This window comes from Actinomyces capricornis, assembly GCF_019974135.1.
Classification (GTDB): Bacteria; Actinomycetota; Actinomycetes; order Actinomycetales; family Actinomycetaceae; genus Actinomyces; species Actinomyces capricornis.
This window is the reverse complement of the sequence record NZ_AP025017.1, coordinates 2872160-3102845: the sequence shown is the minus strand read 5'-3', so window position 1 is coordinate 3102845 and position 230686 is coordinate 2872160. Positions and strand designations below refer to the sequence as shown.

At 70.5% G+C, this 230686-nt stretch carries 175 protein-coding genes, 7 tRNA genes, 1 other RNA gene, 3 pseudogenes, 2 CRISPR repeat arrays and 1 riboswitch (2 of these 189 cut by a window edge); of the genes and pseudogenes, 72 read left to right on the top strand and 114 right to left on the bottom strand.

The window, feature by feature from the left end; genetic code table 11:
- From MANAM107_RS12680 to MANAM107_RS12670, 3 genes are all read left to right on the top strand, one after another.
- On the top strand, window positions 1–1434 hold the final stretch of the coding sequence (locus MANAM107_RS12680) for a DEAD/DEAH box helicase (RefSeq protein ID WP_223909370.1). It extends 1515 nt beyond the left edge of the window; only the last 1434 of its 2949 coding nucleotides appear in the window; the start codon falls outside the window, past its left edge; the stop codon is at window positions 1432–1434.
- 82 nt (window positions 1435–1516) lie between these two features.
- Window positions 1517–3127, top strand: coding sequence for an apolipoprotein N-acyltransferase (lnt, locus tag MANAM107_RS12675; protein WP_373314055.1), 1611 nt, complete (start codon window positions 1517–1519; stop codon window positions 3125–3127).
- 48 nt (window positions 3128–3175) lie between these two features.
- On the top strand, window positions 3176–3976 hold the full coding sequence (locus tag MANAM107_RS12670; RefSeq protein WP_223909367.1) for a polyprenol monophosphomannose synthase: 801 nt from the start codon (window positions 3176–3178) through the stop codon (window positions 3974–3976).
- A gap of 332 nt (window positions 3977–4308) precedes the next feature.
- Here the strand turns inward: MANAM107_RS12670 and MANAM107_RS12665 are convergent, their stop codons facing one another.
- Complete coding sequence (locus tag MANAM107_RS12665; protein WP_179901284.1) at window positions 4309–4665, bottom strand: RNA polymerase-binding protein RbpA; 357 nt, start codon at window positions 4663–4665, stop codon at window positions 4309–4311.
- 199 nt (window positions 4666–4864) lie between these two features.
- On the opposite strand from MANAM107_RS12665, the gene MANAM107_RS12660 reads away from it, so the two are divergent.
- Together MANAM107_RS12660 and MANAM107_RS12655 are read left to right on the top strand one after the other, a co-directional pair.
- Window positions 4865–5986 (top strand): 6-phosphofructokinase, encoded by a 1122-nt coding sequence (locus tag MANAM107_RS12660; RefSeq protein ID WP_223909364.1) that lies wholly within the window; start codon window positions 4865–4867, stop codon window positions 5984–5986.
- Between the two features lie 13 nt (window positions 5987–5999).
- Entirely contained in the window at window positions 6000–6452 is a 453-nt protein-coding gene (locus MANAM107_RS12655) for an ASCH domain-containing protein (RefSeq protein WP_223909362.1), read from the top strand.
- Here MANAM107_RS12655 and MANAM107_RS12650 read toward each other — a convergent pair.
- Window positions 6436–7062, bottom strand: coding sequence for an HAD family hydrolase (locus MANAM107_RS12650; protein ID WP_223909359.1), 627 nt, complete (start codon window positions 7060–7062; stop codon window positions 6436–6438). The two genes, MANAM107_RS12655 and MANAM107_RS12650, sit on opposite strands and share 17 nt — an antisense overlap.
- Before the next feature lie 76 nt (window positions 7063–7138).
- Window positions 7139–7648: a GNAT family N-acetyltransferase gene (locus tag MANAM107_RS12645; RefSeq protein ID WP_223909357.1), complete on the bottom strand. Its 510-nt coding sequence runs from the start codon at window positions 7646–7648 to the stop codon at window positions 7139–7141.
- 140 nt (window positions 7649–7788) lie between these two features.
- On the opposite strand from MANAM107_RS12645, the gene MANAM107_RS12640 reads away from it, so the two are divergent.
- Entirely contained in the window at window positions 7789–8028 is a 240-nt protein-coding gene (locus tag MANAM107_RS12640) for a FitA-like ribbon-helix-helix domain-containing protein (RefSeq protein WP_179901279.1), read from the top strand.
- The gene (locus tag MANAM107_RS12635; protein WP_223909354.1) at window positions 8025–8510 is read left to right on the top strand and encodes a type II toxin-antitoxin system VapC family toxin; all 486 of its coding nucleotides are present in this window, start codon (window positions 8025–8027) and stop codon (window positions 8508–8510) included. The genes MANAM107_RS12640 and MANAM107_RS12635 overlap by 4 nt, the downstream gene beginning before the upstream one ends.
- A 44-nt stretch (window positions 8511–8554) precedes the next feature.
- Here the strand turns inward: MANAM107_RS12635 and MANAM107_RS12630 are convergent, their stop codons facing one another.
- Entirely contained in the window at window positions 8555–10972 is a 2418-nt protein-coding gene (locus MANAM107_RS12630) for an ATP-binding cassette domain-containing protein (RefSeq protein ID WP_223913192.1), read from the bottom strand.
- A 325-nt stretch (window positions 10973–11297) separates the two neighbouring features.
- Between MANAM107_RS12630 and MANAM107_RS12625 the strand changes: the two genes are divergently transcribed.
- From MANAM107_RS12625 to MANAM107_RS12600, 7 genes and pseudogenes are all read left to right on the top strand, one after another.
- A complete protein-coding gene (locus MANAM107_RS12625) occupies window positions 11298–11669 on the top strand; it encodes a type II toxin-antitoxin system death-on-curing family toxin (protein WP_223909352.1) in 372 nt (123 codons plus the stop codon).
- A gap of 63 nt (window positions 11670–11732) precedes the next feature.
- Window positions 11733–11789 (top strand): annotated as a pseudogene (locus MANAM107_RS13315) (hypothetical protein); the annotation flags it as partial.
- A 21-nt stretch (window positions 11790–11810) separates the two neighbouring features.
- On the top strand, window positions 11811–12617 hold the full coding sequence (locus tag MANAM107_RS12620) for an SHOCT domain-containing protein (RefSeq protein WP_263421904.1): 807 nt from the start codon (window positions 11811–11813) through the stop codon (window positions 12615–12617).
- 513 nt (window positions 12618–13130) lie between these two features.
- Entirely contained in the window at window positions 13131–14243 is a 1113-nt protein-coding gene (locus tag MANAM107_RS12615) for an ABC transporter permease family protein (protein WP_223909343.1), read from the top strand.
- A complete protein-coding gene (locus MANAM107_RS12610) occupies window positions 14240–14932 on the top strand; it encodes an ABC transporter ATP-binding protein (RefSeq protein ID WP_223909340.1) in 693 nt (230 codons plus the stop codon). The genes MANAM107_RS12615 and MANAM107_RS12610 overlap by 4 nt, the downstream gene beginning before the upstream one ends.
- Before the next feature lie 111 nt (window positions 14933–15043).
- On the top strand, window positions 15044–15667 hold the full coding sequence (locus MANAM107_RS12605) for an SGNH/GDSL hydrolase family protein (protein WP_223909337.1): 624 nt from the start codon (window positions 15044–15046) through the stop codon (window positions 15665–15667).
- Window positions 15668–15757: 90 nt separating this feature from the next.
- Window positions 15758–16762, top strand: coding sequence for a LacI family DNA-binding transcriptional regulator (locus MANAM107_RS12600; protein WP_223909334.1), 1005 nt, complete (start codon window positions 15758–15760; stop codon window positions 16760–16762).
- 103 nt (window positions 16763–16865) lie between these two features.
- Here MANAM107_RS12600 and MANAM107_RS12595 read toward each other — a convergent pair whose 3' ends face one another.
- From MANAM107_RS12595 to MANAM107_RS12580, 4 genes are all read right to left on the bottom strand, one after another.
- Window positions 16866–18899, bottom strand: a complete 2034-nt coding sequence (locus MANAM107_RS12595) for a sucrose-specific PTS transporter subunit IIBC (protein WP_223913190.1) — start codon at window positions 18897–18899, stop codon at window positions 16866–16868.
- A 223-nt stretch (window positions 18900–19122) separates the two neighbouring features.
- Window positions 19123–20685, bottom strand: coding sequence for a glycoside hydrolase family 32 protein (locus MANAM107_RS12590; protein WP_223909331.1), 1563 nt, complete (start codon window positions 20683–20685; stop codon window positions 19123–19125).
- 56 nt (window positions 20686–20741) lie between these two features.
- Window positions 20742–20978: a hypothetical protein gene (locus tag MANAM107_RS12585; RefSeq protein ID WP_223909328.1), complete on the bottom strand. Its 237-nt coding sequence runs from the start codon at window positions 20976–20978 to the stop codon at window positions 20742–20744.
- Window positions 20975–22198: an inorganic phosphate transporter gene (locus MANAM107_RS12580; RefSeq protein ID WP_223909324.1), complete on the bottom strand. Its 1224-nt coding sequence runs from the start codon at window positions 22196–22198 to the stop codon at window positions 20975–20977. Before MANAM107_RS12580 ends, MANAM107_RS12585 begins: the two co-directional genes overlap by 4 nt.
- A gap of 333 nt (window positions 22199–22531) precedes the next feature.
- On the opposite strand from MANAM107_RS12580, the gene MANAM107_RS12575 reads away from it, so the two are divergent.
- Window positions 22532–24097: an Hsp70 family protein gene (locus MANAM107_RS12575; protein WP_223909317.1), complete on the top strand. Its 1566-nt coding sequence runs from the start codon at window positions 22532–22534 to the stop codon at window positions 24095–24097.
- 123 nt (window positions 24098–24220) lie between these two features.
- Here MANAM107_RS12575 and MANAM107_RS12570 read toward each other — a convergent pair whose 3' ends face one another.
- The 5 genes from MANAM107_RS12570 to gnd all read right to left on the bottom strand — a co-directional run bounded on the left by MANAM107_RS12570 (window position 24221) and on the right by gnd (window position 30837).
- Window positions 24221–24739: a MerR family transcriptional regulator gene (locus MANAM107_RS12570; protein ID WP_179899975.1), complete on the bottom strand. Its 519-nt coding sequence runs from the start codon at window positions 24737–24739 to the stop codon at window positions 24221–24223.
- Between the two features lie 458 nt (window positions 24740–25197).
- Window positions 25198–25959, bottom strand: a complete 762-nt coding sequence (gene ftsR / locus MANAM107_RS12565) for a transcriptional regulator FtsR (RefSeq protein ID WP_373314054.1) — start codon at window positions 25957–25959, stop codon at window positions 25198–25200.
- Complete coding sequence (locus MANAM107_RS12560; RefSeq protein WP_223909314.1) at window positions 25956–26408, bottom strand: FHA domain-containing protein; 453 nt, start codon at window positions 26406–26408, stop codon at window positions 25956–25958. Before MANAM107_RS12560 ends, ftsR begins: the two co-directional genes overlap by 4 nt.
- A 228-nt stretch (window positions 26409–26636) precedes the next feature.
- Entirely contained in the window at window positions 26637–29279 is a 2643-nt protein-coding gene (gene pepN / locus MANAM107_RS12555; RefSeq protein WP_223909311.1) for an aminopeptidase N, read from the bottom strand.
- An 82-nt stretch (window positions 29280–29361) separates the two neighbouring features.
- The gene (gene gnd / locus MANAM107_RS12550; RefSeq protein ID WP_223909304.1) at window positions 29362–30837 is read right to left on the bottom strand and encodes an NADP-dependent phosphogluconate dehydrogenase; all 1476 of its coding nucleotides are present in this window, start codon (window positions 30835–30837) and stop codon (window positions 29362–29364) included.
- 409 nt (window positions 30838–31246) lie between these two features.
- On the opposite strand from gnd, the gene zwf reads away from it, so the two are divergent.
- From zwf to MANAM107_RS12525, 5 genes are all read left to right on the top strand, one after another.
- Window positions 31247–32710 carry a glucose-6-phosphate dehydrogenase gene (zwf, locus tag MANAM107_RS12545; RefSeq protein WP_373314107.1) on the top strand — a complete coding sequence of 488 codons (1464 nt, stop codon included), beginning with the start codon at window positions 31247–31249 and terminating at the stop codon, window positions 32708–32710.
- Window positions 32707–33678: a glucose-6-phosphate dehydrogenase assembly protein OpcA gene (locus MANAM107_RS12540; protein WP_223909299.1), complete on the top strand. Its 972-nt coding sequence runs from the start codon at window positions 32707–32709 to the stop codon at window positions 33676–33678. The genes zwf and MANAM107_RS12540 overlap by 4 nt, the downstream gene beginning before the upstream one ends.
- The gene (pgl, locus tag MANAM107_RS12535) at window positions 33665–34486 is read left to right on the top strand and encodes a 6-phosphogluconolactonase (RefSeq protein WP_223909295.1); all 822 of its coding nucleotides are present in this window, start codon (window positions 33665–33667) and stop codon (window positions 34484–34486) included. Before MANAM107_RS12540 ends, pgl begins: the two co-directional genes overlap by 14 nt.
- 91 nt (window positions 34487–34577) lie before the next feature.
- On the top strand, window positions 34578–35582 hold the full coding sequence (locus MANAM107_RS12530) for an HNH endonuclease family protein (protein ID WP_373314106.1): 1005 nt from the start codon (window positions 34578–34580) through the stop codon (window positions 35580–35582).
- 17 nt (window positions 35583–35599) lie between these two features.
- Complete coding sequence (locus tag MANAM107_RS12525) at window positions 35600–36070, top strand: RNA-binding S4 domain-containing protein (protein WP_223909282.1); 471 nt, start codon at window positions 35600–35602, stop codon at window positions 36068–36070.
- 39 nt (window positions 36071–36109) lie between these two features.
- On the opposite strand, the gene MANAM107_RS12520 is transcribed toward MANAM107_RS12525, so the two are convergent.
- The 7 genes from MANAM107_RS12520 to MANAM107_RS12490 all read right to left on the bottom strand — a co-directional run bounded on the left by MANAM107_RS12520 (window position 36110) and on the right by MANAM107_RS12490 (window position 44924).
- On the bottom strand, window positions 36110–36973 hold the full coding sequence (locus MANAM107_RS12520; RefSeq protein WP_223909281.1) for a Cof-type HAD-IIB family hydrolase: 864 nt from the start codon (window positions 36971–36973) through the stop codon (window positions 36110–36112).
- Between the two features lie 197 nt (window positions 36974–37170).
- Entirely contained in the window at window positions 37171–38163 is a 993-nt protein-coding gene (locus MANAM107_RS12515) for a CAP domain-containing protein (protein ID WP_223909279.1), read from the bottom strand.
- 347 nt (window positions 38164–38510) lie between these two features.
- On the bottom strand, window positions 38511–41963 hold the full coding sequence (locus tag MANAM107_RS12510) for an ATP-binding protein (protein WP_223913185.1): 3453 nt from the start codon (window positions 41961–41963) through the stop codon (window positions 38511–38513).
- Window positions 41964–41965: 2 nt separating this feature from the next.
- Window positions 41966–42784 (bottom strand): DUF4194 domain-containing protein, encoded by an 819-nt coding sequence (locus MANAM107_RS12505; RefSeq protein ID WP_223909273.1) that lies wholly within the window; start codon window positions 42782–42784, stop codon window positions 41966–41968.
- A complete protein-coding gene (locus tag MANAM107_RS12500) occupies window positions 42781–44274 on the bottom strand; it encodes a DUF3375 domain-containing protein (RefSeq protein WP_223909271.1) in 1494 nt (497 codons plus the stop codon). The genes MANAM107_RS12505 and MANAM107_RS12500 overlap by 4 nt, the downstream gene beginning before the upstream one ends.
- A 117-nt stretch (window positions 44275–44391) precedes the next feature.
- On the bottom strand, window positions 44392–44664 hold the full coding sequence (locus MANAM107_RS12495; protein ID WP_179900510.1) for a type II toxin-antitoxin system RelE family toxin: 273 nt from the start codon (window positions 44662–44664) through the stop codon (window positions 44392–44394).
- Window positions 44661–44924: a type II toxin-antitoxin system Phd/YefM family antitoxin gene (locus tag MANAM107_RS12490; RefSeq protein WP_179900509.1), complete on the bottom strand. Its 264-nt coding sequence runs from the start codon at window positions 44922–44924 to the stop codon at window positions 44661–44663. Before MANAM107_RS12490 ends, MANAM107_RS12495 begins: the two co-directional genes overlap by 4 nt.
- 170 nt (window positions 44925–45094) lie before the next feature.
- Here MANAM107_RS12490 and MANAM107_RS12485 point away from each other — a divergent pair, with 170 nt between their 5' ends.
- Together MANAM107_RS12485 and MANAM107_RS12480 are read left to right on the top strand one after the other, a co-directional pair.
- Window positions 45095–50257: a DEAD/DEAH box helicase gene (locus tag MANAM107_RS12485; protein WP_223909268.1), complete on the top strand. Its 5163-nt coding sequence runs from the start codon at window positions 45095–45097 to the stop codon at window positions 50255–50257.
- A 190-nt stretch (window positions 50258–50447) separates the two neighbouring features.
- Complete coding sequence (locus MANAM107_RS12480) at window positions 50448–51284, top strand: class I SAM-dependent methyltransferase (protein WP_223909257.1); 837 nt, start codon at window positions 50448–50450, stop codon at window positions 51282–51284.
- 24 nt (window positions 51285–51308) lie between these two features.
- Here the strand turns inward: MANAM107_RS12480 and MANAM107_RS12475 are convergent, their stop codons facing one another.
- On the bottom strand, window positions 51309–51785 hold the full coding sequence (locus MANAM107_RS12475; RefSeq protein WP_223909254.1) for a cupin domain-containing protein: 477 nt from the start codon (window positions 51783–51785) through the stop codon (window positions 51309–51311).
- 447 nt (window positions 51786–52232) lie between these two features.
- On the opposite strand from MANAM107_RS12475, the gene MANAM107_RS12470 reads away from it, so the two are divergent.
- The gene (locus MANAM107_RS12470; protein WP_223909251.1) at window positions 52233–52700 is read left to right on the top strand and encodes a hypothetical protein; all 468 of its coding nucleotides are present in this window, start codon (window positions 52233–52235) and stop codon (window positions 52698–52700) included.
- 237 nt (window positions 52701–52937) lie between these two features.
- Window positions 52938–53567 carry a hypothetical protein gene (locus MANAM107_RS12465; RefSeq protein ID WP_223909246.1) on the top strand — a complete coding sequence of 210 codons (630 nt, stop codon included), beginning with the start codon at window positions 52938–52940 and terminating at the stop codon, window positions 53565–53567.
- 245 nt (window positions 53568–53812) lie between these two features.
- Here MANAM107_RS12465 and MANAM107_RS12460 read toward each other — a convergent pair whose 3' ends face one another.
- The 7 genes from MANAM107_RS12460 to MANAM107_RS12430 form a co-directional block, all read right to left on the bottom strand.
- Complete coding sequence (locus MANAM107_RS12460) at window positions 53813–54637, bottom strand: HIRAN domain-containing protein (protein ID WP_223909242.1); 825 nt, start codon at window positions 54635–54637, stop codon at window positions 53813–53815.
- Window positions 54634–55281 (bottom strand): hypothetical protein, encoded by a 648-nt coding sequence (locus tag MANAM107_RS12455; protein ID WP_223909237.1) that lies wholly within the window; start codon window positions 55279–55281, stop codon window positions 54634–54636. The genes MANAM107_RS12460 and MANAM107_RS12455 overlap by 4 nt, the downstream gene beginning before the upstream one ends.
- 490 nt (window positions 55282–55771) lie before the next feature.
- Window positions 55772–55845, bottom strand: a tRNA-Pro gene (locus MANAM107_RS12450).
- A gap of 166 nt (window positions 55846–56011) precedes the next feature.
- A complete protein-coding gene (locus MANAM107_RS12445; RefSeq protein WP_179900855.1) occupies window positions 56012–56308 on the bottom strand; it encodes a rhodanese-like domain-containing protein in 297 nt (98 codons plus the stop codon).
- Window positions 56309–56326: 18 nt separating this feature from the next.
- The gene (locus MANAM107_RS12440) at window positions 56327–56872 is read right to left on the bottom strand and encodes a GNAT family N-acetyltransferase (protein WP_223909234.1); all 546 of its coding nucleotides are present in this window, start codon (window positions 56870–56872) and stop codon (window positions 56327–56329) included.
- 11 nt (window positions 56873–56883) lie between these two features.
- Window positions 56884–58539, bottom strand: a complete 1656-nt coding sequence (gene pgi / locus MANAM107_RS12435) for a glucose-6-phosphate isomerase (RefSeq protein WP_223909229.1) — start codon at window positions 58537–58539, stop codon at window positions 56884–56886.
- Window positions 58523–58780, bottom strand: a complete 258-nt coding sequence (locus MANAM107_RS12430) for a hypothetical protein (RefSeq protein ID WP_223909226.1) — start codon at window positions 58778–58780, stop codon at window positions 58523–58525. Before MANAM107_RS12430 ends, pgi begins: the two co-directional genes overlap by 17 nt.
- A 147-nt stretch (window positions 58781–58927) precedes the next feature.
- On the opposite strand from MANAM107_RS12430, the gene MANAM107_RS12425 reads away from it, so the two are divergent.
- Window positions 58928–60310 (top strand): pentapeptide repeat-containing protein, encoded by a 1383-nt coding sequence (locus tag MANAM107_RS12425; protein WP_223909223.1) that lies wholly within the window; start codon window positions 58928–58930, stop codon window positions 60308–60310.
- 236 nt (window positions 60311–60546) lie between these two features.
- Here MANAM107_RS12425 and MANAM107_RS12420 read toward each other — a convergent pair whose 3' ends face one another.
- Window positions 60547–61344, bottom strand: coding sequence for an AraC family transcriptional regulator (locus MANAM107_RS12420; RefSeq protein WP_223909220.1), 798 nt, complete (start codon window positions 61342–61344; stop codon window positions 60547–60549).
- A 153-nt stretch (window positions 61345–61497) separates the two neighbouring features.
- Here MANAM107_RS12420 and MANAM107_RS12415 point away from each other — a divergent pair, with 153 nt between their 5' ends.
- Complete coding sequence (locus MANAM107_RS12415; protein WP_223909217.1) at window positions 61498–62067, top strand: VOC family protein; 570 nt, start codon at window positions 61498–61500, stop codon at window positions 62065–62067.
- An 84-nt stretch (window positions 62068–62151) separates the two neighbouring features.
- Here MANAM107_RS12415 and MANAM107_RS12410 read toward each other — a convergent pair whose 3' ends face one another.
- From MANAM107_RS12410 to MANAM107_RS12305, 22 genes are all read right to left on the bottom strand, one after another.
- Window positions 62152–62547 (bottom strand): VOC family protein, encoded by a 396-nt coding sequence (locus MANAM107_RS12410; RefSeq protein ID WP_223909216.1) that lies wholly within the window; start codon window positions 62545–62547, stop codon window positions 62152–62154.
- 188 nt (window positions 62548–62735) lie between these two features.
- The gene (gene der, locus MANAM107_RS12405; protein WP_223913183.1) at window positions 62736–64895 is read right to left on the bottom strand and encodes a bifunctional cytidylate kinase/GTPase Der; all 2160 of its coding nucleotides are present in this window, start codon (window positions 64893–64895) and stop codon (window positions 62736–62738) included.
- Between the two features lie 149 nt (window positions 64896–65044).
- Complete coding sequence (locus MANAM107_RS12400; protein WP_223913180.1) at window positions 65045–66193, bottom strand: prephenate dehydrogenase; 1149 nt, start codon at window positions 66191–66193, stop codon at window positions 65045–65047.
- Window positions 66194–66255: 62 nt separating this feature from the next.
- Window positions 66256–67269 carry a pseudouridine synthase gene (locus MANAM107_RS12395; protein ID WP_223909212.1) on the bottom strand — a complete coding sequence of 338 codons (1014 nt, stop codon included), beginning with the start codon at window positions 67267–67269 and terminating at the stop codon, window positions 66256–66258.
- Complete coding sequence (gene scpB, locus MANAM107_RS12390; protein ID WP_223909208.1) at window positions 67266–67946, bottom strand: SMC-Scp complex subunit ScpB; 681 nt, start codon at window positions 67944–67946, stop codon at window positions 67266–67268. The genes MANAM107_RS12395 and scpB overlap by 4 nt, the downstream gene beginning before the upstream one ends.
- Window positions 67943–68764, bottom strand: a complete 822-nt coding sequence (locus tag MANAM107_RS12385) for a segregation and condensation protein A (protein ID WP_373314105.1) — start codon at window positions 68762–68764, stop codon at window positions 67943–67945. The genes scpB and MANAM107_RS12385 overlap by 4 nt, the downstream gene beginning before the upstream one ends.
- A gap of 73 nt (window positions 68765–68837) precedes the next feature.
- Window positions 68838–69710, bottom strand: coding sequence for a ParA family protein (locus tag MANAM107_RS12380; protein ID WP_223909203.1), 873 nt, complete (start codon window positions 69708–69710; stop codon window positions 68838–68840).
- 96 nt (window positions 69711–69806) lie between these two features.
- Window positions 69807–70751, bottom strand: coding sequence for a site-specific tyrosine recombinase XerD (locus tag MANAM107_RS12375; RefSeq protein ID WP_223913177.1), 945 nt, complete (start codon window positions 70749–70751; stop codon window positions 69807–69809).
- Between the two features lie 64 nt (window positions 70752–70815).
- Complete coding sequence (secG, locus tag MANAM107_RS12370; RefSeq protein WP_179899529.1) at window positions 70816–71058, bottom strand: preprotein translocase subunit SecG; 243 nt, start codon at window positions 71056–71058, stop codon at window positions 70816–70818.
- A 154-nt stretch (window positions 71059–71212) separates the two neighbouring features.
- Window positions 71213–71992: a triose-phosphate isomerase gene (tpiA, locus tag MANAM107_RS12365; RefSeq protein WP_223909200.1), complete on the bottom strand. Its 780-nt coding sequence runs from the start codon at window positions 71990–71992 to the stop codon at window positions 71213–71215.
- Window positions 71993–72001: 9 nt separating this feature from the next.
- Entirely contained in the window at window positions 72002–73195 is a 1194-nt protein-coding gene (locus MANAM107_RS12360; RefSeq protein WP_223909197.1) for a phosphoglycerate kinase, read from the bottom strand.
- 146 nt (window positions 73196–73341) lie between these two features.
- Window positions 73342–74349: a type I glyceraldehyde-3-phosphate dehydrogenase gene (gene gap, locus MANAM107_RS12355; protein WP_179899532.1), complete on the bottom strand. Its 1008-nt coding sequence runs from the start codon at window positions 74347–74349 to the stop codon at window positions 73342–73344.
- 293 nt (window positions 74350–74642) lie between these two features.
- Window positions 74643–75623 carry a DNA-binding protein WhiA gene (gene whiA / locus MANAM107_RS12350; protein ID WP_223909194.1) on the bottom strand — a complete coding sequence of 327 codons (981 nt, stop codon included), beginning with the start codon at window positions 75621–75623 and terminating at the stop codon, window positions 74643–74645.
- Window positions 75624–75782: 159 nt separating this feature from the next.
- Entirely contained in the window at window positions 75783–76802 is a 1020-nt protein-coding gene (locus MANAM107_RS12345; protein WP_223909192.1) for a gluconeogenesis factor YvcK family protein, read from the bottom strand.
- Between the two features lie 6 nt (window positions 76803–76808).
- Window positions 76809–77780, bottom strand: coding sequence for an RNase adapter RapZ (rapZ, locus tag MANAM107_RS12340; protein ID WP_179899535.1), 972 nt, complete (start codon window positions 77778–77780; stop codon window positions 76809–76811).
- Between the two features lie 115 nt (window positions 77781–77895).
- Entirely contained in the window at window positions 77896–79320 is a 1425-nt protein-coding gene (locus MANAM107_RS12335) for a glycoside hydrolase family 1 protein (RefSeq protein ID WP_223909188.1), read from the bottom strand.
- Window positions 79321–79417: 97 nt separating this feature from the next.
- Window positions 79418–81292: a beta-glucoside-specific PTS transporter subunit IIABC gene (locus MANAM107_RS12330; protein WP_223909183.1), complete on the bottom strand. Its 1875-nt coding sequence runs from the start codon at window positions 81290–81292 to the stop codon at window positions 79418–79420.
- 271 nt (window positions 81293–81563) lie between these two features.
- Window positions 81564–82403, bottom strand: a complete 840-nt coding sequence (locus MANAM107_RS12325; protein WP_223909182.1) for a PRD domain-containing protein — start codon at window positions 82401–82403, stop codon at window positions 81564–81566.
- Window positions 82400–84592, bottom strand: a complete 2193-nt coding sequence (uvrC, locus tag MANAM107_RS12320) for an excinuclease ABC subunit UvrC (RefSeq protein ID WP_223909180.1) — start codon at window positions 84590–84592, stop codon at window positions 82400–82402. The genes MANAM107_RS12325 and uvrC overlap by 4 nt, the downstream gene beginning before the upstream one ends.
- 160 nt (window positions 84593–84752) lie before the next feature.
- Window positions 84753–84827: transfer RNA gene (locus MANAM107_RS12315), tRNA-Val, on the bottom strand.
- Window position 84828: 1 nt separating this feature from the next.
- Window positions 84829–84899 (bottom strand) — tRNA-Cys (locus MANAM107_RS12310).
- A 37-nt stretch (window positions 84900–84936) separates the two neighbouring features.
- Window positions 84937–85009, bottom strand: a tRNA-Gly gene (locus tag MANAM107_RS12305).
- 152 nt (window positions 85010–85161) lie between these two features.
- Between MANAM107_RS12305 and MANAM107_RS12300 the strand changes: the two genes are divergently transcribed.
- A tRNA-Val gene (locus tag MANAM107_RS12300) sits at window positions 85162–85237 on the top strand.
- Between the two features lie 196 nt (window positions 85238–85433).
- Here MANAM107_RS12300 and MANAM107_RS12295 read toward each other — a convergent pair.
- Entirely contained in the window at window positions 85434–86432 is a 999-nt protein-coding gene (locus tag MANAM107_RS12295) for an aldo/keto reductase (RefSeq protein WP_223909177.1), read from the bottom strand.
- 79 nt (window positions 86433–86511) lie between these two features.
- On the opposite strand from MANAM107_RS12295, the gene MANAM107_RS12290 reads away from it, so the two are divergent.
- Window positions 86512–87408 (top strand): LysR family transcriptional regulator, encoded by an 897-nt coding sequence (locus MANAM107_RS12290; protein WP_223909174.1) that lies wholly within the window; start codon window positions 86512–86514, stop codon window positions 87406–87408.
- Window positions 87409–87862: 454 nt separating this feature from the next.
- Here the strand turns inward: MANAM107_RS12290 and MANAM107_RS12285 are convergent, their stop codons facing one another.
- Complete coding sequence (locus MANAM107_RS12285) at window positions 87863–88435, bottom strand: hypothetical protein (protein WP_223909172.1); 573 nt, start codon at window positions 88433–88435, stop codon at window positions 87863–87865.
- A 120-nt stretch (window positions 88436–88555) separates the two neighbouring features.
- On the opposite strand from MANAM107_RS12285, the gene MANAM107_RS12280 reads away from it, so the two are divergent.
- The 3 genes from MANAM107_RS12280 to sucB all read left to right on the top strand — a co-directional run bounded on the left by MANAM107_RS12280 (window position 88556) and on the right by sucB (window position 93635).
- Entirely contained in the window at window positions 88556–90271 is a 1716-nt protein-coding gene (locus tag MANAM107_RS12280) for a leucyl aminopeptidase (protein WP_223909170.1), read from the top strand.
- 217 nt (window positions 90272–90488) lie between these two features.
- On the top strand, window positions 90489–91862 hold the full coding sequence (gene lpdA, locus MANAM107_RS12275; RefSeq protein ID WP_223909168.1) for a dihydrolipoyl dehydrogenase: 1374 nt from the start codon (window positions 90489–90491) through the stop codon (window positions 91860–91862).
- A gap of 27 nt (window positions 91863–91889) precedes the next feature.
- Complete coding sequence (gene sucB, locus MANAM107_RS12270; protein ID WP_223909166.1) at window positions 91890–93635, top strand: 2-oxoglutarate dehydrogenase, E2 component, dihydrolipoamide succinyltransferase; 1746 nt, start codon at window positions 91890–91892, stop codon at window positions 93633–93635.
- A gap of 114 nt (window positions 93636–93749) precedes the next feature.
- Here the strand turns inward: sucB and MANAM107_RS12265 are convergent, their stop codons facing one another.
- Complete coding sequence (locus MANAM107_RS12265; protein WP_223909164.1) at window positions 93750–95309, bottom strand: protein kinase domain-containing protein; 1560 nt, start codon at window positions 95307–95309, stop codon at window positions 93750–93752.
- A gap of 583 nt (window positions 95310–95892) precedes the next feature.
- Between MANAM107_RS12265 and lipB the strand changes: the two genes are divergently transcribed.
- The 7 genes from lipB (at window position 95893) to MANAM107_RS12230 (ending at window position 103518) form a co-directional block, all read left to right on the top strand.
- On the top strand, window positions 95893–96723 hold the full coding sequence (gene lipB / locus MANAM107_RS12260; RefSeq protein WP_223909160.1) for a lipoyl(octanoyl) transferase LipB: 831 nt from the start codon (window positions 95893–95895) through the stop codon (window positions 96721–96723).
- Window positions 96724–97091: 368 nt separating this feature from the next.
- Complete coding sequence (locus tag MANAM107_RS12255) at window positions 97092–98075, top strand: lipoyl synthase (RefSeq protein WP_223913172.1); 984 nt, start codon at window positions 97092–97094, stop codon at window positions 98073–98075.
- Window positions 98076–98127: 52 nt separating this feature from the next.
- Window positions 98128–98853, top strand: coding sequence for a DUF4191 domain-containing protein (locus MANAM107_RS12250; RefSeq protein WP_223909158.1), 726 nt, complete (start codon window positions 98128–98130; stop codon window positions 98851–98853).
- Between the two features lie 246 nt (window positions 98854–99099).
- A complete protein-coding gene (glnA, locus tag MANAM107_RS12245) occupies window positions 99100–100524 on the top strand; it encodes a type I glutamate--ammonia ligase (protein ID WP_223909155.1) in 1425 nt (474 codons plus the stop codon).
- A 244-nt stretch (window positions 100525–100768) separates the two neighbouring features.
- Window positions 100769–101689, top strand: coding sequence for an ABC transporter substrate-binding protein (locus MANAM107_RS12240; protein ID WP_223909149.1), 921 nt, complete (start codon window positions 100769–100771; stop codon window positions 101687–101689).
- A gap of 3 nt (window positions 101690–101692) precedes the next feature.
- Entirely contained in the window at window positions 101693–102700 is a 1008-nt protein-coding gene (locus MANAM107_RS12235) for an amino acid ABC transporter permease (protein WP_223909146.1), read from the top strand.
- Window positions 102697–103518, top strand: a complete 822-nt coding sequence (locus MANAM107_RS12230; RefSeq protein ID WP_223909145.1) for an amino acid ABC transporter ATP-binding protein — start codon at window positions 102697–102699, stop codon at window positions 103516–103518. Before MANAM107_RS12235 ends, MANAM107_RS12230 begins: the two co-directional genes overlap by 4 nt.
- A 28-nt stretch (window positions 103519–103546) precedes the next feature.
- Here the strand turns inward: MANAM107_RS12230 and MANAM107_RS12225 are convergent, their stop codons facing one another.
- Genes MANAM107_RS12225 through MANAM107_RS12215 form a run of 3 tightly spaced genes read right to left on the bottom strand, consistent with a single transcriptional unit; the run spans window position 103547 to window position 109340 of the window.
- Window positions 103547–104188, bottom strand: a complete 642-nt coding sequence (locus MANAM107_RS12225; RefSeq protein WP_223909143.1) for a histidine phosphatase family protein — start codon at window positions 104186–104188, stop codon at window positions 103547–103549.
- Window positions 104189–104234: 46 nt separating this feature from the next.
- Complete coding sequence (locus MANAM107_RS12220) at window positions 104235–107963, bottom strand: bifunctional [glutamine synthetase] adenylyltransferase/[glutamine synthetase]-adenylyl-L-tyrosine phosphorylase (RefSeq protein WP_223909141.1); 3729 nt, start codon at window positions 107961–107963, stop codon at window positions 104235–104237.
- Between the two features lie 36 nt (window positions 107964–107999).
- On the bottom strand, window positions 108000–109340 hold the full coding sequence (locus MANAM107_RS12215; RefSeq protein WP_179900331.1) for a glutamine synthetase family protein: 1341 nt from the start codon (window positions 109338–109340) through the stop codon (window positions 108000–108002).
- A 194-nt stretch (window positions 109341–109534) separates the two neighbouring features.
- Between MANAM107_RS12215 and panB the strand changes: the two genes are divergently transcribed.
- From panB to MANAM107_RS12200, 3 genes are all read left to right on the top strand, one after another.
- A complete protein-coding gene (gene panB / locus MANAM107_RS12210) occupies window positions 109535–110422 on the top strand; it encodes a 3-methyl-2-oxobutanoate hydroxymethyltransferase (RefSeq protein WP_223909135.1) in 888 nt (295 codons plus the stop codon).
- Between the two features lie 58 nt (window positions 110423–110480).
- Complete coding sequence (map, locus tag MANAM107_RS12205) at window positions 110481–111383, top strand: type I methionyl aminopeptidase (protein ID WP_223909132.1); 903 nt, start codon at window positions 110481–110483, stop codon at window positions 111381–111383.
- A gap of 428 nt (window positions 111384–111811) precedes the next feature.
- On the top strand, window positions 111812–112828 hold the full coding sequence (locus tag MANAM107_RS12200) for a hypothetical protein (RefSeq protein ID WP_223909130.1): 1017 nt from the start codon (window positions 111812–111814) through the stop codon (window positions 112826–112828).
- A gap of 133 nt (window positions 112829–112961) precedes the next feature.
- Here the strand turns inward: MANAM107_RS12200 and rnpB are convergent.
- An RNA gene (gene rnpB, locus MANAM107_RS12195) (RNase P RNA component class A) lies at window positions 112962–113354 on the bottom strand.
- A 54-nt stretch (window positions 113355–113408) separates the two neighbouring features.
- Here rnpB and MANAM107_RS12190 point away from each other — a divergent pair.
- Window positions 113409–114212: a YaaA family protein gene (locus tag MANAM107_RS12190; RefSeq protein WP_308443622.1), complete on the top strand. Its 804-nt coding sequence runs from the start codon at window positions 113409–113411 to the stop codon at window positions 114210–114212.
- A 63-nt stretch (window positions 114213–114275) separates the two neighbouring features.
- On the opposite strand, the gene MANAM107_RS12185 is transcribed toward MANAM107_RS12190, so the two are convergent.
- Complete coding sequence (locus MANAM107_RS12185) at window positions 114276–115010, bottom strand: zinc ribbon domain-containing protein (protein ID WP_179901216.1); 735 nt, start codon at window positions 115008–115010, stop codon at window positions 114276–114278.
- Between the two features lie 53 nt (window positions 115011–115063).
- Complete coding sequence (locus MANAM107_RS12180) at window positions 115064–116005, bottom strand: Nif3-like dinuclear metal center hexameric protein (protein ID WP_223909123.1); 942 nt, start codon at window positions 116003–116005, stop codon at window positions 115064–115066.
- A gap of 441 nt (window positions 116006–116446) precedes the next feature.
- Between MANAM107_RS12180 and MANAM107_RS12175 the strand changes: the two genes are divergently transcribed.
- Window positions 116447–118468: a glycosyltransferase family 2 protein gene (locus tag MANAM107_RS12175; RefSeq protein WP_223909121.1), complete on the top strand. Its 2022-nt coding sequence runs from the start codon at window positions 116447–116449 to the stop codon at window positions 118466–118468.
- Window positions 118469–118631: 163 nt separating this feature from the next.
- On the opposite strand, the gene MANAM107_RS12170 is transcribed toward MANAM107_RS12175, so the two are convergent.
- Window positions 118632–119411 carry a class I SAM-dependent methyltransferase gene (locus MANAM107_RS12170; RefSeq protein ID WP_223909118.1) on the bottom strand — a complete coding sequence of 260 codons (780 nt, stop codon included), beginning with the start codon at window positions 119409–119411 and terminating at the stop codon, window positions 118632–118634.
- Window positions 119412–119674: 263 nt separating this feature from the next.
- On the opposite strand from MANAM107_RS12170, the gene MANAM107_RS12165 reads away from it, so the two are divergent.
- Window positions 119675–119766, top strand: a tRNA-Ile gene (locus MANAM107_RS12165).
- Window positions 119767–119812: 46 nt separating this feature from the next.
- On the opposite strand, the gene MANAM107_RS12160 is transcribed toward MANAM107_RS12165, so the two are convergent.
- The gene (locus tag MANAM107_RS12160; RefSeq protein ID WP_223909115.1) at window positions 119813–121066 is read right to left on the bottom strand and encodes a DUF1266 domain-containing protein; all 1254 of its coding nucleotides are present in this window, start codon (window positions 121064–121066) and stop codon (window positions 119813–119815) included.
- Between the two features lie 313 nt (window positions 121067–121379).
- On the opposite strand from MANAM107_RS12160, the gene acs reads away from it, so the two are divergent.
- Entirely contained in the window at window positions 121380–123278 is a 1899-nt protein-coding gene (acs, locus tag MANAM107_RS12155; protein WP_223909112.1) for an acetate--CoA ligase, read from the top strand.
- 135 nt (window positions 123279–123413) lie between these two features.
- A tRNA-Leu gene (locus MANAM107_RS12150) sits at window positions 123414–123498 on the top strand.
- Between the two features lie 877 nt (window positions 123499–124375).
- Here the strand turns inward: MANAM107_RS12150 and MANAM107_RS13180 are convergent.
- From MANAM107_RS13180 to MANAM107_RS12125, 5 genes and pseudogenes are all read right to left on the bottom strand, one after another.
- Window positions 124376–125374: pseudogene (locus MANAM107_RS13180) on the bottom strand (recombinase family protein); the annotation flags it as partial.
- Between the two features lie 71 nt (window positions 125375–125445).
- Entirely contained in the window at window positions 125446–125892 is a 447-nt protein-coding gene (locus MANAM107_RS12140) for a recombinase family protein (protein WP_223909110.1), read from the bottom strand.
- A 262-nt stretch (window positions 125893–126154) separates the two neighbouring features.
- Complete coding sequence (locus MANAM107_RS12135) at window positions 126155–127033, bottom strand: replication-relaxation family protein (protein WP_223909109.1); 879 nt, start codon at window positions 127031–127033, stop codon at window positions 126155–126157.
- A gap of 233 nt (window positions 127034–127266) precedes the next feature.
- A complete protein-coding gene (locus MANAM107_RS12130; protein WP_223913168.1) occupies window positions 127267–129444 on the bottom strand; it encodes a type IV secretory system conjugative DNA transfer family protein in 2178 nt (725 codons plus the stop codon).
- 533 nt (window positions 129445–129977) lie between these two features.
- Window positions 129978–130571, bottom strand: coding sequence for an MT-A70 family methyltransferase (locus MANAM107_RS12125; protein ID WP_223909106.1), 594 nt, complete (start codon window positions 130569–130571; stop codon window positions 129978–129980).
- Between the two features lie 428 nt (window positions 130572–130999).
- Between MANAM107_RS12125 and MANAM107_RS12120 the strand changes: the two are divergent.
- From MANAM107_RS12120 to MANAM107_RS12105, 4 genes and pseudogenes are all read left to right on the top strand, one after another.
- Window positions 131000–132268 (top strand): annotated as a pseudogene (locus MANAM107_RS12120) (IS256 family transposase).
- Between the two features lie 68 nt (window positions 132269–132336).
- Window positions 132337–133518, top strand: a complete 1182-nt coding sequence (locus tag MANAM107_RS12115; protein ID WP_223909103.1) for a DUF3866 family protein — start codon at window positions 132337–132339, stop codon at window positions 133516–133518.
- Window positions 133515–134843 (top strand): sensor histidine kinase, encoded by a 1329-nt coding sequence (locus tag MANAM107_RS12110; RefSeq protein ID WP_223909100.1) that lies wholly within the window; start codon window positions 133515–133517, stop codon window positions 134841–134843. Before MANAM107_RS12115 ends, MANAM107_RS12110 begins: the two co-directional genes overlap by 4 nt.
- Window position 134844: 1 nt before the next feature.
- Window positions 134845–135681 (top strand): response regulator transcription factor, encoded by an 837-nt coding sequence (locus MANAM107_RS12105; RefSeq protein ID WP_223909098.1) that lies wholly within the window; start codon window positions 134845–134847, stop codon window positions 135679–135681.
- Window positions 135682–135723: 42 nt separating this feature from the next.
- Here MANAM107_RS12105 and MANAM107_RS12100 read toward each other — a convergent pair whose 3' ends face one another.
- Window positions 135724–136458: a DUF6882 domain-containing protein gene (locus MANAM107_RS12100; RefSeq protein WP_223909083.1), complete on the bottom strand. Its 735-nt coding sequence runs from the start codon at window positions 136456–136458 to the stop codon at window positions 135724–135726.
- Window positions 136459–136702: 244 nt separating this feature from the next.
- Between MANAM107_RS12100 and MANAM107_RS12095 the strand changes: the two genes are divergently transcribed.
- The 4 genes from MANAM107_RS12095 (at window position 136703) to hisG (ending at window position 140418) form a co-directional block, all read left to right on the top strand.
- The gene (locus MANAM107_RS12095) at window positions 136703–137485 is read left to right on the top strand and encodes an ABC transporter ATP-binding protein (RefSeq protein WP_223909081.1); all 783 of its coding nucleotides are present in this window, start codon (window positions 136703–136705) and stop codon (window positions 137483–137485) included.
- On the top strand, window positions 137482–139101 hold the full coding sequence (locus MANAM107_RS12090) for an ABC-2 family transporter permease (protein WP_223909079.1): 1620 nt from the start codon (window positions 137482–137484) through the stop codon (window positions 139099–139101). The genes MANAM107_RS12095 and MANAM107_RS12090 overlap by 4 nt, the downstream gene beginning before the upstream one ends.
- Before the next feature lie 98 nt (window positions 139102–139199).
- Window positions 139200–139463, top strand: a complete 264-nt coding sequence (locus MANAM107_RS12085; protein ID WP_223909076.1) for a phosphoribosyl-ATP diphosphatase — start codon at window positions 139200–139202, stop codon at window positions 139461–139463.
- 109 nt (window positions 139464–139572) lie between these two features.
- Entirely contained in the window at window positions 139573–140418 is an 846-nt protein-coding gene (gene hisG, locus MANAM107_RS12080; RefSeq protein ID WP_223909074.1) for an ATP phosphoribosyltransferase, read from the top strand.
- A gap of 30 nt (window positions 140419–140448) precedes the next feature.
- Here hisG and MANAM107_RS12075 read toward each other — a convergent pair whose 3' ends face one another.
- From MANAM107_RS12075 to fmt, 11 genes are all read right to left on the bottom strand, one after another.
- Window positions 140449–141453: an ABC transporter substrate-binding protein gene (locus MANAM107_RS12075; RefSeq protein ID WP_223913165.1), complete on the bottom strand. Its 1005-nt coding sequence runs from the start codon at window positions 141451–141453 to the stop codon at window positions 140449–140451.
- Window positions 141454–141577: 124 nt separating this feature from the next.
- Entirely contained in the window at window positions 141578–142429 is an 852-nt protein-coding gene (locus MANAM107_RS12070) for an ABC transporter permease (protein ID WP_223909067.1), read from the bottom strand.
- Between the two features lie 172 nt (window positions 142430–142601).
- Window positions 142602–142747, bottom strand: a riboswitch (FMN riboswitch).
- A gap of 99 nt (window positions 142748–142846) precedes the next feature.
- Window positions 142847–144331, bottom strand: coding sequence for a sodium/proline symporter PutP (putP, locus tag MANAM107_RS12065; protein ID WP_223909064.1), 1485 nt, complete (start codon window positions 144329–144331; stop codon window positions 142847–142849).
- 304 nt (window positions 144332–144635) lie between these two features.
- Window positions 144636–145142 carry a holo-ACP synthase gene (locus MANAM107_RS12060; RefSeq protein WP_223909054.1) on the bottom strand — a complete coding sequence of 169 codons (507 nt, stop codon included), beginning with the start codon at window positions 145140–145142 and terminating at the stop codon, window positions 144636–144638.
- Window positions 145142–145696 carry a GNAT family N-acetyltransferase gene (locus MANAM107_RS12055; protein WP_223909051.1) on the bottom strand — a complete coding sequence of 185 codons (555 nt, stop codon included), beginning with the start codon at window positions 145694–145696 and terminating at the stop codon, window positions 145142–145144. The genes MANAM107_RS12060 and MANAM107_RS12055 overlap by 1 nt, the downstream gene beginning before the upstream one ends.
- A gap of 129 nt (window positions 145697–145825) precedes the next feature.
- Window positions 145826–155431: a type I polyketide synthase gene (locus MANAM107_RS12050; RefSeq protein WP_223909048.1), complete on the bottom strand. Its 9606-nt coding sequence runs from the start codon at window positions 155429–155431 to the stop codon at window positions 145826–145828.
- Between the two features lie 14 nt (window positions 155432–155445).
- Window positions 155446–157014, bottom strand: a complete 1569-nt coding sequence (locus tag MANAM107_RS12045; protein ID WP_223913162.1) for an acyl-CoA carboxylase subunit beta — start codon at window positions 157012–157014, stop codon at window positions 155446–155448.
- A gap of 69 nt (window positions 157015–157083) precedes the next feature.
- Entirely contained in the window at window positions 157084–158952 is a 1869-nt protein-coding gene (locus MANAM107_RS12040) for an ATP-binding protein (RefSeq protein WP_223909046.1), read from the bottom strand.
- Window positions 158953–159388: 436 nt separating this feature from the next.
- On the bottom strand, window positions 159389–160072 hold the full coding sequence (rpe, locus tag MANAM107_RS12035) for a ribulose-phosphate 3-epimerase (RefSeq protein ID WP_223909044.1): 684 nt from the start codon (window positions 160070–160072) through the stop codon (window positions 159389–159391).
- Between the two features lie 104 nt (window positions 160073–160176).
- Window positions 160177–161571, bottom strand: a complete 1395-nt coding sequence (locus tag MANAM107_RS12030) for an RsmB/NOP family class I SAM-dependent RNA methyltransferase (protein ID WP_223913159.1) — start codon at window positions 161569–161571, stop codon at window positions 160177–160179.
- A gap of 269 nt (window positions 161572–161840) precedes the next feature.
- Entirely contained in the window at window positions 161841–162788 is a 948-nt protein-coding gene (fmt, locus tag MANAM107_RS12025) for a methionyl-tRNA formyltransferase (RefSeq protein WP_223909042.1), read from the bottom strand.
- Window positions 162789–163165: 377 nt separating this feature from the next.
- Between fmt and MANAM107_RS12020 the strand changes: the two genes are divergently transcribed.
- The 9 genes from MANAM107_RS12020 to MANAM107_RS11980 all read left to right on the top strand — a co-directional run bounded on the left by MANAM107_RS12020 (window position 163166) and on the right by MANAM107_RS11980 (window position 173471).
- A complete protein-coding gene (locus MANAM107_RS12020; protein WP_223909039.1) occupies window positions 163166–164395 on the top strand; it encodes an arginine deiminase in 1230 nt (409 codons plus the stop codon).
- Window positions 164396–164469: 74 nt separating this feature from the next.
- Window positions 164470–165480, top strand: coding sequence for an ornithine carbamoyltransferase (gene argF / locus MANAM107_RS12015; protein WP_223909033.1), 1011 nt, complete (start codon window positions 164470–164472; stop codon window positions 165478–165480).
- A 5-nt stretch (window positions 165481–165485) separates the two neighbouring features.
- The gene (arcC, locus tag MANAM107_RS12010; RefSeq protein ID WP_223909026.1) at window positions 165486–166397 is read left to right on the top strand and encodes a carbamate kinase; all 912 of its coding nucleotides are present in this window, start codon (window positions 165486–165488) and stop codon (window positions 166395–166397) included.
- 211 nt (window positions 166398–166608) lie between these two features.
- Window positions 166609–167736: a serine/threonine protein kinase gene (locus tag MANAM107_RS12005; protein ID WP_223909020.1), complete on the top strand. Its 1128-nt coding sequence runs from the start codon at window positions 166609–166611 to the stop codon at window positions 167734–167736.
- Between the two features lie 181 nt (window positions 167737–167917).
- Entirely contained in the window at window positions 167918–168979 is a 1062-nt protein-coding gene (locus MANAM107_RS12000; protein WP_223909013.1) for a DMT family transporter, read from the top strand.
- Window positions 168980–169012: 33 nt separating this feature from the next.
- Entirely contained in the window at window positions 169013–169780 is a 768-nt protein-coding gene (locus MANAM107_RS11995) for a creatininase (RefSeq protein WP_223909007.1), read from the top strand.
- Between the two features lie 159 nt (window positions 169781–169939).
- The gene (locus tag MANAM107_RS11990; RefSeq protein ID WP_223909005.1) at window positions 169940–170977 is read left to right on the top strand and encodes a DMT family transporter; all 1038 of its coding nucleotides are present in this window, start codon (window positions 169940–169942) and stop codon (window positions 170975–170977) included.
- 280 nt (window positions 170978–171257) lie between these two features.
- Window positions 171258–172640 (top strand): MFS transporter, encoded by a 1383-nt coding sequence (locus MANAM107_RS11985; RefSeq protein ID WP_223909003.1) that lies wholly within the window; start codon window positions 171258–171260, stop codon window positions 172638–172640.
- 96 nt (window positions 172641–172736) lie between these two features.
- Window positions 172737–173471 (top strand): TetR/AcrR family transcriptional regulator, encoded by a 735-nt coding sequence (locus MANAM107_RS11980; protein WP_223908999.1) that lies wholly within the window; start codon window positions 172737–172739, stop codon window positions 173469–173471.
- A gap of 36 nt (window positions 173472–173507) precedes the next feature.
- Here the strand turns inward: MANAM107_RS11980 and MANAM107_RS11975 are convergent, their stop codons facing one another.
- From MANAM107_RS11975 to pyrR, 10 genes are all read right to left on the bottom strand, one after another.
- Entirely contained in the window at window positions 173508–175613 is a 2106-nt protein-coding gene (locus MANAM107_RS11975; protein ID WP_223908997.1) for a primosomal protein N' family DNA-binding protein, read from the bottom strand.
- A 20-nt stretch (window positions 175614–175633) separates the two neighbouring features.
- Window positions 175634–176839 carry a methionine adenosyltransferase gene (metK, locus tag MANAM107_RS11970; protein ID WP_308443621.1) on the bottom strand — a complete coding sequence of 402 codons (1206 nt, stop codon included), beginning with the start codon at window positions 176837–176839 and terminating at the stop codon, window positions 175634–175636.
- A 94-nt stretch (window positions 176840–176933) separates the two neighbouring features.
- Window positions 176934–178322 (bottom strand): bifunctional phosphopantothenoylcysteine decarboxylase/phosphopantothenate--cysteine ligase CoaBC, encoded by a 1389-nt coding sequence (gene coaBC / locus MANAM107_RS11965; RefSeq protein WP_223908990.1) that lies wholly within the window; start codon window positions 178320–178322, stop codon window positions 176934–176936.
- The gene (gene rpoZ / locus MANAM107_RS11960) at window positions 178306–178704 is read right to left on the bottom strand and encodes a DNA-directed RNA polymerase subunit omega (protein ID WP_223908988.1); all 399 of its coding nucleotides are present in this window, start codon (window positions 178702–178704) and stop codon (window positions 178306–178308) included. Before rpoZ ends, coaBC begins: the two co-directional genes overlap by 17 nt.
- Window positions 178705–178759: 55 nt before the next feature.
- Window positions 178760–179359, bottom strand: coding sequence for a guanylate kinase (gene gmk, locus MANAM107_RS11955; RefSeq protein WP_223908984.1), 600 nt, complete (start codon window positions 179357–179359; stop codon window positions 178760–178762).
- Between the two features lie 164 nt (window positions 179360–179523).
- Window positions 179524–179835, bottom strand: a complete 312-nt coding sequence (gene mihF, locus MANAM107_RS11950; protein ID WP_223908982.1) for an integration host factor, actinobacterial type — start codon at window positions 179833–179835, stop codon at window positions 179524–179526.
- 428 nt (window positions 179836–180263) lie between these two features.
- Window positions 180264–181127, bottom strand: coding sequence for an orotidine-5'-phosphate decarboxylase (gene pyrF, locus MANAM107_RS11945; protein WP_263421967.1), 864 nt, complete (start codon window positions 181125–181127; stop codon window positions 180264–180266).
- A 239-nt stretch (window positions 181128–181366) separates the two neighbouring features.
- Window positions 181367–182686, bottom strand: coding sequence for a dihydroorotase (locus MANAM107_RS11940; RefSeq protein WP_223908968.1), 1320 nt, complete (start codon window positions 182684–182686; stop codon window positions 181367–181369).
- Window positions 182683–183672 (bottom strand): aspartate carbamoyltransferase catalytic subunit, encoded by a 990-nt coding sequence (locus tag MANAM107_RS11935; protein ID WP_223908961.1) that lies wholly within the window; start codon window positions 183670–183672, stop codon window positions 182683–182685. Before MANAM107_RS11935 ends, MANAM107_RS11940 begins: the two co-directional genes overlap by 4 nt.
- Window positions 183669–184289 (bottom strand): bifunctional pyr operon transcriptional regulator/uracil phosphoribosyltransferase PyrR, encoded by a 621-nt coding sequence (gene pyrR, locus MANAM107_RS11930; RefSeq protein WP_223908959.1) that lies wholly within the window; start codon window positions 184287–184289, stop codon window positions 183669–183671. Before pyrR ends, MANAM107_RS11935 begins: the two co-directional genes overlap by 4 nt.
- 654 nt (window positions 184290–184943) lie before the next feature.
- Between pyrR and MANAM107_RS11925 the strand changes: the two genes are divergently transcribed.
- The 3 genes from MANAM107_RS11925 (at window position 184944) to cas6 (ending at window position 188507) form a co-directional block, all read left to right on the top strand.
- Complete coding sequence (locus tag MANAM107_RS11925; RefSeq protein ID WP_223908956.1) at window positions 184944–185834, top strand: SDR family oxidoreductase; 891 nt, start codon at window positions 184944–184946, stop codon at window positions 185832–185834.
- Between the two features lie 406 nt (window positions 185835–186240).
- Complete coding sequence (locus MANAM107_RS11920; RefSeq protein ID WP_223908954.1) at window positions 186241–187548, top strand: glycoside hydrolase family 16 protein; 1308 nt, start codon at window positions 186241–186243, stop codon at window positions 187546–187548.
- Between the two features lie 152 nt (window positions 187549–187700).
- Window positions 187701–188507: a CRISPR system precrRNA processing endoribonuclease RAMP protein Cas6 gene (gene cas6, locus MANAM107_RS11915; protein WP_223908946.1), complete on the top strand. Its 807-nt coding sequence runs from the start codon at window positions 187701–187703 to the stop codon at window positions 188505–188507.
- Window positions 188508–188663: 156 nt separating this feature from the next.
- Here the strand turns inward: cas6 and MANAM107_RS11910 are convergent, their stop codons facing one another.
- The 9 genes from MANAM107_RS11910 to cas1 form a co-directional block, all read right to left on the bottom strand.
- Window positions 188664–190310 carry a hypothetical protein gene (locus MANAM107_RS11910; RefSeq protein ID WP_223908943.1) on the bottom strand — a complete coding sequence of 549 codons (1647 nt, stop codon included), beginning with the start codon at window positions 190308–190310 and terminating at the stop codon, window positions 188664–188666.
- A complete protein-coding gene (locus tag MANAM107_RS11905; RefSeq protein ID WP_223908936.1) occupies window positions 190307–192754 on the bottom strand; it encodes a hypothetical protein in 2448 nt (815 codons plus the stop codon). The genes MANAM107_RS11910 and MANAM107_RS11905 overlap by 4 nt, the downstream gene beginning before the upstream one ends.
- Before the next feature lie 184 nt (window positions 192755–192938).
- The gene (locus MANAM107_RS11900; protein ID WP_223908934.1) at window positions 192939–195104 is read right to left on the bottom strand and encodes an RAMP superfamily CRISPR-associated protein; all 2166 of its coding nucleotides are present in this window, start codon (window positions 195102–195104) and stop codon (window positions 192939–192941) included.
- Between the two features lie 37 nt (window positions 195105–195141).
- Complete coding sequence (locus MANAM107_RS11895) at window positions 195142–195681, bottom strand: hypothetical protein (RefSeq protein ID WP_223908932.1); 540 nt, start codon at window positions 195679–195681, stop codon at window positions 195142–195144.
- Complete coding sequence (locus MANAM107_RS11890; RefSeq protein ID WP_223908929.1) at window positions 195681–197273, bottom strand: RAMP superfamily CRISPR-associated protein; 1593 nt, start codon at window positions 197271–197273, stop codon at window positions 195681–195683. The genes MANAM107_RS11895 and MANAM107_RS11890 overlap by 1 nt, the downstream gene beginning before the upstream one ends.
- Window positions 197270–199300, bottom strand: a complete 2031-nt coding sequence (locus tag MANAM107_RS11885; RefSeq protein WP_223908926.1) for a type III-B CRISPR module-associated protein Cmr3 — start codon at window positions 199298–199300, stop codon at window positions 197270–197272. Before MANAM107_RS11885 ends, MANAM107_RS11890 begins: the two co-directional genes overlap by 4 nt.
- Window positions 199297–201168 (bottom strand): hypothetical protein, encoded by a 1872-nt coding sequence (locus tag MANAM107_RS11880; protein ID WP_223908923.1) that lies wholly within the window; start codon window positions 201166–201168, stop codon window positions 199297–199299. The genes MANAM107_RS11885 and MANAM107_RS11880 overlap by 4 nt, the downstream gene beginning before the upstream one ends.
- A gap of 685 nt (window positions 201169–201853) precedes the next feature.
- A CRISPR array of direct repeats spans window positions 201854–202465; the repeat unit is 37 nt; unit sequence GTCTCAATGCACCTTATGGCGCGGGGTGCCTTCTGAC.
- Window positions 202466–202754: 289 nt separating this feature from the next.
- Entirely contained in the window at window positions 202755–203042 is a 288-nt protein-coding gene (gene cas2, locus MANAM107_RS11875; protein WP_223908919.1) for a CRISPR-associated endonuclease Cas2, read from the bottom strand.
- Window positions 203033–205078, bottom strand: a complete 2046-nt coding sequence (cas1, locus tag MANAM107_RS11870; protein WP_223908917.1) for a CRISPR-associated endonuclease Cas1 — start codon at window positions 205076–205078, stop codon at window positions 203033–203035. The genes cas2 and cas1 overlap by 10 nt, the downstream gene beginning before the upstream one ends.
- Window positions 205079–205178: 100 nt before the next feature.
- Window positions 205179–205862: direct repeats of the CRISPR family, unit length 37 nt; unit sequence GTCTCAATGCACCTTATGGCGCGGGGTGCCTTCTGAC.
- A 470-nt stretch (window positions 205863–206332) separates the two neighbouring features.
- Here cas1 and MANAM107_RS11865 point away from each other — a divergent pair.
- Window positions 206333–207025, top strand: coding sequence for an FMN-binding negative transcriptional regulator (locus MANAM107_RS11865; RefSeq protein WP_179901416.1), 693 nt, complete (start codon window positions 206333–206335; stop codon window positions 207023–207025).
- A 21-nt stretch (window positions 207026–207046) separates the two neighbouring features.
- Entirely contained in the window at window positions 207047–207709 is a 663-nt protein-coding gene (locus MANAM107_RS11860; protein ID WP_223908907.1) for an FMN-binding negative transcriptional regulator, read from the top strand.
- Window position 207710: 1 nt separating this feature from the next.
- Here the strand turns inward: MANAM107_RS11860 and MANAM107_RS11855 are convergent, their stop codons facing one another.
- The 13 genes from MANAM107_RS11855 to MANAM107_RS11795 all read right to left on the bottom strand — a co-directional run bounded on the left by MANAM107_RS11855 (window position 207711) and on the right by MANAM107_RS11795 (window position 222304).
- The gene (locus MANAM107_RS11855; protein WP_223908900.1) at window positions 207711–208430 is read right to left on the bottom strand and encodes a hypothetical protein; all 720 of its coding nucleotides are present in this window, start codon (window positions 208428–208430) and stop codon (window positions 207711–207713) included.
- Between the two features lie 113 nt (window positions 208431–208543).
- Window positions 208544–209047, bottom strand: a complete 504-nt coding sequence (gene nusB, locus MANAM107_RS11850) for a transcription antitermination factor NusB (RefSeq protein WP_179901418.1) — start codon at window positions 209045–209047, stop codon at window positions 208544–208546.
- Window positions 209047–209610: an elongation factor P gene (efp, locus tag MANAM107_RS11845; RefSeq protein ID WP_179901419.1), complete on the bottom strand. Its 564-nt coding sequence runs from the start codon at window positions 209608–209610 to the stop codon at window positions 209047–209049. The genes nusB and efp overlap by 1 nt, the downstream gene beginning before the upstream one ends.
- A 124-nt stretch (window positions 209611–209734) precedes the next feature.
- On the bottom strand, window positions 209735–210349 hold the full coding sequence (locus MANAM107_RS11840) for a shikimate kinase (RefSeq protein ID WP_223908893.1): 615 nt from the start codon (window positions 210347–210349) through the stop codon (window positions 209735–209737).
- Window positions 210349–212244, bottom strand: a complete 1896-nt coding sequence (aroB, locus tag MANAM107_RS11835) for a 3-dehydroquinate synthase (protein ID WP_223908891.1) — start codon at window positions 212242–212244, stop codon at window positions 210349–210351. Before aroB ends, MANAM107_RS11840 begins: the two co-directional genes overlap by 1 nt.
- Before the next feature lie 45 nt (window positions 212245–212289).
- The gene (gene aroC / locus MANAM107_RS11830) at window positions 212290–213516 is read right to left on the bottom strand and encodes a chorismate synthase (RefSeq protein WP_223908883.1); all 1227 of its coding nucleotides are present in this window, start codon (window positions 213514–213516) and stop codon (window positions 212290–212292) included.
- 37 nt (window positions 213517–213553) lie between these two features.
- Window positions 213554–214579: a shikimate dehydrogenase gene (locus tag MANAM107_RS11825; RefSeq protein WP_223908867.1), complete on the bottom strand. Its 1026-nt coding sequence runs from the start codon at window positions 214577–214579 to the stop codon at window positions 213554–213556.
- Between the two features lie 76 nt (window positions 214580–214655).
- Window positions 214656–215870, bottom strand: a complete 1215-nt coding sequence (gene mltG, locus MANAM107_RS11820; RefSeq protein ID WP_223908865.1) for an endolytic transglycosylase MltG — start codon at window positions 215868–215870, stop codon at window positions 214656–214658.
- Entirely contained in the window at window positions 215867–216343 is a 477-nt protein-coding gene (ruvX, locus tag MANAM107_RS11815; protein WP_373314104.1) for a Holliday junction resolvase RuvX, read from the bottom strand. The genes mltG and ruvX overlap by 4 nt, the downstream gene beginning before the upstream one ends.
- Before the next feature lie 29 nt (window positions 216344–216372).
- Window positions 216373–219081 carry an alanine--tRNA ligase gene (gene alaS, locus MANAM107_RS11810; protein ID WP_223908856.1) on the bottom strand — a complete coding sequence of 903 codons (2709 nt, stop codon included), beginning with the start codon at window positions 219079–219081 and terminating at the stop codon, window positions 216373–216375.
- Between the two features lie 162 nt (window positions 219082–219243).
- Window positions 219244–219867 carry a 30S ribosomal protein S4 gene (rpsD, locus tag MANAM107_RS11805; protein ID WP_223908849.1) on the bottom strand — a complete coding sequence of 208 codons (624 nt, stop codon included), beginning with the start codon at window positions 219865–219867 and terminating at the stop codon, window positions 219244–219246.
- A 226-nt stretch (window positions 219868–220093) separates the two neighbouring features.
- The gene (locus MANAM107_RS11800; RefSeq protein ID WP_223908845.1) at window positions 220094–220882 is read right to left on the bottom strand and encodes a sulfite exporter TauE/SafE family protein; all 789 of its coding nucleotides are present in this window, start codon (window positions 220880–220882) and stop codon (window positions 220094–220096) included.
- 9 nt (window positions 220883–220891) lie between these two features.
- Window positions 220892–222304, bottom strand: a complete 1413-nt coding sequence (locus MANAM107_RS11795; protein WP_223908842.1) for a replication-associated recombination protein A — start codon at window positions 222302–222304, stop codon at window positions 220892–220894.
- A 171-nt stretch (window positions 222305–222475) separates the two neighbouring features.
- Here MANAM107_RS11795 and MANAM107_RS11790 point away from each other — a divergent pair, with 171 nt between their 5' ends.
- Window positions 222476–224755, top strand: coding sequence for an MMPL family transporter (locus MANAM107_RS11790; RefSeq protein WP_223908835.1), 2280 nt, complete (start codon window positions 222476–222478; stop codon window positions 224753–224755).
- 39 nt (window positions 224756–224794) lie between these two features.
- Here the strand turns inward: MANAM107_RS11790 and MANAM107_RS11785 are convergent, their stop codons facing one another.
- Together MANAM107_RS11785 and MANAM107_RS11780 are read right to left on the bottom strand one after the other, a co-directional pair.
- Window positions 224795–225412 (bottom strand): L-threonylcarbamoyladenylate synthase, encoded by a 618-nt coding sequence (locus tag MANAM107_RS11785; RefSeq protein ID WP_179899912.1) that lies wholly within the window; start codon window positions 225410–225412, stop codon window positions 224795–224797.
- 83 nt (window positions 225413–225495) lie between these two features.
- On the bottom strand, window positions 225496–226248 hold the full coding sequence (locus MANAM107_RS11780; protein WP_223908833.1) for a glycerophosphodiester phosphodiesterase family protein: 753 nt from the start codon (window positions 226246–226248) through the stop codon (window positions 225496–225498).
- A gap of 290 nt (window positions 226249–226538) precedes the next feature.
- Here MANAM107_RS11780 and MANAM107_RS11775 point away from each other — a divergent pair, with 290 nt between their 5' ends.
- From MANAM107_RS11775 to MANAM107_RS11765, 3 genes are all read left to right on the top strand, one after another.
- Entirely contained in the window at window positions 226539–226784 is a 246-nt protein-coding gene (locus tag MANAM107_RS11775) for an ArsR/SmtB family transcription factor (protein WP_263421901.1), read from the top strand.
- Entirely contained in the window at window positions 226768–227091 is a 324-nt protein-coding gene (locus MANAM107_RS11770; protein WP_179899910.1) for a hypothetical protein, read from the top strand. Before MANAM107_RS11775 ends, MANAM107_RS11770 begins: the two co-directional genes overlap by 17 nt.
- 152 nt (window positions 227092–227243) lie before the next feature.
- Window positions 227244–228881: a serine/threonine-protein kinase gene (locus MANAM107_RS11765; RefSeq protein WP_223908827.1), complete on the top strand. Its 1638-nt coding sequence runs from the start codon at window positions 227244–227246 to the stop codon at window positions 228879–228881.
- 102 nt (window positions 228882–228983) lie between these two features.
- Here MANAM107_RS11765 and aspS read toward each other — a convergent pair whose 3' ends face one another.
- Window positions 228984–230686: the 3' portion of an aspartate--tRNA ligase gene (gene aspS, locus MANAM107_RS11760; protein ID WP_223908815.1), read on the bottom strand. Its footprint extends 64 nt past the window's final position; 1703 of the gene's 1767 nt are visible here — the last part of the coding sequence; its start codon lies off the right edge, out of view; it ends in the stop codon at window positions 228984–228986.

Sequence of the window (230686 nt, the reverse complement as noted above, 5' to 3'; positions counted from 1 at the left end):
TACCCGTTGGTCTCGGCCTTCCGCCCCACCTACAACATGGCGGTCAACCTCCTGTCGCGCACCTCGCGGGCACGTGCCCGCGAAGTCCTGGAGTCCTCCTTCGCCCAGTTCCAGGCCGACCGGGGCGTGGTGGAGCTGGCGGCCCAGGCGCGGCGCAAGCGCCGCGGCCTGGCCTCCCTGGAGAAGGCGATGGCCTGCGACCTGGGCGACTTCCGCGAGTACGCGGCCCTGCGCCAGGAGATCGGGGAGGTCGAGGCGGACGTGTCGCGGGCGAGGTCGGCCTCACGACGCCGGGAGGCGGGACGGGTGATGAGCGGCCTGGAGCGCGGCGACGTCGTCATCCACCGCAGGGGCCGGCGCCTGCGGCACGCGGTGGTCCTGGAGGCGGCCGCCGACCGCACCGGCACGCCCACCCTGACCGTGCTGGGGGAGGATGGGCGGGTGGTAGCCCTGACTCCGGACACCTCACCCGATGGGGTCACCCGGGTGGGGCACCTGCGCGTGGCCCCGAGCCTGGATATCCACCGGCCCCGGGAGCGCGACCGCCTCGTGGGGCGCCTGGTGGAGGCCCTGCGCTCCGGCGACCTGGACGATGGCCGCCGTGGTCGCGCCAAGGCCGAGCGCGCCCGGGCCGAGCGCGCCGCCATCGAGCACCTCGAGCAGCTGCGCGCGGCCATGCGCGCCCACCCCTGCCATGGCTGCCCGCAGCGCGAGGAGCATGCCCGGCTGGGACGCAGGTGGTCGCGGGCACTGGCCGCCTCCGAGCGGCTCCAGCGGCGCGTGGAGGCCCGCACCGGTACTATTGCGCGGCTCTTCGACGCCGTATGCCAGGTCCTCCTGGAGCTGGGCTACCTTGAGGCGGTCGACCCCCGCAGGCCCGAGGGCGAGCTGCGGGTCACCGCCGCCGGCCGCATCCTGGCCCGCATCTACGCCGAGCGGGACCTGCTCATCGCCGAGTGCCTGCGCACCGGGGTGTGGCGGGACCTGGATGCCGGCGAGCTGGCCGGGGCCCTGAGTGCCTGCGTCTACGAGCCGCGCCTGACCAGCCAGTCCCTGGGGCTGCCGGTGGCGCCCGGCTCACGCCTGGGCACCAGCCTGCGCCAGACCCTGGCGGTGGCCCGGCGCATCAATGAGCTGGAGGCACTGGCCCGCCTGGAGACCTCCCCGGGGGCTGAGCCGGCCCTGGCCGGGGCGGTGCGGGCCTGGTGCCAGGGCGCGGACCTGGCCGAGGTCCTCCAGGCCACCGAGCTGAGCGCCGGGGACTTCGTGCGCTGGTGCCGCCAGCTGCTCGACGTCGTCGGCCAGCTCGCCACCCTGACCCCCGCCCGGGGCGCCGATGCGCGGGCCGAGCGGGACACCGCGGCCCTGTCGCTGCGGGCCGCCGAGGCCTGCCAGGACCTGGACCGAGGAGTGGTGGCATGGTCGGGGCTGTGAGCGCCGGCGGTATCGGACGCGCCATCGCTTCTGGTGCCGGAGGCGATGCCTGTGAGGAGAGGAGAGCGGATCGCACGTGGGAGTGAGGATTGCTGGCGCCACCCGCCCGGCGCTACTCGCCGTGGTCTGGGGACTGGTGACCTATGCGGCCTTCCCGCCGGTGGGCCTGTGGTGGGCGGGCCTGGTGGGGGTGGGCGGCCTCGTGCTGCTGACGCGCGGGGCCACGGCGCGCGCGGGGCTCGGGCTCGGCGCGCTCTACGGGGTGGGCCTGCTGACCCCCCTGCTCCACTTCACCGCCGTGGCCATGGGCAACCCCATCGGCTGGGCGGCGCTCACCGCCTTCCAGAGCCTCTACTTCGCGCTCCTGGGCGGGGCGTGGGCGCTGGTGAGCCGCCTGCCCGCCCTCAGCGGCCTGCGCCTGACCGCGCTCGTGGCGCGCGTCGCGGCCTTCGCCGTCCTGTGGGCGGGGGTCGAGGAGCTGCGCTCCTCCTGGCCCCTGGGTGGCTTCCCCTTCGGGCGTCTGGCCTTCGCCATGGCTGATGCCCCCATGCTCCCGGTGGCCGCCTATGGCGGCAGCCTCGGGCTGAGCCTGGTGGCCGCCCTCATCGCCGCCTGCCTGGCCGAGACTGGCGCGGCCCTGCTGCCATCGCTCCTCCGCCTCGGCCCGGGTGGGGGGCGCAGGGGGCTGTGGGCAGGGGCCCGCCGCCTTCCTGGTGCGATTCTGGCCGCGGGGGCCGCAGCGGCGCTCCTCCTGGCGCCCGCCGCCCTTCCCCTGGCCACCGGCGCCCAGGAGGGGACCATCCGTGTGGGCGCCGTCCAGGGCAATGTGGCCAAGAACTTCGAGGACGCCTTCAACCGTGCCCTGGAGGTCACCGGCAACCATGCGAGTGCCACCGAGCAGCTGGCCGCGGACGTGGGCCCCGGCACCCTGGACATGGTCATCTGGCCGGAGAACGCCGCCGATCTCGACCCGCGCTCGCATGCCGCGACCGCCGCCCTGCTCGATCGCTCCGCCCGGGCGGTCGGCGCCCCGGTGCTTGTGGGCGCGGTGCCCGTCGAGGGCCGTGTCCGCTACAACGACATGCTCCTGTGGAGCCCCCAGGAGGGCCCGGGCGCCTACTACCGCAAGCACCGGCCCGTCCCCTTCGCCGAGTACATCCCCGCACGCAGCCTCGTGCGCCGCCTGACCAGCCAGGTCGACCGCATCAGCGTCGACATGGCGGCGGGCACCGGGCCCTCCACGCTCACCGTTCCCGCCGCCACCCAGGGCCGCCAGGTGCCCCTGGCCATGGGCATCTGCTTCGAGGTCGCCTACGACGACTCCCTGCGCGAGGGGGTGCTCCAGGGCGGGCGGGCGATCGTCATCCCCACCAACAACGCCTCCTTCCTGGACTCCGGCGAGGCCGCCCAGCAGCTGGCCCAGGGGCGCGTCCAGGCCGTCGTCCACGGTCGCAGCCTCATCCAGGTCTCCACCGTGGGCTATACCGCGATCATCGCCCCCGACGGCACCGTCGAGCAGGTCACCCGGCCCTACACGCAGGCCTCCCTGGTGGCCGACGTGCCTCTGCGCTCCACCCTGACCCCAGCCGACCGCCTGGGCGCCTGGCCCGGCATCGCGGCTGAGTCGTTAGCCGCGATCCTGGCCCTGGCGAGTATCGTGAACGCGGTGAGGACGGCGCGACGCCGTCCCTGACCGCCCACCGGCAACAGGCCGCGACCACTGAGGACTCGGAGAGAACACGTGCTGGCACTCGTCGTCATTCCCACCTACAACGAGATCGAGAACCTGCCCACCGCCCTGGACCAGGTGCGCCAGCACGCCCCCCAGGCGCATATCCTCGTCGTCGACGACGGCTCTCCCGACGGCACGGGGGACTACGCCGATACTCGGGCGGCTGAGGATGAGCGCATCCACGTCCTGCACCGCACGGAGAAGAACGGCCTGGGGCCGGCCTACCTGGCGGGCTTCTCCTGGGCCCTGGCCGGCGGCTACGAGCTCATCATCGAGATGGATGCCGATGGCTCCCACCGCGCCGAGGACCTGGCACTGCTCATCCAGCGCGCCGAGATGGCCGACGAGCCCGACCTGGTCATCGGCTCGCGCTGGGTCTCGGGCGGGGCCACCGAGGGCTGGGACGCCAGGCGCGTGGCCCTGTCCCGGGCCGGCAACCTCTACATCAACGCCATGCTGGGCATGCGCGTCAAGGACGCCACCGCCGGCTTCCGCGTCTACCGTGCCTCCATCCTGCGGCGCATGGACCTGGGCAGGGTCGAGGCGCTGGGCTACGGGTTCCAGGTCAACATGACCATGCTCGTCGAGGAGGCCGGGGGGCGGATCGTGGAGATGCCCATCGTGTTCAAGGAGCGTGAGGCGGGCCAGTCCAAGCTCTCCGGGGGGATCTTCACCGAGGAGCTGCGCCTGGTGACCCGCTGGGGCCTGCACAGGCGCGGCGGCCAGGCGCTGGAGCTATCCCGACAGGCGGCCGACCGCCTCCAGCGGGCCTGGGGCTCGCGCGGGGGCCGGGGCAGCCGGGGCCGCTGATCGCCCTTTCCCGGGAGGCTGCGACCGGGGCGGATGAGGTCCTGACGCCCTGCTGGTTCGGTGCGGCGCGGGCCGCGGGACTCACGTTCTGCGTCACTTGGCGGAAATGACCTCACTTGGCGGAATGGACGACACCTGCAGGTACCGTCCATTCCGCCAAGTGACGCCTTTGTCGCGAAGTGACGTCCCATCGCATCGAGCCCCACCGCAATCTGCGCCCACCGCGCTGCCTGCTGGCGACCTCCCGGGAGGTACAACGAGTGAGAGCGCGCGGCGCCCCAGCACAGTGCTGGGGCGCCGCGCGCGGTGGCCGCAGGAGGCGAGGCGGGCGCCTACATCCGCTCGCGGTAGATTTCCCCGCTGCGCAGCATCTCCAGGCGCTCGTTGAGCAGCTCCTTGAGCTCATCGACCCCGCGGCGCTCCAGGAGCATGTCCCAGTGGGTGCGGGGGGCCTTCTTGGGCTCCTCCTCCTCGGAGTCCTCCTCCTCACCGCGGCGGGCGGCGATCTGCCCGCACTCGGGGCACTCCCAGGTGGAGGGGACCTCCGCCTCGGTGGACATGGGGATGGTAGTGACGTGGGCGAGCGGGCACTCGTAGGTGATCATCATCCGCTCGGCGAACTCCACGCCCTCCTCGGACTCCATCGACTTCGCGCCGATGGTCATGCCTCGCAGTGCGCGGTCTGCCATGATGCTGCCTTCCTCGTGGCTCGTGTCTCACCGGTGGCCCTCCCTGTGAGGAGCACCCGGAGGGTCAACAGGGGCGGGCCGGGAATTGTTCCCGTGATGCCGGGGCGCCGCCGGGCAGCCCCGGCCCGCGATCATACAGGCATGGTCCTCATGCGCCCAGATTGCCCGCCTGCCCGGCAACGGCGGCATACTTGGCCCCATGGCTAAGCGCATCGGAATCCTGACGGCGGGCGGGGACGCTCCTGGGCTCAACGCGGCGATCCGCGGCTTCGGCAAGGCAGCGATCCAGCAGCACGGCTGGCAGCTCATCGGCTTCCGCGACGGCATGCGGGGCCTGGCGGAGAACCGCTTCACCGAGCTGGACGCCTCGGCGCTCTCGGGCATCCTCACCACCGGGGGCACCATGCTGGGCACCAGTCGGGACAAGGTCCACCGCATGATGGTCGACGGCGAGGTGCGCGACATGGTGCCCACCATCGTGGAGAACTACGAGAAGGACCGGCTCGACGCCCTGGTGTGCCTGGGCGGCGGGGGCACGGCCAAGAACGCCCGGCGGCTCATGGATGCGGGGCTGAGCGTCATCCACCTGCCAAAGACCATCGACAACGACATCGTCCACACCGACTCCTCCTTCGGCTTCGCCACCGCGCTGGAGATCGCCACCGATGCGGTGGACCGCCTCCACTCCACGGCGCACTCCCACCACCGCATCATCCTGGCCGAGATCATGGGCCACCGCGCCGGCTGGCTGGCCCTGGGGGCGGGGATCGCCGGTGGCGCCGACGTCATCCTGCTGCCCGAGATCCCCTACGACGTCGAGGCCATCGCCCAGAAGATCGAGCGCCGCCGCTCCCACGGATCGACCTTCTCGGTCATCGCCGTGGCCGAGGGCGCGCTCAGCGGCCCGGACCGCCAGGAGATCGACCATGCCGAGGCCCTGGTCAAGGACGCCTCCACCCCGCAGGCCAAGGCGGCCGCCAAGCGCGGCGTCAAGCGCCTGGAGGCCTCCCACCGGGCCAACACCTTCACCCTGGCCGAGCAGCTCGAGGAGCGCACGGGCCTGGAGGCGCGGGTGACGATCCTGGGCTACGTCCAGCGCGGCGGCACCCCCAATGCCGCCGACCGCCTGCTGGGCACGCGCCTGGGCGTGGCCGGGGCCGAGGCGATCGCCGAGGGCAGGCACGGGGTGATGGTGGCCGACCGCGGGCACGGCACCGAGCTGGTGCCGCTCAAGCAGGTGGCGGGCAAGGTCAAGTACGTGCCGGAGGACCACGAGTGGATCCGCGCCGCCAGGGCCGTGGGCACCGCCCTGGGGGACTGATCGGCCGCCGCCGATGAGCGCCCGGCTCCCCGTGGGGGAGTACGGCTTTCCCGGTCCGCTGCGCGACCGCCTTGTCGCGGCGATCCTCGCGGGGCGCAAGCGCACGACGACGGCGCTGCTGGCGGAGTTCGAGGCGGGCGGGGAGGCGCTGCCGGCGCCGGGCGACCGGGAGCTCGTCGTCGATTCCGAGGGCGGGCCCGTGTGCGTCACCGAGGTCACCGGTGTTCGGCTCCTCCCATTGGGGGAGGTGGGCCTGGAGCACGCCGTCGGCGAGGGGGAGGGTCATGAGTCCGTGGCGCAGTGGCGCGCCGGCCATGAGCGCTTCTGGCGCAGCGCCGAGTACGCCGCATGGTTCCGCTCCCTGGGAGCGCCGCCCCCTGCTGTGGATGAGGGCACGATCGTGGTCTGCGTACGATTCGAGGTCATCGGCCCGGCGCCGGGCCGTGAGCTCAGAACAGGGGGATGAGGTCTCGCAGGCTGGCGACCACCAGGGTGCCGTCGGCAGCGCCGTCGAGGGTGAGAATCGTGCCGGGGGAGACCAGGAGTGCTGGGGCCATGGCGGCCCGGGAGGCGGCGACGGCGTCGATGGACCGGTCCCCGACGCACAGGATCTCGGCGGGATCCAGGCCGTGGCGCCGGGCCAGCAGGAGGTTCATGGCGGGGGAGGGCTTGCGCTCAACGCCGTCGGGGGCGCAGACCATGTCGTCGGGATCCAGGCCGTGGATGGTCACGAGCATGGTGGCGCTCTCGCGGTCGCGGTGGGTGGCCACGAGGTTGAGCCCGCCGCGCTCCCACACTCGCGCCATGAGCTCGCGCGCACCGTCCATCACCGGTGCGGGCCGGGTGCGCCACTGGGCCTTGAGATCCTCGTGGGCCTGTTCCAGCGCTTCGCGTGGCACGCCCCGCAGGGTGGAGAGCTCCTCGATGGCGTGGGCGATCGAGATGCGTGTCAGGGCGCTGGTCTGGCGCAGGTGGGCGGGGGCGAGATCGCCGTAGGCCGCCCGGCACAGTGCCCGGACCACGCCGGGGTAGGTGTCGATGAGGGTGCCGCCCATATCCCAGATAATGTGCCTCATGTCACTAGTATCTCTGGCGCTCCGCCATTCGTCAGGCGTCTCGATGGGGGATCGGTGGGGCACTTTGCGTCTCGGCTCAGGCCAGCGGCCGGCTCATGAGGGTGAGGTCGAGGATCTGCCCGAGCTTCTCGCCGGCCTGCGGGATGGTCCCGACGAGGGTGAAGCCGTGGCGCTCGTGCAGGTGGATCGAGGCGGTGTTGCCCGCCTCGATGGCGGCGATCATGGTCCGGTCGCCGGCGGCGCGCGAGGCATCGATGAGTACTGCCAGGAGCCTGCCGCCCACGCCCTGGCCCTGGGCGGTGGGGGCGAGGTAGATGGAGTCCTCCACGGTGCGGGCGTAGCCCTCGTAGTCGCGCCACGGCGAGGCCACCGCGAAGCCGACGATCCCGCCCCTGCCCTGGCCGCCCGCCTCTGCGATGGCTACGAGGGCCGTGCCCCGCTCCACCATGGGGGCGAGCCAGGCGCGGGCCTGGTCGGGGGAGTGCTCCTGCCCAGTCCACAGGGCCAGGGACTCGCGCACGGCGGTGTTGCGGATGGCCCGGATGCCGGGCGCATCGGCGAGTCTCGCGGGCCGGATGGTGATCATGGCGCCAGTATCCACCTGGAGCAACCCGGAGTGGCACCTGCTGAACACCGAGAGACGGAGCCGCACTGGCGCCGACAACCACAATGATGCTAGCATTGATATCAGTATCGAGTTTCAAGAGTGGGAGCAGGTGACGATCGATGGCGGCAGTGGCAGTAAGAAATCTAGACGATCAGACCCATGCGCGCCTTAAAGAAATGGCGGCGCGCCACGGTCACTCACTCGAAGCTGAGATTCGCAGAATTCTGGATAAGGCTGCCGGCCTTCCGGATGAGAATATCGGCATGGCCTTCTACCGGTTTGCCCAAGAGCATGGTGGATTCGAACTGGATATTCCGGAGCGAGAATTCGAAGATCCCGACGAATCGTTGTTCGCATGATCATTCTCGACACCAACGTCATCTCGGAATTAGCGAAGGCGACCCCTGACTCAAATGTCTACTCCTGGCTGAAGAGTTGCGCGCCGGGAGAGGTCGGTCTCACCGCAATCTCCATGCAGGAGTTGTGGGTTGGCGTCCTATTGCTCCCGGATGGGCGCCACCGACAGGACCTCATAGAGTTCATCACATATGTGGAGGAGGTCTACTCGACCGTTCTCTGCCCCTTCACCCTCGACGCTGCGAAAATGACGGCAAGAGTCCTCGCCAGGCGCCGAGTTATCGGGCGCCCCATCTCCATCGCAGACGCGCAGATCGCTGGAACCTGCCTTTCGGGGGGTCACATCTTGGCGACTCGCAACGTCAGAGATTTTGCAGGCGTCGCAGGTCTGCAGGTCCTAGACCCTTTCGTGATCGAACCCCGCCCGATCGATGCAGCGGCGCAGACCCAGTTCCACAGCCGCAATGGCAGCGCCGACGCATAGGACTGGTGCCGATGCGAACGGCCCGGGCACCCACGGCCCAGGGGTCAGCCGGCCAGGTAGGCCGCCAGGTGCTGGCCGGTCAGGGTGGCGCGCTGAGCCACGAGCTCGGCGGGCGTGCCGGTGAAGACCACGCGGCCGCCGTCGTGACCGGCGCCCGGGCCCAGGTCGATGATCCAATCGGCGTGGGCCATGACCGCCTGGTGGTGCTCGATGACCACGACGGTGCGCCCGCCCTCCACCAGCCGGTCCAGCAGCGCCAGCATCGCCTCGACGTCGGCCAGGTGAAGCCCCACCGTGGGCTCATCCAGGACGATGACCTCACCGTCCTCACCCAGGTGGACGGCGAGCTTGAGGCGCTGGCGCTCCCCGCCCGAGAGCGTGGTGAGGTCCTGACCGAGCCTGACATAGCCCAGGCCGGCATCCACCAGGCGGTCGAGGATCCGCAGCGCCGCAGGCAGGCGGGCCTGGCCCGTGGAGAAGAGCACCCGGGCCTCCTGGACACTGAGGTCCAGCACATCGGCGATCGAGAGCCCCTCCAGGGTGAAGGCCAGCGCCTCCTCATTGAAGCGGCGCCCCGCGCAGGCCTCGCAGCGCGACTCCACCGTCTCCATGAAGCCCAACTGGGTCTCGATGACCCCGGTCCCACCGCAGACGGGGCACGCGCCCTCGGAGTTGGCCGAGAAGTGGGCGGGCTTGGCACCGGCCTCCTTGTTGGCCTTGGCGAAGGCCTTGCGGATCGGCTCCAGCAGGCCCGTGTAGGTGGCCGGGTTGGAGCGGCGCGAGCCCCTGATGGGGGACTGGTCGATGGTCACCACGCCGTCCATGGGGGAGAGGTGGCCGTGGATGAGGCTGGACTTGCCCGAGCCGGCCACGCCCGTGACCACCGTGAGCACGCCCCGCGGGATATCGACGTCGACGCTGGCCAGGTTGTGGGTCGAGGCCCCGCGGATCGCGATATGGCCGGTGGGGGAGCGCAGCTCCTCCTTCAGCGCGGTGCGGTCGGCCAGATGGCGGCCGGTGACGGTATCCGCCTGCCGCAGCTCCTCCACGGCGCCCTCGAAGCAGACCCGCCCGCCGTCGGCCCCGGCACCGGGCCCCAGTTCCACCACATGGTCGGCGATCGCGATCGTCTCGGGCTTGTGCTCGACGACGAGCACCGTGTTGCCCTTGTCCCGCAGGGCCACCAGCAGCTCGTTCATCTGGTGGATGTCGTGGGGGTGCAGGCCGATACTGGGCTCATCGAAGACGTAGGTGACGTCGGTCAGGGCCGAGCCCAGGTGACGCACGAGCTTGGTGCGCTGGGCCTCCCCGCCCGAGAGTGTGGAGGAGGCGCGGTCCAGGGATAGGTAGCCCAGGCCGATGCCCACGAAGGCCTCCAGGTGCTCGCGCAGGGAGGTGAGCAGGGGAGCGGCGCCCACCAGGCCCTCGGGCTGATCCGCCGTCGTCGATCCCGACCGCCCCAGCGCGGCGGACTCCAGCTCAACGACCCAGGCCGCCAGATCGGTGATCTGCATGGCGCAGGCATCGGCGATGGAGCGCCCATCAATGAGGCAGGTCCGGGCATGCTCGGCCAGGCGGGTCCCCTCGCACTCGGGGCAGGCGCCGAAGACGACGGCCCGCTCCACGAAGGCCCGCACATGCGGCTGGAGAGACTGGGGCTCCTTGGACAGCATGGATTTGCGGATCTTGGGCACCAGGCCCTCATAGGTGATGTTCACGCCCCCGATCCGAATCTTCGTGGGCTCCTTGTACAGGAAGTCATCGAGCTGCTTGGGGGTGAAGCCGCGGATCGGCTTGTCGGCGGGGAAGAGGCCGGACTCGGTGAAGCCGCGCACCGACCAGCCGCCGGCGGTGTAGCCGGGCACGGTGATGGCCCCCTCCAGCAGGGACAGGCTCTCGTCGTAGAGCTGGGTGAGGTCGATGTCGGAGACCTGGCCCAGGCCCTCGCACCGGGGGCACATGCCGCCCACGACCGTGAACCTCTTGCGGGAGACGATCCTGCGCCCGCCCCGCTGGGTCGTCAGCGCCCCGCCGCCGGTGACCGAGGGGACGTTGAAGGCGAAGGCCTGGGGTGAGCCGATGCGCGGCGTGCCCAGGCGCGAGTAGAGAACCCGCAGCATGGGGCCGATGTCACTGACCGTGCCCAGGGTCGAGCGCGGATTGGAGGCCATGGGCTCCTGGTCCACGATGATCGCCGGCGTCAGGCCCTCGAGGCGGTCGACGTCGGGGCGGCTGGTCGAAGGCATGAAGCCCTGGAGGAAGGCCGAGTAGGTCTCGTTGATGAGGCGGCGCGACTCGGCCGCAATGGTGGAGAACACCAGCGAGGACTTGCCCGAGCCCGACACCCCGGTGAAGACGGTCAGGCGCCGCTTGGGGATGACGACGTCCACGCCGGCCAGGTTGTTCTCCCTGGCTCCCACCACCCGGATGGAGTCGTGGTTATCGGCTGCCGGGGTACTCATAGTGGTCACCGAGCGATCATGCCTGACGCCGGGGCCGCACCGCATGTGGCGCGCCGCGGGTCTACCATCCGGATGAGATCAACTGCACGATACCATTATCGTATCATCTGCGATAGTATAAACTGCGTGGCGATGACGCTTCGACTGACCGAGGACGACGAGCGCGCCCTGGCGTTCCCCGCGGAGGCGCAGGGGAGCAGCCGTCCGGAGGCCACGGTGCGAGTTGTTCGTGAGGCGGCGGAACGCCGCGACCACGAGAGTGCGGTTAACGCGTCGTCCGCACGCATTCGCGCCCGCTATGCCGAACTCCTGGATCAACTGGAAAATGACAGATTTCCTCTCGCTCGAGGATCTACTGACCCTGGCCGACGACCTGCGCGTGGGGCCGATACGGGACGTCGGACTCCTGGCCGCAGCAGCATATCGACCGGCGAGTCAGTTGTGGGGCAGTGGGGTCTATCCGGGCCTTGAGGACAAGGCGTCAGCCCTGCTCGAAGCATTGTTTCGCAACCAATCGTTGGTCGATGGGAACAAGCGCCTCGGATGGCCAGCAGCGTTCGTCTTCCTTGACATTGACGACTGGCGGATCGATGCTCCGGATAATGAGGCCCACGATCTCATCGTCGCCGTGGCAGCGGGGGAGTGCAACATCGGGCAGACCGCTGCATCACCGCGGAAGTGGCGCAGGCTAGCATAGCCCCGTGGCCACAAGAATGCCATCAGTGAATAAATAACAACTCACAGTCAATGGAGGTTGAAGGTGTCAGCACCGGCGGGATGGTACGACGATGGGACTGGTACCCAAAGGTGGTGGGACGGTCAGAACTGGACCCAGCACATGTCCGCACAGGCGCGGACCGGCGAGACAATGCCCGCCCGAAAGGAGCAGACCATATTCAATAGGGTTGAATCCTCCGTAAAGAAGGTCGTCTCCGAAAGAAGAGCACAGAAAGAGGAGGAACGGAAAAAACAGGCGGAGCTCAAGGCTGCAGCCGGCAACCTAATTGCAAGCGGACTCTTCGGCAACTCGACCATCGAGGTCTACCGAGGAGGGTATGTCAGGATATTTGATGGAGAGCGTGCACAGCCAACACTCGGGAAGGCAGAAAAGCCAACTCCCTACGAGAAGCTCTACTACATCAGTTTCATCTCCGGCACCCCAGAGTCGTCTAGCGGGGCGTCGAGCATCGCAGGAGGCGCTGTTATTCAAATGGCCGGATCCCTGGTGACCAAAGGCCTGAAGGCCTCGGTTCCCGGCATGGCCATCGCGGGTGCATCTCACATCGCCAAGCAGATGAGCGGGAAATCAACGCTCACCATATCAACCGACACCGGGACTCGCACACTCACCAATCAAGTCGATAACGGTCTCGGCATCAAGGTCGTCAGGAGAGAGCAAGAAAGTGTAGGGCGCGCCCTCGAGAGCGCCGGAAACTCAGTTATTTCCCTCAATTCCGAAGAACGGAGACGTTTGCATCCGATAGAAGCCTCGAGCCCGATGAACGCATCCAACAACATGGTCGTCAGCACCACAACCCCATCCTTCTCCGATAGAATGCGGGAGCTCTCTCAGCTTCATGCAGAAGGAGTGCTGGATGATGCAGAATTCGCTACCGCAAAGGCAAGGCTCCTAGAGACACTTTGAGTTCCAGATCGACTCGCACGCACTCCGGGATCGACACCATGCTCAGGACCTTCTGGAGCGCCTGGAGCTCGGCCACCGGGCCAACAACCCGGCGCAGCCGTGGCGCGCACCGCCGGCTTCATCCATGAGGGTGTGGAGCGCAGCAAGTTCCTCATCGACGGCCAGAGCGCATAGCGCATCGACGTCCTGACCTACGGCCGCCTGCGCTCGGACCCGCCGCCAGCACCCCGCACATAGACGGGCCGCATCGCGGCGGGCGACACGACGGACCCTGGCGAAGACGGTCGAGCCACCGGGAGCACGGCACACCGCACCTCACCGCAATCCGATAATGTACATTATGTCATTCTCGGGGTGATCAGGGATTTCCCGCGCCTCCCCGCGCCCATCCCCTGGGCACCGCTGGGCACCGTGGACCGCCGTGTATGTCCACCAGTGGCGGTGCTCCCGGTGGCATTCCAGTGACACCCCACGACACGGACCGCCGGCGTCTACCCGAGGAGGAACCGCTCTATGTTCCTGGCACTGCGCGAGATCCGGCATGAGCCGATGCGCTTCGGGCTCATCATCGCCGTCATCGCGCTCGTGGCCTACCTGACGTTCTTCCTGGCCGCCCTGGCCTCGGGCCTCGCGCAGTCCTACCGCGCCGCCGTCGACGGCTGGGGCGCGGGCAGCATCGTCCTGACCGACGCCTCCAACGAGAGCATCTCCGCCTCAAGGCTCACCCCCGAGCAGCTCGCTGCCGCCCAGGAGCTGGCTGAGGGGGCCGGGACCGCAGCCGATCCCCTGATCTCGGTGGCGGCTGTGGCACAGGCCTCCGACCTGCGCGATGAGGCGGGCGATCCCCTGCGCGTCGATGTCTTCGCCTTCGGCATCGACCCTGCCGGCGCCCTGGCCCCCACCGTGACCTCGGGCTCGCCGATCTCCGACCCCACGCGCGAGATCCTGGTCGACGACAGCCTCACCGCAGAGGGCTTAGCCGTCGGCGACGCGGTGACCCTGCTGGGATCGGACCATGAGTGGCACATCGCCGGGTTCACTCACGACACCAGCTTCCAGGCGGCGCCCGTCATCACCATCGACGACCAGGCGCTGGGGTGCCACGGGCCCGATAGCCTCTCCCCCGCAGTCTCCGCCGTCGTCCTGGGCGCCGACCTGTCCGAGAACGGGAGCGCCGCCGACGCCGCCTCCCGGGCCGACCTGCAGATCCTCAGCACCGAGGAGCTCATCCGGACCCTGCCCGGATACTCCGCCCAGGTCCTCACCTTCAGCCTCATGATCGGCTCACTCATCCTCATCGCCTCGCTCGTGCTGGGGATCTTCCTCTACGTGCTCACTCTTCACAAGCGGCCGATCCTGGGCATCCTCAAGGCACGGGGCGTGCCCACCGGCTACCTCATCCACGCAGGCGGCGCCCAGACCACGATCCTGGCCGCCACCGGCGTCGCCGTGGGCCTCCTGGCCACCGCCGCAACCGCCCTGGTCCTGCCCGCCTCCGTCCCCTTCAGGTTCTCCCCCGTGCTGAACGCCGGCATCTGCGCCGCCTTCATCGTGGTCTCGATTATCGGCGGCCTCATCTCGGTGCGCATGGTCGCGCGCATCGACCCCGCCGAGGCGATCGCATGAGCCCCGCCACGGCACTTGCCCTGAGCGGGGTCTCCAAGGACTACGAGGTGGGCGGGGAGACGATCCATGCCCTGCGCAGCACTGATCTGGAGCTCGCCGCCGGCCGGCTCGTGGGGATCCTCGGCCCCTCGGGCTCGGGCAAGTCGACCCTGCTGACCATCATGGGCGGCCTGCGCACCCCCTCCACGGGAACGGTCACCATCGGTGGCGAGCCCTTCTCCGAGCTGCCGGAGCGGGCGCGGGCGCGCCTGCGCCGCACCCGCCTGGGCTTCGTGCTGCAGGCCTCCGGGCTCGTGCCCTTCCTGACCCTGCTGGACCAGTTCGCGCTCCACGACAGGGTAGCCAGGCGCCGGGGAGATCGGGCCCGCCGCGACCACCTCATCGATGCCCTGGACCTGGGCCACCGCACGCGCTCCTACCCGGAGGGCCTGTCCGGTGGCGAGCGCCAGCGCGCCGCCATCGCAGTGGCCCTCTACCATGACCCGGACATCATCCTCGCCGATGAGCCGACAGCCTCCCTGGACAGCGCCCGGGCCCAGGAGGTGGCCCGCCTGCTGGCCGAGCAGACCCATGAGCAGGGCAAGGCCACGGTCATGGTCACCCACGACGAGCGGCTCCTACCGGTGTGCGACACGGTCCTGGTCATGCACGACGGCGTCCTCAGCGCATCGGCCCACCCGCACCACTGAGCCGCATCACCCATCCGTACCACCCCACCCCGTAGCACCGGCACCGCCGCAGAGGCGTTTCCACCTGCGGAACACCCCTGGTACTGGACGACCGCGGGCTAGGGTGAGGCCATGTCCACTGCTCCCCAGTCCACCGCCTTCCCGGTCGCGGTCTTCCTCGGGGACTCCGTCACCACCGGGTGGCAGTCGATCTCCCACCCGCGCCAGCGCTGGGCCTCCCTGGTCTGCGAGCACAATCGCTGGCGGGAGGTCAACCTCGCGGTGGACGGGCTGGGCCACTTCGCCCGCCGGGGCGGCCGCCTGCCAGGAGGCGGCCGAGCCCCCTCCTGCCGGGACACCGCCTGGCTCGAGGCGGTCCTGCGCGCCGAGCCCGATCTGGTCACGGTGAGCCTGGGCCTCAACGACGCCGCCTTCCTGCCCTCCCAGAGCGAGCTGGTCGACCAGGCCATCGCCCACGACCTGGACTTCCTGTCCAGCAGGATCACCGGCGCACAGGTGATCATCGCCCCCTACTTCCCCACCATCAGCATAGGCCCCCGGTTCCAGGCCGTGCGGCGCATGATCCACGAGCACGCCACCGCCATGGCACTGGCCTCCACCGACGCCCTCATCAGGGCCATCGACGGCGATGCGGACAAGCTCGCCATCGATGCCATCCACCCCAACGACCGGGGGCATGCGGCCATGGCCCGCAGTATGCTCCCGGTGTATGCCGAGCTCCTCCCCCAGGCCTGACAAAGGGTGCATTCATGCAGGTCAGTTGGGTATTGAGCCCTACCGGGCCTATGCTTCGGGGGACACGATCAGCCACTCCGAGGAGTTCTCATGCCCGTACCGCATGAACCCACCCTGGTCGACGTGGCCAGAGCCGCCGGAGTCTCCGTGACCACGGTCTCCCGTGTCCTCAACGACCGCGGCTACCTGTCTCAGGAGACCCGACGTCGGGTGGCGCAGGCCATCGCCGAGCTCAACTACCGGCCCAACCAGGTCGCCCGCGCCCTCCACGGCAAGTCCACCCAGTCCATCGGCCTCATCGTCCCCACCGTCGGCCTGCCCTTCTTCGGCGAGCTGGTCGAGCATGTCGAGGATGCCCTGGCCGAGCACGGCTACCGCATCCTGGTGTGCAATTCCATGGGCAAGGCGGAGCGGGAGCGCGACTACCTCGACCTGCTGGTCTCCCACCGGGTCGATGGCATCATCTCCGGCGCCCACAATGAGAACATCTCGGAGTACTCCACGGTGCACCTGCCCCTGGTGACGGTCGACCGCGACCTGTCCCCCACCATCCCCAATGTCCGCTGCGACAACGAGAAGGGCGGACGCCTGGCCACCCAGCACCTGCTGGACCGCGGTGCGCGCCACCCGGCGCTCCTGACCTCGCGGGCCGGGACCCACAACCTGCGCGAGGCGGGCTATCGCACCGTCCTGGCCGAGGCCAGGATCGAGCCCGTCATCCTCACCGTCGACTTCCACACCCCCGAGCACCTGCGCCCCAAGCTCATCGCCGAGCGACTCAACACGATGGCCCCATCCGTGGACTCGGTCTTCGCCACCGACGACCTGTCCGCCGCCTCGGTCCTGGAGTGGGCGCTGGCCCGCGGCCTGGACGTTCCTGAGGACTTCAAGGTCATCGGCTTCGATGGGACGGCGGCGCTCCACCGCGCGCTGCCGGGGCTGAGCACGATCCGCCAGCCGATCCAGGAGCTGGCGCACGACGCCGTCGCGATCCTGCTCGAGCAGATCGACGCCGGAGCCGCCAGGCAGGCGGCAAGCAGCGCCACCAATCCCCCACCCCTGGGCATCGAGCTCATCGAGGGCCGCACCACCTGATCGCGCCCGGGCTCTGCCCGCCTCATCACAGCACCGACTCTCATCACGGTATTGGGCCGGCGCCCTCCTCGGGTGCCGGCCCAATACCGTGTACGAGCACTGCTCACACAGTGCTGTCCTGGGGCTCAGCCGGGGCCGGGCTGTCCTCAGTGCCCTCAGTGCTGCGCACGACGGCGTAGAGCGCGTCGCCGCGGTGGATGGTGCCCGCCCCCCGCTCCTCGATGCCCTCGTAGGCGGCGGCATTGGAGACCACGATGGGGGTGACGGTCTGGTATCCCGCGGCACCCACGGCCGCCCAGTCGACCTCCACCAGCGGCATCCCGCGCAGGACCTTGTCCCCCGCCTTGACCTTGGGGGTGAAGTGCCTGCCGTCGAGCTCGACGGTGTCCATGCCCACGTGGATGAGCAGCTCGACACCGCTGGCTGCGCGCAGCCCGTAGGCGTGACCTGTGGGGAAGGCCACCAGGACCTCGCCGTCGATCGGTGAGACCACCGGGCCCTCGGAGGGCACCACGGCCATGCCCGGGCCGAGCATCCCGGAGGAGAAGGTCTGGTCCTCCACCTCCGACAGGGCGATGGCCCGCCCCTGGATCGGGGAGGTGATGGTGAAGTCCTGGGCCGCCTCGGCGGGCAGCTCGACGGCCTCGGCGTGCTCGACCATGGCCTCGGCCTCCAGCGCGGCCTCGTCGGCGTCGTCGGCCTCACCGCCGGCCAGGGAGGCACGGCCCTTGGCCGAGCGGGCGTAGGCGAAGCAGGCGCTGAAGGCGATGAGGAAGGTCACCAGCTCCAGGATGAGGTAGGTGGGGATGTCCTTGGGGACGATGGAGACGAATCCGACCAGGCCGGCAGCGCCCAGGGCCTGGGAGTGGACGTCGAGCAGGGCCACGAGGGCACCGCCGATGGAGGCCGCCCCCATGCCGATGAAGAAGGGCCAGCGCAGGCGCAGGTTGACACCGAAGATGGCCGGCTCGGTGATGCCGAAGACCGCCGAGGCGCCACCGGCGCCGGCCAGCGCCTTCATCTTGGTGTCACGGGTGTTGAAGAAGATCGCCAGGGCCACCGCGCCCTGGGCCACGTTGGCCATGGAGGCGATGGGGAAGATGAAGGAGCCCGGGCCGCCATTGCGCATCTGGTCGATCAGTGGGAGCTCGACGGCGGGGAAGGACTGGTGCAGGCCCGTGACCACGATCGGGGAGTAGACCAGGCCGAACAGCGCCCCACCGACCGGGCCGAGCGTGTTGTAGGTCCAGGCCAGGCCCTCAGTGATCCAGTTGGACAGCTCGCGGGTGATCGGGCCGACGACGACGAAGGTGAGGAAGCCCGTGAGCAGGAGGGTGATGAGCGGGCTGAGCAGGAAGTCGGTGGTGCCCGAGAGCTTCTTGTGCAGCCACTTCTCAATGGCCGACATGATCCAGGCCACGCAGATGACCGGGATGACCATGGCCTGGTACCCGATCTTGTCGACGCTCAGGCCGAACAGGTGCCAGACCTCGATCGTGCCCTCCGCCATCGCCTGCTGGATGTTGTAGGCATTGGTCAGCTCGGTGGAGACCATGGCCGCGCCCATGGCGGCGCCGAGGTAGACATTGCCTCCGAAGCGCTTGGCGGCGGAGAAGCCGACGAGCACCGGCAGGAAGGCGAAGGCCGCCGAGGAGATGAGGTTGATGAGGTTGGCGTAGTCCGTCAGCCAGGTCCACCGGGCCACCAGCGCCTGGTCCCCGAAGAGCCCCTCGGCGGTCAGGACGTTGTTGATCGCCATCATCAGACCGCCGGCGATGAGGGCCGGCAGGATCGGCACGAAGATGTCGGCGATGACCTTGATGAAGCGGGAGACGGGGTTGCCGCTCTTGGCGGCGACCTGCTTGGCCTCGTCCTTGGAGACCTCCTTGACCCCACCGGTGCTGATCATCTCGGCGAAGACGTGGTCCACGTCCCCGGGGCCGACGATGATCTGGAACATGCCACCGGCAAGGAAGGTTCCCTTGAGGTCAGGGTCCTTGTCGAGGGCCTTCTGGTCGACCTTGTCCAGGTCGCCCAGGACGAGGCGCAGGCGGGTCGCGCAGTGCGCCGCCGCATTGATGTTGTCGGCACCGCCGACGTAGGTCAGGACATCTTTCGCCACGCGGGCGTGATCCATAGCCACCCGGGGATCCTTTCTCCGTGATGCGGCCGCATGTGTTGGGAGGCTTGGGAAAGCCCGAGGTCGAGATCGTCAGTGACTCCCGGCGACCGCATCTATGTCAATCGATAGTCACACTACCGCCGCCACTGCCGACCCGCAACCGCTACGGGCATCTTCTCGAACGATGACACGGACGTGCCGGTCAGGGTCGGCCGGGCGCCGGACGGCACGGCCCGCCTCAGGAGCGCACGAGCGCCGCGCCGTCGACGAGCCGGAGCCGGTCGCCGGCCCGACCGGCTGGCCCGCCGCGCTCCCCCACCAGCACCGCGGCCCCGGCCGACTCATCGACGAAGCTGCGCAGGGTGAAGGCCACATCGCCGTCCCCGACGAAGATCTCAGTGATGGAGCGGTCGTGCAGGATCTCCAGACGCGGGGCGCAGCCCGGCGGGAGGGTGACGGTGCGCTGAGCACCGTGCCGGGTGTAGCGCGAGGTCGCGCGGCACACATGCAGGTGGGAGCCGTCCAGGGTGATATCGACGTGGCACTGCGATGATCCGATGCGCACACCCCAGGATCCCTCAGCGCCCGACTCGGCCTGGAGCATCAGCTGCCAGCTGCGCTCCCCCTCCAGCTCGGCGATCGGGTGCTCCCCGGGCTCCAGGGGCGCATCCACCAGGGCCGGTCGAGCGGCATCCGCGGGCAGGACCAGGGCGGGGCGCTGGATGAGCCGCCCGCCGCGCAGGCTGAGCCGGCGTGGGACGGTCAGGGCATGGACCCAGCCCCCACTGCCGCCGTCGGGCTCGATGGAGGGCTGGTCGTCCTGGGAGGCGTTGCCCGCCCAGCCGGTGAGCAGCACCGGCCCGGGCTGGCTGGGGCGGCGGGCGAAGACCTGCGGGGCGTAGAACTCGAAGCCCCTGTCGACCTCGTAGAACTCGCCGCGGCACTCGCGCAGCTCGGTGCCCACCAGGTGCCCCAGGGTGTAGACGCAGGGGAAGATGTTCTCAAAGCCCTCGCGCTGAGGGGCGATGCCCTGCGGGCACCAGATGAGCACATCCCACGGCTCGCCGGTCTCCTCGTCCTCCAGCCGCACGAGCCCGGGGCACTCCCACATGTAGCCGAAGGCGTCGAAGGCACCCTCGGCCTGGGGGAAGGACAGCTCGCCCTCCAACTGCCATGACAGCAGGTCGGTGGAGCGGTAGAGGACGGCGGCCCCGGTCTCGTCCTGGCGCTGGACCCCCACCGCCATGAGGTAGTGCCCCGGCCGCTGCGGGTCGCGGAAGACCTGGGGGTCGCGGTAGTGGGCGGTGTACCCCGGGGCGTGGGTGGGGATGAGCGGGTTGCCGGGCCACTTCTCGAAGCTGCTCAGGTCGGCGCTGGTGACCAGGCACTGGCTGGCGGTGCGCTCCCCGGTGCGCTCGTCCTTGAGGTTGCCGGTGTAGAACAACTGGTAGGGCGCCACCGCCGGGGCGCCGTCGAGCTCATCGGCCTCCAGCACGACGGCATTGCCGGAGTAGGCCCCGGAGGCGTCGTAGGCCGAGTCCGGGATGATCGCCGGGGGGTGGTGCTCCCAGTGGGCCAGGTCCGTGGAGCTGGCATGCCCCCAGTAGACGAGCTTGCGCCCGGGGTGGAAGGGGCTGAACTGGTAGAAGACGTGGTAGGTGCTCCCATCGACCAGCAGGCCGTTGGGGTCGTTGAGGCGCCCCACGGGAGGCACGGCGTGGAAACGGGGATAGTCGGGGTCATCGGCCGCCCGTGAGGAGGCGATCGCGTCGAGGGCCAGGGCTTTGAGATCCTCAGTCACAAGCGGAGAGTAGCAGTCGCCTGCTCAGTGGACCCCGGGTTTGGGCCCCGCCGGCCTCAGTGGAAGTAGGGGATGATGAGCCACAGGCCGTACAGGACGATGAGCCCCGCCAGCAGGAGGAAGAAGCCCGCGGCGACCTCCGCGGCGTGCAGCCCCTTGACCTCGTGGGTGATGCGCTTGATGTGCACCTCGTCGAGCATGCGCGCCGCCAGGGAGGTGATGGCGATGATGAAGGCGGTGCCCATGACAGTGACCGCCGTCACTAGGCCCAGGGAGGTCCAGTCGATGCTCATGCCACGCTCTCCTTGCTGTGCTCGGCCGGTGCCGCCATCGTGGCCGCTGCATCCATGTCCTGCGCGCCCATCTCGGCGCCCGGCTCCAGCTCGTTGCGCTTGAGGACGACGACCTCATTGGAGTCATTGACATTGGAGAAGTCCACGCGGTGCTGGTTGGCCTGCCTGATGATGGCCAGTGCGCCGACGATGAGCATGACGATGACCAGGATCGTTCCGGCCACGCCGCCGCGCACGGCGATGAAGGAGGTCAGGGCGCCCACCAGGCCCGCACAGGGCAGGGTGATGAGCCAGGCGACCCCCATCTTGCCCGCGGTGCTCCATGAGACCTTCGTCCCCCGCCCGATGCCCGAGCCCAGGATCGAGCCGGTGCAGATATGCGTGGTGGACAGGGCGAAGCCCAGGTGGGAGGAGGCCAGGATCGCCACGGTGGAGGAGGTCTCGGCGGCGAAGCCCTGCGGGGAGTCGATGTGGACCAGGCCCTTGCCCATGGTGCGCATGATGCGCCAGCCCCCGGAGTAGGTGCCCAGGCCGATGGCCAGGCCGGCCGCGCCGACGACCCACCAGTGCGGGTTGGTGCCCGCCTCCTGATAGCCGCCCGCCACGAGGGCCAGGGTGATGACGCCCATGGTCTTCTGCCCGTCGGAGGTCCCGTGGGCCAGGGCCACCATGGAGGCGGAGATGCGCTGGCCGTTGCGGAAGATGGACTGGGAGTAGCGGTCGGAGGGCCGGGCGATCCGGTAGGACAGCACGGTGGCCACCGCCGCCGCCAGACCCGCCACGCAGGGGGCGATGAAGGCGGGCAGGATGATCTTGGAGACCACCGTGCCCCAGTGGACCCCCTCGACCCCGGCGGCCACCACCACCGCGCCGATGAGCCCGCCGAAGAGCGCATGGGACGAGGAGGAGGGCAGGCCGAAGAGCCAGGTGACCAGATTCCACAGGATGGCCCCCGCCAGGCCGGCGAAGATCATCGCTGGAGCGGCCTGGACGAGGGTGTCATCGAACATGCCGTGGGAGATCGTCTTGGCGACCTCGGTGGACAGGCAGGCGCCGATGACGTTGAGGATCGCGGCCACCAGGACCGCACGCCGGGGTGTGAAGGCGCCGGTCGCCACGGAGGTGGCCATGGCATTGGCCGAGTCGTGGAAACCGTTGGTGAAGTCGAAGACCAGAGCCGTCACAACGACGACGATCACGATGAAGAGAATGGTACTCATGCCGTTCCCGTTGGGAGTGTGGGTGACCGGCCCCCGAGGGAGGCAGGGCGGCCCGGGCCGTGTGATCGCGACCCGACGACATTGTTACCAGCCCGGAGCCGCCATGGCGAATGGGCTCCAAGATGTCACTGACCGGTCACCCGCCGGACACCTTTCGGTCGCCCCCAGGTCACCTGGCCCCCGTCTCGCGCCCCGGGCGAGCCCGGGAGGTGCGCAGTGCACTGCACCGGGCAGCAGCCGAGCCACGCCTGAGCCGCAGCCGAATCACACGGTGAGGATTCAGGCAGTCCGAACGCCTGACAAGGGCCGCGATCCGCGCGATAGGGTCGGCCCATGGCAGCCGATGACAGCGGAACCCTCCTCAGCAGCACGCGCGATACAGACACCGACACCGATCTGGGCATCGACCTGGGGACGACCCGCACCGTCGTGGCCAGGGCCGATCGCGGCAACTACCCGGTCCTGGGCTTCACCGATGAGCACGGTGACGACCACGACTTCCTCCCCTCCCTGACGGCCCTGCATGAGGGGGTCCTCGTCCACGGCTTCGAGGCCCGCCGGGCCGCGCGCCAGGGGGCTCCCCTGCTGCGCAGCCTCAAGCGGCTGCTGGCATCCCCCACGATCACCGCCTCCACGCCGGTGTCCCTGGGCGAGCAGACCTTCAGCGTCCTGGAGATCCTCACCGACTTCCTGCGCCACCTGCGCACCCGCTTGGAGGAGGCGCAGGTCGATGTCTCGCGCAGCCGCGTGGTGGTGGCCGTGCCTGCTCACGCCTACGGCGCCCAGCGCCTGCTGACCCTGGAGGCCTTCAAGGCCGCGGGATTCCATGTGGCCGCCATGCTCAACGAGCCCAGTGCCGCGGGCTTCGAGTACACCCACCGCAAGGCCACCACGGTCTCCTCGCGGCGCACCCGGGTCCTGGTCTACGACCTGGGCGGGGGCACCTTCGACACCTCCCTGGTCGTTGTCGTGGGCACCTCCCACGAGGTCATCGCCTCCCACGGCCTGGGCGATCTGGGCGGCGACGACGTCGACCTGCTGGCGGCCTCGATGGTGCTCCAGCGCGCGGGCATCGCCGAGGAGGATCTGGAGGCCGCCGAGCTCGACGAGCTGCTGGAGCAGTGCCGCGACGCCAAGGAGCGGCTGACCCCCCAGAGCCGCCGCCTGGTGGTGGTCCTGCGCGGGCAGGACATCATCCTGCCGGTCGCCGACCTGTACGAGGCCTGCACCCCGCTGGTGGAGCGATCCTTGACCACGATGGCACCCCTGGTGGGGCGGCTCGAGGACGGCACCCCGGACCTCACCGAGATCGCGGGGGTCTACCTGGTGGGCGGCGCCTCGGGCCTGCCACTGGTCCCCCGCCTGCTGCGCGAGCGCTTCGGGCGCCGGGTGCACCGCTCCCCCTACCCGGGCGCCTCGACCGCCATCGGCCTGGCGATCGCCGCGGACCGCACCGCCGCCTACGACCTGACCGACAGGCTCTCGCGCGGCTTCGGCGTCTTCCGCGAGGCCGACGCCGGTGAGCGCCTGGTCTTCGACGCGATCCTGAGCCCCGACTCCATCCAGGCCTCACCCGACGGCCGTGAGGGCACAGTGCTGACACGCGAGTACGAGGCCGCCCACAACGTGGCCTGGTTCCGCTATGTGGAGTGCGCGGGGGTCGACCAGTGCGGTGAGCCGCGCGGCGAGCTGGCCCCCTACCAGGACATCGTCTTCCCCCTGGAGACGCACCTGCGCGAGGTGGAGGACCTCGACCAGGTGGTGGTGGAGCGGCGCGACCGGGGCCCGCGCATCCGGGAGCACTACCGCATCGATGAGACCGGCCTGGTACGCGTGACGATCACGGACCTCACCGACGGCTACACCCGCCAGTACGTCCTGGGCCACCGCACCGCCTGACCGCCACGGTGCCGCCTCGCCCCCGCATAGGACGCGATGGCATGGGAAGGGGCCGGGCAGCATGTGATGCCGCCCGGCCCCTTCCCGTGCCATCGTGGGCCTGCCCAGCCCACCTGCGATCGCTCAGCCCACCTGCTGGCGCTTGGCGGCGCGGCGCTTGGCCAGCTCGTCCTCGACCACGGGGGCGACGGCGTGGTCCACGGGAAGCTCGGCCAGGGAGCCCTCCACCTCGTGCCAGACGCGGCCCACGGCGATGCCGAAGACGCCCTGCCCGCCGGCGACCAGGTCGATGACCTCGTCGGGCGAGGTGCACTCGTACACCGAGGCGCCATCGCTCATGAGGGTGATGGAGGCGAGGTCCTCCACTCCGCGCGCGTGCAGTGCGGCCACGGCGGTGCGGATCTGCTGCAGGGAGACGCCGGTGTCCAGGAGGCGCTTGACGATCTTGAGCACCAGGATGTCCCGGAAGGAGTAGAGGCGCTGGGATCCGGAGCCGCGGGCCCCGCGGATGGAGGGCTCCACCAGGCCGGTGCGAGCCCAGTAGTCGAGCTGGCGGTAGGTGATGCCCGCGGCGCGGCAGGCCACCGGGCCGCGGTAGCCGGAGTCGGCGTCGAGCTGCGGGAGCGGGTCACCGAACAGCATGCCCTGGACGCGCTGGGGCGCCGCAGCGGCACTGGCTTCTTTCACGCTCACTGGCCTGCTCCTGTCGGGGTCGGGAACGTCGCGGCTCCTGCGCGACTGACGCGGTGGTGGTCCGTGCTCGACGACCACGCCCCCACGATAGGACCAGATGCCCCCGCACTCAACGAATGGCACGCTGCGGTCGGGCAACGAAACGTCGATGAACCTCAAGATGAGGTTGAGGCCCCGTGCGGCATGCTGCTCTTTTCCTGCAATGACGCCGATCGACTCACGCCACCCCACCAGATCCTCATGAGGTATGTCACAACAGTTGTCACAGGAGTCTCATGCGTCCCGCGTGTCGCAGGTCGGTCGTCGGGTGCGCCGGCATGTCGGCAGGGCGTCAGCAGACCACGCACGACTGGCCTCCCCCGCTCACCGGCCGCTGGGAATCAGCGTGGCGGCCGCGGCGGGCGCCGTCAGTCCAGGGCCTCGACGGCGCGGTGCAGCAGAGCGGAGTGGAGCTCCGCCACGAGCTCGGCCAGGGCTCGGGCCGAGTCCTCGCCCGCGCTGCGCGAGCGCGAGCGCTTGGGCGCCACGGCCTGGTCGATGGCGTCGGCCTCGCGCTCGGCCGCTGCGCGCACGGCGCGCAGGTTGCGCATGGGCACTCCCCGCCGGCTGACCTCCAGGGCCAGGCGGGCGGTGCGGACACTGTGCGCGCAGTAGCGGCCGCGGGCGTCGGGGCTGATGAGCCCGATGGCGACCATCTCCTCGATCTGCGCCTCAGTGGCCCCGCAGTGGGCCGTCAGCGACTCCAGGTCCATGAGGCCGCTCTCGACAATGCGCCCGTCGCGGGCCACGACGCGGGCGACCGGTGCCGGCGCGGGGGCCTGCTCATCGGCGTCGAGCTGTGCCAGGCGCTGGCGGATGACGCTCAGCGGCAGATAGTCGTCGCGCTGGGCCGACAGGGCGTAGCGCAGGCGCTCCAGGTCGGCCTGGGAGTAGCGGCGGTAGCCGTTGCCCACCCGGTGGGGGGAGATGAGGCCCTCCCCCTCGAGGTAGCGGACCTTGGAGATCGACAGGGCGGGGAACTCCGCCTTGAGCGCGTCGACCACCTGGCCGATCTTCATCTTCGGCTCACGGGAGATGCCGCGCGGCCAGGAGCCTGAGGCGCTGGACTCGGCCGTCTGCGCAGGGGCGGGAGCCGCGGCACGCCTCATGCGTGCGGAGGCCGCACTCACTGGGCCGCAGTCTCCCGCTGGGGGGCCGGGTGGTAGGTCATCCGGTACTTGCCGATCTGCACCTCATCACCCGGGCGCAGCGCCACCTGCTCCACCCGCGTGCGGTTGACGTAGGTGCCGTTGAGGGAGCCGGAGTCCCGCACCCCATAACCGCCCTCGGGCAGTGCGGAGAAGACCGCGTGCTTGCGCGAGACGGTGACATCATCCAGGAAGATGTCCGCCCTGGGGTGGCGGCCCACGGTGGTCTCCGCGGCATCCAGGAGGAACCGGGCACCGGTGGTGGGACCGTGGTGCACCAGCAGCAGCGCGGTGCCCGCGGGAAGAGCGGATATGGCCGCTGCGTCCTGCTGATTGAGTCCGACGATCGGCGCGGAGCCCGACATGCTGGCGTCGACAGCCCCGAAAGTCTGCGTGGAGGAGGGATCCTGTTCGATCGGCCTGCTCGACATTCCTGCCCCTCGGGTCGTTGCGGCGCCTGGTGCGCCGCCTCGGGACCCACCATACCGCCCAAGGCAATAAGGTCGAGACCTGATGAGCCGCCTGTTCAGGCAGGAAATATACGCAGACGGCAGAAGTGCGCCTCCCAGCCCCCTCAGGTGGAGGATTTCCCAGCCAGAGCACCGAATTCTTTCACAGAACATACAGAATTCGCTGTTCTCGCCCTGCCGGCAGTGCTCTTAACGATGGGCGCGAGCCCTCAGGGCGCGATCCAGGTCATCGGCACAGGCCAGCACCAGGCGCCGTAGAGCGGCAGGGGCGCCCGGCCGCGCATCGAGCCAGGCCCGCACCGCCCGGGCCTCCTCCTGACTCCCGCAGGCGGGGAACAGCCCGCGCACCAGGCGGGTGGCCATCTCCTGGCTGCGCTCCGCCCACAGATCCTCCAGGCTCTCCAGGTAGGCGGGGGTCCAGGCGGCCCGCAGGTCGTGGTGGGCATCGACGTCGAAGGCCGCGATGAGGGCGTCGGCCTCCTCATTGCCCAGGCAGGCGTCCTGGAGCAGGCGGGTGACGAGATCCTCCTTGGCCTGCGCGCTCGGAGCGCTGGAGGAGGCCTGGAGGTGGCGGCTCAGGCCCCGGGCACCGGGGTCGCGGCGCAACTGGTCCTGGAGCTCCTGGGAGGTGACCGCCCCCAGGCGCGCCAGGGCGATGAGACCGCGCCAGCGCAGGTCGTCGTCGAGCACCAGTCCTGGAACGCCGCCCTCCAGCAGCTGCCTGATGCGCGATGAGGCGCGCCGGCTGGAGCCCTCACCGGCGGCGCGGCCCTGGCCGGCGGCCTCCAGCCAGGCGCGTGCCCGCACCAGCTGGGCGCCGCTGCCCGGCTCACTGGCCAGGAGCAGCCCCCAGGCCTGGTCCCCCAGGAGCGGCTCCAGGCACTCCGGGCGCCGGGCCGGGTCGGTGTAGCGCATGGCCGCCTGCAGGGCCTGGGCCAGGATCGTGGCCAGCGTGGTGTCCCCGGTCTCGTCGTCGGCCTGGGTGAGGACGGCCTGGATGAAGCGCTGGGGCTCCAGGCGGGCGTCGCGCACGAGGTTGTGCAGCATCGACCACCACAGGGAGCGCGCCATGGGGTCCTTGAGACGCGCCAGACCGCCCAGGGCGCACTCCAAGGAGCCGGAGTCGGGGCGCACGACGGCGTAGGTGAGGTCCTCGTCATTGACCAGCACCATGTCAGGGGCCGGCAGGCCAACCGCCTGGTCGACCACGGCCATGGGACCGTCGAGCTCGACCTGCAGCCGGTGGGTGCGCACCAGCTCTCCCCCGCGCTCGGCGTACAGGCCCACCACGAGGGTGTGGGGGCGCACGACCGCCTGACCCGTGGTGGGATCGCTGCCCTCCTGGGTGAGGGTGAGGGAGGCGATGCGCCCCTCCTGGACGAGGATCTCGTTGCTGAGGATCGAGGGGCCCGCGGTGTGCAGCCAGGCCCGCGCCCAGGCCTCCATGTCCCTGCCGGAGGCGGCCGACAGGGTGCGCAGGAAGTCGGCGAGGCTGGCGTTGGCGAAGGCGTGCTCGGAGAACCAGGCGTTGGCGGCCGCCAGGAAGACCTCCTGGCCCAGATGGGCCACGAGCTGTTTGAGGACGGAGGCGCCCTTGGCGTAGGTGATCCCGTCGAAGGCCTGGCGGGCGGCCTCCACGTCCTCCACCTGGGCGACGATGGGGTGGGTGGTGGCGGGCCGGGAGTCCTCCAGGTAGGCCCACGCCTTGCGCGAGGAGGCGAAGGAGGCCCAGGCCTCCTCATGGCCGGCGGCCTGCTCCTGGGCCCACGTGCCCTGGTGGTCGGCGAAGGACTCCTTGAGCCAGGTGTCCTCCCACCAGCGCGGGGTCACCAGGTCGCCGAACCACATGTGGCACATCTCGTGCAGGATGGTGTTGGCCCGCGCCCCGCGCTGTGCGCGCGTGACCGGCCCCTGGAAGAGGTAGGCCTCCTCGTTGAAGGTCACGCAGCCGGGGTTCTCCATGGCGCCCAGGTTGTACTCGGGCACCAGGACCGAGTCGTAGGAGCCCCAGGGGTAGGCCGCCTGCCCGTAGACCCGGTCGTAGAAGTCCAGCCCCCTGGCGGTGAGGTCCATCAGCTCCTGGGCGTCCAGGTGCCGGGCCAGGCTCGCGCGGCAGGACCAGGACAGCGGGACGCTCAGCCCGGGGTGCTCCGAGCTGTGCCACCGCCCCTCCACGCGGTGCCAGGGCCCGGCGGCCAGAGCGGTGAGGTAGGGGGGCAGTGGCCTGGTGGGGGTCATGAGCGTGCGCGCCGCGCCGTCGGACCGCCCGCCATCGCTGCCGGTGGCCGGCGACGCCGTCTCAGGGCGGCCGTTGGACAGCACCGTCCAGTCCCGGGGATACGTGAGGCTCAGGCGGAAGACGGCTTTGAGGTCGGGCTGGTCCATGCAGGGCCAGGCCCGCCGCGCATCGGAGGGCTCGAAGTGGGTGTAGAGGTAGGTGGCCCCATCGAGCGGGTCGTGGAAGCGGTGCAGGCCCTGCCCGGAGTTGGAGTAGCGGCCCCGGGCCCTCACGCGGACCAGGTGCTCGCCGGCCTCGAGCGCCGGCAGCGCGATGCGGACCCCGTCCCACTGGGGCTCGGCCGCCTGCCCGTCAACCTCCAGGCAGTGGACCTCCTCGCCCAGGAAGTCGACCCACAGGCCCTCCACGGCCCCGGGCGCGCGGAGGACCAGCTCGGTGCTCACCGCGAAGCCCGTGGCCTGCCGGTCCGGGGCGCTGGTGAGGTCGATCTCGACCGACATCCGCACCACCGCCACATGCTCGGAGCGCCACAGGGCCTCCTGGCGGCTGAGGCTGGTGGGCGAGTCCGGGCGAGGCGGGGGTGGGCAGGTCATCGTGCGGCGTCTCCTCAGTGGTGCGCGGGGCCAGCAGGGGTCGAGCAGGGGTCGGGGGCCTGAGTCCTGCGTCAGCGCCGCCTCAGTCCCACTTCTCCTCAGGGCGGCCCGGCTCGGCCCACAGGACGTGGTAGACGCCCTCGGGGTCGTCGACCCGGTGGTAGGTGTGGGAGCCGAAGAAGTCGCGCTGCCCCTGGATGAGGGCGGCGGGCAGGCGCTCGGCCCGCAGCTGGTCGACATAGGCCAGGGAGGAGGCGAAGGCCGGAGCGGGCACACCGGTGAGGGCCGAGGTGGCCACGACCTGGCGCCAGGCGGGCAGCGCCGAGGCCAGCGCCTCGGACAGGCCGGGGGCGGTCAGGAGGCTGGGCAGGGCGGGGTCCTGGGCGTAGGCGCGGGTGATGTCCTCCAGGAAGCGGGCCCGGATGATGCAGCCGGCGCGCCAGATGGTGGCCATGTCGCCCAGGTTGATGTCCCAGTCGTAGCGCTGGGAGGCCGTGGCGATCTCATCGAAGCCCTGGGCGTAGGCGGCGATCTTCGAGCCGTAGAGCGCCTGCTTGACCGAGTCGATGAAGGCCTCCCGCTCCTGGGCGGACAGGGGCTCGCGGGGGGTGGTCCCGGCCGGGATGGCGGCCGCGCGCACAGCGGCGCGCACCGGCGCCGAGGAGGAGGCCGCCCGGGCGAAGGTCGCCTCGGCGATCGCGGGGACGGCCACACCCAGCTCCAGCGCGGTCTGGGTGGTCCACACGCCGGTGCCCTTCTGGGAGGCGGCATCCACGATGACGTCGACGAAGGGCTCGTCAGTGGCCGGGTCGGTGCGCGAGAGGACCTCGGTGGTGATGTCGATGAGGTAGGAGTCGAGCTCGGAGTCCTTCCAGGAGCGGAAGACCTCGGCGATCTCGGGCACGCTCAGACCGCCGACGTGGCGCAGCAGGTCGTAGGCCTCGGCGATGAGCTGCATGTCGGCGTACTCGATGCCGTTGTGCACCATCTTGACGAAGTGGCCGGCGCCGTCGGGGCCCACATGGGTGCAGCAGGGCATGCCGTCGACGTGCGCGGAGATGGACTCCAGCATGGGGCCCAGGCGCCGATAGGACTCCGCGGTGCCCCCGGGCATGATCGAGGGGCCCAGGAGGGCGCCCTCCTCGCCGCCGGAGACCCCCATGCCCACGAAGTGGATGCCGCGCTGGCGCAGGGCCTCCTCGCGGCGGCGGGTGTCGGTGTACAGGGTGTTGCCAGCGTCGACGATGATGTCTCCGGGCTCCATGAGGTCGGCCAGCTGGGAGATGGCGGCCTCGGTGCCGGCCCCGGCCTGGACCATGATGATGGCCACGCGGGGAACGCGCAGGGAGGCCACGAAGTCCTTGAGCTCGGAGGCCGGCACGAAGTCGCCCTCGGAGCCGTGGCGCTCCATGAGCCGCTCCGTGCGCGCCAGTGTGCGGTTGAACACTGCGACGGAGTGACCGTGGCGGGCCAGATTGCGGGCGAGGTTGGCGCCCATCACCCCCAGCCCGTAGACGCCGAGGTCGGCTGAGGAGGCTTCGGGGGTGAATCCGCTCATGAGTGGCCTTTCGGTGCGAGGTGGCGGTTGAAGGGGGCGCTGGCGCTCCCGGCGCCCTGGCGGACCATGAGGTCCCCCAGGGGCCCACGGAGCGACCCTACCGCGCCCGGCACCCCGGACGAAGGCCCGCCGCCCGACACCCCGGACCGGGCAGGGGCATCCGCCGGCGCTCCCGGCGCCCGCCTGGACCATCGCCGTAGGATGGGGCCGGTGTCCCAGCCGGGGCGCCGCCCGATACCGGGCCCGACATCAGCCCGACACCAGGAAGGCTCGCGTGCCCCACTCAGACTCCGCCCCGTCCTCCGCCTCCGCGGATCGCGCCGCCCCCCAGGGCGACCCGCAGGACAATCCGCTGCTCGACAGCCGCGACCTGCGCCTGCCTCGCATCGCCGACCCCTGCGTGCTGGTCATGTTCGGCATCACCGGCGATCTGGCCCGACACAAGCTCCTCCCCGCCATCTACGACCTGGCCAACCGGGGGCTGCTCTCCCCCGGCTTCTCGCTGGTGGGCGTGGGGCGCCGCGACTGGAGCGACCAGGACATGCGCGACTACGTGGAGCAGGCGGTGCGCAGCGGCGCCCGCACCCCCTGGCGCCCCGCCATCTGGGAGCAGCTGGCCGCGGGGATGCGCTTCGTGGAGTTCAGCTCCTTCGAGGACGACTCGGCCTACGAGACCCTCACCCGGGTGGTCGCCGAACTGGACGCCACCCGCGGCACGGCAGGCAACCGGGCCTTCTACCTGTCCATCCCGCCGGGCTGGTTCCCCGCGGTCACCGAGCGCATCGCCCGCTCGGGCCTGGTGGACGAGGCCGACGGGTCCTGGCGCCGGGTGGTCATCGAGAAGCCCTTCGGGCACGACCGCGCCTCGGCCCGTGAGCTCGATGAGCTCGTGGGGCGCATCGTGCGCCCCGACGACGTCTTCCGGGTGGACCACTACCTGGGCAAGGAGACGGTCCAGAACATCCTGGCCCTGCGCTTCGCCAACACCATGTTCGAGCCGCTGTGGAATCAGCGCTACGTGGACCACGTCCAGATCACCATGGCCGAGGACATCGGCATCGGCACCCGCGCCGGCTACTACGACACCATCGGCTCGGCCCGCGACGTCATCCAGAACCACCTCCTGCAGCTGCTGGCCCTCACCGCCATGGAGGAGCCCACCTCCATGGCGGCCTCGGCGGTGCGCGCGGAGAAGGAGAAGGTGCTGGCCGCAGTGGTCCTGGAGCGCCACGGCGAGCTGGACCTGGACCGCACCGCCTCCCGGGGCCGCTACGACTCCGGCTTCCAGGGCGGCCTGCCCGTGCGCGGCTACCTGGAGGAGGACGGCGTGGCACCGGATTCGCGCACGGAGACCTATGCGGCGCTGCGCCTGGAGATCGCCAACCGGCGCTGGGCGGGGGTGCCCTTCTACCTGCGCGCCGGCAAGCGCCTGGCCCGGCGGGTCACGGAGGTCGCGGTGGTCTTCAAGCAGCCGCCCTTCCTGCCCTTCACCCCGGCATCCACCGCGGGCGTGGGGGCCAACACGATCGTGCTGCGCATCCAGCCCGATGAGGGCATCACCCTGCGCCTGGCCTCCAAGGTGCCGGGCACGCAGATGGAACTGCGGGACGTGTCCATGGACTTCGGCTACGGCGCGAGCTTCAACGAGGAGTCCCCCGAGGCCTACGAGCGCCTCATCCTGGACGCCCTGCTGGGAGACGCCCCGCTGTTCCCCCACCAGCGGGAGGTGGACCTGTCCTGGAGGATCCTCGACCCTGTTATCGAGCACTGGGCGGCCTCGGGCAGCCCGCAGGGCTACCGGCCCGGCTCCTGGGGGCCCGCCAGCGCCCACGAGCTGCTCGCCCGCGACGGCCGCTCCTGGAGGCGCTCATGATCACCCGGCTCTCAGCAACCACGACCGCCCGGATCGTCTCCGAGCTGCTGGAGCACAGCGGCAGTGCCGGCGCCTCCCGGGTCCTGACCCTGGTCATCCCCACCGATGACCAGGGCCTGGACGAGGCGCTGTGCGCCGCCCACGGGGCCAGCCGCGACCACCCGTGCCGCGTCATCGCCGTCGTGGCCCCCGCCGCGCAGGGCGAGGGCGGGGCCGGACAGGGCCATGCGGCCCACGGCCCCGCCGGCAGCGCCGGGCACCTGGACGCCGAGATCCGCGTGGGCCACGACGCCGGCGCCGGCGAGACCATCGTCCTGCGCCCCTGGGGGGAGGCGGCCGAGCACACCGACACCCTCGTGGTGCCCTTCCTGCTGCCCGACGTCCCGGTGGTGGTGTGGTGGCCCGAGCAGGCCCCCATGGTGCCCTCCGAGGACCCGCTGGGGCGCCTGGGCAGCACCCGCATCACCAACACCCCCGCCCAGGAGCACCCGGACCGGGCCCTGGCCGCCCTGGCCCCGGTCTCGGTGCGCGGCGACATCGACCTGGCCTGGACGCGCATCACCCTGTGGCGCGCCATGGTGGTCACCACCCTGGACTCCGCGCTGCGCGGGGGCAGGGTGGAGCGGATCACCATCACCGGCCAGCCCGAGAACTCCTCGGTCTCGCTCATGGCGGCCTGGCTCGGGCTGCGCCTGGGAGTGGAGGTCACCCGGCTCGATGAGCAGGGATTCCTGGGCATCGCCACCATCACGGCCCACACCTCCCAGGGCGATATCATCATCGCCCGCCACGACCATGAGCGGGTGACCATCACCCGGCCGGGCACCGGCGAGCCCCAGGTGGTGACCATGGCGCGGCGCGAGCCGATCACCACGCTCAACGAGGAGCTGCGGCGCCTGACCCCGGACCTGGTCTACCACGAGGTCCTCACCGCCTTCAGCCAGGAGTACGCCCATGAGCAGCACTGAGGTCCCAGCCGGCCCCGCCGCCCACGGCGGGCAGCGGGACGCGCAGGCAGAGCTCATCGCCGCGGCCGCGGCCGGGCTGCCCGCACCCCGGATCGTGGTGGCCCCCGGGCTGGAGGACGCCTCGCGGCGTGCGGCCCAGGAGACCGCCGGGATCCTGGAGCGGGCGGTCGCCCACCGGGGCGTGGCGCACCTGGCCCTCACCGGCGGCTCGGCCGGCGTCACCCTGGCCGACATGCTCGCCAAGCAGCTGGGCGCCCTGCCTGCCCCGGTGCTCGGCTCCATCCACCTGTGGTTCGGCGATGAGCGCTTCGTGCCCCGGGGCGATGAGCAGCGCAACGACCTGCTGGCGGCGCCCCTGGTCCGGGCGGGCATCCCCGAGTCCGCGGTGCACCGCCTGGCCGGGCCGGAGCAGGTGGCCGGCCTGGAGGAGGCCACCGCCGTCTTCGCCCGGGAGCTGGCCGAGCACGGCCCCCAGGACGGCTCCTTCGACGTCATCCACCTGGGGCTGGGCCCCGACGCGCATGTGTGCTCCCTGTTCCCCGCCCACCCCGCGGCGCTGTGCACCGGGGCGATGGCAGTGGCCGTCGACCACTCCCCCAAGCCGCCCCCGCAGCGATGCTCCCTGACCTTCGAGGTCATCCACCGCGCCGGGGCGGTCATGGTCGTGGCCGGGGGTGCGGGCAAGGCCCAGGCCGTCTCCGCCTCCCTGGGCGCCCCCGACGCCGTGGCGGCGCCGGCCTCCTGCGCCCGCGGGCAGGCCACCACCTGGTATCTCGATACCGCGGCGGCCGCGGGTGCGCCCTCTTAGGACCCCGGGCCGGGGCCGGACCCCGCGCCGAGTCCGGCGATCGGCCTCCGGGCCGCTGGGACGGCATGCCCTGCTCCTGCCCGCTGTGGCGCTGCTCCTGGCCGCCGCCCCGGCCCACTCCCCCGCTCACGGGGCCGCCCAGGATCCTGGTGCGGCCGACCCCGCGGCCCCGGTCCCCAGTCAGGACCAGCCGGCCTGGGATGATCGCGGCAGCCGGGTCCTGGGGCCCCAGGAGGCGCTCAGCGCCCTGGAGGCCCTGCCCGAGGACTCCCCCGCACCCCAGTCCTGGGGGCAGGGCGGCTCGCGCAAGGGCTGGTTCGGTGAGGCGTGGCTGGATGTCGACGGGGATGGCTGCGATACCCGCAATGAGATCCTGGCCAGGGACCTGAGCCAGGCCGACTACTCCCGCGCCCCCGGCATCCAGGGCTCCCAGGAGGCCCGCGGTGCGGGCGCGGGCGTCTGCCCGGATGCCACCGTGTGGTCCGGGACGCTCCAGGACCCCTACACCGGGGACACCATCGCCTTCCAGCGGGGGCAGGACACCTCGGCGGCGGTGCAGATCGACCATGTGGTGCCCCTGAACTACCTCTACGCCCACGGCGCCTGGTCCTGGCCGCAGCGCACGCGCCTGCTGGTGGCCAATGACCCCCTCAACCTGCTGGCGGTCGATGGGCAGGCCAATGAGGCCAAAGGCGCCTGCGGTCCGGCCACCTGCCCCATGGGCTCCAGCGAGACCGGCACCTGGCAGACGGCGGCGGGCCAGGGCTGGTGGCCGGCGAACCGCGAGTACCGCTGCCACTACGCCCAGCGCTTCGTCTCGGTGGCCTCCGCCTATGGCCTGGGGCTGCCCCAGCAGGACCGCGATGCCCTGCGCACCGCCCTGAGCGACTGCCTGGCCGGGGGCGATGGCTCCACCTCGGTGCTGGAGGAGGCCGCGGGCACGGCGCGCCAGGTCGGCTCCCGGGTGGCCGGCAGCACTGTGTACCTGGGCCTGGTGGCGCTGGGCGCGCTCATCCTGGGATGGGGCCTCATCGTCCGGGGTGCTCGGGGCCGAGGGCGCCGTGGTGCCCGCAGGCGCTCACGGCCTCGCCGCTGAGCGCTTAGGATGGCGCCATGACCAGGGCACAGCACTCGCGTGGCGGGCAGGCGGCCTCCGGCTCCCCTCCCGGCGCCTCCTCCGGCGGCGCTGCAGCCGCTGAGACCGCTGGGGGCCCGGCCTCGACGAGGATCGACGTGTGGCTGTGGAGCGTGCGCCAGCTCAAGTCCCGCTCGGCGGCCACGGCTGCCTGCCGGGCGGGGCATGTGCGCATCAATGGGGAGACGGTCAAGCCCGCCCACCGGGTGGCGGTGGGCGATGAGGTGCGCCTGCGGGTCGATGGCTTCGACCGCTTCCTGCGAGTGACCCGGATCCTGACCAAGCGGGTCGGTGCCCCGATCGCCCGCACCGCCTACACGGACTTCTCCCCTCCCCGGCCCTCGCCGCTGGAGGCGCCTGCGGCGATCATCCGCGATCGGGGCGCGGGCCGGCCCACGAAGAAGGAGCGCCGTCAGCTCGATGCGCTCATGGGCCGCCGGCCCTCCTGAGCGCGCCCTCCAGGCCCCGCTCATCGGGCCCCGCCGCTGCTACTGCCGCATGCGGGCGAGCAGTTCGTTGATGGTGCGCAGCACGCCGTCCTCGGTGTTGGCCGGGGCGGTGTAGGCGGCCACGGCATGGATACCGGGGTGGGCGTTGCGCATGGCGAAGCCCAGCTCGGCGTGATCGTAGAGGTCGAGGTCGTTGAGGTAGTCGCCGAAGACGGCGGTCTGGGCGGGGGTGATGCCCAGGCGCTTCTGGAGCGCGGCCAGGGCCCGGCCCTTGGAGGCGCCCGGGGACATCATGTCGGTCCAGTGCCGGCCCGAGACGACCGTCTGCACCCCGGGCACGGCGGCGGTCAGGGTCTGGGAGGTGCCCTTCTCGACGTCGTCGAAGTCGTAGACGGCGATCTTGATGACGCTGGTCAGGGGCATGTCCATGAGGTCGTCGACGACCTCCAGGGCCGCATAGTAGAGGGAGGCCTGGTCCAAGAAGGCGGCGTCGCGCCGCTCGACATAGGCGCAGTGCTTGCAGGCCACGACGGCGCCCACGTCATAGCCGTCCATGCGCAGGTCGCGCACCGTGGTCACGGCTGCGGCGGCCTGCTCGGCGGTGATGGTCTGGGAGTAGATCTCCTGGCTTCCCTGGACCACCAGGGTGCCGTTCTCGGCGATGACGGGGGCCTCGTCGATCTCGGGTCCCAGGACGGAGCGCAGGTTGGCGAGCTGGCGCCCCGAGGCGGGGGCGAAGAGGACCCCGGCGGCCCGCATGGCCGCCAGGCACGGCACCAGCCCGGCCGGGGGCAGGCCCTGGCCGTCCATGAGGGTGCCGTCCATATCGCTGACGATCAGGCGCAGGTCGATGGACTCCGGCAGGGGCGCGGCGAGCTCGGGCTCGAGGGGTGCGTGCTTCACTCTCCCATCCTCTCAGGTCCGGCAGCCTCGGGCGGAGCAGGAGCGCCCCGCCTGCCGTGGGCGGTGCTGGGCGAGCCCGGCGCCCGGGTTCTGGGCGAGCATGCGGGTGCGCCCGGGGCTGAAGGACCCCGGGCGCACCCGCATGGGGATGGCTGCGTCCTGCGCAGCATCCTGTCAGTCGTTCTGACGGTGCGGCCTCAGCTGTGGCGACGACGGCGCCACATGAGGAACAGGCCGGCGCCCACCAGCGCCTGGGCGAGGAAGGCCGCGGCGATGCTGGTACCCGTGTTGGCCAGGGTGGGGCCGCCCGGGGTGCCGCCTCCCGCGGTGACGACGGGCGCACTGGCCGTGACCACCGGGCCCGTGGGGGCGCCCGCGGTCTGGGTAGTCGTGCCAGTGGTCTGCACCGTGGTGGCAGGCGCGGTCGGGGCTGGAGTCGTCGCCTCCGTGGCCGGGGCGCTGGGGGTCGCCGGCGGCGCGCTCTGGGTGGCGGGCGGGGCCGCGGGTGCCGAGGTGGAGGGCACGGGGGCGGGTGCCGTGGTCGTCGGCGGGGCCGGCGGCTGCTGGCTCGTGGGGGGAGCCGGGGGCGTGGTCGTCTCCGGCGGGGTGGTGCCCGTGCTGCCCCCCGTGCTGTCACCATTGCTGCCGCCCGTCTGGGTCAGCGAGGAGGTGTCCGCGTAGGCCGCGAAGTTCTGGGTGGCGTACCACGAGCCCTTGGAGTCCTGGGCGAAGCCGATGCCGATGGCGTTGGCGTTGGGGTCGACCATGTTCTTGTAGTGGCCCGGGGAGTTGAGCCACAGCTCGAACATCATGGTGCCCAGGTCCGCGGTGGACGAGGGGCCGCCGGTGGTGGCGATGTTCTCCGAGGCGCCGCTCCACCCCTTGGGGTAGGACTCGGAGAAGGAGGGGTTGTGCTCCAGGAAGCCGCCGGCGGCCATCTGCTCGGTCCACCCCTGGGCGACGTTATCCAGCTCGACGAAGCGGGTGACCGGCTGCAGGCCCTTGCTCGCGCGCAGCTCGTTGACCTTGTCCAGCACGGTCTGGGCGTAGCCTGCGCCCTCAGCGGTGATGGCGGTGGGCCGGATGCCCACGGCGGCGGGCGGCTCGGCCTGGACCGCGGCGGCGGGCGAGGCCAGAGCGAGCGGGGCGGCGGCCAGGACGGCGGCTGCGATAGCACGCTTGATCATCATGGTTGTTCTCTCTTGCTCGGGGCGCGGCATCGCGGAGGTGATCCCGGAATCCGGGGATCGGCGTCGATGCGCGGTGGAACCTGCAGTGGGCCGTCGAGCCCACTGCCTCCAACCCGATGTACTCAACCACACCCATGGCGTTATCCGCGCGTGATCCGACCGTGACCTTTCTGACGCCGTTCATGCTGAAGATGAGATGACAGAACCCGGTGCCTCCTGGTAGATAGGCTCCACCTGCACGCCCTGCTCCTTGTAGTAGCGCTCCAAGAGCACCATCAGCGCGGCGCACCATCTCACGCGCGGCTGGGGAGGCAGGAAGAGGGAGGCGCCCGGTGATGAGCCCGGGCTCACCGCTCCCCCACGCCGCCCACACCCCCGGCAGGACCCACGGCCCCATCCTGCGGCAGCGCGACCTTCGGCTTGGCCCAGGAGCGGCCACGGGTGTCCTTGAGGATGTCGTACTCGGCCTCCACATGGGGCTCGATGGCGCTGTACTTGTCGTTCGGCGCACCGATGACCAGCTGGAAGCCCAGGCCCCGCCACGCGCCGATGGCCCGCCGGGTGAAACGGGCGTCGGCCTTGATGAGGGCCTCATCCAGGAAGACCACGGCATAGCGGGGCCGGGCCGCATCGGCGTCGCCGAGCTGGTAGCGCAGGGCCGCCCCCACGATGAAGGCGATGAGCTCCTGGGACTCCCCACCCGACTTCTCCCCGATGTGGTCGTAGAGGGCCGCATGCTCCTTGGTGCGGGCATGGATCTTCTCGGCACTGATGCGCACATGCGTGCGGACATCGATGAGCGTGGCGACATCGGGGGCATCGCGGCGGATCCTGTCGATGAGCCGCGACATCCGCCCATAGGCCTGCTCGCGCTCCGGGTCGCTGCTCGCCGCGTCGATGAGCGCTCGCACCGCCCGCAGCTCCTTGCGGAAGCGGCGCCGCACCTCGGACTGGTTCTCGTGCAGGGTGATCTGCAGCCGGTGGTCGTCGTCGTAGAAGGGCAGATCCTCCATGATCCGGTTGACCGGCGCGATGCGCTCCTGGATCTCCCGCCGAGCCCGGCTGAGCGCGGAGTCCAGGTTGGTCAGGTCATTGCCCGACAGGCGCAGGAGGCTGTTGCGCCACTGGGCCTCCAGCTCGTGCAGGCCGCTGGTCTCCAGGTCCTGGAGGATCCGCTCGAAGTCCTTCAGGGAGGTGTCGGGGTCGGCCCGCAGGCTCGGGTTGGGCCAGGCGTCCAAGAAGCCCTCCAGCGTGCGCCGCAGGGCCTCGCGCTGCTGGCCCACGGTGTCCATGGCGGCGCGCCGGTCCTCCTCCACCAGCCGCGAGGCCGTGGACAGGGCGGCGTCGAAGCGCTCCAGCCGTGCGGCGCTCGACGGCGCAGCCGCGGACGCGCCGCCCCCAGCAGTGCCCTCGGCCCCCGTCTCCGTCCCGGCCCCAGTACCGGGATCCTCCAAGGGGAAGCGGGCATCGAGGTAGGCCTCCTCCTCATCACAGAACCCGATCCCCTGCTCCCGGGCCTCATCCAGTGCCGTCTGAGCCTCGTCGACAGCGTCGGTGTTGGCCGCCCACTGGTTCTCGACCTGCTCCCGCCTGGCCTTGGCCCGGCCGATCTCCTCGCGCAGGCCCTCGACCCTGGCCTGCAGGGCGGCGCAGCGCTGCTGGAGCGCCGCGATCTGGGGGCTGGAGGAGGAGGCCTCGGCAATAACCTCGCTCCACCGCTGGCGCTCGCGCTCCACGGAGGCCACATCGATCTGCGCCCAGTCGGTCTCCACCACCCTGGCGTAGGCACCGTGGCGGGCCTCCATGGCGTCCAGGTCCTCCTCGGCCCGCGCCTGCTCCTGCGCAGCGCGAGCCGAGCGCTCGCGCAGGGCGGCGATGTGCTGGTCCAGCTCCTCCAGGCGGCGGTGGGAGGAGAAGCCGAGCACATTGCGCCCGCCCTGCCCACCGTGGGCGCCACGGCCGCCCTGGGACACCTGGCCGGTGAGGGTCAGGGCCCTGGGGTGGTCGCGCAGCTCGCGCGCGGAATCGACGCAGATGAAGCCGAACTGCTGCTCCAGGCGGTCCTTGAGCCAGCCGGTGAAGACGGTCTCACGGTAGTCCAGGCGTCCCGGCAGGCTGCGGGGATCGAGCTCCCCCCGGCGCTCCAGGCCCGTGTGGGCCCCCTCGTAGCGCAGCCGGACAGGCGTGCGCACCCCATTGATGGCCTCCCGGAAGCGGTCCAGGTGGGCGGCATCGATGAGCAGGGTGGTGGCGAAGCCGCCCAGCGCCAGGTTGAAGGCCTCGCGCCACGGCTCGAACTCGGCGCGCACCTCCACCAGCTCACCCACGAAGGGCAGCTCGGAGGCGCTCAGGCCCACCGCCTCGGCCAGCATCCGCCGCGAGTCGTGGAGGCGGGTGGGGATGCTGTCCTGGCGGCCCCGCGCCAGTTCCCGCTCCACCTGCGCCTCCTCCAGGTCCCGGCGCAGGGCGGTCGCCTGAGCGCGGGCCTCGGCGTAGGCGTTGCGCAGCACCGTGCGGCCCCGGGGGCTGTCCAGCTCGGCGCGCGCGAGCCGGGCCAGGGCGGCGAAGTCCTTCTCAGTGGTGGCCTGCGCCTCCAGGCAGGCGGTGGCCTCGGTGAAGCGCTCGCGGGCCCGGCGCACATCCTCCAGGCGCCGCTCCACTGCCCGCAGCTCGCGCTCGGCGGCCTCCAACCGCCCCCCTCCCGAGTGGCGCACCACCTCCAGGGCCGCCTCGTACTCCGCCTGGGCGGTGCGCGCTGCGGCCTCGCGCTCGCGCAGCACGGCGTCGGCCGCCCGCTTGCGGCTGTGCAGCTCGTCCTCCACCTCCCGCAGCAGGCCCAGCCGGCGCTCATGGCGCCACAGCGCCGCCCGGGAATCCGACTGGGAGAAGGAGCCGATGCGGTCGATGAGCCTCAGGCGCTCGCCGGCCTGCTCGATCCGCTCGCGCATCTGGCGGATGGGGGCCAGGGCCCGCACCTGCTTCTGGGCGGTGACCATGCGCTCGCGGGTGGCGTCGAGCTCGTCGAAGTGGGCCACCACGCCGTCGGCCGCCGCCAGGGTCTCAGGGGCCTCCAGCACCATGCGCTTGTAGAGCTCGTCTACGGTGCTGATCTGCTGGCCCGCCTGGATCCTGGCCAGCAGGCCCATGGCCTTGGCGCCCGAGCCTGCGGCCCCGATGCCCAGCACCGAGTACATGCGGGCCAGGAACTCGCGGTCGGTGGCCATGGTCTCCAGCCCTGCGGCTCTCAGGGCAGGTGCGGCCAGGCGCTGGGCGGCGGCCTCCTCCAGGCGGGCCAGGTCGAAGGGGCCATCGACGACGCCGCGCACCTTGACCGTCTCCTCCAGGGCGCGGGCGGAGGCGGGGATGTACCAGGCGCGCACCGCGGTGAAGCGGGAGCCGTCGTGGTCGGCCCAGGTCATGGACACGGCCGTCCACGTGTCGCGGCCGTCGCCCCGCAGGACGCGCATGCGCGTGCCCTCCTCAGTGCGCGACTCATCGATCTTGCCGCGCCCGTAGGACAGGATGTTGCGCTGGTCCCCGCTGCGGGCCCGCCCCGAGACCCCGCCGTTGGAGGCGCCGTTGAAGGGCGTGGTGTGGGGCATCATGAGCGCGATGTAGGCATCCATGAGGGTGGACTTGCCCGAGCCCGAGCCCCCGCACAGCAGGGTGGCTCCCGGGGAGAAGCGGACGCGGTGGGGACCGCCGTCGTAGCCGCCCCAGTTGATGAGCTGGAGCTCCTCGGCCAGCCACTGCTGCCCCCGGGATTGGGCGGGGATGAGGCCGAAGAGCGTGTCGAGCATGGTCACAGCGGATCTCCTGGGTGCTCGTCGTCCACCTGGCGGGAGGGCGGGACGTCGGGGGGCGCGGGGATATCAGAGGGCTGGAGGGCCTCGGGGCCATCGGCGGCCCCGAGGCGCTCGGGCTCGACGCGCCCCGGGTGCTCAGCCTCGTGCTCCCCCCGGCCCGTGTGCGCGCGCAGCCAGGCGTCGAGCTCGCGCAGGCGGTTGGCGCTGAGGATGATCTCGATGAGCGGGCTGATGAGGTAGCGGCCCTCGGACTCCTCCTCGATGAGGCCCTCGCGGCTGAGCCGGTCCAGGGCGCGGCGGATCGTGGTCTGCCTCCTGGCGGTGTCCCGGTCGCCCTGGGTGAAGTAGCTGAGCACGGTCTGCTCGACCTCTTCGACGTCGATGCGCGCGGCGCTCTCCCCGGCGGTGGACTCGCGCTGGTAGACGGTGCGCAGGTAAACCAGGACGAGGGTCTCGGCGCGCGAGTAGGGCTCGTCGCGCAGCAGGATGGGCGCATCGACGTCCTGGGAGCGGACCTGCTGCTTGTAGGCCAGGCCCCGGTCGAGATCGACGACGAGGCGGATGAACAGGTCGTGCAGACGGGACTCGATGACCTGCTGGTTGTCCAGGAGGATCCTCCACTCCTCGCGGTGGCGGTCGGCCTCCAGGAAGCGCTGCCTGAGCAGGCGCACCAGGACGCGGCGCACCGCCGGCTCCAGGACGCCGCGGTCCCCGGGGAAGCACTGCTCGGTGTCCTCCTCCATGGGGACGGGCTCGAGGAAGGGGCCCTCCTGGTCCCTCGGCGTGCTGGGGCTGCTGGGGCTGTCCTGGCTCACTGGCTGTCCTCCTCGTGGTGGGCGTCCTCGCGCGGGCCACGGGTGCTGGCGCTGACGGCGGCGAAGGCGAAGCGTCGCACGGTGCCGTCGGGGCGCAGGGCCTCGACCACGCTGACCTCCTCGCCCTCGCTCATGCCGTTGCGGTGGGCGATCTCCAGCAGGCCCAGCAGATCGACGGGGCGGCGGATGCCCTCATCGGCCTCCTGGAAGGCCCGGGCCACATCGAAGCGGTCGGCCTCCATGGCGGCGATGTAGCTCTCCAGCTCGCCGTAGTGGGGGCCTCCCCAGGCGCGGGTGTCGGTGTCCAGGAACTCGACGTCGTCGTCCTGGCGCAGCGGCTCGGGGATCTGGGGCGGGTGCAGATCGCTGAGCGACTGGCGCAGGTGGCCCAGGTCCGCCGTCGGCAGGCTGCGCAGCGGGATGGGGGTCTGAGCGCCGCGGGGCTCCTGCATCCAGGTTTGCAGGGAGGCCATGACCGAGCGCAGCAGGTCGTCGACCTCGCGGTCGCGCACGGGGTCGTGGGTGCGCACCTGGGCGGTGATGACATGGGAGGCGCGGCGCTGGGCGGTGAGGACCTCCTCCACGCCCTGCTCCACGCGCGTGGCCACGGCCCGCAGCTCTCGCTGCTGGTCGGGGGGCATGAGCCTGGCGAAGGGGCGGTCCAGCACCGAGCCCAGCTCCTCGTTGAGCCGGTCGAGGCGCTCGGGGTCGCCCAGGAGCCGCAGGGCCCCGGCGAAGGCCCGCCCCTCGGCGGTGGCCTCCATGACGTGCTGGCCGCGCAGGAGGTACTCGCGCAGGACCTCACCGGTGGGCCGGATGTCGCGGCGCAGCTCGGTGACGACGTCGCGCTGCATGGCCTTGATGGACTCGGCGACCCGGGCGAAGTCGGCGGGCAGCTCCTGGGACAGGTGCAGGACGTTCTCGGCCTCCTCCAGGAGCTGGTCGTCGTCGATGGGCTCGACGTGGCCGTGGCTGACGCGCTCGATCTCGGCATCGATCTCGGCGCGCTGGGCGACCAGGCGCGCCATATGGGCCACGGGACTGGTCTCGGCGGAGCGCACGAGCTGGTCGACGCTCTCCAGGAGGGTGCGCACGCGCGAGCGCGAAACGCGGGAGCGGCCCGCTCCGGTGCGGCCGACGATCTCCAGGGCGCCGACGGCGTGGGCGGAGAGCCGGTAGACCTCGGCGCCGTCCTCGATCTGGGGGATGAGCCAGCCCACGCGCGCCCAGTAGCGGCACAGGTCCCGCCCCGAGCCGGTGGGAAGGCCGCGCTCGTCCTCGCCGTAGCCGGCGGCGCGCAGCTGCTCGGCGATGTCGCCGACCTCGGCGTGGGCCTCGGCCACCGGGACCGCGGGGCGCTCGGCGGTGAAGAGCAGGGACAGGGCGGCCACGACGAAGGGGGCGTAGCGCCCGTGGAGCAGGTCGAGGGTCGGGCTCTTGAAGGCCGCCGCCGCGCGCTGGTAGGCGGCCTGGGCTCGGAGCGTGGTCACGAGGGTGAAGGCTAGCGGGTCCGACGCCCGGGCCGCAGCGCCCGGCCGCCACTGCCCTGTGAGGTGGATGGCAGCGCACCAATCGCGTCGATGCCTGCGATGAGCCGAACCGGGTGGTCAGCGCCGCGACTGGCGGGTATAGACCTCTCGCCTGTGCCCGGTGCGCACGACCGTCACCGTCAACTCGGCGTCAAGGATGTCGTAGATGATCCGGTAGTCACCCACGCGGATGCGCCAGGCGGTCTGCTCACCGACGAGCTTCCTCGCCCCATGGGGCCGCGGGTCGTATGCCAGAGCCTCGATGGCATCGAGGATACGTTGGCGAGCGTGCCGCGGGAGCTTCCTGACCTGCCTCACCGCGGCAGTGGTGAAGTTGACGGTGTAGATCATGCGTCCAGGTCACGACGCAGCTCTTCGAGGCTCACGCGCCGACCGTCATCGGCAGCGACGGCCTGGCGGTAGGCCTCGACGTCCTGCGCCATCTCGAGCTCTTCGAAGGCCTCAAGATCGTCGACGCCGATCACCACGGCGGCGAGCCTGCCATTGCGGGTCACGCCGATGCGCTCGCCGGCGTACATCGCCCTGCCGAGCACATCGGACAGGCGGCTGCGCAGCTCGCGGGTCGAGACCTGGGTCGTGATCGTCTCCATGCCCACACCGTACCGCATATGCAACTGTGTACACACAGGCTATGACCTACCGCACTGTACGGTCGTCAAAGTGAACGTGGTGCTCAGGGGTTCAAAAAACGGCTGGGATGCCACCACGCGGCGGGCACCACCAGTGCGCTGGCGTCGGTGGGCGCGTCCATACTGGGGGCATGAGCCACGGACCGGCCGATGAGATGAGCACGAGGGCCGCGGGCGCCCTGGAGGCCTTCGCCCCGGCCACCCGCGCCTGGTTCGAGGACGCCTTCCCCGGCGGGCCGACGCCGGTGCAGGCACGCGCATGGCAGGCCATCGGCCGCGGGGCCAACACCCTGCTCATCGCCCCCACCGGCTCGGGCAAGACCCTGGCTGCCTTCCTATCGGCCATCGACCGTCTGGGGCGCGAGCAGCCGCACAGTGCCTCATCCAGCGGTTCACCCAACGGTTCCTCCAGTGGCTCGCCCAGGGGCTCCGGGGGCCGCGCCGGCCGGCGCGGTGCGGGCAGGGGTGTGCGCGTCCTGTACATCTCGCCGCTCAAGGCCCTGGGCGCCGACGTCGAGCGCAACCTGCGCCGGCCCCTGGCGGAGATCGCCGAGGCCGCTGAGGCACTGGGCGAGCCGGCCGCGCCCATCAGTGTGGCCGTGCGCTCGGGCGACACCCCGGCCGCGCAGCGCCGGCGCCTGGCCACCAGGCCGCCGCAGATCCTCATCACCACCCCCGAGTCGCTCTACCTCATGCTCACCAGCCAGGTGCGCCAGAGCCTGCGGGCGGTCGAGACCGTCATCGTCGACGAGATCCACTCCGTGGCGGGCCAGAAGCGGGGCACGCATCTGGCCCTGTCCCTGGAGCGCCTCGACCTGCTCCTGGAGCGTCCAGCCCAGCGCATCGGCCTGTCGGCCACCGTCAGCCCGCGTCAGGAGGTGGCCCGCCTCCTAGGCGGGGCCCGCCCGGTGACCATCGTGGCCGACGATGCCCCGGCCCTGCCCGAGGTCGACGTCGTCGTCCCGGTCCCCGATATGGCGAGTCTGCCCGCCGCCCCGGATAGGCGCGAGGCGGTCGAGCGGGCCCGGCCCGCAGCCACGGGCCCGAGCCGCGCGCAGGGGGCGGCGCGCTCGGCCGACAGCAGCCGGGCGTGGCGATCGGATCGGGCCCTGCAGCGCGCCATGGCCCGCGAGGCGCCCGGCGCACCAGGCCCCTCGACACCCTCGATCTGGCCGCATATCGAGCAGGCGATCCTCGACCAAGTGCTGGCCCACCGCACCACGGTGGTCTTCGTCAACTCCCGGGGCCTGTGCGAGCGACTGACCGCCCGCCTCAACGAGGCTCACGCCAGGCGGCTGGGCCTCCCCCGGGCCCCGCAGGCAGGAGTACCGCCTCTGCCCCACCACCGGGAGTCCTGGAACGCGGGGGACGCCTCCCACACCCCGGCGCTGCCTGCCGAGGCCCCCGTCATCGCCAAGGCGCACCACGGCTCGGTGTCCAAGGAGCAGCGCCTCGCCGTGGAGGGCGAGCTGAAATCCGGTGCCCTGCGCTGCGTGGTGGCCACTGCCTCCCTGGAGCTGGGCATCGACATGGGATCGATCGACCTCGTCCTCCAGGTGGCCCCGCCGCCGTCGGTCTCCTCGGGGCTGCAGCGGGTGGGGCGCGCCAACCACCACGTGGGCGGGTGCCCCCGCGGCACCATCTACCCCGTCCAGCGCACCCAGCTCATCGACGCCGCCGTCATCAGCGAGGGCATGCGCCAGGGGCGCATCGAGCGCACCGCCCTGGTGACCAACGCCCTGGATGTCCTGGCCCAGCAGACGGTGGCCGCCGCCGCCATGGAGGACCTCGACGTCGAGGCCTGGTTCGCCGCCGTGCGCCGCGCCGCCCCCTACCGGGACCTGCCGCGGCGCGCCTACGACGCCGTCCTGGAGCTGCTGGCCGGGGGCTACGCCTCGGCCGACCTGGCCGACTTCGCTCCCCGGCTGACCTGGGACCGGCAGGCGGGGGCCCTGACCGCCCGGCCCGGCGCCCAGCGCCTGGCAGTGGGCGCCTCGGGCACCATCCCCGACCGGGGACTCTTCCCCGTCGTCCTGCCCGAGGGCGCCGAGGAGGGCGGGCGGCGCCGCGTGGGCGAGCTCGACGAGGAGATGGTCCATGAGACCTCCGTGGGCGACGTCATCACCCTGGGCACCACCGCCTGGCGGGTGCGGGAGATCACCGGCGATCGGGTCGTGGTCGACCCCGCCCCGGGCCGCAGTGCGCGCCTGCCCTTCTGGCATGGCGAGGGGCCGGGCCGGCCCGCGGCCGCCGGCGCGGCCAAGGGGGCCTTCCTGCGCCGGGCCTCCAGCGCCATGACAGCCGGCCCCGGGCCCGCGCGCCTGGGCGAGGGCGTCGGTGTCCCGGAGGACGCCCTGGCCGAGCCGGCCTTCCTGGCCCGCCTGGCCGAGGACGGCCTGGATGCCCGGGCGCGGCGCAACCTCATCTCACTGCTGCGCGAGCAGCGGGCGGCCACCGGCGCCATCCCCAGCGACACCACCCTCGTGCTGGAGCGCGGGCAGGACGAGAGCGGCTCCTGGCGCCTCATCCTCCACAGCCCCTGGGGCAGGCCAGTCCATGAGCCGTGGGCGATGGCGATCCGTGAGCGCCTGCGCATCACCATGGGGATCGAGCCCCAGCTCGTCGTGGCCGACGACGGGATCGTGGTGCAGATCCCCATGACTCAGCAGGAGGTGCCCGGGGCCGATCTGGTCGTCTTCGACGCCGATGAACTCACCCGCCTGGTGCGCTCCAGGATCGGAAGCACCGCCCTGTTCGCCGCCCGCTTCCGGGAGTGCGCCGCCCGCGCCCTGCTCATGCCGGCCGCCCAGCCGGGGAGGCGCACTCCCCTGTGGCTCCAGAGGCTCAAGTCCAGCCAACTGCTGGAGGCCTCTCGGCGCTTCGAGGGATTCCCCATCAGCGTGGAGGCGGCGCGCGAATGCCTCCAGGACGTCTACGACCTGCCCGCCCTGGCCGGGCTCATGGAGCGCATCGCGGGAGGGGCGGTGCGGGTGGTGGAGGCGGCGCCCCACTTCCCCTCGCCCTTCGCCGCCCCACTGCTCTTCGGCTACTCCGCGGCGCTGCTCTACCAGGACGACCTGCCGCATGCCGAGCGCAGTGCCCACCTGCTGTCCCTGGACCCGCAGGTGCTGGCCGAGCTCATGGGCGACGAGACGGCCGCGGAGCTGCTCGACGCAGAGGTCATGGAGGAGGTCGGCGCCCAGCTCCAGCACCTGGCCCCTGACCGCCGGGTGCGCCCTGACGCCGAGGGGGTCGCCGACCTGCTGCGCGAACTGGGGCCGCTGAGCCCCCGGGAGATCGCCGAGCGCTGCCGGGACGCCGTCGAACCCCAGGAGTCTCAGGGCACTCAGGATTCTCAGGCACCGACGGCGGATGGGCCGGTGGGCGGGCAGGCCGATGAGACGCAGGTGCACGGGGCGCTGGCCGTCCTGGAGGGGGCGCAGCGCGCCTTCGCGCTGCGGATCGGGGGGCGCGAGGTGTGGGCGCGCGCCGAGGACGGCCCGGCACTGGGCGAGGCCCTGGGCGCCGTCGTTCCCCAGTGGGCCGGGGCGCGCGACGACGGCGCCGTCATCATGGCGCAGGCCGTCCGCTCCCCACTGGACGAGCTCGTGGTCAGGTATGCGCGCACCCATGCGGTGGTCACGGCGGAGCAGGTAGCGCGGGCCTTCGGGCTGGGGCGGGCGGTGGCGGCCGAGTGCCTGGGGCGCCTGGTCGATGAGGGCGCGCTCATGCGCCTGGGGTCGGTGCTGGGCCGGGAGGCCGGCGGCGAGCGGGAGGCGGCGCCGGGGTGGGTGGCCCCGGAGGTCTTCCGCAGGATCCGCGCCAGGTCCCTGGCGCGGGCCCGGGAGGCGGTCGAGCCGGTGGGGGCGGTGGCGCTCCAGCGCCTGGTCCTGGATCGCGGCGGGCTCAGCGAGCCCCATGGCGGAATGGAGGGCCTGGCCGAGGCCCTGGCCTCCCTGGAGGGGGTGTGGCTGCCGGCGGCGCAGTGGGAGGAGGCGGTGCTGCCCGCGCGGGTGCCCGACTACCGGCCGGCGATGCTCGATGAGCTCCTGGCCGACGGCGAGGTGGTGTGGCAGGCACGCACCACCCGGGACGGGGGCGCGGGCTCCCCCGGTGACTCGGCGCCCCGTGCGCCCGGTGAGATCGCCTTCTTCCCCTCCGACTCCCCCTTGGCGCCCGTGACCGGGCCTATGACTGGGCCTATCACTGGGTCTATGACTGGGCCGGTGGCTGAGGCAGGGGCGGAGCCAGTGGCGGCCTCCGGTGCGGATGCCGGCAGCGCGTGGGAGGCGGCGCTGTCGGGGCGGGCGACGTCGGGGTCCTTCGATCCGGTGCGCCGCGCCCTGCGCCCGGCCGCCGCCAGCCCGCCGGCGGCGCGCAGGGTGCGCTCGCGGCGTGGGCGCTCCCGCTACTCGGCACTGTCCTCGCGGTCCCTGACGGCCGGCGGAGCCACGGGCGCTATCGGCAGTGCTGGCAGTGCTGGCGGTCCCGGCGCCGGGCAGGCGGTGGAGGCGCTGGTGGCCAGTGGCCGGCAGTGGCGGTCCCTGGGCGAATCGGTGGTCGGCGATGAGGAGCGCGCGGTGGCGATGATCGAGTCGCTCCTGGACCGCTACGGGGTGCTCTCCCGCGATATCGCGCTGGCGGCGGGCCTGCCTGGTGGGCTGGGTCCGCTCATGCCGGTGCTGCGCCGCATGGAGGACACCGGCGTGCTGCTCCGGGGGCGCTTCGTGGAGGGCCAGGGGTCCTTCCAACTGGCGGAGCGCGAGACGGTCGAGGCGCTGCGCGCCCTGGCCGCCGGCAGTGAGGCGGGCGGCTCAGGCGGGACCGGCACTGCGGGCCACGGCGCGGGCGGCGGGGGCGCTGTCGTGCTGGAGGTCCGGGATCCGGCCTGCCTGGTGGGGCGGGGTGTGGCCTGGCCCGAGCCAGCCCTGCCCCCTGGCCTGGCCCAGCGGGAGGCGCGGTGCGAGGCCGAGGGGGCTGCGCTGCGCCGTCGGGGCACACGCGTGGTGCTCATGGGTGGCCGCCCGGTGCTGCACGCGGCGCCGCGCATGCGGGGGCTGACCTCGTTCACCCCTGACCGGGGCGAACTCCTCGGCGCCCTGGTGGCCCTCGTGGCTGATGGGCGGCGGGCGGAGCGGCGCGGGTCCCGCCGGGGCGGGTCCCGCCGGTGCGTCGTGGAGGCCCTCAACGGGGTGCCCGCGTTCGACCGGGGAGTCAGCGCCCTTCTCGCGGAGGCGGGCCTGGTGCGCGACCCCCGGGGCATGCGCCTGACCGGAGGCCTCCACAGCCCCTGATCGGCCTGTCAGCGCTCCATCACATCTCATAGCAGAGTCGCTATAGTCCTGCGCATGGCCCGCTTCGATATCAGTGCTGCTCCCCGGCTCATCCGGGCTGCGCGCCTGGATGCGGGACTTCGACGGCGCCCGCGGCGAGAGGCCCAGCGCCGATTGATGCCGTTGGCACTGATCCTGAGAGGAGGCATCCATGGCGCTGGACTTCCACGCCGAGTCCAATGCCGGCACCTATGCGTCGCGCGGCGCTGATCCCGGGTGGGTGAGCGCCGTTGCAGGCATGATCGACCTGCGAGGGCTGCGTGTGGTGGATCTCGGCTGCGGCGGTGGCATCTACAGCACCGCGATGGCCCAGATGGGGGCGTTGGTCACCGGCGTCGACTTCTCGGCGCAGATGGTCACTGATGCGCGCGAGCGCGCACAATCTCTTGGTTTCGGCGATGTGCGATTCGTGCAGGGCGACGCGGAGCGCACAGGACTGGAGGCGGGCGCGGCCGACGTCGTCCTCATGCGGGCCCTCATCCACCACGTCCCCTCACGTCCCGCCGTGCTTGCCGAGGCGCGTCGCCTGCTCACCGAGCGTGGGACGGTGCTCATCCAGGACCGGACGATGGCAGACGTTTTTGCACCGCCGTCGGCTGAGCACTTCCGCGGCTGGTTCTTCGAGATCTTCCCCCGTCTCATCGACATCGAGGCGAGGCGGCGCCCCGATGCCGAGGAGGTGGACCTGGCGCTGCGGAAGGCGGGGTTCTCCAGCATCAGCCACTCCTCGCTTCCCGAGGTGCGCCGGACCTACGACGGCATCAATGAGCTTCGATCCGATCTGCTCTCCCGCACCGGGCGCTCCATCCTCCACGAGCTTGATGACGGGGAGCTGGCGTTCCTGGTGGACGGGATCTGCGAGCGCATCGCTCGCAGCACGCCTGCGGATCAGACAATCCGCGAGGTGGACTACTGGACCCTGTGGCGGGCGCGCGCCGACCGCCACGGGGCCGAGGATGCGGGGGCTGCCGCCCACCGTCCCAGGTGAGCCGGTGGGCGGGAGTCCCGGGCCTCAGGCGTGGCCGTCAGCGGCGCCGGTGCCCGGTTGGACCGTCCACGACGGCGGCTCGTCCCGGCCGGCCTCCTCGTCGGCCTCGGCCTGCGCGGCCGTGGCTTGGACGATGCCCTGGGCGTGGTGGACGGGGGCGTAGACCGTGTAGAGGCGCAGGGGCTCCTCGCCGGTGTTGATGATGTCGTGCCAGGTGCCGGCGGGGACCTGGATGGACCAGCCGTCGGAGACCTCCTGGGTGAAATTGAGGTCGTCCTGGCTCGGCCCCATGACGTAGCGCCCCTGGCCGGCATCGATGCGCAGGAACTGGTCGGTCTCGGGGTGGGTCTCCAGGCCGATGGACTCGCCCACCGGGATGGACATGAGGGTGACCTGTAGGTACTTCCCGGTCCAGGCCACGGTCCGGTAGGTGGTGTTCTCCGTGGTTGCGGTCTCGATATCGAAGGCGTTGGGCTTCGGTCCGTTGTCGGCGATGGCCATGGGTGCTCCTTCACCGTGCAGATATGGTCCCGGCGCCGTCTGGCATGACGGGCCTGGCAGCCTCCGTGTGGCGACGACGCACGAGCAGTCGTCCTGGGCCCGGCGTCTCATGTCGAAGGGCTGCTGCCGGGCACGCCGGGCGCAGGGAGTCTACTGGCGGATGGGAGCCCGCACCAGCAGGCCGGGCTGGGGCAGGCGCTCCGCTCCCCCAACCTGCTCTCGCCCTCCTGCCCCGGGTCGGTGGCCCCCATGGCAGGTGCCGGGCCGGTTCGCCTGGCGCCAGTGGTCGTGCCCGCATAGGCTCGTGGCATGGCCCGGATTCTCATCATTGGCATGTTGGGGACAGGGACGTCGACTCTGCTGGAGGGGCTTCTGAGCACTCCGTCGAGGTGCTGCACTGCTCAGGGACCGCAGAGCGTCGACCAGGATCTGAGGAGATGAGACACGATGATGCCCGAGGCCGAGTTGGAGCGCCGGATCCTGGAGCTTCGTGGGACGTCCCTGGATATCGGCGGCATTCACGCCTTCCTGCGGGAGACTGCCGAACTGCTGGGATCGCCGCCGGTGTACGTGACCGGTCCGGGGGTGAGGTTCTACTGGCAGGCGGATGAGCGCCTCATCGAGCTCTCGCCGCACATCTGGCATGACGACGGAAAAGCGACTATTCAGATGTGTGCATTCGATAGTGAAGGCAGCGTCGTGAACGACTGGTACCTCACCTTCAAGTATGCTGAGGACCCTGGCGAGCTGCCCTACATCTGGTATCGGACTCTCACCGATCTTCCCCCCGAGGAGAACTACTGGCAGGAGTGCTGGCAGGGTTTCATGACATCCACCTGGGAGCAGTTCGAGAGCGGTTTCCCGGATATCGTCGGCAAGTTGGCTGATGATGTCGCCCTGACCCCTGCGGAATGACGGGGTGAGGGCCCGAGCCTGACCTGGAGGTTGGGCGGGCACTCGCCGTGGGATTCGGTGACATTCACGGCCGACGCCACGGGAACCGACATTGTCGTGGATGGCTATGGCCGGCTGCGCACTCGCCTCCCCCGCGGTGCGTGGGTGCGGGGCCAGAACGACCGGGCCACGTTGACCGGGCTCATGGCGGGGCTGGCGCGCCCTGGCGCTCCGGCCCTCGTCACGGATCTGAGGAGCGTGGAGGCCACCGGCATAGAGCTGCTCGTCTCCATGCCCGCAGACCCCGTGAATGCCACTGATGGTCATTGGGATCTGACCTCCTACGGCTACGATGGCGATGGAGATGATTCGCTGGTCGGATGCTCGTGGGAGGAGTACGTGCGCGCAACGGACCCTCCTGAGCTGCCGCAGTTCTTCGGGAAGAGGAAGGACGCACCGTTGGATGTCCGCCTTGATATAGGGCAGACAGTGGATCTGGTGGAGGCGATTGCCTCCAGCGATGATGCGCAGGGCGTACTACTGCACTTCGGTGCCGTAGCGGCTCCAAGTGATTCGGAGAGCCTGCTGTTCGTCTCCCCACGGGGCTGGAGCGCTACAGTGACGCCAGCCCAGTCTCTTTTCGATCGGCGCGTGAGGGTCATGCCGTGCGCCCGCCCTGAGGGCAGGTTCTTCGATAGAGAGGAGTCATTGGCTCATGCGCTCGCCCTGGCCGCGGAGCTGGAGAGGAGGCACGGCTGCCCGGTCAAGCGCTGCACCGGGAGCCATGGATACATCTTGCCCGTGTTCAACGTCCTGAGCCAGGGCGTGGAGTTGAGAATGCTGCTGGACATCACCCTGGATATTTTGAGATACCACCTGATGGCATGATCGCGCGGGCAGCAGAGCACTGGCAGCACCAACGCCTCCTCCGCACCAGCCACAGATCCCTCCGGTGGGCAGTGGGTGGAGTCATTGGATGCTCCCAACGCGCCGGATCCGAGCTGCTGCTACCTGCTGACCTCCGACGTCGGCTACGGGCGCCCGTCTTTTGATCAGGGCCTGCGCCCCAGCGTCGTCGTCAATGAGGCCCAGGCGGACGCCTCCCTGGCATGGGCCCGGGCCGCCGAGCGGGATCAAATATCGCGCCCTTCTCCCGAAAAATCGTTTCTAATGTCAAAAAGAAACTTCAGAATCTCTCCAGGGATCGGACCAGTCGCAACATTGGCCGGCAACAGACTGTTAGAGTCATGCTTAATTTTATCACAAAAAACCCTCACCTGCTCTTCGCTTGCCGCATTTCTCCAGCAATTAGAAGATAGGATAGAGGAGCGTGACTCTTCGTCTAATTCACCCCAATACTGTTTCAGTATCCCCCTATACCACTTCAGGCTGTCAATGAATTCAGGTCTTCCTCTTAGTATTCGCTGCTTAGGTACAATCAGCCGCACACCGGACACTGGGCGCGCACCGGTAGGGTGGAAAATCCTGTACAAGACAAATCCCTTTACTGCGACACTCCATCCACATTTTTGAAGCAATCTAATATCCCACTGTAGTGGCGCCGCTACGCCCGCAGAGAGATAGCCAACTCTGACTCCTTGGAAATCTACTGCAATCGCCAGCGGATCATAAGGATTATCCGGTTCCGGATTTAAATCCAGCACAACCCATTCTCCAACATGTTTTTCTAGCTGACGGAGGTCATTGAACACAAATCCACGCACATGCGTAATAAATATATCTCGATCACGGAAAAGCATTCCTTGCTGCTCAAGCGCTCTGCGGTAATCACTTGCGTCAACAAGAGATAATCGATTGCATTGGGGGCTTGGTAAAGTCCGTTTGAAATACCCTGGTCGCGACTCATAGGACTGTTGAAGACGGAGATACTCGCGCATTCTCTGATTGGAGATCGCCCCCTCGCATCCTTGACCAATAGAGTAATTTGGATCAATCATGACCACATTGGCTCTTTTAATCGCGGTCGCCGCCAGGGAGCTAGGCAACGAAACTCCAGATTGAAAGTTCCGGGAGCAGGTCCAGTTAAAGCACGTGCATACCACACGGGGTTGGGTGAGAACCCCTCTCTCTCCGCCCTTAATACTGTCAATCCAAGTTCCCATTCAGGACGGAAAATGGTGTCACTGATCGATCCTCCGAGCCATACCGACTCAAGGTTGCGAGATTCACTACCGCCATGCTCTTCAAAGTATCTATATCCAGTCGCATCTTCAGAATGCTCTTCATCATAGATAACTTCAATATGTTCATTACCATCGAAAATATTCAGCTCTCCGACATACTTCAAAGAGAAACGAGTCGCCCACAATCTGTCGTCATAAGTGGTACCCTCAAGAGATATCCTGATCTCCTCTGGGAGAGAAACGTCTAACGCCCACCATTCATTTGTTCCTCCCCACTCATTGGGATCTCTACCTAGCGCAGACGCCATAAAAGAAACCATTTCATCCGGACTAGGCCCAGATGCTTGTTTGACATTATCATATGCAAATGGCGCTATCCTGGAACGTTCACCGTCATTGAGCTCAACAACATGTTCAACCACGTCGAACGTCAGGATTGTATGAGAAATAGTAGGCATCGCCTTGAAATCCTTTCAATCGCGACTTACTTATAGAGATAGCTGAAACGCGCAAAAGTCTTATTAGCAAACCGCATATCACTAAGAGACACCCTGGTTGCCTGGCGAGAGAATCGCAAAATCCTCACACTCGAGATCGCAGTAAGGCACTCCTATGAGTGCGTCGATAATTGATTATATAGTGCTTCGTTGCTGGGATAGGGTTAGACCCCAATCATGAGAACTGCTTACCGCCCGCCACGAAAACCTCGACACGGCTAACGCTACCTTCTCCTATCCTGCCGGCTACTTTCCTAACTCTGAAGATGGGGCCGACAACAACGAGTAACACCTAGAGGCCTAGCAGCGGTGATTGAGTGTGCCGTGAGGCCTGTTGTCTTTGAAGGCCCGTCTTGCAAAGCCCGCTGCGCGCAGAAGCAAGCTCCTGGGATAGTTGTGGTCGCCAACTCTCCAGAAACGCAGAAAACCGCTGAAAATCAGCGGCTTCCAGTCGGGCTGGCGGGATTTGAACCCACGACCCCTTGACCCCCAGTCAAGTGCGCTACCAAACTGCGCCACAGCCCGTGCCCGTCCGGCCCGCTGGGCCGCTCGGAACGAGTAGAACCCTAGCCCATGAGGGCGCCGGTCCTGAAATCCCTGGGAGGTGACCCCAGTCACCCCACTGGCGCTGTGTCCTCCTGCATGTGCTCCTGCGCGCCTTGCGGGCGCCGTCGTCGCACCGCGGATGGCATCACTGCGCCAGCCAGGCCTTCATGCCGCCCTCGACGTTGAGCAGCTCCCCCGCGTAGCCGGCGGCTTCCAGGGCCTCGACGGCCCGGGCTGAGCGCACGCCGCCGGCACAGATGACGGCCACCGGCTGGGAGGAGTCGAGCTCCCCGGCCCGCTCCAGCACCTGCCCCAGCGGGATGCTCACCGAGCCCTCGATGGCGGCCTCGGCCACCTCGTGCGGCTCGCGCACGTCGAGGACCGTCAGATCCTCCCCCGCCTCCAGGCGCTTACGCAGATCCTCAGCGCTGATCTCCCTCATGGCATCCTCCTCAAGGATTCACGCGTCATTGTGGCCAGGATAGCCGGTCGGCCCCGGGGGCGTACCGGGCATCGGTCGCCCTTCGTCCAGCTCCCGGAGGTAGCACAGCATCCGGGACCCGGTGCCGGGCACGGTGCTGGCGAAGCCGTGCCGCTCGTAGAACCGGCGCGCATCGGTGTCGATCTCATCGACGTTGATGCGCATCTCGATGGCGTCGCGCGCCCGCACCCGCTCCAGGGCCGCGGTGATGAGGGCACTGCCGACGCCTTGCCCGCGCAGCCCGGGGACGACGTAGAGCTCCTCCAACTCGGCCAGGGGCCCCTGGCCATAGGGCGTGGGCCGCAGCGTCAGGTAGGCCATCCCCACGGCCTCATCCCCGTAGTCGGCCAGCAGGACCAGGACATCCCCTCGGCCCAGGAGCTCGCCGAAGCGGGCGGCGAAGTCCTGGGCCGAGGGCGTGGGCGTGTCGAACTCGGTGTTGAAGTCGTGCAGCAGCTGCCCCACGGTCGGGGCGTCCGCCGCCGTCGCCTGGCACACACCCGCGCCCGGCACGTCCGACGTCATGCCTGCGGGCCTCAGCGGCGCAGGCCCCGGTAGCGGGTGATAAGCCCGCGGGTGGAGGCGTCCTGGGCCTCCAATGCGGCGGCGTCGCCCTGGACGGCGGGGGCGATCTCCAGGGCGAGCTTCTTGCCCAGCTCCACCCCCCACTGGTCGAAGGAGTCGATGCCCCACACGATGCCCTGGGTGAAGGTGATGTGCTCGTACAGGGCGATGAGCTGGCCGACCACCGAGGGGGTCAGGGCCGGGGCGAGGATCGAGGTGGTCGGCCTGTTGCCCGCGAAGACGCGCGCCGGGACGATCTCCTCGGGCGTGCCCTCGGCACGCACCTCCTCGGCGGTCTTGCCGAAGGCCAGGGCCGCGGTCTGGGCCAGGTAGTTGGACAGGAACAGCTCGTGGACGTCCACTCCCCCGTCCTTGGTGGGATGCGCGGGGTTGGCCACGGCGATGAAGTCGGCGGGGATGAGCTGGGTGCCCTGGTGGATGAGCTGGTAGAAGGCGTGCTGGCCGTTGGTGCCCGGCTCGCCCCAGAAGATCTCACCGGTCTCGGTGGTCACCGGGGAGCCGTCCCAGCGCACGGACTTGCCGTTGGACTCCATGGTCAGCTGCTGGAGGTAGGCGGCGAAGCGGTGCAGGTACTGGGCGTAGGGCAGGACCGCGTGGGAGGCGGCCTTGAAGAAGTTGACGTACCAGACGTTGAGCAGGCCCATGAGCATGGGCACGTTCTCGGCCGGCGCCTTGGTGGCGAAGTGCTCATCAACGGCGTGGAAGCCGCCCAGGAACTCCTTGAAGTGCTCCGGGCCGATGGCCACGGCCAGCACGGTGCCCACGGCGGAGTCCACGGAGTAGCGCCCGCCCACCCAGTTCCAGAAGCCGAAGGCGTTATCGGGGTCGATGCCGAACTCGGCGACCTTGTCCAGGGCGGTGGACACGGCCACGAAGTGCTTGGCGATGGCGCCCTCGGTGGGCAGGCCCCGCTCCTCGAGGGCCGCGAGGAACCAGTCGCGGGCCATGCGGGCGTTGGTGAGGGTCTCCAGGGTGGTGAAGGTCTTGGAGGCGATGATGAACAGGGTGGTCTCGGGGTCGAGGTCCTTGACCTTCTCGGCGCAGTCGGCCGGGTCGATGTTGGAGATGAAGCGGCACTCCAGGCCGGGCTTCACATAGGGCTTGAGGGCCTCGTAGACCATGACCGGCCCCAGGTCGGAGCCGCCGATGCCGATGTTGACCACCGTCTCGATGGGCTTGCCGGTGATGCCGGTCCACTCCCCCGAGCGCACGCGGTCGGCGAAGGCGTAGATCTTGTCCAGGACCTCATGGACGTCGGCGACAACGTCCTGACCGTCGACCACCAGCGTGTCGGTGGCGGGACGGCGCAGGGCCGTGTGCAGGACGGCCCGGTCCTCGGTGATGTTGATGTGCTCCCCGGCGTACATGGCGTCACGGCGGGCGGGCAGGTCCACGGCCTCGGCGAGCTCGGCCAGGGCGCTAAGGACGTCGTCGGTCAGGAGGTTCTTGGACAGGTCGACGTAGAGGTCGGCGAGCTCGTAGGAGAAGCGCTCGGCGCGCTGGGGGTCCTCGGCGAACCACGCGCGCAGGTCGGGCTCCATGGCCTCGTGCAGCTCGGTCAGGCGCTTCCAGGCGGGCGTGGTGGTGGGGTCAACAGGTGTCTGCATAGGCCCAGCCTAGCCGCTCGCCCTTGCCGGCCGCCTGGGACCTGAGCTCCGGGGCCCGGCCTTCGGGAGCGCGAGCCGCGAGAAGAACCGGGCCGGGCACCCGGGTGTCCGAATCCCCGACAAAGGCGCCCACCAGCACCGCACGGCCCAGCAGGATCCGCAGAAACATGCGGATCACCGCTGGCGCCTCATGCTGAAGCGCGCCCTTTGCCAGCGATCCGGACACCTCCAGGCGCGTCACAGTCAGCCGCAACTCCTCACGCAACCGATAGCAGCAGGCCGCAACACTGAGGCACTGTGATGTCCTACACGGCCCGAGGGTCGATGCACCTCAATAAAAAGTCCAATAATAGCATCGATAGATGATAGATGATTGACAGGGATACATATGCTCAAGATTGGTGGAACTTATGAACAACGCCCGAGCGACGGGAGGGGTCCAGGCGCCTGGCCGCTGTTCTTTGTTATTCTTGTCTGGGTAGTGCTGGCACTGCTCTTGTTCACCGTGCTGGGCTGGCTGTGGGGCACCGGCGGGTACTTGTCGTGGGGCCGATGGCTGACGAACTGGAAAGACGTCAGTGACGGTGCGACGACATCGTTAGACCTGGTCAAGGTGTCGTTGACAACGATCGGTGGCATCGGTGGGGTCGGCTATCTCGTCATCAAGTACCGGGAGCGGGCGAGCGCCGAGCGTGCCGAGGTTGCCGCTGAACGGGAGCAGGCCGAGCAGAAACTGCTCAGCGCGGTACAGCAGTTGGGGAGCGAGTCTCCTCAGGTGAGGATCGCGGGCGTGTACTCCCTGACTGATGTCGCAGACACCTACCGGGGCGACTATCGCCAGCGTGTCGTTGACATCCTCTGCGGTTACCTGCGGACCAAGCGCGGAGAGTGGACACCCACTGAGGACGTCAAGGATGGTGATGGTTCATTGAGCCCCACGAGGGTCTATGTGAGCGATGATGGCGCCGTTGAGTCGACAATCCTTAATGTCATGGCTCGCCACCTCCGCAAGCGTCGCGATGCCACCAAGTCCCACCCAAAGGGAGTAGTGCAGGAAGTCCGAGACGAGCAGTTGTGGTGCGACTGCTCTATCGACCTCCACGAAGTGGTCCTTACTGAACGGCCAAACTTCGGGGGTACAACATTCACCCAAGAGGTGAACTTCAGGGGCGCGACATTCACCAGGTACACTGACTTTCGGGAAGTGAAATTCACCCAGGATGTCAACTTCCTGCGCACCATCTTCGCTAAGAACGCAGACTTCCGGGACTCCATCTTCCTTCAAAACGCCAACTTCCAGGCGGCGACATTCCATTGGGACGCCAACTTTAAACGCACGGCATTTACTCGGGAAGCCGATTTTCTACGCGCAACCTTCAAGAGATGCGCCTACTTCCATGAAGCTACCTTTAAAGGATACGCCAACTTCCATGAAGTGAAGTTCATTCAGAATGCCGGCTTTAGGCTAGCGACCTTCACGAAGGGCGCCACCTTCCAGAAAGCACGTTTCGTTCGGAAGGCCGAATTTCGACAAACGACATTCGTACAGAAAGTGAAATTCCAGCACACAACCTTTAACTCTGCTTGTAGATCAGTTTACGGTAAGGGAAGTTTTCCAGAATCAGTGCCTTTAATTTCCGGCCTTCCGCATGGCGCCCGATGGGAGCATTTCGATGAGGACGGCAATATTCTGAGCTTGGTCGCGGAGGACTCTCCCGACACGGCTGCCGAGGACAACGAACCTGACGGCGGGGATCCCATAGTGCAGTAGCCGCTCGCCCTTGCCGGGCGCCTGGGACCTGGGCCTGGGCTCCCGGGGGCCTGGACTGGGAGAGGCACCGAGACAGGGGCGGGGCGCCCGGATGTCTGGATCGATGACGACGGCGCCCACCAGCCCCGCACGGCCCAGCAGGATCCGCAGAAACAAGCGGATCTCACCGAGCACTCCGCACTGCCCGTTTGCTATCGATCTGGACACCTCCAACCCAAGCACCGCCACCCATCCGCTCACGCACCCGGAGCCTGCTCCCGGCGGTAGCGGCTCGGGGAACAGCCCAGCACCACCCGGAAGTCAGCAGCCAGATGCGCCTGATCGGCGTACCCCAGATCCACCGCTACCCGCGCCACACTCAGGCCCGGATCCTCCCGCAACCGCAGCGCCGCCTCCTGCAACCGATAGCGGCGAATGACCGCCAAAGGCGGCAGCCCAACCCACCTGGCGGCCAGGCGCTGCACGCCTCGCACCGACACCCCCATGCGCTCGGCGACCTGCTCCACCCGCACCACCTCACGGGTCGAGGAAATGTGCCCCACCATCGCATTGGCCGCGAGCCCCTCCGCATCCAGCGGCAGCACCTCCTCGACCATCCAGTCCGCCAAGGCCCGCACGGCCGCCAAGCGCCCCGCCTCCCGGTGCCCATCCTCGGCCTGCCCCGCCGCGTCGCCCCCGCCCATGGCGGCGATGACAGCGCCGTGCAGCTCCGGGGCATCGACCTCCACCGACGTGTCGCGCAGCGCGCCGGGCTGCGCATGCAGGCGGCCCAGCCCTGCCGGCCGCAGGAGCGCCCCCACTGCCCAGCTCCGCCCCTCCAGCACCCGCACCGACACCCCCGTGGTCGGCCCGTACAGGCGCACCCCCTCAGGCTCGACCACGAGGTTGGCGGCAGGAAACGGCAGCACCTCCTGGCGCGAGCTCACCCCTGGCGGGAGATCCCAGGACGGCACCCAGAACCAGCGGACCGCCTCCGACAACTCGGGCGGCACCGGCTCCCGGTGGAAGTCGGGCAGCCTGTCGGGGTACAGCACCCCGCGGCCATCCGCCTCCACCCCGACCCTCCCGGGAGCCTCGCCTGCCTGCGCCCCACTGCCCAAGCCCTCGCCCACAGCACCCCTCCCCTGCTCATCCAGCTGTCGCGAATCTTCAAGACAGGCCCCGAGCGGGCCCCTAGCGTCACGGGCATGGAATCACAGACCAGGTCGAATGACACCTACCAGCACTCCACCCAGGCCCCCTCCCCGCATGGGATCTCGGGCGCCCACACCACCGGCGGCATCCCCCACGGATTCACCAGCCTCACTCCCTTCCTGGCCATCGAGGGGGCCGGGCAGGCAGTCGACTTCTACCGCGATGCCCTGGGGGCACGAGTCGTGGATACCACCGAGATCAACGGCATTGTCGTCCATGCCGAGCTGGACTTCGGCAACGGTCGGCTGCAGATCGGCGAGCCGACCCCCGACTACGGGCTCACCCCGCCTCCCGCCGGCGGAGCGGCCTGCTACTCCATCGGCCTGTACTGCCCGGATGTCGATGAGCTTCTCGCCCGGGCAATGCGGGCCGGGGCCACCGTGCGCGAGGAGGCGACCACCTTCGTCTCAGGCGACCGCTACGCCTCCATCAACGACCCCTTCGGCGTGCGCTGGACGATCATGACCCGCGTGGAGGACCTCTCCGAGGCCGAGAGCGCCCGCCGAGTCGCCACCTGGGCGGCCCAGGCCAGCAGCGCCCAGGACGCCGGCGCGCCCGCCTGAGTGGACCGACCGGACCATACCCCGGTCGCCCAGAATCTCCGGCCGCATAAGACCTCGGCCACCGGACCGGGCGGGTTGGGCCCCTCAGACCGGCGCCTGTCCCACCGGGCCCTCGTGGCAGACGACCTCAAGGTTGTGCCCGTCGGGGTCGAGGACGAAGGCGCCGTAATAGCCGGGGTGATACCAGGGCCGCTCACCGGGCCCGCCGTTGTCGCTCCCACCCGCGGCCAGGGCGGCGGCATGGAAGGCCTCGACCTGCTCCGTACTGCCCGCGGTCAGCGCGAGGTGGACAGGCTGAGGGTCCTCCCCCGGCACCAGCCAGAGGTCGGCCATCGGACCACCCCCATCAGTGGGAGCACCCAGGCCCACCACCGGCCCGTGCTCCACCAAAACCCGATAGCCCAGCGGTGCCAGCGCCCGCTCATAGAAGACCCTGGAGGACGGGACATCACTGACCATGAGCGAGATGTGATCAATCATGCCACCACCATAGCGCACGTGACGCAGATAACAATCCAGCTCGACAGCGCCTGATGCGACCCGTTTCCTTCTCACCCCACGCCAACGGCATCCAGAATGCGAGTGCGGGGTGCAGAATGCGATGACCCCGCACGCGCATTCTGCACCCCGCACTCGCATATCGCTGAGGTCGTCGGGGCCCCTGGCCCTCAGCGGCGCTTGCGCTTCTCGCGCACGCGCACCCCGATCTGGATGGGCGAGCCCACGAAGCCGAACTCCTCGCGCAGCCGGCGCTCGATGAAGCGCCGGTACCCGGCGTCCAGGAAGCCCGTGGTGAAGATGACGATGCGCGGCGGGGCCACCTGCGCCTGCGTGGCGAAGAGGATCCGCGGCTGCTTGCCCCCGCGCACCGGGTGGGGGGTGGCCGACTGGAGCTCGCCGAGGAAGCCGTTGAGCCTGCCCGTGGGCACGCGCGTGGTCCAGCCCTCCAGCGCCGCATCCAGGGCGCGCACGAGCCGGTTGGTGTGCCAGCCGGTACGCGCCGCCAGGTTGATATGCGGCGCCCAGGACACATGGGCCAGGTCGTGCTCGGTCTCCCAGGCGAGCATCTTCTGGCGCTCCTCATCCACCAGGTCCCACTTGTTGTTGACCAGCACCAGTGCCCGTCCGGCATCGACGACCTGCTGGATGACACGCACATCCTGCTCGCTGATGGGCTCGGAGGCATCCAGCAGCACCACGGCCACCTCGGCCTTCTCGATCGCGCCCTGGGTGCGCAGCACGGCGTAGTAGTCGGCCCCCCGGGTCTGGCGGATGCGGCGCCGGATCCCGGCGGTGTCCACGAAGACCCACCGGCGCCCATCGAGCTCGATGATCTCGTCCACCGGATCCCGGGTGGTGCCGGCAGTCTCGTTGACCACCACGCGCTCGGCGCCGGCGATGGAGTTGAGCAGGGAGGACTTGCCCACATTGGGGCGGCCCACCAGGGCCACGCGGTGCAGGCCGTCATCCTTCCTGGGCCCGGCCACGGCGGAGACCTCGGGCAGGATCTCCATGACGGCGTCGAGGACCTCCCCGCTGCCGCGCCCGTGCAGGGCCGAGACCGGGTAGGGCTCGCCCAGCCCCAGGTTCCACAGGGCGGCGGCGTCGCCCTCCTGGGCCGGGGAGTCGACCTTGTTGGCGGCCAGCACCACGGGCTTGCCGCTGCGCCGCAGCATGGAGACCACGCGCGCGTCGGTCTCGGTGATCCCCACCTGGGCGTCGACCACCAGCAGGACGGCGTCGGCCATCTCCACGGCCACCTCGGCCTGCGTGGCCACGGAGGCCTCCAGGCCGCGCACGTCGACCTCCCACCCGCCGGTGTCCACGATGGTGAAGTGGCGCCCCGCCCACTCCGCGGGGTAGGACACGCGGTCGCGGGTCACCCCGGGGGTGTCCTGGACGACGGCGACCCGCCGTCCCAGCACGCGGTTGACCAGGGTGGACTTGCCCACGTTGGGGCGCCCGACGACGGCCAGGACCGGCAGCCCGAACTCGGCGGCCTCGGGGGCCGTCGCGGGCCCCTCCTGCCCCAGGAGGGCCAGGTCCTCCTCCTCCAGCTCGTAGTCCTCCAGGCCGGCGCGCATGGCCTGGGCCCGCAGCTCGGCCTCATCATCCTGGGCGGCCGCGGCGTCGGCCGCCTCCTCCACCAGGTCCAGCACCCGGCTGATGGACTGCTCCAGGGTGAGGTCGGAGGTGTCCACCAGGGTCACGCCCTCAGGGGCGGTGAGGAACTGGGAGACGGTGGCGTCGTCGCGGTCGCGGCGCAGGACCTGGTCGCGCAGGTCGGCGGCCTCCACCGCCTTGCCGGCGGCGTCCAGCTCGGCGGCCCGGCGGGCCAGGCGGGCCTCCTCGGTGGCGGTGACCAGCAGGCGCGCCTCGGCCTCGGGGGCCACCACGGTGGTGATGTCACGGCCCTCGGCGACGATCCCGGCGCCCTGGGAGAAGGAGGCGGCCCCCCCGCGGCGCTCGGTGTCGATGATCTCGCGCTGGAGGCGGGCCAACTCGGCGCGCACCTCCAGGTTCGTGGCCACGGTGGACACGACGGCGGCCACATGCGGCTCGCGGATGGCGGCCGAGATGTCCTGGCCCGCGCAGGTGAAGGTGGGGCCCTCGGGGTCGAGGCCGACCTCCAGGGGCATGGCCCCCACCGCGCGGACCACGGCCGTGGCGTCGGCCAGGTCGATGCCCTCGTGCTCGCACCACCAGGCGGCGGCCCGGTACATGGCGCCGGTGTCGAGATAGGCCAGTCCCAGCTCGGCGGCCACGGCCCGTGAGACCGTGGACTTCCCCGAGCCGCTCGGCCCGTCGATCGCGACGACGATTCCCATGGTGTCCTCCAGGCGGTGCAGGTGGGTGCGGGTGAGCACGGATGGCGGTCAAGAACTGGGCCAAGCGTCCCACATCCGCGGGCCCTGCTGACGATGCGGCCCCCATGAGCACCAACACAGGCCGGCTCAGCCCCGGCCCGCTGCCCCCCTCAGGCCCGTACGACCCGCCAGCCCCGGGCGTCCAGCTCCTCCTCCAGGCGCTGCGCGGCGGCCGGCAGCACGCAGACCTGGGCGATGCCCGCGCTCTGGCCGGCGGAGTGCTCCAGGGAGAAGTCCTCGATATTGACCCCCGCCTCGCCGATGTCGGAGAAGAGCCGCCCCAGCTGGCCCGCCGAGTCGGGCACGAGCACCTGGATCTCGGCATACCGGCGCGGGGCACCACCGTGCTTGCCCGGGATCCGGGCCCGGCCCGCATTGCCCCGCACCATGACATCGGTGATCGCCCCCACCGCCCCGGGGGCGATGAGCGGCGCCTGCCCGGGCCCGCCCGGCTCCCCCGTCAGGCCCGGCTCCCCGGGGTCGACGGCGGACTCGATGCCCGCCAGCAGTCCGGCCAGGTCATCGCTGAGCCGGCGCAGCAGATCGACGACGGCGGGGGCATTGCCCACGATGATGGCCGACCACAGGCGCGCATCGGAGGCGGCGATGCGGGTGACGTCGCGCAGCCCCTGGCCCGAGAGCGCCAGGGCGCTCTCCCCCAGCGACTCCAGGCGGGCCGCCACCAGCGAGGCCACCAGCTGGGGCATGTGGGAGACCGCCGCCACCGCGGCATCATGCTCGGCCGCACCCATGCGCACCGGCGTGGCCCCCACATCCACCGCCAGATTCCGGACCACCAGCTCCGCATGGGGATCCGCCCCCTGCCCCACAATCACCCAGGGGCGTCCGGCGAACAGGTCGGAGTCGGCGGCCGCCGCCCCCGAGCGCTCCCGCCCGGCCATCGGGTGGCTGCCCACATAGCGGCCGGCCCCCGGCCCCGCGGCGGCGCGCACCTGGGCGGCCACCCGCTCCTTGACCGAGGCGACATCCGTGACCACCGCCCCCGGATGGGCGGCGAGCTCACGGACCACCACCTGGGCGGCGACATCCGGTGGCGTGGCCACCACGACGATCTGCGGCTCGGGGTCGCCCTCGGCCCGGGGCCGACCCGCGCCCATGTCACGGGCCAGGGCCAGGGAGGTCGGCGAGGTGTCGGAGAGCTGGACCTCGACGCCGGCATTGGCCAGGGCCAGGGCCAGGGAGGTGCCCAGCAGGCCGGTGCCCACCACGAGCACGGGGCCGCGCGTGGAAGCCGGCACCTCCTGTGCCGTCGAGGCCCCTGTGCCGCCAGGGCTCCCAGCGTCGCTGGTGCTGCCGGTGCTCACAGCCCCACCTCATCCTGAAGATCCATCATCTCCTGGGCGCTCAGCGCCCGCATCTGCCCGGGGGCCAGGCCGCCCAGCCGCAGCGGCCCCAGCCGAGTGCGCGAGAGGCGCATGACGGGGTGGCCCACGGCGTCGAGCATGCGCCGCACAATCCGGTTGCGCCCCGAGTGCAGGGTGATCTCCACGATGGAGCCGGCCGGCCCGGAGTCCTTGATGACGACGCGGTCCGCCTGGATGGGCCCGTCCTCCAGCTCGATGCCCCGCCGCAGCTTGCGGGGGACCCAGGCCTCGACCTGCCCCTGGACGATGGCCACATAGGTCTTGGCGATCTCGAAGCTGGGGTGCATGAGCCGGTGGGACAGATCCCCGTCATTGGACAGCAGGAGCAGGCCCTCGGTCTCCGTGTCCAGGCGCCCCACATGCACCAGGCGGGCCTGCGCGGGCAGCTCGGGGTGGTCGGCCAGATAGCGCTGGGCGTACTGGGCGACAGTGGGCCGCCCGCCCGGGTCATCCATGGTGGTGACCACCCCGGCCGGCTTGTGCAGGAGCACCGTGATGAGGCCGGGGTCGGCCACGATGCGCCGGCCATCCACCCGGATCTCCTGGACAGCGGGGTCCACGCGCAGCCCCGGCTCCCACACGGTGACCCCGGCCACGCTCACCCGGCCCGCGGTGATGAGCTGCTCGCTGGCCCGCCGGGAGGCCACGCCGGCGTGGGCCAGGACCTTCTGCAGGCGCTGGCCGCCCTCGACATGCGGGTCCTGCTCCCCGCCCCGGGCCCCGCGCCCGCGCTCCTCAAGGGCCCGGGCCTCCTCGTCCTCCCCCATGGCCTCGGCGTCGAAGGCGGCCAGGATCTCGGCGTCGGCCTGCTCGTCCAGGTCGTCGAGGTCCTCGATATCGTCCTCGTCGTAGAACTCCTCGGCCCCAAGGTCGCCCTGCGGGACGGCCTGCCGGCGATGGTCCCGGTGGCCGCGGGGGCGCTTCGGGCCCCTGGCCCTGGTGGTGCTCATCTCATGCTCCTATCAGTCATCTCCTCGGCGATATCCGCCAGCGACTCCGCCCCCGGCAGGTAGGGGGCCAGCGGCGGCAGCTCCTCCAGGGAGTCGATCCCCAGGTACTCCAGGAACTCGGCCGTCGTACGGTAGAGGATCGCACCGGAGGGCTCGGCCCCGGTCTCCTCGATGAGCCCCCGGGCGTGCAGGGTGCGCACCACCCCGTCGACATTGACCCCGCGGATCGCCGCCACCCGCCCCCGGGTCACGGGCTGGCGGTAGGCGATGACCGCCAGGGTCTCCAGAGCCGCCTGAGACAGGCGCGCAGTGGCACCGCCGACGACGAAGGCCTCCACCAGGTCGCTGTGCCGGGGGGCCGAGGCCAGGCGCCAGCCCCCGGCGGCCCGCCGCAGCACGAAGCCGCGGGGCCGTGACCCGGCGGACTCCCCCCGGTACTCGGCGGCCAGGTCCTCCAGGAGGGCGTGGGCCGCTCCCTCCTCCAGGCCGAGGGCCTGGGCGATGGCCGCCGTGGTCACGGGATCGTCTGCCACCACGAGGATCGCCTCGGCGGCGCTGCGCAGCTCAGGGGTGCCGACGGCGGGAGCAGCGCCATCAGGGCGGCTCGGGCTGTGAGGGTCACTCGTGCTGCGGGGCTCCGGCGGGGCTCCCGGCTCGCTGGGGGGTGACGGGCTCATGCGAACTCCTCCTCGACGTCGCCCACCATGATGCCGCTGAGGTCCGCGCTCGGGGCGCACCACCGCACCGTGATCTCACCCATGGCCTCGTCCTGCTCCAGGTCGGCCGCGCCCTGGCGGTGCAGGATGAGCAGGGCCAGGAAGCGGGCGACGACGACGGCGGTGCGACCGGCGTCGTCGATGAGCTCGGAGAAGGTCAGTGGCCCGCCGGCCCGCAGGCGCGAGGCGATGAGGCTGATCTGCTCGCCCACGGGCACGCTCTCGTGCAGGTGGACGGTCTGGACGCCGGGGTCGCCCGGGCGGGTGAGAGCCACCACGGCCAGGCGGGCCAGGTCCTGGGGGCTGATGGTGGCCACCAGCCTGGGCAGGAGGGCGGCCAGGTGCGGCTCCAGGCGCACGACGCGAGGGTGGGAGCGCGAGGCCCGCAGTGCCCGGTCCTGGAAGGCGGCCGCGGCCTCCTTGTAGGCGCGGTACTGCAGGAGCCTGGCGAAGAGCAGGTCGCGGGCCTCCAGCAGCTCCAGGTCCGGGTCCTCCTCATCCTCCTCATGCGGCAGGAGCCGGTGGGCCTTGAGGGCCAGGAGCGTGGAGGCCACCACCAGGAACTCACTGGCCCGCCCCAGGTCCCAGTCGGCCCGCATGTGGGCGATGAAGTCGTCGGTGACCTCGGCCAGGGCCAGCTCGGTGATGTTGAGGCGCTTGCGCGCGATGAGGGTCAGGAGCAGGTCGAAGGGGCCCTCGAACTGGGGCAGGGCCACGGAGAACCCGGCGACCCGCGCAGGTCCTGCCTCCTGGGCGGGAGCGGAGGCCTGGGGACTCAGTGCGACCGGCGCCGCCGGTGCGGCCAGCACGGCCGGTGCAGCCGTGGGGTCGGCCTCGGGTGCGGTGGGCTGCTCAGGCGACATCTCCGCGCGCGATGATCTCCCGCGCCAGGCGCCGGTAGGCCAGGGCGCCGGGGTGGGAGGGCGCGTAGCTGGTGATGGGCTCGCTGGCCACCGAGGCGTCCGGGAACTTGATCGTGCGCCGGATCTGGGTGTCGAAGAGCTGCTCGCCGAAGGCCTGCTCCAGGCGCTCGAGCACCTCGCGCGAGTGCAGGGTACGGGTGTCCACCATGGTCGCCAGGATGCCGTCGATCTGGAGGCTGGCGTTGAGGCGGTCCTTGACGCGCTCGACGGTCTCCACCAGGAGCGCCACACCGCGCAGGGCGAAGAACTCGGTCTCCAGGGGGATGATGACGCCGTGGGAGGCGGTCAGGGCGTTGATGGTCAGCAGCCCCAGGGAGGGCTGGCAGTCCACGAGGATGACGTCGTAATCATCCAGCACCGGGCGCAGGACCCGCTTGAGGGCCTGCTCGCGGGCCACCTCGTTGACCAGCTGGACCTCAGCGGCCGACAGGTCGATATTGGCCGGCACGATGTCCAGCCCGGGGGCCGTGGTCTGGTGGATGACGGTGCGGATATCGGGCCGGGCGGCCACCAGCAGGTCGTAGATGGTGGAGTCCAGCTCGTGGGCGTTGATGCCCAGGCCTGCCGAGGCCGCGCCCTGGGGGTCGAAGTCCACGATGAGGACCCTGCGGCCGTACTCGGCCAGGGCCGCGCCCAGGTTGATGGTGGTCGTGGTCTTGCCCACCCCGCCCTTCTGGTTGCACATCGATATGACCCTGGCGGGCCCGTGGGACTCCAGCGGTGCGGGGACGGGGAAGACCCTCTCCTCGTCCTCGACGGAGGAGGTCGGGTCGATCAGGCCGGGCTGGATGGAGTCGTTCACGCCAACCAGCCTAACCGAAACGTGAACGACATCGCTTATCCCCGCCCGGCAGGAGTCGTGGAGAAGGCTATCCCCGCTCTGGGAGCCCCACGGGGCTCAGCCCAGGGCGCGGGGGTGGCTGGTGGCGTAGACCTCCCGCAGGTGGTCGACGGTCACCCGGGTGTAGATCTGGGTGGTGGTCACCGAGGCGTGTCCGAGCATCTCCTGGACCACGCGCACATCCGCACCGCCGGCCAGCAGGTGGGTGGCGAAGGAGTGGCGCAGCGTGTGCGGGGAGATGCGCCGCTCGCCCGCCTCCGCCTCCCGGCCGGGGCCCCCCTCCTTCGCGCTCAGGCCGGAGCGCTGCGCCGCGGCCTGGAGCACGGCCCAGGCGCTCTGGCGGCTCAGCGGACGGCCCAGGGTGTTGAGGAAGACCTCGGGCACTCCCCTGCCCCGGCTGGCCAGGGCTGGGCGGCCGCGGACCAGGTAGGCCTCCAGGGCCTCCCAGGCGAAGGAGCCCATGGGCACGATCCGCTCCTTTCGGCCCTTGCCCAGGAGCCGGAGCACCCCGGAGTCGGGGTCCAGGTCGTCGACGACCAGCCCGACCGCCTCGGAGATCCGGGCGCCGGTGGCGTAGAGGACCTCCAGGAGCGCGCGGTCGCGAAGGCTGACCGGCGAGTCGTCGATCCCTGCGGCCTTCAGCAGCGCCCGGACCTCCTCGATGCTCAGCGCCTTGGGCAGGCGCCGGCCCGCCTGGGGCGGGTGGACGGTGGCCGAGGGGTCCTCCTGGGCCAGGCCCTCCTCAGCGAGGAACCTGTGCCAGCCACGCACCGCGGTGACGGCCCGCGAGGCCGAGGAGGGTGCCAGGGGCCGCCCCGCGTCGGCGCCGGTGCGCAGGGCCTCGAGGAATCCGGCCACCTCGGAGCGCCCCACCTGCTGGGGCCCGCTCATGCCCAGGCCCCGGAGGTAGGCGGTGTAGCGCAGCAGGTCGCGCTCATAGGCGGCCAGGGTGTTGGGGCTCAGGCCCCGCTCCACCCGCAGGTGCGCAAGATACCCGCGCAGTGCGCGCTCCAGGGCGTCACCGCGCGGGTCCCGGTGCTCAGGCACGGCCAGTATGCCGCCCGCGTCAGCCGATCTTGGCCATGAGGCCCAGGCCGACGATGGTCAGGGCCCAGGTGAGGGCCACCCCGACGGTGATCCGGTTGAGGTTGCGCTCGGCCACGCCGGAGGAGCCCGCCGAGGAGGAGATGCCGCCGCCGAACATGTCGGACAGGCCGCCGCCCTTGCCCTTGTGCAGGAGGATGGACATGATGAGGAAGAAGCTCGAGATCACGAGCAGCACCTGGAGGATGATGCGCAGCACGTCCACGCCGCGTTCCCTTCGTCGTCGTCTGGGGCCAGTGGGGGTGCACCGCCCGCCGTTGCAGTGTGAGTCTACCCGCAGCGGGCGGGGACCCGGATGCCCTCATGTGTGAGGTATCCGGGTCCCCGTTGCAATGCGGTGTCGGCCTGAGGGCCGCGCCTCAGGCGTAGAAGCCGGCCATGGCCGCGAAGGACTCGGCCTTGAGCGAGGCGCCGCCGATGAGGGCGCCGTCGACGTCGTCCTGGGCCATGAGCTCCTTGATGTTGTCGGGCTTGGCCGAGCCGCCGTACAGGATCCGGGTGGCCTGGGCGGTCTGCTCGCCGAAGTCCTCCGCGAGGGCCTTGCGGATGGCGGCGCACACCTCCTGGGCATCCTGGGCGGTGGCGGTCTCACCGGTGCCGATGGCCCAGATGGGCTCGTAGGCGATGACGATCCGGGCGACGTCCTCAGCGGCCCAGCCGGCCAGGGCGGCGCGGATCTGCCCCAGGACGAAGTCCACGTGGGTCCCGGCCTTGCGGACCTCCAGGGCCTCGCCGCAGCACAGGATCGGGGTCATGCCCGCCTCCAGCGTCTTGCGGGCCTTGGCGCCCACGAGCTCGTCGGACTCGCCGTGGTACTCGCGGCGCTCGGAGTGGCCCATGACCACGTAGGACACGCCGAGCTTGTCGAGCATGGCCGTGGAGATCTCACCGGTGTAGGCGCCGTTGTCGTGCACCGAGACGTCCTGGGCGCCGTACTTGATGCCCAGGTCGTCGGCCTCGACGATGGTCTGCACGGTGCGCAGGTCGGTGAAGGGCGGGATGACGACGACCTCGCACTTGGCGTAGTCGTGGTCGTGGTCCTTGAGCTCCATGGCCAGGCCCTGGATGAGGTGGTTGGCCTCGAGGTGGTCGAGGTTCATCTTCCAGTTGCCCGCCATGAGCGGGGTGCGGTTGCTCATTTGTGCTCGTCAGCCTTCCAGGATGGAGATTCCGGGCAGCTCCTTGCCCTCGAGCAGCTCGAGGGAGGCACCGCCACCGGTGGAGATGTGGGAGAAGGTGGACTCATCGAAGCCCAGGGTGCGCACGGCGGCCGCGGAGTCCCCGCCGCCGATGACGGTGAAGGCCTCGGACTCGCTCAGGGCCTTGGCCACGGCCTTGGTACCGCCGGCGAAGGCCTCGAACTCGAAGACGCCCATGGGGCCGTTCCACACCACGGTCTTGGCCGAGGCGATGGCGTCGGCGAAGAGGTCGCGGGTCTTGGGGCCGATGTCCAGGCCCATCTGGTCGGCGGGGATGGCGTCGGAGGCGACCACCGAGGCGGGGGCGTCGGCCTTGAACTCCGGGGCGATGACCGTGTCCACCGGCAGGAGGAGCTCGACGCCGTTGTCCTTGGCGGTGGCGATGTAGCCCTTGACGGTCTCGATCTGGTCCTTCTCCAGCAGGGAGGTGCCCACCTCGTGGCCCTGGGCGGCCAGGAAGGTGTAGGCCATGCCGCCGCCGATGATGAGGCGGTCGGCCTTGGACAGCAGGTTGGCGATGACGCCGAGCTTGTCGGAGACCTTGGAGCCGCCCAGCACCACGGTGTAGGGGCGCTCGGGGTTGTTGACCGCCCTGCCCAGGGACTCGATCTCCTTGACCACCAGCAGGCCGGCGGCCGAGGGCAGCAGCTTGGCGACGTCGTAGACCGAGGCCTGCTTGCGGTGGACCACGCCGAAACCGTCGGAGACGAAGACGTCGGCCAGAGCCGCCAGCTCGGCGGCGAAGGCCTCGCGCTCGGCGTCGTCCTTGGAGGTCTCGGCGGCGTTGAAGCGCACGTTCTCCAGCAGGACGATCTCGCCCTCGCCCAGGGCCTCGACGGCGGCCTTGGCGGAGGGGCCGACAGTGTCCTCGGCCAGGGTGACCTTGGTGCCGGTGACCTCGGCCAGGCGCTTGGCCACCGGGGCCAGGGAGTAGTCGGGGTTGACCTGTCCCTTGGGGCGGCCCAGGTGGGCGGTGATGATGACCTTGGCGCCGGCGTCCAGCAGCGTGCGCAGGGTCGGCAGGGCGGCCTGGATGCGGCCGTCATCGGTGATGTTCTTGCTCTCGTCGAGCGGGACGTTGAAGTCGGAGCGGACCAGGACTTTCTTGCCCTTGAGGTCGCCCAGGGACTCGATGGTCTTCATGAAGCCTCTTCTTCGGTGTTGTCGGTGGCCGGTGGTTCGGGGCGGTGGCGAGCCCCTGGCGATGGGACGGCGCCCGTACGAGCGCAGTGCGTCGTGCGGGCGCCGTCCCTAGAGCACCATGGGTGCGGATGGCTCTCTGAGCGGCCTCAGGCGAGCTTGGAGCCGACCAGGGCGGTCAGCCGGACCAGGGCGTTGGAGTAGCCCCACTCGTTGTCGTACCAGGACAGGACCTTGACCAGGTTGCCGATGACCTTGGTCTCGGTGGCGTCGAAGATCGAGGTGTGGGGGTTGCCCACGATGTCGGTGGAGACGATCGGGTCCTCGGTGTACTCCAGGACGCCCTTGAGCTCACCCTCGGCGGCGGCCTTGACGGCAGCCTTGACGGCGTCGACGGAGACCTCCTTCTCGGCCACGAAGGTCAGGTCGGTCAGCGAGCCGGTCGGGGTGGGCACGCGCACGGCGAGACCGTCGAACTTGCCCTTGAGGTCGGGCAGGACGAGGGCCACGGCCTGGGCGGCGCCGGTCTTGGTCGGGATCATGTTCAGGGCGGCGGCGCGGGCACGGCGCAGATCGCTGTGCGGGGCGTCGAGGACGCGCTGGTCACCCGTGTAGGAGTGGATGGTGGTCATGATGCCGCGCTCGATGCCGAAGCTCTCGTGGAGAACCTTGGCCAGGGGGGCGAGGCAGTTGGTGGTGCACGAGGCGTTGGACACGATGTTCATCGTGGCGTTGTCGTAGTCGGCCTCGTTGACACCCATGACGAAGGTGCCGTCGACGTTCTTGGCCGGGGCGGAGATGACGACCTTCTTGGCGCCACCGTCGAGGTGGGCCTTGGCCTTCTCACCGTCGGTGAAGAAACCGGTGGACTCCACGACGACGTCGACGCCGAGGTCGCCCCAGGGAAGGTCAGCGGGGTCGCGCTGGGCGAGCACCTTGATGCGCTTGCCGTCAACGGTGATGCCGTCCTCGTCATAGGTGACCTCGCCGTTGAAGCGGCCGAGGATGGAGTCGTACTTGAGCAGGTGGGCGAGGGTCTTGTTGTCGGTAAGGTCGTTGACCGCGACGACCTCGATGTCCGCACCCTGCTCCAGGGCGGCGCGGAAGAAGTTGCGGCCGATGCGGCCGAAGCCGTTGATACCAACGCGGGTGGTCACTTTGTGTCCTCCTAGTACGCCAACAGGGCGCACGGTTTCTGGGCGTATTCGCACAGTGGGATGTGCTCCGGTTCCCCGGGAGGGGACTCCCTCAGGCCCCGGCACGCCCGAGTCTAGCGACAGCGCGGGGGCGCATGTGACCACATTCCACGCCACGGGCGAACACGCCCGCCCCACGGCATCGCCGCAAACCGTGTCGCGCCGCTCCACCCCAGTAAGGGGGACCTCAGTCCCAATCCGCTGCGCTCCCCCATCCCGGCTCCCGGGACGGCCGGCCCCGGGAGGCGGGGGCCTCAGGGCTCGAGCATCTCCTGGGTCAGTACCGACTCGGTGTCGGGGATGCCCAGGTCGTGGGCGCGCTTGTCGGCCATGGCCAGCAGGCGGCGGATGCGGCCGGCCACGGCGTCCTTGGTCAACTGGGGGTCGGAGAGCTGGCCCAACTCCTCTAAGGAGGCCTGCTTGTTGGCGATGCGCAGTCGCCCGGCCTCCAGCAGGTGGGCGGGCACGTCGTCTCCCAGGATCTCGAAGGCGCGCTCGACCCGGGCCCCGGAGGCCACGGCGGCGCGCGCCGAGCGCCGCAGGTTGGCGTCGTCGAAGTTGGCCAGGCGATTGGCGGTGCCGCGCGACTCGCGGCGCGAGCGCCGCTCGGTCCAGGTGCGGTGGGTCTCGGGCGCACCCATGCGCTCCAGAAGGATGCCGATGGCCTCACCGTCGCGCACCACGACCCGGTCCGAACCGCGGACCTCGCGGGCCTTGGCCACCACCTCGAAGCGGCGCGCGGCCCCCACCAGGGCCAGCGCGGCCTCCGAGCCGGGGCAGGTGACCTCCAGGGAGGCCGAGCGCCCGGGCTCGGTCAGGGAGCCGCGGGCCAGGAAGGCGCCGCGCCATGCGGCGGAGGCCGCCTTGCGCCCGCCCTGGACCACGGCCACCGGCATGCCCCGCACGGGCCGGCCCCGCTCATCGACCAGCCCCGACAGGCGGGCCAGGTCCTTGCCGCGCTCGATGACGCGCAGCACGTAGCGCGAGCCCCGGTGCAGGGAGCCCCCCTGAACCACCATCACCTCGGAGTCCATGCCGTAGAGCTCCTTGAGATAGCGGTGCAGTCTGCGCACGGTGCCGCCGTGGTCGAGCTCTGCCTCGACCACGATGCGCCCCGAGATGATGTGCAGACCACCGGCGAAGCGCAGCATCGAGGACAGCTCGGCGCGTTTCTGGGCGGCGTTGTCCGCCGTGACGTGCGCGAGCTCGTCCTTGACCGTCACCGTCAGCGACATAGGCCGGAACCTCATTCCTCTTGCGCGTGCCCGGGCTCAGGCGCTCAGGCATCTGTGGCTGGGGATGAGTATGCCGGGACCAGGCCGGTCTTGTCTCCACCGGGCTCCCCGGCGCGGCACGCCGGCCGGCGGCTCAGCGCCCGGTGCCCGCGCCGCGCCTCAGTACTCCGGGCACTGCTGGGGCGGACGGCTGCGGGCCACATCGCCCAGCGCCCCCTCGAAGGCATCGCGGAAGGCGGCGGCCAGGCGCAGGGGGTCGTGGTGGCACAGGGCCTCGCCCGTGCGGACCTGGCGCAGCACCAGGATCGCCCCCATGGACTCGGCCACCTCGGACAGGTCGTCGATGTCCTCCACGGTGGAGGGGTCGGCCAGGACCACATCGGCGCTGATCTCGGGGGCGTAGTCGGCCAGGACCCGCAGGTGGTCGGCGCTGGTCATGCCGTCGGTCTCGCCCCGCTGGGCCGAGAGGTTGAGCACGATGACCTTGCGGGCGCTGGTGCTCGCCAGGGCGCGGCGCATGGAGGGCAGGATGAGGTGGGGCAGCACCGAGGTGTACCAGGACCCCGGCCCCAGCACCACCCAGTCGGCCTCGTCGATGGCGCGCACCGCCTCGGGGTGGGCGTCGGCGTCCTGGGGGACGACGGCGACGTTCTCCATGCGCCCGCGGGCCGAGGCCACGGCCACCTGCCCGGAGACGCGCCGGCGGCGATCGCCGTTGACGATGTCGGCCTCGATGACCAGCGGGGAGGAGGACATGGGCACGACCCGCCCGTGGATGGACAGCAGGCGGCCCACCCAGTCCAGCCCGGCGACGTCGTCGCCCAGCAGCTGCCACAGCGAGAGGATGAGCAGGTTGCCCAGGGCGTGGTTGTCGAGCTCGCCCTGGCCCTCGAAACGGTGCTGCAGGACGTCGCGCCAGGTCAGCCCCCATTCGGAGTCGTCGCACAGGGAGGCCAGGGCCATGCGCAGGTCACCGGGGGGCAGGCAGTTGAACTCGCGGCGCAGGCGACCCGAGGAGCCCCCGTCGTCGGCGACGGTCACCACCGCAGTGAGGCGGTGGGTGATGTGGCGCAGGGCGCGCAGCGTGGCGGACAGGCCGTGGCCCCCGCCCAGGGCGACGACGGAGGGGCCCTCCTCGCCCCGGCGCGGCCAGCCGGCGACGTCGATCGTTGTTCCCACCGGTGCTCACTCCCGACCCAGGTCCCGGTGCTGGACCACGACCTCGAAGCCCGCTCGTCGCAGCCTGGCGCCGATGCGCTCCGCGGAGGCCACCGAGCGGTGCTTGCCGCCGGTGCAGCCCACGGCCAGGGTCACATAGGGCTTGAGCTCATCGATATAGCTGGGCAGGGCGGGGGTCAGCAGGTCGGCGTAGCCGTCGACGAACTCGGCGGCGCCGCTCTGGGAGAAGACGTAGTCGGCCACGGGGGCGTCGCGGCCGGTGAGATGGCGCAGCTCCGAGACCCAGTAGGGGTTGGGGATGAAGCGCACGTCCAGGACGTGGTCGGCGTCCAGGGGGATGCCGTACTTGAAGCCGAAGGACATGACGTTGATGCGCAGCGCCAGGTCGGACTCGCGGGCCACCAGCTCGCGGACCCGGCGCGCCAGGTCGTGCACCGAGTAGGCGGAGGTGTCGATGACGGTGTCGGCCATGCCCTTGAGGCCGCCCAGGAGGGTGCGCTCGTGGACGATGCCGTCCAGCACCGAGCCGGTGCCCTGGAGGGGGTGGGGGCGGCGCGATGACTCGAAGCGGCGCACCAGGACCGCATCGGAGGCGTCCAGGAAGATGAGGCGCACGTCGGTGCCCGCCTGGCGCACGGTGCGCAGGTACTCCATGAAGTGGGAGAAGAACTCGCGGCTGCGCACATCGACCACGGCGGCCAGGCGGTGCACGCCCGCGCCCACGGTCGTCATCATCCCGGCCAGGGCCGGCAGGAGCTGGGGCGGCAGGTTGTCCACCACGTACCAGTCCAGGTCCTCCAGGGCGTTGGCCGCGCGCGAGCGCCCCGCACCGGACATGCCGGTGACGATGATCATCTCGGGCCGCTCGGCGGGCGGGACCGGGGGCGTGGCGTCGTCGAGGGCCGGGATCTCGATGGGCACGGTGTCCTTGAGCGGGTCTCGCTGCCGGGGCGGCTTCGGAGGATCCTGGGAGTCCATGGCCCAAGCATGGCACGAGCGGCACCGCCTGTGGGACTGACGCTCCGGCGGTCGACGTGGACGGCGGTGCCCGCCCCCGCCGAGCTGCCCGGGGGCGGGCGCCGCACGGGCCCGCTCAGGCCCGCAGGGATCCCCCGTTGGTGGCGATGACCTGCTGGTACCAGCCGAAGGACTTCTTGCGGTAGCGCTCCAGGGTGCCGCTGCCGTCGTCATTGCGGTCGACGTAGATGAGGCCGTAGCGCTTGGACAGCTGGGCGGTGGAGGCCGAGACGCAGTCGATGCAGCCCCAGGCGGTGTAGCCCATCACCTCCACGCCGTCGGCGATGGCCTCGCCCACCTGGACGAGGTGGTCGTTCATGTAGGCGATCCGGTAGTCGTCCTCCACGGTGGGCGCGCCGTCGGCCCCGGTGACGAGCTCGTCGCGCGCCCCCAGGCCGTTCTCCACGATGAACAGGGGCTTGCCCCAGCGGTCCCAGTAGTCGCCCAGGATGGTGCGCAGGCCGAGCGGGTCGATGGCCCAGCCCCACTGGGAGACCTCCAGGGTGGGGTTGGTGACGCCGCCCATGAGGTTGCCGCCTCCCGCCTGGCGCTCCTGGGTGGCGGTCTCGCAGGCGGACATGTAGTAGCTGAAGGACACGAAGTCCACCGTGTTGTCCGCCAGGGTGCGGCGGTCCTCCTCGGTGATATCCAGCTCCACTCCCTTGTCCCGCAGCATGCGCAGGAAGTAGCCCGGGTAGTGCCCGCGCACGTGCACATCCCCGAAGGCGTAGTTCTCCCGCTCGGCCTGCTTGGCCGCCCAGGCATCACGCGGGTCGGGAGTCAGGGGGTAGAAGGGGATGGCCAGGATCATGCACCCGACCCGGAGCTCGGGATTGATCTCGTGGGCGATGCGGGTGGCGGCTGCGGAGGCCACCAGTTCGTGGTGGATGGCCTGGTAGAGGTCCTGGTCGCTCAGCTCCTCCTTGGGGGTGGCGATGCCCCCGGACATGAAGGGCTCGTGGAGCACGGAGTTGATCTCGTTGAAGGTCAGCCAGTACTTCACGCGCTTGCCGTAGCGCTCGAACAGGGTGCGGGCGTAGCGCTCGAAGAAGCCGATGAGCCGCCTGTCGGTCCAGCCGTCATAGGCCTCGGCCAGGTGCAGGGGGGTCTCGTAGTGGCTGAGGGTGATGAGGGGCTCGATGCCGTGCTTCTCGAGCTCATCAAGCACCCGGTCGTAGAAGGCCAGGCCCTCCTCGTTGGGCTCGGTCTCATCGCCCCGGGGGAAGATCCTCGACCAGGCGATGGAGAGGCGGAAGACCGTGAACCCCATCTCGGCCAGCAGCGCGATGTCCTGGGCGTAGCGGTGGTAGAAGTCGATTCCGATGAGCTTGAGGTTGTCGGGGGTGGGGGCCGGGGTGCGCGGGCCGACGATGCCCTGGGGCATGACGTCCTGGACGCTCAGGCCCTTGCCGCCCTCGTCGTAGGCGCCCTCGTACTGGTTGGCTGCCAGGGCGCCGCCCCACAGGAAGCCCTCGGGGAAGGTGGTGGTCATATCTGTCATCCTCTCCTGATCGTGTGATGGTCTCGTGGATGGTGCTGATGCCGTGGTGGTTGGGTGAGTGTGACGCTCCAGGATGCTGGGCGCGGTGGGTGGGGCCCTATCGGTCGATCTCGACGACGGTGGTGCCTGCGCTCACCGGTCCGGAGACGATCGGCACGACACCGCGCAGGGAGGCGGTGTTGGTCACCACCAGGATGGTGGTGGGGTCCTTCTCGGCCCGGCGCAGCGCGTCGAGGTCGACCGTGGCCAGTGGATGGCCCCGCTCCACCCGCTGCCCGGCAGCCACGGAGGCGGTGAAGCCCTCACCCTTGAGCTCGACGGTGTCCAGGCCGATGTGGATGAGGATCTCCACCCCGTCGTCGCTCCTGATGCCGTAGGCGTGCCCGGAGTCCATGACGGTCACCACTGTGCCGCTGGCGGGGGCCACGACCGTCACCGTCCCCCCGGCCTCCGGAGTGATACCGACGCCGTTGCCCAGGGCCCCGGAGGAGAAGACCGGGTCGGCGATCCGCTCCAGGGGCACGGCCTGCCCCGTGATGGGCGATGCCAGCGAGGTGGTGGGCCGGGCGTCCACGGCCCGGGCATCGTCGACCACCGGGATCTGCTCGTCGACCGGGTCCTTGAAGCCCAGCAGGAGGGTCAGGGCGAGGCTGATGACCACCGCGACGATCATGCCGCTGAAGACCAGGAGGAGGCTGCCGTGGCTGAGCAGGGCGGGGATGCCGATGAGGGAGGGGAAGACGAAGGAGGTGGTGGCGCCCCCCGCCAGGGAGACGATGACGCCGCCGACGGCCCCGCCGACGCACCCGAAGATGAAGGGGCGCTTGAGGGGGAGGTTGACGCCGTAGATGGCGGGCTCGGTGATGCCCGCCAGGAAGCCGGACAGGGAGGCGGGCCCGGCCAGCTGTCGCATCTTGGCGCTGCGGCTGCGGATGAGGACCCCCAGGGTGGCGGCCGCCTGGGCCAGGACGGCGGGGAAGATCGGCGCGGTCATGAGCGAGTAGCCCGGGTTGTCGTACTGGGCGATCATGATGGGCACCAGCCCCCAGTGGACCCCGAACATGACGAAGACCTGCCAGAAGGCGCCCATGATGGCGCCGGCCAGCCAGGGCGCGATCTCGAAGAGCGTGTTCATGCCCGAGGCGATGCCGTTGGACAGCGCGGTGGTCACCGGGCCCACTGTGAGGAGGGTCAGGGGCACCATGATGAGAAGGACCAGAAGGGGCACGGTGAAGTTGCGGATCGCCGAGGGCAGGCTCCGGGTCAGGAGGCGCTGGAGGTGGGCCTGGACCCATACGGCCACGATGATGGGCACCAGGGAGGAGGCGTAGGAGGTCAGGATCACCGGGATCCCCAGGAAGGAGACGGGGTCCCCCTGGTCGTGCAGGGCGATGAGGTCGGGGTGGATCAGGGCGCCGGCCAGGGCCACAGCGGTGAACTCGTTGGCCTTGAAGTGGCGGGCGGAGGTGATGGCCAGCAGGACGGGGAGGAAGTAGAGGGTGGAGTCGCCGGCGACGCTGAGGATGGTGTAGGTGGGGCTGGTCGGGGCCAGCCATCCCACGGTGGTGGCCAGGGTGAGGAAGGCCTTGATGAGGCCCGCGCCGGCCAGGGTCCAGACCACCGGGTTGATGAGGGCCGAGACCACCTTGATGAACCGGTCGAACAGGCCGCCCCCGGCTCCGGAGTCCTCCTCCCGGCCCTGGTCGCCCCTGCCGTCCAGGTCGGCCAGGCGCGCCAGCTCCTCGTAGACCACGGGAACGTCATTGCCGATGACCACCTGGTACTGTCCCCCGGCCTGGACCACGGTGACCACGCCGGGCAGGGCCTTGATCTCCTCGGTGCGGGCCGCGGCGCCGTTGGCCAGGACCAGGCGCAGGCGCGTGGCGCAGTGGCTCACGGAGCGGATGTTCTCCTGGCCCCCCACCTTGTCCAGCAGTTGCGGCGCCAGTGCCGCGTAGTCGATTCTCGTCATGGGATGGGCTCCTCCTTGATGCGGTGTCCGTGGACGTGTGCGGACAACAAAAAAGACCCGAGATCGATGCGCGCGCTGACACGCGATTCGATCTCAGGTCTTGCCCCGATTGGGTCACAATCCTGTGGGCCATGGCTGACCCTGACCCAACATTAGGAACACCTGAAGGAAACAACAAGATCACCTGCTATGAACTGCATCACATCAGCCCGGCGCTCCGGGACGGGCAGGCTGGCGGGCGGCAGATGGCCGGCAGGCCGCTGGCTGGGTCTCAGGCCGCGCCCGGGCCGATGAGCCTGGCCACATGCATGGTCAGGTAGGCGGTCTCGTCCTCCGAGACCCCGATGCCCAGGCGCATCTCCAGCAGATCACTGACCCGCAGCGCGAGACGATGGGCCAGGGGGTGGGTGGTGCGCAGCGTGTCGGCGATGATGGAGGCGGTGCCGTCCTGGAGCTGGACGCCGGTGCGTGCCCGTACCAGGAAGTAGCGCAGGTGGACGGCGAAGCGGGCGGCGTTGATGGAGTGCTCGTCGAAGGACTCCCCCAGGGCCGCCTTGAGCAGCTCGATGATCTGGGCGATGAGCCGGGACTGGAGGTGCGCCTGCTGCACCGAGGGCGCGCCCACGGCCGCGGTGAACAGGTGCATGGCCAGGGCGATGGCCTCGCCCTGGGGGAGCTGGATGTCCTGGGCGGCGTTGATGGCGTCGACCATCTGCTCGGCCAGGCCCAGCTCCTCGGGATGGAGGTGGGCCACCTCCGCGCGCAGGGGGTAGTCCAGGACCCGCCCCTGCTGGATGCGGTCCATGGCCTGGTTGAGGTGATCGACGACGGCGAGGATGGTCGAGGAGGGCACGGTTGTGCCCAACTCGCGGGCGGCCTCCAGGAAGCACCGCTCGATGAGGGCGAGTCGCTCCGGGGGGATGCCGGCGATGACCTCCCCCACCGATTCGGCGCTCCGCACCGGCACGTAGCGCCTGCTGATCCGGGCGGTATCGACCTCCTGTCCGGGCTTGCGCTGGAATCCCAAACCGCGTCCGGTGAGGATCACCTCCCGGCCGACCTCATCGCGCGCCAGGACGACGTTGTTGTTGAAGACGCGGAGGATCCTCATGTGCTGAGTGTGCCAGGGCGTGCGCTCGGGCTCGTTCCCGGCACGGGGCCGTCGCTGCGCGGGTCCTCCTGCTGGCCCTGGTTGAGGTGGGCCAGGATTGTGGCCGCCAGGGCCGGGCCGATGCCCTTGACCTCGGCGATGCGCTCGGGGGAGGCGGAGCGGATCCGCTTGACCGAGCCGAACTCGCGCAGGAGCGCGGCCTGCCGGGCCGGGCCCAGCCCGGGCACGTCGTCGAGGACGGAGCGGGTCATGCCTGCCGAGCGCCGCTTGCGGTGGTGGGTGATGGCGAAGCGGTGGGACTCATCGCGCAGGTGCTGGAGCATGTAGAGGGCCGGGGAGCTGCGCGGCAGGACCAGGGGGAACTCCTCCCCGGGGACCCACACCTCCTCCAGCCGCTTGGCCAGTCCGATGATGGGCACGTCGACCCCCAGCTCCTCGAGCACGTCGGCCGCGGCCCCCACCTGCGGCAGTCCGCCGTCGACGACGACGAGGCCGGGTGCGTAGGAGAAGCGCTTGGCCCGGCCCGTGGTCGGGTCGATGGGCCCGGAGGAGACCACCTCGCCCTCGGCCTCCTGGAGCTCCAGGGCGGCGCTCTCGGCCTGCTGGCCCTGCCCCTGCTCGGCGATGAGCCGCTTGAAGCGGCGGGTGAGCACTTCGCGCATGGCGGCGGTGTCGTCACTGGCGCCCTGGCCCTCGGTACCCCGGATGACGAAGCGCCTGTAGTCGGATTTGCGCGGCGCGCCGTCCTCGAAGACGACCATGGATCCCACCTGGTTGCTGCCCTGGGTGTGGGAGATGTCGTAGCACTCGACCCGCAGGGGCGCCTCGGGCAGGTCGAGGGCCTCGGCGAGCTCGTCGAGGGCCTGGCTGCGCTGGGTCAGGTCGCCGGCGCGGCGGGTCTTGTGCAGGCGCAGGGCCTCCTCGGCGTTCTTGCGCACGGTCTCCATGAGGGCGGCCTTGTCCCCGCGCCGGGGCACCCTCAGGTCCACCCGGCCCCCGCGCAGCCCGGAGAGCCAGGCGGTGATGGTATCGGCTCCCGCGGGCATGACGGGCACGAGGATCTGTCGGGGCACCGCGGTGGTGGCGGTGTGGGCGACGTCGTCGACGCTGGTGGCGGCCGCCTCGCCCTGGCGCAGTGGGGGCGCGTCGCTGGGGCCGGTGCGCGGGGCGGGGCTGGCGGCGGCCCGGCGACCCACCCCGATGGAGGTGGTGGTGCCCGAGGTGGGGGCGGCCAGCTCGTCGGCGGGGTCGAGCAGGGAGCCGTAGACCTGCTCCAGGAGGCGCTCGATGAGCTCGGCGTCGGCGGCCTCGTCGATGAGATCGACCACCCAGCCGCGCTGGCCGCGCACGCGCCCGCCGCGCACATGGAAGACCTGGACGGCGGCCTCGAGCTCGTCGCGCACGAGGGCGAAGACGTCGGCGTCGGTGGCGTCGGGCAGGACGACGGCGTTGCCCTCGATGACCTTGCGCAGGGCCGCGGCGTCGTCGCGCAGTCGCGCCGCCTTCTCGAAGTCCAGGGCGGCTGCGGCCGCCTTCATCTCGGCCTCGACCTGCCGCAGGTAGGGCCCGGTGCGCCCGGCCATGAAGGCGCAGAAGTCCTCGGCCAGGGCCCGGTGGTCCTCGGGGCTGATGCGGCCCACGCAGGGGGCCGAGCACTTGTCGATGTAGCCCAGCAGGCAGGGGCGCCCCGAGGCGCGGGCCCGGTTGAGCACGCCGGCGGAGCAGGAGCGCACGGGGAAGACCCGCAGGAGCTGGTCGACGGTGTCGCGGATGGACCAGGCTGCTACGAAGGGGCCGAAGTAGCGGGTGCCGGGACGGCGGGCGCCGCGCACCACCTGCACCCGGGGGAATGCCTCCTGCATGGTGACGGCCAGGTAGGGGTAGGACTTGTCGTCCTTGTACATGACGTTGAAGCGCGGGTTGAACTCCTTGATCCAGGAGTACTCCAGGGCCAGGGACTCCACCTCGGTGGAGACCACGGTCCACTCCACGGCGCAGGCGGTGGTCACCATCTTCTGGGTGCGCGGGTGGAGGGCGGACAGGTCCTGGAAGTAGCTGGACAGGCGGGCCCGCAGGTTCTTGGCCTTGCCCACGTAGATGACGCGCCCCTGGTCGTCCAGGAACCGGTAGACGCCCGGGGAGGTGGCGATCTCCCCGGGGGCGGGGCGGTAGGTGGAGGGATCGGCCATGCGGGCAAGACTACGACGCAGCGATGTCACGGCCGCCCACCGGCTGACCGGCGAGGAGGTGGATGGTGGCCTGGCCAGGGCCTTCGAGGCCCTGGGGCTGCTGGGCTGAGACGGAGGGCGGGGCCAGCGCCCCTGTGTGCTCTGCGCGCCGGAGAACGGGTGGTGGGCGATACTGGGTTCGAACCAGTGACCTCTTCCGTGTCAGGGAAGCGCGCTACCGCTGCGCCAATCGCCCGAGGTGGGTACCGGATTCGAACCGGTGTCAACGGCTTTGCAGGCCGGTGCCTAACCTCTCGGCCAACCCACCATGAGAGGCAGGGGGCTGGGCGCTCCCGGCTCCTCGGAGCGGATGACGGGACTCGAACCCGCGACCCTCACCTTGGCAAGGTGATGCTCTACCAACTGAGCCACATCCGCGTGATGCCTCGCAACCCCCTGGGGAGCCGCTCGATGCTGGAGAACCATAGCACTCCGACTCCTGCCGCCCGCAAACAGTGGGCCGGTGATTCACCTCACCGGCCCACTGTTTGCTCCGCAGCCTGCGCGCTGGCTATGGTTAGCGCCGCACCGGGCGATTGGCTCAGGGGTTAGAGCGCCTCGTTCACACCGAGGAGGTCACTGGTTCGATTCCAGTATCGCCCACCACCGGGGGCCGGGACTGCTTGCAGTCCCGGCCCCCGTCACCCCCTGCCGTCTCTCCCTCTCTCGGGCTCATCCAGGCTCCTCCCACTCCCCGTGCTCCGCCAGGACTTGCAATGACGCCGGCGTCTGCACGATCGGGCGGCGCCCCCACCCTGAGGCAGCCTCACCCCCAGGAGTCCGCCCTCGTGGGGATCAGGGCTCAACTCTTGACAGGCCCGCTCTTGGGGCGCTTGGTGACGGGCACGGCGAAGGAGCGCCGGTCCCCGAGCCAGCCGCTGTCGGGAACGGCCGCCTTCAGGTCATTCAGTGCACCGTCGTCGAGCAGTATCCGCGCTGCGGCTGCATTATCCATGACCCGCTGAGGGCTGCGCGTGCCGGGAATGGGAACGACGTCGTCACCCTGCGCGAGCAGCCAGGCCAGGGCCAGCTGCCCTGCGCTCACTCCCAGGCCCCTTGCCAGCTGCTGCAAGACCCTGATCTGGCGGAGGTTGCCCTCCAGGGCCTCGCCGGTGAAGCGCGGGTCCATGGCTCGGAAGGTGCTCTGCGGGATCTCGTGACGCTCCAATGCGGCGGTAAGCAAGCCACGCCCCAAAGGACTGTAGGGCACTAACCCGATGCCCAGACGACGCGCTTCAGGGATGAGATTGTGCTCAGGCTCGCGCCACATGAGGGACCACTCGAACTGCACCGCTGCGATCGGATGGACCCGGTGGGCTTCCTCCAGCTGCTGCGCGGTGACCTCGCTGACCCCCAGGTGGCGCACCAGCCCGGCATCCACGAGGGTGGACATCGCCCCGATGGTGTCAGCCAAGGGGACATCGGGGTCGACCCGGTGCAGGTAATACAGGTCGATGATCTCGCGCCCCAGGCGCCGCAAAGAGGCCTCGCAGTAGCCTCGCACCCGATCAGGGTGAGCATCCAGAACCACGCCGCTTTCACGGCGCGCAATGCCGAACTTGGTCGCGATCTGCGCCTGGGGGAACCCGTGCAGGGCGTGGCCGAGGAGTGCCTCGTTACGCCCTTGCCCGTAGCTCATCGCCGTGTCGAACAGGGTGATCCCCGCATCGAGCGCGGCATGGATCGTCCGGGTGGAGGTCTCGTCGTCCGTCGGGCCGTAGCCCTGGGACAGGCCCATACAACCCAATCCGATCGCCGAGGTGGTCAGGCCGTTGTGCGTGCCGAGTCGTCGTTGTTCCATGCCGTCCATGGTCCGCACGAACGCGCCATGAGTCGAAGACTCATCAGTGATAGACCCAATAGTCCTGTAGTATGGCAACGTGGAGTTGCGTCACCTCATCTACTTCGAGGCGGTCGTCCGCCATTGCGGCTTCACCCGCGCCGCCGAGGCACTGCACGTGGCACAGCCCTCAGTCTCCGCTCAGATCAAGCAGCTTGAGAGGACTCTGGGGGTCCAACTGCTGATACGCACGGCGAGGAGTATCACCCTCACTCCGGCAGGCGAGCGGCTACTGCACCGGACCCGCCGGATCATGGATGAGCTGGAGGCGGCCCGCCAGGAGATGGCCGCCCATGCCGCTGCCCTGCGCGGCCACGTCCGCATCGGTGCGACCCCCATCGTCGGAGACCTTCCTCTTGCCGACCTGCTTGCCCGATTCCGACGTACCTACCCCGGTGTCAGCCTGGACCTATCCAGTGACCTGGTCGACGCACTCCTGGACCGCCTCGCCGCCGCCGAGCTCGATGTGGTCATCGGTCCTCTGCACGCCCCAGACTCGAGGTTCATCACCCATACCGTGGCCGATGAGCACATCGTCCTCATCACGAGCACTGACGACGAGCGCTCCCTGACCAACGTGCGACAGGTTGCCGAGGAGCCATTCATATGCCTACCGCAAGGCAGCGGCCTGCACGACATCTTGATGCGGTGCACGGCGCAGGAGGGGTTTGCCCCGCAGATCCTCATGGCGACGCACAGCCCGCACAGCATCCGCGACCTGGTCTCCACCGGCATGGGAGTGGCGCTGGTCGCCGAGTCCAGCACGACGGCTCCCGGGCAACCCGTCAAGGTCCACCAGCTGCGCCATGCCCCCGACCATCCGCCGATCGCGGTCTTCACTGCCAAAAGCCGCACCGACCCTGCGGTGCGGGCCCTGTGCGACCTCATCGCTGGCAGCGGTCACGCTGCGGGGACGGAGCTCGCCGTCACGCGATGAGGGTCAGTCGGCCCAAATCCCCTGGCGTGCCGGCAGTCCTGCGCTTCTTCCCTGGGAGGTTACGAACGATGTGGACAGTGCGTAGTGGATAGCGGATACGACACGCTGAGGTATCCGAATCTACAATAAAGGCCTGCACCAGTGGGCGGGGCCGGCACGTTCGACGTCACTTCGCGACAAAGGCATCACTTCACGACTTTGACGGCACCTACAGGTGTCGCGCTTTTCGCGAAGCGACGCCCTTGTCGCGAAGTGACGCTCAAGGTGAGCCACAACATCCGCGCCCTCTGTCTACGGCGGAACGGCTCGGAAGACCTCCACGGCTCTGAGCGGAGTGCGCGTCCTCCAGGCACGGGCTCACCGGCACGGCTCACACGGGGTCGCAGAGGACGCCTCCACCACCGAGTTCGGAGACCGCCACAGTTCTCACGCCGCCACCAGCCCCGTCAGGCCCTCAGCACGCTGCGCCGTCCTGCCCGGGTGACGGCGCCTCATCACCCTTATCCGCCGCCTGCCCCCCAGGAAGACTGGCGCGGGTGCGCTCCAGAGAGCCGGCCAGGGAGTCGGAGAGCTCCGTGATCCGCTCGGCGTTGATGACGATGCGCCTCGGGTCGGACAGCCACATCCACACCGCAGCCACCACCGGCAGCACCGCCGGCAAGTACCACAGCCGCACCCCGCCCTCAGCCCACACCGAGTACTCCAGGCCCGGCATCGGAGCGGACAGGGTCAGGGCGCCGATCAGCACAGCCATGGTCGCCAGCGCAGCCAGGCTCATCCAGCCGATATTGCGCATGCGCCGCCCGTTGTGGGCCACGCAGACCGCCAGCAGGATGTAGAGCATCCCGCCGATGACGTTGAAGGACTCCATCACCGGCGCCGCATGGGGCTCACGCACCAGCATCAAGACCGCGGGCACGAGGATGACCAGGCCGACGACGGCGAAGACGGCGACGAGGATGCGCCCCAGGCCGTAGGCGGGCCGACGGGTGTCATCAACCGTGCGAACCTGGGGGCGCTCATCCATGGGTGCGCATACCTTTCAAGGTTTCAGTGAGATCTTCTCCCCCGCTGGGGGAACCGGGACGACCCGGCACGCAGGGACCGCTCCCCTACTGCCGACGGCGACGACGTTACCATTCACGCCGTGAGCACTTTCGAGCTGTCCAGCGTCCTTCCCACCGCCAGCAGGAGTGATTCGGCCCAGGAGCCGCTCAAGCCCAGCCCCGAGATACTGGTCCTGGCCGCCGCCCCGAGCCAGGACGACGACACCCGCCCGATCCTGCTCATCGACGGCGCCGTGGGCACCGGCGTCGACACCGACGCCCTCGCCGGGCTCCTGCCGCGCCTCGGGTTCACCGGGGGGCAGGACGCCGTCCAGCACCTGCCCGCCTCGGTCGTCACCGACGAGGACTATGAGGGGCCCGAGATCCTGCTCGTGGTCGGCCTGGGGGCGGCCTGGGCCAACTCCGACCCCGCCCTGGCGGGCACCGTCGACGACGAGGCGGCCCTGGGAGCCGACCGCGCCGGCCTGCTGCGGCGGGCGGCGGGACGCGCCTCCCGGGCCCTGGCCGGGTGCAGCTGGGCGGTCATGGCGCTACCGACCCTCAACGACACCGAGCTCGCCAGTGTCATCCAGGGCGCCGCCCTGGGGGCCTACCGCTGGTCGGGGAGGGAAGGCACCGGGAGCAGCACGGGCTCCACCGGCTCAGCGGCCTCATCGGACTCGCAGGACACCCAGGACCCGGCTGCAGCGACCAGCACCAGCGCCCCCGGGGCGGCGACAGCCGGCGGCGCAGGCGCGCCCAAGGCGCCCGTGGAGCGCGTGACCGTCCTCTCCCCCCTGGCCAGCGGGCCGGAGGCCGAGGAGGCGCTGTCCTTCGCCCTCGCCCTGGCCGAGGCCACCACCCTGGCCCGGGACCTGGTCAACGAGCCGCCCAACCGGCTCACTCCGCAGGCCTTCGCCCAGCGCGCCGTCCAGGTCGCCGAGGAGGCCTCAGTGACCGCCGAGGTGTGGGACGAGCACGCCCTGGCCCAGGAGGGCTTCGGCGGCATCCTCGCCGTCGGGCAGGGCTCGGACCAGCCCCCGCGCCTGGTCCGCCTGGAGTGGGCCCCGCCGCAGGCCGAGGGCCATGTGGCACTCATCGGCAAGGGCATCACCTTCGACTCCGGCGGCCTGTCCCTCAAGCCGCCCGCCTCCATGCCCGAGATGAAGTCGGACATGGCCGGCGCCGCCGCCGTCCTGGGGGCCGTCCTGGCCGCCGCCCGCCTCGAGCTGCCCGTGCGGGTCACCGGCTGGCTGGCCCTGGCGGAGAACATGCCCGGCCCCGGCGCGCAGCGCCCCAGCGACATCATCACCATGCTCTCCGGGAAGACCGTCGAGGTGACCAACACCGATGCCGAGGGCCGCCTCGTCATGGCCGACGCCCTCGCCCGGGCGGTGACCGAGCAGCCCGACGCCGTCCTGGATGTGGCCACCCTCACCGGAGCCCAGATCGTGGCCCTGGGCGACCACGTGGCCGGAGTCATGGGCACCCCCACCCTGCGCGAGGAGGTCGTGGCCGCCGCGCAGCGCGCAGGCGAGGCCTTCTGGCCCATGCCCCTGCCCTCGGGCCTGCGCCCCGCCCTGAAGTCCACCGTGGCAGACCTCATCAATGCCAACACCTCCTCCCGAGCCGGGGGGATGCTCACCGCAGGCCTGTTCCTGCGCGAGTTCGTCGGGGATACGCCCTGGGCGCACCTGGATGTGGCGGGCCCCGCCTTCAACGACAAGTCCGCCTGGGGCCTGACCCCCAGCGGCGGCACCGGCATGGGCGTGGCCACCCTCCTGGAACTGCTTCGCTCACGCGCCCTGACCCACTGAGGTGCCGGGCCGACGACGTTGCCCCAGCACCTCGCCGTCGGCCCGGTCCACCGCCGGCTCGGTGACCATTCAGTGACCGTTCTCATGCCGCTTGAGGGACTCTGGTCCCGATCGTGACCGGTGTCCGTTCGGTGCATCCCGGCCTCGGGTGACACAATGACCCACGTGCAGAGGCGCCCCATAGGAGCGGCCGGACCGAAACACAAGGAGTGAATTCGTGACAGAGACCGTCTACGACATGGTCATTCTGGGCGCGGGCTCGGGCGGCTACGCCGCCGCCCTGCGCGGCGCCCAGTTGGGACTCAAGGTGGCGCTGGTGGAGGCCGACAAGGTCGGCGGCACCTGCCTGCACCGCGGGTGCGTGCCCACCAAGGCCGTGCTCCACGCCGCTGAGACGGCCGAAGCGGTGCGCGAGGCCGGGGCCCTGGGCATCCAGGCCGCCTTCGAGGGCGTGGACATGGCCGGGGTCCAGAAGTACAAGAACGGGATCGTCTCCCGGATGTACAAGGGCCTGGAGGGCCTGGTGTCCTCACGCGGCATCGAGGTCGTCCACGGCTGGGGCCGCCTGGTGGACCCTCGCACCGTCGAGGTCGACGGCCGGCGCCTGAGCGGCAAGAACGTCATCCTGGCCTCGGGCTCCTACGCCAAGACCATCGGCCAGGAGATCTCCGGTGGCGTCATGACCTCCGAGGAGGCCCTGGAGCTGGACCACGTGCCCGCCTCGGCCATCATCCTGGGCGGTGGGGTTATCGGCGTGGAGTTCGCCTCCGCCTGGGCCTCCCTGGGCAGTCAAGTCACCATCATCGAGGGCCTGCCCCACTTGGTCCCCAATGAGGACGAGGCCATCTCCAAGCAGCTCGAGCGCGCCTTCCGCAAGCGCAAGATCGCCTTCCACACCAACACGATGTTCGAGTCCGTGGAGCGCCATGAGGGCGGCGTGACCGTGCGCACCGCCGACGGTAAGACCTACGACGCCGAGGTCCTGCTCATCGCGGTGGGCCGCGGCCCGGCCACCAAGGACCTGGGCTATGAGGAGGCCGGGATCGCCATGGACCGCGGCTTCGTCCTGACCGACGAGCACTGCCGCACCAATGTTGAGGGCGTGTGGGCCGTGGGCGATATCGTCCCCGGTGTCCAGCTCGCCCACCGCGGCTTCGCCCAGGGCATCGCCGTGGCCGAGCGGATCGCCGGCCTGGACCCCCAGCCGGTCGACGACAACCTCGTCCCCAAGGTGACCTTCTGCGAGCCCGAGATCGCCTCGGTGGGCCTGTCGGAGGCCAAGGCGGTGGAGATCCACGGCAGGGACTCGGTGACTACCGCGGAGTTCAACGTCGCCGGCAACGCCAAGAGCCAGATCCTGGGCACCCAGGGATTCGTCAAGCTCGTGTCCCTCAAGGACGGCCCGATCCTGGGCTTCCACGCCATCGGCACCCGGATGGGCGAGCAGGTCGGTGAGGGACAGCTCATGGTCTCCTGGGAGGCCGATGCCCAGGACGTCGCCTCACTCATCCACGCCCACCCCACCCAGAACGAGACCCTCGGCGAGGCTGCCATGGCACTCGCCGGCAAGCCGCTGCACAACCACGGCTGAGTCCAGGTAGAGAAAAGGAGGACAGCAATGTCCGAGTCCGTGAAGATGCCCGCCCTGGGTGAGTCGGTGACCGAGGGGACTGTCTCGTCCTGGCTCAAGGCCGTGGGAGACACCGTCGAGGTCGACGAGCCCCTCCTGGAGGTGGCCACCGACAAGGTCGACACCGAGGTCCCCTCCCCCGCCGCCGGCGTGGTCCTGGAGATCCGCGTCGCCGAGGACGAGACCGTCGAGGTCGGCACCGTCCTGGCCATCATCGGCCAGCCCTCCGAGGCCACCGCCTCCCCCGAGCCGGCCCAGCCCGCCCCCCAGGCGGCACCCGAGCCCGAGACCCCCGCCGCCCCCGAGACGGCCGCCCCAGCGCCCGCAGCCCCTGCTGAAGCCGCCACGGCGCCGTCGTCGGCAGGCGCGCAGGGGGTGGAGGTGCCCATGCCCGCCCTGGGTGAGTCGGTGACCGAGGGGACTGTCTCGTCCTGGCTCAAGGCCGTGGGAGACACCGTCGAGGTCGACGAGCCCCTCCTGGAGGTGGCCACCGACAAGGTCGACACCGAGGTCCCCTCCCCCGCCGCCGGCGTGGTCCTGGAGATCCGCGTCGCCGAGGACGAGACCGTCGAGGTCGGCACCGTCCTGGCCATCATCGGCGACCCCTCCGAGGCCTCCACCTCCCCCGAGCCGGCCCAGCCCGCCCCCGAGGCAGCACCCGAGCCCCAGGCCCCCGCCGCCCCCGAGACGGCCGCCCCAGCGCCCGCAGCTCCCGTTGAAGCCGCTGCGGCACCCGCCGCACCCGCCCCGGCCCCCTCCGCTGCCGCGCAGACGGCCTATGTGACACCGATCGTGCGCAAGCTGGCCCGGGACAAGGGCGTGGACCTGTCCACCATCACGGGCACGGGCGTGGGCGGGCGCATCCGCAAGCAGGATGTCGAGGCCGCCGCCAAGGCGGCCCAGGAGGCCCGCGAGGCGGAGCAGGCGGCTCAGGCCACTGCCGCCGCACCGGCGTCGCAGGGCGCCGCGGCCCCCACGAGCGCCCCGGCCTCGGCCAAGCCCGCGGTGGACACCGTGCTGCGCGGTAAGACCGAGAAGATGAGCCGGCTGCGCCAGGTCATCTCCGAGCGTATGGTGGACTCCCTGCAGACCTCCGCCCAGTTGACCACGGTCGTGGAGGTGGACGTGACCCGCGTGGCGGCACTGCGCGCCCGGGCCAAGAACGACTTCCTGGCCCGCAACGGCACCAAGCTCACCTTCCTGCCCTTCTTCGTGGCCGCGGCCACCGAGGCGCTCAAGGCCCACCCGAAGATCAACGCCTCGATCGACGGCAAGCAGGTGACCTACCACGACGTCGAGCACGTGGGCATCGCGGTGGACACCCCGCGCGGCCTGCTGGTGCCCGTGGTCAAGAACGCCGGGGACCTCAACATCCCCGGCCTGGCCAAGCGCATCAACGACCTGGCTGCCCGCACCCGGGACAACAAGGTCAACCCCGATGAGCTCTCCGGCTCGACCTTCACGATCACCAACACCGGCTCGGGCGGCGCCCTGTTCGATACCCCGATCATCAACCAGCCCGAGGTCGCGATCCTCGGACTGGGGGCGATCACCAAGCAGCCGCGCATCATCAAGGACGCCGACGGCGGAGAGGTCATCGCCATCCGCTCGGTGTGCTACCTGGCGCTGTCCTACGACCACCGACTGGTCGACGGCGCCGACGCCGCCCGCTACCTCATGACGGTCAAGAAGCGTCTGGAGGACGGCGACTTCGCCGGCGACCTGGGACTGTGACCCGGGCACATCGGGCGCTCAGGCGCTCCTGAGGACTCGTGGCCCCGCACCTGCACAGGTGCGGGGCCACAGTCTGCCTGCCCGATGACAGCGACCCTTGACCGACCGCGTGGATCATTGGGCCTCTTCCACCTCCAGCACCCTCCAGGGGCCGGGCACCAGGACGAGCACCACCTGGCGGGAAGCCAGGGCCGGGACCGTGCGGGCACCGTCCTCGCCCCTGCGGGTGTAGGGGCCCTGGGACTGGGTGACCAGCACCGCCCGCGCACCCGGCCAGGCAGCGGCCACCTCGGCAGGCACCACCACCTCCTGGACCTGGCTGACCGAGGTCTGCAGGCCCTTGATGCTCTCCCCCGAGGCCAGCAGCGACTCCAGCACCCCCGCGTCAGCCAGGGCGGCAGGCGAGCCGGGCACGGTCGTGGCCGCCAGCCCCGCGGCGTCACCGGCCATGAGCGCCTCATCGCGAGCCGAGGCCAACGCCAGCACCACCGCCGTCATATCCCCATCATCACCCGTCACCGCACCGGCCTGGGCGGTTGTCTGGGCACCAGTGCGGGCATCGGCCTGAGTAGTTGCCTGCTGCGAGAGGCCGCCTCCCTCCTCCGCGGCGGGCGGGGGCGTCGCGGAGGCGGGTGCCGTGGCGCCCCCGCCCTGCGACTCGGCAGCGGAGGGGACGACGGCGCTCAACGGCCAGGATCGCAGGGCAGTGGCGGCCGCGGCGGGGTGGGTCAGCGCCCAGCCGGAGGTGGCCAGCACGATGACGGCGGCAGCGCCGGCCAGGCGGCGCCGACCTGCGGCCCATCCGCGCTGGGGTCTGGCCTGGCCGTAGGTCAGGGCGACGACGGGAGCGCGCCTGCGTGAGCGCTGCAGCCTGGAGCCGATCGTGCGCGTGGGGGTGCGGGCGGCGGCACGCAGGGAGCCCGCGGCCAGGCGGGCGCCGTCGGGCAGCTCGATGGGCGCTTGGGAGCCCATCTCGGGCGCCCTGGCCGCCAGGTCTCGCGCGCTGGGCCGCTCCTGGGGATCCAGGACCAGGGCGTCTGCCAGGATCCGCGTGGCCCGACGCGCACCAGTGCCCCCGGTGCCGGCGCACTCGCGCACGAGGGCCGCCAGGGCGTAGACATCCGAGGCCGCGGTGGCCGGGCCGCCCGCCAGTCGCTCGGGGGCCGCGCAGCCCTGCGTGCCCGATTCCATGAAGGAGCCCAGCAGGTCCACGAGCACCGGCTCGCCGTCGAGCCGGATGACGACGTTACCCGCGGAGATGTCCCCGTGGGCGCACCCGTGCTCATGCATATGGGCCAGGGCCGAGCCCAGGGCATCCAGGAGCCGGGCCATCTGCCCGATGGTCAGCCGGCCCCGGGCGCCCAGGACGACATCGAGGCTGGCGCCATCAATGAGGTCCATGACGACGGCCGCGCGATTGCCGGGCAGGCTGATGACCTCGCGGATGGGGACCAGACCGGGGTGGCACAGGCCGCGCAGGTCGGCCAGGCGCCGCAGCACCCCGGCGCCAGCGCTGCCCTCGGGCACGTCGATCAGCCGTACGACGACGTGCTCGCCCGCCGCGTCCAGGGCCCGGCGCGGCGCGGTCAGGCTCAGGCTGCGCCCCAGGGGCGCCCCGAGGGTCAGGCCCGCCTCGGCCAGGGCACGGTGGAGCTCAGGCGGCAGGCCCTCCACCCCCTCCGCATCATCCTGGCGGCCCCGGCGCCAGCGTGACGGGCGCGGTGGGCGTCGTCGGGAAGGACGAGGGCGGGCCGGACGTGGGCGCGCCCGACTGGGCTCCCCCGTGGTATCGGCCTCAGGCGGCCGAGCTGGGCACTGCGGCTCATCGAGGGCATCCGGCTCCTCGAGGGAATGCGACGGGTCGGGGGCCTCGGCGGGTGAGAGTGGCTGGCTCATAACGGCATGGTGCGCGTACACAGGTGCGCCTTCCAGGCCAACGCGAGCCCCTGTGGACAATCCGCCGCCCTCGCCGGTTCTCCACAGGAATCCGGCACGGCTGCGCCCGCAATGCCGGTGATCAAGGCTCCAGCCCTGGGATGAGCGCGGATCACCGCAGGCGCGGTGCCGCAGAGAGTCGCGGGACTCACGTTGGGCGTCGCTTCGCGGAAAGCGCGATACTTCGCGGAATGGACGTACCTTGTAGGTGTCGTCCATTCCGCGAAGCGACGCCTCTGCCGCCAAGTGACGTCCAATCGCATCGCGGCCTACCATCAGCCCCGGCCCACCACCTCCGAGGAAGGACGACTAGGCTGGATCGGTGCGCCGTGAGAATATCGATCTGGGCTCCAGGCTCATCCCCTACCAGGAGGGCTGGGACCTCCAGCGCCGCATCCACGCGCAGGTCGCCGCAGGAGAGGCGCCCAGCACCCTGCTCCTCCTGGAGCATGAGCCGGTCTACACGGTGGGGCGGCGCGCCCACTCCTGGGAGCGGCCCGCGGGAGACGTCGTCGAGCCGGGATCGGTCCCTGTCATCACCGTGGACCGCGGCGGCAAGACCACCTGGCACGGCCCCGGGCAGTTGACCGTCTACCCCATCGTGCGCCTGGCCGCGCCCCTGGATGTCATCGCCTACGTGCGCGCCCTGGAGGCCGCGGTGATGGAGCTGTGCGGCTCCTACGGCCTGGCGACCATGCGGGTGGAGGGCCGCTCCGGGGTCTGGGTGCCCGGGCAGCCGCCGGCCCGAGATCCTGCGGTCGGCGAGGCCGGGGCCGGCCAGGGCGCCATCAACCGGAACAGCGGGAGCCAGGGCAGTGCCAGCCAGGGCAATGCTGGCCAGACCACTGCTCACCGGGACCGCGCCGGGGGGACTGCGGCTCCCCGGCGCGAGCGCAAGGTCTGCGCCCTGGGCGTGAGGGTCTCGCGGGGCGTGACCATGCACGGCATCGGCCTGAATGTCGATCCCGACCTGGAGGCCTTCTCCCTGGAGCGCATCATCCCCTGCGGCATTGAGGACGCCGGGGTGACCTCCTTGAGCCGGGAGCTGGGGCGCACGCTGGCCACCGCCGATCCGGCCGACGCCCTGGCCCGGGCACTGAGCACCCATCTGGCCCCGCTGATGGCCCCCACTGATGGCGCAGACAGATCCTGAGCCCGACGCCATAGGCCTGAAGTCCTAGTCCGCCCGGGTTGCGGTCTACACTGGTGCCCGCGCCCTGGGGCCCCACAAGGCAGCAGGTCAGGGCGGACCGATCCGAGGAGGATGCCCCCGTGGCTACCACGCCCATCACAGCCACACCCGCCAGCGCGCCGCACCCGGCGAGCAGCACCGATGCGGGCGCACCGCCCCGCAGCGCCGACCCCACCTCGGCCGCTGAGCCGGCGGCGCCCGCATCCCACGGCTGCGGCTCCGGATGCGGGTGCGGATCCTCCCACGCATCCTCCGGCAGGACCCCCAGTCAGGCCTCCAGTCCGGCCTCCAGCACCTCGGCGAAGGTCGCCCCCGAGGGCCGGCGGCTCCTGCGCGTCGAGGCCCGCAACGCCCAGACCCCCATCGAGTCCAAGCCCGACTGGCTGCGGACCAAGGCGGTGGTCTCCGAGACCTACCAGGAGGTCCGGGGACTGGTGCGCGAGAAGAAGCTGCACACGGTGTGCGCCGAGGCCAACTGCCCCAATATCTACGAGTGCTGGAACGACCGGGAGGCCACCTTCCTCATCGGCGGGGAGCTGTGCACCCGCCGCTGCGACTTCTGCGACATCGCCACCGGCCGGCCCACCGAGTACGACGTCGATGAGCCCCGCCGCGTCGCCGCCTCGATCAAGGAGATGGACCTGCGCTACGCCACCGTCACCGGCGTCTCACGCGATGATCTGCCCGACGGCGGGGCCTGGCTCTACGCCGAGACCGCCCGCCAGATCCACCAGGTCTCCCCCGGCACCGGCGTGGAGCTGCTCATCCCCGACTTCAAGGTGGACCCCGAGGCGCTGGGCGAGGTCTTCTCCTCCCGCCCCGAGGTCCTGGGGCACAATCTGGAGACCGTGCCGCGCATCTTCAAGCGCATCCGCCCGGCCTTCTCCTACGAGGGCAGCCTGGAGGTCATCACCGCGGCCTCAGAGGCGGGCCTGGTAACCAAGTCCAACCTCATCCTGGGCATGGGCGAGACCCGCGCCGAGATCGAGGAGGCGATGGCCGCCCTGGTGGCCGCCAGGTGCGACATCCTGACCATCACCCAGTACATGCGCCCCTCCAAGCTCCACCACCCCATCGACCGGTGGGTCAAGCCCCAGGAGTTCGTCGAGCTCAGCGAGCTGGCCGAGGACATGGGCTTCGCCGCCGTCATGAGCGGCCCCATGGTCCGCTCCTCCTACCGGGCGGGCATGCTGTGGGGCCGGGCCATGACCACGCGGGGCTGGCCCGTTCCCGAGCACCTGGCCGAGCTGGCCAAGCCCAGCACCGCCCGCCAGGAGGCCTCCGCCCTCGTGGCCCACCTCGCCGCGTCCTGAGCCCGAGGGGCGCCCGCCCGCGCCCGCCCCCGAGTCGTCTATTGTGAGACCTGTGAGCACCACCCAGGACCCCAAGCCCGCCAAGAGGCGCCGCCTGGCGCAGTACGTCCAGAACGTCAAGGACTCCTACACGATCTCCCGGCGCACCTACCCGTGGGTGGGCTGGGCGATGCTCGGTGGCGCCCTGGCGGTTCTGGCGCTGGCCGTCGGGCTGTCCTACGCGACCGGGCTGGCCCTGTGGTACTGCCTCAGCCTGGGCCTTCTCGTGGCCCTGCTGGTGGTCATGACCATCTTGTCCCTCACGGTGCGCCCGGCCGCCTACAGCCAGCTCGAGGGGCACCCCGGCGCGGCCAAGGCCGTCCTGGACGAGGTGGGCCGCGGCTGGTACGTGGAGTCCGACCCGGTGGGCATCAACCCCAAGACCCAGGACGTCGTCTGGCGCCTGGTGGGACGCCCCGGCGTCGTCCTGGTGGCCGAGGGCCCCCTCCAGCGGGTCCAGAAGCTGGCCAAGGAGCAGCACCGCGCCGTCCACCGCATCCTGTCCACCGTGCCGATCCACACCATCTACGTGGGCACGGGCAAGGACCAGGTGCGCCTGAAGGACCTGCGCTCCACCCTGCGCAAGCTGCCCACCAAGCCCCTGCGCCTGACCGACGCCGAGATCTCCCAGGTCGCCAAGCGACTGAGCACGCTGGCCAACCGGAGCATCCCCCAGGCAAACAAGGGCATCGACCCCACCAAGGTCCGCATCGACCGGCGCGCCATGCGGGGCCGCTGACCCCCGCCGGTACCCGCTGTCACACAATGACGCCGTCGTCACCCGCCGCCGCGGGCCGCCGTCGGCGTCATCGTGTGTGAGGGCCGGGCCGGAGCCGGCACCGGGCTCATGCAGTGGCACAGAGCACGCGAGCCCCGCACTCAGGCGAAACACCAGGGCAACATACTGGCCACTCGCGTGTCACCGCCCGCTCCTACCCTTTTTCACGTCAGCCGCAGTCGTGCGGAGCCCCCTCCTGGAGGAACCATGTTCAAGGACGCAGCCGAGGCCCTGGATTTTATTGAGAAGGAGGATGTCACCCTCATCGACGTCCGCTTCTGCGACCTTCCTGGCATCATGCAGCACTTCACCATCCCCGTCGCCGCTTTCAAGGACGGGGCCCTGACCGAGGGGCTGATGTTCGACGGCTCGTCCATCCGGGGCTTCCAGGCGATCCACGAGTCCGACATGAAGCTCATCCCCGATGTCACCACCGCCTTCCTCGACCCCTTCCGCAGCGAGAAGACGCTGGTCATCAACTTCTCCATCGTGGACCCCTTCACTGATGAGGTCTACTCCAGGGACCCGCGCTCCATCGCGGCCAAGGCCGAGGACTACCTGCGCTCCACGGGCATCGCCGACACCTGCTACATCGGTGCCGAGGCCGAGTTCTACCTCTTCGACTCCGTGGAGTTCGAGTCCACCCCGGCCGTCTCGCGCTACGCCATCGACTCCGCTGAGGCCGCCTGGAACACCGGGCGCTCCGAGGAGGGCGGGAACAAGGGCTACAAGACCCGTTTCAAGGGCGGGTACTTCCCCGTCGCGCCCAGTGACCAGATGGCCGACCTGCGCGATGAGATGGTGCGCGTGTGCATGGAGTCGGGCCTGGAGATCGAGCGCGCCCACCACGAGGTCGGCACTGCCGGTCAGCAGGAGATCAACTACCGCTTCAACACCCTGCTGGCCGCGGGTGATGACATGATGAAGTTCAAGTACCTCATCAAGAACGTGGCCTGGCACAACGATAAGACCGCCACCTTCATGCCCAAGCCGATCTTCGGCGACAACGGCTCGGGGATGCACTGCCATCACTCGCTGTGGAAGGACGGCAAGCCCCTGTTCTTCGACGAGCGCGGCTACGGCCAGCTCTCGGACCTGGCGCGCTGGTACATCGGCGGCATCCTGGCCCACGCCCCGGCGCTGCTGGCCTTCACCAACCCCTCGGTCAACTCCTTCCACCGGCTGGTCCCCGGCTTCGAGGCCCCGGTCAACCTGGTCTACTCCGCCCGCAACCGCTCGGCCTGCATCCGCATCCCGGTCACCGGCTCCTCCCCCAAGGCCAAGCGCGTGGAGTACCGCGTCCCGGACCCCTCCTCCAACCCCTATCTGTGCTTCGCCGCCGTCCTCATGGCCGGCATCGACGGCATCCGGGGCCGCATCGAGCCGCGTGAGCCCATTGACAAGGACCTCTACGAGTTGGCCCCCGAGGAGTACCACGACATCGACAAGCTCCCCTACTCCCTGGACCAGGCCCTGGACGCCCTGGAGGCCGACCACGACTTCCTCACCGAGGGCGATGTCTTCACCCCCGACCTCATCGAGACCTGGATCGACTACAAGCGGGCCCATGAGATCGAGCCACTGCGCCTGCGCCCCCACCCCTACGAGTTCGAGCTCTACTACGACCTGTGAGCCACTGGCTGTGAACCAGTAGCGCCGTCGCGTGACTGCGGGCCCCGGACCTCCCATGAGGTGCCGGGGTCCGCGCTGCTCTCCCAGCACCCTCAGCCGCCCAGCCCACCACAGGCCGGGAGAAGAGGCGCTCCCCTGCGCCACTACCGAAGCACACGGTAGTGGGGCATTTCACAGGGGTTGCATATCTATGTCGGACCATGGATATTTGCCCGCATTGCTGTTTCCCACCGAGGAGTCCCGCATGAGGATCCACCGCATCACCGCACTGGGCGTGGCAGCAGTGGCCTGCCTGGCACTCAACGGCTGCACGCATGCCGCCGACTGGCGCGCCGGCGAGCAGAGCGCCTTCCAGGGCTACGACGTCTCCGGCATCGAGGTCCAGCCCGAGATCGCCGCCCTCCTGCCCGCAGAGGCACTGGAGGACGGCGTGCTCGACGTGGGGGCCGCCACCAACTACGCCCCAGCGGAGTTCCTCAACACCGAGGGACAGCCCATCGGCTACGACGTCGACCTCACCAAGGCCATTGCCGCCGTCCTGGGAGTGGAGTCGCGCACCCACACCGCGGAGTTCGACTCCATCATCGCAGCCATCGGCTCGAACTACGACGCCGGTATCTCCTCCTTCACCATCACCGCTGAGCGGACCGCCGAGGTCAACATGATCTCCTACGTCAACGTCGGCTCCCGCTTCAACGTCTCCGCGGGCAACCCCGAGGGCATCACGGCCTCCAGCCACCTGGACCTGTGCGGGCGCACCGTCGGCGTCCAGGTGGGCACCGCCCAGGAGGAGACCATGCAGGCCTCCGCCCAGGAGTGCGCCCCGGCGGGCAGGCCCACGATGGAGGTGCGCTCCTACGACGACCAGGACGCCGCCACCAGCGCACTGGCCGGAGGCACCATCGACGCCACCTACTCCGACTCCACGGTGGCCGGCTACGCCGTCGAGCGCAGCGATGGTGCGGTGGAGACCATCGGGGAGGTCGAGGACGCCCTGCCGCAGGGCATCGTCACCGCCAAGGAGGATCAGGAGCTGACCGCGGCGATCCAGGCGGCCGTCCAGTACCTCATGGACCAGGGCATCTGGCAGGAGATCCTCCAGGCCTGGGGCGTGGAGGACGCCGCGCTGACCACCAGCGAGCTCAACCCGGCAGTGGAGGACTGAGGCATGAGCACGGCATCGGGCATCTCCGGCGCGAGCCCCGCCCCCACGGCCCCACCCGAGGACTCCAGGAGCGCCATCGAGCTCAACAACCCCAAGCCCGTGCCCCGCCCGGGCACGTGGATCAGCGCCGCCATCGTGGCCGTCCTGGGCGCGATGCTCCTGAACTCCCTCATCACCAATGACAAGTTCCACTGGGACACGGTCTGGTTCTTCCTCCGGGAGGTCCGGGTCATCGCCGCGGTGGGCTGGACCCTGCTGCTGACCTTCATGGCCATGGGTATCGGGATCGTCCTGGCAGTGACGACGGCGATCATGCGCCAGTCCTCCAATCCCGTGCTGCGGGTGATGTCCCTGGTCTACCTGTGGTTCTTCCGCGGCACCCCGATCTACACCCAGCTGGTGTTCTGGGGCGCCCTGTCCGCCCTCTACCAGCACCTGAGCCTGGGGGTGCCCTTCGGCCCCGAGCTGCTGACCTTCAAGACCACGACGGTCTTCACGCCCTTCGTGGCCGCGGTCCTGGGGCTGGGCATCAATGAGGGCGCCTACCTCTCCGAGATCGTCCGCTCGGGCCTGAACTCGGTGGACAAGGGCCAGTCCGAGGCGGCCCGCGCCCTGGGCATGGGCAAGGGGCAGATCCTGCGGCGCATCATCATCCCCCAGGCAATGCGCGTCATCGTGCCGCCCACGGGCAATGAGACGATCTCCATGCTCAAGACCACCTCCCTGGTGCTGGCCGTGCCCTTCACCCTGGATCTGACCTTCGTGACCAACTCCTACGCCTCGTGGACCTACCAGACCATTCCGCTGCTCCTGGTGGCGGCGATCTGGTACATCATCATCACCTCCATCCTCATGGTGTGCCAGCACTACATCGAGCGCTACTACGGCCGGGGCTTCGACTCCCAGGGCCACTCGGGCCGCGGCACGAAGCGCTCGCTGTCCACCCGCCAGCAGGCGATCCTGGACGCCCACACCACCAAGGACGACCCCTTCCTGGAGTACACGCCATGAGCCCGATCAGCCGCTCCGCAGACCAGCCCGCCGCCGCGCCGTCGGGGGTTCCCAAGGTGGAGATCACCGGCCTGCACAAGTTCTTCGGTGAGGTGCACGTCCTGCGGGGGGTGGATATGACCGTGGAGCCCGGCTCGGTGACCGTGCTCGTGGGCCCCTCGGGCTCGGGCAAGTCCACCCTGCTGCGGTGCATCAACGAGCTGGAGACCATCGACGCCGGGCGCGTGCGGGTCGACGGCGAGCTCATCGGCATGCGCGAGGTGGTCAAGAACGGCCGCACCCGCCTGCACGCCCTGTCCGACAAGGCCAGCGCCGCCCAGCGCGCCAAGATCGGCATGGTCTTCCAGCGCTTCAACCTCTTCCCCCACATGACGGCCCTGGCCAATGTCATGGAGGCGCCCGTCCAGGTCAAGAGGATGTCCAAGGCGGAGGCTCGCGAGCGGGCCCTGCGGCTGCTGGACCGGGTGGGCCTGGCGGACCGGGTGGACCACTACCCCTCCCAGCTCTCCGGCGGCCAGCAGCAGCGCGTGGCCATCGCCCGGGCGCTGGCCATGGATCCCGAGCTCATGCTCTTCGATGAGCCGACCTCGGCCCTGGACCCCGAGCTGGTGGGCGAGGTGCTCCAGGTGATGAAGGACCTGGCGGCCTCGGGCATGACCATGGTCGTGGTCACCCATGAGATGGGCTTCGCCCGGGAGGTCGGCGACCAGCTCATCTTCATGGACGGCGGCGCCATCTGCGAATCCGGTCTGCCCTCCCAGGTCCTGGACAACCCCCAGGCCGAGCGCACCAGGGCCTTCCTGTCCTCCGTGCTGTAGATCGAGGGTCGGGGCCCCGATGAGGCCCTCAGGATGCGCGCCAGGCGCCCTCGTTCCAGTCCACGAGGCGCCAGCCGTCCTGGGGATCGCCCTCGATGAGCGTGATGCCGGTATTGCCCATGGGGTGGTCGGCGATCCAGGCGGGGTCGGCCCCGGCGGCCGTGGCGGCGGCCAGGGCGGTCCACAGGCGCAGCACGGTTCCGTGGGCCACCAGGAGGGCCGTGCCGCCCTCGGGGGTCTCCTGGCCGATGCGCGTGACGACCTCGTTGAAGCGCGCGAAGGTGCTCTCGCCATCCTCCAGCGAGCCGGGGATGCGGGCGGCCAGGCGCCCGACCATCCAGGAGCGGGTGGTGTCCACATAGCAGCGCATGGATCCCGCCGCCGTGCTCATCTCCAGGTCCCCGGCCAGCACCTCGCGCAGGCCCGACTCGATGCGCGCGCTCAGGCCGGTGGCGGCCTCGATGGGGGCGATGGTCTGGCGGGCCCGCAGGATCGGGGAGACCCACAGGGAGGAGATCGCCTCCAGGTGCCCGCCGCGCGCCAGGCGCTCCGGCAGCTGCTCGGCCTGAGCACGGCCCACCTCATCGAGGGGGTTTCCGGGGAAGGCCGTGTCCAGGGCCCTCATGACATTGGCGATGGTGCGGCCGTGGCGGACCAGGATGAGCTTCACGCCCCCGATTCTGCCAGGTCAGGGCCCCGCACCTGCCCGCGAGCGCTCAACTCCAGGGGTAAGGACCCTCACGATGGCGGCGGCGCGGCGCAGTCCTGCGCCGGGGGGCCTGCGGGGAGTCCGAGGACGGGTTCGTCGGCCCGAGTCCCGGTGCGTCCTGCTGCGACGGCGGGCCCGGCGCCGGGGAGCGGTTCGGGTTGGCCGGTGGCCCTGCTGCCCGGCTCGACGGCGGCGCCTGCCTGCCTCCGGTCTGCCCTCCTGCCTGCGTGGGGCCCCACAGGCGGTCCCGCTGACGTCGCGGAGTCTCGTCACCGCGGTGGTGCGGCCCACCCGATCGGGCCTGCGGCCGATCGTGTTGGGCCCGCTGCAGGCGCTTTCCAGTCCGCTGCGGGACGTCGCCGGGGCCGGCGGTGCCCTCAGATCCAGCGGGGCCGCCGGTGCGGCGACGGCCTCCGGCGGGCTCATGCGCGCCGAAGATGATGGTCTCGGCCACGGCCCGGGCGTGGCGGGCGCTGCGCCGGTAGAGGTCCTCGATCTGCCGCTCCGTGCCCGATTTCAGGCCGATGAGCCGTCCTACCAGGCGGATGTCGCGGATGGCGTCGGGAAGGACTTGGGAGCGGGGCCCGGTGGTGCGCCCGGTGCCCAGGACGATGGCCGAGCGCAGCCTGGAGGCCAGGATCCATGCGGCGGCGAGGCGGCCGGCCTCGTCGGCTCCCAGGAGTCCGCCGGCCGCGGCGGCCTGGAGTGCCTCCAGGGTCGAGGTGGTGCGCAGGTCCTGCACCCTGCCGGCGCTGGCCAGTTGGAGGACCTGGGCGCTCCACTCCACGTCGCTCAGCCCGCCCGGGCCGAGCTTGAGGTGGCGGGCGGGGGCCACGCCGAGGGGAAGCCGCTCGGTCTCCACCCTGGCCTTGATCCTGCGGATCTCGCGCAGCTCCTCGGTGCTCAGGCCCTGCGGTGCCCAGCGCAGGGGGCCGATGAGCTCTTCGAAGGCCCGCCCCAGCTGCGCGTCCCCGGCGCTGGCCCGGGCCCGCAGCAGTGCCTGGCGCTCCCAGACCTGGGCCCAGCGCCCGTAGTAGTCCGCGTAGGCGCTCAGGGATCGGCTCATCGCCCCCTGGCGGCCCTCGGGGCGCAGGTCGGCGTCGACCTCGAGCGCGTGGGGGCGGGCGGCGGCCAGCAGGCGCACCATGGTCCTGGCCACGGCGTCGGCCTCCCTGGCGGCGCCGTCCTCATCGGCTCCGGGGCGGGCCTGGTGGACGAAGAGCACGTCGGCGTCCGAGGCGTAGCCGACCTCGCGGCCGCCCAGGCGCCCCATGGCGATGACGGCGTGGTCGGCCTGGGCTCCGGGCCAGTGGCCTTGGGGGTCGGGCCCGTGGGCCAGGGTTGCGAGGCCGTCGCGCTGGGCGATGACCAGGGCGGTGGCCACGCTCAGGGCGCCGGACAGGACGGCGTCGGTGGCGTCGCTCAGGACGGTGGCGGTGCGCCGGGGGTCGATGCCGTCGAGGCAGTCGGCCAGGGCGGCCCGCACCTCCTCGCGGGCGCGCACGCGCACCACCGCCTGAACCGCCTCCTGTGCCTGGGCCTCCAGGGCGGTCTCATCGGGCCCGGTCAGGGGCCGGCGCCGCAGCACCGCGGCGATCTCCTCGGCCAGGGCGGCGGGCGGACGGGCGGCCAGCTCGGCGTCGCCGTCGAGCCAGGCGATGGACTCGGGGAACTCCACGAGCCTCTCGGCGGCCCAGTGGGATCCGGAGAGGACCTGGCACAGGCGCTGGGCGGCCACCGGGGAGTCGCGCAGCATGGCCAGGTACCAGTGGGAGCCGCCGATGGCCTCGGAGACCTTCCTGAAGGACAGCAGCCCGGCGTCCGGGTCGGCGCCCTGGCCGATCCAGCCGATGATGACCGGCAGGAGCTGGCGCTGGATGGCGGCGCGCCGGCTCACCCCCTCGGTGAGGGCCTGGATGTGGCGCAGGGCGCCGTCGGCGTCCACATAGCCCACCGCCTCCAGGCGCTCCCTGGCGGCCTGGGGGCTCAGGGCCATCTCGTCGGCGCTCAGGCGGGCGGCGGCCCCCAGCAGGGGCCGGTAGTAGATGTCCTCGTGCAGGGCCCGCACCCGGCGGCGCAGCTCGCGGAAGGTGGTCTGCAGGGAGGGCCCGTCAGCCAGGCTGCGGTGCACGCTGCGGCCCAGGCGGCGCAGGTCCTCCTCCTTGGCGGGCATGTTGTGGGTGCGGCGCAGGCGGTGGAGCTGGGCGCGGTGCTCCAGGAGGCGCAGTCCCTTGTAGCAGTCGGCCATGGCGGCGGCGTCCTGGCGGCTGACATACCCGCCGGCCGACAGGGCCTCCAGGCCGGCCAGGGTCTGGCGCACCCGCAGGGAGGGGTCGGCCCGCCCGTGGACCAGTTGGAGGAGCTGGACGGTGAACTCCACGTCGCGCAGGCCTCCCGGGCCCAGCTTGATGCGCCGGTCGGGGCCGGAGCGGGGGCCGGACTCGCGCTCCACCCGGCGGCGCATCGCCCGGGCGTCCTCCACGAAGTTCTCCCGGCTGGAGGCCTGCCACACCAGGGGGGCGATGGCCTGCTCGTAGGCGGCGCCCAGGGCGGCGTCGCCCGCGCAGGCGCGCGCCTTGAGCAGGGCCTGGAACTCCCAGGAGGCGGCCCAGCGCTGGTAGTAGGCCAGGTGGGAGTCCAGGGTGCGCACCAGGGCGCCGTCCTTGCCCTCGGGGCGCAGGGCGGTGTCCAGTGGCCACAGGGCGGGCTCGGGGCCGGTGGCCGAGGTGGCGCGGGCCAGCTCGGTGGCGATCTGGGTGCCGGTCTCCACCAGCTGGGCCTCGCTCACCTCGCGCCCCTGGGCGGGCCCGACGACGTAGACCACGTCGACGTCGGAGATGTAGTTCAGCTCCTGGGCGCCTGTCTTGCCCATGGCGATGATGGCGAGTGCCACATCCTGGGCGGCGGGGCCGACGGCGGCGCGGGCGATGAGCAGGGCGGCGTCCAGGGCGGCGTCGACCAGGCGGCTCATGCGCTCCCCGACCACCGGCACGTGATCCAGGGGGGCCTGCCCCACCAGGTCGTCGGCGGCGATGGCCAGGAGCCTGTCCTTGTAGGCGCAGCGCAGGGCGGCGGTGGCCCGGGCCACCGGGTCATCGCCGCCGCTGGCGACCGGGCCCCTGGCGCCGGCTCCCGCCCGGCTGGCCGTCCGGTCGTGCGTGCCGGGGGCGCCGGCCTCCAGGGCGCGCACGACGGCGTCGCGCAAGTAGTCCTCGACACCGGGGGCGCCCTGGGCCTCCCAGGCGCGCTCGGGGCCCAGGGCGCTGATCCGCTCGGGGTGGGCCACCAGGAAGTCCCCCAGGGACTGGGAGTAGCCCACCACGCGCAGCAGCCGGCGCCGGTGCTCGGCGAGTGCCGGCGGGTCCTGGTGACCGGCGGTGAGGATCCGGTGCAGGGGCGCCGTGGTCGGCGCGGCCGGGGGCCCGGGGTCGCAGGCCTGGGCCAGGCGCACCAGGGTCAGCAGGGCCAGGTCGGGGTCGGCGCAGTGGGCCAGCTCGGCCACCAGGGCGAGCGCGGCGCCGCTGAGGTCCGCGCCCCGGTCGGCCCCTGCGGCCTGGGGCGGGGTATGGGATGGGGCCTGGGAGGGTCCGTCGGACAGGCAGGCGGCCAGGGCGGGGTCCTCCAGGAGCGCGACCGCCCGGTCGACGTCGGCGAATCCCGCCCTGATGAGGCGCCGCCGCGGTGAGGTCCGGCGCGAGGCCAGGGGACCGTCCTGCGCGCGCGCTGCCCCGCTCACTGCCTCATCCCGTCTCCGGGGCCCACTGCGGCCCGCTCAGGCGCGGGGGAAGAACTGCTCGATCTCAAACGGGGTGACCTGGGCGTCGTAGGCCCGGTACTCCCGGCGCTTGTTGCGCAGGAAGTACTCGAAGCTGTCCTCCCCGAAGGTGTCGGCCACCAGGTCGGAGTCCTGCGTGGCGGCCACCGCGCTCTTCAGGGAGGTCGGCAGGGCCTGGATCCCCAGGGCCTTGCGCTCGACATCGGACAGCGCCCACACGTCGTCCTCAGCCTCGGGGGGCAGCTCGTAGCCCTCCTCGATGCCCTTGAGGCCGGCGGCGATGATGACGGCGTAGGCCAGGTAGGGGTTGGCCGAGGAGTCGATGCCGCGATACTCCACCCGCACCGACTGGGCCTTGCCCGGCTTGTGCATGGGCACGCGCACCAGGGCCGAGCGGTTGTTGTGCCCCCAGCACACGTAGCTGGGCGCCTCATCGCCGCGCTTGCCGCTCCACAGTCGCTTGTAGGAGTTGACGTGCTGGTTGGTCACCGCGGTGATCTCCGAGGCGTGGTGGAGCAGGCCGGCGATGAAGGAGCGCCCCGTGGCGGAGAGCTGGTACTGGCCCGAGGGGTCGAAGAAGGCGTTGCGGTCGCCCTCGAACAGGGAGAAGTGGGTGTGCATGCCCGAGCCGAACTCGTCGGCGAAGGGCTTGGGCATGAAGGTGGCAACGCAGCCCTCCTGGAGGGCGACCTCCTCGACCACCGCCCGGAAGGTCATGATGTTGTCGGCCATGGACAGGGCGTCGGCGAAGCGCAGGTCGATCTCGTTTTGGCCCGGACCGCCCTCGTGGTGGGAGAACTCCACCGAGATGCCCATCTGCTCGAGCATGAGAATGGCTCGGCGTCGGAACTCGTGGGCGGTCCCGCCCGGGACGTGGTCGAAGTACCCGGCGTAGTCGGTGGGGCGGATACGGCCCTGCTCATCGCGCTTGACCAGGTAGAACTCGATCTCGGGGTGGATGTAGCAGGTGAAGCCGGCCTCGGCCACCCGGGCGATCTGGCGCTCGAGCACCGAGCGCGGATCGGTGCGGGCGGGCTCGCCGTCGGGGGTGAGCACGTCGCAGAACATGCGCGCCACGCCGTTGGCACCCTCCCGCCAGGGCAGCATCTGGAAGGTGGAGGGGTCGGGGGCCAGGAGCATGTCGGACTCGAAGACCCGGGTCAGGCCCTCGATGGCCGAGCCGTCGAAGCCGATGCCCTCCTCGAAGGCCCCCTCGACCTCGGCCGGGGCGATGGCCACCGACTTCAGCTGCCCGGATACGTCGGTGAACCACAGACGCACGAAGCTGATATCGCGCTCCTCGATCGCGCGGAGCACGTACTCCTGCTGCTTGTCCACAGTGCCTCCTGAGCGGGTTGGGCGCACGGCTGCGGTAGGGCCGACGGCGCGGGCCCCCGTGCACCCACCACCCTAGCCGTCCTTCCTCGCGAGGTGGTGACCAGCCAGGGCGGCGAGTGAGGGCCCTCGGCGGGGCGTGGGAGGCCGGGCCGAGCCCGTCCTCGGATGGGCCGGTGCTCGAGTAGCCTCGGGGCATGGCTACACCCGCTCCCTCCGACGCGCCGCACCACGCCCCCTCCCCCACGCCGGCCACTGCGCCCGCCGCGCCGCCGGCCGGGGCGGGCGGGGGCAGGCCCGTGCGCGTCCACCACCTCCGCGCCGCCAAGGCCGAGGGCACCAGGCTGGTCATGCTCACCGCCTACGACGCCGTGACCGCCCGGATCCTGGATGCCTCCGGTGTCGACATGCTCCTGGTGGGCGACTCCATCGGCAATGTCATGCACGGGCACGACTCGACCCTGCCGGTGGAGCTCGACGAGATGGTGGTGGCCACCCGCTCGGTGGCCCGGGCCACCGAGCGCGCCCTGGTGGTGGCCGACCTGCCCTTCGGCTCCTACGAGGCCGGCCCCCAGCAGGCCCTGGCCAGTGCGGTGCGACTGATGAAGGCCGGTGCCAGCGCCGTCAAGCTCGAGGGCGGGCGGGCGCGCTGCGAGACGATCCGCCTCTTGACCCAGGCCGGTATCCCGGTGATGGGCCACCTGGGCTTCACCCCCCAGTCGGTCCACGCCCTGGGCGGCTTCCGCGTCCAGGGCCGGGGGCCTGCCGGCGAGGAGCTGCTGGCCGACGCCCTGGCCATCGAGGAGGCCGGCGTCATGAGCATGGTCCTGGAGATGGTTCCCGAGCCGTTGGCCGCCCGCGTCACCCAGGCCCTGGGCGTGCCCACCATCGGCATCGGAGCCGGGGCCCGCACGGACGGCCAGGTCCTGGTGTGGACGGACATGGCGGGGATGACCGACTGGTCACCGCGCTTCGCCAGGCGCTTCGCCGAGCTGGGCCAGGAATTGGGCCGGACCGCCTCGCAGTACGCCGCCGAGGTGCGCTCCGGCTCCTTCCCCTCCCAGGAGCACTGGTTCGACTCCTGATCGCAGGCCAGAGCACCGCCGTGCGCCCCCACCCCTGCTGTCCTCCTATGCTGAGTCCATGAACTCCGCCGTCCCCATGACCCCGGACCAGCTCGCCGACCGCGCCCCGCGGGGCACCCTCGTACCGGGCAGGATCAGTGCCGAGCGCCAGGTTCCCAGCGTCATCGCCCGCCCCGAGTACCTCTTCCACGACGGGCCCGAACGGGTCACCGCCCCGGAGGTCAAGAGCGCGGAGACCATCGAGCGCATCCGGGTGGCCGGGCGCCTGGCGGCCCGCGCCCTGCAGGAGGCCGCCAAGGCCATCGCCCCGGGGGTGAGCACCGACGAGCTGGACCGCATCGCCCATGAGTACCTGTGCGACCACGGCGCCTACCCCTCCTGCCTGGGGTACATGGGCTTCCCCAAGTCCATCTGCACCTCGATCAACGAGGTCATCTGCCACGGGATCCCCGACACCACGGTGCTCCAGGAGGGCGACCTGATCAACATCGACGTCACCGCCTACATCGGCGGCGTGCACGGGGACACCAATGCCACCTTCCCCGTGGGCCAGGTCGATGAGGAGAGCGCACTGCTCATCGAGCGCACCCGCACCGCCATGGAGCGCGGGATCAAGGCGGTCAGGCCCGGCAGGGAGGTCAATGTCATCGGCCGCGTCATCGAGGCCTACGCCAGGCGCTTCGACTACGGGGTGGTGCGGGACTTCACCGGGCACGGCGTGGGTGAGGCATTTCACTCCGGGCTCATCATCCCGCACTACGACGCCGCACCGGCGCACAACGAGGTCATCGAGGTGGGCATGGTCTTCACCATTGAGCCGATGCTGACCCTGGGCGCCATCGACTGGGAGCAGTGGGACGACGGCTGGACGGTGGTGACCAAGGACCGCTCCCGCACCGCCCAGTTCGAGCACACGATGGTGGTCACCGAGGACGGCGCCGAGGTGCTGACCCTGCCCTGAGCAGGCCACGAGCGGGTCCTGACCCATGCCATGCCCATCGCCTGACCAGTCCTGGACCAGGCTCTGAGCGGGCGCAGGCGGGGGCTTGCGAGAACGAGCCGCCACCCGCGCCACGCGCAGGCCCCACCGGGCGCGGGCCTGCGCGACCCGGTGCGCAGGTTCGCGCTGGGGGAACGAGCGGGCAGGCCTCCCCACCGCTTCGGCCGCCCGCCCTGCCCTGCCTGGCATGATGACCGTGTACATTCGGACCGTGAGAAGGCCACTGCTCCCGGTGGTCCAGCCCGATCTTTTCCTTCCCGGAGGTTCACATGGCACTGCGCTTCAACCCACCGCCGAACTGGCCGGCGCCGCCCGAGGGCTTCCAGCCGCCCGCCGGCTGGCAGCCCGATCCGGCCTGGGGGCCGGCGCCCGAAGGATGGCAGCTCTGGGTGGATGACTCCGCCTCCTCGGGCGGCTCGGCCTCCTCCGCGCCCGCGGCCGCCTCCGGCGCCGACCCGGCATGGGCCCCGACCCAGGCGGTGTCCACTGGAGCCACTGCCCCGGTCGCCGACCCCACTGGCCAGTCCGCCTCCGTGCCCTCGGGCGACTTCTCCCCCTCCGCGCCCGCGGGAGGCGCCAGCCCCTACGCCCCCAGCGGTGACTACGCCCAGGCCCCCACGCCCTTCCAGAACCAGGCCGCCCCCCAGGGCGTGCCCAGCGCACCGGGTGCCCCCGGCGGCTGGCAGCCCATGGACGTCGGCGGCCAGCCCGGCTACGCGGCGGCCGCATCCAAGCCGATCACCAAGCAGTGGTGGTTCTGGGCCATCATCGCCGGTGCCCTCGTCGTCATCCTGGTCCTGGCCATGGTCATCGTCAACAGCGTGGGCTCCAGTGGGGACAACAACAGCCGCGGCGGCTCCAGCTCCTCGCAGAACTCCGGCAGCGGCTCCTCCGACAAGAGCGACTCCAGCGGCTCGGGCGACTCCGAGGACTCCGCCAACAAGGACCAGCCGGGAACCGACCCCAACAACCCGGCCGACCCCGACAGCAACATCCTGACCTTCACCGCCGGCAAGTACTCCTCCAACAGCGGCGGGACCGCGGATGTGGAGATCACGGAGGTCAAGTGGGACGCTACCTCCGAGGTCGAGCAGGGCATGAGGTACGGCTACGAGGCCCCGCCGGAGGGCTCGGTCTACGTGCGTGTCAAGATCAAGCTGACCTACCACGGCTCGGGCCAGTTCGAGAAGTACAGCTTCAAGATGGACTACACCAAGGACGGCAACACCGTTGAGGCCTCGAGCCTCTACAGCCTGTCCGACGAGTTCGATCAGCAGGCCATGCCCCGCGACGGCGGCTCGGCCGAGGGCTACGTCTCCTTCGTCATCCCCAAGGAGGACGCCAACTCCGGGGTGTGGGCCATCAGCGTCTTCGACGGCGATGAGCTGTACATGGCCGCCAAGTGAGACCTGAGCACGACCTCAGCGCTCGCGACATGCCACGGCATCCGTGAGACGCCGGCTCCCCCACCAGGGGCCTTGTGAGGAGCAACGAGGGTGCCCCTGCCCAGATGGGCGGGGGCACCCTCGTGTCAGCGGGCGGACGAGCCGACCTGTACGCCGGGTTCTGTTGCCGCCCGCCGTTACCGGCCCTGGGCGGTGGCGACCATTCATCTTGGACCACCGTTGCCGATGGCCTCACGCGACCAACCCGCCGGCTCGGGCGAGCAGCCCTCAAGCGCCGGCTGTGCGGTCTTGCTCCGGACGGGGTTTACCCAGCCGCGACGGTCACCCGCCACGCTGGTGGGCTCTTACCCCACCCTTTCACCCTTACCGGCCCATGCGGACCGGCGGTCTACTCTCTGTGGCACTATCCCGCGGGTCGCCCCGGGTGGCTGTTAGCCACCGTCCTGCTCTGTGGAGCCCGGACGTTCCTCAGCCCCGGGAGCGTCCAGAAACGCCCCCCGAGTACCGCGGCCGCCCGGTCGGCTCGTCCGCAGGCACAGCATAGCCCGTGAGGCCGCATGCACTGATCTAGCATGTGCCCGTGCTCATCCTGCTCCCGCCCTCCGAGGGCAAGACCTCTCCCTCCTCAGGCCCGCCCCTGGACCTGGACGGCCTGCTGGGCGGCGCCGAGCTCAGCGCCACCAGGCTCAGGGTCATGGAGGCCCTCGCCCAGGCCAGCGCCTCCCCCGAGGCCGCGGCGCTCCTGGGCCTGGGCCCCAGGAGTGCCGCCGACGCGGCCCTCAACCTCCGCCTGACCACCGCCCCCTGCGCCCCGGCCCACGAGCTGTTCACCGGGGTGCTCTACGAGGCCGCCGCGCTGGCCGGCCACGCCCGGGGCCGATCGGGGCGCAGCGTGCTCAGCGGCAGCGTCGTCATCCTGTCCGGGCTGTGGGGCGCGGTGCGCGCCACCGACGCCCTGCCCGACCACCGCCTGTCCATGGGCCTGGCCCTGCCCGGCCTGGGACGGATGTCCGCCTTCTGGAAGCGGCCCCTGGCCCCGGTGCTCGATGAGCTGGCCGACGGCGTCGTGGTGGACTGCCGCTCCTCGGCCTACGCCGCGGCATGGCAGCCCTCCGCCCAGGCGCCGCCCACCAGCCTGTTCAAGGTCACGGTGGTCAAGGAGGCCCCCAACGGCAGGCGCACCGTGGTCTCCCACCACGCCAAGCACACGCGCGGGCTGCTGGTCGGGGCGCTCATCGCCGCCCTGGCCGAAGGCGGCCTCACGCAGGAGGCCGACGCCGAGGCGGTCGCCGCGATCGCCCAGGGCCTGGAGGGCGTCCACGCCGTGGAGCTGGAGGAGCCGGACCGGCGCGGCAGGCGCGATCTCAGGCTCGTGCTGCGCTGAGACCCCGCTGAGAGGCTGATCCTCCGCGGCCCCGGGCGGGGCGTCCGGGGCCGCTGCCTGCGCTCAGATGTCCATGCGCACGATGATGACGTCGTTCTCCTCGGCGTGCAGGACGGCCTCTGGCGGAGCGGCCATGATCCGGGCCATCTCCTGGGGGCTGATCTCCAGCGATCCGCCCTCGATGCGCCGCCCGTGGAGGGCCACCGCGCCCAGGCCGCCGGTACGGGCGCGCACGGCGTCGTAGTCCTCCAGCAGCCCGGGATCGATACTGCCGGCCAGGTCGGCGCGCTGATCCTCCACCGAGGAGATCTCCTCATCGAGGCGCGCGAAGTGGGCGTCGCGCTCGGCGGTCAGCTCCCGGCCGGCGGCACGGATCTCCTGCTCCTGCCGGGCCAGGCCCTCCACGGCGGCCTGGGCCTGGTCCAGCTCCTCCATCGCGGCGATCTGCGCCTCCTCCAGGACTCCCTGGCGCACGCCCAGGTGGTCGATCTCGTGCTGGATGGCGGTCAGGTCCCGGGCCGCGTCCTGGCCGGACAGGAGCCGCTCACGCAGCGCCTCGGAGCGGCGCACCACCTGGTTGACCTCGTCCTCGCGGCGCGTGGCGGCCTCCTTGGCCTGGACCAGGGCGGCGTCGGCCATGACCGCCTGGCGCTTGTTGGCGGTGAGCCGTTCGATGGTGGCCTCGATCCGCGCCAGCACCGGCAGGTGGGTGCGCTCGTGGCGCAGCCGGGCCAGGCGGGAGTCGAGGGCCTGCAGCTCGATCAGCAGGCGCTGCTGGGCGATGGGAGCGCTCATCACGGGTGTCCTTCGATGCCGGAGATGGGTGGTGCGGTGGGCCGGGTCCGATCCTCTCACGCCCTGTCGGCCGTGGTCAGGCGCATGGTCCACGGGTCGGTAACGGTGTGGGAGACCACGGCGGTCAGGCGAGCTCCCCTGGCGAGGGTCTCGGCCTCCAGGCGCTGGGCCAGTGGGGGCAGGCCCACCCATTCGGTGGCCCAGTGGGTGCCGCACAGCAGGTAGGGCCGCCCGCCCTCGAGGTGCTCGGAGGCGGGGTGGTGGCGCAGGTCGGCGGTGAGGAAGACATCGGCCCCCACCTGGCGGGCCCGCGCCAGCAGGGAGTCCCCGGCGCCGCCGGAGACGGCGATGGTCTGCACGTGCGCCTCCGGGTCGCCGCCCAGGAGCAGACCGGGCGCGGAGTCGGGCAGGGCCGCGGCCACGGTGGCGGCGAAGTCGCGCAGGCTGGTGGGCCGGGGCAGGGCGCCGACCCGGCCGATCCCCTGGGCGGGGTCGGTGGGGTCGGGCTCCAGCGGGACGACCTCGTCAAGGCCCACGGCTGCGGCCAGGGCGTCGGCCACTCCCCCGTGCGCGGCATCCAGGCTGGTGTGGGCGTTGAGCAGGGCGATGCCCGAGCGGATGAGGCGGTGGATGAGGCGGCCCTTGGGATCGGTGGCGGCCACGGCCTCGGTGCCGCGCAGGTAGAGGGGGTGGTGGGTGATGATCATTCCCACGCCGCGCTCGATGGCCTCATCGACGACGGCGGTCACGGGGTCGACGGCCAGCAGCACGGAGGAGACCCGGTCCTGCGGGTCGCCGCAGATGAGCCGGTTGGAGTCCCAGGAGGCGGCCAGGGCCGGCGGCGCGGCCCGCTCCACCAGGTCCACCACTTCGGCGACGCTCAGGCCTCTCTCATCCGTGGGGCCCTCGGGGACCGGCGCGGTCCTGGTATCCGGGGCGTCGTCGCCGCCGCGCTGGGCCTGGGGGGTCGGTCTGATCGGATCTTCCGGCTGCGTCATGGTCCCAGGCTAGAGGACGGGCGCGGCCGCCGCGCAGCCCTGGGGATGAGGCGCACCAGGGCGGTTCGTGCACGTCAACGGGGAGCCTGCTGGGATCGGGGAGCGAGGTGGCGCACATCGGCCGCGCTCCTCGCACAATCCCGGCGCGTGCCTGTTGCGCGGTTGCTACAAACATGGCAGCGTAAAGCCAGAGAATCACAATCCAGTATCTTTTCCTACCTTCGGTTCAATTTTTTGTGGGGTGGCACATCCATGACCTGTGACGAGCAGACGCGATGCCGGGAGGGCGCGGTCGTGCGCCCGGGCCCGTGTCGGGACCGGGAGGCACTGACCGGCTGACACCGTGCGGGGAGCCCCGGCCGCCTCACCGCAGAGGCCGTGCCGCCCGGCGCCCCCGCACCTCCCCCGCTCCGCACCTGTCCCATCCCAGAAGGGGTTCCCATGTCCTGGTCCTTCGGCATGTTCGTCGTGCTCATATGCGGCGTCATCCTCATGGCCGCCATCGGCGTCAAGCTGCTCTTCAAGCGTGACCTGCCCCTGGGCGCCCACCGAGGCCCGCAGGAGCAGGACGGCCGGGGCGCGGCGCCCTCGGTGCGGCAGCCCGGTGAGCGGGACTGGCGCGACCGCGGACCGCGGCCGTCGCAGACCATCCGCTACCGCCTGGACTCCCCCGGCCGCGCCCAGGGCTTCGCCAACCGGACGGGACTGCCGCGGGCGCTCATGGACTCCTCCCCCTACCTGCCCCTGCTGGTGCTCGTGGGCGCCTACCTGGTGGTGTGGTTCTTCTGGAGGGTCATCGTCACCCGGCACGGCAGTTTCGACCCCTGGCTCATCTGGGCCTTCAACATCGTCTTCCTCTTCGTGGCGATCCAGCTGCTGCTGGCCTTCTCCGAGCAGCGGCTCATCGGTGCCGGCCCCACGCCCCAGCGGGCCGCGGTGCTCGTGCCCCTGTACAACGAGGATCCCGCGGTGGTCCAGCGCATGCTCACCGCCCTGCTGGTCCAGAGCCTGGTGCCCTCCGAGATCCACGTCGTCGACGACGGCTCCACCCAGGGCACCTACTTCGAGCAGCGCCAGTGGTTCCTGCGCGAGGCCCGCGCCCACGGGGTCTACGCGACCTGGCAGCGCACCCCCAACCAGGGCAAGCGCCACGCCCAGGCCCAGGCCTTCCAGCAGATCCGCGACGCGGAGATCTTCGTGACGGTGGACTCCGACTCGATGCTCGACGCCGAGGCGATGCGCGAGATCACCCTGCCCTTCGCCGACCCTCGGGTGATGTCGGTGGCCGGGGTCATCCTGGCCACGAACAACCGGATGAACCTGCTGGCCCGGGTCACCGACATCATCTTCGTCACCCAGCAGCTCACCGACCGCTCCTCCATGTCCCGCCTGGGCATGGTGCTGGTCAACTCCGGGGGCCTGGCGGCCTACCGGATCTCCGTGCTGGCCGACCACATCGACCTCTACATGAGCGAGGAGTACCTGGGCCGGCACGTGGAGTTCTCCGACGACTCCCTCCTCACGCTCTTCGCGGCACTGAGGGGCCGCACGGTCCAGCAGCCCACGGCCTTCGCCTTCGCCTGGATGCCCGAGCGCTTCAGCCATCACCTGCGCCAGCAGATGCGGTGGTTCCGCGGATCCTTCATCCGGGGACTGTGGCGGCTGCGCTTCCTGCCGGTGATCTCCTGGGGCTGGTGGCGCCAGCTGCTGGGCTGGCTCCAGCTGTGGGTGGTGGGCGCCACCTTCATCTACCTGGTGATCTGGCGCCCGTTGATGACCGATCACGGGATCCCCGTGGAGGTCATCCTCATCCCGGCGATCATCGGCCTGGTGCAGAACATGCGCTATGTGGGCGTGTGGCGGTCGGACACCTCCGAGCGGCAGCGCTACAGCGCCCTGGTGCTCTCCCCGCTGGCCACCATGTGGACCACCGTGCTGCTGCGCCCGCTGCGCGTGTGGGGGATGCTCACCAGCACACGCATGGGCTGGAACACCCGCCAGCAGGTGGAGGTCTCCGAGGACGGGGGCATGGTGGACCAGGTGCTGGCCCACGCCGGGGCGCTCAGCGATCCGGGCGAGGTCGCTGCGCCACCGCCAATGGGGCGCGCGGCCGCCGCGGCCACGCCACCGCCGGTGGCAGAGGCCCCCGTGGGGGCCGGGCCCGCGGTCGCGGTGGCCAGTCCCGCCGGCGTCGTGGGTCCTCCCCCACCGCCGCCACCGCCGGCGCCTGCGCCGCCGCCTCCCCCGCCCCCGCCGTTGGCGGGCCATATGGTGCGCGTGCCACGGCACAGCCCGCTGCCGCCGCTGCCGCCCAAGGAGCCGCTGTCCGAGGCGTCGAACTCCGCCTCCTCGCCGCCCTCGGCGCCGGCCAGTGCCGCGAAGTCGCCGGCCGCGGCGCACAAGTCCTCCCAGGGCAGGCGCCCCTACCCCCCGGGTCACCTGTCCGTGGGCTCATGGTCCTGATCAGTCCCGATCAGCCAGTGGCCCTCGGGTCCGGGACAGCGCGGGTCAGCGCGGGTCGGGGACGGCGGGTGATGCACCCCCGGGCCTGCCGGCATCCAGTGGGCCGGAGGTACCGCGTCGCGGCGTGCTCAGGGATCCCTGCTCGCGGGCCGCAGTGAGGGCCTCAGCGGTTGCGGATGTAGGAGTAGAGCAGGAGGTCGGGGCGCGCGGGCCCCGGGTGGCAGCCCGCGGTCGCGGCCTGCGCCGCCAGCTCCTCAGGAGTGCGGATCCTCCAGGAGGTGGTGGCCTCGCGGGTCTGGAGGACCTCGCCGCCCCCACCGGCACCGTCATCGCTGCCCTCATCGGGGTGGGCGGCGGCGGTGATGGTCCATCGCATGGTCCAGGCGACGACGCCGTCCTGGGCGGCCTCGGCCCTGCCCTCGGTGCGGTAGGCCAGGTCGCCGATGCGGGTGGTGCCGAAGTCGGTCCAGGGCAGTGCGGCGCCGTCGAGGGGGCCCTGGAGTGCGATGATCACCGGCGCCCCGGGCATCAGGCGCTCGCCCACCAGCTCCCAGAAGCCGGCCAGGGCCTCGTCGTCGAGGTGCCCAATGACGTTGAGGGCCGTGATGGCCCCCAGGCGGCGGGGCAGGAGGTGGGCGACCTGGTCGAGGGTGCCGGCTAGGACGGTGGTGCGCTCGGCCAGCTCGTCGTTGGCGGCGATGGCGGCCATGAGGCCGGCGCGCATGGCGGCGGAGGGCTCGACGGCGTAGAGCCTGCGGCGCCCGGTGGCCAGGGCGGGCAGTGCGGTGCCGATGCCGGCACCGAGGTCGAGGGCGGGCTCATCCCCTGCCCGCGCCGCTGCGAGGATCTCGCCCAGGGCGGCATTGATGGACGGGGTGAAGGCGCGCGCCAGGGCTCCGTAGATGTCGGCGTTGCTGGTGTAGAAGTCGTGCGGCTGGCTCATCGCGCTTCCCAAGACGGTGCCATGTGGTGGGCAGCATCATCCCACAGGGCCCGTCGGTGCCGCTGTGCCGGAGCGCGCCTCGGCCCGGGTCGTGCAGCCCATGGGCGCTCCCGCCGATGCGCCGCCGTGGGCAGCGGGTGGGGATGTACAGAACTCCCCATGGCAACGGTCAGGAAGGAGTGCCGGGCTGGGGTAATCTTCACTGCGTCGTCCTCCCCGACGACGCCCTGAGCCCCGCGCGCCGGCGCGAGCGCCCAGGCACTGCCCCCATAGCTCAGCGGTTAGAGCAGCGAGCTTATACCTCGTTTCGTGCCTGATAAGCACAAGGTCCTGGGTTCGAATCCCAGTGGGGGTACTTCTTATATATGGGTTGCTGTGAGCGTGGCGGAGTCCCGCCGCCCTCACAGCGGGTGGGCGGCGCTGAAGGAGCGTACTCGTGCGCCCAGGCCGTTGAGCAATGCCTCCAGGCGCCAGGTGAGCTCGGTGCTGGCCGGCCCCAGTGCGCCCCAGTCCGGGTAGAGGGTGCCCAGCAGCGCACCTCCGGCATGGAAGGCGACGTCCTTGCCGGGGCTCACGGTGGCGGTGATCCTCACCTGCTCCCAGGGCACGGGGGTGAAGGTGCGGTGCACCCCGGCCTTGGCGACCAGGACGCAGGCCTGCTCGGTCAGGACCGCGGTGAGCCTGCCGCCGTCGCTGATGCGCAGGAAGGGCACCCCCGACCAGTGCTTGCGCTCGAGGCGGACGTCGCGCCAGAAGGTCTTCGCGGCCCTGCCATCGCCGTGGGCGGGCAGATCCCATGGGGGCAGCCGCGAGCTCCGCAGGTCCTCGAAGACCGGCCAGAGCCGGGCCATGTCCACGGGGAGCCAGAAGACCTCCTGTGCCAGGGCGCGCGAGCGCAGGAAGGTCCCCGCATCCGTTGCGGTGCTCTGGAGCACTGTGGTGGTGGCCGCATCCAGGGGGTGGCCGGCGGTGGCCACCCACCCGCCGACCCCCAGGCGGGCGGCCCGGGAGCTCTCGGCGGGAATGAGCGCCTCGATGGCGCTGATGAGGGCGCTGAGGTCCTCCGGGGGCCACAGTCCTGCGGGGAACAGGGTGAGGTGGGCGCTGAGCGCCATGATGTGGGTGGCTTCGAGGATCTTGTGCTCATCGACGATGTAGGGGCTGCCTGAGGTGGCGTACATGGCCTGGAATGCGGTTTTGCCGACGATGACGGAGGCCAGGTACTGGCCCCAGCCGGAGTAGTGCGCGAGGGCTCGCCGGGCGTGGCTCTCCAGGAGCTCGGCCAGGGCGGCGTCGTCGATGTAGCCCGCGGTGCGGGCACGGGTGAGCAGGTTGACGATCCGGCAGTCGTCGAATCCGCGCGCCCCGGCCGCGCCGGCGAGCATGGCCAGGGCGGGCACCTGCTGGGCTGCGATGAGCGGATCGGCCCAGGAGCCGGCCGCCACCGCCAGCTCCTCGCATTGGGCGATCGCCGAGGGCCCGTCGACGACGCCGAAGGCGTTCTTCAGGGCAATGACCGACGCCGGCCGGTTCAGTGCCGCCCATCCGGGGCCCTGCGTGTTGCGCAGCTCGTCGATGGCGGCCTGGTAGGGCTTGGCCAGCAGGGCGTGGTCGGCGCAGTAGGGGGAGGCGAGCAGGTTGAGATTGCTGAGCACGAGGAGGGTCCCTCCTGGGGCCGGTCATCTTCTCGGTGATCCTGGCAGACGCGGTGACGGTCCGGCAAGAGGTCGGGAGGGGTGGTGGTGAGGCGGAAGGGGAGGGCGCCGGGCGAGGTGGGCCTGCGGGCGGCTGACCGGATGACGCCGTCGTGGGGGTGGGCGCCGGCGGGAGCGCGCTCGCCCTGGGCACGGTCCCCATCCCGATCTGCCGGTTTTCTGCCATGGCCGGCGGGCCGCGCGGCGGGTACTGTTCTGCGAATCGCTCCCGGGGGCCGGCCCGGGGGCACTGAGCGCCGTCGAGGAGGACGTCGTGACGCAGGCATACGAGAGCACAGGTTTCATCGCCCCCGACCCCGAGTCCGTCAAGGGCGCCTGGGTCCAGGACTGGAGGGCGCTGGAGGAGCAGGCCCTGAAGGATCCCCAGGGCTACTGGGCCGGGCGCGCCCGGGAGCTGGAGTGGTCCAGGCCGTGGGAGGAGGTCCTGGACGACTCCGAGGCGCCCTTCTACCGCTGGTTCGTGGGGGCGCGGACGAATATCGTCACCAACGCGGTGGACCGCCACCTGGTGACGGCCCGCAAGAACAAGCTGGCGCTGGTGTGGGTCGGGGAGGACACCGACCAGGTGCGCACCTTCTCCTACTTCTCCCTGGCCAAGCAGGTCGAGCGCATGGCCAATGTGCTCAAGGCCATGGGGGTGGGCAAGGGCGATGTGGTGACCATCTACCTTCCCCGCATCCCCGAGGTGTTCTTCGCCATGCTGGCCTGCGCCAAGCTCGGCGCCATCCACTCGGTGGTCTTCGCCGGCTACTCCGCCGACGCCCTGACCGCCCGCATCGATGGCTCGGAGTCCAAGGTGGTCATCACCGCCGACGGGTCGTGGATCAATGGGAAGGTCTTCCCCCTCAAGGACATCATCGATGAGGCGGTGCGCTTCTCCCCCACGATCCAGAACGTCATCGTGGTGCGCAACACGGGCTCGGAGGTCGCCATGGACCCGATCCGGGACCACTGGTACCACGAGCTGTGCAAGCTGCCGGTGGCCAAGGGCCGCTGCGAGACCGTCCAGGTCGACGCCGAGGATCCCCTGTTCATCCTCTACACCTCGGGCTCCACGGGCAGTCCCAAGGCGATCCTGCACTCCCATGGCGGCTACATGGTGGGCACCTATGTCACCCTCCACGACTGCTTCGACATCCATGATGAGGACCGCTGGTGGTGCACCTCGGACCCGGGGTGGATCACCGGCCACAGCTACCTGGTCTACGGGCCGCTGCTGTGCGGGGCCACCGTGTTCATGTACGAGGGCAACCCGACCTTCCCCTACCCCGACCGGTGGTGGGACCTCATCGAGAACTACGGGATCACCTCCTTCTACACCGCGCCGACCGCGATCCGCACGCTCATGCGCTTCGGGGAGGCCTGGGTCAAGCGCCACGACCTGTCCAGCCTGCGGCTGCTGGGCAGTGTGGGTGAACCTCTGAATCCCGAGGCGTGGTCCTGGTTCCACCAGGTGGTGGGCGAGGGCCGCTGCCCGATCATCGATACCTGGTGGCAGACCGAGACCGGCATGTTCCAGATCACCACGGTGCCGACCATGCCTGCCAAGCCGGGGGCGGCCGGCCGGCCGGCGTTCGGCCAGGAGGCGGCGGTGGTCGATGAGCAGGGGCGGGAGGTGCCCGACGGCGTGGAGGGCAACCTGGTGCTCAAGCGGCCCTGGCCCTCCATGCTGCGCACCCTCTACCGGGACCCCGAGCGCTACCAGCGCACCTACTGGGAGAGGTACCCGGGCCTCTACCTCACGGGGGACTCGGCCAAGCGCGACGCCGATGGCTGGTTCTGGATCATTGGGCGCACCGACGACATCATCAAGGTCTCCGGGCACCGCCTGGGCACCGCGGAGGTGGAGTCCGCGCTGGTCTCCCACCCAGCGGTGGCCGAGGCGGCGGCCGTGGGCCTGCCCCACGAGGTCAAGGGGCATGCGATCCATGTGGCGGTGGTGCTCAACCAGGGGGTGGAGGCCTCCCGGCGTCTTGAGGCCGAGCTGCGCCAGCATGTGGCGGCGACACTGTCGCCTATTGCCAAGCCCGACTCCTTCGACTTCCCCGAGGCGCTGCCCAAGACGCGCTCGGGCAAGATCCTGCGCCGGGTGCTGCGGGCCCGCGCCCTGGGCCAGGACGAGGGAGACCTGTCCACACTGGACACCGACTGAGGCGGGACGCAGTGGAGGTCGGCGATGCGTTCGTGGGTCCTGCGGCAGGTCCCTGCCGCAGGACCCACGAACGGCCTGAACCGCGGGGGCGGTGGTGCTAGGTTGTTCCGGTGCCGCGGCGCAGGCCGGGGCGCGGCCCCTGTGGTGGAATCGGTAGACACCGCGACCTTAAAAGTCGCTGCCTTCGGGCGTGCGGGTTCGAGTCCCGCCGGGGGCACCACGGTGCTCGAGTACGAACCCGCAGCAAGCGAGGTTGTGGCTGGAGCCATCTCAGACGACGAGTGATGCTCACCCTTGGCGGTGGGCGTTTTTCGTTGTCCTGACAACCCTGGGATGGGGCTCTGGCTCGGGTCGGCATCCACAGTGCTGGCGTGCTGGTGCGCCGCCCGCCGTAACCCGGGGCTGGCCAGGTGGTCGAAGGGAAAGCTGAGGATGCCAGCGGCGCTGCTGTGCTGCTCGGGATCCTGGGTCAGGATGAGACCAGGGCTCGATACTGAGGTTGGGTTGTGGGCGGGTTGGTCATTGGTCGCTCCGGTCCCTCCCCAATCGGACGCCTCTTCGCTGCTGACTGGCTCACCATCACTCCCGGGGCCGTCGCCCTCGGGCAGCACCACGCGCCCATCCTCATCGACGGCCGGGTTGACCAACACCCGCTGGAAGAAGACGGTGTTGAGCTGTTTCTTGAGGTGGTCGGGGGCGGCAGTGTAGAGCCGCTGGCAATCCTCTAACAGATCCAGAGCCTGCCCCAAGTGCTGGCGGACCTGGGCGATGTCCGCCTGGTAGCCATCGAGCTGGCGCTGGATCCCAGAGATCTGCCGGGTCAGGCGGTCCTGTTCCTCCTTGAGCAGTTCCAGGGGAACAGCCCCGGCGTAGTGGGCTTGGAGGAGCTGGCGGCGCTGGTCCTCCAGCGTGGTGCGGCGGGTGGTCAGGGAGCGGATCTGCTGCTGGCGCCCGGCCTGGATGTGGTCCAGCTCGGCCAGCAGATAGTCCTCAACAGTCTGCCTGTCCTCAGCCGTCAGGCAGATCCTCCCGTACAGCTCAGCCACTCGCGTCTCGACCTGGTCGATGAGGACGGCCCGGAAGGTGCAGTCGTGCTTGCGCTGGCGGCGGGAACAGACGAAGTAGGGATAGGTCCGGCCATGGCGACTCCTGGCCTTGTGCACCAGCAACCGCGAGCCGCACAGCCCACACACCACGGTGGACTTCAGATGGTGGTTGTGCAGGCGCTGCTGCTCCCCATGACGATGCGCCGACAGGATGTCCTGGACCTGCTGCCAGGTCACCTCATCGACCAAGGGCTCATGCTGGCCGGGATACTCCACACCCTGGAAGGAAACCACCCCGCGGTAGTAGGGATGGCGCAGCAGAGTATGCAACCGGTTTTTGCTCAGGGGCTTGGCCGGCCTGGTGGGCGTGGCGGGGATGTCTAGGCCCAGGCCAGCCAGGTGCTCGGCCAGACGAGCCACCGTCCAATTGCCGGTGGCGTACTCGGTGAAGGCCAGGCGCATGAGCGGACCGCGCTCGGGATCCACCTCAACAGTACGGATCTCCCGGCCCTGGGCGTCCTGGCCGCGGACGTTGCGATACCCCAGGGGTGCTTTGCCAACGGTGCCTCCACTACGGGCTTTCTGCCCCATGCCCTTGAGCACCTCGTTCGCCAGGTTGCGCGAGTAGAACTCAGCGATGGAGCTCATGATGCCGTGCAGCAGCATGCCGCCCGGCGTCTGGTCGATGTTCTCCGAGGTGGAGACCAGGCGCACCCCAGCCTGCTCGAAGGCCCGGTTGATCTCCACATCATCAGCCCGGTTGCGGGCCAGGCGGTCCAGCTTGTGGACGATGCAGAAATCCACATCCCCCGCCTCCTGCAGGTAGGCCAGCATCCGCTGCAGCTCGGGCCGGTTGGCCGAGCGAGCCGACTCACCGCGGTCGACGAACTCCTTGACGATCAGGGCGCCCATAGAGGCAGCCTTCTTCTTATTCGCCTCACGCTGCGCCGGGATGGAGAAGCCCTCCTCCGCCCCCGCCCGCTGAGCCTGCTCACGGGTCGAGACCCGGATGTATGAGACGGCCCGCTTGGGGGTCAGGGCGGCGGACATAGCCTGAAGCGGGTCCACACCCGGCGAAGCCGCTGAGGCGGCGGGTGTGTCCGGGGCGGTGGTTGTCGGGGTCATGAGGGCCTCCTTCCGGTGCTGGTTGCTGGGGTGAATGGGCGTTGGTCGACGGGCCGGCTGCGTGGGTCCCCTACGGCACGGTGACTGGTCGTGTGGCGGTGCGGCTGGTCCTGTGGCGCCTGATCATGGATGGTGAGCAGGCTGATGTGGTCGTGGTTCAGGAGCTCGGTGATGGACAGGGCGGCCTCGGCGTCGAGGTTGGCGGTTGGCCAGTTGGTGGTGCACAGGTAGCGGACACAGGGCTCCCGGACGGCCCGCAGCGCCATGTCCAGGCCGATGGTGCGATCCTCCAGGTCGTGGAACTCGGTGATGACCGCCAGACCAGCGTGCCGGCAGTAGCGCCGCAGCGCGGTGCTCTGCCTGGTGATCTGGGCCGGATACTGGCCGTGGGCATAGATGACGACGCCCTCGATGCTTGATTCAGTTGGCGTGGTTCCGGGCATGAGATTATTCCTCCCTTCAGTGATTCTTAGCTACTGACGCAAGAGACTGGCACAACCTCTGTCTCTACTTCTATTGACGCTCAGTTGGCCCGAAGAGTCAAGTCCGAATACTCTCATCCCACCCATCCCTCTCATTAGTGGCCCTAGGTGGCGGCAGGAATAGCATGGAGAACGCACTTCCGGAGTTGACGGGTGATCGAATTAGCGGCATGGATGCGTGGATCTCTCTTTTTACTCTGATGGATGATCTCCAGGGGTGGCGTTATGGGCCTTGCTGGATGAGGCGGGTCAACTGCTCGGCGCTGGCTACGATCTTGAACAACCCTGACATCAGGTACTGGTCAGCCTGGATCTGCCGCTCCAGCCACTCAGCCCGCTTGGCGCTATTCATCACCCACACAACCTGCGGGTAATAGCCGCCGTTGGCGGCTTGCTCGGTGCCGCTGCTGAGATGGTCCTGGTAGGTATGGCATTTGGCCAGGAGGCGGGCGGGGTTCTCGGTGGCCAGATCGACCTCCAGCAGCCAGTGGTCCTGCTCGCCGTGCTTGGTGGTGGTGATGGCCTCCAGGTCGGGTTTGAGCCAGCGCTGGGCTCCGGAGGGCAGCATCCAGCTGCGCCAACAGGCTGGTTCGGTGGCCAGGAGGGTGAGGTGTCCGCCAGCGTCGTAGGCGGCCTGCTCGATGATCAGCCGGGTCTGGGTGATGGCCAGGGTGTGGGCCAGGAAGGCGTGGGAGGGCTCGCTGTGGCGCCGGCGCCTGCCCGCGACCGCCGGGGTCTGGCCAGTACCGGTCGGCTGGTGGTCGGTGCTGTGCTGCTGGGCGATCAGGCGGTGGCCGGGTTCCCGTAGGTGCCAGATGAATCCGGTGGATCCGGCCCGCACTCCCCCGATACGCCTCGCCAGGTGGTCCACCAACCCCAGGCGGTGGTGGCGGCTCAGGCGGCGGGTGGTCTGGCGCAGTGCGGAGCGCTGGGTGGCCCAACGCCCGTCCAGGTTGGCGATCTGGGCCAGTTGGCTGGTAGTGGCGTAGCGGTGGGTGGCCAGCAACTCGAAGAGGTCGTGGTCGGTGGTGTCGAGCTGCTCGGCGATGGCCTGGAGCTGGCGGCGCCCGATGCGCCTCCTGGCGTCGATGGTGGCTGGCATGGTCGGTCCTCCTTCCTTGTCTCACGGTGGTTGTCTGCGTCTGGGAGTGGTTGTCTGCCGGCGGCCGGCCCGGCATGCGTGGGATGGCAACCAGCAGGGGCTGGTAGTCGCCTCCGGTGTTGGCCGATTTGGGCCGGGATGCCGCCGAAGCTGGCGGGTGCTTGTCGTCGCGAGCGGTCGGGCGATTGGTCGCCCGGCTCGTCCCGCGCGGGATGCGGCGTCGGCACAGCAATTCATCTGTCTCTTCGTCTGCCACTGTCTGGTCTGCCGGTGGCCTTGCGTGGTCGCCGCCCGATGATCGTCTCCGCCGCGCGCACGTTCCCAGCCGGTGGCGCCGAGCCGCCCGTCGTCTGGGGTGTGGCCCCGAGGCGCTCGAGCAGCCCGGTCTCGACGTCCCGGGCGTCTTGGCCGTAGCGAGCGGTGCTGGCGGCATGCAACTCCACCGGGTCAGCGGTCGGGGGTGGTAGCGGCATGGTGGTGGCCATCGCCCAGGTCTGGAGGTGACCCTGGTAGAGGGTCCGGGCGTAGACGGCAAAGCGCGGCAGCAGTTGGAAGTCGGCCGCTTCCAGTCCTGTAGCCTGGCGGGCCATCTCGCTGGCATCACTGGCGGATAGGCTGAAGATGATCTTGTTGCGGGCATTGGTGTCGATGCCGGCCCGCAGGGCTGACGGCAGCTGGGCGCGGTACTGGTGGGCCAGGTGGAAGGCCACCCCCAGTGATCTGGCCTGGGCCAGCGCGTCGGCCAGGTCCCCAGGCAGGGCTAGGTAGTCCTGGACCTCGTCGATGTAGATGCTGACGATGTGCCGGCGCTCGGGCGGCAGGGCGGCCCGGGCCAGGATGAGGGGCCATAGCTGGCCGATCAGCAGGCTGCCCAGTAGGCGGGCCGACTCAGCCCCCAGCACGCCCTTGTTCAGTGATACCAGGACGATGCGCTGGCGGGTCAGCAGCTCGGACGGGTCGAAGCGCGGCTCCGCCTGACCCAGGGTGGCGCGCAGGTGCGGGCGGATGAGGAAGGGCTGGAGCTTGTTGAGCACCGGGGCGATCCACTGGCTGCGCTGAGCCTCCGACAATGCCTCATACTTCTCCCAGAACCGATCGGTCCCCAAGGGATCAGGGGCCGCCGCGGTGATACGCCGGCGGTGGGCAGGACTGGTCAATAGCAGCGGCAGGTCCACCAGGGTGGCGCCCGGGGTACGGGCCAGGGTCAGCAGACCGGCAGTCAGGATCTCCTCGGTGCGCGGCCCCCACGAGTCGGCGAAGAGCGTCTTGAAGGTGGCCAGGACAGCGTCGGCGATAAGCTCTGGGCGCCGTCGGCTGCCAGTGAAAGTCGTCGCCAGTGGATTAATGCCCACCGGCGTGGGGCTGGTCGGATCGATGACCACCACGTCATCGCGCCGCTCCGGTGGGATGCGGGCCAGCAGATCATGAACCAGATCCGCCTTGGGGTCGATGAGCAGCACGCCGCGCCCTGCCCGGATGTCGGCCAGCGCCAGCTGAGCCATGGCGGTGGATTTGCCAGCGCCGGTAGGGCCCAGCAGCACGGTATGGAACAGGGCGTCGTGGATGGAGATCCCCAGTCGTCCCGACTGGGCCGGCTCATTCGAGGTAGCGAAGGCGCGCGTGGTATCTCGGTGCTCAGGCAGCGGCAGACGACGCGGGTGCGCCCCGGGGGTGGCTGGCAGCTCACCGGCCCCGATAGGCCAGCCGATAAGGCAGGCCAGCTCGTGGGCGCTCAAGGTCAGTGGGTAGCGCCAAGGACGACGTGCCTGAGTAAGGCGCTCGGGCTGCTCGCCGCAGGCCCGCAGTCGTACCCCGGCCCCCTCACTCATGCGCAGCGCCCCCAGCAGACCGCTCAGGAGGGCTCGCCATCTGGCTGGGGTGGCGGCGCGGGCGCCGAGCCGGAGCATCACACCAGCCTGGTGCTGACCCTCTCGCCGGCGGATGGCAGCACTCAGTCGTGGCTCCTGGACTGGATGGGCGAATCCGAGCAGCTCCAGCCAGCCGCTGCGCGCCAACTGACCGCTACTGAGCGAGGGCCGGTAACGCGGCCCGATCAGGGCCTGGATGACCAGCTCCTCCCCCGTATCGGTAGCGGCCATCGCCGCCAGGACCGCCCGAACAACGGCCTCGATGCGCTCGATGTTCAGCGGCAGTAGTGGCCGAGACACCTTCAGTCGCAGCGCCGCATCGACGCTCTGCCTGCCCTCAGCGGGGGTGGTGACGCGGCTACCGGGTACCAACTCGGGGATCGTCGCCTCAAGGCCGGTACCAGGCCTGGTCGCCACGAAGGTGCGCGCCCGGCCACTACTAGCCCTGGTCTCCAGCACCACCCGACCCAGATGCCAGTCAGCCAGGATCCGATCCAGCATCCCGGTGGCATCAGTGGTGCTCAGTGGCTGACTCAACTGCACCTGAAACCAACTCAGCGGTGCTGCGTGAGCGGCCTGGCTACCCCAGGAGGTCATCATCCGCCTCCTTCGGCTGAGACTGGTTGATGTTGTGAAGGGCTGCACCGGCCTGCTTGGCGGTGTCGTCGCCGACCGCCGCCGGCGCGGTCTCCTGAGACTGCTGGTGCTGTAGTAGCGCCAGCAGGACTCGGGCCAGCTCCTGGTGATCCAGGAGCCGTCGACGCCCGACTACCCAGACCGCGTGGGACGAAGCTGGGCGGCCACCACGACGACGGACTGGTTGAGGGCGCGGGCTCATGTCCGCCTCCTCACCACTGGTCCCGGCCCCGCCACCAGGACACTGCTGCGGCGCTGGCAAGCACTATGACGAGCCCGCCGGCGAGCCATATCCAGGCGCTTTGCAGCACGCAGGCGATCCACTTCAGCCCAATCGCGACCAGGACGAGTCCGACGCCGACGCGCAGCAGGCTCCCGGGCAGCGAGTTCCTCGAGTCCCCAGACATCCCAGTTCCTTCCTTGTAATCCGTAGTTCCTCATCACCGGACCTCCTGGCTGTAGCGCGGCACCGGGTATTCGGGGATGCGGATGTCGGAGGCGACCTCGTTGCCCCAGATGGCCCAGTCCTGGTTGGACTGCGGGCGGCGGCGGGCGAACAGCTCCAGGAACGGCCCGGCGCTGATCCGCTCGATGATGGCGAACTGCTCGGCCGGCTTGCGCGAGTGCTCGGTGACCGGGGCGTTGAACCAGGTGGGCTGGGAGTGGTTGCCCAGCGGGGCGTGGCCCCGGGTGCAGAACAGCAGCTGCTCGGTGGCGTTGCGCAGCTGGTAGCGGCCCGACAGGCCCAGGCGGAACTTCACCCAGGTCAGCGGGCTGCGCACCGTGAAGCCCCAGGCGGCGGCCACCTCGTAGGCCTGAGGCAGCAGGGCGTTGGTGGTCCACAGCCACAGATGGGCATTCGGGGCGGCCAGTTCACCAACCGGCAGAGCCTCAATGCGCTCCAGACTCATCGTCCGGTAATGCCGCTCCCCACCCTGGGCCGGCCAGGGCGGATCCGCCAGAATGGTACGGAAGCCACCGTCCGGCAGGCCCGGCACTCGGCGCTCATCGCTAATAATCGTCTCACTCTTCATGGTCGACTCTCCTTTCTTTTTACATTTTTGGTGACATCAGTAGAGGGATGCTCTACTGCTGGCGCATTCATAGCACCCTGCCTCCATATGTCGCATAAACCAGTGCTGCCGACAACACCCTGAAGCACTCATCCTGAAGCGATACGACACCACCGGCGACCAGCAAGGTCGGGAGGATGCCAGCGGTCAGGGATGGAAGGAATCGCTGTCGCGACCCTTCATTCCGGACATTAAGGGAGATGACAGTGCTTGCTGTTGTTTCCACAACAGTCACTGGCGTGCGGGGTTTAGGGAAGTGCTGGTTCTACGGCTGGGGTGCGTCTCGTAGTGTGGTGGCAATTCCTGCGGGGCTTGGCCAGCCGGGGGTGCTGGGGTGGGCATCGTGGGACCCAGATTCTCGACCAAGATTCACCAGGAGTGTTCCCACGATGCCCACGCACAAGTCTGCCGTGTCTGCCCTGATCGGGGAAGTGCTGTCCGACCCTGACCTGGCCCATGACGATGTCTTCCGCCGGATGCTGCAAGCCGGTCTGCAAGACCTGATCGATGCCGAGGCGGCCGCGGTCATCGGCGCCGGCCGCTATGAGCGCACCGAGCAGCGCACCAACAGGCGCAACGGCAAGCGAGCCAAGACACTGGCCACCACTGCCGGAGAGGTCGAGCTGGCCATCCCCAAGCTGCGCTCCGGGTCGTTCTTCCCCAGCCTGCTCAACCCGCGCAGGAGGGTCGATAAGGCCCTGTACGCCGTGATCTGCTCGGCCTGGATCGAGGGGGTCTCCACACGCAAGGTCGATGAACTGGTCAAGGCCCTGGGGTGCGAGTCAGGCATCTCGCGCTCGAGCGTCTCGCGCATCTGCAAGGACATCGACCAGGGCGTGGGCCAGTTCCTGACCCGGCCCCTGGACCACTCCTGGTTCCCCTACCTGTTCGTGGACGCGACCTACCTCGATGTGCGCATGGGCCACCGCGTGGTCTGCCAGGCCCTGGTAGTAGCCACCGGAGTATCAGCCCTGGGCCGGCGCGAGATCCTGGGCATGGCCATCGGGGACGCCGAGACCACCGACTTTTGGACCGAGTTCCTGCGCTCCCTGCGCCAGCGGGGATTGAGGGTCGCCAGCACCGCTGATCCCCTGGGCGTGGCGCTGGTCACCAGTGACGCCCACGCGGGCCTGAAGGCCGCGATCAAGGCGATCCTGCCCGGGGCGGCCTGGCAGCGCTGCCGGGTCCACTTCGCCCGCAACGTCACCCAGCACCTGGGCTCGGCCCACTCCAAGCCTGTCAATGCGCTGATCTCCACCATCTTCGCCCAGACCAGCCCCCAGGCCGTGGCCGCCCAGTACAAGCAGGTCATCGACTCCCTGCAGTCCTGGCTGCCCGCCATCGCCCAGATGCTGATTGACGCCGAGCCCGACCTGACCGCCTTCACCGCGATGCCCCGCGAGCACTGGTAAAAGATCTGGTCCAACAACCCCATCGAGCGCCTCAACCGCGAGATCAAGCGCCGCGCCGACGTCGTCCAGGTCTTCCCCGACCGCGAGTCCGTCACCCGCCTGATCGGCGCCGTCCTCCAAGAGCAGCACGAGGAATGGCAGTACAGCGAACGCCGCTACCTATCCCAGACCTCACTCCAGCAACTCACCCACACCCTGACCCACACCACCCCCGACAACCACCCCCTGATAACCCTCACCACCTAACCCAAAAAACACCACACCAAGAGACTTGACCCCACTGCGGCCGCAGGGCGGTCGCTACGCTGGTGGGCATGATGTGGCGCGACGGCGTGATGATCGGCCTGCGACGGTCCTGGGGCCGGCAGGGGCGGGCCTGCGCGGAACTGGAGGTGGAGATCACCGACGCGCCTCAGGATGCCCGTGGGCCGGGCCCGGGCGAGCGCATCGGGGCAGTGGCCTACCAGGCGATCACCGGCGTGCCCCAGGCCGGGGAGCGCCTGCGCCTGGAGGTCTCCGCCCTCGACCGGGGCCTGGGCACCGGCGGGCACGCCATGGTGGCCGCCCGCCTGGATGTGCTGCCCCCGGACGCCCCCCGGGAGGGCCACCTGGTCAAGGCCCGCTACATGCCCGACCAGGTGATGGTCACCGGCATCGATGAGCAGGGCACCGCCCACCACCCCCTGCTCAGCGCGCCGATCGGCGCCCTGGGCCTGGAGGGCATGCCGGTGGTGGTGGCCGACCTGCACTCCTGCCTGCCCGCGATCCTGGCGGGCCTGCGCGCCCCCACCGCCCCGCAGGCGCCCCGGACCGCCTACATCATGACCGACGGCGGCGCCCTGCCGCTGCCCTACTCGCGCACTGTGGCCGGGCTGCGGCGGGCAGGCTGGCTCGCCGGCACCGTCAGCGCGGGGCAGGCCTGGGGCGGGGACATCGAGGCCGTCACCGTGCACAACGCGCTGCTCGCCGCCCGCCACGTCCTGGGCGCGCAGGTGGCCGTGGTCATCCAGGGGCCGGGGAACCTGGGCACCGACACCCCCTGGGGCTTCTCCGGGGTGGCCTGCGGCGAGGCGATCAACGCCGTCGCCGCCCTGGGGGGCCGGCCGGTGGCCTGCCTGCGGATCTCCCAGGCCGATGCGCGCGACCGCCACCGGGGCGTGTCCCACCACTCGATGACCGCCTACGGGCGGGTGGCGCTGGCGGCCGCGGATATCGCCGTCCCCCAGCTCGACGGCGCCCTGGGCGCGCAGGTCGATGAGCAGGCCCGGAACCTGTGCGCCCCGCGGCCCGGAGCCGGCCGGCACCGACTGGTGCCCGTGCCCACGACCGGCCTCATGGAGGCGCTGCGGGCGGCCCAGGAGGCCACCGGGATGCGGATGTCCACCATGGGCCGGGGCCTGGAGGAGGATGCGGCCGCCTTCCTGGCCGCCGCCGCGGCCGGACGGTGCGCCCGGGGCCTGCTGGAGGCCGCAGAGCCCGAGGCAGGGCGGCCATGACCGCCCTGCTGGAGGCCGCCGAGCCCGGAGCCTCGCCCTACGACTGGCGCCAGCACTGCCGCACGGTCCCACCGGGAGCCGCCCGAGGGGGCCTGGCCGCCGTGGACCTCGCCTGGGGCCTGTTCTTCCTGGTGGTGTCCTGCCGCAACCTCGACTTCATCCTGAACTACGGTCCCTACCCGGTCTACACCCTCAATTTCGGGCTCAGCCTGGTCCTGGCCCTCCTGCAGCTCCTGCGGCTGCGCCACCTGCGCGTGGCGCTCATCGCCACCTACGCCATGCTGGCCGCCTACGCCCTCCTCGTCCTGCTCTCCCCGGTCAACCTGGGGCTGGACCCGATCATCATCACCGCGGTGACCAGCCTCCACGCAGTCACCCGGTGGGAGGCCGACCGCCGGTGGGGCGCTGCCGCCCTCCTCCTGGCCCTGGCCGGTGCGGTGGTCAATCCCGCCACCATCACGGCCGCCAGGGTCCAGACCACGGGACCGGGCCCGGCGCTGGGCCCCCTCCTGCTCATCTCCCTGGTCTTCGTCGGCACGGTGATCCTCACCTACCTGCACGCCTCGGCGCGACGGCGGGCGGCCGAGTCCCACGCCCAGGAGCTCCGGGCCGCGGCGCTGGCCGCCACCGCCGCCGAGCGCCTGAGCATGGCCCGCGAGCTGCACGACCTAGTGGGCCACAGCCTCACCGCGGTCACCGTCCAGGCCTCCACCGGCCTGGCCCTGGGAGGCGGTGAGCAGATGCGCAGCGCCCTGGAGTCCGTGCATGGCACGGCCAGCACCTCGCTGGACTCGGTGCGCGAGCTGGTGCGGGCCCTGCGCTCCCAGGCCCAGGACGCCGCTCCCCTGGCCGACCTGCTCACCGTGCCCGAGTTCGTGGGCTCCGCCCGCAGCGCCGGGCGGCAGGTGAGCGCGCAGCTGCCCGAGGCCGAGGTGCTGGAGGCCTGGAACGAGCAGTGGTCGATGATGCAGCGCCTCACCCTCGTGCGGCTGATGGGTGAGGCGATGACCAATGCGCTCAAGCACGGAGGGAGCCCGATCCGGGTGCGCCTGGGCCAGGATGCGGGCCACTGCCACCTGGAGGTCGTCAATCCCCTGCCCGTGCAGGGGCGCCCCGGGGATCCGGGCGGGCCGGCGGGAAGCGGCCTCATCGGCCTCCAGGAGCGGCTGAGGCTGGTCGGGGGCGCCCTGGAGACCTCGAACATCGAGCTCGACGGCGCAGCGGGCTTCCGACTGGTGGCCTCCTTCCCCGTCGACCAGCCCGCCGACGCCGCGGCGGATACCACCGGGAGGTCTGGAGACGCCCGGGATGAGGGGGATGGGTGAGATGCCGGGCAGTCCCCGAACCAGGCCCATCGCCGTGGCTGTGGTCGACGACCAGCAGCTGCTCGTCTCCGCCTTCAGCTCGCTCATCACTGCCCAGGAGGACATGGAGGTGGTCCTCACGGCCGCCAACGGGCAGGAGGCGGTCGAGCGGCTCACCGCCGCCGGCCAGGAGCCCGGCCCGGCCCCCACCCTCGTGGTGCTCATGGATCTGCGGATGCCGATCATGGACGGGGTCAGCGCCATTGCCGCATTGCGCGGCCACCCGGATACCGCGGGCCTGCCCATCCTGGTGCTGACCACTTTCGACGACGAGGAGCTGGTGCTGTCCTCCCTGCGCGCGGGCGCCAACGGCTTCCTGCTCAAGGACGCCTCCCCCCAGGTCCTGCTCCAGGCGATCCGGGTGGTCGCCCAGGGCGGGTCCTGGCTGGACCCCGCGGTCACGGGCACGGTCCTGGCCCATCTGGAGGCACCGGCACCGGGCGGGCGGGCCGTTGAGGGAGGGAGGATGACGCCCGACGCCGATGACGGGACGGAGAGCGGGGCGGCCGGTGGCCCGACGGGCGCCGTCGTCCCTGCGCTCCAGGCGGGCGGTGATGAGGCCGGCAGCGGTGTCCCTGGGCTCTACGAGCCCCTGACCCGGCGTGAGGAGGCCGTCCTGGCCCTGGTGTGCCAGGGTCTGGCCAATGCCGGGATCGCGCAGAGGCTCTACCTGGCCGAGTCCACCGTCAAGACCCATGTCAAGGCGATCCTGGGCAAGACGGGGTGCACCAACAGGGTCGAGCTGATCATCCACGCCTTCGCCACCGGCCTGGTCCCCCTGCCCGGCCGTGCTGGATGAGGGATGCCGAGGAGCGGTGCCGGGGGCGGGCCGCAAGCGCGGTCAGGACATGAAGACGTTGGCGATCTCGCCCTGGTCGTTGCGGGTCACCGACAGGGTGTAGGACTGCCCCGTGGTGTTGGCGATGTGGTAGCCGGTGGTGGCCCCCGCATCCTCCCGGCTCAGGGACCAGCCCGGCATGAGGTGGACCAGCCCGTGCAGTGACCAGTCGATGTCATCGACCGCCATGACGTAGCGGGTCAGGGAGGGGAAGAGCCGGTTGAGGGTCAGGTCGGGCAGGGGCACCGAGAGGTCCTCCAGGAGGAAGACCTGCCGGGAGCCAGCGGTGCCCGTGGCCCCCGAGTAGTACAGGATCCTGGGGCCGAAGATCTCCGTGGCGGCCATCCCCACATCGTGGGACAGGGTCGTGACGAGCTCGACCTGGTTCTCCCCCGGCTCGATCGCGTAGCCGACCTCCTCGCGCTGGAAGACCTCCAGGCCGTGGCGGGCGCCGAAGATCGAGATGCGGGAGGCGGCCGAGTTCTGCCCCACGTAGGGGGCGAAGGGCGCGGCGAAGCCCCACAGCAGGGAGGCCGGGTTGAGCGCGATGGAGGCCAGCACCTGGCCGGTCGCCGTGATCCTGCCGCGTTCGGAGCTGAACACGAAGCGCCGGGCGCGCAGGTCCACACTCCAGTCGTACTCCCCCAACTGCTGCTCCAGGACCTCAGCGAGCATCTCCTGGCGAACGAGGGCGTAGATGGCCGCGCGCTGGCCGACTCGACGAAGCTGAGGGATCACGGCGCACACGCTAGCAAATAGATCACAGCGGGGTTACGAGGCTGGCGGGGCAAGCCTCCCCAGCGCCCGCGCCTGCGCGCACCGGCCCCCACCGCGCTCCACCCGCCCCGCATCCCACCGCCGCAGGCCCGGATCAGCGCCCTACTCCTCCTCCCTGGGGAGGAGTAGGGCACCGGGAGCAGGCAGGCGATCGTATCCCTGGTGGGGATACGCCGACCCCCGGCGCCGCGGGAGCATCAATGGCATGAGACATGCACTGCGTACCGCACCGCCGCGGCAGCCCTCCGACCCCCCTGCACCCCTACCGCCCGGACTCCGGCTGATCGGTATCAGCAAGTCCTTCGGCCGTCAGCAGGTCCTCCACGGCCTGAGCCTCACCGCCCACCCCGGGCGGGTCTACGGCCTGCTGGGCCTCAATGGCGCCGGCAAGTCCACCGCCTTCAACATCGCCCTGGGCCTGCTGCGCCCCGACGCCGGAGCAGTGGAGATCCAGGGCCATCCCCTGACGCGCCAGAGCCTGGGCCAGGTGGGGGCCTCCGTCAACGGCCCCGCCCTCTTCCCCCAGCTCAGCGCCCGCCGCAACCTGCTCGTCCACTGCCGCCTGACCGGTGTCTCCCCCGCGGTCATCGACCCGCTCCTGGAGTACGTGGGGCTCCAGGACGCGGGCCGCAAGCGGGCCGGCGCCTTCTCCACCGGGATGAAGGTACGACTGTCCCTGGCCATGGCGCTGCTGACAGACCCCCAGGTCCTCATCCTCGATGAGCCCCAGAACGGTCTGGACCCCCGCGGCATCATCGAGCTGCGCGACCTCGTGCGCACCCTGGCCCGCCAGGGCCGCACCCTGGTGGTCTCCAGCCACCAGCTCGGGGAGATCGCCCACATGTGCGACGACCTGGGGGTGCTGGCCTCAGGTGCGCTGGTCTACGAGGGGCCCCTGGAGTCCTTCGCCGGCACGCACGACCCCCAGGCCCTGGAGGCCGCCTTCCTGGCGGCCGTGGGCGCCGGGAGCACGGAGGTGGCCCCATGAGCGCCGCGACCCGCCCCACCGCCGGCACCCAGGTCGGCATGCCCAGCCTGCTGCGCGCCGAGGCGCTGCGCTCGCGGCGGACCTTCACCTGGGGCGTCATCGGCGCGACCCTTGTCTTCACCGTCCACACCCTCCTCCTGGCCCGCTCGACGATCAGCCAGGGGGTCGTCGCGGAGGTGGCCTGGAACGGCAACGCCCTGGGCTGGATGCACTTCTACCCGGTGGGCTTCGCCATCCCCCTGGGCCTGCTCGTCGGCGTCATGGCCCAGTGGCGCGAGGAGCGCTGGCGCCAGGGCGGGACCGCCTGGCGGGCCGTGAGCCCCCGCCGAGTCCTGGCCGCCCGCCTCGGGATCCTCAGTGCCTCGGCCCTGGCCTGCCAGCTGGCCCTGGTGGCACCGGTGGTCCTCCACGCCCTGGTGGCCGGCAGCGGGTGGGGCCCCTGGCCCAGGTACCTGGCCTTCATCGTGCTCATGTGGATCATCGTCACCGGCGCCAGCGCCTGGGGCATGATCGCCTACCGCCTCCTCGGGGTCGTCGCGGTCGGCGCGGCCCCCATCCTGGGCTTCGTGTGGTCCGCGATCGGGGCCGTGCAGGCCGAGCAGCCCTCCTGGTGGATGCTGCCCTGGACCTGGTCGGCCCGGCCCGTGCTGCCCCTACTGGGCGTGCACGGCAACAGCGTCATCCTGGAGGAGGGCTCCCCCGTCTGGCACTACCCGGTCGTGCCCGGGCTCCTGGGCTCGACGGTGCTGACGGCCGTGGGCGCTATCCTCGCCGTGCATCTGGGCGACCGGCCGCTGCTCGGCTCGGCCACTCCCGATGGCCTGCTCCGACGCCGTCCCGCTCCTCCCGCCCACCCGGGGCCCACGGGAGCCCAGGCCCGCGCCGCCGGGGGCGCCCGTGCGGCTCGCCCGGTGGCCGTGGCACCGGCCGGCGCCCGATCGGTCCTGCGGGCCCTGGGCGCGGCCCTGCCGTGGAGGCTGTGGCTGGCCCTGGGCGCCCTGCTGGCCCTCATCATCCTGGTGGTGCGCGCCGCCTACTCCCCCGGCGCCGCCCTGGGACTGCTGGAACTGGTGGGCCTGCCGATCTCCTCGGCCGTGGTGGGCATGACCCTGTGGGCGGGGGTGCAGGCCCCCTGGCGCAGCCTCATCGTGCGCCGCGAGCCCCTCCCCCTCCTGGCCTCCCTCATGGGGCTGGGCGGTGGGCTGGTCGTGCCTGTGCTGCTGTGCGCGTGGCTGGTGGCCCAGGCCGGCGAGCCCCTGACGCGCACCGGCGACGGCGTCGGTGCGTTCACCGGGGGCCTGTACGCCCTGGCGGTGATGCCCGCGGTGTCCTTCATGATGGTGGCGGTGAGCCTGGCGGTGGCCATGTGCACCCGGCCGGTGGCCTCCATCGTGCTCAACGCCATCCTCCTGCTCAGCGGCCTCATCATCGGCGGTAACGACGTTCTGGCCCAGACCACCCTGTGGGTGGCCTCCCCCTGGGCCTGGATGCGGATCGCCGACGCCTTCCCCGGCACGTGGGTGGCCGTCGTCGCTCTCAGCGCGATCATCGGCTGCGGGGCGCTGGCGGTGGCCATCGCCCGGGCGCGGCATGTGGCCGTGCGGGAGAGCGCCTGAGCCACCGGGCCGCCCCGCGCCCCGGTGCCACGAGGCCCCCGGGTCACCTGGTGGCACCGATAGGCGGCTGTGCGCAGGTCTTCGCTAGCCTTGCGCCCATGAAGACCTTCGAGGACCTGTTCGCCGAGCTGGAGCACAAGGCCGCCACCCGCCCCCAGGGGTCGGGCACGGTCGAGGAGCTCGACCGGGGTGTCCATTTCATCGGCAAGAAGCTCGTGGAGGAGGCCGCCGAGGCCTGGATGGCCTGCGAGCACGAGTCCGATGAGGCCGCCTGCGAGGAGATCAGCCAGCTGCTCTACCACGCCCAGGTGATGATGATCGCCAAGGGCTACACCCTCCAGGACGTCTACAACCACCTCTAGGACCGGGGCCGCGCGGGCCCTGCCGGCCCGGACCGCGGCACCAGCTCGATCCCTCGTACCCGCCTGCGGCGCCCCGCCACGGGCCCGCCTTCGATAGTCAGGAACCGCCGTGCTGCGTATCGCCGTGCCCAACAAGGGCTCCCTGTCCGAACCCGCCACCACCATGCTCAAGGAGGCCGGCTACCGCACACGCCGCAATGGGCGCGAGCTCGTCCTGGTCGATGAGGCCAACGAGGTCGAGCTGTTCTTCCTGCGGCCCCGCGACATCGCCGTCTACGTGGGCCAGGGCACCGTCCACGCGGGCATCACCGGACGCGACCTGCTCCTGGACTCCGGTGTGGAGGCCGTCGAGCACCTGCCCCTGGGCTTCGCCCGCTCCACCTTCCGCTTCGCCGCGCCCCGGGGCACGGTCTCCTCCGTGGAGCAGATCGAGGGCATGCGCGTGGCCACCTCCTACGACGTCCTGGTGCGGGGCTACCTGGCGTCACGGGGCATCAACGCCCAGACCGTCCACCTCGACGGGGCCGTGGAGTCCTCCGTCCACCTGGGTGTGGCCGACCTCATCGCCGACGTCGTCGAGACCGGCACCACGCTGCGGGCCGCCGGCCTGGAGACCTTCGGCGAACCCATCCTCACCAGCGAGGCAGTGCTCATCACCACCGAGCAGTACCGCCAGGAGCCGGCCCTGGCCACCCTGGTGCGCCGCCTGGAGGGGGTGCTGCGGGCCCGCTCCTACGTGCTGGTGGACTACGACATCCCCATGAACAGGCTGCATGCGGCCGCCGCCCTGACCCCGGGCATCGAGTCACCCACCGTCTCCCCCCTGCAGAACCCCGACTGGGTGGCCGTGCGGGCCATGGTCCCCCGGGCGGATATGAACCGCATCATGGACGAGCTCTACGAGGTCGGCGCTCGGGCCATCCTCGTCTCCTCGCTCCTGGCCTGTCGCCTGTAGGGCCGGGCCCGAGGGCCCCGGCCCCGGCGCTCACTCCCCCGTCAGGGAGACGGCCGCCTCCTCGGCACTGACCGGGGTGGATCCCAGCAGGCCGTGACCGGCCAGGAAGTCGACCATCGTGGCCACGCGATCGTGGGACAGCTCCCCGATGACGGTCTCGCTGCTGGGGCGGATGAGCTCGCCGGTGGCCACCGCCACCTCCCGGGCGCGGGCGGCCTGGGTGGCCTCCACCAGGTCAGGGACGTGGGCCGCAGCCGCCTTGACGGCCGCATCGGGGTCCTTGACGAAGGCGGACATGCCGTCGGTCGAGGCGATGACGGCGTCGGCCAGGTCCTCCCGGCGCTCCTGGAGCACGGCGCGGGAGGTGACCAGGGAGGCGCCGATGAGGGGCACATCCTCGGCCACGGCGATGGTGCGCACCGGGGTGCCCGACTGCCTGATCTGGACGGCGTCGTTGTTGGAGTAGCCGATGATGGCATCGACCTTCCCACCCACGAGCGCCGCCTGCTGGGTGTAGCCGATCTCCTGGATGGTCAGGTCCTCCTCGGTGAGCCCGGCACCGTCCATGGCCAGCTGGAGGCCGTACCAGTTCTCCCCCAGCCGGCCGGGCAGGCCCACGGTGCGCCCGGCCATGTCGGCGGGGGTGGTGATCGGGGAGTCCTGCGGCACGATGATGCACACGGGGTAGGCCTGGTAGAAGCCGCCGACGACGACCAGATCCGAGCCGTTGGAGGTGGCCACCACCGCCTCATCCGCCCCGGCCACCACCAGCTGCTCGGTGCCGGCCTGGAGGGCGTCGAAGAGCCCCTCCTGGGCGCCGTGGTGGCGCAGCTCGACCGAGGGCGCGTACTTGCCCTGGCTCTGGGCGAGGTAGAAGGGGGCGAACTGGATATTGGGCGTGTAGGTCAGCCCGAGGGTCAGGCCCTGCGCCGCGCCCGAGGCGGCGCGGGAGGCGGTGCCCGAGGAGCAGGCGGCGAGCAGGCCGCCAGCACCCAGGACCAGGCCCCCCGCCAGGAGCCGGCGCCGGGGGGTCATGGGACCGGCAGCGGACGACGGCGCGGATGGGGCGGGGCGGTGGGGCAGGGCGCGAGCGCTGGGGCGGGTCATGTCGGCTCTCCTTGATCGTGGATGCGGGGTGGCGGGCTCTCGGGCGGGGCGTTCAGGTGGCGCCCCGCCCGCGAAGGGCCCTGACGGTGCGGCTGCGGCGCTCCAGGGAGTACAGGAGCCAGTGGATGGTGGTGGCCAGGGCGCACAGCAGCACGATGGTGGCGAACAGGCCGGTGGTGTCCACGGCGTCGCGCTGGGAGGCCAGGGTCATGCCCAGCCCGGTGCCCCCCATGGTCATCTCGCCGACGACGGCCCCGGTGATGGACAGGGTGAAGCCGGTGCGCAGGCCCGCCAGGATGGCGGGCAGGGTCATGGGCAGCTCGATGTGCAGGACCATGGACCACCCGTGGGCGCCGTCGAGCCGGGCGGCGTCGATGATGTCGGTGTCCAGTCCGCGCAGGCCCAGCAGGACGGTGGCGGTGATGGGGAAGAAGACCATGAAGGCGCACAGCACGACCACGGGCGTGGTGCCGTAGCCGACCCACAGCACCAGCAGGGGGGCCACGGCGATGGCCGGCACGGCCTGGCTGGCGGCCACATAGGGGAGCACGGCCCGGGAGAACAGGGGCCAGTGGTGCAGCGCCCAGGCCAGCGGCAGGGCGAGGCCTGCGGCGAGCAGGCATCCCAGGAGCGCCTCACGGATGGTCACCCAGGCGTAGCCCAGCAGGCCGGCGCGGGTGAGGGACAGCCACAGCCGCTCGGCCACGGGCAGGGGGCCTGGCAGGAAGACCTCGGGCAGGATCCGACAGATGGTGACCAGGTGCCAGGAGGCGATGATGAGCATGCCCAGCAGCAGGGCGGGCCAGGGCCTGCGGCCCTCGGCGCGCTCGCGTCGGGGCCGCCTGGCCGAGCCCAGCGGGCCGGGCGCGGGGGGCTCCCCGGTCACGGTGCTGGTTGCGCTCATGAGAGCTCCTCCCGGTCCGTTCCCGGGGGCGCTCACCCCCGGGCGAGTCCGGGGCCCGCGATGCGCCTCTGGCCGGCGCATGCGCGTCACGGGCGCCCACGGGAGGCGGCACGCGGATCGGCGTGGGCCGATGGTGCATCCCGTCCCTGGAGGCACAGGCGTGCCCGGGCGCCCCGTGCCTCCTCCCTTCCGGACTCTCACCGTCGGTGCCGGAGTTCCACCGGCTCAGCCGGCCACCGGCCGCCCTGCGGGCTGCACGGCGACCGGGTCGCGGACTCTCACCGCCGGTTCGGACTTTCACCGACCCCGGAGCACGTTGCTGGGGCAAGGCTACAACCACCGTGCCGAGGGACTGCACACCCGGTGATTATGGGCGTGGTCACAGCACCCTCGGGGCGCTTGGGGCCGGTGACGGCCTCAGACCCGGGTGGCGCGCACGGCGCTGGCGAACTCCTCCTCCACCGCGGCGTCCGGCTCGCCCAGGCGGGACACGCCCCAGGCCACCGCGAGGTTGCCCAGGAATCCCGGCAGGATCTCGTAGAGGTCGAAGACGCCTCCGGGGCCGCCGTCGATATTTCCCCAGAGCCCCACCAGGACGGCGCCGGTGATCATGCCCGCCAGGGCGCCGGCCGGGGTCAGCCTCCTCCAGTACAGGCACAGCAGGATGGTGGGCCCGAAGGAGGCGCCGAAGCCGGCCCAGGCGAAGGCCACCAGCGCCAGGATGGTGTCGCTGGGCGTCCAGGCCATGAGGGCGGCGATGACGGCCACGAGGAGGACCGCGGTGCGCGAGGCGATGACCAGGTGGGAGGAGGCCAGCTCGCCCTTGCGCACGGTGCGGTAGAGGTCCTCGACGAGGGCGGAGCTGGTCACCAGCAGCTGGGAGGAGATCGTGGACATGATGGCCGCCAGGATCGCGGCGAGCATGAAGCCGGCCACCAGGGGGTGGAAGAGCAGCTGGCCCAGGGTGATGAAGGCGGTCTCGGGGTCGGCGAGCCTCTCGGGGTCGCGGGCGTAGATGGCCACGCCGACCACTGCGGTGCCGATGGCGCCCAGCACGGCGAAGAGCATCCAGCTGATCCCGATGATGCCGCCCTGGATGGCCTCGCGCGGGGAACGGATGGCCATGAAGCGCACGATGATGTGGGGCTGGCCGAAGTAGCCCAGGCCCCAGGCGATGGCGGAGATGACGCCGATGACCGAGACACTGGGGCCCACCAGGGCCCAGTAGTCGGCGTCCACGGAGCGCACGGCGGAGACCACCTCACCGACACCGCCCACGTGCATGACACCGACCACCGGCACGGCGATGAGGGCGGCGACCATCATGATTCCCTGGACCAGGTCGGTCCACGACACGGCCAGGAATCCGCCCACGAGGGTGTAGAGCACGGTGATGGCGGCCACGAGCGTCATCCCCAGGCGGTAGTCCATGCCGAAGGAGGATTCGAAGAACTTGCCTCCGGCGACCATGCCCGAGGAGACGTAGAAGGTGAAGAACACCAGGATGATGATGCCGGCGGCCCAGCGCAGGAGGTGGCGCGAGTCGTGGAGGCGGTTGTCCAGGAAGCTGGGGATGGTGATCGCATTATCGGCGACCTCGGTGTAGGTGCGCAGTCGTGGCGCTACCACGATCCAGTTGACCAGGGCGCCCACGGTCAGGCCGATGGCGATCCAGGCCTCGACCAGGCCCGAGGCGTACAGGGCCCCGGGCAGGCCCATGAGCAGCCATCCGGACATGTCCGAGGCACCGGCGGACAGCGCCGCCACGAAGGGGTTGAGATCGCGGCCGGCCAGCATGTAGTCGTCGATACTGTTGGTCCGCACATAGGCCCACAGCCCGATCATGATCATGGCCACGAAGTAGATGACCATTGCCATGGCCTCGAAGGTGGTATCACTCATGACAGCTCCTTTGCAGTTGATGAGGTGGAGACGGCAGGGTCGGGCCCTACCTGTTCACAGGCATGAGGTCCTCCTCCAGGGCAGACGGATCGGCTCCGGCGCCCGCCCCACGCGCTCCGGGGTGGCCCAGGCGGGTTGACCAGCAGGCTGTCGCCGGATCGACGGGCGCCGACGACAGCGTACGCGACATCAGCGGTTCAATCCGTTATATAACTGCACATCTTCAGGCCCGGATCGGGCACCGGAGCCGGGCCTTTCGGCATGATCCGGTCGCGCCCCGGTCCGAAGATGTGCAGCATGGGGCTCAGGGCCGCTGGAACAGCACGATGGCCGCGGCCCAGCCGCCCTCGTGGGTCACCGACACCGGCCAGCTCTCGGCCTGCGCGCTGCCGGGCCCCAGGCTGTCCTCCACGGCCTGGGCCACCTGCCCGCTGAGGTGCAGCCGGGGCCGCCCCCAGCGGTCGGTGACCATCTCGATCTGCCGCCAGTCCAGGTCCTCGGGCGCGATGAGGGGCCCTCCAGGCTCCCCCCTGGTGCGGGCCCGCAGGGCCACCGCCTGGCTCCAGGCCTTGACGAAGGCCTCCTTGGCGGCCCACCGCGCCGCCAGGTGCTCGGCCTCGGCCGAGCCCTTGTCCACACAGCGGCGGCGCGACTCGCGCCGCTCCCGGGCGGTGAAGGCCCTCTCGGCGAAGACGGTGCCCGGCACGCCGAGCTGGTCGGCCAGCATGGCCACCTCCACCAGGTCCAGCCCGGCGCCCGGAGCCCGGGCGCCCGGGTCGACGCCGGGGGGCTCGGGAAGCGCAGGCCGCATCAGGCACCGCCCCGCCCGGGCGCGCCGCCGGGAGCCCGCCTCATGACCACCTCGGGGATCACCCCGTCGTACAGGCGGTGCGAGCCGGGAACCAGCGCGAAGCCGTGGCGGGTGTAGAAGCGCTGGGCGGCGGTGTTGAAGGCCGCCACGCCCAGCTCTATCGGCCTGGTGGCATCGGCCCACTCCAGCACCGCGCGCATGAGGGCCGCACCCACGCCATGGCAGCGGGCCCGAGCGGCGACGTACATGACCTGCAGGTACTGGTCCCCCGCCGGCGGCTGCTCGGCGATGGCCAGGCCCACCACCTCCTGCCCCATCTCGGCCACGAGGTAGATGAGACCCGCGTCGGCCCGAGACCGCTCGATCTGCCCGGCCAGACGGGCGATGCCCTCAACGGTGAGGCGGGGGGCCCACCGCGCCTGGGCGTCCTGGGCGCTGATCCCCTCGGGCCGCACGTAGGTGTCCAGCCAGGAGGCGTGCCACACCCGCGTGACGGGCTCGGCGTCCTGGGGGCGCATCGGCCTGATGAGCGGCTCAGCGGCGCTCGCTGCCATCACCTGTCATCACCCGCCATCATGCTCACCTCCGTGCTCCCACCGGGCGGCCTCCCGCGGCTCTGAGCCGAGCCGCAGCGCTGCTGCGGGAGCGGTGCACTCCGCTCCCGCAGCAGCAGGGGCGCCGGCTCAGGCCTGCTCCTCGTGCTCCCCGGCGTGGTAGACGCCGTCGGCGCCGAGCCTGGCCTCGGGATCCAGGAGCATGGCGGCCTCGACCTCGTGCGGGTCGCGCAGCCTGGTCTCCTCGCCCAGGCGACGGCCCTGGACCTGCTCGAAGAGCGGGGCCCGGCCGATCATGCCGGCGCGGCGGCGACGCGTGCCCGCGGCCAGGCGGGCATTGGCCGAGGCCAGCCAGGCATCCACGGCCTCCTGGCCGCCGTCCTTGCGCAGGGCGGCCTCGAAGGCGCCGGGGTGGACCACCGCGATGAGCCCGGAGACGTGACCGAAGCCCAGCGAGGTCAGCAGGCCCGCACGCACGGGGCCGGCGCCCGGCACCCGCCCGGAGGCGCCACCACGGCCCGCCAGGCGGATGGGCGTGCGCGGCCACACCCAGAAGGCGTCCTTCTCCAGGGGGGCGTCGACGACGTCGAGGGAGGCGTTGCCCGGAGCCACACCGGTGGCCAGGATCTCGGCCAGGCCGGAGACCTGGAAGACCGCGGCACCGCCCTTGGCGTGACCGGTGATCGTCTTCTGGGAGACGGCCACCAGCGGGTTGCCCTCGGAGCGGCCCAGGGCCCGGGCCAGGCGGGTGTGCAGCTCGGACTCGTTGGGGTCGTTGGCATTGGTGGAGGTGTCGTGCTTGGAGACCACGGCGATGTCGTCGGCCTCCACTCCCAGGGCCGCCAGGGCCCTGGCCAGGCGCGAGTTGACGCCTCCGCGCCCTGCGCCCAGGGCCCCCAGGCCCGGGGCCGGGATGGAGGTGTGGGCGCCGTCGGCGTAGGAGGAGACGAAGCCCACCACGCCGGCCACCGGCAGGCCCAGCCTGGCTGCGACGCTGCCGCGGGCCAGGATGACGGTGCCGCCGCCCTCGGCCTCCACGAATCCGCCACGACGCCGGTCGTTGGCCCGGGAGAAGTGCCGGTCGGAGATGCCCTTGGCGCGCATGGCCGCGGCCTCGGCGGTGGCGTTCATGTTGCCGAAGCCCACCACCGACTCGATGGAGATATCGTCGATGGCACCGGCCACCACGACATCGGCCTTGCCCAGGGCGATCTTGTCCCAGCCCTCCTCGATGGAGACCGCGGCGGTGGCGCAGGCGCTCACCGGCTGGACCATGGAGCCGTAGCCGCCCACATAGGACTGCATGACATGCGCGGCCACCACGTTGGGCAGGGCCTCCTGGAGGATGTCGCTGGGACGCTCCTCATCGAGCAGGCGCCCCACGAACATCTTGCGCATGGACTCCATGCCGCCGAAGCCCGTCCCCTGCGTGGAGGCCACATCCGAGGGGTGGACGGCGGCCAGCAGCTCGGCGGGGGTGAAGCCCGCCGACAGGAAGGCGTCCACGGCCGTGACCAGGTTCCACGAGGCGATGGTGTCCATCCCCTGGACCATGGAGGCGGGGATGCCCCAGCGCTGGGGGTCGAAGTCGCGCGGGAACTGGCCTCCCACGGTGCGCGACAGAGCGGCGCGGCGGGGCACGCGGGCCAGGGAGCCGGCCAGGCGGGTGACCGTCCACTCCCCCGTCTCGGCGTCGGGGGCCACGAGCGTGTGCTCGGGGGCCGAGGCCTCGATGGTGCGGGCGGTGGCCTCGTCGGGCACGCTCAGCGTGATGTCGCGGTCGAGGTAGACGGTGACCTCCTCGTCGGCCACGGGGGCGATGACCCCGTCGTCGACGAACTCGCGGATGCCGCAGCGGGCCACGACCTCGTCGCGGTAGCGCTCGAAGATGTCGGACTCCTCGACGAGCTCGCCCTCGGCGTCGTACCAGCCGGCCTTGGGGCTGTCCTGCCAGGTCAGCAGGCCCATGCCCCAGGCGAGCTCCAGGACGCCGGCCGCGGTGAGCTCGACGTCCTCACCGCCGCTCATGCCCAGCTCGGCCTCGCGGCGCGTGCGGGCCGAGCCCCAGGTGGAGACCTCGCCGGTGGAGACGATGACCACCATGTCGTCCAGGTCGGCGTCCACCTCGCCCCACTGGGGGGCGGTGGGCTGGGTGGGCACCACGGGCGTGGGCAGGGCCGCCACGGTGGCCGGGGCCTCGGTCCGCTCCTGGGGCGCGGCGGCCTGGGCGGCCGCGCTCTCGCGCAGGGCCACCAGGTCCACGCCCTGGCCCAGCCCGCCGGTGAGGTCGGCATCGACGGGAGCCTGGGCGGCCTGGGATCGCACCTGGTGGGTGCACAGGGCGATGAGCTCGGAGGCGATCTCCTCGGTGGACCAGGTGCGCACGCCGGCGGCCTCGACGGCGGCCACGAGCGGGTCATTGCCGCCCATGAGGCCAGTGCCCCGCACCCAGCCGATGCGCGGGTGGGCCAGGGTGACGCGCTGGGCCCAGGCGCGCTCGGAGGACCAGCGGTTGACCACGGCGTCCAGAGCGGACTTGACCTCGCCGTAGGCCCCGTCGCCGCCGAAGGTGCCGCGGTTGGGCGAGCCGGGCAGCACCACGTGCAGGCGGTGGTCGACATGCGTGTCGGTGCCGATGGCGCTCAGGGCGGCGATGGAGCGCTCCACGCTCCACAGCAGCAGGCGGGTCTGAGCCTCCGCCTCGGCCCCGGCGTCGGCAAGGGTGCCCGAGACCCGCGGCGCGGCGAAGGGGAAGAGCAGCGTGGGTACCAGTGCCTCCTTGACCACGGTGGTCGAGCCCCCGGAGGTGACCACCTGGTCGTTGCCGATCCAGGAGGCCAGGGCGTCCACGTCCCGGTAGGAGGACAGGTTGGCCGGCACCATCCACAGCCTCGCCCCGGCGGCCGCGTGCTCGCGGTACAGGTCGGTAGCGAAGGCCAGGCGCTCGTGGGTCAGGCGCGAGCTGGTGGCCACCACGGTGGCGCCGCCGGCCAGCAGCTGCCCGACGACGGCGGCCGCGATGGACCCGGGGGCCACACCGGTGACCACGGCGACGTCGTCGGCCCAGCGCACGGTGCCCTCGCCGCTGCGGGCGGTGGCGGTGGCGCGCTCGGCGATGGCCCCCAGCAGCTCGGCGCGCTGGGAGGCGTCCTCCAGCTCGGAGGCGGCCAGCTGGTCGCGCCACCAGGCGGCCTGGTCGGCCACGGCCCGGCCCAGGCCCACGAAGCGCTCGGGGGCCAGCAGGCGGCGGCCCTCCTCCAGGTTGGTCTGCCCCGAGCCGAAGCGGGCGATGTCCTCGCGGGCGGTGGCCCAGCGGTCGTCGATGAGCACGGCGCGCTCGGGGGCGAAGGCCGGGGTGACCGAGGCCACCCAGCCGCTGCCCAGCTCGGCGTCCAGGGCCGCCAGGGCGGCCCGGGTGCGGGCGTCCTCATCCCCGGCGTCGGCCGGGACGGTGACCTTCTCGCTCAGGCCCAGGGCGTCCAGGAGGGTGCGGGCGGTGGTGGCCAGCACGCCCTCCTCGCCGGTGACGGTGGCGGCGAAGGCGTCCAGGGCGGCGGAGTCCACCACGGCCCCACCGGCCCCGCCCCCGGCCGAGGGCTTGGCCACGCTCACGCCCTGGGCCGAGGCCACGGCCTGGACGGCGGAGTCGATGAGGGCGTCAACGGCGCCCCCGGAGGTCAGCGGTGCCGAGGAGCCCAGGGAGGCCAGGTCCTCCCCGCGCATGGAGGCGCCCTCTCGGGTGCCCAGGAACATGGCGGCGGTGACGTGGGAGACCCAGCCCGGGCCCAGGGCCCAGGTTCCGGTGACGCGGTCGGCGATGCGCGAGGCGCGCACCCCCGAGGGGCCCAGGATGCGGGCCAGGCCCACCCGGATGGCCTCGGTCAGGACCGGGCCGAAGGCCTTGTATCCCGGGGCGCCCTTGGCGACTGTGGCGGACAGGGCGGTCATGTCGGCGTCGGCGGCGCCGTCGATGGAGGCCAGCTCCAGCTCGGTGCCCAGGTCCATGAGGAGCTGGTTGCGCCGCGAGGACACCCCGTTGGTCAGGGTCTCGGTGGTGTCGGTGGCGCCGATCTGCTCGGGGCGGATGCGCGAGGCGTGGGCCAGCAGCACCGTCAGGGCGTCGGTGGCGGTGAAGGCGATGTCCTCCACCGGGCCCGCAGCCGCCGCCGGGGCGGCAGGGGCGGCCGCCTCCTGCGGGGCCGGGGCGGGGGCCTCGGCGGCGGGCGCCGGGGACTCCGCGGGCGCAGGGGCCGCAGCAGGGGACTCGGCGTCCGCGGGGACCTCGAAGTCGGGCTCGGCCAGCTCCACGGCCGGGTCGGTGTCGGTGGCCAGGACGCGGGCCTCGTCGCGGCGCGCGTTGTGCACCACGACGTGGCGCCCGGCGTGGCGCGGCAGCAGCAGCGTGTTCTTGGCCAGGTTGGCCAGCGTCGGGGAGTTGGCCAGGCCCACCTCCACGACGTGCTCGATGCCCATGCCGCCCTCGGCCGGGGAGGCCAGCAGGACGTCCTGGGTCTCGATCCAGCGCACCGGGGAGGCGAACTGCCAGGCCAGGAGCTCGACCAGCAGCTGGCGGGCCAACTCGACGGGGTCCTTGGCGCGGTTGTCCCAGTCGGCCAGGATCTCCTCGACCGGCTCGGAGGGCACCACCTGGAGGATCGAGCGGGCGAAGTCCTGGGTCAGGGCGAAGGGCCGGGCCACGAGGTTGGGCACGTAGCGGCCCACGAGCCGCTCGTAGTCCAGGTCCTGGGGCACCAGCTCGAGCAGGCGGCCGCGGAACTCCGGGACGCCGGGGCGCAGCACCTCGGAGTGGAAGGGCACGTCGATGCCCGGGACGAGCATGAAGGGGTTCTTCCCGCCGCGGGCCCTGGCCTTGGCGCGGGCGTCGGCCGCCAGGGCGTCCAGGCCCTTGATGGTGCCGGCCACCGCGTACTGCACGCCGGCCAGGTTGTGGTTGACGATCTGGAGGAACTCCCCGCTGGCCTCGGCGATGGAGGCCACGTAGTCCTCGACCTCATCGGCGCCGATGCCCGCCTGGTTGGGGCGCAGGGCGCCCATGCGGTAGTTCGAGGCGCCCTCGGCGTCACGGGGCACCAGGGAGTGCATGGTCGAGCCGCGCTGGAAGACGATGGAGATGGTGGTCTCCACCGGCATGACGCGCCCGTAGGCGCTCAGCGCCGTGTACTCCCCCAGGGAGTGCCCGGCGAAGGCCGCGCCCTCGACCAGGGCCCCGGCCTCGGCCAGGCGCGCGGTGGTGGCCATGGCCACGGTGGCCAGGGCCACCTGGGTGAACTGGGTGAGGTTGAGCAGGCCCTCGGGGTGGCGGTAGGTCACGCCGCGGGCGGTCATCTCGGTGGGGTTGTCCCGCACGAGGTTGATGACGGAGAAGCCCAGCTCGGAGCGGGTGTGGGCGTCGGCGCGGTCCCAGACCTCGCGGGCCGCCTTGGAGGAGGCGCGCTCGTCCAGGCCCATGCCGGCGGCCTGGATGCCCTGACCGGGGTAGATGTAGGCGGTGGGCTCGGGGATGGTCACGGCGGTGCCGCGCGAGACGACCTCCCCGCCGATGCGGCACACGACCTCCAGGACGTAGCCGCCGCCCACCACCAGGCCCGTGCGCTCGACGGTCACCTCGACCTCGTCGCCCAGCTCCACCGGGCCGGTCATGACGTAGGTCCAGCCGGCCAGGACGTGGCGCGAGCCGTCGGCGGCGGTGGAGGCCGCCACCTGCTGGGCGGTGGCCGACAGCCACATGCCGTGGACCAGGGGGGCCTCCATCCCGGCCACGCGGGCGGCGTGGTAGGAGGTGTGGATCGGGTTGAAGTCGCCGGTGACGCGGGCGAAGGCGGTCATGTCCGCCGGGGCGGTGACGGTGGTGCGGCGCAGGATGCGGCGGGCCGCGGGGGCGGTCTCCCGGCCGGTTCCCCCGGCCAGCTCGGGTGCGGAGGGCACGGCGCTGCCCGAGGCTCGCCCGCGGATGGCGAAGCGCTCGCGCATGAGCGCCACCAGGGTGCCGTCGGCGGCGTCGGTCAGCTCCAGGCGCACGTCGACCACGCGCCCGGCACTGGACTCCTCCAGGGCGGCCACCCAGCCGGTGACGGTGATGGTGGGGCTGGTCTGCGCGGCGGCCTGGAGCTGGTGGAGGGTCAGGTGCAGGTCCACGGTGTGGTCCAGGTGGACGGCGCCCAGCAGGCCCTCGATGAGCGGCATGCCGTCCTCGACCACCGAGCCCAGGGCGGCGTAGACCACCGGCCAGCACGGGCCCAGCAGGGCGTCGGGCACCAGCGGCGCGGCCGAGAGGTCCGCGGGCAGGGCGTCGGCGGTCACCGAGGCGTGGTCGTGGCCCAGGGTGGGGGCCAGGGTGAAGGAGCCGTGGATGGTGCCGAAGGGCTGGGTGGCCGGGCGGCCCAGGGCGTCGGTGGCACCGGCCACGGCGGTGCGCACCTGGGGCAGGTGCTCGACGTGGTCGCCGGTGATGGACACCGCCCCCACGCCCGCGGTGGCCCGCAGCAGGTCGTTCATGGTGTCGCTGATGCGCTCGGGGTCCACCAGGGGGGCGGCCCCGTCCCAGGCGCGGGCCAGGCGCAGGGGCACCACGAGGCGGCGCACGGCGTGGATGGACTCCCCGCCGGGAGTGCCGTCCCAGTGCGTGTCCAGGTTGATGTCCAGGTCGTAGGCGTCCTCGGCGACGTCGGGGCGCGCCACCACCGTGTAGGCGTCCTGGGACAGCACGGTGGCGGGGTTGACGGTCAGGTGGCCGTTCCACAGCACGTGCGGGGTGACCCGGACCAGCTCGGAGGCGTCGGCCACCGGGGAGACCAGGGAGCCGTCGGCCACGGCCGGGGCCGCGCCCAGGCGCCCGGCGGCCCGGTGCTCGGGGGTGCCGCCGGCCTGGAGGGCCTCGATGGCGGCGGTCTCGAAGCGGCCGAGCAGGTCGCCCACCGGCTCGTTGACGGTGGTGATGCCGGCCACGGCCACGGGGCCGGGGATGATGCGCACCTGGTCGGCGGTGTAGCGCGGGTCCTGGGACTGCCACAGGGAGTCGGTGCCCCACCAGCGCAGGATGTCGGCGTCGAGCACCGGCACGAAGGGCACGGGCTTGGGGTGCTTGCGGCACAGGTCCACGAACCAGGCGGCGTCGGCGGGCTCGACCCGGGTGGTGGCTGCCGAGGGGTAGTGCTGCGCCAGACGGGCCAGGGCGTCATCGGAGTCGATGACGGCCTCATGGTCGGCGTAGAGGGTGGGGATCCGGCCGTGGTCGGCCCGGGCCAGGCGGGCCTCGATGCGGCGCATGAGGTCCAGGAAGCGGTCGTACCAGCCCTCATCGGCCCAGTCGGACTCCACGGCGCCGCGCCCGGTGTGGGGGGCCACGCACAGCTCGGCGTAGCGGGTGGCCCACTCCAGGTAGGTCATCTCCTCCACGTCGCCGAAGTAGGGCTTGGCGGTCTTGGCCAGCGCCTCGATCATCTCCTCGCGGCGCTCGGTCATGGCGGCGTCGTCCCCGGCCAGCTCCTGGATGAGCCGGGAGGCGCGGGCCGAGGAGTTGTCGATCTCGTAGAGGTCGGCCCGCAGGTGGGACAGGCCCGAGGTCATGCCCCCGATGGACTCGCCCGAGGGCACCCAGCCGCCCTCGACCCCGGAGTCCTCGGGGATGCCGGGGGTGTCGACGAGCAGCTGCTTGACATCGTCGTTGGTCTTGGCCTCCAGGCAGGTCATGGCGGCGGTGCCGATCATGACGCCGTCCACGGGGGCGGCGGCGGTGCCGTAGGCCAGGGCCCAGCGGCCGGTGAGGTAGTCGGCCGCCTTGGCGGGTGTGCCGATGCCGCCGCCGACCACCAGGACCGCGTTGTCCACGGCGCGGATGGCGTCGTAGGTGGCCAGGAGCATCGTGTTGAGGTCCTCCCAGGAGTGGTGGCCCCCGGCGTGCCCGTCCTCGATCTGGATGATGACCGGGGACTCGGGCACGGCGCGGGCGATGGCCAGGACCTGGCGGATCTGGTCGACGGTCCCGGGCTTGAAGGCGATGTAGGGGAAGCCCTCGGCGTGGAGGCGGGCCAGCAGGGCGGTGGCCTCCTCCAGCTCGGGGATGCCCGCGGAGATGACGATCCCGTCCACCGGGGCGCCCCCGGCGCGGGCCTTGGACAGCAGGCGCTGGGTGCCCAGGTGGAGGTTCCACAGGTAGCGGTCCATGAACATGGCGTTGAAGGCGGCGGTGCGCCCCGGCTCCAGGGCCTGCTCCAGGCCCTGGAGGTTCTCGGCCAGCACCGCGGGGGTGGTCTGGCCGCCACCGGCCAGCTCGGCCCAGTAGCCGGCATTGGCGGCCGCGGCCACGATGGCCGGGTCCACGGTGGTGGGTGTCATCCCCGCCAGCAGGACGGCGCTGCGGCCGGTCAGGCGGGTGAAGGCGGTATCCAGGGTCAGGCGCCCGTCGGGCAGGCGCGTCAGGCGGGGGGCGAAGCGGGAGCGGTCCACCGCCGCGGCCGGGGCGGTGCCGGGGCGGTCGAGGCCGTCGATGTCCTTGGCGGTGCCCGCGGGCACGACGGTGGTGCCGGTGCCGGCCACCACGGCCTCGGTCAGGCGCGCGAGCACGCCGCCGGGGCCCAGGTCGAGCACGGTGCGCACCTGGGCCTGGCCGTCCTGGCCGCTCTGGCCGACGCGGGCGTCCAGGCCCAGGGCGGAGGTGACCAGGCCGGGCCAGTCGACGGGGTCGATGAGCACGGACTGCGCCAGGCTGCGGGCCAGCTCGCCGTCCAGGCCGCAGGCCTGTGCCCAGGCGGCCACGTCCTTAACGGCCGGGGCCAGCAGGGGGGTGTGGAAGGGCACGGAGGTGGCCAGGAACTCGGTGACCGGGGCCAGGACGGCCCCGCCGCGGCGCCGCTCCTTGCGGGCCTTGGCGCTGCGGGCGGCGGCCGCCTCCAGGGCGGTGACGACCCGCTCCAGGTCCGCGGGCCGGCCCGAGAGGATGTGGGCCTGGCGGCCGTTGGTCACGCCCACCGAGATCCGCTCCGAGCCGGGGACCCTCTCCAGGACGCCGTCGAGCACGGGGCGGGTGACGCCGCGCACTGAGAGCATCGGCGTGGACTGGCCCACCGTGCCCAGGTCCAGGCGGCGGGTGGTACGGGTGGCCGCCGCACCGATGAGGCGGGCGATGGCGTGGACCTCAACGACGGCGTCATCCGCGCTGCCGGCGGCCCCGGCGCCCCTGCCGGCGTTGAGCGCCTCCAGCAGGGCCACCCCCAGCACCCCCTGGGAGTGGCCGACGGCGGTGACCGGGGCGTGGGCGGTGATGTCGAGGCCCGCCCCCGCCAGGGAGGCCAGGACCGCGTGCTGGGCCATGAGGATCCCGGGTACCGAGACATCGGCGCCGTCGGCGGCGGTGCGGTGGGCCGGGGCCAGCGGCGCGGCCTGGTCGTCCAGGAGCCGCGAGCCGCGCGGGGTGATGGTCAGCAGGTCGGTGGCCACCGGCGCCAGGCGCCGGGAGACCGCCTCGTCGACCCCCACCAGGGTGGTCGCCAGGTCGCGGTCCAGGGACACCAGCTCATCGAGGGTGGAGCGCCACGGGGTGGCCTGGCCCCCGAAGGTGGCGGCATAGGCCTGGCCCCCGCTGATGCGCTCGGCGATCGTGTCGGCGGGGCGGGTGTTCTGCGCGGTGGGGTGCACGGTGGTGGAGTCCTTCGTCGTGTGTGCGGAGAAGTGGTGGTGCGAGTCCGGGGCCGTGCCCGGGCCGGGGGTCTGGGTCATGGGGTCCTCGATCCTCACAGGGGCACGTTGTCGTGCTTCTTGGGCGACGCCGGCCGGGCGTCGTTCTTGGCGCTGAGAGCCGCCAGGGAGTCCACGATGACGGTGCGGGTGTCCTCGGGGGCGATCACCGCATCGATCTCGCCGATGGCCACGGCCTTGTCCGGGTTGATGACGGCCTCGGTGTACTGGGCGGTCAGGCGCTCCTGCTCGGCGATGGCGGCCTGCTCCCCCTGCTCGGTGCGGACCCTGGCCAGGTCGCGGCGGTGGATGATGCCCACCGCGCCGGCGGCGCCCAGCACGGCGATCTCCGCCCCGGGCCAGCAGAAGTTGAGGTCGGCGCCGATGGCCTTGGAGCCCATGACGATGTAGGCCCCGCCGTAGGCCTTGCGCAGGACCACGGTCACCAGGGGAACCGTGGCGGTGGCGTAGGCGTTGATGACCTTGGCGCCGCGCCGGATGATGCCGGCGTGCTCCTGCTCGGCCCCGGGGCGGTAGCCGGGCACATCCACGAAGGTGACCACCGGCAGCCCGAAGGCGTCGCAGAAGCGCACGAAGCGCGCCAGCTTCTCGGAGGCATCGACATCCAGGGTCCCGGCGTCCACCAGGGGCTGGTTGGCCACGATGCCCACCGGGCGGCCCTCGAAGCAGGCGAAGCCGACCACCACATTGGCGGCGAAGTCCTCCTGGACCTGGACCAGCTCGCCGTGGTCGACCACCGCCGAGACGACATCGACGACGTCGTAGGCCTGGCGGGTCGAGGCGGGCACCAGGGACCCCACCTCGCGGGCGGCCTCGGCGTCGGCCTGGGCCTGGAGCTCGTCGTAGTCGTACCTGGGCGCCTCCCGCTCGGAGGAGGAGGGCAGGTAGGCCAGCAGGGTGCGCACATGGCCCAGCGCGTCGGCCTCGTCCTCGGCCACGTAGTGCACGACGCCGGAGACCGAGCCGTGGATCTGGGCGCCGCCCAGGTCCTCGGCGGTGATGCTCTCCCCCGTGACCGCCCGCACGACGTCGGGGCCGGTGACGAACATGTGGGAGGCCTCGCGGGTGGCGATGACGAAGTCGGTCAGGGCCGGGCTGTAGACGGCGCCGCCCGCGCAGGGCCCCAGGATGACGCTGATCTGCGGCACCAGGCCCGAGGCGGCGCAGGTGCGGTTGAAGATGCGCCCGTACTGGCGCAGCGCCCCCACGCCCTCCTGGATCTTGGCGCCCCCGGAGTCGATAAGGCCGATGACGGGGATGCGCAGGCGCAGGGCGTCGTCGAGCAGGCGCACGATCTTGTCGCCCTCGACACTGCCCAGGGAGCCGCCGGAGACGGAGAAGTCCTGGGAGTAGACGGCCACCTGGCGCCCGTCGATCTGGCCGAAGCCGGTGACCACGCCCGAGGGGCGGGCCTTGCTGCCGGCGCCCGAGCCGTTGTAGCGGCCGATCTCCAGGAAGGTGGACTCATCGAGCAGGGCGTCGATGCGCTCGCGGGCGGTGCGCTTGCCCTTGGCGTGCTGGCGCTGGGCGGCCCGCTCCTCGGCCTCGCGGTCCACCCGGGCCATGCGCTCGCGGAAGGCCGTGGTGGCGGCGGAGTCGGCCATGGTCCCGGCGGCCGCCTGGTCGGCGCCGGGCGGCGGCGCGGCGGTGGCGTTGGTCGTTGTGGTCACGGCTCAGGCCTCCTGGGTGGTCTCGGGGGCGGTCATGCGCACCAGGACGTCGCCGGCGGTGACCGTGCGTCCGGCGCTGACGGGGATGTCAGTGATCCGCCCGTCGTGGGGGGCGTGGACGTAGTTCTCCATCTTCATGGACTCCAGCACCACCAGCAGGTCGCCCTGGACGACCTGGGCTCCGGGCTCGGTGCAGATACGGGTGACGATGGACTGCATGGGGGCGGCGATGACGCCGGGCTCGCCGCCGGCATCCCCGCCCGAGGACCCGGTGCCTGTGGCACCGGCGCGCGCGCTGCGACCGGGGCCCGCGCCGCTGCGACCCCGCAGGGGCTGGGTGCGCCGGGAGCGGGACACGAAGTCGTGCCCGTAGTGGGTGGGGGCCAGGATGCCGTCGGGCAGGGTCAGCTGCATGCGTCGCCCGTTGAGCTCGATGATGTAGCTGGAGCGGGTGCGCGGGGAGGGCTCGGGGAGCGCGGCCTCCTCGCCGTCCTGCTCGCCCGGGGCCTCCTGCCCCGCGGTGGCCCCGGCGGCGAGCTCGGGCAGGACCTCGTTCTCGATCCACCGGGTGGTCACCGCCAGCGCGCCGGCCTCATCGCTGCGGGTGAAGGCCTCCTGGGTCAGGACGTGGGCGTGCAGGCCGGCGCAGACGGTCACGCCCTCGACGACGGTCTCGGCCAGGGCTCGGCGCGCGCGTGCCAGGGCCTGGTCCCGGGTGGCGCCGGTGACGACGATCTTGGCCAGCATGGGGTCGAACATGGGGGTGACCACGTCGCCCTCGGTGACCCCGGACTCGATGCGGATACCGGGACCGGCGGGCCAGCGCAGGCGGGAGATGACCCCGGTGGAGGGGGCCAGGTGGCGGGTGGGGTCCTCGCAGGTGATGCGCATCTCGATGGAGTGCCCGCGCACCGGATCGATGCGGCCCAGGGGGCCGCCCTCGGCCAGGCGCAGCTGGACCTCGACCAGGTCGGTGCCGGTGACCTCCTCCGAGACGCAGTGCTCGACCTGCAGGCGAGGGTTGACCTCGAGGAACCACAGGTCGCCCTCGGGGGTCAGGAGGAACTCGCAGGTGGCCACGCCCACGTAGTCCACGGTCTCCATGAGGCGCCGCGAGGCCTCGACGAGGCGCTCGTTGAGGCCCTCGGGCAGGAAGGGGGCGGGGGCCTCCTCCAGCAGCTTCTGGTTGCGGCGCTGGAGGGTGCAGTCCCGGGTGGAGACCACGGCGAAGCCGCCGTGGGCGTCGCGGGCGCACTGGGTCTCGATGTGCCGGGCGGCGGTGACGAAGCGCTCCAGGATGAGCGTGCCGCCGCCCGCGGCGGCCGAGGCCAGGGCGGGGGTCGTGGCCACCTCCTCATCGGAGTGCAGCACGGTGATGCCGCGCCCGCCGCCGCCGTCGGTGCGCTTGAGGGCCACGGGGTAGCCGTGGCGCGCCGCGAAGTCGGTGATGGTGGAGGTCTGGGTGACCGAGTCGGTGATACCGGGAACGGGGTCGACGCCGGCGGCCTGGGCGGTGCGCCGGGCGCTCATCTTGTCCCCCAGGGCCTCCATGGCCGCGGGCGAGGGTCCCACCCAGGTGATGCCGGCGTCGATGACGGACTGGGCGAAGGCCGCGTCCTCGGCCAGGAAGCCGTAGCCGGGGTGGATGGCGTCGGCGCCGGTGGCCTGCGCCAGTGCCAGGACCGCCTGGGCGTCGGTGTAGGAGGAGCCCTCGGGCAGGGCGTGGGCCTCGTCGGCCAGCTCCGCGGCGGGACTCATGAGGTCCTCAGGGGTGTAGGGCAGGATCGAGGTCGCCCCGAGGTCGCGGACTGTGCGCACGACGCGCAGTGCGATCTCACCGCGGTTGGCGATGAGGATGCGGGAGAGGGTCACCGAGTGTCTCCTTGCCTGTGGTACCGGGATCGGGCAGCGCGCCCCGCGCAGCGGCGTGGAGGATTCCTCCGAAATCCTGTGGGCCGCACACGGGGACCGCGGTGTCGCCCTTGAGCGTACGGCGTGGCCGTCAGTCCCGACTGGAGGCCGGGAGGGCGGGCGCCGCCAGGAATGAGGCTACGGCGTCAGCGTTGCCAACAGATTTGTGGAAACCTCACAAAGACCGCGGGTGACATTGGCGTAACATGCCAGAGCCCAGCAACGCCGGTGCCTAGACCAGGCCTGGGAAAGGCGGTCATCCCCTCATGGCGGGCCTTGAGGTTTCCCACAATCACGACCGACTCGTTGCCCCACCAGCCTCAGCCGCCCCGGCGGCATCACTGACCACAGGGGCCTCAGGTGCGCGCGGTCCGTGCCGTCCGTGCCGGCTGAGGGCTCAGTGCGCATGCGCCCGGGCCAGGGCCCGCAGCTGCTCGATGGCGGCCAGGGCGTCCTGGGCCCCGTAGACCGCTGAGCCGGCGACGAAGACCTCGGCCCCGGCCTGGGCGGCGCGCTCGATGGTGCCGGCCGAGATCCCGCCGTCGACCTGGATGCGCAGCTCCAGCCCGCGCCTGCCCACCAGGCGCCGGGCGCGCTCGATCTTGGGCAGCATGGACTCGATGAAGGCCTGGCCGCCGAAGCCCGGCTCGACGGTCATGATGAGCAGCAGGTCGAACTCCCCTAGGACGTCCTCCACGGCCTCCAGGGGCGTGGAGGGGCGCAGGGCGATCCCCGCCCCCGCGCCCAGGCGGTGCAGCTCGCGGGCCAGGCGCACCGGGGCGACGAGGGCCTCGCTGTGGGCGGTGACGATCTGGCAGCCGGCCTCGGCGTAGGCCGGCCCCCAGCGGTCGGGGTCCTCGATCATGAGGTGGGCGTCCACGGGCAGCGAGGTGTGGGCCACCACCGCCTCGACCACCGGCAGGCCCCAGGAGAGGTTGGGCACGAAGTGGTTGTCCATGACATCGACGTGCACGCCGTCGGCGCCCTCGATGCGCGCCAGCTCCTCGGCCAGGTGGGCGATGTCGCAGTTGAGGATGGAGGGGTGGATGGCGGCTGCCGGGGCGGTGGCGGGGGTGGTCATGGGGGCTCCTGTCCGGTTGCGGGGCCCTGCACTCATGCGCGGGCGTCCTGCCCCCATTGTCCCGCCTCGCCCGGTGCTGTCACGTATGCGGCACCCGCCGGCGCTCAGCGATCCGCTCGGGAGGTGACCCGCAGCAGGGCGCAGAACATCGCGTCGGTGCCGTCGAGATGGGGCCACAGCTGCAGCATCTCCCGCTCGGCGCCGGCCGGGGGGCGCGGGGCGATGCGGGTGGCGGCGTCCCCGGCGTGCAGCACCTCGACTCCGAGCCCCTCGCGCTCCTGGCGGCGAAGGACATCGCGCACGACCAGCTCGGTCTCCAGGGCATGCGGGGAGCAGGTGACGTAGGCCACCAATCCCCCGCGGCGCACCGCCCTGAGCGCACTGGTCAGCAGCTCGCGCTGCAGCTGCGCCAGCTCGGTGACGTCCCCGCGGCTGCGCCGCCAGCGGGACTCGGGACGACGGCGCAGGGAGCCCAGGCCCGAGCACGGGGCATCGACCAGCACCCGGTCGTAGCGGCCCGGCTCCTGCTCGCCGTAGACGCGTCCATCGTCCTGACGGACCTCCACCACCTCGGGGGCAAGGGCGCGCACGGCCGAGCGCACCAGGTCGGCCCGGTGGGCGGTGATCTCATTGGCCACCAGATGGGCCCCGCGCTGGGCGGCCAGGGCCCCCAGGAGCGCGGCCTTGCCGCCGGGTCCCGCGCACAGGTCGAGCCAGCGCTCGTCGCGGCCCTCAAGGGGGGCCTGCGCGGCCATGAGGGCCACCAGCTGGCTGCCCTCGTCCTCCACGGCGGCGCGCGCGTCCCGGACCGCACGGATCCGGCCGGGGTCTCCCCCAGCCAGGATGACGGCGCAGGGGCTGACCGCGCCGCCGGTGGGCTCCTGCCCGGTGGCCAGGCGCGCTTCCTTGGCCAGGCGCTCGGGAGCGATGAGCCCGGGGCGGGCGCACAGCACCACCTCGGGGTCGGCATTGTCGGCCGCCAGGAGCGCGGCGAGCTCCTCAGCGGGCTGGCCATGGGCCACCAGTGCCTGGCGCAGATCCTTGACCACCCACAGCGGGTGGGACTCGACCTGCGCCAGCGCGGTGACCTCATCGGCGGCCTGTTCGCGCAGGACGGCGAGCCACTGGCCCAGGTCCTTGGCGCTGATGCGGCGCAGCACCGCATTGACCAGGCCGGCCGCCCCATGGCCCGCGGACCTGCGGGCCAGGTCCACCGTGGCGCTGACGGCGGCGTGGCCGGGCACCCGCATCCCCAGCAGCTGGTGGGCCCCCAGCCGCAGAAGATCGAGCACGACGTCGTCGAGCCCCTCCAGCGGGCGGTCCAGGCACAGGGCGATGATCGCGTCATAGCGGCCCTGGAGCCTGAGGGTCCCGTAGGTCAGGGCCGTGGCCAGGGCCGCATCCCTGCTGTCCAGGCCGGCGGCGTCCAGGGCCGGGGGCAGGGCGAGGTTGGCGAAGGCGCCGTCGCGCCCGACCCGGGTGAGCACTTCCAGGGCCACCTGGCGGGCATCGGCGCCGGTGCGGCGCGGCCCGCGCCGCCTGCGCCCGCCCTGATGGCCGTTGCTCGGCTCCTGGCCGCCCTGGGCGCGGCGGCCGGCGGACTCGGAGGAGGCCCTGCGCCGCTCCTGCCCGGCGCCCCGGCCCGCCGAGCCGCGCTCGCGCCCCTGCCCGCGGCGCTGGATGCCTGCGTGACCACGCTGCTGGCCTGAACCGTGGGGGCGCCCCGCGGGGCGGTAGGAGCCCCGCCCTCCGGTGCCTGCCGCTGCCATCACCGGGCCTCCCCCTGATCCTGGCCGAGTACCGCGCCCGCGCCCAGCCGCGCCCCCCGGGCCCAGGCCTCGGCCTCCATCCAGCTCCGGCCGGCGGGAGCCACCCGGCCCAGGCGCACGGCGCAGCCCCCGGTACCCACGAGGACCTCGTGCTTGGTGGCCCTGACCTGCCCCGGCAGCAGGTCGGTGACCTCGGGCACGAGCGCGACCGGGCCCAGGCGCAGGCGCTTGGCCTCCAGGGTGGTGTGGGCGCCGGGGGCGGGGCTGACCCCGCGGATGCGCCGGTCGATGCTCTGGGCGGGATCGGCCCAGCGGATCTCGCCATCGGCGGAGGACAGCATGGGGGCCAGGGTGGCCAGCGCCTCGTCCTGGGGCTCGGGGGCGGTGGTGCGCGCGGCGACATCCTCCAGGACCTTGAGCACCAGGGGCGCGCCGGCACGGGCCAGGCGCTCCAGCAGGTCCCCGCTGGTGTCGCGCGGCCCGATGGTCTCGGTCACGCGCCCCAGGATCGGGCCGGTGTCCAGACCCTCCTCGAGCTGGAAGACGCAGGCCCCGGTGATCTCCTCCCCGGCGATGATCGCCCGCTGGACCGGGGCGGCGCCGCGCCAGGCGGGCAGCAGGGAGAAGTGGAGGTTGAGCCAGCCGTGGGCGGGCACCCCCAGCAGGTCAGGGGGCACGATCCTGCCGTAGGCCACGACGACGGCGACATCGGCGTCCAAGGAGCCGATCCACTCCCGGGTGGCCGGATCCTTCAGAGTCGCCGGGGTGCGCAGCTCCAGTCCCGCCTCACGGGCCCGGCGGGCCACCGGGGAGGGGGTCAGGGTGCGTCCCCTGCCCTGGCGGGCATCGGCCCGGGTCAGGACGCCGACCACCTCGTGGTGGGAGTCCAGGAGGGCGTCTAGGGTGGGCAGGGCGGCTTCGGGGGTTCCGGCGAACAGGACGCGCATGCGCGCCAGTCTACGGGCGGCACCGGCGGGGCCGGGGCGCGGGCCCCGCACCGCGCGCCTTCTCGGTTCTCCACATATCGGCGTGCCGGCGCTATCGTGGAGGGCTCCCGGGGCACTGCCCCGGTGCTCACGCACCGCTGGCCGCTCGCCGGACGGGTCGCAGCCCGGACGGGCGCGCATGGGACGAAGGTCCGAGCCCGCCGGCGATCCCGCAATAAGTCACCCAAACTCACGATCACCTGGGGCTTCTCAATCGCCGGACACCCTGGTACGCTCGTACCACTTCTCCGGTACGGACGTACCAGAACGCCCGCGCTGTGCGACGTCGCATACCGGACCACCTACCTAGGACACGATGATGTGTCAGAAAGGGAGTCATGGGTTTCTCCGTGGATTCCGAAATCGGGAGGCTCAAGCAGGTCATCGTCCACCGGCCCGGCCGGGAGATGCTCCGACTCACCCCCCAGAACAAGGACGACCTGCTCTTCGATGACATCCTGTGGCTCGATCGCGCCCGGGAGGAGCACGACCGCTTCTCCTCCCTCCTGCGCGAGCGCGGCGCCGAGGTGCTCTACCTCGATGAGCTCCTGGCCCAGACCCTGGAGATCGAGGAGGCCAAGACCTACATCCTGGATCGCGTCATCAACGAGAACACCTGCGGCCCCGTGGCGGGCCGGCACCTGAGGGCCATCGCGGAGTCCATGACGGCCGCCGACCTGGCCGAGCTGCTCATCGCCGGCATCACCAAGGCCGAGCTGCTGGAGCACGGGCCCTGCACCGGCTCCCTCAACCTGGCGTCCATGGACGACGACGACCTGGTCATCACCCCCCTGCCCAACCACCTGTTCACCCGGGACACCTCCTGCTGGATCCAGGGCGGGGTCTCGATCAACTCCATGACGATGCCGGCCCGCCAGCGCGAGACCATCAACTACGAGGCGATCTACCGCTGGCACCCGATGTTCGCCCAAAGCACCTTCCCGGTGTGGTCCGAGGGCACGGCGGCGGGTCCTGCCACCGTCGAGGGCGGGGACGTCGAGGTCATCGGCAACGGCGCCCTGCTCGTGGGCGTCTCGGAGCGCACCACCGCCCAGGGCATCGAGCGCCTGGCCACGCGCCTGTTCGCCGACGGCGCCATCACCCAGGTCATCGCCGTGGAGATGCAGAAGACCCGGGCCCAGATGCACCTGGACACCGTGATGACCATGATCGACACCGGCCGGTTCGTCGCCTACAGCGGCCTGGGGATGCTGCCCACCATCACCCTGCGCCCCGGGGACGACGGCCAGGCCGTCACCGTCTCGCGCAATGACGCCGAGAGCATGTACCAGGTCATTGCGCAAGCCCTGGGCCTGGATGACATCGACGTCCTCATCACCCCGCAGGACTCCCGGGCGGCAGCGCGCGAGCAGTGGGACGACGGCTGCAATACCCTGGCGATCGCCCCCGGCGTTATCATGACCTACGAGCGCAATGTCCGCACCAACGAGTTCTTGTCCGACCACGGCATCGAGGTTCTGCCTGTGCCGGGCTCCGAGTTGGGGCGCGGCCGTGGCGGCCCCCACTGCATGAGTTGTCCCGTGCTGCGCGACCCCGTCGAGGCATGAGAGCCGCGGGCGCAGCACCGATCCCATCGACCTATCTCAATCCATTGATCCCGACACCTACCGAAGGAGTTTCTGTGTCTCATCCGCTGTCTGGTCGTAGTTTTTTGAAGGAGTTGGATTTCTCTGCGCAGGAGTGGGGTGGTCTGCTGGAGTTGGCGGCGGAGTTGAAGGCCGCGAAGAAGGAGGGGCGTGAGGTCAAGCGGTTGGAGGGTAAGAACATCGCGTTGATCTTTGAGAAGACCTCGACGCGCACGCGGTGCTCCTTCGAGGTGGCGGCCTATGATCAGGGTGCGCAGGTGACGTATCTGGATCCTTCGGGCTCGCAGATGGGTCATAAGGAGTCGGTGGCTGATACTGCTCGGGTGCTGGGCCGGTTCTATGACGGGATCGAGTTCCGTGGTAAGGAGCAGGCTCATGTCGAGCAGCTGGCCGAGCTGTCGGGGGTGCCGGTGTGGAACGGTCTGACCGATGAGTGGCATCCCACCCAGATGCTGGCCGATCAGCTCACGATGCTCGAGCATGCGGGGGGCAAGGCGATCGGGGAGATCTCCTTTGCCTATCTGGGGGATGCGCGCAATAACGTGGCCAACTCCCTGCTGATCGCCGGGGCGCTGATGGGCATGGATGTGCGCATGGTGGCCCCCAAGGAGTTGCAGACCAGTGCTGAGGTGGTGGCCCAGGCCCAGCGCCTGGCCCAGGACAGCGGGGCACGGATCCTCATTACGGATGATGTGGCCGCCGGTGTGGCGGGGGTGGACTTCTTGTACACCGATGTGTGGGTCTCCATGGGTGAGCCCAAGGAGGTCTGGGATGAGCGCATCGCGCTGCTGCGGCCCTACCAGGTCAACGCTGAGATGCTCAAGGCCACGGGCAACCCGGGTGTGAAGTTCCTGCACTGCCTGCCGGCCTTCCACGACCGGGCCACCACGGTGGGCCAGGACATCTACGACAAGACCGGCATGGAGGGGCTGGAGGTCACCGACGAGGTCTTCGAGTCCGAGCACAACGTGGCCTTCGACCAGGCCGAGAACCGCATGCACACCATCAAGGCCGTCATGGTCGCCACCCTCGGAAACTGGGACTGAGAGATATGAGGATCGTTGTAGCACTCGGCGGTAACGCCCTTCTCAAGCGCGGGGAGAAGCCCGACGCCTCCACGCAGATCGCCAATGTCGAGCTCGCCGCCGGCCAGTTGGCCCGTCTCGCCGAGGAGCACGAGCTCGTCATCACCCACGGCAACGGCCCCCAGGTGGGCGTGCTCGCCCTGGAGTCGGCCAATGACGAGCGCCTGTCCGAGCCCTACCCCTTCGACACCCTGGGTGCCGAGACGCAGGGGATGATCGGCTACTGGCTGCTGCAGGCGATGCAGAACGCGCTGCCCGGCCGCCAGGTCGCCGCCATGGTCAACCAGACCCTGGTCGATGCCGACGACCCCGCCTTCAAGGACCCCACCAAATTCGTGGGCGAGGTCTACTCCCAGCAGGAGGCCGAGCGCCTGGCCGCCGAGCGGGGCTGGAGCGTCAAGGCCGATGGCCAGTACTACCGGCGCGTCGTCGGATCCCCCCAGCCCCAGGGCGTGGTCGAGACCGACGTCATCCGCACCCTGGTCGAGCACGGGACTGTCGTGGTGTGTGCGGGCGGGGGCGGCGTGCCCGTCATCCGCACCGAGGGACGTCTCCAGGGCGTCGAGGCCGTCATCGACAAGGACCTCACCGCCTCCGTGCTGGCCCAGGCCCTGAAGGCCGATGCCCTGTTCATCCTCACCGACGTCGACGGCGTCTACAAGGACTTCGGCACCGAGAACCAGGAGCAGGTCCCCCGGGCCACGCCCGCCTCCCTGCGCGGCATGGGCCTGCCGGCCGGCTCCATGGGGCCCAAGGTCGAGGCCGTGTGCCGCTTCGTGGAGAGCACAGGGAACATGGCCGCCATCGGCCGCCTTGAGGACGCCGTGTCACTGGTGGAGGGCACGACCGGGACTATTGTCCGCCCCGAGGGGAGCTGACAGTGGGGCGGGCGCTGCCCGCCCCACACCTCCCCCGCGCTCAGACCGATAACCGTGCCCACGGGGTGCACCCCGCGTAGGGCAGCAGCATGAAGGAGGTGACCGGCACAGGCAGGTGGCCGTGCCCGATTCTCAACCAGTTTCTCCATCACCACAGACCTTCATCATCCATCGAGAACACACTCACAGAGCACAAAGGAGTGACCTAACCATGACGAAGATCGTCAACTCGTGGAACGACTTCGACCCGCTCAAGCACGTGATCGTCGGCCGTGCCGACTTCTCCGTCATTCCCCCGGAGGAGCCCGCCACCTCTGAGAAGGTGCCGATCGACTCCGAGATGCGCGGCATGTGGGGCCCGCGCCCCACCGCCACGGTCGAGGCCGCCAACGAGCAGCTGGACAACTACGCCAAGATCCTCGAGGGTCTGGGCATCAAGGTTGACCGGCCCACCCCGCTGCAGTGGAACCAGGCCATCACCACGCCTGACTTCCGCACCGAGTCCGGCTTCACCCAGATGCCCCCGCGTGACATCCTGCTGACCATCGGCTCGGAGATCATGGCCTCGGCCAACTCGTTCCGCTGCCGCTACTTCGAGTACCTGGCCTACTGGGACCTCATGGGCCAGTACTTCGAGGAGGACCCGGAGTTCAAGTGGACCCAGGCCCCCCGCCCGCGCCTGACGGACAAGTCCTACAAGCACAACTACTACGACGAGAAGATCTCGCTGGAGGAGCGCCTTGAGCGCACCGCCGCCAAGGACTTCGTGACCACCGAGGTCGAGCCCATGTGGGACGCCGCGGACGTCATGCGCGTGGGCAAGGACCTGTTCATCCAGCACGGTCTGACCACCAACCGCAAGGCCATGGAGTGGTTCAAGCGCTACTACCCCGACCTTCGCGTGCACGCCGTGAACTTCCCCGGCGACCCCTACCCGATCCACATCGACGCGACCTTCGTGCCGCTGCGGCCCGGGCTGATCATCAACAACCCGCACCGTCGTCTGCCCGAGGAGCAGCGCAAGATCTTCGAGGCCAATGACTGGCAGATCGTCGACGCGGCTCAGCCGGCTCACGACACCCCGCCCCCGCTGTGCTACTCCTCGGTGTGGCTGTCCATGAACTGCCTGGTCATCGACCACAAGACCGTGTGTGTCGAGGCCAGCGAGGTCCACCAGATGGAGCAGATGGACAAGCTGGGCATGAATGTCATCCCGGTCCCGTTCCGCGACGCCTACGCCTTCGGCGGCGGCCTGCACTGCGCGACCGCGGATGTCTACCGCGAGGGAACCTGCGAGGACTACTTCCCCAACCAGGTCGAGGACCCCACGCTGGTCTGACCCTCACCGCCGGCCGGGGGCGGCCCACTGCGGCCGCCCCCGGGCCACCGGCCCACCGTGCAACGCGCCCCGCCTCCCTGTCCATCTCATCCCTCACCCGTTCATCCATCACCTTCCACTACTGCCAAGCACACGGAAAACCACGGCACCACGATGGTGCACAACCGCAAAGGAGCGGACGTTGGACTCCTCGGGTCACCTCAAGCTCAAGGGCTTCGGGTTCATGTTCCTATCGTCGAGCCTCATGGGCGGCATCGGCGCATTCGCACGCTACATCAACGCTCCGGGCGACTTCATCGCCTTCTGCCGCAGTTTCAGCGGAATTATCGGCATGTCGCTCTTCTTCCTCGCCGTGGGGGGATTCGCCAAGCTCAGGGCGACCAGGTTCACGCCCTCGATCTTCTTCTCGGGCATGTTCCTGGGACTGCTGTCCTCCCTCTACGTCATCTCGACCCAGTACACGACGCTGGCCAATGCCTCCTTCCTCATCTACACCGGCCCGATCTACTCCACGATCCTGGCCACGATCTTCCTGCGCGAGCCCTTCAAGCCGGTGATGATCGCCTCCCTGGTGGCGGTCCTGGCCGGGACGCTCCTCATCGTCCAGATCGTCTCGGAGAAGGGCTTCGGCCTCGACCTCGATCCCAAGTACCTCTTTGGCAATATCATCGCCCTGCTCTCGGGCGTGGCCTACGGCCTCTACCTGTTTGTCTCGCGCTATCGCACGGATTGCGACTCCAATGTCAGGGCCTGGTACAACTTCCTGTTCGCCGTGTGCACCATCGGCATCATGCTGGCAATGCGCTGGTCCAAACTCGAGTACGTCGTGCGTGATGAGGTCGACGGCGTGCCCACCGCCCGGGTCGATGAGGCCGGCAGCATCGTGACCATGCCGTGGAGCATCTCCCAGATGGATGGGCGCTCCTGGATGGTCCTCATCGCCGCGGCCCTCATCACCGGCTTCGGCGCCTTCTACTTCCTGACCGTCGCCAGCCGGATCCTGCTGGCCGGGGAGCTGGCCACGATCTCCTACCAGGAGACGATCATGGCCTCCCTGCTCGGCTTCTTCCTCTTCCACGAGCACCTCACCGGTCTGCAGATGGTCGGTGGCGCACTCATCATCGGCGGCGGTATCTCCCAGGTCTACTTCTCCACCAGGTCGGAGAAGCCCTCGCGGGCCGCCCAGGAGGGAACAGCGCTGCCCGAGCCCGGCTCCCGGCCACAACCCGTCGATGCGACCTGACGGGCCGCAGCAGAGCACAGGAGAGGAGAAGCCATGACCCAGGAACGCAACATCACCCGCATCGACGCCTTCACCTACCGGGAGATCCTCGGCCGGGACCCGATCATCCTCATCCCGGTGGGCTCCATCGAGCAGCACGGCCCGCATATGCCGCTCGGAGTGGACACACTGCTGTCCACGACGATGGCGGAGCTGACCGCTGAGAGCATCGGCGCCTACGTGGGCCCCACGGTCTCCACCGGGTACAAGTCCCAGCAGCGCTCCGGCGGGGGCAACCACATCATCGGATCCTTCGGGTTCGATGCCGAGACGATGATCAGCGTGTGCCGGACGCTGGTGCGCGAGTTCCACCGCCACGGGGCGCGTCGCATCGTGTTCATCAATGGCCACTACGAGAACTACCAGTTCATCTACGAGGGGGTCGATCTCGCCCTGCGCGACGTGGAGGGGCGGGACGACCCTCCCCGCGTGATGATGGTGTCCTACTGGGACTTCGTCACCGATGAGGTCATTGCCGAGCTCTATCCCGATGGCTTCCCCGGCTGGGATGTCGAGCACGGCGGGGTCATGGAGACCTCCCTCATGCTCATGCACTTCCCCGACCTGGTGCACATGGACCGGGTCATGGACCTGCCTGCAGCCCAGCTGCCGGCCTACGACCTGCTTCCGGTGGACGCCTCGCTGACGCCGGAGTCGGGCTGCCTGTCCTCCGCCCGGGCCTCCTCGGAGACCAAGGGGCGGATCCTCACCGATTCAGTGGTCGAGGAGATGGGCCGGGCGATCCTCGACCGCCTGTCCTGAATGCCGCTGCCAGCCCATGCCACTGAGCAGCCGGCCGGCCGGCATCCGCTGGCCGCCACCATTCGCCGGTGCTGCGCCCGCCCTGGGCGCGGGCGCAGCACCGGCAATCATCCCGCCTTGTGCGCACCCCACCACCCCTGTCAATGAAAAGAGACGACGATGACCACATCTACCCGAGCCCCCTCGACGACCGAGGCCAGCCCCACCGGGGCTGTGATGAACAAGAAGCTCGGTTTCACCGCCATGCTCCTGTCGGCCACCGGCATGGGCTTCGTGGGCACCTTCGGACGGCTGTCCACACCCCTGAAGGAGGACGGCTCCCGCTACATCATCGGTGACTTCCTCGCCTTCGGCCGCATGACCTTCGGCGTCATCGGGTTCCTGGTCATCCTCCTACTCGTCAAGAAGCTGCCCAAGCTGCGCAGCACGAAGCTGTCCTTCGCGATCATCGCCGGAGGCCTGTCCATCGGGGCCTCCCTGGCCCTCTACGTGTCATCGACCCTCATGACCTCGATCGCCAACGCGGTCTTCCTCATCTACACCGGGCCGCTGGTCTCCGCCATTCTGGCCAGGATCTTCCTCAAGGAGAGGATCTCCCTGCGCAATGGCTTCTTCCTCATGCTGGTCTTCCTGGGCATGCTCATGACTATCGGGCTGATCAACTACACTCCCGAGACCGGCCTGACGATCGGCCTGGAGCTGGGCTCCGACCCGGCCTTCCCCCGCAAGGCGCTGGGCGACATCTTCGGTCTGGGCTCGGGGGTCTTCTACGGCCTGGCCCTGTTCTTCTACCGCTACCGCGGTGACGTCGACTCCGAGGTCCGCGGCTTCTGGAACTTCCTGTTTGGGGCGATCGGTGCCCTCATCGTCATGGCCTGCCGCATCACCTGGCTGGACTCCACCAACCCCGTGGAGGTGATGACCCCGAGCAACTGGGCCTGGGCGATCGGGATGTTCCTCTTCTGCGGCTTCTTCGCCATCGGCTTCCTGGTGGTGGCGGGCAAGCACCTGCCCGCGGTCGAGCTCTCGACGGTCTCCTACTGGGAGTGCGTCGTCGCCCTCCTGCTCGGCCTGCTGCTGTGGAGCGAGCCGATGACGCTCATCGGCGCGATCGGCGGTGTGCTCATCCTGGGCGGGGGCCTGCTGCCCATCATCCTCGAGCTCGCGGTCCGCAAGCCCCGGGAGGCCACGTCCTGAGACCCGCACGGCCCAAGACGCCCGCCCCCTCCGTTCTCCGCCCCGCCCTGGCCTTCCGGCGGGGCGGAGAACGGAGGGGTGGGACGCCGTCCGTAGGATGTCGGCATGAGGACCTGACGTGTCAGTCTCTTTGAGGATAGTATTGTGGAAGTCACACAATAGACACCCCTCATGTCATCAGTAAGTCGACTACCCAGCCTCGATCGACCGCCGATCGATCACCCCCACCGACCGCTGCATCCCACACCTGGCCGGCAGAGCAACTGAGAGCAGATCCATCATGACCTCCATCGCACGCAGTGACTCCGAGTCCCCGGAGCTCTCGCCCGAGTACTCGACCGCACTGAACAAGGCCGCCAAGGCCAGCTTCATCGGCAACTTCATCGAGTGGTTCGACTACGCCTCCTACGGCTACCTCGCCATCGTCATCGGGCATGTGTTCTTCCCCGCCGGCGACACCACCACCCAGCTGATGAACACCTACGCCATCTTCGCCGTGTCCTTCATCCTGCGGCCCATCGGCGCCGTGGTCTGGGGGGCCTGGGGCGATAGGAAGGGGCGGCGCTGGGCACTGTCCTGGTCCATCCTGCTCATGTCCGGCTCCACCTTCCTCATCGGTCTGCTGCCCGGCTACGCCTCGATCGGCGTGGTCGCGGCGCTGGGCCTGCTGGTGCTGCGGATGGTCCAGGGCTTCTCGGCCTCCGGGGAGTACGCCGGTGCCGGGACCTTCCTGGCGGAGTACGCCCCGGCCGCCAAGCGCGGCATGTACACCAGCCTGGTGCCCGCCTCCACCGCCGCGGGCCTGCTGGCCGGCTCCCTCATGGTCTCGGGCATGTTCATGGTCCTCGACGACGCCGCCATGCAGAGCTGGGGCTGGCGGATCCCCTTCCTGCTGGCCGGTCCCCTGGGCCTCATCGGCCGCTATATCCGGGTCCACCTGGAGGACTCCCCCGTCTACCAGGAGATGGTCGAGGAGCTGCCCCAGGACAAGAGCGCCGGGAACTCCATCGAGCCGCTGCTCGAGCTCCTGCGCTCCCACAAGCGCGAAGTGCTCATCACCTTCGGTGTCTCCTGCCTCAACGCCGTGGCCTTCTACATGCTGCTGAGCTACATGCCCACCTACGTCCATGAGGAGCTGGGCTTCAGCGCGGACACCGCCACCCTGGCGACCTCCATCATGCTGGCCGTCTACATCGCGGCGATCTTCGTCATGGGGCACCTGTCCGACCTCTTCGGCCGCCGCCGGATGCTCATCGGCGCCTGCGTGGCCTTCATCATCCTGACCATCCCGCTGTTCTACATCATGACGCATGCCGCTGGGATGCTCATCGCGGTCATCGCCTGCCAGATCGTCTTCGCGCTCATCCTCACCGCCAATGACGGCACCCTGGCCACCTTCCTGGCCGAGTCCTTCCCCACCGAGGTGCGATACTCCGGATTCGCCCTGTCCTTCAACGGCGCCAACGCCCTCCTGGGCGGAACGACCCCCTACATCGTCACCTGGCTCATCAAGGCCACAGGCTCCCCGCTGGCACCGGCGGTCTACCTCACCGCCGTCTCGATCATCGCCATGGTGGCCATTCTCATGTCGCGGGTCATCCACGGCTCGGAGCTGACCAGCAGCGCCGCAGATCCGGCGCGTGGGGCGGCAGACGCCCGGTAGTGGCCCTCGGCGTGCCGGTGGCACCGCGGGCGCGGTGCCACCGGCACGCCTGTGATCAGCGGGCCCTGCGGCTCCCACCGGCATACCATGGCTGCCATGTCCGAGAACAGATCGGGGGAGGATGCCTCCTCCGCCTCCAGCCGCGGCGGCGCGGACACCAGTATCACCTCCAGGGGATCGGACAGGCGCCAGGGCATCATCGAGGCTGCTGCGGCGATCATCCGCGAGGCGGGTCCCGGTGCCGTGAGCCATCGCAGCGTGGCCAAGCGCGCCGAGTGCTCGCTGTCGGCCACGACGTACTACTTCAGCGGTCTCGACGATCTGCTCCACCAGGCGGGACTGCTCAATATCGGGCTGTGGGCCTCGCGGGCGGAGAGGGTCGCGGATCACGTCGAGTCCCTCACCGCCCTGCCGCCTTTGCCCGAGCGCGTCGGCTTCCTGCTCCAGGCCACGCTGCCGGCCCACGGCCCCTACATGGGCCACTACCTCCAGCTCATCGCGGCGGGCACCTCGGCCCCGGTGGAGCAGGCCTACCGGGAGGGTCGCCAGCGCCTCAACGCCGCGGTCTCCCGGGTACTGCGCCACCTGGGCTCGCCCCTGGAGCCCGAGATGGTCATCGCCGTCGTCGACGGCGCAGCGGTGACCGCCCTGAGTGAGGGCCGTGATGTGCGCATCACGGCCACCGGCTACCTCACACTGCTGGTCTCCACGACCTCGGGAGCCGACGGCGCCCCGGGCCGCCATGCGCCCGTGGAGCCGCTGCTGCCCTCAGTGGTTCCACCCGCGCGCCCGGCCCGGCCCCTCAGTGGGAGGGGCGCCGCGGGGGCCTGAGGGCTCCTCCCCGTCGGGTGGCAGAGCACCGTGGCCTCACCACAGGAAGGTCGGGTCGAGCTCGATGCGCACCGCCTCATCGCGCCTCACCGAGCGCTCACGGGTGAAGAGCCGGAGCGCTCGGGCGAGCTCGTCGCCCTGCTCCCAGGGGCAGCGCACGAGGGCCCGGGACATCGACACGCTGGGCGCCTCCCGGTCGGCCTGCGGCCCCGCGGCGGGCGCGACGCTCACCGGCCCCAGGGTCTCGTAGCCCTCCTGCCGGGCGTGGGCCAGCAGGGCCTCGACGGCGCGCGGCGGCCCATCGAGGCGGGCCGTCCGCCAGGCGGGCGGCAGGTGGAGCTCCTCGCGCTCCGCCAGCTCCCGACGGGCGAAGAGGGCATGATTCCAGTTCAGGAGCGCCTGGGAGGTCCTGGGATCCGGCAGGCCCAGGAGCATGACCGTCCCACCCCGGGCGCACAGCGCCGCGGCATTGGTCCAGCAGCGCAGGGCCTCACTGGTGGCGCCCAGCTCCGGGCGCCCCGAGAGCACCCCGCCATCGAGGATGAGCACCGCGCCGTAGCCGCCCTCGGCCACGGGCTCGGCCCCGGGTGTGGCCACCACGAGCCGGGGCGAGGCGTCCACGGTGCGCAGCACCCCGTGGCCCTCCCGGGCCCCGGAGACGACGACCGGTGTGTTGGGGAAGGCCCGGCCCAGCTCCTCCCCGGTGCGCGCCGAGCCGACGCGCACCATGCGCAGGACGGTGCCCCCGCAGTGCGGGCAGGCCCAGGAGGCGGCGGGCCGGGCGCACCAGCGGCACCCGGCGCGCTTCTGGGCAGTCATGGCCAGGGGCCCCGAGCAGTGGGCGCAGCGGGCGGCGCGACGGCAGGCCTGGCAGGCGACCACGGGCGCGTAGCCACTGCGCGGCACCTGGATGAGGGCCGGCCCCGTGCTCAGGGTGCGGCGCAGGAGGCGGTGGGCCAGGGAGGGGATGCGGGCACCACCCGAGGCCCCCTCCGCGTCGAGCTCGGCGGCTGGGATGACGACGCGCGCTGCGGCGGCGCGCCGCAGCTCCCTGGGGGCCTCAAGGTCCTGGCACACTCCCCGCTCCACCAGGCCCTGGGTCTCCACGGATCGGCTGTAGCCGGCCAGGATGAGGCCGGCCCCTTCCAGGGAGGATCGCAGCTCCAGGACGGTGCGGGCGTGCAGGTAGGGGGCGTGGCGCTCGTCGAGGCGGTGGTCGCCGTCGTCCCAGATGACGGCCAGGCCCAGGCGGTGCACGGGGGCGAAGGCGGCGGCCCGGGTGCCCACGACCACGCGCGCCCGCCCCAGCAGGAGCTTGAGGAAGGCGCGGTAGCGCCGGGCGGGCCCGTGCTCGGCGGACAGGACGACGACGTCCTCCTCATCGAGCAGGCGCCGCATGGTGGCGGCTACCGCCTCGGCCCGCTCCGTGGTGGCCACGAGCACCAGGACGCCGCGCCCGGAGGCCAGGACGGCCTGGGCGGCCACGGCCACGCAGTGGATCCAGGAGGCGCTGACGCCCTCCACGGGGGGCAGGGCGCACCAGGCGGCGCGCGGCGAGCCGCCCCGGGCCAGGTCGGTGAGCAGCTCGGGGCCGCCCTTGTAGGCCTCCCAGGTGCCCTCGGGTGAGGGCCTTCGCCAGGTGGGCAGGGCCGCCGGCGGCTGGTGCCGCATGGAGTCCTCGGTGGTGGCGTGCCGTGGGGGCACGGCCAGGCGGGCGACGTCGGCCCGGGTGCCGGCGCCACGGGCGGCCACGGCCTCGATGAGCCGGCGGGTGGCGTCGGGCAGGACGGGCAGGTCGGAGACGACGCGGCGCACGGGGCTCAGGGCCCCCAGGTGGGTGGTCGTCGCGGAGCGCGACCAGATCCAGCCCCGCATCTCCTGCCCGCCGAAGCGCACGATGACGCGGGTGCCGGGCTGAGCGGCCTGGTCGAGCTCGGGGGTCAGGGCGTAGTCGAAGGTGCGGTCCAGGTGCGGGACCACCGTGTCCAGGACGACCCGGGCCACGGGCAGCTCGACCCCGGGGACTCCTACCTGCCGCTGGGCGGCCGGCGGGGCGGCGAGCAGCACGCCCTGCTCCCCCGGCCCGGTGCCTGGGGGCGGGGCTGAGGAGGAGGCGTCGTGCACCCCGGTGCTGTGGCCCATGGCGGCCTCCTCCTCTTCGGTCACAGGGCTGCGAGCAGGTCCTCAGCGCGGTCGGTGGCCTCCCAGGTGAATCCTGGCCGGCCGAAGTGGCCGTAGACACTGGTGGCCCGGTAGATCGGTCGCAGCAGGTCCAGATCCCGCACGATGGCGGCGGGCCGAAGGTCGAAGACCTGCTCCACCGCCGCCGTGATGCGGCTGACAGGCACAGTCTCGGTGCCGAAGGTCTCCACGTACAAGCCGACTGGCCGCGCTGAGCCGATGGCGTAGGCCACCTGGATCTCGCAGCGGCGCGCCAGGCCCGCGGCGACGACGTTCTTGGCCACCCAGCGCATGGCGTAGGAGGCGGAGCGGTCCACCTTGGAGGGGTCCTTGCCGGAGAAGGCACCGCCGCCGTGGCGGGCCATCCCGCCGTAGGTGTCGACGATGATCTTGCGGCCCGTCAGGCCCGCGTCCCCCACCGGGCCGCCGATGACGAACTGCCCGGAGGGGTTGACCAGGATCTGGGTGTCCCTGGCGTCGAGCTCCAGGCCCTGCTCGGCCTGGGCCTGGAGCACCGGGTTGATGACGGCCTTGGTGATGGCCTGGGTGAGCCAATCGCGGTCGCGGCCCGGGTCGTGCTGGGTGGAGATGACGACGGTGGCCAGGCTGACGGGCCGGTCGCCGTCGTAGCCGATGGTCACCTGGGTCTTGCCGTCGGGGCGTAGGCCCTCGAGGATGCCCTGCTTGCGCACCTGGGCCAGGCGCTCGGCCAGGCGGTGGGCCAGGTGGATGGGGGCCGGCATGAGAGCGGTGGTCTCATCGCAGGCGTAGCCGAACATGAGGCCCTGGTCCCCGGCGCCCTGGAGGTCGAGGGGGTCGATCGCCCCGGAGTCCTGGCGGGCCTCCAGGGCCTTGTCCACCCCCGCGGCGATGTCCGGGGACTGCTGGCCGATGGAGACCGAGACCCCGCAGGAGCGGGCATCGAAGCACACCTCGGAGGAGTTGTAGCCGATGCGGGAGATCTCCGAGCGCACGATCTCGGGGATCTCCACGTAGGCGCGTTCGGTGGTCACCTCCCCGGCCACATGCACCAGGCCGGTGGTCACCATGGTCTCCACGGCCACGCGCGCCGTGGGGTCCTGCTCGAGGATCGCATCGAGGATGGCGTCCGAGACCCGATCGCAGATCTTGTCCGGGTGCCCTTCGGTGACCGACTCGGAGGTGAACAGGCGCAGAGAGGAACTCACCGGCACATGGTAACCGCCCCGGCGCGGCACACTCATCGGCCTCGCGCACTGTGGGACGGGTGCAGTGGGACACGCTTGAGTACCGCGGGGCCCGTCACCGGTCCTGCGCCGGGCCTCCGAGCAGTGCCTGGGGGTCCGGGCCGTGGGCGGTCTCCAGGAGCCGGGCGAGCAGCCCGATGAGGGCACGGGCCACCTGCTCCTTGCTGCCCTGCGCGCGGGTGACCTCCTGGCCGTGGCGATCCAGGACGACGACGCTGTTGGGCACGTCCCCGAAGCCCACGCCCTCCCCCACGGCGTTGACGGCCAGCAGGTCGGCGCCCTTGCGGCGGGCCTTGGCGGCGCCGTGGTCCAGCACGCCGCCCTGCTCATCCCCGGTCTCGGCGGCGAAGCCCATGATGAGCTGGCCGGGCCGGGGCGGGCGGGCCACCAGGCCCGCCAGGATGTCGGGATTCTCCACCAGCTCGATGGGCGCGGGCGCAGCGCCTGCAGGACCGGGGTGGGCCTGGGCGCCGGCGCGCTTCTTGATCTTGGCCTGCGCCACATGGGCGGGCCGGTAGTCGGCGACGGCGGCCGCCATGATGACCACGTCGGCCTGGGCACTGGCGCGGCGCACCGCCGCCTCCATCTCCAGGGCGGTGGACACGGCCTGGGTCTCGACCCCGGCGGGCAGGGCGCTCAGGAGCGCGTGGTCCACATGGGCCTGCACAAGGGTGACCCGGGCACCAAGATCCACGGCAGCGGCGGCCAGGGCGCATCCCTGGCGGCCCGAGGACCTGTTGCCCAGGAAGCGCACGGGGTCGATGGGCTCGCGGGTCCCCCCGGCGGAGATGACCAGGTGGCGCCCGCGCAGGGCCCGCCCGGGCGCCGCTCCCCCGGCGCCCTCCCCGGCCTGCCGCCCAGTGCCGGCCCGGCTCGGGGTCAGGAGGGCCAGGGCCGCGGCCACGATGCGCTCGGGCTCGGGCAGCCGGCCCAGGCCGGTATCCGCACCGGTGAGCCGCCCCGCATCGGGATCCAGCACCTCCAGGCCGCGGGAGCGCAGCACCTCGACATTGTCGCGGGTGGCGGGGTTGAGCCACATCTGGGTGTGCATGGCGGGGGCGAGCAGGACGGGCGCCTGGGTGGCCAGGACGGTGGCCGTCAGGAGGTCGTCGGCCCGGCCGGCGCGCAGGCGGGCCAGCAGGTCGGCGGAGGCGGGGGCGATGAGGACCAGCTCGGCCCATTCGGCGACGGCGACGTGCTCCACGGCCGCGGGGTCGTCGAAGACCCCGGTGGACACGGGCCGGCCGCTGACGGCGGCCAGGGCGGGCGCGCCGATGAAGCGCAGGGCCGCCTGGGTGGCCACGACCTTGACCTCGTGGCCGGCCTCGCGCAGGAGGCGGATGACGAAAGGCGCCTTGTAGGCGGCGATGGAGCCCGAGACGCCGACGACGACGCGTACCCCGGCAGGGCCGGGGACGGGGGCGGCCTCAGAACTGGATGTCATCCAGGCTGGTGGTGGTGGCCTCGCCCTCCAGGGTGATGGGGGCGTCCAGGTCGATGTCGGAGAACATGTCCTCCTCGGCGGCGCGACGGGCGGCCTCGGCCTCGGCGCGGCGGGCGCGGGCCACGTCCCCGGGGATGACCTCCAGCTTGTCCTGGGCGATCTCGCGCAGGGCGATGCCCAGGGACTTCTCCTCCAGGTCGGTCTCCACCAGCGGGCCGAAGAACTCGAACTGGTTGTCCTCGAGCTGCTGGGTGTAGGCGTTGATCTGCCGGGCACGCTTGGCGGCCTCCACCACGAGCCCGTACTTGGAGTCCACCTTCTCCAGGAGCTCGTCGATGGGCGGGTTGGTGATGCCCTCAGGCTGAGGGGAGGTTCCGAGCATGTATGGCACTCCGGTTCTGTGACGTTCGGTCACGTCGATGCTGCGTCGGGCCAGTCTAGCCCGTCAGGCCCATGAGGGACTCCAGCTCATCCGTGGCACGTGCCACGGTGTCGTTGGTGATGATGTGGTCGAACTCCGCGGCGGCGTCGAGCTCGACCCGGGCGGTGGCCAGGCGCCGCTCCCGCTCCCGGCTGTCCTCAGTGCCGCGCCCCTCCAGGCGGGCCACGAGCTCCTCCCAGCTCGGCGGGGCGACGAAGACCATCTGGGCCTGGGGCATGGAGCGGCGCACCTGGCGGGCCCCGTCCAGGTCGATCTCCAGCAGCGCGGGGCGCCCTGAGGCCAGCTGCGCCTCCACCGGGCCCCGGGGGGTTCCGTAGCGGTGGGTCCCGTGGACGGTGGCCCACTCCAGCATCTGGTCCTGGGCGACGAGCTCGTCGAAGGCCTCCGGGCTGACGAAGTGGTAGTGCACGCCGTCGGTCTCGGTGCTGCGCGGGGCGCGAGTGGTGGCCGAGATGGACACGAACAGGTCGGGGTGGCGCCTGCGCAGCTCGGCGACGATGGTGCCCTTGCCCACGGCCGTGGGACCCACCAGGACGGTCAGGCGAGCCGGCCCGCCGGCGTTGGAGGGGCTGGCCGCGGCGCAGTCGTGGTTCATGGGCACATGATGGACGATGGGAGCGCCGTGGGACAACGGCCCGGCGGCCCCGCGGCGCAGGCGCGCAAGGACCCGTGCCGGGAGCGAGGATCCTGGGCTCCCGGCACGGGGTACTGGGTCCTGACGGGCACGGGATGGGGGCCGGGCCCGCCCACGACCGTCGGTCAGCCGAAGCGGCTGACCAGCTCCGCCCTCTGGTTGGCGCCCAGCCCGCGCACGCGGCGCGACTCGGCGATGCGGACCTCGGTCAGAATGGTCTCAGCGGTGGTCGTGCCCACCCGGGGCAGCGACAGCAGAAGCGCCTTGACCTTCATCTTGGCCAGTACCTCCTCGCGGTCGGCAGCCTCGAAGAACTCGGAGAGCCTCATCTTGCCGCTCTTGAGCTCCGCCTTGACCTCGGCCCTGCGAAGCCGCGCGGCGGCGGCCTTCTTCAGTGCCTCGCTCCTCTGCTCGGGTGTCAGCGTAGGAAGCGCCATGAGTGTCCTCCTTAACCTCGTCGTCGGTGACACACAACACAAGGATAATTCCGATTGGTCGTTTATGCACCACCAACGGGACACAGGCTGGAGGAAATCTCCACAGCATTCCCACAGGCACCCACGCCGTCCCGCTGCATTCGCACCACTGCCCGTCTCCGCCTGGGGCCGGGCCATCGCCTCAGAGGGCCAGGGGCTCGGGAGGGCCGCAGGACTCACGTTGGGCGTCACTTGGCGAAAAGGGCGTTACTTCGCGACTTGGACGACACCTGTAGGTGTCGCTCTTCCCGCCAAGTGACGCCTCTGTCGCGAAGTGACGCCGAACCGAGCCCGCCCCTCAGCCAGCCCTGGCCCGCCGCGGACCCCACCCGCCTCCCTCCCCGCTGCCAGCCCCCCAGGGAGGCGCACCCGCTTCCAGGCAAGTACGCCTAGGACCGGCCCGGCCTGAGGGCCTGGGCCGCCTGAGCGATGGCCTCGAGCGCGGCGCGGCGCAGCTGGTCGACGCGGGGCCCGGCGCCCAGGACCGCCCGGGAGGTCGAGGCCAGGACCTGCGCCATGGCCGGGCCGAACACCTCCTCCAGCTCGCGGGCCCCGGCCCCCTGGGCCCCGACCCCGGGTGCCAGCAGGGGCCCCGCGGTGGCACGCAGGTCGATGCCCAGCTCGGTGACGGCCCGGCCCACAGTGGCACCGACCACCAGGCCGACGCTGCCCATCCCACGGCCCCGCCCATCACCCGGGGCACTGCCCTGGCCCTGCTCCCGCTCAGCGGCGTTGGTGGCGGCCACCCCCTCGACGATGCTGCGGGCCACCGCCAGCCCGCCCTCACCGCGGGCATGCTGGATGCCGGCGCCCTCCGGATTGGAGGTCAGGGCCAGGACGAAGACGCCCCGCCAGTTCGCGGCGGCCAGTTCCAGGGCCGGGGCCAGGGAGCCGTAGCCCAGGTACGGTGAGACGGTGATGGCATCGGCGGCCAGGGGCGCACCGGGAGCCAGGTAGGCCTGGGCGTAGCCGGCCATCGTCGATCCGATATCCCCGCGCTTGACATCCAGGATGCTCAGGGTGCCGCACTGGCCGAGCGCGGCCAGGACCTCCTCCAGCACGGCGATGCCCGCCGAGCCGTGGCGCTCGAAGAAGGCCGACTGCGGCTTGACCGCGGCCACGCGGCCGCCGACGGCCTCCACCGTGCGCAGGGCGAAGTCCCGCAGGCCCGCGGGAGTGTCAGGAAGGCCCCAGGCGCTCAGCAGGCCCTCATGGGGGTCGATGCCCACGCACAGGGGGCCATGATCGTCCATGGCTGCGGACAGTCTGGCCCCGAAGGGCTCCTCCTGCGCCGTGGGCGCCGCAGGGGTCCGGCTCGGCTGACTGGGCTGGGTGGTCACGGCGGATCCTCCTGGAGGGTGGGTTCTGGGGTCGGTGGGTGGTGCCGAGCCGGCCGGGTGGGCGCGGGCGCGGCCACGGAGCGGCTGGCCGTCCTTCCTCAGCAGGACTGCGCCGGGCCGCCGCATGGCCGCGCCCGCAGGGGGATCTGGCCTCAGGCCACGGTACCCGCGCCGCGCTCGACGGGGGCCCCCTCCAGGACGGTGGGCCGCCCGTGCAGGAAGGTGGCCTTGACCTGGCCGGGCAGCTCCATGCCCGCGTAGGGGGTGTTGGTGGAGCGGGTCCACTGGGCGGCGCCGTCGACGATGCGGCGCACCTGGGGATCGACCACGGTGAGGTTGGCCGGTGCGCCCACCTCGATGCCGCGCCCCTGGTCCTCCAGGCCGCCGATGCGCGCGGGCAGGTCGGACATGGCGCGCGCCAGGTCCCGCCAGCCCATGCGGCCGGGGGCCACCATGGTCTCGATGAGGACGCTCAGGGCGGTCTCCAGGCCGGTCATGCCGAAGGCGCCGGCGGCCCACTCGCAGTCCTTGTCCTCCACCGGGTGGGGGGCGTGGTCGGTGCCCACGACGTCGATGGTGCCGTCGGCCAGGGCCTCGCGCAGGGCCTCGACGTCGCGCTGGGTGCGCAGGGGCGGGTTGACCTTGTAGCGGGGCGAGTAGGTGCGGGCCATCTCATCGGTGAGGATGAGGTGGTGCGGGGTGACCTCGGCGGTGACGTCGATGCCGCGGGACTTGGCCCAGCGGATGATCTCCACGCTGCCGGCGGTGGACACGTGGCACACGTGCAGGCGGGAGCCCACGTGCTCGGCCAGGAGGACGTCGCGGGCGATGATGGACTCCTCGGCCACGGCGGGCCAGCCGCGCAGGCCGAGCTCGGCCGACAGGGCGCCCTCGTGCATCTGGGCGCCCTCGGTCAGGCGGGGGTCCTGGGCGTGCTGGGCGATAACGCCGCCCAGGCCCTTGACGTACTCCAGGGCGCGGCGCATGAGCACCGGGTCCCACACGCACTTGCCGTCGTCGGAGAAGACCCGCACCCGCGCCTCGGAGGCGGCCATGGCCCCCATCTCGGAGAGCTGCTCCCCACGCAGGCCCGCGGAGACGGCGCCCACGGGATGGACGTCGACCCAGCCGGCCTCGCGGCCCAGGCGCAGGACCTGCTCGACCACGCCGGCGTTGTCCTGGACGGGGTTGGTGTTGGCCATGGCGAAGACGGCCGTGTAGCCGCCGATGGCGGCGGCGCGGGTGCCGGTGGCCACGGTCTCGGCGCTCTCCCCGCCGGGCTCGCGCAGGTGGGTGTGGATGTCGACCAGGCCGGGCAGGGCGATGAGGCCGGACAGGTCGTGGCGGGTGGCGTCCTCGGGGGCCTGGGCGGCCGCCTCGGGGCCGATGGCGGTGATGGTGCGGTCGGTGATGAGGATGTCGGTGGCGTCCTCGCCGTAGGGGCGAACGCCGGTCAGGAGGTGGGAGGTCACTGCTGGTTCCCTTCGTCGGCCAGGAGGAGGTAGAGGGCGGCCATGCGCACGGAGACCCCGTTGCCGACCTGTTCGATGATGCGTGAGCGCGGGTCGTCGGCCGCCTCGGCGGTGATCTCCAGGCCGCGGTTCATGGGGCCGGGGTGCATGACGATGGCGTGCTCGGGCATGGCCTGGCGCCGGATGAGGTCCAGGCCGTAGGTGCGGGCGTACTCCGCGGGGCTGGGGAAGAAGCCCCCGCCGGCGGCGCTCATGCGCTCGCGCTGGACGCGCAGCATCATGACGGCGTCGGGCTGGATCTCGGCAATGGAGGCGTCCAGGTCGTAGGAGACGCTGCAGGGCCAGTTCTCCATGCCCACGGGCAGGAGGGTGGGCGGGGCCACGAGGGTGACCTCGGCGCCCAGGGTGGCCAGCAGGTCGACGTTGGAGCGGGCCACGCGCGAGTGCAGGACATCGCCCACGATGATGACGCGGGCCCCGGCCAGGTCCCGGCCCCCCGGTGCGGGCGAGCCGTCGGAGCCCTCTCGGGTCAGCGGGTCGTACCAGCGGCGCAGGGTCATGGCGTCCAGGAGGGCCTGGGTGGGGTGCTGGTGGGTGCCGTCCCCGGCGTTGAGCACGGGGGCGTCGATCCACCCGGCGTGGGCCAGCAGGTGGGCGGCGCCGCTGGCGCTGTGGCGCACCACGACGGCGTCGGCCCCCATCGCCTGGAGGGTCTGGGCGGTGTCCTTGAGGGACTCGCCCTTGGACAGGGAGGAGCCCTTGGCCGAGAAGTTGATGACGTCGGCGCTCAGGCGCTTGGCGGCGGCCTCGAAGGACAGGCGGGTGCGGGTGGAGTCCTCGAAGAAGAGGTTGACCACGGTCTTGCCGCGCAGGGTGGGCAGCTTCTTGACGGACTGGCGCTGGGTGGCGGCCATGGCCTCGGCGGTGTCGAGGAGCATGACGGCCTCGTCGTGGCTCAGGTCCTTGGCGGAGAGCAGGTGCTTCATCGGGTGGCCTCCTGAGCGGGGCTGGCGGGGATGATCGTCACGGCGTCGTGGTCCGCGCCGAGCTCGGTCAGGGAGACCACGACCTTCTCGGAGCGGGAGGTGGGCAGGTTCTTGCCCACGTAGTCGGCGCGGATGGGCAGCTCGCGGTGGCCGCGGTCGACCAGGACGGCGAGCTGGACGGCACGGGGGCGCCCGATGGCGCCCAGGGCGTCCAGGGCGGCGCGGATGGTGCGCCCGGAGTACAGGACGTCGTCGACCAGGATGACGACCTTGTTATCGATGCCCTCCTCGGGGATGGAGGTGGGGCGGGGCACGCGGATGGGGTGGCGGCCCAGGTCGTCGCGGTACATGGTGATGTCCAGCGTGCCGATGGGGATGGCCGGCGCGGCGGTGGCGCCCGGCTCCTTGGCCGCGGCGACGGCGAGGGCCTCGACCAGCCGCTGGGATAGTGGGACTCCCCCGCTCGGGATGCCCAGGACCACCAGGTCCTGGCTCCCGCTGTTGCGCTCCAGGATCTCGTGAGCGATCCGGAATAGGGAGCGGGCGATCTCGGGAGGTCCGAGAATCCCCTTGCCCTGGGATGATGCGCCTGGGGCGCCTGACGAACGTGCGGCCATGATGGCCCCCTTCCCCGCCTCACTGGACGGATTTAAAGGTTGTCGGTCGGGTGACACTGTAGTGGCCGCCGGTCCGGTCCGCGCCCGTTGCCCACGGTGTGGACGCCGGTTCGCACGGGGCCTTGGTCACATCGTTGTGGCGATCGACCAGGTGGCGGGGTCGGAGGGTGGAGGGTGTCTCCACGTGCCTCCAGAGCGCGGGGCGCGGGGAGGGCTTGAGGAGGGCGCAGGGAGGGCGCGAGCAGCCCCGGCGCCTCCCCGGGGACGGCTCGGGGATGGCTCTCGAGGATGGCTCCGCGCGTCTTCCCACGGGCCGCCGCGGAGCAGGGCACCGCCCCGGGAGTCGCGTGGGGCCGGTTGGGCGTCACTTCGCGACGGAGGCGACACTTGGCGGTTTGGACGGCACTTACAGGTGTCGTCCAAACCGCCAAGTGTCGCCCATTCCGCCATGTGAGGTCCTTTCTGAGCCTCGTGCGCAGCCGGCGCGCCGCCGCGGGCACCGCAGGGCGTCCTCAAGGCCCCCCCGATCGTGCACCGGCCCCGGCAAGGCGTCCATGCCAGGCGCATAGGCAGGGCTCCACTGCAAGGCCTGGTGCAGGGAGGCCCGCCGGTGCGCACTGGCCAGCGCCGGTGTCTATCGGTATAAACACCTCCATGACACATGCCGATCAGGCGGCCACGAGCCGGACATCCACACCCACCATGGCGATCACCGGCGCCACCGGGAAGGTCGGCGCCATGGTGGCCCAGGACCTGCGCGCCGCGGGCCTGGAGCCCCGGCTCCTGGTGCGCGACGCCTCCCGCGCCCCCGCCTGGGCCCAGGACGTCGCCGTCGCCGACTATGGGGATGGCCAGGCGGCGCGCCGGGCGCTGGCCGGTATCGAGCTGCTCCTCATGGTCTCCGCCGCCGAGTCCGAGAGCCGCCTGGAGGAGCATCGCACCTTCATCGAGGCGGCCGCCTCCGCCGGCGTGCGCCACGTCGTCTACACCTCCTTCCTGGGCGCCTCGCCCCAGGCCACCTTCACCCTCTCGCGCACCCACTGGCACACTGAGGCCGCCCTGCGCGAGTCCGGCATGGCCTTCACCTTCCTGCGCGACTCCTTCTACACCGATTTCCTCATCGAGGTCTCCGCCGACGGCGCTATCACCGGACCCGCCGGCCACGGCCGCGTGGCCACGGTGGCCAGGGCCGACGTCGCCGCCGCGGCCGCGGCTGTCCTGCGCGACCTGGCCGCGGGCAGGACCCACCACGAGGGCGCCACCTACAACCTCACCGGCCCCCAGGCCCTGAGCATGGCCGAGGCCGCGCGCATCATCACCGAGGTCACCGGCCGTCCCACCGTCTACCGCGAGGAGAGCCTGGAGGAGGCCTACGCCTCGCGCGCCCACTACGGTGCTCCCCGCTGGGAGGTCGATGCCTGGGTGAGCACCTACACCGCCATCGCCTCGGGCGAGTTGTCCACCGTCTCCGAGGACGTGGCCCGCCTCACCGGCCGCCCGCCCCTGTCCCTGGCCGATCTGCTGCGCTCACGCCCGGCGGTCTAGAGGCACTCCCCTGCCCTCCCTGGAAGGCCAAGGGCTGGAGAAGACGCCTGCTCACATCATCACGAGCCCGTTGATCCGGTGGGGCGGCAACAGCGTGCTGCCGTCCCTGGGGCCGTGATCCGGCGCTGAACACTGTCACAGATGGGTCAAGGCTCTGTCACAGATGAATCAAGGCTGCCACACTGAATTCGTGCTTGACCTGAGAACGGCAGGACCTGAGTGCGGAGGCCAGAGCGGGCCCCTGCCTGTTGAGTAAGAACCTCTTTCGGCCTCCATGAGTGAAAGGCCACCTATGAATCCCTTATCCCGACAGATGCCCCGGCACATATCCCGACGCATATCCCGACGCACCGCCCTCGCCGGTGCCGGCATCGGGGCGGCCGGGCTGCTGGTGCCCGCTACCGCCATGGCGGACGGCGTCGCCCATCGGCTCGTGCGCACGATCAACCCGGGCGAGACGATCGAGGAGACCATCGAGGACTGCCTGGCCGACCAGAGCGCCGACGCCTCGTGGCTCTACGACTACACCCAGGCGCCTGGCGCCCTGTACATCTCCACGGCGGTCCGCCAGGAGGGCAGGACCTGCTACCGGGCCCTGGTGTACAACGAGAGGGAGAGGATCCGCCTGCGCCTGGAGCGCTGCGAGCCCGCGGGCACGACAGTGATCGCCGAGGGCCCCTCCGTGCCGGTGTCCTCCTATCCGGGTGAGCAGGTCTGGATCCTGCGCACCACCGTCACCGGGGAGACGATCGAAGCGAGGCTCGCCGACGTGCCCGGCATGCACCTGTCCGTCACCGATGGCGCCATCACTCAGGGCTCGCGGGTGACACAGACCTTCTACCTCTCCAGGAGAGCGGAATCCCCCACCGATGTGATCGACACCGACCTGGAGGTGACCTCGAGCGCCCCGGCGGGGACGGACACCTTCTCCATGCTCCTGTACGAGGACCACTTCGACACCGGCACCGACTTCGATACCACGTATTGGGGCGAGCACTACCCGGATTGGAACCCCGGGTATGTTAAGTACGATTGGGGTGTTATCACCCATGACACCCACGACGTCAGGGATGGCGTGGGCCGGATCCTGTGGCGCAAGCGCGAGGTGCCGATCACCAGGTGGCCCAACGAGAAGGACACGAAGGCCGGTCGGAAGACCGTGCGCGATGTGGACACCGCCAGCATCGTCACCCGCGGCAAGCTGGACTTCACCTACGGCCGCGTGGAGGTCAGGGCGCGCTTTCCCCAGTCGCATGAGGGACTGTGGGCAGGGATCTGGATACGGCCCGTCGATGGCAGTGATGGGGAGATCGACATCGCCGAGACCGGGGGCGGTGGTGACAGCACCGGCAAGGTCAGCGCGGACGTCCATTACACCTACGACGAGAATGTGACGGACCGGCATCGACCCGTCGGCGTGGAGCCCAGGCCCGACCTCACCGAGTTCCATGTCTTCGCCATGGAGAAGACCCCGGAGCGCATCTCCTTCTTCTTCGACGGCCGCATGTACCACGAGGTCAGGAGCGATGAGCGCCCCGAGCTGTGGGCCAAGGCCTTCGGGCCGGACAAGCCCTACTACCTGCGGCTGTGCTCGCAGGCCGGGTGGGCCGAGAAGGAGCAGGAGAAGGAGAAGGTGGTCAAGATCGACACGACGACGTTCACCGAGGCCGCCATGGAGATCGACTACATCGGCGTGTGGCAGATGGACTCCTAGCGGCGCCCGGCCCGGGTGCGTGGGCACTGCGGGTGCGGCGGTGCTGCGGGCATGGTGTCGGGCTGCCTGCGGTGAACCCGCATGTCGGGCGCGGCGACGTGGGACAGTGGAGCCTGCGCTGCCGCGCCGAGACGTGCCTGGAGGTGGCTTTCGTGCCCAGTACTGTTCTGGTCCACTTCGATACGCCCGCACCGGTGGAGGCTACTCCTCGACGGCTTCATGCCGCGTGGGGCAGGGTCTTCGACCTGCCTGAGGGGGTCTCGCCGGCGCGGGCGGCCGGGGTGCCGGCGCTGGAGGCGCGCCCGCCGCATGAACTCGCCGGCACCAAGCCGTACTGCTTGGGGGCGATGACGGCGCAGCCGGGCTATCTCGGCGTGGAGCTGCGCCTGCTCGATGATCGGCTGCTGGACACGCTGGACGGGTGGCTGGCCTGGGGCGGGGTGCTGGCGATCGGCGATGGCGGGGGTGGGGAGCCTCCGCTGATCCCGGTGGAGGCCCAGGTCCTGGAGCAGGCCTCCTGGGAGGAGCTGGTGGAGGACGACGGGGCCTGTGCCTGGGAGGTGCGCCTGCTCTCCCCCACGGTGTTCACCTCCCGGGGGCGCCACCTGGATTCCATCTCTCCGGCGTCCTTGGCCACGAGCCTGGGCGCCCGGTGGAGGCAGTGGGATGCGGCGACAGCGCCGCAGCTGCCGGGGAGGGAGGAGCTGTGCCAGGTGCTGGCCGTTGAGGATCGCACCTACGCGGTGAGGACGGGCCTGGGGATGCCGCGGGCCGATGGCCGTGGCCGGTTGTCCTCGCGGCGGATCTCCGCGCGCGAGGGCGATCTGCGGATCACTGCCGTGGCGGGCAGGCGGGCGACCCGAGTGTTCTCCCAGCTCATGTCGCTGGCGCGCTTCACCAATGTCGGCTCCCACACCTCCTTCGGGATGGGGGTGCTGGATGTGGAGCCTGTCGGGTAGGCCACCTCACCGGGTTCGCCTGCGACGCCGTGCATCCGTTATGACAACTGAGGCCAGGCAATATGCGAGTTGGGGTGCAGGATGCGAGTGCGGAGTACTCGCATCCTGCACCCCAACTCGCATATCGGTCGTCGGTTCAATGACTGACGGCGAACGCTACGTCTCATCAGCGTCCGTTCTTCTATCACGGCTCCGTCCGACGCTCTCACTGCGGCGTAAGAGGCTGCGCAGAGACTCTTTGAAGAGCACAAGCGTCAGTAGTTGGCCAAGGGCCAACGAGCCGAGCACAACTACTACCAATCCACCCGCGAACCAGGCCCACGACGCTGCCCCGGTAAGTCTGAGGTTCAGTAGGGACTCCCCGTTGATCCAGATCTCCAGGAGGAGAGTGAGCGGTATACCCACAACGGTGAGTACAGCCAGAGCTCTTTCGATAACGCTGGTTGATCTCTGGCGCTCCGCCTCAATACGTTGCTCTTGCCTCTCCAAGAGGTTCTGCACGCTCTCACGCACTTGGTGGACCTGATCAATCACTTGCTGGACGGAACGCTCCAGGCTTCCCGCCTGCTGCATCCAGCCGAGAATGCGGTCGCACTGCTGGTTGTCCGTGACATCAGTCCACCACTCTCCCGCTAAGAAGACAACAGCCTCACTATCCAGGGCAATGGCCTGATCGATAGCCTGATCCAGGTCGGGAACTGCGTGCGGCAGAGAATCATCATCACCACTGGGAACGAGGTCTCGTAGTTCCGAGGCCACTTCGCCAAGGCGCCTCGACAACGCCTTGACCCGCACGCGCGCCAGGAGTATCAAGAGGTAGACGTCTAGGTGAGTGCTGAATGCGTGAAGGCGTGCCTTCCCCTCCCAGCCATCGTCCTGACGCTGGATATACGCCACAGCGTGCTCATGGATAGTCATCGACCAGCTCTGGGAGAGCATATGCGTGGAAGCCATAACCTCTTCGGCAACGTAATCACCAAACTCAGGCGAGGTACTGAGTGGCATCCACGCCATCTGCCAGCCGAGCACGGCGCAGTGCTGACGTCCCAGCCGTCCTCCGGGGCGGTAGGACCCGGTGATCTTATTACGCATCTCATCCTCGATCGGAAGTCGCACCAGAGCGTCCTGACCTCCAACTTCCTGTCCCTCGGTCGAACTACTGCCAGGACGTCCGCTGAACGCTATCGACGAGAGAAATTTATTGGCGCACCGGTAAGGAACCCAGGCCAGAGTGAATACCCGAGGATGCAGATCACGATAGGTACTACAGCACAAGAGAGGATCAGAGCACGTATCACGAGAGCATTCCCGGATCAGTTCTTCCAATGCCTCACGTAAAGAGTTAATCACTCCTTCTCCGAATCGGCTGGTAACGAAGCCCACGCTATCATCTGTGGCGCGAGCATGAATCACGAGAAAGAAGGACAACTCTCCCGCAGATTTCTTGCCGATATTAAGAACCTCTAATGCGCCGATGTCGAGCGTGGATCCATCCGCCATAATAATCGGAGCAAGCCGCAGAGAATGCCTAACGATCATGTGACGACGGGCATCATCCCTCAAGAGTCGATCAGCGACAGGATGATGAAAATAACCGCAACGGCGATCGCAGGTCATTTGATCGTCGGGCGAATTCTGGAACGTCAACGGCCCCGATTGCCACCCTTCTCCTGCATTCACAGGAAACAGATCGTTCCAGGAGCCGTGTGCACATCCCTCCATAATGAACGATATCCGGAGATCATTCTGATGATCAACATAGGGGAACGGCACCTCAGAACTGTAACTATCGTTCTCGTTCATCTGAGATCCCTCTCCAGCAGTTCATCCATTGCCTCACATAGCGAAGCATAGTCATCATCCCAGTTGTCGGCCTCCTGGGTGTGCTCGTTCTTCACGGCCTCAACTGCTTTTTCTAGAAGATCCGGATAGGAGACACCATTAACATAATACATGCCCTTTAACGATTCTTCCCTAGGGGAGGGAGAACGGAAAGCGCTTGAACAAGCAGCAACGAACGGATCACGATCTCCGCGACCGTGAGTGATCGATGTATTATTTCGCGTCCGGACGATGAGCGCGAGAAGATCCGAAGCCTGAGCTTCGTCCCACGATCCGAGATCAAAGTTACGGGATTTCCTCAGAATGCGATTCTCGCCATGGGCTTCATTTTTAGGAGGATCAGCCAAGAGTTCGCCGGCGATCACCATGAGGCGGGCGCGTGCGTCAGGGGTGCGAGAGCGCGTCCATGCTGACGCCACACCTTGGAGAACCGAGAGGATGCCGGGAGCAACAGAATCGAGATTTCTCACGCCCGCTAACCGGGCGAGCCTATCGGCCAGGTCGCCGGCCTTCTCAGATAGATTGGCTGCCTGCCGGTCTCCAAGAGCCAGCAGGCGTTCTGCGGTGAGTAGATCAAGGCGGTTAACGCAGGATTGAGCTGCCCGTAACAGAGTGGTGCGCACCTCCGCGTCCAAACCGAACTGGTGAACGCCAGGAATTTCCTTACCGTCCTCATGATAGCTAGAGATGAGGAATACAGGTACGCCACGTTCAGCGCCATAATTCTGCGCTCCTCGAAGTGCAGAAAAAATTGCCTCCTTCTCACCCGAGGCGTGTACGACGATCGCACGGGGCCGCTCACGCATACGCTCCAGGTATCTGCTTACCTCTCGACTCAACTGGCCCATCTTGTCGCTCATATCCTCAAGCGAGGTAAACTGGAACGGAGATCCGTACGAGCAAATACTGGTGGAGACTGCACTCCATCCTTCATGTAAGTCAACACAGTTGGAGAGTTCTTCCGCATCCTTATGCGCCTGTTCCTCTATATCAGCGGAGTCGGCGGACAGGATAAGAATATGCGCGGACAGGGGCGTCTGGACACTGGCGGCCCTACGAATCTGCGGCTGAGGAGAATTAGTTATAAGCTGTTTACCTGGCGACTGCCGATGGTGTTGACCCTGCCCTCGTGAATGCGATTGAACTGAGAGGAGAACAATGTCGGGCCCTGGCCAGGACAGCCACGACGGCCGATCAATTCCGCAATCCTTGAAGGTATCAAGCATCTTACTCAGCATGTCAGTATCGCTTGCTGACGCATGAGCGAACCTATGAGTAGCGTTCTTTCCTGCATCATTAAGCCACTGGTGATTCCAGAGCCACTCGTCATGAGGCAGTAATGTCTCCCCCCGATCCTTCATCTTCCTGAAATCTTCGTAGGCGCCGCCGATATGACGGTCTCTTCCTGCTCTTCCCGGTCTTCTAAGAATGTAGTCCCGAATATCATTCTCGGAACAATCATTGTCTTGTATGTACTGCTTGAGCCGCCTGCGGTACTCCGCTACCATCCAGGCGCGCACGGCAAGTGCCGCTGCCAGATCACCACGTGAGAGGTCCGTGAGGACCAGAGTTCCCAGGTCTTGGGGAGTTGGGAGCGCGCACGAACCGCCTGTAGCACGCCTAATTGTTTCGGCCGCCTGGTGTACCTCGCAGTCCTCAACAGCCCTTTGCTCGTCAATGAGCAGAGGAAGCCCGAGGCCCATGAACCAGCCTCGCGTGGGAGATTCTGTTACACCTGACGGCAGGGATATGCTGACCAGTTCTCCTTCTTGTTTAGAATCGGTTCGGGGAAGTAACAGGAGAGAAGAATTATGCGAACGTGCTGTCGCTAGCACTCCGGCTGCCGCAAGAACGATGGCAGCCGCACCGGAGGTGAGGGAAAGAATGGCATGGCCTGGATTGCGATCAAGAATGCCTTCCACGGCTTCGACCACACTATCGATGGCTCTCATGTCATCGATCTCTATGGGCCGTTCCACATTGACCGACAGGTCATAGCGCCTTTTGAGCTCTCTCTGAATATCTCCTTTGGTTAGCAGTCGGTGGAGGGCATTGGCGATATCGACTGTGGCTGTCGTTCCCGCGGAGGTGCACAGCATGACAATCCGGATGTTGTCATGATGCCGGTCCTGCTGGAGAACACTAAGATATTTCGATAGCGGTGTCCCACCCGCACAACTGACATTTTCTCCTCGGGCCTTCTCGCGACGGGTGCTGGCAGGGAAATTCCCATCGAGAAGACATCCCAGAACTGCAGCGGAATCCGTCGGATTCAGGCCTTGCAACTCTTTGATTCGATCAGGCTCGAAACGCGCCCGCTCATGAAATGGCACCCTGCCATGAGTATCGGTGGCATCACTGATACCGAGATCAGAACGACCAACGACGTGGATTAATAACGTCATAGCAGCAACTCCTAGCAGTCGAATTCTATTCCATGCTCACTTATAACGATGGAAAAATGTCTCGCCTCTTCATGGCATCGCCGTAAAATAATCGAGGTCGAGCACAATTTCTCAATAAACTTGCCTGGCAGAGCAATATCCTACGATACAAGATCGCTTCAAAACCTAACTATCGTCGACCACGTCAACGCCTGTGACGAGTGCTGGATGGCTGGCCATCCTCGATGGTAAGTGGTTTCTGACCATCGTCGGCAAGGTTCCGTGGCGAAAATCCAGCTCCACTCGCAGGATGACCGTCTTTCGTTCGATTATTCCTCTTATTCTCGTCCAAGTTCATATATCTCACAACCACGCCGTCGCTGTATCCGTAGGCAGCTCGCTGCATAGCCTTTACCCATGGCATATCACTGAGGGTTTTTACCAAGTCATCATTGAACACAGGGGGCTCCTTTGAGGCACCGGGAAGCCCAAGACATCCTGTAAGACAACGGTACTGTCGAGATAAGTCATATCCCGTAGTCATGCGCACACCGTTTTCAGGCACTTCGACTTTAATGACGCCCAATCCTAGCGGTTTTCCAAGCCCCATCCGAAGGAATCCCTGGGCATCAGGGTTTCCTTTCTTCTCTTGAGCAGGAACAAGATTATTAGGACATAAAACCCACAAAAGGGCGGCTAATTCCTCTGCCTCCACATCAGTGATATAAATAGTGCAAGTCATAACGTTTCCAGTACCGATCCAGTCCTTAACTCTGAAACATAAAGATTCTCCTGAGGAGTCTCCATCCGACGATTGACCAGCACGCTTGGCAGTCCCTGGGAAGCCGGAGTTCTCGAGGTTGTTTCGGTTCACCGGATACGCTGCAGCACCAAGAAGTTGTCCTTCACTATAACAAGCAGTACGGGGTAGCGGCCGCCCCCTGTACGTAGGTGTCCGCCCCTCGCTATCGGTAATAAAACGTCTCGCAGAAGTCGGCTTTGGACTGAGCAGGGGGGCTAACAATTGAGACTTCGCTTGCACTTCTACTTTCGTGGTGTCAACTGGACCCACGACAATTCTGCCTCTCAAGGCGACAGCTCCCCCTTCCGCGCCGTCAACTGTCGTCTTGACAACATAGCCAAAGAGCCGATCAGCAGCACTAGCCTCGCCCCGGTTAGACAATGGCAATACCTCCTGCGCCTCGGCTAAATCTCGAGGGGAGAGAGGGTAGGCGCGACGTCCAACCATGGTGGGCACGACCTCAAGAACCGTGGGCGGCTCAGTGTTGTTCATACTCCTACTGTAATCGTTATCGGAAAGCGTAGCGTATGCAAGATCGCCGCATCCGAGTTCTCGACGCCCTGAATCACCACTCCGCTGCGCTTCGTCGGTGATACGATTATATTGAGGAGTGCCAGTGACTTTTCTATCTTCCTCGTCCTTGCGCTGAGCCAAGTATCCATCAGCGATTGCTTTATACCCCTCGGCGACTTGTCGAGGAATCATGACACGAATTGGCGGGTTATCCGACGTGGAGAAAAAGAAGCGCTCATCATGTTTCCCAGAGAACACATCAGAGGCAGGTCTCCCATCCCGTGCCGTTCGATAGACATACCCCGACGCCTCGACAGACACATCCTTGACGACGTGAATTTCAGATTTAATTCGACAAACCTCGATCATTGAGTCATGATCCTCCGGCTGAATGTGCGTCACCTGCCAGTAGGCATAAGGTCCTATTTTCCCACGAGCTGGATGGAGGCATAGTGCCATACGGCAACACAGCCTCTTCCCGTGAGGTGCCATTTTTTGAAGCTCCGCCAATCCTCCATCCAAGGATATGATAGTATGTGCATTGCTACTGTCGGACACCCCTTGAAGGCATGCAGCGGGCATAATTGGGTAGGTAGTACTGTCGTCGGTGTACTCACGAAGCGAGGCACCGCACAGAAGCTCAGCTTCAAGGTCGCCGTTGCCTCGATGTTCGGTAACGCGAATAGGAATAAGGCGCAGTGCTTCCGCTGCATCTGCCCGATAGGTGAGACGTTGAGACCGATCTTCGAAGATGCGAAATCTTGACGCGGTTAACGTTTCATAGGCTCGTGATATCATTCCTTTGATCATCGTGGGAGGAATGATGACCCGGCCATTCTCGTCCACCGGAAGGCGGACAGTCGACGCCTTATTTCTATTGCTCGACTTTTTCTGCTCTCCGAAGACGAGAGGCGTCATTGTCGTGAGCTGAATATCAATCTCACCCGACCAACGATTCGGATGAAGATGGTCGTGACCCTCACCTTCGAAGTCAGCGAAGATCGATCGAGGTAGTGTTCCACCCTCTGCACCTTTCTTTGCCTTTTTCCTCAGCACAGGAACACGATTTACTGCGGAATGAAACCTCCCCATTTTAGGCCCACCTTCCTGTGAATAGTTCGTCGACGATGACAGTATTCCCGTAGGCCTGTTCTTCAGCGAAGAGTTCCAGGCTGGTCATGGTGGCAGCCTCTCCTGGACGTCCAGACGATCGATGCTGGAGATAGGAGTTGATCCGACACCAGCCTTGCCTGGTTCCGATGTGCTCGTTTTCGTACACCGTTGTCTCGGCGTACCCTGCACCGTTGAGCCACCGCAGCTCGTGAGCGACTACTCCATCATCGTTCCCGCCTTCGGGCTGCCAAAGCCGGAGTTCATAGACCGTCTCCCGGTTCACGTCCTGGTTTTTCATGTCCATGATTCCACAGTTCTTAATCCTGCGCACGGTCACGGTCCCCTGAGTGGTTTCAGCCAGTCCCATCCAGTCGCCAGCTTCCTCGCATCTCCTCAGGGCATCGGCCAGAGTCCCATGCGTATCGGTATGAGTGGTCCATGAGGCACGGCCCAGCGTGGGCAGTGTTTCCCCGAGTCTCTTGGCGAGGTGCTCTCCCCTCGAGACATTTTCTTGATTCATCACTTATCCCCTCCAATGCGATCGGCAGGCACGGGGTCGTTAAGGTAATCCGCCCAATCCCCTGGGCTGATCTCTTCGTTAACTATCTGCAGGTACACGAGAAGATCCTCGGCGATAGCAGCCCCTCTCCTGGAGTTGGGCACATCGTCGACTGGTAGTATCCAGGTACCGTCGAGTAACTCGTCATCGCCTTCTATTTTTAAACTGGTGACATTGACCGCTCCAAATCCACGAGTTCCGCGGCTACCTAGAGGAAGTGTGCCGGTGGAGAGTTCAGCGAGGACCAGGCCAAGCAGGCACAGGGCCGCACGTTGGCGATGGCGGTCCTTTCCGAGTCGTAGTAGGTCGACCTCCAAGCAGATGCAGTCCCACCTGGTCGATGGCACGGGTACTTCCTCGGCGTAGAGGCCCCCTTTGAGGGCTCCCCCGGTCCAGCGGTCCCCGGCGTTGTGGGTGCGCTCCTTGAGCTGGGCCTGGCCCCGGGCGAGGGTCTCCAGGACGCTCACGGCGCCGCGCCGCTCGGTGCTGCCGAACAGGGCCCGCACGAGGGCGGGGTCCTGGGCGAGCTGCTTGTGGACCTCGGTGGTGGACCAGTCGCGCGGCGTGCCCGGCGCGGGCTCCCCTGCCAGGAGGATGGTGCGGGCGATCCGGCTGGCCCTGCTGCGCAGCGCCCCGCGCACGCTGGAGCCGGGCAGGACGAGCGGGCTCGTCTCATCGGTCTGACCGCCCTTCTTCGAGCGCGTCCTCAGGGGCCGGGTGGGCACGGGCTGCTTGCCGTCCGGGTCATCGTCGCTTCCCCGCTCCTTCTTATCTCGCGGCTCGGCCACGAGGACGCCGGTGGGGCTGTCCCAGGTGATGTCGATCCTCAGGCGGGCATCGTCCGGAAGGTCAGTGGCGAGGGGGATATCGATGGTAGCGGGGTTGGGGCTGAGCAGTTGGCGCAGTCCCTCCGGGCTGTCCAGGTGGTGGCGTACGACGGCGATCGAGCCGGTGCTTAGTGCCGGTTCCAGGGCGACCCGCCCCCAGCCGGCGTTGCCGCGACCGCCCAGGCTCACCCTCCCGGCTTTGAGCAGGGCGACGATCTGGCCCAGGAGAGTCTGGAATTCCTCCTGCGGGCCGTCGTCCTCAATGGAGCCGACCTGCCCGCTGAGGTGCAGCGTCAGCTCCTGGCCCTCCGGCACGATCTCGTGGACGAACAGCGCGGTGTCTCCAGCACTGCCCCAGTAGCGGTCCACGGCAATACCGGTGCGCTCCACCCGCGCCGCTTCACTGAGGTCGATGGGGTGGGTGATGAGGGCACTGGCCCGCTCCTGGCAGCCCCACAGGGCGCACATGGCATCTGCGGCATTGTGCCCGTAGGCCCGTATCCATGCGGCGCGCAGGGCGCCCTTGATGGAACGGCCGGGCAGGATGGGCCGGTTGGCAGCGTCGCGCACGAAGAGCCGGGGCTCGGCCTGACGCTCCTCGCCCTCCGCATCACGTGGGCGATTTCGTCGCTCGGCGGAGCGGTCCACCTGGTACTCGGCGCCGCCGCTGTGCAGCGGGGAGAGCGTTGTCAGCCTCAGGTTGAGCTCGTAGCGAGTCAGGCTCATCGTTCCTGCCCTTCCCCGATGAAGTGGTGGTGCTTGAGGGAGCGCACGGTGAAGGTGTCCTTCTCCAGCAGCGGATGGTCGACGACGATGCGCCCGTATCCCTGCTCGCGCAGCTGGCCCAGGCCGTCGCGGGCAAGCGCCGCCAGGTGCTTGCGCAGCTCCTGCGCCTGCCCGGAATCCTCGGGGCGGATGCGCAGGGTGGAGCCGGCCTGGATGGCGATGCGGCTGGCCCGCGGCTGCTGGCCGGCGGCGGACCAGCCGTCGACTCGCCGGTAGCGCAGTCCGGCAGCGTACTGGACGCCGGTGTCCCCGCCGGCGTGGTCGGGCACGAGCCTGACCTCGATGCCGCCGCCCAGGGCCTCCAGGAGAGTACCGATGCCGCCCGCGGGCCCCAGGCCCGGTGAGCGCAGGAGCAGGTCGGAAGTGCACCAGACAGTGACGGCTCCTGCGCGGTCGTCGTCCTGGGCTCCGTCATTCGACGGGGCAGTGGCCCCGGCCTCCGCGGCCCCCAGGGCCTCCAGGTCGCCCAACTGGCAGGTGGTCTGCCCATAGGTGCCGGACAGTCGCCGCGAGCCCAGCCGGGCGGGGCCGCTGAGGATCTCGGGCAGCCGGTCGGCCACGGTGTCGGCCAGCTCCTGGGACAGGCTCACCTCGGCCTGGAGCCGTACCCCGGCCGGTAGTGCGCGAACCATGAACAGCTGCCCGCTGCTGGCGGCGCCGGTGGCGGTGCTGATGGCGGTGGACTGCCGGCCGACGAGTGCCGGGGCGCCGAAGCCGGCGGGTGTGTCGTCGCAGGAGGGGAAGATGTACTTGGAGCGCAGGGGCGTGTGGACGACCTCGGGTTCAGCGGATATCAGCCGGTTCCATACCTCGATGAGCCTCTCCCCCATGTCCCCCTTTGTCTTCACCTTGGGCTGGGAGAGCACGAGGGGCACGGGCAGTCCCCGCACGCCTCCCACGACGGGGGTGGCGTCGCTGACGCGCAGGTGACCGTTGACGACGGCGTCGCGCACGGCCTGGTCACCGGGGTGGGCGCGGCGCAGTTGGGCGTGGATCCAGGGCAGCAGGACAGTCCCGCGCAGGAAGTCCAGGGAGCGCACCTCGTTGGAGTAGGGGACCTCGTAGGACACCAGGGGCGCATCCAGGTCGATGGTGAGGGTGGCCCGTGTGGCCATCTCGGGGGCCGTGGTGCTGCGGCGGGTCAGGGTGGCGGGCGCGGGGCGGGAGCGGCTGGGGATGCTGGGGGTGGTGGGGTGGGCGCTGAGTGCCTCGAGCTGCTGGCGGCACCATTGCCGGTCCAGCTCCTGGTCGCCGTCGATGAGCACGGCCCGGCACTGGCCGTCCCCACTGGTGCGGTCGGAGCCGACGGCGGTGACGAGCTGGGCGGCGATGGCCAGTAGGAGGCGCGCGTCCTGGCGGCCCTGCTCGGTCCAGACGGGTGTGGTGGGGTCCACGCTCTCATCGAGGAGGGTCACGGTGCTGTCGCCGTGGCCGCATCCGGCCCGCTCGAACAGGCGCAGGAAGTCCTCCTTGGCGGCCCCGGTCTCCTCGTCGATGCTCACGCCGATGACCGAGTGCGTGGGGGCGAGCGCCTGGCCGTTCTCATCCTCGACCTTGGTGACGGTGATGGGGGCGTCGCTCAGGGCGATGAGTCGGGACTGGTCGACCGCGTGCGGGCCCGCATCCCGTGGGGGCCTGGTGGGAGTGGGGTGCCTGTCGGGCTGGGCCTCGTCGGTGGGCTGGTCCAGGCTGGTGGGGCGGTGCTGGTCGCCGGTGCCGAATAGTGCGAGGGCGAGTTGGCGCCAGTGGCCATGGGGCTGGGCGCCATCCAGTGCGTGAGCGGCGTTGAGGGCCTGCTCGCGCAGGATCCCGGTGATGACGGTGCCACGGATGATGGGCCGGCCGCCGCTGCCGGCCTCCCTCTCCACGACGGCGTCCACTCCCCCGGCGATGCCGGTGCCGGTCTCCACGCCCCAGTCGGAGGTCAGGGTCAGGCGCAGGGTCAGGGGGTTGCTGTGCGGGTTCACTGCTCCTCCTGGCTGGTGGCTGGGGCGCTCGTGGCGGCTTCGCTGGTGACTGGGGTACTTGTAGCGGCAATGGGGGCGGCCTGCTCCAGGTAGGAGACCGGCAGCAGGTCGGCGAGCTCGAGCAGGTCGAAGACGTAGCGGGGGTCGTCGATGGTATCGATAAGCGTGTCGCCCAGGACGCGGCGCGCATCCTGCCACTCGTCATCGATGATGGCCTCCAGCTTCTTCTCCCTACTTCCATCACCCTGCGCTGCGGCCAGGGCCCTGTCGGAGAGGAGGCCGCGGATGCGGGCGGCGCGGGTCTTGGGGAAAGCGCGGGCGTCCTCGCTGATGAGGCCTCGGAAGTGCCTGGCGAGGTTCACCATGTGCGGCCAGCTCTGGTGCGGAAGATCCTTCTTCGCAGCGGGACCGTTCTTCTCCTCGGCGGAGTCCTCTGCGGCGCTGGCCTTTGGACAGGACTGCGACGTGGGGCCATGAGTGTCGTGCAACCAGTAGGGCCGAGCAGTGAAGGTCTCATAGTCCTTGATGAGCTCGTCCGCCTCGACGATGGTGGAGTCGAACAGGGCGTGGTAGGTGAGGGTGGAGCGCTCCTTGCCCTGGCCCGCGCTCTTGCCAACCTTCTTGGCCTTGCTGACGAGATTCTCGGACAGGTCGTAGGCGAGGTGGAAGGGGAAGGGCCTCGGGACAATGACGGCGCCGGCTGCTGCGGTCATGGGGCTGGGCCTCTCTTGCTCCTGCGCCCTGGGGCTCAGGTGGCACAGGAGCGCGTCACGGCTAGTGGCCTCCTCGTAGGCCCGAAGATAGGTCACCATGAATGGCAGGGCATACGAGCCCTCGGTGAGGACAGTGACGTCGTCGCCTCCCAGGAGGATGGGGACGACGGGAATGACACTGGATCGGGGGTTGGCAGTCAGCCACCACTGCGCAACGCTGGCCCAGGCGGTGAAGAACGAGCGCTCGACAGCGGTATCGAGCCTGGTGTTGACTTGCAGGAGGAAGCGGCGTAGAGCATCAGCGTCGGCCTTACGGCAAGAGATCACCTGCTCCAGGACTTGCTCCGGTACCTTCTGCATACTTGTCTCAAGGCTCTGCATGATGGCGCCGACGCCGTTGCCGTCGATGTGGATGACGGCGATCTTGGATAGGTCGGGTATGGAGCGGCTAGTAGATTCACTGCTGGGCCCATCCTCCTGCTTCTGGGTAATGCGGTCCGCATCGAAGGCCTTCTCCAGTGCGAAGAGGCTGTCAGCCAGAAGCGCAGCAGCATTCCTGCCGGCAATCACCTCCTTGAGTGCTTCGCTGCGCTCCGCTTTACTCACCAGGTTCTGGCGTGCCTCGCGCGAGCAGGCGCGCTTGACCTGGCTGGCCAGGGAGTAGGCGGTGGTCATGGATGGCGTCTGGTTCAAGAGCTCAGCGGGTGGGGCGGCGGGCAGGACGGAGTCGTGGCCGCGCTGGAGGAAGGGCGCCTGGGGGAACCGGGCCTCGGCGGGCGGGCGGCTGAGGGCGTAGCGGCCGGCGATGACGTGGATGCCGGAGAGGTCGGCCTCGGTGATCGCGGGGGGCTCGTCCGGTTCGGTGCTGAGCTCGGTGAAGACTCCGGTGACGTCCATGCCGGGGGCCAGGGCCAGGACGCGGCGGGTGACCTTGCCGATGAGGCGCCTGGCCGAGTCCTCATCGGGGACGGTGAGGATGATCTTGCCGGAGGAGACGGAGACCTCGGTGGCCTTGATGCCCTCCTGCTCAGCGAGGGCCAGCGTCCAGGGGGCCAGCATGGTGAGGAGGTAGGAGCCGCCGACGTTCTCCCGCTGGCGGGGCGAGGAGAAGACGTAGCGCTGGTTTCCGTTGGTCTCGAGCATGACCAGGTGCATGGGGTCTCGCCCTCTCCTTGCCTGAACCTGTGCGCATCCTGTCACGGACGCAAGTTCCGGGTGACAGTTTGCCGGATCAGTACTGTGCCTCACCTATGACTATAGACCCCCAATAGCGGCTCCTCACCCCGGCGGACTCCCTTGATCGGCGGGATTTCGCCAGAAACAGGACATCTGACATCTTGCTGAAAACGGACTGAATGTTTGCGTAATTTTCGTTGATTGATCTCGGAATGAGTGGTGCGCTCCCGGCTTTTTCCAGGGCAGGGCTTGACACTGCCTCCTTCACCCCTGCCGGGCCAGCCCATCTTTGTTAGGTCATAACACTCCGGACGTTGCCGGGCGGCCTTGCCGATTCGGGGCGCCCGCCCGCTACCCCCGACCGTCGGACCGCCTCGTCGCACATCTTCAGCCCCCACTGCCCGACCATCCACCGGGACATCCCCGGAATCATGCGGATCAGCCGGCCATCAGGCCCTGAAGGCATGCAGCATCCGAGTCGATCGGCCCCCATCGCCGAGGCTCCCGCGGCACCTCTCGTGTTCCAGGAGTCTCCCCGGAGCATGACGTCTTCCAGGGGGACGGCTAGAAGCCGACCTGCACCGCAGCGTGGTCTCCCATGCGTCTGATGGCGCGGGGTGCCTTCTGACCCATTGACGTGGTCGTGAGGTACTCGATCGACCCAGTCTCAATGCACCTTATGGCGCGGGGTGCCTTCTGACATTACAACCGGGACACTGGCGAACACAGGCTCAGTCTCAATGCACCTTATGGCGCGGGGTGCCTTCTGACATTACAACCGGGACACTGGCGAACACAGGCTCAGTCTCAATGCACCTTATGGCGCGGGGTGCCTTCTGACAGAGGACCTTTTGAAGGAGGAGGTCAGTCATGACCAAGTCTCAATGCACCTTATGGCGCGGGGTGCCTTCTGACAGAGGACCTTTTGAAGGAGGAGGTCAGTCATGACCAAGTCTCAATGCACCTTATGGCGCGGGGTGCCTTCTGACAGAGGACCTTTTGAAGGAGGAGGTCAGTCATGACCAAGTCTCAATGCACCTTATGGCGCGGGGTGCCTTCTGACGCTCGTGCGCATCGAGCCCTCCGTCTGCATGGAGTCTCAATGCACCTTATGGCGCGGGGTGCCTTCTGACACCGGCAGTAACCCGGGAAAAGATATGGTGTTGTGTCTCAATGCACCTTATGGCGCGGGGTGCCTTCTGACGGCTATTTGCCTCGCCAAAGGCAGACACGCCGATTGTCTCAATGCACCTTATGGCGCGGGGTGCCTTCTGACCCACCCCTCGAATCACCCCCTGTGACCAGCAGCGATACGAGGCGCAGCGCAGGCGATCCGTCGGCACCCTCCAGACCGCCCCGGCACAGACCCCTTTGTACCACATCCACGCAGGTCAGCACCACAGCGCCAGCGCCGCCCCTCCACCGCCCCCGCCACCCGGAATCCAACGAGACCATGCGGAAAAGTCCCCCTCCCACGCGAAGGTCAGACATCTGATATTTGGGATCAAGGTCCTACTCCTGTGCTCTTCGGCGGGTCCCCACGCCCGCCCCGTCGTCCTCCACGCTCAGAACAGGCCCCGGTACAGACCCCCGTCATCCTGACTCGGCGGCGTGCCGAGCACTTGGATGCGATCTCGGCAGGGGCGGCACAGGCGGTAGATATGCACCACGTCGTCGGTGCTCTCAATGATGTCCTCCATCTCCTCGATGAGCCCCTCCAGCTCGGCCTCCTCCAGGCTGATCTGGAAGACGGACTCCTGAATCCTGTACCCCCAGGCCTGGAGTGCCGCGGCGAGCCTGCTGCGGCGCGAATTCGAGGCGATGTCGTAGGCCACCACAACACTCACCGCCATGACGTGCCCGTCCACTCGTAGTCGGGGTTGAACAGTGCACTGGCCAGGCGCTGGGCCTGATGGTGGATGTGCCTCCTCCATGTCCCGGAGAAGCCCGGCAGCGCCCCGCCCGTGGTGCGCTGGAGGGCCGCCTCGTAGCCATCGACGAGCACCTTGCGGCCCTCGGAGGTCAGCCATACGCCATCCGACCGCTCCTGGGAGACGGTCTCAGGGACCGGGCCGCCGTGCTCGACGCGCAGCCGCTTGGTGCGCAGCAGCCCCAGAACGGCACGATCCACGAGCAGGGGCCGGAACTCCTCCATAAGGTCCAGGGCCAGGCTGGGCCGGCGGTCGGTGGATGCGTGCAGCAGCCCGAGGGACGGCTCCAGACCCGCGGCGTAGAGGGCCGCCGTGCACTCCCCCAGCAGGAGGGCGTAGCCGTAGGACAGTGCCGCATTGGCCACATCCAGAGGAGGGCGCCGGGAGCGGCCGGGGAAGGACACCTCGGGAGGGACGAGGCGTCCGAGCAACGCGAAGTAGGCCGCGGACGCGGCCCCTTCCAGGCCCATGAGCTCATCGAGGCTCTGGGCGCTGGGAACCTCTTGCAGGCCCTCCCGGATCGCATCGAGGGTGTCGGCAAGGTCGGCCTCGTGGGAGCGCCGTGCGGTGCGCTGCAGCAGACGCAGCTGGTTGCGCATCTTGGAGGCGACGATGATCCGGGCCAGCGGCATCCTCCTGGTCTCCTCCCTGACCGCATCGCATTGGGCGATGAGGCGCTGGGCGGCCAGGTCGGACCGCTTGCCGGAGAGCTGCCCGAGATAGGTGCCGCGCCGGGACAGTAGCACCACGTCGACGTCGTTGAACAGCGCCCAGGAGCGGGCACCGGCGGACAGGCCCACGGCCCCAGTCAGGACGATCCTGCGCACCGCGTTGCGCGGTATTGACAGGTAGGGGATGGAGTGGGCGGACTCCACGACGAGCCTGTCGCGCGTCACGCTCACCCGGGCGCCGTCGCGGCCCACATAGACGACCCGATCGGGGTTGGTGTCGCGGTCGATGTCGTGGTGGGGGTCGTGCACCGGGTAGGTGGACCCGAGGTCCTCCCCCAGGTAGCAGAAGCCCTCGTCGAATCCTGTGAGCATGGTCTTGTCCTCATTGAGTGTGAAGCCGTGCGCCGCCGCCTGCGCGGTGAGTAGGTCGAGGGCCTCCAGGAGCCGGTCCTGGGTGTCGGCGCACACGACGATGTCGTCGGCGAAGCGCACGTACCCGATTCCTGTGCGCGTCATGGCCTCGTCGACGGCGGTGAAGGCGAGGTTGGCGAGCATGGGCGACAGGGCCGAGCCCTGCGCGACCCCTCCGGAGCGGATCGTGCGCCCCCGCCAGGTGCGGCGCGGAACGACCAGGAGCGCGACGAGTGCGAGCAGCCGTCGGCTGGGGAGCAGATTGCCCAGGATGTTGAGCACGGCATCGAGGCGCACGTGCGGGAAGAAGTCCTCCACGTCGGTGCGCAGCACGTGGACCATTCCCAAGTCGCGCAGGCCGGTGAGGTGGTCGATGGCGTCATCGACGCCCAGGCCGAGCCTGTAGCCGTAGGAGCAGGGGGACATGGCCTGGTCCACCCGGTGCCCCAGGGCATCGACCAGGGCCCGCTCCACAATGCGGTCCCGTACCGAGGGGATGTCCAAGGTGCGGTAATCGCCCTCCTCCTTCTTGGGCAGGCGCACCTGGGCCAGGGGCGCTGGGCGGAAGGTGCCGTCCCGCAGGGATCGGGAGAGCTCGGCGAGCACCTCATCGAGGTGGCCGGCAATCTGCTCGGTCTGGTGGCGCAACTCGCCATCACGGGCGTCACGGGCCAGGACCACACGCCAGGACTTCTTCAGGCTCTCAACGGAGGTGGCGCTCATGAAGAGCTCGTCCTGCTCCCAGGACTGCGGAACGGAGTCGATGATGCGGGACGCCTGGAACTCCGACAGGGACACGCCCAGGTACTGGCCCGAGATCCGCAGCTGCGGGCGGAGGGCATCCTTGGCCAGGCTCTCGGCACTGTCGGAGCGCACTCGGCGCGAATGATGCCGACGTGGCGGCGACATCATGACAATCTCTCCCTTCTTCGCAAGAGGCCGCAAATAACACGATCAACGCAGACAGCATTCATCCCTCTTAATGCACCTTATGGCGCGGGGTTCCTTCTGACCTGCCAGCTGCCGGCCATGGCGCCGGCGGCCGCTCTGTCTCAATGCACCTTATGGCGCGGGGTGCCTTCTGACGTCGTCGTCATAGTCGTGCTGATGATGACCCTGCTGGCCTCAATGCACCTTATGGCGCGGGGTGCCTTCTGACGCCCTTTTTGTATCGGCGTTGGCGATGCCCACCAAGTCTCAATGCACCTTATGGCGCGGGGTGCCTTCTGACGCCCTTTTTGTATCGGCGTTGGCGATGCCCACCAAGTCTCAATGCACCTTATGGCGCGGGGTGCCTTCTGACCTCCAGGAGGAGCGCCGCCAGGAGGGTTGGCGCGAGTCTCAATGCACCTTATGGCGCGGGGTGCCTTCTGACTCCGAGCCCTCTACCGGCGCGTTCCTCGTCGGCGTCTCAATGCACCTTATGGCGCGGGGTGCCTTCTGACTTACACAACACCGTCTCGCAGCCACGTAGCCTAAGTCTCAATGCACCTTATGGCGCGGGGTGCCTTCTGACGCGGCGAAGGATGCTCGCCGGGCAGCCGCCTGGCGTCTCAATGCACCTTATGGCGCGAGGTGCCTTCTGACACACCATCCTAGGGGAGTCCAGTATTGCTTGGCAAAGTCTCAATGCACCTTATGGCGCGAGGTGCCTTCTGACCCACCCCTCGAACCACCCCCTGTGACCAGCAGTGATACGAGGCGCAGCGCAGGCGACCCGTCAGCACCCTCCAGACCGCCCCGGCACAGACCCCTTTGTACCACATCAGCACAGGTCAGCGCCACAGCGCCAGCGACGCCCCTCCAGCGCCCCCGTCACCCGGAATCCAACGACACCATGCGGAAAAGTCACCCTCCCCCGCCAACATCAGACATCCGACATACAGGACTAAAGTCCCACAAACTCCTCTGCGAGTGCCCTCGCGCTCCCTCCAGAGCCCCTCCAGACCCACACCTATACGCATCCGGCGCCCATCCCGCCACAACGCCGTCGATGCCCAGCTCCGCCCGGGTGACCCAGCGAAGCACCGGGGCCCCGGCAGGGCCCGCCCCCGGCTCCTACCTGGGCAGTTCCTGGGATGACTCTCGTGTCGCCCACAGAGACCCACCGCCCGCCGTTAGCATCGTCGCATGTACGTCCCCCGGCACCTAGAGCTCTCCGAGGCCTACACCACCACCCTGCTCAAGGAGGTGCGGGCGGGCAACCTCGTCACCTTCCACGCCCAGGGCCCCGCCGCCACGCTGGTGCCGTTCTACCTCGATGAGGAGCGCCGCGTCCTGGTCACCCGCCTCGTGCGCGACAACCCCCAGGTCACCGAGCACTCCATCGGCCCGGCCCTGGTCATCCTCGATGAGGCCGACGCCTACATCTCCCCCCAGTGGTACGTCACCAACGAGGTCGCCCCCTCCGTCCCCACCTGGGACTACATCACCGTCCACGTGCGCGGCGCCATGCGCATCGACACCAGCCTGGAGGGCGCCATCCGCGCCGTGCGGGAGCTGACCCTGCGCACCGAGCCCGCCGCCGTGCTCGACGCCGTGGACGAGGCCCGCCTGACCGCCATGGCCCGCACCATCGTCGCCGTCGAGATCTCCCTGGACCACATCGAGGGCAAGGCCCAGATGAGCCAGGATCGCCACCCCGACGACGTGCGCAGCCTCATCTGCGCCCTGGAGGACCGCGGCGAGACCACCATGGTCAAGTACCTGCGCGAGGTCACCCTGCCCTACGCCGAGCAGCGGCTGGCCACCATCGCCCGCCTGCACGAGTCCCGCAACGGCCGTGCCGAGGAGCAGGCCTACCGGGTCGCCCGGCTCCACTGAGCCCACCACCAGCACCCGGCCATGTACGTCCCGCGGCACTTCCAGCTCCCCCAGGACTATGCCACCGCCATGCTCGCCCAGCCCCGCTCCGGCAACCTCGTCACCGTCCACGACGACGGGCCCGCCTCCACCCTCGTGCCCTTCCACCTCGATGAGGAGCGCGGCGTCCTGGTGACCCACCTGGTGCGCAACAACCCCCAGGCCCGTAAGCCGATCCTCGGCCCAGGCCTGGTCATCCTCGACGATGCCGACGCCTACATCACCCCCCAGTGGTACGCCACCAGCGCCCAGGACCCGGATGTGCCCACCTGGGACTACATCACCCTCCACATCCGGGGCCGGGTGCGCATCGACCCCAGCCCGCAGGCCGCCCTGGCCGCCGCCCGAGAGCTCACCACCCGCATGGAGCCCCCCGAGCTCCTCCAGGCCGTGGGCGAGGAGAGCCTGACCGCCATGTCCCGGGCGATCGTCGCCGTGGAGGTCACCATCGAGCACATCGAGGGCAAGGCCAAGATGAGCCAGAACCGCCGCCCCGAGGACATCCGCAGCCTCATCACCGCCCTGGAGCAGCACGGCCAGCACACCCTGGCCGACTTCCTTCGCGAGGTCAGCCTGCCCTACGCCGAGCAGCGCTTCGCCACCCTCGACCGCCTGCACCGGGCCGCAGCCAGACCACCGGAGTAGCTCAGCCCGCCACCCCGACCGGCACCTGCACCGGCCCCACCGCCGACGGCGTCGCCTGCACCGGCACTGCCACCGGCCCCATGGGCACCCCGGGCACCCAGCGGATCGTGCGCCGCCCCGCCAGATCCGAACGGCGGAGCACAGCCGCCCCCACCACCACCAGCACGCCTCCGACCACCGTGAGCACCGCATTGGCGACCATGGTCCCCACCAGGTCGCCACGCACACCGTCGTCGGCCTCCCCCAGGGCCATGAAGGCGAAGCCGAGCATGACGAACGGCGGGATGCCGCAGACGCAGGAGGCCACCAGCGCCAGCAGGCCCGATCGAGGATCCTCCACCCCCACAGGGTCGTCACTGGCCGGGATCGTACTGAGCCGCCCCAGCCCCACCGCCGCCAGGCAGATCGCCACAGGGACCACCGCCAGCACCGGCAGGCACAGCACCACCATGACAAGAAGCAGGTCCGTGGCCGCGGCACTCAGGTCCCCACGCGCATCCAGCCGGGAGGCCTGGGCCAAGAGCCCGCAGGCCCCGTATCCCGCCCCCACCCCCGAGCACCACAGGGAGGCCGCCAGGAGCCTGGCCGTCGAGCGGCGCCGACGCCACCAGTAGAGGGCCGCCGCCCACGGCGTCAGTCCCACCGGATGGGGGAAGGCCCCCGGGTAGCCGATCGCATGCGCCTCCCGCGCTCCCCACAGCCCATCGGCATACCTGCTCATGGGCTGACAGTAGGCCGCACGCCCCCTGGACGCGATCGGCACTCCTCCCCACCCCCGTCGACGCCGCGGCCACCACCCGTCAGTACCGCGCGTGCCGTCGGCGTCACGCCCCGTCAGCGCAGGGTGTCCGCCAGGTCTGCGATCCTGCCCAGCAGCCCCCCCAGGTAGCGGGGCGACTCATCCGTGGACAGCATGCGGCTGAGCGTCATCGCCTCATCGACGGCCACCGGCGGGTCGACCTCGTCGTTGTAGATGATCTCCCACGCGGCCACGCGGGCGATCGCCCGGTCCACCGCCGGCATGCGCCCCAGGGTCCAGCCCTGCCCGTAGGTCTCGATGGCCTCATCGACCTCCTCCAGGCGCTGCGCCACGCCGGCGAGGAGCTCGCGGGTGTAGGCGGGGGCCTGCGTGTGGTTGGCCGAGGTCACGGCGCGCTCGGCGGCGAAATCCGCCAGGCGCTCCCCGCGCCCCGGGGCCCCAGGGCTGAGCATGCCGCGCTGGTCGGCCTCGAAGAGGATCTCGATGGCGCGGCGCCGGGCCTTGGTGCGGGCGGTGACGGGGTGCTTGTCACTGCGGCCGGCCGGGCCGGCCCCCTCGGACTGGGCCTGGACGCCCATCAGTCGGTGACGCGGGAGATGTAGGCGCCGGTGCGGGTGTCGACCTTGACCCGGTCGCCGGTGTTGAGGAACAGCGGCACCTGGATCTCCGCACCGGTCTCCACCGTGGCCGGCTTGGTGCCCGCCGAGGAGCGGTCGCCCTGGAGGCCCGGCTCGGTGTGGGAGACCGTCAGCACCACCGAGGCCGGCATCTCCACGAAGAGCACCGTGTCCTCGTGGAAGGCCACCACCACGTCCTGGCTCTCCAGCATGAAGGTGGCCGCATCGCCCACAGTGGCCGAGGGCACGTAGGTCTGCTCATAGGACTTCACGTCCATGAACACGAAGTCGTCCCCGTCCTTGTACAGGTACTGCATGTCACGGCGATCCACCGTCGCGGTCTCGACCTTGAGGCCCGCGTTGAAGGTCTTGTCCACGGTCTTGCCCGACAGGACGTTCTTCAGCTTGGTGCGCACGAAGGCGGGGCCCTTGCCCGGCTTGACATGCTGGAACTCCACCACCTGCCACAACTGGCCCTCCAGGTTGAGAACCAGTCCATTCTTCAGATCATTAGTCGTCGCCACGTGCACAATCCTCACTGTCGCTGCCGTCTTAGAACAGGGAGATCCTACCGCGCCCCACCAGGCACTCCGCAGGCCCCCCATGTCACGCGGATCACTGCCTCGCCCCCATCTCCCCGCCCGCGCGTCACGACGGCGTCCCCAGGTGCTCCAGCACACGCCGGGCGGCCTGCTCGGGACTGGTAGTGCTCGTGTCGATGACCGTCTCGGCCAGGGCGCGGCAGGCCTCCTCGCGCTGGCGCAGCATGCTGATGAACTGGTGGTGGACGGGCCCCAGGGCCACCGAGCGCGGCGCGTTGAGGCCGTTGCGGGAGGCCAGCACCCGGCCCTGCGCGCCGAGGGCCACCATCCGTCCGCCCCCGGCCCTGAAGGCCTCCAGGGCGCGGCGGGCCTCGGCCTGGTCCACCCAGCCCGAGCCCAGCGCCAGCACGACCCCGCCACCGGGGGCTCCTCCGGCCCCCTCCTGACCGGCCGCCGCCGGCCCCAGCGCCTCGGCCAGCACCTCGACCACGGCCGCCGCCTCGGCCCGCCGGTAGGCCTGCTCCCCCACGGCCACCAGGGCGTGCTCGGCCGCCACCCCCAGGGCCTCGGCCGTGCGCCCCGCCACGTCTGCAACCGCTTGCCCCCGCAGGCGCGCCACCGCCGCGGCCACGCTGCGGCACCCCGCCCCCGGCGGGCCGATGAGCGCCAGGGGGGCAGGGGCCGGCCGCTGCGGGCCCGGGGCCGCGACCTCCTGCGCCACTACCGGCCGCCCTCCTCGGCGCACACGGCCTGGTGGGCCTGCTCCAGGACCACCTCGGCGGGAGCCCCGGTGCGCATGGGCCTGCCGACGCCGTCGAGCAGCACCAGGCGCAGCGCCCCGGCGCGCACCTTCTTGTCGCTGAGCATCACCCCGCGCATCTCCTCCCAGCGGCCCCGGGCCTGGGGGATGCCCACCGGCAGGCCGACGGCGCTGAAGGCGCGTCGGTGCAGCGCCACCGTCTCGGCGTCGATCCTGCCGCAGCGGTGGGCGACCTCGGCGGCGAAGACGCAGCCCACGGCCACCGCCTCCCCATGACGCCACTGGTAGTCGGTGGTCCGCTCGATGGCGTGGGCGTAGGTGTGCCCGTAGTTGAGGATCTCCCGCAGGCCCGACTCGGTGAGGTCCTCGCCCACCACCCCGGCCTTGACCTCCACCGCGCGGGCCACCAGCTCGGCCAGCACCGGGCTGTCCCACGCCAGGGGCGGGGCGGCCTCCTCGCGCTCCAGGATGAGGTCGAGGATGGTGGGGTCGGCGATGAAGCCGCACTTGATGACCTCGGCCAGGCCCGCGCGCAGCTCGCGGGCATCGAGCGTGGCCAGGGAGCCCAGGTCGACCAGGACCGCCGCCGGGGGGTGGAAGGCCCCCACGAGGTTCTTGCCCGCCTGCGTGTTGATGCCGGTCTTGCCGCCCACGGCCGCATCGACCATGGCCAGCAGGGTCGTGGGCACCTGGATGACCGGGACGCCGCGCAGCCAGGTGGCCGCGGCGAATCCCGCCAGGTCGGTGGTCGCTCCCCCGCCCACGCCCAGCACCAGCCCATCGCGCCCCAGGCGCATGGCGCCCAGCTCGCCCCACACGCCGTCGAGCACCTCAGTGGTCTTGGCGCCCTCCCCGCCGGGCACCTCGATGCGCCCCGTCCTCAGCCCGGCCCGGGCCAGCCGGGCCTCATAGGAGGCGGCCAGCTCCCCCACGCCCCGGTCATGGATGAGCGCGATCCCGCCACGGCCCCCGCCCGGCGCACAGGCGACGGCGTCGAGGAGCTGGGACTCCAGGCCCTGGCCGATGAGCACCCGGTAGGGGCGCGGGCCCCCCACGCCGATGCTGCGCGGCCCCACGGCACGGTCGGCCTCCGGAGCGGTCCGCCCTCCAGGAGCCCGATCAGCGCTCCCGGCCCGGCCCTCCGCCCGCGTCCCGGCCTGCGGCCCCGGCGCTGCGCCCGCCTGCGCCTCAGCGGCCTCCTGGGAGGGCAGGTCGAGGGTGGCCAGGGCCCGGGCGGTCTGCGGGGCCTCCACGCCCAGGGCCACGAGGATGAGCGCGGCCACCTGCTGCGGGCTCAGCCCATCGGTGGGCACGCTCAGCGTGGCGACCTCGGCGTACAGGGGCGTGCGCTTGGCGTCCAGGGCCTCCATCCGGGCCAGGACGGCATCGGCCCGGTAGGCGGCGCCCTCCCGGGCGGCACGGGCCGCATCGGAGTCGGCGCCCGGGCCGATGAGGGGCCGCCCGGCGCCGTCGCCCACATGCGCCGCAGCGGTCCGGGGGCTGGCCACCAGGTGGATGACCGTGCGCCCCTGCAGCATGCGGCGGTTGTCGGCCCGCAGCACCCCGCCCCCGCCCAGGGCGATGACGCCCTGGGCCGCCGCCGGGGAGTCCAGCACCGCGTGCAGGGCCCGGTGCTCGCGCTGCCTGAAGCCCTCCTCGCCCTCGGCGGAGAAGATCTCGGGGATCGTCATCCGGGCCCGACGGCGTATCTCCGCATCGGTGTCCGTCACCTGGACGCCCAGCGCCTGGGCCAGCAGCCGCGCCACCGTGGTCTTGCCCGCGCCGGGAAGGCCCACGAGCACCAGCGGCAGGCGGTCCTCGGGCAGGATGACCTGGGGGATGTGCGAATGGGTCATGATCAGTCTCCTCACCGCCGTTGAGTGGTCACCGGTATCCAGCAGTCACTGGGCCCACCGGGTGCGCTCGGCGACCCGCTCCAGGTAGGCCGCGAGGTTGCGGCGGGCCTCGCCCACCGAGTCCCCGCCGGTCTTGTCCATGAGGGCCTCGGCCAGCACCAGGGCCACCATCGCCTGGGCGATGAGCGCCCCGGGCACCACGGCGGTGGTATCGGAGCGCTGGTGCAGGGCCGTGGCCTGCTCCCCGGTGGCCAGGTCCACGGTGCGCAGGGCCCGTGGCACGGTGGAGATGGGCTTGAAGGCGGCCCGCACCCGCAGGGGCGAGCCGTTGGACATGCCCCCCTCAATCCCGCCGGCCCGGTTGGTGGCGCGCTGGGCGCGGCCCGCCTCCAGGGCCACGATCTCGTCATGGGCCCGGGATCCGGGGCGGGCCGCCTCGGCGAAGCCATCGCCGATCTCCACGCCCTTGACGGCCTGGATGCCCATGAGCGCCCCCGCCAGGCGGGCGTCCAGGCGGCGGTCGGCGGAGACATGCGTGCCCAGGCCCACCGGGACCCCCTCGGCGATGACCTCCACGACCCCGCCCAGGGTGTCCCCCGCCTTCCGCGTGGCGTCGATGTGCTCGACCATGGCGGCGCTGGTGGCGGCATCGATGCAGCGCACCGGGTCGGCATCCAGGTCGGCGACGTCCTGGGGCGAGGGCACTGCGGCCCCCTCGGGCAGGGCCACCTCGCCGATGCGCACCACGTGGCTGACCAGGCGGATGCCGGCGACCTGGTCGAGCAGGGCCTGCGCCACCGCGCCCAGGGCGACGCGCGCCGCCGTCTCGCGGGCCGAGGCCCGCTCCAGCACCCCACGGGCATCGGGCAGGTCGTACTTGAACATCCCGGGCAGGTCGGCGTGCCCGGGGCGGGGCCGGGTCAGGGGCCGGTTGCGCGCGATCTCCCGCTCATCCCCGGTGCCCGCATCGATGAGCAGGTCCTGCGGCGGCACGGGGTCGGGGCTCATGACCGTGGACCACTTGGGCCACTCGGAGTTGCCGATGAGCAGGCTGATGGGGCTGCCCAGGGTGCGCCCGTGGCGAATGCCGCCCAGGATACTCAGCTCATCGCGCTCGAAGGCCTGGCGGGCGCCCCGCCCGTGGCCCAGGCGGCGCTGTGCCAGCGCGGCCCCGATCTCCTGACTCGTGATCTGCACCCCCGCGGGCACGCCGTCGATCATGGCGGTCAGGGCCTGGCCGTGGGACTCACCGGCGGTCATCCATCGAAGCATGACGTCGATCATCCCATATGACGGGCGGATCTCCCGCTCAGCGCGCCTCCAGCGCCCGGGCCAGTGCCGCGCGCATCGGGGCGATGCGGGGGGTGCGACCGGTCATGAGGCGGACCTGGGCCACCGCCTGGTGCAGCAGCATGAGCCAGCCCGGGGCCACCAGCCCGCCCGCCGCCTGCCATGCCGCCGCCAGTGCCGAGGGCCAGGGGTCGTAGGCCACGTCCAGGAGCACCGCCGCCTCGCCCGGCCCCCGCCTCGGCTCTTCCCCGCCGGGGGCGGAGCCCGGGGCCAGGTGAGGCACGAGGGTGTCGGCGGCCCGGGCAGGCAGGGTGGAGACCACCACCTGGGACTGGGCCGCCCGCTGGGCGATCGCGGCGTCGCTGCTCTCCTCGCCGGGGGTCCAGGTGAGAGCCTCGATCTCGATGCCCATCCGCTGCGCGGCGCTCAGGGCCCGGCCGGGGCCGGAATGACGGCGCGCCGCCACGGCGATGGGGCCAGCGCCGAGCTCGGTGAGGGCCGCCAGGGCCGAGCAGGCCGTGGCCCCCGAGCCCAGCACCAGCGCGCCGCCTCCCCGTGCCCGCGAACGGCCCCGAGCACCGCCCTGCCGGGTCTCGGCGATGGCCTCCACAATGCCGGCCACATCGGTGTTGAAGCCGGCCAGCAGCGCCGGCCCCGCTCCCGAGCGCTGGGCGATGACGGTATTGACCGCCCCCACGGTCCGGGCCAGAGGATCGACCGCATCCAGCAGGGTCAGCAGCGACTGCTTATGGGGCATGGTCACGCTCAGCCCCGCCCAGGTCGCCCGACCCGCATCCCCATCGGCCGGGGCGGCGAGCTCATCGAGCAGGACGGGCAGCCGGGGCGGGGCCACCTCAATCGCCTCATAGGACCAGTGCTCCAGGCCCAGGTCCGCGTAGGCGGCCCGGTGCAGCACCGGGGACAGGGAGTGGGCCACCGGGGCACCGATGACGGCGGCGCGCCATTCCCGCGGCCCCCGCACGGCTCCGCGCCCCCCGGGCTCCTGGCCCGGCCTGCCCGCCGCTGCGGCGGCCTGCTGCTCCATCGGCCCTGCTCCTGCGATGTGATCCTGCGTGACGGTGATGCCGTCGTGCTGCGCTGCTGCGCCTGCCTCGCCCCTCCTAGCCCTCCGTGGGCATCGGGGTTCCCTGGCAGACCTCCTTGTTCTTCTCGCAGTACTCGCGCAGGCGGGCGGTATTGGCCTCCTGCTCGGCGTGGGTGGTGGCGAAGAGCGTCTCGCCAGTGGACAGGTCCACGGTCACGAAGTAGAGCCAGTCGCCCTCCGGGGGCTTGATGACCGCCTTGATGACCTCCTCGCTGGGGCTGCCGATCGGGGTGGGCGGCAGGCCCGCATGCTTGTAGGTGTTGTAGGCGTTGGAGTCATCGGCGGTCTCCTCCGGGCTGGGGATGCCGCCGACCCGGCCCAGGCCGTAGAGGACGGTGGAGTCCATCTGGAGCAGTCCCTGGGTCTCACCGTCGGTGTCCTTCAGCCGGTTCTCGATGACCCGGGCCACCTGGCCGTAGTACTCGGGCTGGGAGACCTCGCGCTCGACGATGGAGGCCTTGATGAGGACCTGCTGGTAGTCCTTCTCCGCCACGCCCAGGGCCTTGAGGCGCGAGGTGGTGGTGGAGACCATCTGGGCCACCACCTCGGTGGCGGTGGCGTCCTGGGAGATGTCGTAGGTGGAGGAGGCCAGCCAGCCCTCCACATTGCCCCCGGCCACCTCGGGCAGGCCGATGGCCGCGGTGTCGGCGTAGGCGGCGTCGACCTCCTCGGCGGTGAAGCCGCCGACGGTCATGAGCCGCTCCTTGATCTGGTTCTTGGTGAAGCCCTCGGGCACGGTCAGGGCGTGCTCGGACTTCGAGGTGGGGTCCAGCAGGGCGGCCACCGCGTTGGCGGCCGACATGCGGGTCTTGAGCGTGTAGGTGCCCGGCTGGATATTGCCGGAGTTGGCGTTGGCCTTGTAGGCCTCGACGAAGGCGCCAGCGGTGGCCACGACGCCGGCCTCCTGGAGCAGCTCGCCGATGATCTGCCCGGAGGCGCCCTCGGGGATGGTCACCACGACCTCGCCCTCACCGGTGCCCTGGTAGTCCTGGGCGCCGGAGGCCGTCGAGGAGGAGTCGCGCACATAGGTCACGGCCTTGTAGCCCACGACGCCCACGGCGGTGAGCACGACGACGAGCACGATCGAGGTCAGCCAGTGCCGACGGCGCTTGCGCCGACGACGCTCGACCTTCTCCAGGCGCCGCTGCCTGCGGCCCTTGACCTTGCTGTTGGCGTCTGCAGCATCCTCACGCTGGATGCCGAGCTCGGCGAAGAAATCGTCGTGGCTCACGCTCTGCCTCTCTTGCTCAGGTGGACGCGCTCCCCGGCAGGCGCACCGGTGCTGCGCTCGGCCGCGAGGGCCTGCTCCAGTATGACAACAGCAGCGGCCTGATCGACGATGCTGCGGAAGCTCTTCTCCCGCAGCCCCGCCTCATGCAGGCCCCTATGGGCCGAGACCGTGCTCAGGCGCTCGTCGACCAGGCGCACCGGCACCGGTGCGATGATCCCGGCCAGCTCCTGCGCCCAGCGCCGGGAGTCCCTCGTCGAGGAGGAGCTCCCACCGCCCATGCGCCTGGGCAGGCCCACGATCACCTCGAGGGCCTCGTGCTCCGCTACAAGGTCTGCTGCCTCATCAAGGTCAGCACCATAGCGGTCCCTCCTGAGTGTCTCCACGGGAAACGCTAGGATCGCGTCCTGATCGCAACGTGCCACACCGATGCGAACCTTGCCCACATCGAAGGCCAGGCGCACCCCCGGGCGCATGCCCGCAGCACTCTCACCCATGGGGCGGCTCAGCCCCGCAGGGCCTCTGCCACGGCGCGCAGCGCCTCGGGCAGGGCCTGGGGATCCTGCCCGCCGCCCTGGGCCATGTCGTCCTTGCCGCCACCGCCGCCGCCCAGGGCCTTGGCCGCCACCCGCACCAGGGCGCCGGCCTTGATGCCCGCCTCCCGGGCCGGGGCGTTGGTGGCGATGACGATGACGGGCCGGGCGCCCACGACGCCGCCCACCGCCACGACCACGGGCTCGGCCTGGCCCATGCGCTCGCGCACATCGGCCACCAGGGGCCGCAGGCCGTCGGCCGAGGACAGCTCCCCCAGCGACAGGGCCGCCAGGCGGACGTCGCCCACGAGGGCGGCCGCCTCGACGATCTCGGTGGCACGGGCCGCCGTCGCCGCCTGCTCGGCCGCCTGGACCTTCTTCTCGGCCTCCTTCAGGCGCCCAAGAAGGGACTCGATGCGCTCGGGCAGCTCCTCGGGCCGGGCGCCCACGAGGGTGGAGAGCTGGGAGACCAGGGCGTGCTCGCGGGCCTGGAAGCCGTAGGCGCCCTGGCCCACCAGGGCGTCGATGCGCCGCACGCCCGAGCCGATGGAGGACTCCCCCAGCAGGGTGATGCGGCCGATGCGGCCGGTGGTGGGCACATGCGTGCCGGCGCACAGCTCCTTGGACCAGTCCCCGCCGATGGAGACCACGCGGACCTCCTTGCCGTATTTCTCCCCGAACAGGGCCATGGCGCCGGCGGCGCGCGCGGCGTCGATGTCCATGATCTCGTCGGTGACCGGCAGGTCCTCGGCCAGGCGCGTGTTGACCTCCTCCTCGATACCGGCGAGCTGGTCCGGGGCCAGGGCCGAGCCGTGGCGGAAGTCGAAGCGCAGGCGCGAGGGGGAGTTCTCGCTGCCCGCCTGGGTGGCGTTGGACGAGACGATGTCGTGCAGGGCCTGGTGGACCATGTGGGTGGAGGTGTGGGCCCGGGCGATGGCCAGGCGCCGCTCGGTGTCGATCTGCGCGAAGGCCCTCTCCCCCACGGTGACACCGCCCTCGGTGAGCCTGCCGCGGTGGACCGTCAGGCCCTTGAGGGGTGCCTGGACGTCGTCGACCTCGATGACCCCGCCGTCGGCCAGACGGATGGTGCCCTGGTCGGCGAGCTGGCCGCCCATCTCGGCCCAGAAGGGGGTGCGGTCCAGGACCACTTCGACCTGGGCGGGGGCGGTGGCCGTGGGCCGGGGGGCGCCGTCGACCAGGACCGCCGCCACGGAGGCCTCGGCCGAGGCCTCCGTGTAGCCCAGGAAGGTCGAGCCCCCCTCCATCTGGCGCTGGAGGTCCTGGAAGACGCGCAGGTCGGCGTGCCCGGTCTTCTTGGCGCGCGCATCGGCACGGGCCCGCTCCCTCTGCTCGGCCATGAGGTCGCGGAAGGCGGCCTCGTCGACGGCCACCCCCTGCTCGGAGGCCATCTCCAGGGTCAGGTCGATGGGGAAGCCGTAGGTGTCGTGCAGCTCGAAGGCGCTGCGCCCCGAGACCAGCGGGGTGGCGCCGCCGGCCTCCTTCTTAGCCTTGGCCACCGCGGTGTCCAGGATGGTGGTGCCCGCGGCCAGGGTGCGGCGGAAGGCCTCCTCCTCGCCGAAGGCGACATCACTGATCGTCGCCCAGTTCTCCTCCAGCTCGGGGTAGGAGGCCTTCATGGCCTCCTTGGAGGCGGTCATGAGGGTGGGCAGGGTGGCCTCGTCCACGCCCAGCAGGCGCATGGAGCGCACGGCGCGGCGGATGAGGCGGCGCAGCACGTAGCCGCGCCCGTCGTTGCCGGGGCGCACGCCGTCGCCGATGAGCATGAGGGCCGAGCGCACGTGGTCGGCGACGATGCGCATGCGCACGTCATCCATGTAGGCATCCGAGCCGGGGCCCGCCTGGGCCCCCCGCCCGTAGGTCCTGCCCGACAGCTCCTGAGCGGCCCCGATGACGGGGAAGACCTCGTCGATCTCATACATGTTGGGCTTGTCCTGCATGAGGAAGGCCAGGCGCTCCAGCCCCGCGCCGGTGTCGATGGCGGTGGGCTCCAGCGTGCCGACGAGCTCGAAGTCGTGGCCCTGGCCCTCACCGCGCAGGAACTCGTCGAACACGAGGTTCCAGATCTCCAGGAAGCGGTCGCCCTGGGTATCGGCCGCCGGGCCGCCCTCGGGACCGTAGGCCGGGCCCCGGTCGTAGTGGATCTCGCAGCAGGCCCCGGCCGGGCCCGGCTGGCCGGTGGACCAGGAGATCTCCTCGAAGGGCAGCTGCTGGATGCGCTCGGCGGGCACGCCGATGACGCGGGTCCAGTAGTCCAGGGAGACCTCGTCCTCCTCCCAGATCGTCATCCACAGCCGGTCGCCGTCGAGCCCGTAGCCGCCCTCCTGGGTCGAGGAGGTCAGCAGCTCCCAGGCCAGGGAGATGGCCCCCTCCTTGAAGTAGTCGCCGAAGGAGAAGTTGCCGTTCATCTGGAAGAACGTGCCGTGGCGCGTGGTGAAGCCGACATTATCGATGTCGTTGGTGCGGATGCACTTCTGCACCGAGGCGGCGCGGGGCCAGGGCGCCGGCTCGGTGCCCAGGATGTAGGGGATGAAGGGGACCATCCCGGCCACGGTGAACAGGATGGAGGGGTCCGGGGAGATCAGGGGCACCGAGGGCCGGATCTCATGGTCCTTCCGGGCGAAGTAGTCCAGCCAGCGGCTGCGGATCTCAGAGGTGCGCATCGGGGTCCTCATCCTGGTTCGTGGGTGGTGTGCCCGTCACGGCGGCGGGCGGTGGTGCACTGCGGGCGGGCCCGCCGCATCCGAGCGTACTGCGCGATACACCGGGCGCCCCGAACCGCTGAGCGGTCCGGGGCGCCCCGGCATGCATCGCGGGGGTGGGGATCAGCGCGAGTAGTACTCGACGACCATCTGCACGTCGCAGGTGACCGGGACCTCGTCGCGCTTGGGGCGGCGCACCAGGGAGGCCGAGAGCTTCTCCAGCTCGACGCTCAGGTAGTCCGGCACGGGGGGAAGCACGTCGCGGTGGGCGCCGGCGGCGGCGATCTGGAAGGGGACCATCACCTGGGAGCGGGGGCGGACCTGGATGGTCTGGCCGGGCTTGACGCGGAAGGAGGGGCGGTCCACGACCTTGCCGTCCACCAGGATGTGGCGGTGGACGACGGCCTGGCGGGCCTGGGCGATGGTGCGGGCGAAGCCGGAGCGCAGGACCAGGGCGTCCAGGCGCATCTCGAGCAGCTCGACGAGGGACTCACCGGTCAGGCCCTTCTCACGGCGGGCCTCCTCGAAGACGCGCTGCAGCTGGGCCTCGCGGATGCCGTACTGGGCGCGCAGGCGCTGCTTCTCCTTGAGCCGGACGGCGTAGTCGGACTCGGTGCGGCGCCGGGCGCGGCCGTGCTCGCCGGGACCGTAGGGGCGCCGCTCGAAGTAGCGCACGGCCTTCGGCGTCAGCGGAATGCCCAGGGCGCGGGACAGGCGCACCTGACGACGGGAGCGGGAGGAGCTCATGTGACTTCTTCCTGTCGGAGATGTGATCGCACGCCGCCGGCGGCCGCCAGCGGCGCGGGGCCAGCCGCAGTGGGCCATGACCCCAGGAGGCCCACCGGGCGCCGGGCGCAGGCGGGCAACTCCAGAACTCTAGCCCGACGTCGCCGCCGGCCGCATCTCCCATGACCCCGCTGTGAGGCGATCTTCATCACGGCCGGCCCCGGCGGGAGCCTGCCGCGCCCGCTGCTCAGGAGCGCCGACGGCGCAGCACCGAGACCACGGCGACCAGGAGGAAGGCGGTGAACAGCCACCGCGCCGCCGTCGGGCTCAGGTAGGCGGCCAGCATCGTGCCCAGCGGGGAGGCCGCCGCCGAGGCGGCTCCCGCCAGCAGGCCCACCCGCAGATCGGCACTGCCCCGCCGCAGGTTGCCCACCGTGCCCGACACGGCGGTGGGCACCATGGCCGCCAGGGAGGTGCCGCGTGCCAGCAGATCGCCGGCGCCCAGGACGATCTCCAGGCCGGGGACGACCACGACTCCCCCGCCCACACCCACCAGGCCCGCCAGCAGGCCGGCGACCATCCCAATGCCCACCAGGGCGGCGCACCGGGGGACGTCCAGGGCCAGCTCGCCGGCGCGCACCGGGGCCGAGAGCCCCTGTCCCACGATGACCAGGGCGACGAAGCCGACGAAGACCCACCTCAGGGCGCCCGTGGGGAGGCGGTGCAGCAGGCGCACCCCGATCTGGGTGCCCACCAGGGAGCCGGCCACGAGCAGGGCGGCGGCGCTCAGCGAGAGCTCACCGCGCAGCCCGTAGCTGATGGCGCCGACCAGGGCCGCCGGCATGATGGCCACCAGGGAGGTGGCCGCCGCCCGGCGCTGGTCCAGCCCCAGGACGGCCACGAGTGCGGGGACCATGAGGATGCCGCCGCCCACCCCGAACAGCCCGGAGAGCAGTCCCGCGCAGGCCCCGATCATCAGGGGCACCAGGGTGCGGCTGGCGGGCTGGGCACCGCCACCGCGCGGATCGTCGTTCACGTCGGAAGCCTACCGCTGGGAGCGCAGGATGGAGCGCACGCTGGCCAGGCGCTGGGCCAGGCGGTCCTCGAAGCCGTTGGCCGTGGGGTGGTAGTACTCGGTGCCCTCCAGGTCCTGGGGCAGATAGCTCTGGGCCACCACCGAGTGGGGGAAGTCGTGGGGGTAGAGGTAGCCCTGACCGTGGCCCAGCGCCTCGGCGCCCCGGTAGTGGGCGTCGCGCAGGTGGGCGGGCACGGCCTGGCCCTTGCCGGCCCTGACATCGGCCAGGGCGCGGTTGAGGGCGACGGTCACGGCATTGGACTTGGGCGCGGTGGCCACGGCCAGGGCCGCCTGGCCCAGGATGAGGCCGGACTCGGGCATGCCGACCATGGCCACCGCCTGCTGGGCGGCCACCGCCGTGGACAGGACGCTGGGGTCGGCCAGGCCCACATCCTCCGAGGCCTGGATGACGATGCGCCGGGCGATGAAGCGGGGGTCCTCCCCCGCGGCGATCATGCGGGCCAGGTAGTGCATGGTCGCGTCGGGGTCCGAGCCGCGCATGGACTTGATGAAGGCGCTGATGACGTCGTAGTGCTGGTCGCCCTGGCGGTCGTAGCGCACGGCGGCCACATCGGCGGCTCGCTCCACCTCCTCCAGGCCGATGGTCGGTCCGTGTTCCGGGCCGCGCTCCGGGCCGGTGGTCGGCTCGCCGTCGGCGCCCCCCGGCCCCTGGTCGGCCAGGACGGCGCCGGCGGCCGCCTCCAGCACTGTCAGCGCCTTGCGCGCATCGGAGCCGGCCATGCGCACCACTTGCTCGCGGGCCTCATCGGTGATGCCCACACGGCCCGCCAGGCCGCGCTCGTGGCTGAGGGCACGGTCCACCAGGGCGGCGATGTCCCGGGCCTCCAGTGGGCGCAGGGTCAGCAGCAGGGAGCGCGAGAGCAGCGGTGAGACGACGGAGAAGGAGGGGTTCTCGGTGGTGGCGGCGATGAGCGTGACCCACCGGTTCTCCACACTGGGCAGCAGGGCGTCCTGCTGGGAGCGGGAGAAGCGGTGGACCTCGTCGACGAACAGGACCGTCTCCTGGCCCGAGCCGGCCAGCTGGCGCCGCGCCTCCTGGACCACCGCCCGCACGTCCTTGACCCCGGCGGTCACTGCGGAGAGCTCGACGAAGCGGCGGCCCGAGCCGCGGGCCACGAGGTAGGCCAGGGTGGTCTTGCCGGTGCCCGGAGGCCCCCACAGGATGACCGAGGACACCCCCGCCCCGCCCATCGCCCCGTGCCCGGGCTCCACCAGGCGCCGCAGCGGCGAGCCGGGGGCCAGCAGGTGGTCCTGCCCGGCCAGCTCCTCCAGGCAGCGCGGCCGCATGCGCACGGCCAGGGGCGCGTGCCCATCGTCGGGCAGTCCGGCCTCATCAGTGCCGGCAGACTCGAAAAGGTCCATGCCCGGACCCTATCGCCCCCGGGGCCGGGGCGGCCCGCCCCACGACGCCCCACGGCGCCCCGACGGCGCCGGCGCACGGGCGCCCACCACTGGACGGGGCCCGCCGGCGTGGTCCGCGGGCATGTTCCCGCGATGCGGCGGCAGCCGCCTGCCGGATGAGACAATCGCCCCATGCTCTCCTGGTTCGCCCACCGCGTCGTCAAGGACGCCTGGTTCGTCATCCTCACCTGGGGGCTGGTCGCGGTGGCCCTGGCGGCCACGGCGCTGACCGGCCTGGGCGGGCCGAGCCTCTTCAGCCGCCTGGCGGCCCCCTCCTCCAGCCTGCCGGGCACCCAGAGCGCCGTGGGCCAGGAGGTACTGGACTCCCTGGCCGGGGATGCCGTCGCGGTCACCCTCCTGGTCTCCGACGTCGACCTGAGCAGTACCCAGCACCAACAGGACATCGCCGCGGCCCTGGCCCCGGCCCATGCCGACCTGGCCCGGCTGGCGGGGACCTCCAATGTGCTGGACCCCTTCGTGGTCCCCGGGATGCTCTCCACCCCCGCTGCCCGCTCCATGGCCTCCAAGGACCTCGACAGCTTCATCATCGTGGTCACTGTCAACCCCAATGGCACGGCTGTGGCCGACCCCCAGGACAGCGCTTACACCAGGGAGCTCAATGCCCTGGTGGACAGGGTCGCCTCCCGCCTGGAGCGGGTCCCCGACGAGCTGGGCGATGTGGAGCCCCGGGCCACGGGCATCGTCTCCCACCAGCGGCTGATCGACCAGGCCATCAGCGCGCAGGCGGGGCGCGACCTGCTCACCGCCGAGATGATCATCCTGCCCATCGTCCTGCTCGCGATGATCCTCATCCTGCGGAGCCTCATCGCGGCCCTGGCTCCACTCCTGGCGGCGCTGGCCTCCCTGGCGACGAGTCTCGGCGCGCTCTACGGGCTGTGCCTGCTCATGGGCATCGAGCCGCTGGTCATCGCCGTCGCCGTCCTGGTGGCCACAGCGCTCCCCCTGGCCCACGGCCTGATGCTCACGCTGCGCTACCGTGCGGAGCTGGGCCGCGCCGACAGCGAGTTCGCCCTGGAGGACAGCCGTGAGCGACGGCGCCGCACTGGACGGCGCGATCTGCTCATCACCACGTGCATGACCACCGCCATGCGCACGGCGGGCCGCACGGTCATGCTGAGCACGCTGGCGGTGGGCATCGGCCTGGCCGGCCTGGCGCTCCTGGAGGGCGGGGTCCTGCAGGCCATCGCCCTGGCCTGCACCATCACCATTCTGGTGGGCGCCGCCGTGACCCTGACCCTGGTGCCGGCCCTCCTGGTGCTTCCGGGCCGACGCCTGGCGGGGCCCTCCCCGCTGGCACGCCTGCCCCTGCCGGGCCGGGCGGGTCGGGGCGCGGTTCGCCCTGACGGGCTGGGCCCCGGGCCTCGGCGCTACCCGTGGGTGGTGGTCGCCGGCTGCCTGCTCCTGCTCATGGCCGCGGCCCTGCCATTGCGCCAGTTGCAGGTGGTCACCCCCTCTGCTGAGCACCTGCCGTCCGGCTCGTCCCAGTACGACCACTGGAGAGTCCTCCAGGAGGACTACCCGGCTGCCGCGGGCCAGGACGCCACGCTCATCCTGGCGGGCACCGGCACCAGGGTCACCGATTTCATCAACACGCAGGTGGCGGCGGTGCCGGGGGTCGAGGCCATCTTGAGCCCGTCGACGGCCGGGGAGTACACGGTGGTCTACCTGGACCTCAAGGGCGAGCCCTCCTCGGCCTCGGCCGAGAGCGCGGTGGCGGGAATCCGCGCCCTGCCCGCCCCGGTGGACAACTGGGTGACGGGCCAGGCCGCCAGCCAGCTCGATGCGCGCGAGGCCATCGTGGCCGGCCTGCCCCGGGCGCTGGGAGCCGTGGCGATGTCCACCATCATGCTGCTGTTCCTGCTCACCGGCTCCCTGCTCATGCCCCTGCGGGCACTGCTGGTGACCTTCCTGTCCCTGGCCTCGTCCTTCGGGCTGCTGGCCTGGCTTATTCAGCACGGTTACGCCTCGGCCCTGGTGGGCCTGAGGCTCGGCGGTGGCCTGGAGGTGGCGGTGGTGGCCGGCGCGGCCTGCCTGGGCCTGGGGCTGTCCCTGAGCAACGAGGTCGTCGCGCTGACCCGCATCGGCGAGTACCGCGAGTCCGGCTTCGACCACGCGACCTCCACGGAGCGGGGCCTGCGGCCCGCGAATCGCACGATCGCCCTGATCACGGTGCCCATGGTGGTGGTCTTCGCGGGCCTGGAGGCCGGCGGCCTGCCGGCGCTCAAGGAGCTCGGGCTGGCACTGACCATCGTCGTCATCCTCGACGCGGTCCTTGTGCGCGCGCTGCTGGTGCCCGCGGTCATGGGGCTCCTGGGAAGCTGGAACTGGTGGTCGCCGGGCTGGCTGGAGTCGCTGCGAGGCCCCGCCCCGACCCGGCCGGCCCAGGACTAGCCGCCTCTCCCTGGGAGGCCGTGGCGCAACAGGGAGGCGCTACAGCAGGGAGACGTCCCCCGCGCCCTCGCGCAGCACCTCGGGAACGTCATCGGTCAGGTCGACCACCGTGGTGGAGCGGGCCTGGCCCACCGGCCCCTCGATGACCACGTCGAGCAGATGGCCCAGGGTGTCCTGGATCTGCCAGCCATCGGTCTCCGGCTCGGTGCTTCCGGGGCGGATGAGCGTGGAGGACAGCAGCGGCTCACCGAACTGGGCCACCAGGGCCTGGGTGATGGCATGGTCGGGGATGCGCACGCCCAGGGTGTGCTTCTTGGGGTTGAGGGTCATGCGCGGCACCTCCTTGGTGCCCTTGAGGATGAAGGTCCACGGGCCCGGGGTCAGGCGCTTGATGAGCCGGAAGGCGTTGTTGCCCACGATCGCCAGCGGACCGGCCTGGGCGAAGTCGGCGCAGATGAAGGTGAAGTTGTGCTTGACGTCCAACTGGCGGATGGTGCGGATCCGGTCCAGGCCCTCCTTATTGCCAGGGGCGCAGGCCAGGGCGTAGCCGGAATCGGTCGGATAGGCCACCAGACCGCCGTCCCTGAGGGCATCGACGACCTTGGCCACCAGGCGGGTCTGCGGGTTGTCCGGGTGCAGCTCGATGTAGCGCGACATGCCTCCATGCTACATCCGGTGACCGCACTCACAATCATTGGAGGCCTGCTCCGCTCCCCGGGGCGGCGCCGACCGGACCGCGCCTACCGCGCCAGGTCGAGCATCTCGTGGGCATTATCGGAGAAGACGGCGGTGGCGCCCCAGTTGAACAGCTCGTTGGCCCGCCCCCGGGAGTTGACCGTCCACACGCCCACTCCGTAGCCGGCACCGCGCGCCAGTTGGACCATCTCACGGGTCAGGCCCGCATCCTCCAGATGGATGTGCTCCGCGCCGGTGAGCTCCATGGTCGAGCGCCAGTCCCCGTAGGGGCCCGGCCGGCCGTAGAGGCAGGCCACCGGCACCTGCGGGAGGCGCTGCTTGAACAGGTAGAGCAGGAGGTGGTTGAAGGAGGAGACCAGCACCCGCTCGCCCATGCCCCGGGCCTCGAGCTCGGCGGCGACCCGCTCCACCAGCAGCAGACTGCGCGAGCCGCCCGCCTCATTGGACTTCAGCTCCAGATTCAGGCCCAGCCCCGTTGCGGTGGCGATCTCCAGCAGCCGGGGAAGGGTGGGCAGCGGCTCACCGGCGAAGTCCGGGGAGAACCAGGATCCGGCATCGATCCCCGACAGATCCGCCGCCACGAGATCGTCGTAGCGACCGGAGCGATCAGTGGTGCGATCCAGGGTGGAGTCGTGCAGGACGATGACCGTGCCGTCGCGGATCACATCGACATCGACCTCGGCCCAGGTGGCCCCGCGCTCCACGGCCAGGCGCACCGCGGCCAGGGTGTTCTCCGGGGCCAGGGCGCTCAGGCCCCGATGCGCGTAGATGCGGCGCTGCTCGCCTGCTGCCTGCACTCTGCCTCCTGCGGTGATGGGACTGCCGTGGGCACCGCCCAGGCGGCGGAACGAGCCATGCCCGCCGGGGCTGTCGCGCGGCTGCACGGTCGCACCACGGTGCCGGGCGCCCACCATACCCGCCGCACCGGGCGGGGCACCCACGACGACGACACGACACATCAAGGCGCTTGCATATCAAGCTCCACTGATATAAGGTCCCTTTTATGCAAGGGGACGACACGCCCATCACCGGGCCACTGACCGACGACTCACCAGTCGTGCAGCTGTTCAAGGCCCTTGCACACCCGATGAGGGCGAGCATCATCTACCGCCTGACCGAGTCACCCGCGGATGTCAGCGAGCTCGTCGAGCTTCTCGGCGTCTCCCAGCCACTGGTGTCCCACCACCTGCGCCTGCTGCGTGAGACCCATCTGGTCGAGGCCGTCAGGGACGGCAGGCGGAACCTCTACTCCCTCATCGACGACCACGTCGCATCGATCTTCCTCGATGCACTCGGACATATGAAGGAGCACGACCATGACTGCCACCACTGAGCACCGTCCCGCCGAGGCCCACACCCACACCCACGGCCCCGACTGCGGGCACCCCGCCGTCATCCACGGCGACCACGTGGACTACATCCACGACGGCCACGCCCACCGCGAGGACAACGGCCACTACGACGAGTGCACCACCTGCTCCTGCCCGGACTGCTCCGACGTCTGCGCCGTGTGCGAGTGCTCGGACTGCTCCTGCCCCACCTGCAACCACAACACCTGCTCCTGCGAGCACTGCTCGGACTCCTGCTCCTCGTGCTCCTGCGAGGACTGCTCCTGCGCCACCTGCACGCACGCAGCCTGAGCCCCCTCCACCAGCAGCCACGGACTCCCCTCCCGACGGCGCCCAGCGGCCCGCGGGACGGGAGTCCGTGCTCTGTGCGCAGCGCCCGGCACTGGAGTCGAGGACGCCGTTGAGGTTTGCACAAGCGGCCCGCCCTTGCGGATCATGAGCCCATGACCGCGCCCCCGCCACCCACCCTCTCGCCGTCCGAGGTGCCACCGGTACCCGGGGTGCGCCTGGAAGGGGTCCTGGGGCGAGGCGGCTTCGCCACCGTCTACGCCGGGGAGCAGCTCTCCCTGGCGCGTCCGGTCGCGGTCAAGATCGACTCGCGCATGCTGCACGACGAGCGCAACCGGCGGCGCTTCCACCGCGAGATGAGCGCGGCCAGCCGCGTCAGCGGCCACCCCCACGCCGTCTCCCTCATCGACGCCGGGGTACTGCGCGACGGGCGCCCCTACCTGGTCATGGAGCGCTGTGACGGTGGCTCACTGGTCGACCTGCTCAGGCAGGGCCCGCTCACCCCGGCCCACGCCGTGCGCATCATCGAGGCGGTCTGCGGCGCCCTGGGCGCGGCGCATCGTGCAGGCGTCCTGCACCGGGACATCAAGCCGGGGAACATCCTCATCGACGCCTACGGCGCTCCCCGGCTGGGAGACTTCGGCATCGCAGCCATCGAGCGCGAGGACCGCGCCGCCTCGGTCACCCTGGATACGCTGACCCCCGAGTTCGCCCCGCCCGAGGCCTTCACCCTCAGCGCCCCGGCCGCCAGTGGGGACGTGTGGTCCATGGGCGCGGTCCTGTTCAGCCTCGTCACCGGGCGCTCGCCGCGCACCAGCAGGGACGGCGGAGCAATGAGCCTGTCGGAGATCGTCAGCACTCTGCACGCCCCCGTGGACACCTCCGACCCCCGTATCCCCGGCCCGCTGCGCCTGGTGCTGGATCGCGCCATGCACCCCGACCCCGCGCAGCGCCATCGCGATGGCACCGAGCTGGCCCAGGCGCTGGCCGCACTCCGGGGCGGGCTGGACTCCAGCGCCGCCGCAGGCCGGGAGGACGTGCTCCTGGCAGCGGCCTCCGCCTCCCAGCACCTCGCAGAGCCTCCAAGCGCCGCACCGCCGCCCGACCGGTGGTCGCCCACGGGCCCGGCAGGCCCCGGGGCGAAGCGTTCCGCCTCCCGCTCCACGGCCATGAGCACCCAGGCCACCGCGGGTGTCCTCATCCTGGGGACCATCGTCGGGAGCGTCGTCATCGCCGCCGGCATCCTCGGGATCCGCACGCTGCTGCACAGCCAGCAGGCCTCAGTGACCACCTCCGCCGCGCCAACCAGCACCCCGCCCCCGGCCCCGGCCACAGCCACGGCCCAGGATCCCGCCGGCACGGCGGCCCAGGCCGTCGGGGAGGCGGTCCCGGAGGAGGCGCCCACCCCCGGTGCGCCCACCGGGGCCCTGCCCGCCCCGGCCCGGGTCGACGAGCAGGGCATCCCCGTCTCGGAGTCCATGCCCTGGCCCGTGGGCACCTGCCTCAACCACAGCGATTCACCACTGGGCGGCACCACCGTCCAGCAGGCGGACTGCGCCCGGGCCCAGTGGGTCGTCTTCGCCGGCGGCGACATGGACCCGGCGTCGTCGGCCACCAGCGTCGCCCGGGCCCTGGAGGAGGACCCGCAGGTCCAGGCGATCTGCACCGCCGCCTACGCCGAGCGCTACGGGCTGGACCTGGGCACCAGCCACGAGATCAGCACGGTGGGGCCCAGCCAGGAGGAGTGGGCCGCAGGGCAGCGCGGCTTCTCCTGCGTCTACGGACGCATCTGAGACCCGCCCCTGCCCTCATCACGGCGCCGCCGCTCCTCACTGCCCGTCCCACTGCCCGCCCCGCCGACCGTGGCGGGACGGGCAGTGGGGACGGCCGGGGCCTCAGGCGGGCTCGGCGTCGACGCCGGCCTCCTTGCGCTGCTCGGGCGTGATGGGGGCGGGGGCGTCGGTCAGCGGGTCGTAGCCGCCACCGGACTTGGGGAAGGCGATGACGTCGCGGATCGAGTCGGCCCTGGTCAGCAGGGACACGATGCGGTCCCAGCCGAAGGCGATGCCGCCGTGCGGCGGGGCCCCGAAGCTGAAGGCCTCGAGCAGGAAGCCGAACTTCTCCTGGGCCTCGGCCTGGCTGATGCCCATGACCTTGAAGACCCGCTCCTGGATGTCGGCGCGGTGGATACGGATGGAGCCGCCGCCGATCTCATTGCCGTTGCACACGATGTCGTAGGCGTAGGCCAGGGCGCTGCCCGGGTCGGTGTCGAAGGTCTCCAGGCACTCGGGCTTGGGCGAGGTGAAGGCGTGGTGGACCGCCGTCCACGCCGAGGCGCCCAGGGCGACGTCGCCCTCCGCCCGGGCCTCCGCGGAGGCCTTGAACAGGGGGGCGTCCACCACCCACACGAAGGACCACTGGTCCTCGTCGATGAGCCCGCAGCGCCTGCCGATCTCCAGGCGGGCGGCCCCCAGCAGGGCGCGGGCCGCCTCGATGGTGCCGGCGGCGAAGAAGATGCAGTCCCCCGGCTGGGCGCCGGCGGCCCGGGCCAGCCCGGCGCGCTCGGCCTCGGAGATGTTCTTGGCCACGGGCCCGCCCAGCTCGCCGTCCTCACCGACGGTCACGTAGGCCAGGCCCTTGGCGCCACGCTGCTTGGCCCACTCCTGCCAGGCGTCGAAGGTGCGCCGCGACTGCGAGGCGCCCCCGGGCATGACCACGGCTCCCACGTGGGGGCTCTGGAAGACCCGGAAGGAGGTGTTGGCGAAGTAGTCGGTGAGGTCGACCAGCTCCAGAGCGAAGCGCAGGTCGGGCTTGTCCGTGCCGTACTTCTCCATGGCCTCGGCGTAGGTCATCCGCGGGATCGGGGTGGGCAGCTCGTAGTCGATGAGCGCCCAGACCTCGCGCAGCACGTCCTCGGCCACGGCGATGACGTCGTCCTGCTCGACGAAGCTCATCTCCACATCCAACTGGGTGAACTCGGGCTGACGGTCGGCCCGGAAGTCCTCATCGCGGTAGCAGCGGGCGATCTGGTAGTAGCGCTCCATGCCCGCCACCATGAGCAGCTGCTTGAACAGCTGGGGGCTCTGGGGAAGGGCGTACCAGGAGCCGGGGGCCAGGCGCGCGGGCACGAGGAAGTCGCGGGCGCCCTCCGGGGTGGAGCGGGTCAGGGTGGGGGTCTCGATCTCCACGAAGTCGTGGGCCTCCAGGACGCGGCGTGCCGCCGCCGAGACCTGGGAGCGCAGGCGGATGGCCCGCTGCATGGGCGAGCGGCGCAGGTCCAGGTAGCGGTATTTCAGGCGGGCCTCCTCCCCCACCTGGCCGGCGTCCTCGGCGTGGTCGGAGACCTGGAAGGGAAGCGGGGCGGCGGGGTTGAGGATCTCCACGTCAGTGGCCACGACCTCGATCTCCCCGGTGGGCAGGCTGGGGTTGGCATTGCCCTGCGGGCGGGCGGCGACCTCGCCGATGACCCTCAGGACGTACTCGGCGCGCAGGTCGTGGGCGACCTCCTCGCGGATGACCACCTGGGCGATGCCCGAGGCGTCGCGCAGATCGATGAAGGCCACGCCCCCGTGATCGCGGCGCCGGTCCACCCACCCCG

Coding starts and splice junctions, on each gene's coding strand:
- MANAM107_RS12665 (WP_179901284.1), bottom strand. CDS start 4,665: ATGGCAGACCGCGCACTGCGAGGCATGACCATCGGCGCGAAGTCGATG.
- MANAM107_RS12660 (WP_223909364.1), top strand. CDS start 4,865: ATGGCTAAGCGCATCGGAATCCTGACGGCGGGCGGGGACGCTCCTGGG.
- MANAM107_RS12655 (WP_223909362.1), top strand. CDS start 6,000: ATGAGCGCCCGGCTCCCCGTGGGGGAGTACGGCTTTCCCGGTCCGCTG.
- MANAM107_RS12650 (WP_223909359.1), bottom strand. CDS start 7,062: ATGAGGCACATTATCTGGGATATGGGCGGCACCCTCATCGACACCTAC.
- MANAM107_RS12645 (WP_223909357.1), bottom strand. CDS start 7,648: ATGATCACCATCCGGCCCGCGAGACTCGCCGATGCGCCCGGCATCCGG.
- MANAM107_RS12640 (WP_179901279.1), top strand. CDS start 7,789: ATGGCGGCAGTGGCAGTAAGAAATCTAGACGATCAGACCCATGCGCGC.
- MANAM107_RS12635 (WP_223909354.1), top strand. CDS start 8,025: ATGATCATTCTCGACACCAACGTCATCTCGGAATTAGCGAAGGCGACC.
- MANAM107_RS12630 (WP_223913192.1), bottom strand. CDS start 10,972: ATGAGTACCCCGGCAGCCGATAACCACGACTCCATCCGGGTGGTGGGA.
- MANAM107_RS12625 (WP_223909352.1), top strand. CDS start 11,298: ATGACAGATTTCCTCTCGCTCGAGGATCTACTGACCCTGGCCGACGAC.
- MANAM107_RS12620 (WP_263421904.1), top strand. CDS start 11,811: ATGTCCGCACAGGCGCGGACCGGCGAGACAATGCCCGCCCGAAAGGAG.
- MANAM107_RS12615 (WP_223909343.1), top strand. CDS start 13,131: ATGTTCCTGGCACTGCGCGAGATCCGGCATGAGCCGATGCGCTTCGGG.
- MANAM107_RS12610 (WP_223909340.1), top strand. CDS start 14,240: ATGAGCCCCGCCACGGCACTTGCCCTGAGCGGGGTCTCCAAGGACTAC.
- MANAM107_RS12605 (WP_223909337.1), top strand. CDS start 15,044: ATGTCCACTGCTCCCCAGTCCACCGCCTTCCCGGTCGCGGTCTTCCTC.
- MANAM107_RS12600 (WP_223909334.1), top strand. CDS start 15,758: ATGCCCGTACCGCATGAACCCACCCTGGTCGACGTGGCCAGAGCCGCC.
- MANAM107_RS12595 (WP_223913190.1), bottom strand. CDS start 18,899: ATGGATCACGCCCGCGTGGCGAAAGATGTCCTGACCTACGTCGGCGGT.
- MANAM107_RS12585 (WP_223909328.1), bottom strand. CDS start 20,978: ATGAGCATCGACTGGACCTCCCTGGGCCTAGTGACGGCGGTCACTGTC.
- MANAM107_RS12580 (WP_223909324.1), bottom strand. CDS start 22,198: ATGAGTACCATTCTCTTCATCGTGATCGTCGTCGTTGTGACGGCTCTG.
- MANAM107_RS12575 (WP_223909317.1), top strand. CDS start 22,532: ATGGCAGCCGATGACAGCGGAACCCTCCTCAGCAGCACGCGCGATACA.
- MANAM107_RS12570 (WP_179899975.1), bottom strand. CDS start 24,739: ATGCTGTTCGGTGACCCGCTCCCGCAGCTCGACGCCGACTCCGGCTAC.
- MANAM107_RS12560 (WP_223909314.1), bottom strand. CDS start 26,408: ATGTCGAGCAGGCCGATCGAACAGGATCCCTCCTCCACGCAGACTTTC.
- pepN (WP_223909311.1), bottom strand. CDS start 29,279: ATGACCTGCCCACCCCCGCCTCGCCCGGACTCGCCCACCAGCCTCAGC.
- gnd (WP_223909304.1), bottom strand. CDS start 30,837: ATGAGCGGATTCACCCCCGAAGCCTCCTCAGCCGACCTCGGCGTCTAC.
- zwf (WP_373314107.1), top strand. CDS start 31,247: ATGTTCGGCATCACCGGCGATCTGGCCCGACACAAGCTCCTCCCCGCC.
- MANAM107_RS12540 (WP_223909299.1), top strand. CDS start 32,707: ATGATCACCCGGCTCTCAGCAACCACGACCGCCCGGATCGTCTCCGAG.
- pgl (WP_223909295.1), top strand. CDS start 33,665: ATGAGCAGCACTGAGGTCCCAGCCGGCCCCGCCGCCCACGGCGGGCAG.
- MANAM107_RS12525 (WP_223909282.1), top strand. CDS start 35,600: ATGACCAGGGCACAGCACTCGCGTGGCGGGCAGGCGGCCTCCGGCTCC.
- MANAM107_RS12515 (WP_223909279.1), bottom strand. CDS start 38,163: ATGATGATCAAGCGTGCTATCGCAGCCGCCGTCCTGGCCGCCGCCCCG.
- MANAM107_RS12510 (WP_223913185.1), bottom strand. CDS start 41,963: ATGCTCGACACGCTCTTCGGCCTCATCCCCGCCCAATCCCGGGGGCAG.
- MANAM107_RS12495 (WP_179900510.1), bottom strand. CDS start 44,664: ATGATCTACACCGTCAACTTCACCACTGCCGCGGTGAGGCAGGTCAGG.
- MANAM107_RS12490 (WP_179900509.1), bottom strand. CDS start 44,924: ATGGAGACGATCACGACCCAGGTCTCGACCCGCGAGCTGCGCAGCCGC.
- MANAM107_RS12485 (WP_223909268.1), top strand. CDS start 45,095: ATGAGCCACGGACCGGCCGATGAGATGAGCACGAGGGCCGCGGGCGCC.
- MANAM107_RS12480 (WP_223909257.1), top strand. CDS start 50,448: ATGGCGCTGGACTTCCACGCCGAGTCCAATGCCGGCACCTATGCGTCG.
- MANAM107_RS12475 (WP_223909254.1), bottom strand. CDS start 51,785: ATGGCCATCGCCGACAACGGACCGAAGCCCAACGCCTTCGATATCGAG.
- MANAM107_RS12470 (WP_223909251.1), top strand. CDS start 52,233: ATGATGCCCGAGGCCGAGTTGGAGCGCCGGATCCTGGAGCTTCGTGGG.
- MANAM107_RS12460 (WP_223909242.1), bottom strand. CDS start 54,637: ATGATTGATCCAAATTACTCTATTGGTCAAGGATGCGAGGGGGCGATC.
- MANAM107_RS12455 (WP_223909237.1), bottom strand. CDS start 55,281: ATGCCTACTATTTCTCATACAATCCTGACGTTCGACGTGGTTGAACAT.
- MANAM107_RS12445 (WP_179900855.1), bottom strand. CDS start 56,308: ATGAGGGAGATCAGCGCTGAGGATCTGCGTAAGCGCCTGGAGGCGGGG.
- MANAM107_RS12440 (WP_223909234.1), bottom strand. CDS start 56,872: ATGACGTCGGACGTGCCGGGCGCGGGTGTGTGCCAGGCGACGGCGGCG.
- pgi (WP_223909229.1), bottom strand. CDS start 58,539: ATGCAGACACCTGTTGACCCCACCACCACGCCCGCCTGGAAGCGCCTG.
- MANAM107_RS12425 (WP_223909223.1), top strand. CDS start 58,928: ATGCTCAAGATTGGTGGAACTTATGAACAACGCCCGAGCGACGGGAGG.
- MANAM107_RS12415 (WP_223909217.1), top strand. CDS start 61,498: ATGGAATCACAGACCAGGTCGAATGACACCTACCAGCACTCCACCCAG.
- MANAM107_RS12410 (WP_223909216.1), bottom strand. CDS start 62,547: ATGATTGATCACATCTCGCTCATGGTCAGTGATGTCCCGTCCTCCAGG.
- der (WP_223913183.1), bottom strand. CDS start 64,895: ATGGGAATCGTCGTCGCGATCGACGGGCCGAGCGGCTCGGGGAAGTCC.
- MANAM107_RS12395 (WP_223909212.1), bottom strand. CDS start 67,269: ATGAGCACCACCAGGGCCAGGGGCCCGAAGCGCCCCCGCGGCCACCGG.
- scpB (WP_223909208.1), bottom strand. CDS start 67,946: ATGAGCCCGTCACCCCCCAGCGAGCCGGGAGCCCCGCCGGAGCCCCGC.
- tpiA (WP_223909200.1), bottom strand. CDS start 71,992: ATGAGCAACCGCACCCCGCTCATGGCGGGCAACTGGAAGATGAACCTC.
- MANAM107_RS12360 (WP_223909197.1), bottom strand. CDS start 73,195: ATGAAGACCATCGAGTCCCTGGGCGACCTCAAGGGCAAGAAAGTCCTG.
- whiA (WP_223909194.1), bottom strand. CDS start 75,623: ATGTCGCTGACGGTGACGGTCAAGGACGAGCTCGCGCACGTCACGGCG.
- rapZ (WP_179899535.1), bottom strand. CDS start 77,780: ATGGACTCCCAGGATCCTCCGAAGCCGCCCCGGCAGCGAGACCCGCTC.
- MANAM107_RS12335 (WP_223909188.1), bottom strand. CDS start 79,320: ATGACAGATATGACCACCACCTTCCCCGAGGGCTTCCTGTGGGGCGGC.
- MANAM107_RS12330 (WP_223909183.1), bottom strand. CDS start 81,292: ATGACGAGAATCGACTACGCGGCACTGGCGCCGCAACTGCTGGACAAG.
- MANAM107_RS12325 (WP_223909182.1), bottom strand. CDS start 82,403: ATGAGGATCCTCCGCGTCTTCAACAACAACGTCGTCCTGGCGCGCGAT.
- uvrC (WP_223909180.1), bottom strand. CDS start 84,592: ATGGCCGATCCCTCCACCTACCGCCCCGCCCCCGGGGAGATCGCCACC.
- MANAM107_RS12295 (WP_223909177.1), bottom strand. CDS start 86,432: ATGGAACAACGACGACTCGGCACGCACAACGGCCTGACCACCTCGGCG.
- MANAM107_RS12285 (WP_223909172.1), bottom strand. CDS start 88,435: ATGGATGAGCGCCCCCAGGTTCGCACGGTTGATGACACCCGTCGGCCC.
- sucB (WP_223909166.1), top strand. CDS start 91,890: ATGTCCGAGTCCGTGAAGATGCCCGCCCTGGGTGAGTCGGTGACCGAG.
- glnA (WP_223909155.1), top strand. CDS start 99,100: ATGTTCAAGGACGCAGCCGAGGCCCTGGATTTTATTGAGAAGGAGGAT.
- MANAM107_RS12240 (WP_223909149.1), top strand. CDS start 100,769: ATGAGGATCCACCGCATCACCGCACTGGGCGTGGCAGCAGTGGCCTGC.
- MANAM107_RS12235 (WP_223909146.1), top strand. CDS start 101,693: ATGAGCACGGCATCGGGCATCTCCGGCGCGAGCCCCGCCCCCACGGCC.
- MANAM107_RS12230 (WP_223909145.1), top strand. CDS start 102,697: ATGAGCCCGATCAGCCGCTCCGCAGACCAGCCCGCCGCCGCGCCGTCG.
- panB (WP_223909135.1), top strand. CDS start 109,535: ATGGCTACACCCGCTCCCTCCGACGCGCCGCACCACGCCCCCTCCCCC.
- map (WP_223909132.1), top strand. CDS start 110,481: ATGAACTCCGCCGTCCCCATGACCCCGGACCAGCTCGCCGACCGCGCC.
- MANAM107_RS12180 (WP_223909123.1), bottom strand. CDS start 116,005: ATGACGCAGCCGGAAGATCCGATCAGACCGACCCCCCAGGCCCAGCGC.
- MANAM107_RS12175 (WP_223909121.1), top strand. CDS start 116,447: ATGTCCTGGTCCTTCGGCATGTTCGTCGTGCTCATATGCGGCGTCATC.
- MANAM107_RS12170 (WP_223909118.1), bottom strand. CDS start 119,411: ATGAGCCAGCCGCACGACTTCTACACCAGCAACGCCGACATCTACGGA.
- MANAM107_RS12140 (WP_223909110.1), bottom strand. CDS start 125,892: ATGCCCGGAACCACGCCAACTGAATCAAGCATCGAGGGCGTCGTCATC.
- MANAM107_RS12135 (WP_223909109.1), bottom strand. CDS start 127,033: ATGCCAGCCACCATCGACGCCAGGAGGCGCATCGGGCGCCGCCAGCTC.
- MANAM107_RS12125 (WP_223909106.1), bottom strand. CDS start 130,571: ATGAAGAGTGAGACGATTATTAGCGATGAGCGCCGAGTGCCGGGCCTG.
- MANAM107_RS12115 (WP_223909103.1), top strand. CDS start 132,337: ATGATGTGGCGCGACGGCGTGATGATCGGCCTGCGACGGTCCTGGGGC.
- MANAM107_RS12110 (WP_223909100.1), top strand. CDS start 133,515: ATGACCGCCCTGCTGGAGGCCGCCGAGCCCGGAGCCTCGCCCTACGAC.
- MANAM107_RS12105 (WP_223909098.1), top strand. CDS start 134,845: ATGCCGGGCAGTCCCCGAACCAGGCCCATCGCCGTGGCTGTGGTCGAC.
- MANAM107_RS12095 (WP_223909081.1), top strand. CDS start 136,703: ATGAGACATGCACTGCGTACCGCACCGCCGCGGCAGCCCTCCGACCCC.
- MANAM107_RS12090 (WP_223909079.1), top strand. CDS start 137,482: ATGAGCGCCGCGACCCGCCCCACCGCCGGCACCCAGGTCGGCATGCCC.
- MANAM107_RS12085 (WP_223909076.1), top strand. CDS start 139,200: ATGAAGACCTTCGAGGACCTGTTCGCCGAGCTGGAGCACAAGGCCGCC.
- MANAM107_RS12075 (WP_223913165.1), bottom strand. CDS start 141,453: ATGACCCCCCGGCGCCGGCTCCTGGCGGGGGGCCTGGTCCTGGGTGCT.
- MANAM107_RS12070 (WP_223909067.1), bottom strand. CDS start 142,429: ATGAGCGCAACCAGCACCGTGACCGGGGAGCCCCCCGCGCCCGGCCCG.
- putP (WP_223909064.1), bottom strand. CDS start 144,331: ATGAGTGATACCACCTTCGAGGCCATGGCAATGGTCATCTACTTCGTG.
- MANAM107_RS12060 (WP_223909054.1), bottom strand. CDS start 145,142: ATGCGGCCTGCGCTTCCCGAGCCCCCCGGCGTCGACCCGGGCGCCCGG.
- MANAM107_RS12055 (WP_223909051.1), bottom strand. CDS start 145,696: ATGGCAGCGAGCGCCGCTGAGCCGCTCATCAGGCCGATGCGCCCCCAG.
- MANAM107_RS12050 (WP_223909048.1), bottom strand. CDS start 155,431: ATGACCCAGACCCCCGGCCCGGGCACGGCCCCGGACTCGCACCACCAC.
- MANAM107_RS12045 (WP_223913162.1), bottom strand. CDS start 157,014: ATGGCCGACTCCGCCGCCACCACGGCCTTCCGCGAGCGCATGGCCCGG.
- rpe (WP_223909044.1), bottom strand. CDS start 160,072: ATGACCACCCCCGCCACCGCCCCGGCAGCCGCCATCCACCCCTCCATC.
- fmt (WP_223909042.1), bottom strand. CDS start 162,788: ATGCGCGTCCTGTTCGCCGGAACCCCCGAAGCCGCCCTGCCCACCCTA.
- MANAM107_RS12020 (WP_223909039.1), top strand. CDS start 163,166: ATGGGTTTCTCCGTGGATTCCGAAATCGGGAGGCTCAAGCAGGTCATC.
- arcC (WP_223909026.1), top strand. CDS start 165,486: ATGAGGATCGTTGTAGCACTCGGCGGTAACGCCCTTCTCAAGCGCGGG.
- MANAM107_RS12005 (WP_223909020.1), top strand. CDS start 166,609: ATGACGAAGATCGTCAACTCGTGGAACGACTTCGACCCGCTCAAGCAC.
- MANAM107_RS11995 (WP_223909007.1), top strand. CDS start 169,013: ATGACCCAGGAACGCAACATCACCCGCATCGACGCCTTCACCTACCGG.
- MANAM107_RS11990 (WP_223909005.1), top strand. CDS start 169,940: ATGACCACATCTACCCGAGCCCCCTCGACGACCGAGGCCAGCCCCACC.
- MANAM107_RS11985 (WP_223909003.1), top strand. CDS start 171,258: ATGACCTCCATCGCACGCAGTGACTCCGAGTCCCCGGAGCTCTCGCCC.
- MANAM107_RS11980 (WP_223908999.1), top strand. CDS start 172,737: ATGTCCGAGAACAGATCGGGGGAGGATGCCTCCTCCGCCTCCAGCCGC.
- MANAM107_RS11975 (WP_223908997.1), bottom strand. CDS start 175,613: ATGGGCCACAGCACCGGGGTGCACGACGCCTCCTCCTCAGCCCCGCCC.
- coaBC (WP_223908990.1), bottom strand. CDS start 178,322: ATGACATCCAGTTCTGAGGCCGCCCCCGTCCCCGGCCCTGCCGGGGTA.
- rpoZ (WP_223908988.1), bottom strand. CDS start 178,704: ATGCTCGGAACCTCCCCTCAGCCTGAGGGCATCACCAACCCGCCCATC.
- gmk (WP_223908984.1), bottom strand. CDS start 179,359: ATGAACCACGACTGCGCCGCGGCCAGCCCCTCCAACGCCGGCGGGCCG.
- mihF (WP_223908982.1), bottom strand. CDS start 179,835: ATGGCGCTTCCTACGCTGACACCCGAGCAGAGGAGCGAGGCACTGAAG.
- pyrF (WP_263421967.1), bottom strand. CDS start 181,127: ATGGACGATCATGGCCCCCTGTGCGTGGGCATCGACCCCCATGAGGGC.
- MANAM107_RS11935 (WP_223908961.1), bottom strand. CDS start 183,672: ATGAAGCACCTGCTCTCCGCCAAGGACCTGAGCCACGACGAGGCCGTC.
- pyrR (WP_223908959.1), bottom strand. CDS start 184,289: ATGGCCGCACGTTCGTCAGGCGCCCCAGGCGCATCATCCCAGGGCAAG.
- MANAM107_RS11925 (WP_223908956.1), top strand. CDS start 184,944: ATGACACATGCCGATCAGGCGGCCACGAGCCGGACATCCACACCCACC.
- MANAM107_RS11920 (WP_223908954.1), top strand. CDS start 186,241: ATGGCGGACGGCGTCGCCCATCGGCTCGTGCGCACGATCAACCCGGGC.
- MANAM107_RS11910 (WP_223908943.1), bottom strand. CDS start 190,310: ATGAACGAGAACGATAGTTACAGTTCTGAGGTGCCGTTCCCCTATGTT.
- MANAM107_RS11905 (WP_223908936.1), bottom strand. CDS start 192,754: ATGACGTTATTAATCCACGTCGTTGGTCGTTCTGATCTCGGTATCAGT.
- MANAM107_RS11895 (WP_223908932.1), bottom strand. CDS start 195,681: ATGAATCAAGAAAATGTCTCGAGGGGAGAGCACCTCGCCAAGAGACTC.
- MANAM107_RS11890 (WP_223908929.1), bottom strand. CDS start 197,273: ATGAGCCTGACTCGCTACGAGCTCAACCTGAGGCTGACAACGCTCTCC.
- MANAM107_RS11880 (WP_223908923.1), bottom strand. CDS start 201,168: ATGCACCTGGTCATGCTCGAGACCAACGGAAACCAGCGCTACGTCTTC.
- cas2 (WP_223908919.1), bottom strand. CDS start 203,042: ATGGCGGTGAGTGTTGTGGTGGCCTACGACATCGCCTCGAATTCGCGC.
- MANAM107_RS11865 (WP_179901416.1), top strand. CDS start 206,333: ATGTACGTCCCCCGGCACCTAGAGCTCTCCGAGGCCTACACCACCACC.
- MANAM107_RS11860 (WP_223908907.1), top strand. CDS start 207,047: ATGTACGTCCCGCGGCACTTCCAGCTCCCCCAGGACTATGCCACCGCC.
- MANAM107_RS11855 (WP_223908900.1), bottom strand. CDS start 208,430: ATGAGCAGGTATGCCGATGGGCTGTGGGGAGCGCGGGAGGCGCATGCG.
- nusB (WP_179901418.1), bottom strand. CDS start 209,047: ATGGGCGTCCAGGCCCAGTCCGAGGGGGCCGGCCCGGCCGGCCGCAGT.
- aroB (WP_223908891.1), bottom strand. CDS start 212,244: ATGACCCATTCGCACATCCCCCAGGTCATCCTGCCCGAGGACCGCCTG.
- aroC (WP_223908883.1), bottom strand. CDS start 213,516: ATGCTTCGATGGATGACCGCCGGTGAGTCCCACGGCCAGGCCCTGACC.
- MANAM107_RS11825 (WP_223908867.1), bottom strand. CDS start 214,579: ATGGAGCAGCAGGCCGCCGCAGCGGCGGGCAGGCCGGGCCAGGAGCCC.
- ruvX (WP_373314104.1), bottom strand. CDS start 216,343: ATGCGCCCGGGGGTGCGCCTGGCCTTCGATGTGGGCAAGGTTCGCATC.
- alaS (WP_223908856.1), bottom strand. CDS start 219,081: ATGCGCACCTCTGAGATCCGCAGCCGCTGGCTGGACTACTTCGCCCGG.
- rpsD (WP_223908849.1), bottom strand. CDS start 219,867: ATGAGCTCCTCCCGCTCCCGTCGTCAGGTGCGCCTGTCCCGCGCCCTG.
- MANAM107_RS11795 (WP_223908842.1), bottom strand. CDS start 222,304: ATGGACCTTTTCGAGTCTGCCGGCACTGATGAGGCCGGACTGCCCGAC.
- MANAM107_RS11790 (WP_223908835.1), top strand. CDS start 222,476: ATGCTCTCCTGGTTCGCCCACCGCGTCGTCAAGGACGCCTGGTTCGTC.
- MANAM107_RS11785 (WP_179899912.1), bottom strand. CDS start 225,412: ATGTCGCGCTACATCGAGCTGCACCCGGACAACCCGCAGACCCGCCTG.
- MANAM107_RS11775 (WP_263421901.1), top strand. CDS start 226,539: ATGAGGGCGAGCATCATCTACCGCCTGACCGAGTCACCCGCGGATGTC.
- MANAM107_RS11770 (WP_179899910.1), top strand. CDS start 226,768: ATGACTGCCACCACTGAGCACCGTCCCGCCGAGGCCCACACCCACACC.
- MANAM107_RS11765 (WP_223908827.1), top strand. CDS start 227,244: ATGACCGCGCCCCCGCCACCCACCCTCTCGCCGTCCGAGGTGCCACCG.